Genomic DNA, 196,513 nt, shown 5'->3' with positions numbered 1-196,513 from the left:
CCCGGTACCGGCGCTCGAACTCCTCGTTCCCCGGGAATTCCGCTTCCTGGTCCACCGGGATCGTGTTCACATAATCCGTGGTGGTCACCATCGGAACCCCGACGCTCTGCGCACCGGCACGCTGCAGGAGACTGCGCATGATGTATTGGGCACGCTCCGTGCCCTGTTCCCTGATCAGCCCGTCCAGGGACTCAACCCACTCGGCGGTCTCTTCCGGATCACGATCAGGCAGCTGGTTAGTCAACCCGCTGAGGATATGGGAGGTATCTTCTCCTGCAGCCACGGCAGCCTCGTTTCATCTTTGAATGTTGGGCTCATGTTTTCGTATTGTGAGAAAACATTCTTGCTATTCGAGATTATCCGCCAGGCTGGACCGCGGTCAAACGTGCAGCGGCCCCTGTGGCGCGACCTGGCCCGTCAATGCCTAGCCCACGGTTTGTGACCACAACCCCTCCATCGGGAGCCTTGACCGAAGGGTGATGCAGGTCATACCCTTATTTCACTATTCAACAAACTTATTTCGCGATGTGGAATAACAGCAGTGATCGTCCGGCCAAGGGTCATCCGATCGAGGGCTCACCACCGCGGAAATCCCAGAACTGGAGATCCAGATGCACACGACTCCACCAGTCGGCGTCGAACCGGCTCCCGTCCCGACAGCGTCGTCGGACCAGCCCGTTCACCAGACCACGGCCACCGATGCCCTGTGCGAAGCGGCCAGCGCCGCAGCCGCCCGCGACATCAGCCCCAGCCTCTACAACACTGACCTCGCACCCACCAAGCGGCAAGGGCGCCGCTGGACGGGGTACAGCATCTTCACCCTGTGGGCGAACGACGTGCACAGCCTCGGGAACTACGCGTTCGCCGTCGGACTCTTTTCCCTGGGCCTCGGGGGCTGGCAGATTCTCACCGCCCTGGCCATCGGGGCGGTTCTCCTCTTCGTCCTGCTCAGCTTCTCCGGTTTCATGGGGCAAAAAACGGGCGTTCCGTTTCCTGTCATGAGCCGCATCAGTTTCGGCATCCGCGGCGCACAGCTCGCCAGCCTTCTGCGTGGCGCGGTGGCGGTGGCGTGGTTCGGCATCCAGACGTTCCTTGCCTCGGTGGTGCTCCGCGTGATGCTGGTGGCCATGGTTCCGTCCCTCCATGACCTGGACACCAACTCCATCCTCGGCCTGAGCACGCTGGGCTGGATCTCCTTCGTGGGGCTGTGGATCGTGCAGCTTGTCATTGTCAGCTTTGGCATGGAGATGATCCGCAAGTACGAGGCCTTCGCCGGTCCGGTCATCCTGGTGACAATGGTCCTGCTGGCTGTCTGGGTCTTCATCGAGGCGCGCGGTTCCATCCAGTGGACGGGCATCCGGGGCCTCGAGGGCGGCGAAATGTGGCGGACCATTTTCGCCGGCGGCGCCCTCTGGGTCTCCATCTACGGAACATTCGTCCTGAACTTCTGCGACTTCACCCGCTCCGCCGTGTCCAAGAAGTCCATCGTGCGCGGCAACTTCTGGGGCATCCCGATCAACATGCTCCTGTTCGGCGCCATTGTGGTGGTCCTGGCCGGCGGACAGTACAAGATCAACGGCACCATCATCGAAACGCCGTCCGACATCGTCCAAAGCATTCCCAATACCCTGTTCCTGGTGCTGGCCTGCCTCGCGATCCTCATTCTGACCATCGCAGTCAACCTCATGGCCAACTTCGTCGCCCCCGTATATGCCCTCACCAACCTCTTCCCCAAGCGCCTCAACTTCCGCCGGGCGGCCTGGGTAAGCGGCACCATCGGCCTGGTCATCCTGCCGTGGAACCTCTACAACAACCCGCTTGTGATCGTCTACTTCCTGGGCGGGCTGGGTGCCCTGCTCGGGCCGCTGTTCGGCGTGGTCATGGCCGACTACTGGCTGCTCCGCCGCGGAAAGGTCAACGTCCCCGAGCTCTACAGCGAGGACCCGGCCGGGGCCTACTTCTATAAGCGGGGCGTCAATCCGCGGGCCATCATCGCGCTGGTGCCAGCGGCCGTCCTGGCCATCCTCGTCGCGTTCGTTCCGGCCTTTGAAGCGGCGGCGCCGTTCGCCTGGTTCTTCGGCGCCGGCGTTGGTGCACTGAGCTACTACGTGATCGCCGACCGCCGCCAGCACTTTGAGGACGTCGACGGCGAGGCGATCGCCGTCGCCAGCACCCACTAAGAACCACCAAGTCCCCGCTTCCATCCAGGAGGAACCATGCGCATACTCGTTGCGAACGTCAACACCACCCAGTCCATGACCGATTCCATCGCCGCCCAGGCACGCAGCATCGCGGCGGCGGGCACCGAGATTGTCGGGATCACGCCGCGTTTCGGGGCCGACTCCTGCGAAGGCAACTTTGAGAGCTACCTGGCCGCGATCGCCGTGATGGACGCCGTGGTGAATTATCCGGAACCGTTCGACGCTGTCATCCAGGCCGGCTACGGCGAGCACGGCCGGGAGGGGCTGCAGGAGCTGCTGGACGTTCCCGTCGTCGACATCACCGAGGCGGCGGCCAGCACGGCCATGTTCCTCGGCCACAAATACTCGGTTGTCACGACCCTGGACCGCGCGGTGCCGCTCATCGAGGACCGGCTCAAGCTGGCCGGCCTCGATGCGCGCTGTGCTTCGGTGCGGGCCAGCGGGATGGCCGTGCTGGAGCTGGAGGAGGAGCCGGAGCGGGCGGTCGAGGCCATCATCAGCCAGGCTCTGCTCGCCGTCCGGGAGGACAAGGCCGAGGTGATCGTGCTGGGCTGCGGCGGCATGGCGGGCCTGGACGAACAGATCCGGCAGCGGGCCGGAGTGCCCGTCGTCGACGGCGTTGCCTCCGCCGTGACCATCGCGGAGTCCCTGGTCCGGATGCAGCTCTCCACGTCCAAGGTGCGGACGTACGCCACGCCGCGGCCCAAGACCGTCATAGGCTGGCCGCTGGTGGCCAATGACGTTCCCGCCACCGCGTAAGGTTCCAACAGCCGCCCAGGTTCCAACAACTCCAGGAGAAGCAGCATGACCGTTCCACCCACAACGGGACGGGTCGCCGTCGTCACGGGTGCCGGTTCGGGCATCGGACGCGCGGTTGCCCGGCAAATGCTGGCGGACGGTTACCGGGTGGCCCTGGCGGGCCGCCGTGAGCAGCAACTCCTGGAAACAGCGGACGGGCACCCGGACGCGCTTGCGGTGCCGTGCGATGTCACCGTGCCCGACGACGTCGAACGCCTTTTCGCTTCAGTCCTCCGGCGCTGGGGCCGGGTGGACGTCCTGTTCAACAACGCCGGTATCTTCGGCCCGGCGGCATCGGTGGATGAGATCACCCTGGCGGACTGGGACGCCACTGTGGCCGTGAACCTGACCGGTTCGGTGCTGTGCGCCGGGGCGGCCGTCCGGGCGATGAAGGCGCAGTCGCCGCAGGGCGGGCGGATCATCAATAACGGTTCCATCTCGGCGCACTCACCCCGGCCGCGGACCGTGGCCTACGCCGTCACCAAGCACGCCATGACGGGCCTGACCAAGAGCATCGAGCTGGACGGCCGGGGGTTCGGGATCACCTGCGGGCAGATCGACATCGGCAACACGGCCACGGAAATCATGGACACCATCGGGGTTGGCTCGGGGGCGTTGCAGGCCGACGGAAGCCGCAGGGTGGAACCGATGTTCCCGGTGGAGGACGCGGCCCGTGCAGTGCTGATGATGGCCGGCATGCCGCCGTCGGCCAGCGTGGGCTCAGTGGTCATCACGGCCGCGGGAATGCCCTTCATAGGCCGAGGCTGACCTCTACCCTCCGCCCTTCCTCCTTGCCCGAGCAGAGGCGTCCGCGTGCCCAAATCGTGCGTGCCCGACCTTGCCGCACCCGTCCGTTCGCACGCCGCACTTGATCCGGACATCTTCGCCAGCCTGGTCACCGCTGCCGAAGTCCACGGCGTCCCGCTGCCGACGTGGGCGGAGTTCAGGCCCGGCTGCGCAAGCAGGGCTGGCCGCGGTAGGAGTTTTGGCACAGATACCGGCCGCTGGCCGGCCCTCAAAGTCCCGACAAGTGCACAAAAACCCATTTGTGACCGGCAATTAGTTCCGCATCGTGAAAACTGAATTTCCTCTTGCGGAATTGTGTGACCGGGGTTACGTTGGAAGCAGACCCCGATCCGGGGCAGTTCCCAATTGATAGGTACAGATCAATGAAGATCCCAGATTCCGCGGCGCTGAAGGCGAGTTCGGTGCCGTCGAAGAAGAAGCCCCTGTATAGGTCGCTCTTCTTCCAAATTCTGATCGCCGTCGTGGCAGGTGTTCTCATAGGGCATTTCTGGCCGGACCTTGGCTCCCAGCTGAGGCCGCTCGGTGACGGCTTCATCCAGCTCATCAAAATGATCATCGCGCCGCTGATCTTCCTCGTGATCGTCACGGGAATTTCGGCCGTCGGCGACGTCAAGGCGGTCGGAAGGGTAGGAGTCAAGGCTCTTCTCTACTTCACAGCGGCCACACTTTTCGCCCTGGTTTTCGGCCTGATTGTCGGCAACGTCGTCCAGCCCGGAGCGGGCCTGAATATCGATCCGAGCACTCTGTCCCAGGAGGCTCTCGACGCCAAGACCGGCCACGCCGTGCCGAAAGACGCGGCGGCCTTCATCCTGGACGTCATCCCCACCAGCGTGATCGGCGCCTTCGCCAGCAACAGCCTGCTGCAGGTCCTCTTCTTCTCCGTCTTCTTCGGCGCCGCAATTGTGGTCATCGGCCGGGAGCGCTGCATGCCGGTCATCAGCCTCATGGAGACGGTCCTCGAACTCATCTTCAAGATCATGTCCTGGATCATGAAGGTGGCCCCGATCGGTGCCTTCGGCGCGATGGCCTTCATCATCGGCCAGTACGGGCTGGACACCCTGGGCACCTACGCGATGCTGATTGCCGCCTGCTACGGCGCCGCGGTGGTGTTCATCGGGCTCCTGTTCGTTGTGGCCTGGAGCTTCGCCCGGGTTCCGCTGTGGCAGTTCCTCAAGTACACCCGCGAGGAATTCCTGCTGGCCCTGGGCACTGCGTCCACGGAAGCGGTGATGCCGCGCATCATGACCAAGCTGACGAATGCCGGATGCTCCCGGGCCACCACCGGCCTGGTGGTGCCCACGGGCTACTCGTTCAACCTGGACGGTGCGGCGATCTACCTGTCCATCTCCCTGCTGTTCCTCGCCCAGGCCTTCGGCCACCACCTGGACCTCGGCCAGCAGCTCGCGGCCCTCGGCGTCCTGCTGCTGACCTCAAAGGGCATGGCCGGCGTTCCCGGCTCGTCCTTCCTGGCACTGTCCGCCACGGCGGCGGCGCTCGGAATCTTTCCGGTGGCCGGCGTCGCGCTGCTCCTCGGGGCCGACCGGCTCATGGACTCCATGCGCGTGGTGGTCAACCTGCTGGGCAACTGCGTGGCGACCTTCGTGGTCTCGAAATGGGAGGGTCAGTTCGACCGCAGCGTCATGGTCCGGGCGTTCCGCGGCGAGATCACCAACCACGATTCGGCCGTGATGCTCGGTGTCGAGGAAGACTTCCAAGAGCAGGAACTGGAACGGATCAGCGGGGGCGGGCAGGCTTCGCCCAAGTTCCGCGGCGGCCCGAGCCCCGATGAGATGCCGGAGTTCCAGATGAGCAGGCCGTCGGCCGCCATCAACCACGAATAACGTACGGAGTTTCTGCACAGATATTGGCCGCTACGGACCCTTGAGGTCGCGGCATCTGTGCAAAATTCCAGAGGACAGAGGGCAGGATCCCGTCCGAGGCTGAGCAGTTCAGGCTTGGGCGGGGTCCTGCCTTTCCTGTGGGAACGGGAAGCGGAGCTCAGAGCGGGAGGAGGGCTGAGAGGTCGGCGCGCAGGCCCGAAGCCGCCACGCGTCCGGCGCTGACGGCGTCCGCCCAGCTCAGCCGGCCGGTCACCATCGCCAGCCAGGTGGCGGCGTCGCACTCAATGACGTTCGGGGGAGTGCCGCGGGTGTGCCGCGGGCCCTCCACGCACTGCGTGACGCCGAACGGCGGCACCCGCACCTCCACCGAATTCCCCGGCGCCCGGGCGGTGACCTCCTCCAGGGAGTACCGGACCGCCGTCGCGATCACAGAACGGGGAACCGCTGGTGCCGCGGGCGCGGCTGGAACAGCGTCCGACGGCGGGACGGCACCTGCCGCCCATTGGCTCAGTGCCGCTTGGCCGTCGGCCGGGTCGATTCTGCGGCGCGCAACTGCCACCGGTGCCTCCTTGGAAAGCTTAAAGTACGTTAGTCCAGCAGTGCCGAGACGGCATGGCCCAAGCGGATCTTGCCCACCGGGCGGCCGCCGCCGAGGACCGGTTCCACCACCTTCTCGAGCACGCTGGACACCCCCGGGATGTCGACGGCCCCGCAGGCTGCCAGCAGGGTCAGCCCGACCAGCGAGGTGGCCCGCAGGTTGCCGTCGAGCACCTTGAGCGCCACGGATACCCCCTGGGATGTGGCCATGACCAGGATGCCCTCAGCACCGATCTTGGCGATGACGTCCAACTCCTCCATGACGATCGTGTTGGCCTCGCCTCTGCCCTGGACCGCCCACGGGTAGTCCAGCATGGAGGTTGCGATCGTGGCGGCGCGGGCGTTGGAGGTCTTGTCGGAAGGGGCCTTGGCGAGCAGGGAGTAAGCGCGGGCCAACCCGGTCAGCGAGATGGCCGCAACCGGTGCGCCGCAGCCGTCGATGCCCAGGTGCGCGATCCGCTCGCCGGAGTACTCCTCGATCACGGTGCGGATGCGCTGCTGCAGCGGGTGGTTGGGTTCCAGGTAGCTGTGCGTGTCCCAGCCGTTCTCGGTGCAGGCCCACAGGAACGCCGCGTGCTTTCCCGAGCAGTTGAACGCCAGCCGGGACTTACCCCGCTCAGACCGGGTCAGCCAGGTCCGGGCTGTCTCGTCCTGCGGCCACGCGGCGGGGCACTGCAGCTGGTCCTCCTTGACGCCCGCGGCCTTGAGCATGCCCTCGACGACGTCCATGTGGTCGAGGGACCCGGTGTGGCTGGCGCAGGCGAGCGCCACCTGGGCGCCGCGCAGGGGAACGCCGGACTGCATCGCCGCCAGCGCCTGCAGGGGCTTGAGTGTGGAGCGCGCCAGGATGGGGGTGGAGATGTCGCCAAGCTGGGTGACCACGTGGCCGTCCGCGGCGAGCACCACGGCCGCCCCGATGTGGCGGGACTCCACGAATCCGCTTCGTTCAACCACGGCGAGTTCGACGGCGGAATCCACAGTGAACGTGGCGTGCGAATTTAGGGCCATGGCCCAAGTCTATGGTGCGGCAGGGGCATTCCCCGGGAGCCGTCCGGGGCGGCCGGCCGGATAAGACGCGCGGCGGTTGCGCCGCTGGACCGGCTACTCAACCGTGACCATGACCGACTGCCAGCCGGAAGCACCGTCAGGCACGGGGTCGGCGCGCTTTTCCGTCTGCACCTCGCCGGTCCCGTCCGTGGCGCGCACCTTGAGGTAGTGCGAGCCCGGCTTGGCGTCCCAGTCGAAGGACCATTGCCGCCACGTGTCCACGGACGCCTCGTCCGAGAGCGCGGCCTCGGCCCAGTCGCCGTCGTCGATCTGCACCTCGACCTTGGTGATGCCGCGGGTCTGCGCCCACGCCGTACCGCCGACGGCCACCCGCCCGGCAGGCACCACCGCGAAGGATTTGGGCACCTCCACCCGGGCCATCGTCTTGATGGGGCCGCGCTCCGACCAGCCGCGCTGGGTCCAGTAGGCCTTGCTGTCGGCGAAGCGGGTCACCTCCAGATCCACCACCCACTTCGTGGCGGACACGAAGCCGTACAGCCCAGGCACCACCATGCGCACGGGGTAGCCGTGTTCCAGCGGCAGCGGTTCGCCGTTCATGCCGATGGCGAGCATGGCGTCGCGGCCGTCCTGCAGGACCTCCAGCGGCGTGGAGGCGCTGAATCCGTCAATGGAGGTGGAGAGGACCATGTCCGCGCCCGCGGTGGGCCTGGCCCGCTTGAGCACCTCGCGGAGGGGGAGTCCCAGCCACCTGGCATTGCCGGCGAGGTTGCCGCCCACCGGATTGGAGACGCAGGTGAGGGTCACATGGGACTCGACCAGGTCGGCGTCGAGCAGATCCTGGAAGGTGAGCCGGACCTCTTCCTCCACGAGCCCGTGCACGCGCAGTTCCCACTCCTCCGCCTTGATCTCCGGAACGCTGAGCGCGGTGTCGATCCGGTAGAAGTCCCTGCCCGGCGTCAGCCACGGCGTCACGCCCGGGGTGGCCGACTGCACCCCGGCGGGCACGGCGGCTGCGGGCAGGACGGGCGCCGGCAGCCGGAGCGACTCCCGCGCCTGCGCCACATTGCTTCGCGCGGCGCTGAGCAGCCGGCCCCCGGTGGCGGCGATGCCCGCAGCGGCCGCCGTGATGCCTGTCGCCGCGACGAAGGCGCGCCGGGAGGCAGCCGGGCGCTCCGGCGCCTTGGCCGCCACATCAGCCGGTGAAGCGGGAAAGGCCCGGAGCCGCCACAGCCGCGAGACCAGCAGCCGCAGCACAACCAGCCCCGCCGCGGTTCCTACCAGCGAGGGCACAGCGTCCAGCGGTCTGACGCCCGCCCGGGTCACCACGCCGGCCACGATCAACGCGCCCATGAGCAGCACCCCGGCGGCGCCCAGCGCCCATCTCCGGTACGCCACCACGCCCAGCACGCACGCCAGCACGAAAATCGTCAGGCCCATCCCCGCGAAGAGCGCGGCCTTGTCATTGGTGCCGAACGTCGCAATCGCGAAGTCCTTCAGCCACGGCGGCGTGAAGTCGATGAACGTAGAACCGAGGGCAATCAGGGGAGTGGCGCGTGCCGTAAAGAACGCCCCCAACAGTTCCGCTACGGAAAGAACGACGGCGGCGGCGGCCACTCCGGCGAGGGCCGCCAGTGCGGCTGGTCCCCTGAACAACCTCATGAGCTTCTTCATGACCTTGGTTCGTAGCGGATGGCCGCCCGGATTGTCCGCCGCCGCAACTGCGGGCCAGGTACAACGGAGGGTCGGGTGCAACTGAGGCCGGGTGCAACTGAGGGCCGGGCCTCAGCTTAGGAGCCAGCACGGTGCACAAAGTACCCTTGGAGACTGTGAAGGTACTCGTCATTGGCCCCGGTGGCCGCGAACACGCCATTGTCCGCTCCCTCCTTGCCGACCCCAACGTGTCCGAAGTCCATGCGGCTCCGGGCAACGCCGGCATCAGCAAGCTCGTCCCCACGCACGCCATCAACGGGAACGATCCGGACGCAGTGGCGGCGCTCGCCACCCGGCTCGACGTCGACCTCGTGGTCGTTGGTCCCGAAGCCCCCCTTGCCGCCGGTGTTTCCGACGCCGTGCGCGACGCCGGCATCCCGGTCTTCGGCCCGAGCAAGGCGGCCGCCCAGCTGGAGGCCTCCAAGGCTTTCGCGAAGCAGGTCATGGCCGAGGCCGGCGTTCCCACCGCCATGGCGCTCGTCGCCGCCAACGCTGACGAGGCAGCCGCGGCGCTGGACACCTTCGGGGCCCCCTACGTCGTCAAGGATGACGGACTGGCCGCCGGCAAGGGCGTGGTGGTCACCAACGACCGGAACGATGCCCTGGCCCACGCCCAGAGCTGCTTCGACGCCGGCGGAACCGTCGTCATCGAGGAGTTCCTGGACGGCCCCGAGGTGTCCGTGTTCGTCCTGTGCGACGGCCGCAACACCGTGGCCCTGTCCCCGGCGCAGGACTTCAAGCGCATCTACGACAACGACGAAGGCCCCAACACCGGCGGCATGGGCGCGTACACCCCGCTCGACTGGGCCCCGGACGGCCTGGTCCAGGAGGTCATCGACCGCATCGCCCAGCCCACCGTGGACGAGATGGCCCGCCGCGGCACCCCGTTCGTCGGCGTGCTGTTCGTCGGCCTGGCGCTGACGAAGCGCGGCACGCGCGTCATCGAATTCAACGTCCGGTTCGGCGACCCCGAAACCCAGGCTGTGCTCGCACGGCTCAAGACGCCGCTCGGTTCCCTGCTCCTGTCTGCCGCCAAGGGCGAACTGGACCAGGCAGAAGAGCTGCGCTGGTCCAAGGACACGGCAGTCGCCGTCGTCGTCGCCTCTGAAAATTACCCGGACACCCCGCGGACGGGCGACCGCATCCGCGGGCTCAAGAAGGTGGACGAGCTGGACGGCGTCCACGTGATCCACGCCGGAACCAAGCTCGACGACGAGGGCAAGGTGGTCTCCGCCGGCGGCCGCGTGCTGGCCGTGGTGGCGCTGGGATCCGACCTCGTGGAGGCCAGGGAAAGGGCGTACGACGGCGTGGAGCTGGTTCAGCTGGAAGGCGCCCAGTTCCGCACGGACATCGCAGGCAAGGCAGCACGCGGTGAGATCAAGGTGTCGGCCGCCGTCGCTGCCCAGGCCGGCTCCGCATCGGAAGAGGAGGCGTGACAGTGGCTGAACAGGAAGGCCCCCGCGGCCTGGACACCCCGCACACCGAGCTGCCCGGCTGGAAGCACGTCTACTCGGGCAAGGTCCGCGACCTCTACGTCCCGGCCAGCGACGCCATCAATGACCAGTTCGGGCAGGAATGCGTGCTGGTGGTGGCGAGCGACCGCATCAGCGCCTACGACCACGTGCTCAGCAGCGAGATCCCGGACAAGGGACGGATCCTCACCCAGCTGAGCCTCTGGTGGTTCGACCAGCTGGACGTTGAGCACCACGTCCTGGCATCCACTGTGGAGGACGGCGTGCCGGCCGCGGTCGAGGGCCGCGCCATGATCTGCAAGAAGCTGGAAATGTTCCCGGTGGAGTGCATCGCCCGCGGCTACCTCACCGGCTCCGGCCTCGTGGAGTACCGGCAGTCCGGCACCGTCTGCGAGATCCCGCTGCCGGAAGGCCTGGTGGACGGCTCCCGCCTGGAGCAGGCCATCTTCACGCCGTCGGCCAAGGCCGAGGTGGGCGAGCACGACGAAAACATCACCTACGACGCGGTCGTGTCCATCGTGGGCGACGACATCGCCGCGCGCCTGAGCGAGCTGACCCTGAGCATCTACACCAAGGCCGAGGAGATCGCCCGTGAACGCGGCATCATCCTGGCGGACACCAAGGTGGAGTTCGGCTACGACGTCGTGAACGGTGCCATCACGCTGGGCGACGAGGTCCTCACCCCGGATTCGTCCCGGTTCTGGGATGCCGCCACCTACGAGCCGGGCAAGGCGCAGCCCTCCTACGACAAGCAGTTTGTCCGGGACTGGCTGACATCCGCCGAATCGGGCTGGGACAAGGCTTCGGACACGCCGCCGCCGGCCCTGCCCGCGGACATCGTGGAGCGCACCCGGGCCCGCTACGTTGAGGCCTACGAGAAGCTGACCGGCCGCACTTTCAGCTAGGTTTTCAACAGACGTCAGGCGCCCCCGGGAAGAGTCCCGGGGGCGCCTGACGTCTTAATCCGGCTTGATCCGGCAGTTGCTAGCTGGCCTCTGCGGCGGCGGCGCGGCGCTGGGCGAGCCGGATCTCCAGCACGGCGTCGAGGGCCTGCTGGACGCGGTCCTGGGCACCGGCGGCGCTGAACTCCTTCTGCGCCTCCTCCAGGTGCACCAGTGCCTCGTCAGCTTCGCCCGCGGCCTTCAGCGACTTGCCCAGCAGCAGCGAGACTTCGCCGGCGGTGTGCCGGGCCAGGTCGGCGCGTTCGGCGTGGATATCACGGAGCTTCTGCACTGCGGCCACGATGTCGCCGGTGAGATAGAGCCAGCGGGCGCGGATGAACGCCACCTCCAGCTGGTCCGTCTTGTTGCCGCCGACGATGGACAGCGCGAGCTCGGCGCGTTCAATGGCGGACAGGGTCTCCGGCTCCACGATTCCGGAGGACAGGCGGACGGCGGCCGACGCCTTGTTGAAGCGGGCCCACAGCTCGATGTCGTTGGCGGGGGAGAGCAGCTTGGCCGCCCGCTCGTGGTGCTTGATCCCTTCCGGGTAGTCGTGCCGCATGAAGGCGACGTTCCCGATCACCCAGGCCACCTCGCCGGCGAGCTGGGACATCGAATGCTCGTCCATCTGCTCATTCATGTCCTGGCAGTATTTCCAGGCCTCGTCCAGCCGGCCGCTCTCGGCCAGCGCACCGATGAGCGCACGGAGCGCGCCGATGATCAGCGTTGAGCCCTTGGGCAGCTGTGCGCACAGCTCCACCGCCTTCTCGGCGTGTTCAACGGCGGTGCTCAGCTGGCCCTGTCCGTGGCACAGGGCGGCGAGCATCTGGCGCGCCCGGACACCGAGGCCGGCCGATTCGGTGGCCATGGGGTGCTCGGACAGGTGCTCCATGATCTTCTGGCATTCCTTGAGCTGGCCCTGTTTCATGAGGCATTCGGCCTGCATGTAGGTCATGTTCCACCAGGCGCTGGTGTTCTTGCCGTCGAGGGCGATGCGGGCGGCGTTGGCGGCATGCTCGGCAGCGAGGGCGTAGTCGCGCAGGTCCCAGGCCTGCCGGGCGTAGAGTCCGGCCAGCACGTATTCGGCGTCGCTGACCGAGATGGGCTGGCTCCATGCTTCCAGGGCCTTGGGTGCGAGCTCGAGCCGGCGGGCGAGTTCTTCGATGACGTCGGCTGTGGGTTCCCGCCGGCCCGTCTCCAGCAAAGAAATGTAGCTGGGGGAGTACAGGTCTTTGCCCAGTTCGGCCTGAGTCAGTCCGCGCTCCAGCCGCTCAGCGCGGAGCTTCTCCCCGAATCCGTTACCCACTGGGGTTCCTCCTATTCCGGACAGCCTTTGTACAGAATGCTTGACACCCTCTGTGGAAAACATTTTACAATGTATGTCAACAAGGACTGTGCTGACTTGGTAACGAATCCGACTCGTATTGAGGAACTCTCACATGTTGAAGAAGATAGCAGCCGCCGCCGTTCTGGCGGGGGCCCTCGCATTTTCTGCTGCGGCTCCCGCCGTTCTGTCTGCAGGCTCGATTGCGGACAACGCGGGCACCTCGGTTGCCATTGGCAACTGGCCGGATCCGATGCGCGTCCAGGACGTGAACAAGACCACTATCGGCAATTGGCCCGACCCCATGGTGTCTGAAACCACCATTGGCAACTGGCCTGATCCCATGTAAACAGCTTCCATGAGGAAAACGGTCCCGGAACATGCGCACATCATGTTCCGGGGCCGTTTTTCTTTCCGCAAACAGCAGCCGTAACCAAGGAGTGGGGACCATGACACGGAGAGCGACCGACGGCCTGCAGCGGGCCTTTTTCCTCTGGACCATTGCCGGCACGTCTCTGATTGTGGCGGCCGCTGCCGGTGCCGCAATCGTTGAGGTGTTCAGGGGAACGGCCGACGCCGGGACTTTTGTCTGGGGGATGATCGGCATCGCGGCGCTGCTGGAGTCGGTGGTGCTTTTCGCCGTCGGCCTCCGTGTGCGCCACGGCTACCTGAACCAGGTCCAAAGCTACGACAGCCGGGGCGACTACCTGGCCGACGACGGATCCGGAAAGCCCAGGGTGCCCCTGTTCGGCGACGGGCAGGCGACGCAGAACATCCACAACCAGAGCCTCGGCGGTAACTGAGCCCGCACGGACCCAACTAGGTAGCACTTCTGGGGGTTCCCAGCGCTGAGAAGGCCCTGTGCTGCTACCTAGTTGGGCGGGCCCGGACATAATTGCAGAAACAGGAAGAGGGCCTCCCCATGGGGGAGACCCTCTTCCTTTTGGTCGGGATGACAGGATTTGAACCTGCGACCTCTTCGTCCCGAACGAAGCGCGCTACCAAGCTGCGCTACATCCCGATCCGTTGCTGCGAAAGCAACTAAACAAGGATATCCGATACCGGGGCTACATGCGAAATCGAGGTCGGGAAGGGCACCGGTTCAGACCAGCGAGTCCTTCCAGGCGGTGTGCAGCCGGGCGAAACGGCCGTTCCCGCCGATCAGCTCGTCCGGGGTTCCGTCCTCCACCACCCGGCCGTCGTGGACCACGAGCACTCTGTCCGCCGTCTCCACTGTAGACAGCCGGTGGGCGATGATCAGTGCCGTACGGGCGGTTCCCCCGGACGTCCCGTCGCCAGTAGGCCCGTCGCCGACTGGCCTGTCACCTGCCGGTCCGGTGCCGTCCATTCCGCGCAGCAGCCCGGCGAGGCCGCTCTGCACGAGCCGCTCGGAGGGGATGTCCAGCGAGGACGTGGCCTCGTCCAGGATCAGCACCGCCGGCCGGGCGAGGAAGGCACGCGCGAAGCTGATGAGCTGGCGCTGGCCGGCGGATACGCGGCCGCCCCGTTTGTTGACGTCGGTGTCGTATCCCTCAGGGAGTTCCATGATGAACTCGTGTGCGCCCACGGCCTTCGCCGCCGCCTCGATCTCCTCGCGCGGTGCCTCCGGCCTGCCCAGGGCGATGTTGTCCGCCACAGAGCCGCTGGAACAGGAAGGCCTCCTGGGTGACCATCACGATGTTCCGCCGCAGTTCCGCGGTGGCCAGCTGGCGGACGTCCACGCCGTCGAGCATCACCGAACCGGCGGACACGTCATAGAAACGCGCAATCAGCTTGGCCAGCGTGGACTTGCCTGCCCCGGTCTGGCCCACCAGCGCTACGGTCTGGCCGGCCGGAATGCTGACGTTCAGCTTGGGGATGATGAGCGGCCCGTTGCGGTAGCGGAACTCGACGTCCCGGAATTCGACGGCGCCCCGTGCGTTGCGGAGCTCCACCGCGTTCCGCGGCGGGCGCACCGTGGGCACCTCCTCAAGCAGCCCCGAGACCTTCTCCAGCGCGGCCTGCGCGCTTTGGAAGGAGTTGTAGAACATGGCCATCTGGTCCACGGGCTGGAAGAAACGCTTCGTGGAAAGCATGAGGGCCAGCAGCACGCCCACGGCGAGGTCGCCGGTCAGTACCCGGAAGCCGCCGAACAGCAGCACGGCAGCCACGCAGACGTTGCCGATCAGCACGAGGCCGGGCTGGAAGACGCCGTTCAGATTGATGGACCGGACGGTCGCCTGCCGGTAGTCCTCGGCGAGTTCGCCGTAGCGTGCGGCGTTTTCGCGCTCCTTACGGAAGGCCTTGACCGCGCGGATGCCGGTCATGGTCTCGATAAAGTGCACGATGAGCCGGGCCGAGACCACCCGGGACTGGCGGAACGCTATCTGCGAATGCTTCTGGTACCAGCGGGCCAGTAGGAACATTGGCACGGCCGCGGCCAGCACCACCAGTCCGCTGGGCCAGTCGAGGGCGAAGACGGTGACGGCGGTGAACACCATGAACAGCGCACCCGAGGCGAGCGAGCTGACTCCCGAGTCCAGCAGTTCGCGCAGCGACTCAAGGTCGGAGGTCTGCCGGGCGATGATCCGTCCCGAGGTGTACCTTTCGTGGAATTCAAGGCTGAGCCGCTGCGTGTGGCGGAATACCCACAGCCGCAGGTCCAGCAGCATGGCCTGGCTGAGTCTCGCCGTCGACGTCACATACAGGGCCGTGAGCCCGGCCGCCGCGAGTGCTGTAGCCAGGTAGGCGACGCCGGTCAGCACGAGCGGGATGTTGTTGCCGGCGCGGAGGGAAGGCAGCGCGTGGTCGATGCCGAAGGCGATAAGCGCCGGGCCGGCCGCCCGGGCTGCCTGGGACAGGACCACTGTGGCAATGGTGAGCCAGAACCTCAGCCGCACGGGACGGATCAGCGACCCCAGCAAGGCGAGCGACCGGCGTCGTACGGCTTTGCTGTCGCTCCTGCTCAGGTTGGCATTGTCCTCGTTGGCAGTTCCGAAGGCTGCGGCGCTCATTGGCTGACCTCCTCTGTGTCGTCGAGGGCCGACAGTTCGGAGTCCAGGTCGCGGGGCTCCGTCTCCAGGCTCGCGATGACGTACCGGTAATGGCTGTTCCCGGCCAGCAGTTCGGTATGGGTTCCGACGGCGGCGATGCGGCCGTCCTCCAGCAGCGCCACCCGGTCGGCCAGCGCCACGGTGGATGGGCGGTGGGCGACGATGAGCGTGGTGGTGCCGGCCAGCACCTCCCGCAGCCGGTTTTCCACGAGCTCCTCGGTGTTCACATCCAGTGCGGAGAGGGGATCGTCCAGGACCAGCACGGAGGGCCGTGCCGCAATGGCCCGCGCCAGGGCGAGGCGCTGGCGCTGGCCGCCGGACAGGCTGAGGCCCTCCTCGCCGATGAGGGTGTCCAGCCCCTCGGGCAGCGAATAGGCGAAGTGCGCCTGTGCGGTGTCCAGGGCCTCCGCGAGAATTTCCTCCCGGGTGTCGGCGTCCCCGGCCCTGACGCCGAGCAGCACATTGTCGCGCACCGAGCTGGAGAACAGGGTGGTGTCCTCGAAGGCGACGGCCACAAGGGCACGGAGCTCCTGAACGCTGAATTCCCGCAGGTCGACGCCGTCGAGCGTGATGGAACCCGCGGTGACATCGTAGAGCCGGGGTACGAGCTGCAGCAGGGCACTCTTGCCGCTGCCGGTGATGCCCACCAGGGCCATGGTCTCGCCCGGACAGATGTCCAGCCGGACGTCCTTCAGGACCGGTTTGTCCGGGGCGTCGTCGAACGCGAACGTCACGTTGTGGAAGCTCAGCGCGCCCTTGACGTCGGCCGGGCGGCGGGGTTCCGCCGGACTGGTGATGGTGTTTTGGGAATCCATAACCTCGAAGTGCCGGTCCAGCGCCGTTTTCGCCGTCAGCGCCATGGCCAGCAGCATGCCGGAGAACTCCACGGGCGCCGCGATAACGGCGGCGGTGGCGAAGAAGGCCACAAGGGAGCCGATGCTGAGATGGCCGCCGGCTGCGAGCAGTATGCCCGTGACCAGGCCTGTGCCCAGCGCCAGCTCGGGCAGAAGCGTCACCACCATGCTGAAGACGGCCTGGTGCCTGGCCTTGGCGATTTCCGTCTGGCGCAGTTCCTCGGCCTGGCCGTTGAATGTCTCCAATGCCTCGCGGCTGCGGCCGAAGGCCTTCAGCACGCGGATGCCGTGGACGGATTCCTCAACGGTGGTGGCGAGGTCGCCCGCCTGGTCCTGGCTGCGACGGGTGACCTTGCTGAAACGGGTGCGGAAACGGAAGCCATAGACCATCACCGGGCCCGCGGCGGCGAGGAAGATCAGGGCCAGCTGCCAGCTCATGGTGAACATGACGACGACGCCGATCACCACGGTCAGGGTGGTCACCACGAGCATGATGGCCCCGAACGCCATCCAGCGCCGGATGAAGTTGAGGTCGGTCATGGCGCGGGAGAGCAGCTGGCCGGAGCCCCAGCGGTCATGGAAGGCGACGGGGAGGTCCTGCAGGTGGCCGTAAAGCGAGACCCTCATCCGGGTCTCCACGGTGGTTGCCGGGTTGATCACGAAGGTGCGGCGCAGGGCAACCAGTACCGCTTCGGCGACGCCCAGCGCCAGGATGAGGCCGGCCGAGCCCCACACGGCCCCGGCGGTGGCCCCGGGCCGGAGGGAGTCGTTGATGAGCACCCGCAGTACCTGCGGGATGGTCAGGGCAACCACACTGGCCAGGAGTGCCGACAGCAGGCCCATGATCAGCCGCGGCAGGACCGGCTTAATATGCGGATAGAGACGGCTGACGGATCGAAAAAATGAACTCTGCTTGGCCATGCCCGCTTCTTGAACTCAGCTGTGTGAATCAACTGTGATGTAGTTTCCCGTAGCAACTACCCTATGCCATGGATGGCACGCTTCACAGGTGATCAGTCACCGGAGGACCAACAACTCGCCCGGCGGAAGACGGGGTGAGCGGTCAGGCGCGCGGGGTGAGGGTCAGCAGGACGGCCTCGGGCTTGCAGGCGATGCGGACCGGCGCAAAGCGCGAGGTGCCGATCCCGCCCGAGACGTTGACCGGCGTCGTACTTCCGTTGCTGGTCCAGTCGTTGAGGCCCTTGGCCCGCCAGGTGGGGATGTCGCAATTGGCGACGACTGCGCCGTACCCCGGGATGCACAGCTGGCCGCCGTGCGTGTGGCCAGCCAGGAGCAGGTCCGCGCCGTCCTCGGTGAAGTGGTCCAGGACCCGCTGGTACGGGGCGTGGATGACGGCGACCCGCAGGTGGTCCTTGGCGTTCTGGCCCCTGGTGCCGCGCGGCCAGCCGGCATACCGTTCGCGGTTGAGGTGCGGATCATCCACGCCTGAGAAATCGAACCGCATGCCGTTCAGGACGATGGACTGGTGCCGGTTGGTGAGGTCGATCCAGCCGCCCATGCCGAAGCCGGACCTGAGGCGCGGCCAGTCGAGTTCCTGCCGGTTTGGCGCGGCCTTCGAAGGGCCCATGAGGTAGGCGGCGGGGTTCTTCAGCTTGGGCGCGTAGTAGTCATTGGAACCCGGGACGAACACGCCCGGGAACTCCATGAGCGGTGCCAGCGCGTTGAGAAGGGGGTCTACGGCTTTGGGGTGGCTGAGGTTGTCGCCAGTGTTCACCACAAGGTCCGGCCTGAGCGCCGCCAGCGACCGCAGCCAGTCCGCCTTGGCCTTCTGGCCCGGAACGAAGTGGATGTCGCTCAGGTGCAGGATCCGGAACGGTGCCCGGCCCGCAGGAAGGACCGGGACGGTCTCCTCGCGGAGGACGAACTGGTTCTTTTCCCACAACCCGTAGGCTGTGGCGGCCAAGGCGGCCGCGGTTCCGGCGCCGGCGGTGACGGCAAAGCCGCGCCCGATGCTACGGACGCGGCTTGCCACGCGTGAAAGGTCAGCCACGGTCAGCCGTTCCCCTTGGTGCTGTTGCCGTTTCCATTGCTGCTGTTGTCCCCGTTGTCGCTGTTGCCCCCGGTGCCGCCGGTGTTGCCGCCCGTGTTCCCGCCGGTATTGCCGGTGTCATTGTTTCCACCGGTGGAGGGATTATTCGGAACCGTGGGCTCATACTGCGGCGTGCCGTAAAGCAGGTTCGACGGCGGTTCCGGGAAGGGGTCCGTGCCGTAGCCGGGCGCGATCTGGGACATGAAATTGGAGAACATCGGGCCGGCGATCATGTAGCCGTCGATGCCCGTGTAGAACTTGCCGTTGACCGTCACGTTCTGGCCGGCCCGGTCCTGGGCGCCGAGCGCGTCACCGAACCAGGCAGCCGTTGCCAGGCCCATGGTGTGTCCGACAACCCAGGTGGAGCCATTGTTGTTGGACGTACCGGTCTTGGCCGCGATCGGGAAGTTGGTCTCGGTGGAAATCCTGGGCTGGATGAGTGAACCGGATCCCTCGTTAAGCACCTTCTGAAGCGCATAGTTCACGCCGCGCGCCACCTCGGGCTTGAGGGCGTCCCGGCAGGCAGGGGACTGCGCCGGCAGCTGCGCGCCGGTCTGGTCGGTCACCGAGGTGATCGCGATCGGGGCACAGTACTTGCCGTCGTTCGCGAACGTGGCAAAGGCGCTGGCCATGGTCAGCGGCGCTGTCTGGGTGGAGCCCAGAAGGTTGCCCAGCGTGGTCATGGTGATGCTCGGATTCGCATCGACTATCGCGTTGGTGTCCTTGTCGCGGGTCGGCAGCCCGCCGTGCAGTCCGACGGCGTCCACCACCTTCTGGATGCCGCACAGGTCAACCTGTGACGCCGAGGCGAACGTTGCCGTGTTGATGGAGTTCTTCAGGCCGTCCAGCACGCTCATGGGCCGGTAGTAGCCCTCCTCCGCGTTCTGGAGGTCCGTGGTGCCGTTCGTGCTGTCATACCAGCCCACAGTCGGGGTGGGGCAGGTGTTCTGCCACGGGAAATTCTGCGGGTACCGTCGCTGGGCGGCATTGACGATGGTGTTCATCGACTTGCCCTCATTCAGCCACTCGGCAAACGTGAACGGCTTCATGGTGGAGCCGGGCTGCGCACCGCCGAGGCCGTTCAGGTCATTGCCCTGGTCGTCGTACTGGTCAACGCTGAAGTTGATCTGGGAGTCGAATTTGCCCTTGCCCGCAAACCATGAGGTGTTCTGGGCCATGTTGGTGATCTTGCCGGTGCCCGGTTCAACGGACACCAGGGCAGCGCCCCACTTGTCCGGATTTGCGCCCGCAGCGGCGTTCACCTGGTCCTGCGCGGTCTTCTGCGCCTTCGGGTCCAGGGTGGTCTTGATGGTCAGGCCGCCACGGAATACCTTCTTCTCGCGTTCGGTGGCGTCCGCTCCGTAGGCCGGGTTGTTCAGCAGGAGGTGCAGGACGTAGTCACAGAAGTACGGGGCGGTGGGCGAGTAGGCACAGCCCTGCCGTGCCGGCGTCACCTTCGGCGTCACAGGGGTTGCCACTGCGGCGGTGTACTGGGCCTTGGTGATCTTGCCGTGGGTGAGCATCGCACTCAAAACCAGGTCCCGGCGCTTCTTCGCGTTGTCCGGGTTGGTGATCGGGTCAAAGGCCGACGGGCTGTTCACGAGGCCGGCAAGCAGCGCAGCCTGGGGGAGTGTGAGGTTCTTCGCGGTGGTGCTGAAGAAGAACTTGGAGGCGGCCTCAATACCGTATGCATCACGGTTGAAGAAGACGATGTTCAGGTAGCCCTCAAGGATCTGCTCCTTGGTGAATTTTTTCTCCAGGGCGATCGCTAGCTTCATTTCGCGGAGCTTGTCGCCGACACCCTTGTTGACACCGTTGAGCTTGATCTCGTCGGAATTGCCTTCCGCTTCAAGGTTGGCGTTGAGGACGTTGTTGACGTACTGCTGCGTGATGGTGGAGGCGCCCTGCTTGTTGCCGCGCGCCGTGGCGACCAGGGCGCGGAGGATGCCGGTGGTGTCCACACCGCCGTGCTCGTAGAACCGGCTGTCTTCAATGGCGATCACCGCGTCCTTCATGAACGGGGAGATCTGGTCCAGCGGAACGCGGGTGCGGTTCTCCGCGTACAGGTTGGCGATCACGCTCCCGTCCGCGGCCAGGACCTTGGTGGACTGGCTGGGCGGGTCCACCTGGAGTTCAGCGGGCAGGGTGTCAAAGAATTCGATCGAGCCGCTGGCTGTGCTGCCCGAAACGGCGGCTGCAGGAACCAGCAGACCGGCCACGAGGACACCACAAATAGCGCTCACGCCAAGGAAGCCAAAAATTTTGCCGAGGGTGGTGGCCGTGTCGAATATGGGGTTCTTACGAGTCGCCATGTTCTCCAGTTTACCGGCAACGATTAGGCTTTATTTCATGACCAAATGGGAGTACGCCACGATTCCGCTCATCATCCACGCCACGAAGCAGATTCTGGACCAGTGGGGAGACGACGGCTGGGAGCTTGTCCAGGTAGTCCCCGGACCCGACGGCAACGGCCTTGTCGCCTACCTTAAGAGGGAGAAGCAGTAGCATGACCACCCCCCAGGAAACCGCATCCAGCGCTGATCTGACGCCATCGTCCGCCGTCGAGCAGCGTCTCGCCGAGCTGGGACTGACCCTCCCGGAAGTTGCCGCGCCTGTCGCCGCCTACGTGCCGGCCGTCGTCTCCGGCAACCACGTTTACACGTCCGGGCAGCTGCCGTTTATTAACGGCAAACTCGAAGCTACCGGCAAGGTGTCCGCCGGCACCGAGGGGACCTCGGACGAGCCGACTGTGTCGCCGGAAGACGCGAAGGCATACGCCGCCGTCTGTGCCGTGAACGCCTTGGCCGCCGTCAAGAGTGTCATCGGTGACCTCGACCGCATCACGCGCATTGTCAAGGTTGTGGGCTTCGTCTCCTCCGAGACTTCCTTCACCGGCCAGCCCGGCGTCATCAACGGCGCGTCCGAGCTCCTGGGCCGGGTCTTCGGTGACGCGGGCCAGCACGCCCGTTCCGCCGTCGGCGTTTCCGTCCTCCCGCTCGACTCTCCGGTGGAAGTCGAACTGATCGCCGAATTCAGCTAGGGAGCAGTAGGTTCCTTTGCCCCATCTAGCACGCCGGCTCTTCGTTCTTCCTCCCGATCTTGAAGGGGCGGCACGAAGCTGGCTCGAACACGGTGAGCGGACTCCCCGCAAACCCCGTTTCGCTTCCTCCGTGGTGCTGCTCCGGGATTCGCCCACCGGCCTGGAAACCTGGCTCGGCTACCGGCCGGGGGAATCCCCGCTGGGTGTCGTCGCGTTCCCGGGCGGTTCCCTGGATGCGTCCGACGACGACGCCGTCGGCTGGCTGGGGCCCTCGCCCCAGCACTGGGCCGAGCAGATGGGAACGGACGACGTCGGCCTGGCCCGCCGCCACGTGGTGGGTGCCGTCCGTGAACTGTTCGAGGAAACCGGCGTGCTGCTGGCCGGCCCGGACCTGTCCTCCACCGTGGAGGCGACGTCCACTGCCGAGTGGATGAAGGCCCGGGAAGCCGTGGCGTCGCAGGAAAAGTCGTTCACCGAGGAGCTGGCCAAGCGCGGCCTGTCCCTGCGCACGGACCTGCTCAAGCCGCTCGTGAACTGGCTCAGCCCGGACTTCGCGCACCGGCGCTTCAACACGCGGTACTTCGCCGCCACCGTCCCCATGAACCAGCAGCCCTCCATCCTGGAGAGCAAGGGCGTCTGGGGGCGGTGGGTGTGCGCCACCAAGGCGATCGCCGAACGCGACGCTACTGTCCTGGGCGACGAGGTGGGCCAGGAGAACACCGTTGGCCTCACGCTCGGGCAGCTCATGGTCCCCGGCACCGAGATCATGCTGGAGAAGATGGCGAAGGCCAACGGCTGCATCGCGTACCTCAGCTACAAGCGCACCCCCCACGTCTACCAGCCCAGGCTGGTCGACGAGAACGGGACGCTCATGCTCGAAGTCGAGGCGGCAAAAACTGTAGCCGGAGAGCCCCAGCGCGAACGCTAAGCCTCCGCTTCTGGCTCCGCCCGCGGATCGAGCTCACCTCCGCCGATCGAGCCTCAGGAACCAACGCGTCCTCAGGTTTCGTCGCCTTTTTCCTGACGCGTCCTCAGGTCCCGTCGCTTTAGGGTCCGAACACTTGGTTTCCACAGGCGCAACCAGAGGGGTTTCCCGTCCGCCCATGGTGAGTTAAACAGCAAAGGCCGCCCCGATCGGGGCGGCCTTTGCTCGTTTAGCTAGCGGGAGCGCTGGCGGAGGCGCTGCATGTCCAAAATCACGACGGCGCGTGCCTCGAGGCGCAGCCAGCCGCGCTGGACGAACTCGGCCAGCGCCTTGTTGACGGTTTCGCGGGAGGCGCCCACGAGCTGGGCCAGCTCTTCCTGGGTGAGCTCGTGTGCCACGAGAACGCCGTCGGTGGCCGGACGGCCGAAGCGGTCGGCGAGGTCCAGGAGGGCCTTGGCCACACGGCCGGGCACGTCGGAGAAGACCAGGTCCGAGAGGGAGTCATTGGTGCGGCGGAGGCGGCGGGCCAGTGCCTGCAGCAGCTGGGCCGAGACCTCCGGACGGGTCCGGAGCAGGGAGTTCAGGCTCTCGTTCTTGAGGCCGGCCAGGCGGGTCTCCGAGACGGCGGTGGCCGTGGCGGTGCGCGGGCTCGGGTCGAACAGGGCCATCTCGCCGAAGAGCTCACCCGGGCCGAGGATGGCCAGGAGGGATTCGCGGCCGTCGGGGGAGGTGCGGCCGAGCTTCACCTTGCCGGAGACAATGAAGTAGAGCTGGTCACCCTGGTCGCCCTCGCGGAAAACGGATGCACCGCGGGACAGATCGACCTCGGTCAGTTCGTCCGTCAGCAGGCGGAACGCGTCGTCGTCCAGCGTGGCGAAAAGGGGTGCGCGGCGCAATACCTCGATGTCCATAAATTCTCCTGAGTAAAAGTGTCGTCTGGGGCGCTTGTGCCATTGTTTCAGAATTTTCAACGTTCTGTGACGTACTTGGCAGCTGAAACGCCCTAAAAGACGCCGCGAGACCAGCGCGGGCTCCGCGCATCCACGGCAAATTGTCAGACTTCGCCAGTAGAATCGGGGCTTAGCTGCTTTGAGGAGACCTGGTGTTTGGCCTGACCGTTCTGGACCTTGCGTTGATTCTCACGCTTTTGTCCTATCTGATCTACGGCCTGCGCAACGGCTTCCTGGTGACCGTCGGCGGCCTTGCCGGCTTTGCGGCCGGCGCTGTGGCCGCTTTCCTCTCCGTTCCGCTGGTCAGCGACTTCGTGGAGGACAGCGGGTGGCGCCTGACCGCCATCATTGGAACTGCCGTCCTGCTGGTGGTCCTGGGCAATGCGCTCGGCACCATGATTGGGCGCAGCATCCGCAGCGCCGTCCGCATGCAGCCGCTCCGGGCTGTGGACAGAGTCGTCGGCGGGGCACTGAACCTGATCGTGTCCGCGCTGGTCATGTCCCTGCTGGCCTTCAGCATCAGCGCCCTTGGCGTTCCCTTCGTCTCGCAGCAGCTGGCCGAGTCAAAGGTGATCCGTTTCATAGACGGACTGACGCCCAACCCGGTCAAATCCGCCATGGCTCAGCTGCGCTCTGCGGTCATCGGCGACGGCATCCCCACGCTCATCGAGGGCATAGGCCAGGACCAGCAGGTCCCGGTTCCAAACGCCAGCACGGATACTCCGGCGCTGAACAGGGCAGCCGGTTCGGTGCTGAAGATCGCAGGGACCGCGTTCCAGTGCGGGCAGAACCAGACAGGCACAGGCTTTGCTGTATCGCCCGGACGCGTGGTGACCAACGCACACGTCGTGGCGGGTGTGTCGCAACCCGTGGTGGAAATCCCCGGCGGAGGAGCCATGCCCGGCAGGGTGGTGTATTTCGACAGCAAACGCGACCTCGCCGTCCTGGCCGTGGACGGCCTGCCCACCGCGGCACTGCCACTGAGCCCCGACCTGCCTGCGGGAACCGCTGCCGCCTTCGCCGGCTACCCGCACGGCGGCCCGTACACGTCCAAGCCGGCCACTGTGCAGGGCATTTCCACGGTGCTGGTGCCGGACATCTACGGAAACAACCCCGTTCCCGACGAGGTGTACAAGCTTGCCGGCGACGTCCAGCCCGGCAACTCCGGCGGCCCGTTGCTCACCACCAACGGGGCGGTGGCAGGCGTTATCTTCGCGAAGACAACCACCGACGCGGCCATGGGCTTCGCGATCCCGATGATCGACCTTCGGCCGGTGGCGGCAGAGGCGCCGAGCCTGTCCAGCCCCGTGTCGTCCGGACAGTGCATCCAGCAGTAGGGGCATCCAGCAGCAGTGCATCCAGCAGTAGGCACCCGCTATTGGCATCCCGGCAGCGGGTTCAGCGGGTTACAGCCAGTCCAGGCTCTGGCCGTGCGGGCCGGTGATGGCGACGGGCCGGCTGTTGTGCTGCAGCAGGAAGTTTCCCCCGATCCGGCTGGGCTCCATGTCCGGGAGAACCGCCGAGCCGTCCTCCTGGATGATCACTGTCTCGCCCTCGTTGGACAGCCAGTGGCAACCACGGTCATGTGCCAGGCCCTGCATGGTGGCCCGGAACCTGGCGCGCCCGTCAGCGCTGAGGTAACCCATGACGGCGCTGTGGAACACCACCAGTGCGGCATCGGCAGGCACTTGGCCGGCCAATGACAGCAGTTGCTCGTTCAGGTCGCCGGCCACGAGCAAGGGCGGTTGTTCGCGCGCAATGGCTATGGCCCGGCGCAGCCGCTCACGCCGGAATTCCTGCTCCGGCCAGATCAGCGCCTCAAGCCAGGCGACGTCGTCGGGATTCCGCACGTCCAGCGGGTTCAGGTCGATCCCGGCCCGCCACACCACCTCAGGCAAGGCGTCGGGCAGGGGAACCGGGCCCGCTGTCCGGCAGGGCAGGACCGGGGGCTCCGGCAGCCCGCCGGACCCGCCGGGACCCAGCCGCGTAACGGTCACGCCGTCGTCGAACTCGTAGCTGTAGCGGTCCGGAAACAGGGCGAGCCCAGCGGAGGCCCCCACCTCGATCAGGGCAAGGGGCCTGCCCTCGGCGGCGGCGATGGCCCGGAGCGAGGGCAGCAGGGTGGCGCAGCGGCCCACCTCGTTGGTCTGCGTGGCGCGGGACATGACGGTGCGCGAGACCTCGGCCCAGTGCTCGTCCAGGAATCTCCGGAACTCGGGGTACGGGGAGACATTGGCGCCGAGGAAGCGGGTGGCGGCGAGCATGAGCAGGGGCTGGCGCTTGTTGTACGGCCACTGGTCGATCCGGGCAATGAGCTCGGGATCGTCGGCGATGTGCAGCGACCAGTCGGCGTAGCAGGGTGAGGAACCGGGGGCATCAACCGTGCCGAAGTGCCGGTACCACTCTGCGGTGCCGAGGGCCGCCGCCGGCATGGTCAGGCCTTGCCGGCATTCAGGTCGGCGAGGTACTCCACGGCGAAGCGGTAGCCCAGAATCCCGGCACCGGCGATCACGGCCTTGCTGATGTCGGAGAGGTAGGAGTGGTGGCGGAATTCTTCGCGGGCGTGCACGTTGGTGATGTGGACTTCCACCGCGGGGACCTGAACCGCGGAGATGGCGTCGCGGATGGCCACCGAGGTGTGGGTGTACGCCCCGGCGTTCAGCACGATGCCGATGGCCTTGCCCCTGGCGGCGTGGATGGCGTCCACCAGGGCGCCCTCATGGTTCGACTGGAAGCACTCGACGTCGAGCCCGCGGGCGTCGGCGGCGTCCCTGGCGAGCTGCTCGACGTCGGCCAGTGTGGCAGTTCCGTACTTTTCCGGCTCGCGGGTGCCGAGGAGGTTCAGGTTGGGGCCGTTCAGGACAAGGATGGTGCCGCGGCCGGCTTCGGTGGCGGAGGGGGCTTCAGTCATGACTGCAAATCTATCGCGTCGGCTTGCCGGTCTTGCGCGGGCTGGGCTTTCGTTACGGAACGCCAGAGCGCTGACTCACTTGATGGAGCCGCGCATGACGCCAGAGATCACCCAGCGCTGCGCGAACAGGTAGACCAGCAGCAGGGGCGCCAGGGCCATCAGGTACGAGGCAAAAGCCACCGTGTAGTTGGTGTTGAACTGGCTCTGGAACACATACTGCGCAAGGGGCAGTGTGCGCGTCGCGGGGTCCGAAAGGATGACGAGAGGCAGCAGGAAGTCGTTCCAGGCCCAGAGGCACGTCAGGATGCCCACGGTTGCATTCATCGGAGTGAGCAACGGGAAGATGATGCGGCGGAATATGCCCCAGGTGGAGGCGCCATCCATGGTTGCCGCTTCCTCCAGTTCACGCGGGATGGAGCGGATGAAAGCGGTGTAGACGAAGACGTTGAAACTGAGCCCGTAGACCGTGTAGAGCAGGAACAGTCCCACCGGGTTGTCCAGCCCCAACAAAGCGGTCTCCTTGGTGGCCGGCAGCATGATGATCGGAAACGGCACGAAGAGCGCAGCGACGAAGAAATAGTAGAGGAATTTGAAGAAGCGCTTGTGCAGGTTCCGTGCGATGGCGTAGGCCACCAGGGAATTGGACAGGATGGTGAGAACCACCGCCCCCACCGTGACGATGGCGGAGTTCAGCAGGGCTCGGGGGAAGTTGGTCAGGTTCCAGGCGTCGGAAAAGTTTTCCAGCCGGACCCGGCTCGGCCATTCGAACCCGGAACCGCCAAGCTGGTCCGGTGTCTTGAGGGCGGTGATGACCGTGAGGTAAAGCGGGATGAGCACGGTCAGTGCCAGGACCGCCGCCAGGGCTGTGAGCGGCCAGTTCACGCGGTCGCTCAGCCGGCCGCGCCGCCGCAGGCCGCGGGCCGGCGTTACGCTCCGGGCTGATGACGCCGTCTCGGTTGTGGTGGTCACTAGAAGTCCGCCTCTTTGCGCTGGAGTGTCCGGAGCTGGATCACGGACACCGCCACGATCACCAGCAGATAAACAACGGAGTTGGCCATCTGGTAGCCGAATTCCCCGCCCTGGAAGCCGCCGCGGAAGATCACCATGGCGACGGACTCGGTGGAAGTGCCGGGACCGCCGTTGGTCAGGGCGACAATCTGGTCGAAGGCCTGCAGGAAGCCCTTAAGCGCCAGCACCATGTTGATGGTAAAGAACGCGCCGATCATCGGAAAGGTGATGGAACTGAACTGCCGCCAGTAGCTGGCCCCGTCCAGGCCAGCCGCCTCGTACAGCTCCGCGGGTATGGTCTGCAGCCCGGCGAGGTACAGGATGACGCTGAACGCGATGGACTGCCATGCCGATACGGCCACGATGCCGAGCCAGGCGAGGTCTTTGTTGGCCAGGATCGAGGTCGAGAGCCAGTCGAGCCCCAGCGATTGGCCCAGCAGCGGAAGCGAGTTGGAAAAGATGAAGTTGAAGACATAGCCGATGATGAGGACGGCCAGTACGTTCGGGATGAAGAAGATGCCGCGGAACGCGGTGCGGAATTTGATCCTCGCGTTGAGCAGCATGGCGATTCCGAGCGCCAACACGTTGACGATCACCGTCGCCGTGATGGCGAAAAGGAAAGTGAAACCGTAGGAGGCCAGAACCCGGTCGTCCTTGAAAAGGCTGACGTAGTTCTGAAGACCAACGAAGTTCCATTTTCCGTAGCCGGCGTAATCCGTGAGGCTGAAGAACATGCCCGTGACCACCGGAATGGTGTGCAGGACAACGAAGAGCAGCAGCGCGGGAACGGCCATCCAGTAGAAGGCTTTGGTGGAATGCGTCATTGCTGGTCACCTCGGTTGGGCATGCGGGCTGCGACCTTAAACCATTCGTTGTCCAGGGTGTTCAGGTAGCGGGACTTGTCGCCGTCCAGGACGAACTGCTGTGTGATGTTGACCAGCGGGATGCTGGGCGGCAGCCGGTGGTCCATGTAGCCATCGACCTTGCCGGAGGTGAAGTAGGAGGCCAGGCCCCGCAGGGCCGTGTCCTGTTGCGGTGCAGCTGACCTGATGGGGGCGAAGGCGCTCTGGTTTTTGGCGTACTTGTCGATCACGTCCTTGGACATGAGGAAGTTGATGAATTTTTGCGCTTCAGCCCGGTGGGGAGTGTCACGCCCCATAGCGAGTACCACGTCGACGCCGGACACCACCGTGACATTGCCGGGATTGTTCGTGACCGGGTAGGGAAATGAGGCGATTCTGGCGTCAGGGTTAGCGGCTCTGATGGCCGGTACCGCGAAGCTGCCATTGAGGTACATCGCGGACTTGCCGTCAGCAAAGGCCTTATTTCCGGTCGCGTAGTCGACGCCGGCAGCGCCCGGCTGGGCGTAGTGAAAGAGCTGGAGCAACTTGTCGGCTACTTCCTGGTAATTCTTGCTGAACGATACCGGGCTGTTGTTCCGGTCCGCACCGGCCGCGGTCAGCCGGTCAAAGAAGCCTTCCGGCTGCAGCTGTGCAGCGAGATTCACCAGGGCCGGGGACGTGGTCCACGCGTCCTTGAGGGTCATGTAAAACGGTGCAACCCCATTGGCCTTGAAGGTCTCGGCCGCCGCAATCAGCTCGTCCCAGGTTCGTGGAACGGAGACACCGTACTTTGCGAAGAGCTCCGGGTTGTACAGGACGCCGCTGGCATTGTTCGCCATGGGAAGCCCGTTGATCTCCGAGCCGCTGCACCGCCCGTTGGCGTTGAGGATGTCCTGCACAGCGGGAAGAACATCTCTTGCTGCGGGTTCCTGGCTCAGGTCGGCGAACACGCAGGCCCTCGCTAGGAGGCCGAAGCTGGCGTTTCCGTTCAGGGTCAGCACATCCGGTGTCTTGTTTTTGACAAGAAGTGTCCGGATGGCGGTGTCCGGGTCCGGAACGTTGTTCTGTAGCACCCTAATGCCGGGGTTCGCGGCTTCGAACTCGTCGATAAGACCGGCAAATTCCTTCACGGCCTCCGGCTTGAACTGGAAGAAGCTCAGCGTGACTTCATCCTCTGCCGGTGGGGCGGCACAGCTGGTCAGCAGCGCGGCGGCAAGTGCGGCGCTGAGGGCCTTTGCCCGAACCTGCTTGAGGTGGAACATGACTATTCCTTGAGGCTGACGGATGCTGGGGGGAGCGGCGCTGACGGACCGCCCATGGATTCGGCCATGATCACGATGGCCGTTTCCGGGAAGAGCACGGGTGCCTGCAGCCCAACGGTCTCGAGTATGCGGCCGCTGAGGAGCACCGGTTTCTGGGCCCATTCAAGGGCCGATTGCCCCGGGCTTGCCGCGTCGGTCAGCGGGGCGGCCAGGGCAACTGAGTAGACGCTGTCCGGATCGAGGCCCGGCAGCGTGAATGGGCCTGGCGGGTAGGTGGTGCTGGCAGTGCGTTGCGTGTAGATGAAGATGGCCCGCTGCCGGTCTTTGGCCACCACGCCGCGGACGTCCATGGAGGTGTCCGGATGGTCGGAATGCACGCTGCTGCCGGTGTGGAAGAGGGACCGGTTGGCCTTGTGGAAATCCACCCAGCCGCGCAGCGCCCCCAGTTCCGCCTGAGGGAGGTCTGAAATGTCCCATTCGATGCCGTAATGGCCGAAGAGGGCGGTCGCCGCGCGGAAGTCGAGACTGTGGCTGCGCCGGGTGGAATGGGAGCTAGGCCCGCCGACGTGGGCTCCCATCAGCTCGTAGGGGACCAGAAGTCCGGTATAGGCCTGGTTGTCCAGCCGTTCCAGCGGATCAATGCAGTCGCTCGTCCAGATCCTGTCGGTCCGGTCCAGCACAGCAAGGTCCACGCGTGCCCCGCCGGACGCGCAGGACTCGATTTCCAGGCCGGGATGGTGTTCCTTGAGGGCTTCCATGAGCCGGTAAACGGCTTTCGTGTTTGCGTGCACCGCGGCCTGGCCTGAGGCCGCGCTACCCGGGTCAAGCAGGTCGCGGTTGTGATCCCACTTGATGTAGCTGATCGGGTATTCATCCAGAATGCTGTGCACGGCATTGAAAATGTACTCCCAGGCGGCGGGAAGGGCCAGGTTAAGGACCTGCTGTTGGCGAGCCGGGACCGGCATCCGGCCATTCACCTGCAGCATCCATTCGGGGTGACTCCGGGCCAGTTCGCTGTCCGGATTGACCATTTCCGGCTCGAACCAGAGCCCGAACTCCATCCCGAGGCCTCGGACGTGGTCAATGATCGGGCCGAGGCCATCGGGCCAGACGGATTTGTCCACTATCCAGTCGCCAAGGCCGGCGGTGTCGTCGCGGCGCCCGAGGAACCAACCGTCGTCGAGGACGAAGCGTTCGACTCCCGCCGCAGCCGCGGCGCTGGCGATCGCTTTCAGCCGGGGAAGGTCGTGGTCGAAGTACACGGCTTCCCAGCTGTTCATGGTGACAGGACGCGGGGCCCGCGGGTGGTGGGGGCGTGCGCGAAGGTGCTCGTGGAAGCGCCCGGCCAGTTCATCCAGCCCGTTTCCCCAGGAGCCGATCGCCCAGGGGGTGCTGTAGCTGTCACCTGGCTGCAGGCGAACCTCACCCGGCAGCAGGAGTTCGGAAGCTGTGAGGAAGTTCTGTGCATTGATGCTTCGCTCGGCGCTGAGGCGGTGATTTCCGCTCCAGGCCAGGTGCACGGCGTGGACCCTGCCCGAGCGGAAGCCGAAGCCTCTGCGGCCAGCCGCCATGAGCAGGGATGCGTCGGCACCAGGGCGCCCGCGCCGGCTTTCCCGCACGTGCGTGCCGACCGTGAGATCGCGCCGTTGCGGCGAGCGTTCCTTAAGGTGCCGGCCTGTGGTGTCCAGCACTTCGGTAGCGTCGGCGGGCAGCGGGAAAAACAGTTGGAGGGAAGTGAGGTCGTAAGCGCTGTCTCCGGTGTTGGTCACCATGTGTTGCTGTTTGAAAAGTCCGGAGCCTGTCACTTCGAGGCGGCTGGTCAGGTGCAGAGAGGTATGGGGATCCTCAGCCGTAACGGTGAGGCTGGTGCCTGTGCCGGAGATGTCTGTCACCTGGAAGTCGGGCGAGAACGCTGTGCCGGAGCGGTGGCCGGAGATTCCGGGGGCCAGCTGCCAGCCCTGGGCTTCCTGCGGGAGAAGCGTGAGCCGGGCCGGGCGATCGATTCCGCCGGAGACCCGCTGTGGTTTAGCGGCAGTGCTTAGCGCGCCCAGTTCGTCCTGGCCGAGCAGGCCCAGTTCCGTGCCCCAGTGAAGGATGGCAGGCATTCCGGCAAGGGAAGCATCGACGACGACGGCGGTTCCGCCTGCTTGGAGCTGGAAAAGGTGGGGAGACATGTCTTATTTTACGGTCGGGCGTCCTTTTCGGCTTCTTGATATTCGGCAGGAACGGCTGCCGGCAGAGACTGGCCCGCACGCGGTTCCGAGGCCCCGCCGTGTGGCCGCCAGGGGCCATGAGGGTCTCTGTCCTATCCGGCATAGCCGTTCGGGTTATTCTTCTGCCAGCGCCAGTGGTCCTCGCACATCTGGTCCAAGGTCTTTGTGGTGGACCAGCTGAGGTCGGCGAGGGCGGCGGAAGCGTCAGCCCAGAAGGCGGGAAGGTCACCCGCGCGGCGCGCCGTGATTTCGTGGGGAATCGGCCGGCCGACGGCCGCCTCGAAGGACCGCAGAACCTCCAGCACCGAGGAGCCTTTGCCTGAGCCGAGGTTCCACCGGAACACCCCGGTGCGGCCGGCCACGTGATTTAGGGCTGCCGAATGGCCTTCGGCCAGGTCCACCACATGGATGTAATCGCGTAAACAGGTACCGTCCGGCGTGTTGTAGTCGCCGCCGAAAACCATCAGCTTGTCCCGGCGCCCCACGGCGACCTGGGCGATGAACGGCACCAGGTTGTTGGGAATGCCCAGGGGGTCCTCGCCGATCCGGCCGGACTGGTGGGCGCCCACAGGGTTGAAGTACCGCAGCAGCGCGATGTGCCAGCTGTGATCGGAGCCGCCGAGGTCCGTGAGGATGTCCTCAATCTGTTCCTTGGTCCTGCCGTACGGGTTGTTGGCGCCGATTTCCATTTTTTCGACATACGGGACGGGGCTGTGTTCCCCGTAAACGGTGGCCGACGAGCTGAAGACGAGCGAGCGGACGTCGTGGCGGTCCATCACCCGAAGGAGGATGAGGGTGCCCACGAGGTTGTTGTGGTAATACTTCAGCGGTTCCCGGACCGACTCACCCACAGCCTTCAGACCGGCGAAGTGGATGACGGCGTCGATTGCGTGACGGGCAAACACCGCGTCGACGGCGGCCTCGTCCAACAGGTCTACAGCGTGGAAGACGGCTTTCTGGCCTGTGAGTTCGGCAACGCGGCGCAGCGATTCCACACTGGAGTTCACCAGGCTGTCGATCACCACCACGTCATGGCCGGCTTCCTGCAGGGCTAGAACAGTGTGCGAGCCGATGTACCCGGTGCCGCCTGTGACCAGTATTCTCATGTGCTTTCCTCTGCCTGGGCGAAGACTGCCCCGACGTCCCGTTCACTCCTGAGAGCCGGGGAACGGCGGGGCAGTCTCGGATTTGTTTGTGTCGACTGCTAGAGGGCTGTGACCTTCAGCACCAGTGCGTGCTCCGGGTTGAGGCTGGGCATCGGGAGTCCCACCTCGGCCAGGAAGCGGCCGCTGGCCTCCGCCCCGGAAGCCAGCCACGCCGGCGGCCGGATCTGGGTGAAGGTGTGGCCATAGTCGGCGTCCACCGGGTCCGGGAAGATGGCCTCTACCCGGTAGCGGCGTGCCGCCTCGAGCCCGGGCAGGGCGACCCGTCCCAGCTGCTCGGCGAACGAGGTGCGCGTGCTCACCAGGGCGAACAGCGCAGCCGTCGAGCCGGGTTCCAAGGCAGCACCCGCAACGGAACCAGCAGTGCCCGCCACAACACCGTGCAGCATCAGCGAATCGTCGGGAACGTCGGCGCGGACCATCCGGCCGCTGTGGATCAGGCCGCGGTGCTCCTTGTAGAGCGCGATGAATCGCTTGAGTTCCTCGCGCTGCTCACCCTGGACCTCCCGCACATCCCACTCCATCCCGAAGTGGCCGAACAGCGCCGTGATGGCACGGAAGGACAGGTCGTGGGTGCGCGCGGTGGTGTGCGACGTGGTGGGGCCGATGTGCCCGCCCACCAGTTCGGGCGGAACCACGACGCCGGTCCACCGCTGGATGGTCTGCCGTTCCAGGGCATCATTGCAGTCCGAACCCCAGATACGGTCTGTGCGCTCCAGGATGCCCAAGTCCACGCGCGCCCCGCCGGAGGAGCAGCTCTCAATCTCGACGCCGGGATGGGCCTTGCGCAGTTCGTCGAACAGGCGATAGGCGGCCAGTGTCTGCTCGTGGACGGAGGCGCGTCCGGCGTGCCCGTGCTCGGTGAGGTCCCGGTTCTGGTCCCACTTCAGGTAGCTGATGTCGTTTTCGCGCAGGAGGGTGTCGATCCGGTCAAAGATGTACTGCCATGCCTCCGGGTTCACCAGGTCGATGATGTGCTGGTTCCGCCATGCGAGCGGCAGGCGGCCGCCATCCTTGTGGGAGGCGGCGGCCGGTCCCACGATCCAGTCGGGGTGCGCGCGTGCCGTGTCCGAGTTGAGGTTGATCATCTCGGGTTCCACCCACAGGCCGAACTCCATGCCCCGGGACGTGACGGCGTCGATGAGCGGTGTCAGTCCTTCCGGCCAGAGCGTCTCGTCCACGAACCAGTCGCCCAGGCCGGCGGTGTCGTCGCGGCGGCCGCGGAACCAGCCGTCGTCCAGGACGAAGCGCTCCACGCCGAGGTCGGCGGCCGAGTCCGCAAGCTCAATCAGGGTGTCCAGGTTGTGGTCGAAGTAGACGGCCTCCCAGGTGTTGAGCACCACGGGGCGGGCCTTTCCGCCGCCCGCTGCCGGAAGCACATGGTGCGGGCGGGAACGGAACCAGCTGTAGAACGCCTCGCTGATCCCGTCCAGGCCGCGGTCGGAGTAGGCAGCGAAGAGCGCCGGTGTGGTGTAGCTTCCATCCGGTTGGAGGATCACTTCGGCAGGTCCCAGCAGCTCCGTACCGCCGATCATGGTGCGGCCGTCGCCGATGGTGTCGGCGAACTGTTCATGGTTGCCGCTCCAGGCCAGGTGGGTGGCCCAGACCTTTCCGTGGCGGTTGCCGAAGCCGGCGGTGCCGGCGGCGAAGAGCAGCGAGGAATCGTGGCCGGTGCGGCCATGCCGCCCTGTGCGCACCCAGGTGCCCTGATGAATGGGCCGGCGCTGGGGGTGCCGTTCCCGGCACCAGCGCCCGGTCAGGTCCAGAAGTTCGACGGCGTCCGGGGCCACCGGGAGGACGGCGGCCAGTTCGTCGAGCTGGAAAGGCGTGGTTCCGGTGTTCGTGACGGTGTGGCGCAGTTCCAGCAGGCCGCCGTCGTGGAGGGCGAGCGTGGATTCCACGGTGATGCCGGCGTCGGTGTCCTGCTGGACGACGGCGGCGGAGTTGCCGTTGGTTGCGGCGTGCACGGCACGTAGGCGAACGGAGAAGTCCAGGCCGGAGACGCCGTCGGCAATCCGGTGGCCGCGGAGGGCCGGACGACCCCGCCAGCTGGAGGACGCCTGGGGAAGCAGTCCCGCCGGGACGGTGGCGTCGATGGCCGAGTTGGGAATGGCCTCGGTGAGGATGGACAGGTCAGGGAGGTCACTGCCAAGATCGGCACCCCAGTGGATGACCTCGGCCTCCCCGCTGTTGAAGCTGATCACCAGGCTGGTGCCGGCGGAACGGAGGTGCAGGGGATCCATAGGTAGTTCTCTTTCATAATGAGCAGACAGGTATAAGGGGTGTTGCGGGGCCGGGCGCGGTGTGCGCGGTTCCGGCCCCGCAGGCGTGGTGCTGTGTGGATGCCTGGACTTTGGTTTTCGCCCAGTTGACTTCCTACTTGAAGAGCGAGTTCACCTTCTCGTTGGCCTCGCCCAGGGTGCTGGCGTCCTTCTTGCCGGAGAGCACAGCGTCCATGGCTGGCGCCATGAGGCCGTCCACCTTCGCCGCGTTCTCGGTGATGGGGAAGAGGAAGGTGGTGCCGTCCTTGACGTGCGTGGTGAACGCGCTGACGTCGATGCCCTTGGCCTTGAAGGCCGCGGCTGCCTTCTCCGAGGAGCTCTTGATGGCAGGGAAGACAACGGCCTTGGAGGCCACGACGTCCTGGCAGTCACTGGAGGCCAGGTACTCGACCCACTTGGCGGCAGCCGCCGGGTTCTTCGTGCCGGCCCAGATGGAGTCCGCCAGACCGTTGAACATGCTGGCGCGCTTGCCGTCGGGTCCCTTGGGGGTGGGAGCGATATCGGTCTCGATGCCCTTGTAGCTGGTGTACTGGCCGATCATCCAGGAGCCGTTGGTGTTGATGGCGGCCTTCCCGGCGCCGAAGGCGTCCGACACGCTCGCGCCCACGGTGGTCTCAAGCTTGGGCATGTAACCCTTTTCTGCCAGGCCCGCCCACCACTTGATAGTTTCCTGGAACTTGGGATCGTCGTAGTTGAACTTGGTGCCCCACGGATTCTTGTCCGTGTGCGTCCAGCCGGTGGTCCCGGTAAGGAAGCTCCACTGGGTCTGCCCCTGGCCGTTGCCGGAATTTTCCAGGCCCAGTCCGTAGACGGCAACGTTGTTCTTGTCGAAGCCCGGCTCGTCGCCGCGCTTGCCGTTCTTGTCCACGGTGAGGTGCGCAATGGCCTTCTCGTAAGTACCGCCGTCCTGCGGGTTCCAGTCGAGATTCGTCAACTGTTCCTCGGTGTACCCGGCATCCTTGACGAGCTTCTTGTTGTAGAACATGGCGACGGTGTCCCAGTCCTTGGGCAGGCCGTAGCGCTTGCCGTCCTGGCCCACCCACAGGTCAGCGAGGCCCTCGTTGTAGACGTCCAGCTTGACCCCGTCCTTCTCAACCGCTTCATCCAAGCTGAGCAGCTGCTTCTTTGAGGCGTATTCGGGGTACTTGGAGAGGTGGTTGGTGAAGACGTCCGGCGCGTTACCGGCAACGAAGCCGTTGGTCAGGGTGGTCCAGTAGTCGCCCCAGCCGCGCTGGGTGATCTTGACCTTGATGTCAGGGTTGGCCTTGGTGAAGTCAGCAGCGCACTGCTTATAGGCCGGGAGCTGGTTGGCATCCCACAGCCAGTAGTTGATGTCGCCCTTCGCCTCGCCGGAGGTGGTGGAGGGGGACCCGCCGCCGCAGGCGGTGAGGGACATGGCGATAGCTGCGGCGGCAGCGACGGCGCCGAGGGTTTTCTTCATGATGAACCTTTCGAAGGGGGCATGGGGTAGCCCGGAGTGGAGTGGGTGTGATGAGGGTTAGCGGTTATTTGATGCCGGAGAAGCCGATGGAGTTGACCACCTTCTTGCCGAAGGCGATGAACAGGATGAGGACGGGCACAGCTGCGACGATGGTGGCGGCCATAAGTCCTGACCAGTCCGGGGCACCCTGCGGAGACTGGGACTTGAAGACGCTCAGGCCCACGGTGAGGACGCGGACGTTTTCTTCCTGGCCCACCAGCAGTGGCCAGAAGTATTCGTTCCACTGGCCGATGAACGTGAGCAGGGCCAGGGTGGCCATCGGTGCGGCGGCGTTCGGCAGCACGATCTGGAAGAAGATGCGCAGGTGCTTGGCACCGTCGAGCATGGCGGCCTCTTCGACTTCCCGGGACATGCTCATGAAGAACTGGCGGAGGAAGAAGATGCCGAACGCGGACATGAACACGAAGGGCAGCGTTAGTCCGGCGAAGGTGTTCAGCAGTCCCAGGTTCTTGATGAGCAGGAAGTTGGGCAGCGCGGTGAAGATCGGCGGAATCATCATGGTGGCCAGGAACAGGGCGAAGACCTTGTCCCGTCCGGGCCAGCGGAGCCGGGCGAAGGCGTAGGCGGCGAGTGCGCTGAAAAAGACCTGGCCTGCTGTTGTCACGGTGGAGAAGAGAATCGAGTTGCGCAGGTATAGCCAGAAGTCGATGTTGGCACCGGAGCCGCCCTCGGCGATGGCCTCTTCTGCAGACTGCATTCCGAAGACGCGCTTGAAAGCGCCCCAGGAGAAGTCAGCAGGGAGGAGGTTCGTGGAATTGGAGGCGAGCGAATGGTTGCTGGAGAGTGCCGTGCGGAGCATCCAGAGGAACGGGAGGATGGTGACGGCCAGCGCAACGGCGACGAGGGCCCAGGCGCCGATGAGTCGCCAGTTCATGGATTTGCGGACGCGGGTGATTGTCTGAGTGGTCATGGCGGGGTTTCCTTAGTCCAGATCCGATTCGTTGCCCTTGAGGAACTTCATCTGGATGAAGGCCACCAGGGCGAGGATCACGAAGAGGATGACGGACAGGGCTGAGGCGTACCCGAAGTCGGATTCGCCGAAGGCTTTTTGGTAGATGTACATCTGGATGACGCGTGAGGCATTGACGGGCCCACCGCCGGTGGTGACCGCTACCGTGTCGAAGACCTGAAAGGATCCGATGACGGTGACTACCAGGACCAGCGCCAGGACGGGGCGCAGCAGCGGCATGGTGATGGACCAGAACGTCCTGGCGGGCGAGGCGCCGTCCAGGGAAGCCACTTCATATACATGGTTGGGGATGGCCTGCAGCCCGGCGAAGATGAGCAGTGCTGTGTAGCCCATGTGGCGCCACACGTTGACGAAAGCAATCGTGGGGATGGCCCACTGCTCACTGCCGAAGAAGGCGATGCGGGGGAGCCCCAGCCAGCTGATGACTTCGTTGACGATGCCCAGTTGATAGTCGAGCATCCAGAACCAGAGCAGGGCGACGATCACGTTGGCCACCAGGAACGGGAGCAGCAGCGCGCCGCGGATGAGCGTGGACTTGGCCACCCGGTGCATTAACAGCGCCAGGCCGAGGGCGATGAGGGTCTGCAGGCCGATGTTGATGCCGACGTACTGCACGGTCACGGCCATCGCGTTCCAGAAGAGCTCGTCGGCAAAAATCGCGGTGTAGTTCTTGACGCCGATCCACTCCGGTTCGCCCAGCACGCTGTACTCGGTGAAGCTCAGGTAGACGCCACGGATGGTGGGGACCAGGCAAAACGCAATGAAGCCGATCAGCGCCGGGACGATGAACAGCAGCGCGATCCTGAGGTCGCCCAGGCGGGCGGCGCCGCGGCGGAGCCCGCCGGACCGTGCCGGCCGCCGTGGGTCACTCCTGGTTGGGGGGTTGTTGGTAAGGGTGGTCATCATCGACCCTTCCTGGGTGTGTGATGGAACTAACAATCGAGAACGAATCTACACGAGTAGATATTGGACCGCAAGGATTATTTCCGGACAAATCAGGCCCATAGCTTCTCCAACGTTGCAGGCGTTGACTCGAGTAGATTGGGCTGAAAGACTGTGGCTCAAACACGTATGCGGTCCGGATATCGGTGCCGCCTGGGCCTAGGAAGGCAGGAACAATGGCGTTTTCAATCGGAGTAGTCGGCTTGGGACAGTTTGGCGGCCAGTTCGCGTACCTCTTCAACCTCCACCCCGGAGTCAGCGAGGTCTTCGCCGTGGACGAGCTTGCGGACCGTGCGGCCGGGGCGGTCGCGCAATATGGCCTTGCTGGTTCCAGGGGCACCTTTGACGAGCTGCTGGCATCCGACGTCGATGCCGTCGCCATCTTCACGCAGCGGTGGACCCACGGACCGCTGGTGGAACGGGCGCTCCGGGCCGGAAAGCACGTCTACTCGGCGGTGCCCATGGCCGTCACCGAGGACGAGATCGCGAAGATCATCGACGCCGTCCGTGAAACCGGCAACGTCTACATGATGGGCGAAACCAGTTACTACAACCCGGCCACGGTCTATGCCCGCGAGCAGCACGCGGCCGGCCGGTTCGGCAGGGTGTTCTACGCGGAAGGCGATTACGTCCATGACATGGACCTGGGCTTTTACGACGCCTACCGGTACAGCGGCGGGGAGCACTGGAAGGAAACGGCCAGCTACCCGCCCATGCTGTACCCGACGCACGCGATTGGCGGCGTCCTCGGTGCCCTGCCGGCGCACGCCGTGAGCGTCAGCTGCGTCGGTGTGAAGGACAGCCGCGGGGACGGCGTGTTCGACAAGGACATCAGCATGTTCGGGAACGACTTCTCCAACGCCTCGGCCCTCTTCGAGCTGAACGACGGCGGTGCCATGCGGACCAACGAGATGCGCCGGGTGGGCTACCCCTCGCATATCCGTGAGTCCCGGTTCCGGTTCTTCGGCACCGAGGCCAGCTTTGAGCAGCTGGCCAAGGTCACGGTGTGGCAGGACAAGACCAACGTCCACGACATCTCCGAGCAGATGGAGTCACGGCCCAGTGTGCCGCTGGACGATCCGTCGCTCGCCAATGTGGCGCCGGAACTTCGGGACGCCTTCGTGTCCGGTCTGGCGCCGGTGCATGACAGCGGCAGGCTGCCCGAGGAGTTCCGCGGGGCGCCCAACGGCCACGAAGGCAGCCACCAGTTCCTCGTGGACGACTTTGTCACGGCCGTGAACACGGGGTCGCTGCCGCCGGTCAACGCATGGACGGCCGCGCGGTTCACCCTGCCCGGCATTGTGGCCCATGAATCCGCCCGGCGGAACGGCGAACGCCTCCCCATCCGCGACTTTGGCGATGCTCCGGCGAAGCTTAGGGACACGCTGTAGCTAGCATGGACACTATGACCATTCCGGCAGCGCCCGCCCCGCGGACCCAGGTGACCCGCAAGGATGTGGCCCGGTACGCCGGGGTGAGCACCGCCGTCGTCAGCTATGTGGTGAACGGCGGGCCGAAGAAGGTGGCGCCCGCCACCGAAGCGAAGGTCCAGGAAGCCATCCGGCAGCTGGGCTACCGCCCCAACGCGGCTGCGCGGGCCCTGAAGCTGGGGTCCAGCGAAACGATCGGTTTGGTCATTCCGGACAACAGCAACCCGTTCTTCTCAATGCTGGCCCATGCCGTGGAGGACGCGGCGGGCGCACTCGGGTACGCCCTGGTACTGACGAACTCGGACGGCAACCTGGCCAAGGAGCGCCGGAATATCCGGAACCTGGCCGCCCGGCAGGTGGACGGCGTGGTGCTGGCCAGCGTCCTGTTCGAACCGGAGCTGGATGACCTGGAGGCAGCGGAGATCCCGTCCGTGCTCCTGAGCCACAGCGGCAGCTCAGCCGGGGTCACCACGGTGGGTGTGGACCTGGCGAAAGGTGCGCGCACCGCCGTCGAGCATTTGATCGGTCATGGCCACACCAACATCGGCCTGGCCATGGGTACCACCACCGGCAACGAAGCGGACGCCCGCGAAGAGGGCTGGGTGCAGGCGCTCAGGGACGCCGGGTTGCCGGAAGGCCCTATTGCCCGCAGCGCCTTCACCCGGGTTGGCGGCTACGCCGCAGGGAAGCGGTTCCTGGCGTCCGGGCACCGGCCCACTGCCATCTTCGCCAGCTCCGACATGCAGGCCATCGGCATCCTCCGCGCGCTCCACGAGGCCGGCTTGTCCGTCCCGGAAGACATAGCGCTGGTCTCGTTCGACGGTTCGGAGGACGCGGAATACTCCTGGCCGACGCTGACCACCGTGGAGCAGCCCGTGCGGGACATGGCGGAAGCAGCCGTCCGGGCGCTCGTCGGGGCGGACCGCGGCGAGCCCGCTCAGCACCGCGTCTTCCCGACGAAACTCCTGGTCAGGCAGTCCTGCGGGTGCCCGTGATGCCGCGCCATGTAGTAAACCGTCCGGAGTTTTAGACGAGCCGCAGCCGGCCCACCCGGTCGCGGAGGATCCGCTGGGCGTCCGGGGACAGGCCGGAATCGCAGATCACTTCGTCGGCTTCTTCAAGTTTGGCGATGGTGCTGATTCCCTGGGTGCCCCACTTGGTATGGTCCGCCAGGACCACCACCTTGCGGGAGGCGGCGATGAACGCCCGGTTGGTTTCGGCCTCCAGGAGGTTGGGCGTGGTGTAGCCGGCGTCCGCATCCATGCCGTGCACGCCCAGGAACAGCAGGTCCAGGTGCAGTTGGCGGAGCGCCGCGGTCGCGATGGGGCCCACCAGGGCGTCCGACGGCGTGCGCTCCCCGCCGATGAGGATCACCGTTGAGGCGTGGCGCCCGGACCCCGATGCCGAGGCATGATGGAAGAGGTCGGCGATCTTCACTGAGTTGGTCACCGCGGTGATCCGGGGGCCGTTCGCGAGTTCCTTGGCCAGCGCCCAGGTGGTGGTGCCCGCGCTCAGGGCAACCGCCATGCCCTCGTGGACCAGAGTGGCGGCCTCCAATGCTATGGCGCGTTTCTGCGCGGTCAGCTGGGTGGACTTCTGTTCGAATCCGGGCTCGTGTGTGCTGGCGTCCCCGGGCAGTTTGGCGCCGCCGTGGATCCGCTCCACCTGGCCGCTTTCCTCCAGCATCTCGATGTCGCGGCGCACCGTCATCAGGGACACTCCCAGCTGCTGCGCGAGGTCCGACACGCGGACCACCCGTTCGCGCCGGACGGCGTCCACTATGGACTGGTGACGGGCCGCGGGAAGCATCGGGATCCTTTCAGTGGATGAAACCTCGTACTGCCCATCATTGCCTATTCCTCGCAAAAGAGAACATGAAGGATCGAAAAATAACATTTGCCGGCCGGAGGCGGGACTTCCAGGGCATAACGCAGGGCCCGCCCGGTGTCCCGGGCGGGCCCTGCCTTGGCGGTGTTGTGCCTACTTCTTCAGTGACGCGGCGATCTGCTGCATGACGGTGTTGTCGGCGAGGGTGGTGGCGTCGCCGACGTCGCGTCCTTCGGCGACGTCCTTGAGGAGGCGGCGCATGATCTTGCCGGACCGGGTCTTGGGCAGTTCGGGCACCACGAGGATGGTCTTGGGTTTGGCGATCGGGCCGATTTCCTTGCCGACGTGGTTGCGGAGGTCCTGGACGATCTCGTCGCCGGAGTCCACGGCGTCGCCGCGCAGGATCACGAACGCGACGACGGCCTGGCCGGTGGTTTCGTCGGTGGCGCCGACGACGGCGGCCTCGGCCACGGCGGGGTGGCTGACCAGGGCGGATTCGATTTCGGTGGTGGAGAGCCGGTGTCCGGAGACGTTCATGACGTCATCCACCCGCCCGAGGAGCCAGATGTCGCCGTCCTCGTCCTTCTTGGCGCCGTCGCCGGCGAAGTACATGGTTTCGAAGCGGGACCAGTAGGTGTCCTTGAACCGTTCCGGGTCGCCCCAGATCCCGCGGAGCATGGCCGGCCACGGTTCGCGGATCACCAGGAAGCCGCCGTGCCCGTCAGGGACCGAAGCGCCGTTCTCGTCCACGACGTCCACGGCGATCCCGGGCAGCGGCACCTGGGCGGAGCCGGGCTTGGTGGCGGTCACGCCGGGCAGCGGGGCGATCATCTGCGCACCGGTCTCGGTCTGCCACCAGGTGTCCACGATCGGGGCCTTGTTCCCGCCGATGACGTCGCGGTACCACATCCAGGCCTCGGGGTTGATTGGTTCGCCCACCGAGCCCAAGACCCGGATGGAGGAGAGGTCGTACTTGTCCGGGATGTCCCGGCCCCACTTCATGAACGTGCGGATCGCGGTGGGGGCGGTGTAGAGGATGGAAACCTTGTACTTTTCCACGATCTCCCACCAGCGGCCCTGGTGCGGGGAGTCCGGGGTGCCCTCGTACATGACCTGGGTGGCGCCGTTGATGAGCGGGGCGTAGGCGACGTATGAGTGCCCGGTGACCCATCCGACGTCGGCCGTGCACCAGTACACGTCCGTTTCCGGGTGCAGGTCGAAGACCGCCTTGTGGGTGTAGGCGGTCTGGGTGAGGTAGCCGCCGGTGGTGTGCAGGATGCCCTTGGGCTTTCCGGTGGTGCCGGAGGTGTAGAGGATGAACAGTGGGTGCTCGGAGTCATGCCCGACGGCGGTGTGCTCGGCTGACGCAGCCCCGACGGTGTCCTCCCACCAGTGGTCGCGGCCCTCGTGCCAGTCGATGTCCTGGCCGTTGCGCTTGACCACCACGACGTTCTGCACGGTGTGGCCGTCCTGTTCGAGGGCGGCATCCACGGCGGGTTTCAGGGCGCTGGGCTTGCCGCGCCGGTAGGTGCCGTCCGCGGTGACCACGAGCTTGGCTTCGGCGTCCTCGATCCGGGAACGCAGCGCGTCCGCTGAGAACCCGCCGAACACCACCGAATGCACGGCCCCGATCCGGGCGCAGGCCAGCAGCGTGATCACGGCCTCGGGGATCATCGGCAGGTACACGGCCACCCGGTCACCCTTGGCCACGCCGAGGGACTCGAACGCGTTCGCGGCCCTCTTCACCTCGTCGGTGAGCTCGGCGTAGGTATAGGAGCGGGAATCTCCCGGCTCACCCTCGAAGTAGATCGCCACCCGGTCGCCCAGGCCGTTCTCCACGTGCCGGTCCAGGGCGTTGTACGCGGCGTTGACCTCGCCGCCGACGAACCACTTGGCGAACGGCGGGTTGGACCAGTCCAGGGCCTCGGTGAAGTCCCTGTTCCAGGTCAGCAGTTCGCGGGCCTGCTTGGCCCAGAACGCCGGCCGGTCAGCTGCCGCCTCGGCATAGACCTCGGCGCCCACCACGGCGTTGGCGGCGAAGTCCTCGGAAGGGGCAAACTTGCGGTTCTCATGCAGCAGGTTTTCAAGAGCATCGCCCTGCTGGCTGGGGGTGGCAGCGGTGGCCGTCGAGCCGGGGGTGTCCTGGGACATGGTGAACCTCATCATTCATCGATCTTTGCTGCGCGGTGCGCCGGTCCCGGCCGTTGCCCGGCGCACGGCGTCGGGCAACGGCCCGTCGCGGACAAACCGCAAAGAGCTGTTCCGAAACCAGACTAGCGCCTCAGGCTTCGGCGCGTGGGCCGCGTCACACGACTGGCCGTGAGCGGTGCCCATTTAGCGGTGAACGGTTCTTTGGGAGAGCTGTGCGGCTTCTGTGAGCACCGCGCTCCGCGGCCAGTCAGCTAGTGAAGCACCCTGCACTTGGCTAGGCTGAGATGGACTCGTGACAGTGGCCGGAGGCAGCCAGACCGCTTATGGTCATGCTCCGGCCGTAGGGCGGAATCACGCAGCGGACGCCAGTCCGGGCGCCGCCACGCTAAGGAGAACAGAATGAATCAGCAAAGCCAGGGCCAGCCGGGCCAGCAGGGCACGGCCCAGCAGGGCGCCGGCCAGGCACCGCACGGCACAGGACCGTCAGGGCGGCCGGAAGCGCACAGTGCTGCGCCGACTTTCATGAAGCAGCAAGGCGTGCGGAATGAGGCCGTTGCCGGACCTTTCACCGTCCGTGACCTGACTGTTTTCGCAGCCACCCTGGTTCTCTTTGTCGCGTCCCTGATTCCAATGTTCGCTGTGCGCTACAACCTGTGGAACCTCGGAAGCCTCTTCTTTCTGGGGCTCGGTGTGGTGCTGCCGCTCATCGTTGCCGCACTGTTTGCCGCCCGCCGGCTCGCCCCTGACACGAAGGTTCGGATCGGATCCCTTTCCGTGGACCAGTTCGGTTCGGTGGTTGCCTCGTTTGCGGTCGGCTTCTTCTTCCTCTCTGTTGCCGGAGCGTACACGCCCAGCCTGCTCGTGGCGCTGATCGGCTCCCTTGTCCTGCTGGCGGCCACGGTGCTGGCCCGTTACATCCCGTTCTTCGCCGGGGACTTCCTGGACCGCGCCGAGGTGCCGGCCCACATCATGGCGCGCGACTCGGCAGTTCCCGTGCGCAAACCCAAGGCACCCAAGGAGCCGAAGCCTGCCGCCGCCGCGACGGGTGCTGCCGCCGTGCCGGGTGCTGCTTCGGCGGGTGTTTCCGCTTCCCATGGTGCCGCCTCCCACACTTCCCCTTCCCATGGTGCGACGGCGGTTGGCCAGCCGGGGCGCGGTGGAACCCCGACCGTAACCGCAGGTGCCGGTGGTGTTGCTGGCGCCGGTGCTGCAGGTGCCGCTGGCGCCGGTGCAGCGCCGGCGACCGGAGGATGGCCTGCCGCCAACGCGGCCAGCAGCGCCGCCGCCTCGCCGGAAATGGGACAGGCCGCCGTCGTGCCGTCCCCGCAGACCGGTGGTGCCGCTGCGCAGACGGGCGCGCGGCCGTCCGCCAAGGCCGCCGGCGCCGGCGCGCAGCCGGCCACCTCGGCGGCCAAGCAGACCCCGGTGGACGAAGCCACAGCCCCGGCGGCCGGCGCTGGAGCAGCCGGTGCAAAGGCTCCGGCAGCTGAAGCCCCCGCCGTAGGAGTTCCCGCAGCTGAAGCTCCCGCCGTCGGAGCGGCAGGGGAGGCGCCCGCTGCGGAAGCCCCCGTAGCCGAAGGCAAGTCCAACGCTGCTGCACGTCAAGCCGCGGAAGAGGCAGCCCGTGCGGCCTCGGCCACGCCTGCTACCGCGGTTCACCCGAGGGTGGACATGCCCGAGCAGACGAGGTCGCAGGAACCGATCGGTGCCACCGTTGACCCGGCGAGCCGGCCGGAGGAGTCGGAGCAGGAGCCGGTCCACGAGGCCTTCTGGTTTGCCGTGGCACAGCACCGCACTGCCGTTGACGAGCGCACGGGCGCGCCGCTGTTCGGGATCGAGCCCGGCGGCTGGGTCCTGGCGCTCGAGGACCGCGGCGATGAGTTCCTGGTCCAGCACACGGACGGCCGGGTGGGCGTCCTGCGCGACCTCAGCAACATCGAGCGCGGCTAGCCGGCCACCGTGGCCGATTCCGCTTCCCGCCGGCGCGGCACCCCGGTCGGCGCCCCTGTTGCCCCTGCCCCGGCAGAGGTATCCGCGGAGGTTCCCGCCGCTGCCGCCCCCGCCGAAACTGGGCCGGCGGCTAGCCCGCCGGCCCGCTCCGGCGAGTCAGCCCTGGCGCTGAAGCGCCGGGCGCGCAGGATCAACCGTGCCCTCGCCGAGCAGTACCCGTACGCCCACGCCGAGCTCGACTTCCGGAATCCCTTTGAGCTCCTCGTGGCCACGGTGCTCTCCGCGCAGACCACGGATGTGACAGTCAACCTGATCACTCCGCTCCTTTTCTCCCGCTACCCGGACGCCCGGGCCATGGCGGAAGCCGACACGGCGGAGCTTGAAGCCATCATCAAGCCGACGGGGTTTTTCCGCGCCAAGACGCGGAACCTCCTCGCGCTGGCGAACCGGGTGGTGGACGAGTTCGACGGCGTTGTGCCGGGCCGGCTGGAAGACCTGGTGACGCTTCCCGGCGTCGGGCGGAAAACCGCGAACGTGGTGCTGGGCAACGCGTTCGGCATCCCCGGCATTACGGTGGACACCCACTTCGGGCGGCTGGCGCGGCGGTTCGGCTGGACGGAGTCGGACGACCCCGTCCGGATCGAGTCCGACGTGGCGGAGCTGTTTGAGCCCAGGGACTGGACCATGCTGTCCCACCGGGTGGTCTTTCACGGCAGGCGGGTGTGCCATTCCCGCAAGCCGGCCTGCGGGGCCTGCGCCGTGGCCAACTGGTGCCCCAGCTTCGGCTCGGGCGAGACGAACCCCGCCAAGGCCGCGAAACTGCTGAAGTACGAGCTGGCGCCCGGAAACGAGGAGCTCCTGGCGAAGCTGCTGGCCGAGACGCACCGCGCCGCCGAGATCCGGATGGAATCGCAGCGGAGGACTCAATGACAGCGCGCCAGGACCTGGTGGACCTCGTCGATTCAATCAGGGCGGGAACCGGTCCTGCCCGGAATCCTTACTGGCGCAAGCTCACTGTTGACGAGTCCGTGGCCCGCAAAGCGGCCGTTCTGATCCTCTTCGGAGCCCTGGACGATGTGCCTGCAGCCTCCGGCAAACCGCTCGTTGCTGCCGACCTGGACGTCCTGCTCCTGGAACGGGCCCACACCCTCGATGACCATCCCGGCCAGGTGGCTTTTCCCGGCGGAGGTATCCACGCGGGTGAGACTCCGGTGGAGGCCGCGCTGCGGGAAGCCGAGGAGGAGACCGGCCTGGACCCTTCCGGCGTCGAAGTGCTGGGTGCACTGCCGGAACTGGCCCTTCCGCGCGGAAACTTCCTGGTGACCCCTGTCCTGGCCTGGTGGGCGTCGCCGTCGCCCGTCCGGGTGGTGGACTACGGCGAGTCCGCCCAGGTCTTCCGGGTCCCGGTCCGTGACCTGCTGGACCCCGAGAACCGCACCATGGCGGCCGTGACCCGCATGAACCAGACGTTCCAGAGCCCGGCGTTCACCGTGAACAGCCTGGTGGTCTGGGGCTTTACGGGAATGATCCTGAACGAACTGTTCGACCAGCTGGCCTGGGCCGTCCCTTGGGACAGGACCAGGCTTCACCCGCTGGACCTCTGACGAGGCGGAACTGCCGGCTGTCCCGCCAGTGTCAGTGCTGCGATTTCCGCAGATCCACCACCAGGCCGGTGGCGGCGTTTTCGCGCAGTGCGTTGATGCCCGCCACTACTCCCGAAACACTCTTGAATCGCGGCGACTCTGCCACGATGTTTCCGTCCCCATCCATGAGCCGGAACTTGTAGGACTGATCGCTGTCCTGGTGAACTTCAAACTTGCCCGCCATTGGCGTGGAAACCCCCTGCTGATGCTTCGTCGCACGTGCCGGGCCAACTTGTTGCCACTGCCCGGCCACCATCGAGCTTAGTGGCCCACGCCACATGATGCGAGCTACCCGCCGGTACATTACTCGGTACAACCGCTTATTCCGGAAGTGGCGAATGTGACTTTTATTTGCCGTGGACAGGGGCTATTGTCCGGCCCCCACGGGGCGGCAGGTGAGCCAGGAAGTGCCGTCGTGGGGCACTTTGGAGGTGCCGACGTCGTGAATTACGACGGCGGCCGGCGCGGCGCGCGTCAAAGTGCCCCGTTTCGGTTTGGCCGGCTCTGGAGGCCGGATTACTTTGCGTTGTCGTAGGAGTCGACGACGGCGACGCTCACCGGGAACTCGACCGGAATGGGGCCGAAGAGCAGCTCCTTGGCGGCGTTGGCCGCTTCCTCGATGGCGCGGACGCAGGCATCCACAGCGGCGTCCGGGGCGTGGACCATGACCTCGTCGTGCAGGAAAAACACGAGTTCCCCTGTTGCTGAACCGTCGGCACGCATGGTGCGCAGCCGCCGTCGTAGTTCCGCAAGCCAGCAGGCCGCCCAGTCCGCAGCCGAACCCTGGACCACGAAGTTCCGCGTGAAACGTCCGCGCGAACGCGCGATGGCGTCGGCGCGGCGCTGCTCCTCCGCCGAAGTGGACCGCTGGCTGAGGAACCACCGTTCCGACGGCGGCGGGCTGCTGCGTCCCAGGCGCGAGGTGACGGTCCGGCCCGCTTCGCCGTCGCGGGCGGCGCGTTCGACGAAGCCCACCGCACGCGGGTAGGTCTTGGCCAGCTGCGGCATCAGGCGGCCCGCTTCGCCGGAGGTGGCGCCGTACATGGCTCCCAGCAGCGCCATTTTTGCCTTGCTCCGATCACCGCCGAACCCCTTGGCCGCGATCCCCGCGTAGAGATCCTGGTCCCGGGCGGCCTCAGCCATGGTCGAGTCCTGCGCGAGGGCGGCGAGGACACGGGGTTCCAGCTGGGACGCGTCCGCCACGATGAGCTTGTGCCCCGGGTCTGCATGCACGGCGCCGCGGACCTGGCGGGGGATCTGCAGCGCCCCGCCGCCGCGTGACGCCCAGCGGCCCGACACCACTCCGCCTACTACATATTCAGGCCGGAACCTTCCGTTCCGCACCCAGGCGTCCAGCCACGCCCAACCGTTGGCGGTGTGGAGCCGCGACAGTTTCTTGTAGGCCAGCAGCGGCGCGATCGCCGGATGGCTGGACCCCTTCAGTTCCCATTGCCGCGTGGACTTCACCTCGATGCCGTTGCGGTGCAGGGCGCGCATCAGCTCCTGTGGCGAGTCCGGGTTCAGCGCCGGTGCGTTCAGCAGGCCCCGGAGTTCGGTGTTGAGGGCCTCGAGCTTGGCCGGGCGGTGCCCCACCGGAGGCCGCGGGCCCAGGTGCTCCGCCAGGATGTGCTCGTGCAGCTCCTCGCGCCACGGCACGCCGGCATGCTGCATCTCGGCAGCGACCAAGGCGCTGGCGGATTCGGCGGCGAGGAGGAGCTGAAGACGCTGCCGGCGGTTACCGTCCCCAGCGGTGGCTGCTCCCGCCGCTGCGAGGGCCTCCTGCTGGGCGGCGTATTCGGCACGCAACTCGGCCAAGGCCTGGCGCGGTTCGGTGGCCGCGCCCGGGTCATCGAAGAGCGCCCCCTGGTCCGCGGGAGGAGGAGGCGGCTGGAGCAGCCGAGGCGGCTGCAGGTCATCGTCCTGGGTAAGCTTCTCGGCGTTCCGGGAGTACAGGGTGTGGGCCGTGAACTCGGAATGGGCCAGGATGGCGCCGCACAAGGAGAGGTCGTAGCAACGCTCCACGTCGACGCCCGCCGCCAGCAGTGACGGGTACCAGTCCTGGGTGCGGTGCCAGATCCAGCGCGGGCGCCGCTTCTCGAGTTCACGGACGACGGCGGCGAGCCCGGTTCCGCCGCCGGGTGCGGTTTGGGGTGCGGCCTGGTGGGCTCCCACGTCCGCTCGCTGCGGGGCAACGCTGACAATCCGGGGTTCCGGGTTGTCAGGGTGGGGGAGGCCTGCCGCCGTGAGTTCCTGTACGGCTGCGCCGTCAGGGTGGGCGGCGAGCAACAGGTACATATGTCCAATTCTGCCCTGCCGCCGCGCTGTTCGGCGCCGCGTCTGGCGCCTTGGATGCCAGTGGCCGGCCTGTGCCCACCTGCGGGGCCTTGTCGCTCTTGTCCTCCACAGCCAGTCAGGCGTTCCTTTTCAGCAGCCGGCCGGCCGGTTTTCCACATACGGCCATCCGGCTCTGCCGGGCGGCTGTTCCGTTGGGCACAGTTGCTGCATGAGCAGGCACCACGCCCGGAACGGGCGACTCCCATCAGACCCAGACAGCGCACAGCCTGATGCTGCCGTGCCCAATGCTGCTGTGCCTGGTGCTGCTGTGCCGGATGCACGGCGCAGGCCGGCTCCGGTGGGGCTCTCGCCCGGTTCTGAAACCGGAACCTGGCTCCCCGGCGACGGCGGCGACGTCCTGCTCGTCACGGGCTTTGAATTCCTGCGGGGAGAAGTGGAACGGATTGTCGCTGCCGCGGGCGGACGGCTCCGGGTGGTGGACGATGTGGCGGAGGCTGCGCCATTCTGGGATTCCGCGGCCGACGTCCTGGTGGGCAGCGACGTCCGTGAACTGCCGCCCCGGCGCCGTGCCCCGGCCGTGCTCGTCGGTCTCAGCGGCGAAGGGGACACGCTCTGGCACCTGGGCGCTGCCCTGGGTGCACAACGCGTCGCCGTTCTTCCGGACGCCGCCGCCTGGTTGGCGGAGTATCTCAGCCGGTCCCGTTCACCCGAGGCCGGAGGCCTGGTGCTCGGTGTCACCGGCGGCTGCGGTGGGGCGGGTGCCACCACCGCGGCGGCGTGGCTCGCGCAGGCAGCAGCCGAACTCGGTGCGCGGGTCCTGCTCGTCGACGCCGATCCCTGGGGCGGTGGCCTCGAACTGGCCCTGGCCGCGGAGGAATCCCCGGGTCTCCGCTGGCCGGATCTGGCCGATGCCAGTGGCAGCATTGACCCCCAGCAGCTCTCGGACGCGTTGCCTGTCGCCGGCGGGTTCTCGTTTCTGTCGTGGCCCGGAAGCAGGGAACGGCCGCCCCTGGTGGACCCGGTCACCGTGGGAGGCGTCCTCGACGCCGCACGCAGGGGCTATGAAGTGGTGATTGTCGATATCGGCCGCAACGCCGAGCCGCTGCGCACGTTCGCATGGGATTGTGACCGCCTCCTGGTGGTCGTCCCCGCCCAGCTGAAGGCTGCAGTCGCCGCCGCGCGGCTGCTGCAGGAGCTTCCGCCTGTCGAATCCGCCCTGGTTATCAGGGGAAAGGCCGGGGTTGCGCTGGACGCCGCGCTGGTCGCCGAGTCCGTGGGGCTGCCCCTGCACGGCGTGATGCCCGAGGTGCGGGGCACAGCCTCGGCCACCGAGCTGGGCCGCCTGCTCGACCAAGGCAGGCGAAAGAGCGTGCGGCGCTTCGCCTCCTCAGTGCTTGGCCTCCTCGCCGGCGAGACCGGAGACCTCCGGTGAGTGCTCATCTGGGAGTGCCCGCGGCCGGTGCGGATGCTGGCCTCAGTGGCGGACCCGGGTTTCCCGGGGCACCTGCCTCCCGCGCCGCGCTCGCCGAGACTGCCGGGCGGCGGCGCGCGGCACGGGTCCTGGACGCGGGGCTTCTCGAGACCGTCCGCGAGTCGGTCATGGCCGACGCCGGGCCGGTTACCCCGTCCCGGGTGGCGGCTGCGGTGCAGGCTACCGGGAAGCTGCTGGGCACAGCAGGAACCCTCGCCGCCGCTGAGCGCATCAGCGCTGAGCTCAACGGCCTTGGGCCGCTGCAGCACCTGGTCCGGGACCCGCTGGTCACGGACATCTTCGTGAACGCCCCGGACTCCGTCTGGCTGGACAGGGGCCGCGGCATCGAACGGACATCGGTGACCTTCGCAGGGGAGGCGCAGCTCAGGGCCCTTGCCGCCAGGCTGGTGGCATCAGGCGGCAGGCGGCTGGATGACGGATCGCCGTGTGTGGATGTGCGGCTCGAGGGAGGGTACCGGGTCCATGCCGTTCTGCCGCCCATCTCGGCGGCCGGCACGCTGCTCAGTGTCAGGATCCGGCGGGAACAGGTTTTCACCCTGGACGAGCTCCGGGACGGGGGCATGTTTGGGCCACTTGTTCAATGCGTTCTGGAGCGCATGGTGGAGCAGAGGCTGAGTTTCCTGGTCAGCGGGGCCACCGGGTCCGGAAAGACCACCCTCTTGTCCACCCTGCTGGGGCTCTGCCACCCGGGAGAGAGGCTGGTCCTGATCGAGGACGCCTCCGAGCTGAATCCCGTGCACCCGCATGTGGTCTCGCTGGAATCACGACACGGGAATCTCGAAGGGGGCGGGGCAGTGGACCTCGGTGAACTCGTCCGCCAGGCCCTGAGGATGCGGCCGGACCGGCTGATTGTGGGGGAATGCCGGGGCACAGAGGTGCGCGAACTCCTGACGGCCATGAATACGGGCCACACTGGAGGCGGCGGGACCATCCACGCCAACGCCGCAGGCTCGGTTCCAGCCCGGCTTACCGCTCTGGGGGCCCTGGCCGGGCTTGGCCAGGATGCGGTCCGCCTGCAGGTTGCCAGCGCCCTTGACGTGGTGGTGCACGTGGCCCGGTCGAGGCACGGACGCTATGTCGCGTGCATCGGCATTCTTACCGAGCGGCACGGTGGCCTCGACGTCGTCGTGGCTCTTGACGTTTCAGCCGGCCGGCCGGTTCCCGGGCCGGCGTGGGAGATCCTTGCCCAGCGACTGGCCCTCGATCCGGGCCTGGCAACGGAGGCAGGCACTGTCCCCGGGGCCGGCGACGGACGCGGCTCCATCCCTGCCCGCGATTCCGGCCCCGGTCCGGGGAACCTGCGTGAAAAGCGCGGAGCCCGCAGGGCAGCAGCATGACCGCGGCCCTTGTTGGTGCACTGGCGCTCGCCGCGTGGCTGATCCTCAGCCCTGCGGGTGGGCCGGTTCGGCGCGCACGCGTCGCCTTCGGCCTCAGCGGTTTCGCCGGTGGACGTGTCCGCCGTAACGGACGGCGTGCCACGATGGACCGAGTCGAGTTTGGTCTCACCCGTGGCCGCCGCCGGGAGGCGTTCGTGTCCCTGACGGTGGTGGTTCAGCAATTGGCTGCCCTGTTGAAGGGTGGCCGGTCCCCTTCGCGGCTGTGGGAGGAACTGTGGCAGCTCTACGTGGAGCAGGGCTCTGCGGATGACAGCCCCTGCCGGCCACGGCTCAGCCCCGGATCGTCGGCTGTCTTGTCAGCCGCCCGGGGAGCGGCCCTGCGGGGAGCGCCGGTAGCCGAGGCAATACGGTCGGCCTGTTCACCCTCGCGTCCGGGAGCGGGCGGCCGTGAGCCGCGGATCTGGGCTGAGCTGGCAGCCTGCTTCGAGATAGCGGCCGCCAGCGGCTGTCCGCTGGCCGACGTCCTGACCCGCTTTGCCGCCCAGCTCGAGGTTGAAGACGACGCCGAAGCCGCCCGCCAGACGGCGCTCGCCGGACCGAAGGCAACGGTCGCGCTACTCACCTGGCTGCCCCTGCTGGGGCTGGGACTGGGTGTCTGCCTCGGCGTGGACCCGCTGGCCGTGCTGCTGGGCACGCCGTTCGGTGTGGCTGCGCTGGTCGCAGGCATCGGACTGACCGTTGCCGGCCGCATATGGTCCGCGAGGCTCGTGCGGGCAGCCGCCGGCGCGGCCGCGCCATGAACACGCGTCAGCCGGACTGCCTCGGTTTGAGCGGATCGGGCCGATGAACGGGTCAGTGCTGGCCGCTTCCCTCATCTTCCTGGCGCTCGCGGCCGCTGCAGGCCTCGCCTTTAGCGGATCCGCCCCTGCGAGATCCGGTCTCCTTCGCCGGAGCGGCCTGGCGGCGGGTAGCGGCAAGGCGGACAAGGACGAACACTCTCAGAGGCGCGCCGAGCAGTCACCGGGATTGCGCGATACCGCCATGATGCTTGAGCTGATTGCCGCCATGCTCCACGCGGGTGCCGGTATCGGACGAGCACTGGAACTGGTGGCCGCTGCGGCCTCACCCGAGTACCGCCGCGCCCTTCGGCCTGTCGTGGGAGCCATGGCCATTGGCGCCGACTGGGAGACGGCCTGGCGGAGTTCAGACCTGCCCTCGCCGGAGATACTCGCCCTCAGGGACGCCTTGGGCTTCGCCGCGCTGACCGGTGCACCGTCGTCATCCATCCTTTATGCCCAGGCCGCCAGAATGAGGCGGGAGCGTTTCCGTGCCGCGGAGAAGCGTGCGGCCTCCTTGGGAGTCAAGCTGGTGGTTCCGCTGGGGCTGTGTTCACTTCCGGCCTTCATCTGCCTGGGAGTCGTTCCTGTGCTGCTTGCCCTGGTTCCGTCGAGCAGCTGAGTTCCCTCCGGCGGATACCCGTCGGGCCGCCGAGTTCCGTCGAGCAGCTGAGTTCCCTCGGGGAGCCGGGGGCTGGTGTTTCGCGCCGCCCAAAACTGATCCCCGCCGCAGGGCTTTTCGTGCTGCCATGCAAGTGCCGATGTCGCTTCATTCACCCTGAGGTGCGGCGCATGCCCGCACGGGCGCCGCGGATGTTCCGGCACTTTCCCTCCACATGCGGCCGGTCCGGCTGCTTTTCCACTTAGGGAAGTTCAGGCCTTACCGGTCCGGGCGGCGGACGGGAGAGTCGAATGCACCGGCAACTCGCCGGAACTCCAGAAAGGAAAATTCATGTCCCTCAACCATCACACCCCGGGTGAAGCCGTCCAGCCCGTGCGCCAGGCATCCGAAGAAGCCGATGTGCTGGAGATCTACCCGGGCGCCAGCATGGCGCCACGGGTGAAGCCACGGCCACGCAGGCGGCTCACTGGCTCGGAAGCCGGCATGGCGACCGCCGAATATGCCATCGCCACGCTGGCCGCCGTGGGTTTCGCCGGGCTCCTGGTGTTCATCCTGCGAAGCGACGAAGTCCGTGGCTTCCTGCTCAACCTGATCCGTACGGCGCTGGCTCTGCCGTGAAACCCGCTCCGCGGACCCCTGCAGCGGCCGGACTTGAGTCCTGCCGGCAGCACAGGAACCCATCCGCAGATCAGGCCGGCAGCCGCGGGCAGGGGAAGGCCCGCGGTTCCGAGAACGGTCACGGGATCAGCCGCGGCGCGGTGACCGCGGAATTCGCGGTGGCCCTTCCGGCGGTCCTGCTGCTTCTGGCCATGCTGCTGGCGGGGTCTGCGGCGGGAATCACCCAACTGCGGTTGGAGGATGCTGCCCGGGCTGGCGCCAGGGCACTCGCGAGAGGTGAAGACCCCGCCGCCGTCAACGGCATCGTCCGGAAACTGGCAGGCCCTTCCGCCTCGTCGGCCGTTGTTCCCGGCGGCGAATGGATGAGCGTCACCGTGTCGGACAGGGCGTCGGGACCCCTGGGACGCATGGTGCCGTGGACGCTGACAGCCAGGGCAGAGGCACGCAGCGAAACGGCATCTTCGGCACCGCCACCGGGAAAGCTCCAGACGGCGCCGGCCGGGCAGCGGTACGGGATTCCTGCCGGGCGGCTCCTGTGAGCCTTCGGCGGAAACAGCCCCCCGGCCAGGGCAGAAATCCGGTCTCCGGAATCGAATCCGAACGCGGATCGGGCACTGTGCTGGCCGCGGGGCTCGGCATGGTGGTTGTCATGGTCATGTCCCTGCTCCTCCTGCTGGCGCAGGCATCGGCGGCGGCCTCCAAAGCCGCCGCCGCGGCGGACCTCGCGGCCTTGGCAGCGGCTGACGCGCTCCGTGGTGTTTCAGCGGGGGAGCCCTGCCTTGTGGCTGCCGCGGTGGCTGCCCGCCACAAAGCAACGCTTGTCAGCTGCACCGCCCGAGGTGACCAGTCCGTCGAGGTCAGTACCGAGCTGCCTGCCGGGCCACTCCTAGGCGTCGCCACCGGCCGGGCCAGGGCGGGACCGCCGCCCTGAACTTGGCAGCGCTCCTAAAGGCCCCTAGACCGCGTTCGGCGCCGGTACGCCCGCCTCGGAATCCTGTGCCGCCGCCGCGTCCCGCGCATCCTTCAGCAGGACATCGATCAGGATGACTGCCGCGTCCTTGTCCAACGGGTTGTTCTTGTTGCCGCATTTTGGCGACTGGACACAGGAGGGGCATCCGGATTCGCACTCGCAGGCCTCGATCGCGTCTCTCGTGGCCGAGAGCCACACCTTGGCCTTCTCGAAGCCCCGTTCGGCAAAACCGGCACCGCCGGGATGCCCGTCGTACACGAAAATCGTCGGCACACCGGTGTCGGCATGGATTGCGGTTGAAACCCCGCCGATGTCCCAGCGGTCGCTCGAGGCAACCAGCGGCAGCAGGCCGATGGCGGCGTGCTCGGCCGCGTGGAGGGCGCCGGGGAACTGGGCCTCGATGAGTCCGGCGCCTGTGAGTGAACGGTTCTCCATGACAAACCACACGGCCTTCGTAAACAGGTCCCGGGCTCCCAGATCGAGCGGCTCCTCGCCCAGGACTTCATTGGAAATTAGGGCCTTCCGCTGAAAGGAGACCACTTGAGTCGTGACCTTGACGTCGCCGAAGTGGACGGCAACATCGCCCCACTGCGCAGTCCGCTGCGTCTCGAGGACCTCGATCTGCGTGACGTCCCGGGCTGTCGTGTAATAGTCGGGGTTGGCGCGGCGTACCACCACGCAGTGATCGTCCTCGTTCAGGTCCTCCACCACGTAGCTGTCACCCTGATGGACGTAGACGGCTCCGGTATGGGCCTGGTAGTGCGTTTGCGGCGAATCCATGGTTCCCAGCAGCGAACCGGTGTCGGCATCGACAATGCTGACTGGCCCGCCGCCGTCAGCGCGCAGGTTTACCATGGCCGCCGCGCTCTGCGCGTGGGTCCAGAACCAGCCGGCCGGGCGCCGCCGCAGGTACCCCTGTGCCACCAGCTGCCCGAGGAGTTTCTCCGCTGTGGCTCCGAACAGCGGCAGCTCGGCCACGCCGAGCGGGAGCTCGGCGGCAGCGGCGCAGAGGTGCGGGCCCAGCACATAGGGGTTGGACGGATCAAAGACTGTGGCCTCGACGGACACGTCGAAGATGGCTTCCGGATGATTGACCAGGTACGTGTCCAGGGGATCATCGCTGGCCACGAAGGCAGCGATGGCGTCCTGTCCGGCGCGGCCGGCGCGGCCGATCTGCTGGAAGAGGGACGCCCGGGTGCCGGGCCAGCCAGCCACCAGCACGGCGTCCAGCCCGGAGATGTCGATCCCCAGTTCCAGGGCCGAGGTGCTGGAAATACCCAGCAGCTGGCCGGTCCGCAGGGCCCTTTCCAAGGCGCGGCGTTCCTCCGGGAGGTACCCGGAGCGGTAGGCGGCCACGCGTTGGGGCAGGCTGGGATCGACTTCGTCAAGGAGCCGTTTGGTGATGGAGGAGATGGTTTCGGCGCCACGTCTGGACTTGATGAACGCGATGGTCCGGACCCGTGACGAGACAAGGTTCGCGAGCAGGTCCGCGGTCTCGGCCACCGCCGTCCTGCGTTCCTTGGCGCCGTTCTCGCCGCGCACCTCGCTGAGCGCCGGTTCCCAGAATGCCACTGTCGTGGATCCGTGCGGCGAGGAGTCTTCCGAGACTCCCTGGACCGCGGCGCCTATGAGCCGGCCAAAGGACTTCTCCGGCTCGGAAGCGGTGGCGGACGCCGCGATGAAGACCGGTCCGGCAGCGTTTCCATCGGCCGCGTAGTAAGCGCAAATGCGCCGCAGCCGGCGCATCAGGTTGGCCACGTGGGAGCCGAAGACGCCGCGGTAGCTGTGCGCCTCGTCAACGATCACGTAGCGCAGGCGCCGGAAGAACCCGGCCCACCAGGCGTGGTTGGGCAGGATGCCGAAGTGCAGCATGTCTGGGTTGGCAAGAATGAAATTCGCGTGGTCGCGGATCCAGCGGCGGGAGGCCTGGTCGGTGTCGCCGTCGTAGGTTTCGGCCCGGACTGTCGGGAGGTTCAGGGACCTAATTGCCGCGAGCTGGTCTGCCGCCAGCGCCTTGGTGGGCGAGAGGTACAGCGTCACCGCGCCGTCGTCGTGGATTTTTCCGGGGTCCGACAGGACGCGGAGCTCGGACCGGTGAATCGCGTCGAGCGCCGGCAGCTGGTAGGCCAGGGATTTTCCGGACGCAGTGCCGGTGGCGATCACCACGTGCCCGCCGCCGTGGGCAATGTCTGCTGCCCGAATCTGATGCCGGTAGGGCTGGTGGATGCCGAGCTTGCCGTAGGCCGCGACCAGGTCCGGGTGGGCCCAGTCCGGCCATGGCTCGTGCACGGCGGCGCGCGCCGGAATGGTCCGCACATGCCGGAGCTGCTCCGGGTCCGGGCCACGGCCCAGCAACGGAATCAGCGAGTCATGGGGGTTCACCCCAACATTCTTTCATCCGGGCAAAAATCGCAGGCACAGAACAGCGAACAGGCACGGACCAGCGGACAGGCACAGAGCAAGAAGGGAAGGAAAAGCAACCCGGCACAGAACAGCCGACCCGCTACGGAAACCCGGAAGGACGGAACGGCCGGAAGGGTCAGACGACGGAGAGGTCGGACCCTTCATCGGAGGCGGAGAGCATCAGCACGTGGCATACCGAGGACCAGCCCAGATGCGAATACAGCTTCTGTCCGTCCAGGGACGCCAACAGGAGTCCGTCCTCCACATCGTGGGAGAACGCCTGCGCCGCCAGCGCCTTCATGATGAAGCTGCCCAGCCCCCGGCGCTGGAAGGAGGGTTCGGTGACGATCTTGTCGAACACCGCGGTGCCGTTGATGACCACCACGCGGCCGCTCACCGCCAGAGTGTCGCCCGAGCGGACTTCGGCGAAGTGGACACCGTTGGACTCCCACGTTTTCAGGGACAGTTCGTCGTCCGAGAGCCACGGGTCCTCGGAGTCCTGGGTTTCCATGTCGACGACCATCATGGTCTGGGACGCTGATGTGGCGTTGAGGTTGTGTTGCTCAGCCAAGAGCTTGTAGCGCCCCACATTATTGGTCAGGATGGTCAGGACCCGTTTGGGGGCCTCGGCAGTCTTGGCCGCCAGCTCTGCGAATTCCGCGTCCGTAGGATCGGAGGCGAAGTATTCCCAGTCCCCGGTCGTGTCCGCACGCAAGGCCGCGGGGAACCGTCCCTCGGTGCGCGTCTCATAGCCCCGGCAACCAGCCCAACCGGCTACCCAGACTTCCAGCAGATGAGTGATGTCTCCAACCATGGCTTCTGGCGTCATGTGATGAGAGTATTCCAGCGCTGTCATAAGCAACAGAGCTTCGGCGCTTGCTTATGCAATTGTGATAGGAGGCTCTTCCCCGGTCCGAATCCGTCCCCGGCGGCCACCCAGTACCCTTAAACACGTGGCTTTGAACCGAATCGTACTCTTTTACGGCTTTACTCCCATCGCAGATCCGGACGCTGTCCGGCTCTGGCAGCGTGCCCTGTGCGAAAAGCTCGGCCTGACCGGGCGAATCCTTATCTCCAAGGACGGCATCAACGCCACCGTTGGCGGAGAGATCGGGGCTGTAAAGCAGTACGTAAAAACCACCCGTGAATACAAGGGCTTCCGTGGCATCGACGTCAAATGGTCCGACGGCGGTGCGGAGGACTTCCCCCGCCTGAGCGTCAAGGTCCGCGACGAGATCGTTTCGTTCGGTGCGCCCGGCGAGCTGAAGGTGGACGAAAAAGGCGTCGTGGGAGGCGGGACCCACCTGAAGCCCGAGGAAGTCCACGAACTCGTCGACGCGAGGAAGGCCAGCGGCCAGGACGTGGTGTTCTTTGACGGCCGCAACGCGTTCGAGGCACAGATCGGCAAGTTCAAGGACGCCATTGTCCCTGACGTCGCCACCACCCACGACTTCATCACCGAGCTCGACTCCGGCAAGTACGACCACCTGAAGGACCAGCCGGTCGTCACCTACTGCACCGGAGGCATCCGCTGCGAGGTGCTGTCCAGCCTCATGGTTAACCGCGGCTTCAAAGAGGTGTACCAGCTGGACGGCGGCATCGTGCGCTACGGGGAGAAGTTCAAGGACCAGGGCCTTTGGGAAGGCTCCCTCTACGTCTTCGACAAGCGCATGCACCTCGAATTCAGCGAGGACGCCAAAACCATCGGCGAATGCGTCCGGTGCCAGGCGCCCACGAGCAAGTTCGAGAACTGTTCGAACCCCAGCTGCCGCACGCTGACGCTGTACTGCGCGGAGTGCGCCGCCAGCCCTGAAACCCTGCGCTGCCCGGACGGTTGCGCCGCGGCCTGAGCAGGGGGACGGCTGCGCCCGCCAGCCCCTGCCTGGCCGGGTCCTGGCTGCAGCGTCAGATCCGGCTGATCCGGTAGGCGAAATTGGCGGCCGACCGCGCCTCCACTGTCACCCGGAGCACGGAGTCCTCGGACACGTGCACCACATTGACGCGCGAGGTGCCGCACCGGAGGCTCAGGTCCACCAAGGCGGATTCTGCGTCGCGGACTGTGAATGAGACCCGCCGCTCGCTCCGGCACGCGAGGGTGAGGGAGTACGTGCCGCTCGGCAGCTGCTTGGTGGATTCTGTCTTGCTGCGGCCCCTGGACACGCTGCCGTAGCTTGTGTGGAAGACCTGTCCCTCGGCGTCGGGCAGGACGTCCTTCGCCCATTCGGTGAGCTCCTCACCCGACACCGGCACGTTTTCCAGCGGATCACGCGGCAACACGGGATCCGTTATCACGGGGGCGGCCGGAAGTTCGCCACGGCCGTCGTCGTAGCTGTATTCACAGCCGCCCAGGACGCCTGCCACCAGCACAAAGAAAAGCGCGACGACGGCTGCCGGCGCCCGCAGCCAGAGCCTGCGTTGCGCCCGCGCCGTGAAACGATGCGCGGAGGCCGTCCGCACCGTGGGCATATCCCGACTTTAAGCCTGCCGGGGACGCCGGTACAGATGGCAGTCCGCCGGAAGGAAAATTTCCCGGCGCCGCGGCCAAATGGCAGCGGAATAGGCCGCGGATCAGCGCCCTGGAACCAGCTGATAGGCGTACAGAAGGGGTGCATCCACGCTGGAGGCGCTGATTTCCATCCGCCCGGCCTTCGGTACGGTGATCGTCGCGGTTTCGCGGCTGCCGTTGCAGGCCGCTCCGGCTTCCGTCAGTTCCTTGCCGGCGAGCAGCACCGCGAAGAACGCCTTGCCGCCGCCGTCGCAGGTGATGGTCAGCGTGTAGTCACCCGCCGGGACGCTGGCTGCCGCCTGGATGATCCTGTCCCGGTTGAGGATCTTGCCGGAGTCCTCCAGCACCGCTCGGCTGTCGGAGGGCAGGGCGGTGGCCCGCCACTGCGGAACATCGGCATTTTCGATCGACACCACGGGGGAGCAGGCAGTCGCTGCCAGCAGGATGGCGGCGGACGCCGCCGCCCCGCCCAAGGCGCGGGAAATCAGAGGACAACGTTCAGGCATGCCTTCAAACTTACCCGTTTGAGGTGCCGCCGGATTCCGGCCGCCTCCCCCCGGTCCGCAGCGAGGCCACAAAGGAGACAAGTCTGTCTGCCTCGGTCAGCGCTTTGGCCATGCCTGCGGAGGTCGCCAGAACCTGCTCGCCCCGGGACTCCAATGCCACGGGAATGACGGTGGTCCGCGCCGCAGCGCCCGGCGGCGCCGCGGTTCCCTGCTCCCGGGCCCGCGCGGCCGTGGCTTCGTGATGTGCGGGCGGCGATTCCGTGGGCTGCGGTTTCGACGCCTCGCGCCTGGCGCTCTCCTCGGACAGGGTTAGGGCATCGATCTTGGCGCCTCCGATCTTGTCCAGCATTTCGTAGTCCTCGTCAGTGCACAGATCGCTGGCCGCAAGGTGCTTCAGCGCCACCAAGCCAACAATCGCCCTGCTGAAGTCGCGGTCCATGGCAAGGTCGATGGCCCACTGGGTGCGCTTCCACCACTGGTCCCGCCGGTCCGCCTGACGCCGTTGGGCGAGTGTGCGCCACGCGATCCAGGCAGCGATGACGGCGGCCAGCAGCGGTGCGAATGCCGTCGCGTACCGCAGCCAATCGGGATCGGCCGCCCCTGCCTGGGTTCCGAGCATGGCCCAACTGTAGCCTCAGGCGCGGACAATGATCAGGCCGACAATAATGTGGGCGGGAAATAGACTTGGCCGGTGACCGAACCAACGCACTTCACCGCCGGCAACACTCCCGACGCGCCCCGCAGCGACCTGCCCGACCTCCTGCAGGCCCTGGCCTCAGACCTCCGCGAGGTGGGCTACACCCTGGAGGGCGTCGCGGAACTGCTGGGGGAGTCCGCGTACGCGGCACTGAACCGGGACCAGCCCATCCCGGCGCTGATCGCGACTGAAGCAGCGGCCGCCGGCGAGCCGCGCACCGCAGCATTGGCCGCCGTCGTGCGTTTTTGGCTTTTGGCCGTTCCGCAGGAAGCGGAGGTGCTCGACGGCGCGCTGCCGCGGACCCGCGCCGAAGGCCTGGCGGCGCTGGGGCTGGCGAAAATCATGGGGACCGAGGTTGCCGCCGAGGCGGACCTGCGTCCCTACGGCTGGGACGCGGGCAGGGACGGCGGCGTCGAGATCTGGGTGGCCAGCGACCTCGCTGCGCACCAGCGGCCCGGCGTCCTCAGGCACGACCACGTCCTGGGCATCGGGCAGGCGTCCACCACCCTTGTCCAGACCACCATCCGCCGCCATGCCGAACGGGCCCTGGACCTGGGCACCGGCTGCGGCATTCAGACCTTCCACCTTCTCCAGCACAGCGGCCACGTCACCGCCACGGACATCTCGGAGCGCGCCCTCGCATTCACGCGCTTCAATCTCCTGCTCAATGCCGGGGCACTGAATATTGATCCGGCGCGGCCCGCCGATCGCGTGAGCCTCCGGCTCGGATCGCTCCTCGAGCCTGTTGCCGGCGAGACTTTTGACCTCGTCGTGTCCAATCCGCCGTTCGTCATCACGCCGCGCACTGCGGGGGAGGCCGCAGCCGACCAGTTCACGTACCGCGACGGCGGCCTGCCGGGCGACGATATCGTGGCGTCGCTCATCCGCTCCCTGCCTGATGTGCTCGCCCCCGGCGGAACTGCCCAGCTTCTGGGCAACTGGGAGATCCCGGAGGGTTCTGCGTGGGATGAGCGGCCGCAAAGCTGGGCCGGTCCGGACACGGACGCGTGGTTCATCCAGCGCGAGCAGGTGGGGCCGGAGCAGTACGCCGAGACCTGGCTGCAGGATGCGTCGGAAACCCGGGACCGCCGGCACTATCAGGAGGCTTATGCCGCGTACCTGACGGACTTCGCGTCGCGGAATGTCGGCGGGATCGGCTTCGGCATGGTCTTCCTGCGCCGGCTGGCAGGTGAGCGGCGGATCCGCCGGTTCGAGGAGATCACCTACCCCATCGAACAGCCGGTCGGGCCGCATCTGGGGGCGGCGGTGGAACGGACAGACTGGCTTGCGGCCCACGACGTGTCCGCGGCCCACCTTCTGGTGGCCGAGGACGTCACGGAGGAGCGCCACCAGCGCCCCGGCGCCGAACACCCCGGCGTCATCCTGCTGCGCCAGGGAACCGGCCTCCGCCGCACCAACCTGCTGAGCACCGAACTGGCGGGCTTTGTCTCCGCGTGCGATGGCGACCTGACCGCCGGACAGATTATCGGCGCCCTTGAGGCGCTGCTGGGCGGGACGGAGGGGTTCGACGGCGGTGCCTTCCGCAGCGGCCTGCTCACCGAAGTGGCCAATCTGGTCCGGGACGGATTCCTGCTGCCCGTGGTCCCGGACCTGGACTGATAACGGGTCGGGACTGACAGCGGGTCGGGACTGACAGCGGGTCCAACGCGCGAACGGACAGTTGTGGCCGCGAACGGCCCGGCGGATCCGGGCCGCAACTGTTTGTTCGCGCCGGGAACGCGAACGGACAGTCAGTTAATCGGGGCGCGGCCCATTCCGGGAGCGGGGACGTCGATGGTGAAGCCGCACATGCAGCGGTAGGTCACGGCGTCGGCTGCACCCACGGCCTTCACGGAGCGGATCAGGCGCGGGCCGTCCACCCTGATGGCCATTTCCAGGGGGAACTCCTGATCGAGACGCTTCATGGGCCGTCGGCAGTGCCGCGGGGTGCCCGTTGCCGCCAGGAGGGGGCCGTCGGTGGCTGTCCCGGCATCCAGGCTTGAGCCTGTGAGTTCTCCGGCGGGCTGGGCTGCCGGGATCAAAGCGTCTTCGTGCAGGGTAATCATGGTCATCCTTTGGGCTTCTCACGGGACCGCCAACGCTGGCGGCCCCGCCGCGAACTGCTTGCGGGAGGTCTGTTTACGGAAGTAAGCAAAGCATGCTTAGTAATTCCGGGGCAAGCTGGCTGGATTGAAACGGCGGATATCAAGCATTTCTTTCAGAGCTCCTTCGGCCTGCGTAGACTGATGAAGTGAGTACTGACATGCCGCCGTCGGAACCGGCGGGAACCACGCCGGACACAGCCGCCGCGGCTGCAACGGGGCCGACGCCGGCCGCAGCCGGAACCCGGCGCAGGAACCGGCCGGAAAAGAAGGTGGAAATCACCGACCCCAAGGCGATCCGCGCCCTGGCTCATGCTGCCCGCCTGGAGGTCATTTCCGAGCTGTACTCCACGCAGTCCAGCCGCACGGCCACGGAACTCGCCCAGCAGACAGGGCTGACCCCCAGTGCGATGAGCTACCACCTGCGGGCGCTACAGAAGTGGGGCATCGTGGTCCCGGCCGAGGCGTCGGCCGACGCCCGCGAACGCCGGTGGAAGGCGGCGGGCACCGACTTTGCCATCAATTCGGGCGGGGCAGTGGCCGGCCCGGACTTTGCGGTGATCGATCTGGAACTGGATGCGTTCCGCCGCCGCGCCAGGGCCTACGCCCGTGCCCGGGACGAACAGCGGCAGAGCGGTGAGCCCGGGGAGCCGGCGTCGGCAGTGCTGCTCGCAAGCAACCTTCTCTACCTCACGGCCGAGCAGCGCAGCGAACTGACCGAACGGGTGTTTGAGCTGCTCCGCGACTACGAGCTGGAGGATCCCAACCGTGTTCCGCCGGGTGCCGAACGGATCGCCACCATGTGGTCCATGATTCCGGACGACCGCACCCTGCCAGGGGCCTCAGGTGGCCACAACGGCACCTGACGGGCGTGGCGGACGGGTCTGTGCCGGCCCGCGGGGACCCGGCCGGGCGGCGGGCAGTCCCGGCCGTGATGGGGGCCACCGTTTTCCACATGACAGCGCAGAATTCTGCAAAATATGGTGAACTAGGCCAATATGGGCTGATCTGCCCGAGCAACCTTTTTCTGTAGGAGCACTGTGCCAAGCAAGGCCAAAACCGGCAAGAAACTCGTGATTGTGGAGTCTCCGGCCAAGAGCAAGACCATCGCCAAGTACCTGGGCGAGGGCTTCATTGTTGAGGCCTCCATCGGTCACATCCGCGACCTGCCGCAGCCGTCCGAGCTCCCCGCGGACCTGAAGAAGACCTCCCTGGGCAAGTTCGCCGTCGACGTCGAAAACGACTTCAAGCCCTACTACGTCGTCTCCCCGGACAAGAAGAAAAAGGTGGCCGAGCTCAAGGCCCAGCTCAAAGACGCTGACGCGCTCTATCTCGCAACTGATGGGGACCGCGAAGGCGAAGCCATCGCGTGGCACCTCCTGGAGGTCCTGAAGCCCAAGGTCCCCGTCTACCGGATGACCTTCGGCGAAATCACCAAGGAAGCCATCCACCGCGCCATGGATAACCTGCGCGACGTCGACGCCGCCCTCGTTGACGCGCAGGAAACCCGCCGCATCCTGGACCGCCTCTACGGCTACGAGATCTCCCCGGTACTGTGGCGCAAGGTGGCGCGCGGACTGTCGGCCGGCCGCGTGCAGTCCGTGGTCACGCGCATGGTGGTGGACCGCGAACGCGAGCGCATGGCGTTCAAGTCCGCGTCCTACTGGGACCTGACCGGGCAGTTCGGTGCCGATTCCGGCTCGTTCAAGGCCAAGCTTGCTGCCGTTGACGGCGCCAAGGTGGCCACCGGACGGGACTTTAACGACGACGGCGAACTCACCTCGCGCAACGTTGCGCACCTCAACGAGGAACTCGCCACCTCCCTGGCCGCCGCCCTGCAGGACGCCGATTTCCGCGTCCGCTCGGTGGACACCAAGCCGTACACGCGCCGCCCCGCCGCGCCCTTCACCACCTCCACGCTGCAGCAGGAGGCCGGCCGCAAGCTGCGGTTCTCGTCCAAGAGCACCATGCAGATCGCCCAGCGGCTGTACGAGAACGGCTACATCACCTATATGCGTACGGACTCCTCGGCGCTGAGCGACGAGGCCGTCACGGCCGCGCGCCGCCAGGCTGCCGAGCTGTACGGCCCCGAATACGTTCCGCAGTCGCCGCGCGTCTACACCAGCAAGGCTGCCAACGCGCAGGAGGCCCACGAGGCCATCCGCCCCGCCGGCGACTCTTTCCGCACCCCCGCCCAGGTTGCCAAGCAGCTCAGCGGCGACGAGTTCCGGCTCTATGAGCTGATCTGGAAGCGCACCGTCGCCTCCCAGATGGGCGATGCCAAGGGCTCCACGGCCACCATCCGCCTGGGTGCGGTGGCCACTGACGGCCGCGACGCCGAATTCTCCGCCTCCGGCACCGTCATCACGTTCCCCGGCTTCCTGGCCGCCTATGAAGAGGGCAAGGACGAAAGCCGCGGCGACGACGACTCCGACGAGGCCCGCCGTCTGCCGAACGTCGCGAAGGGTGACGGGCTGACCGCCTCGGAGATCATCGCCGTCGGCCACGAGACCTCGCCGCCGCCGCGCTACACGGAAGCCTCCCTGACCGCCGAGCTGGAAAAGAAGGGCATCGGACGCCCGTCCACGTACGCCTCCACGATCTCCACCATCCAGGACCGCGGCTACGTGCGGAAGCAGGGCTCAGCCCTGGTGCCGAGCTGGATTGCGTTCTCCGTGGTGCGCCTCCTCGAACAGCACTTCACGGACTATGTGGATTACGAGTTCACGGCCGACATGGAAGGCGACCTGGACAAGATCGCCAACGGCCAGGCCGTGGGCGCCGCCTGGCTCAAGCACTTCTACTACGGTGAAGATGCCGATCCCGGCCTGCTGAGCATCGTGAACAACCTGGGTGAGATCGACGCCCGCGAGATCAACTCCGTGCCCATCGCGGACGGCATCACGCTGCGCGTCGGCAAGTTCGGCCCCTACCTGGAGAGCTCGCTTCCCACGGTGGACCCCAAGACCGGCGAAGTAGTGGAGTCCGCCCGCGCCAACGTCCCGGAGGACCTTGCCCCGGACGAGCTCACCGCCGCCAAGGCAGTGGAGCTCATGGAAACCGCGGCCCCGGAGGAACGGGTCCTGGGTACCGATCCCCACACCGGCCACACGGTGGTTGCCAAGAACGGCCGGTACGGCGCCTACGTCACCGAGATCATCCCGGAGATGACCGAGGAGCAGCTGGCCAACCTGCCGGTCGAGTACTACAAGAACGGCAAGCCCAAGCCGCCGAAGAAGCCCGTCAAGGCCAAGCCGCGCACCGGTTCCTTGTTCAAGTCAATGACCGTGGAATCAGTCACGCTGGACGAGGCGCTGCAGCTCATGAGCCTTCCGCGGGTCCTCGGTGAGGACGCCGAGGGCAACCCGATCACGGTGCAGAACGGCCGCTTCGGTCCGTACCTGAAGAAGGGCACGGACTCGCGGTCCATCGGCTCGGAAGAGGAAATCTTCACCATCACGCTGGAGCAGGCGCTGGAAATCTACTCCCAGCCCAAGCAGCGCGGTGCCCGCGCGGCCGTGCCGCCGCTGGCCGAGTTCGGTCCGGACCCCGTGTCGGAGAAGAACATTGTGGTGAAGGAGGGCCGCTTCGGTCCGTACATCACCGACGGCATCACCAACATCACCGTCCCCCGCAGCACCTCGCTGGAGGAACTGACCCGGGAACGCGCCGTCGAACTTCTCGCCGAAAAGCGGGCCAAGGGCCCGGTTAAGCGCACCACCACGCGCAAGGCCCCGGCAAGGAAGGCCGCTGCGAAAAAGTAGATCCCGCTGGTCGAGCCCGCCGAAACCAAGGTCTCGGCGGGCTTTACTGGTGCTGCCGGAATTGCGCCGTGGACTGCAACGTGGTCGAGTAGATGCATGACTGAACAGCCGGAACCCGCAGACATCACGCCGCTGAACGACCTTGAAGAGAAGCTGGCCCGGGGCGGCCAGCCGGACGCAGACCCGGTGGACGTGATCCTCTCGTTCCTCAACAACGAGGTCTACATCATCAGTTCCGACGCGCTCGAGGGCGAGGACTCGCAGGTTGAGCCGCTGGTGCTGGGCAACGCGGACGGCCAGCCGGTTCTTGCCGTGTTCTCGCACCCCAGCCGGGTGGACACGCAGTACCTGGAGGCCGCGCCGAACGTGCTGGGCACCCAGGGCGCTGCGATCATCGCCAACATCGGCGATGAGCTGGGCATGGTCATCAACCCGGGCGCGGCCTACGGCTTTGAGATCAACCCCGAGGGCATCGCCAACATCAAGCGCGATTTCAAGCGCGCCGATGAAGTGGACCCCAACCCCGCCGGACTCGAGGGCGAGTAACCCCGCGGCCGTCCGCAAACTAATGCCCGCAATGTAAGCGACGGGTTGCGTCCGCTGCGCCGGCGGGGGGAATAATGGCAGGATGCGGCTTGGCGTCCTCGACATCGGTTCAAACACTGTCCACCTCCTGCTGGTGGATGCCCACCCCGGCGCACGGCCTGTGCCCTTCGCCTCCCACAAGCGCCCCCTCTCACTGGTGCAGTACCTGGACGAGGACGGCAACATCACCGACGCCGGCCAGCACGAGCTCACGGAATTCGTGCTTGAGGCCTGGGAGTTCGCGGCGCGGCACAAGGCCGACGACCTGCTGGCCTTCTGTACGTCAGCCATTCGCGAGGCCACCAACGGTCCCGCGGTGCTCGCCCGGGTAAAGCACGAAACCACCGTCACGCTGCAGGAGCTCACGGGCAGCGAGGAAGCGTCCATGACGTTCTTCGCCGTCCGCCGCTGGTACGGCTGGGGCGCCGGCACCATCCTGAACTTCGACATCGGCGGCGGGTCCTTCGAAATGGCGCTGGGGCAGGACGAACTGCCGGAGCTTGCCACTTCCGTGCCGCTGGGTGCGAGCCGGCTGACCCGCGACTGGCTGCACGAGGATCCGCCCTCCGCGAAGAGCGTCAAGGAACTGCGCCGCTACATTCGGACCACCCTCAAGCCGGTGGTCCGCAGCTTCAACGAGGTGGGCAGGGCGAACGTCCTGGCCGGCACCTCCAAGACCTTCCGCTCCCTGGCACGGATTGCCGGGGCAGCACCCAGCGCCGCGGGCCCGTACGTGAAGCGCGACCTGAACCGCGCCGATCTCGGCATCTGGGCACAGCGCATCTCTGCCATGAAGTCCGAGGACAGGCTGCACCTGCCGGGCGTCTCTGAGGCGCGTGCCAACCAGCTCCTCGCCGGTGCATTGGTGGCTGAAGCGGCACTGGAGCTCTTTGAGTACAAGAAAATCAAGATCTGCCCGTGGGCGCTGCGCGAGGGCCTCATCCTCCGGCGGCTCGACCAGCTGGTCTTCGACGGTCCGCTGGAGCCGGCGCCGCACGTGGGCGTCCCGCAGGTCTCGGCCCTGCCGGCGATCTAGGCCTAGTCCGCCGACCGGGGTGGCCTCTCGGGCCCGGGCCTTGAACGGGCAGGCGCCCGGCCGGTCTTCTAAACGGGTAAGCCCCGGCCGGTCTTTAAACGAGTAAGCGCCGGCCGGTTACGCAGAAGAAGCTGGGGGGAACACTCCTGCAACCGACCGGCGCCACGCCGGCCCCGAAGGACCGGCTCCATCACTCGCACCTGTGAGGCGTTTACGACTCTAGTGGGGAAGTATGGGTGTTCTGGGGGATTTACCTGAAAACCCGCTGGGAATCCGTCGGCAACCGTCCGGAAGCTTATAAGCAAAGACACCGACGGCCTGCTGCAGAAAAAATGGGCAAAACCACTGCAGACCGTCGGTGCCTGACAAGCATCCCCATGCTTGCTTCATCACTCGCACCCTCAATGAGGTAATACCTAAGTTAGGGGCCGAAGGTGTGTGGATGCTTCGAGCAACATGTGAGCTTCCTGTGAATGGCAACGATCTGCATCCGAAGCCATGAACTGCAATGATGGAGCAATGAGCAACCGAATCGCATTCCTTGGCTGTGGATCAATGAACGAGGCCATCCTGGGCGGCCTGCTGGAGGGCGGGACGAATCCCACGGAGGTGGTGGCCACCGTCCGCCGCGCGGAGCGGGCAGCGGAGCTGGCTGAACGGTACGCCGGCATCATGGCCATCGCCGGCAGCGAAGAACCCGACAACAACAAGCAGGCGGCGAAGGGCGCTGGGGTCGTGATTCTCGGCGTGAAGCCTGTGGGCATTGCCGAGTTGGCCCGGGAAATCAGTGGCTCCCTGTCTCCGGATGCGATCGTTATCAGCGTTGCAGCCGCCGTCTCCATCGCCCAGCTCGAAGCGGCACTGCCCCCGGGGCAGCCGGTGATCCGGACGATGCCCAACACCCCGGCGAAGCTGGGCCGCGGCGTGGTCTCGGTGTCTGCCGGCACCAACTGCTCGCCCGAGCAGCTCCAGCGGGCGAAAGACATCCTCGGCGCGGTGGGGACCGTCGTCGAAATTCCCGAGGAGCAGGTGGACGCCCTGGGCGCCATCAGCGGATCCGGTCCGGCCTACGCGTTCTACCTGGCCGAGGCGATGGCCGCGGCCGGCGTCGAACTCGGCCTGGACGAGGAGCTGGCGCTCCTGCTGGCACGCGAAACCGTCGCCGGGGCAGGTCTCATGCTTGCGGAACCGGGTGCGGAACCCTCCGCACTGCGCAAAGCCGTGACCAGTCCCAACGGCACCACCGAACGCGCCATCGCCACGTTCGATGACCGCGGCATGCCGGCCATCATCGCCGCGGGCGCCCGCGCCGCAGCCGACCGCGCCGCCGAGATCACCAAGCAGCTCGGCTAGGCACGCCCCTGCCTCCCCTCAGGGATTGGAGTTTTTGTACAGATACCGCGGGTGAAAGCCCCCCTTTTTGGGCACGGTATCTGTACAAAATCTCCCGTTACGGCCGGGCGGCGAACCGCTCCAGCAGGTCCACGTGCCCGGAGACGATGAGCATGTCGCGGGCGGACACCTTGGTTTCCGGCCGGGCGTAGGTGAAGTCCTCGCCCGGGGATTTCACGCCCACGATCGTCACGCCGTACTTGGACCGCACCTTGGACTCGTCCAGCGTGAAACCAACCGTTTCACGCGGCGGATACATCTTCACGATCGCGAAGTCGTCGTCGAACTCGATGAAGTCCAGCATGCGCCCGGAGACCAGGTGCGCGGCCCGGACGCCGGCGTCGGCCTCGGGGTAGATGACGTGGTTGGCGCCGATGCGCGTGAGGATCTTGCCGTGGGACGGCGTAATGGCCTTGACCCACAGGTGCTCGATGCCGAGGTCCACGAGATTCACGGTGATGAGCACCGAGGACTCAATGGACGTGCCCACCCCCACCACGGCCGAACTGAATTCCTGCGCGCCCAGCTGGCGCAGCGCGTCGATATTGGTGGCGTCGGCTTCCACCACGTGGGTCAGGACGGGTGACCACTTCTGGACCAGCGACCTGTCGCGCTCGATGGCCAGCACCTCGCGGCCCTGCTTCACCAGCTGCTCAGCGGTGGAGGAACCGAAGCGGCCCAGCCCGATCACCAGGACCGGCGCGTTGTGGGCGGGGCGGTTGGGGGCGCCTGACGAATTAGCCAATGATGGGCCTCTCTTCCGGGTAGTGGTACAGCTGGCTGCGCTGGCGCAGGGCCAGGGCAGCGGCAAGCGTGACGGTGCCGACGCGGCCGGCGAACATCAGGGCGGACAGCACATAGACGCCCTCCGGCGGCAGCTCGGCGCTGAGGTTTGTGCTCAGGCCGACGGTGGCGAAGGCTGAAATGGTCTCGAACAGCACCCGGTCCAGGGAGGCGCCGCTGATGTGCAGGAGCAGAAAGGCCGAGGCGGACACCAGCGTGGCGCCGGCGACGATCACCGAGATGGCCACGCGCATGGTGCCTTCCGGGATGGTGCGGCCGTAGACCTTGACGTCCGCGTCACCGCGGGCCTCGGCGATGATGGCCAGGAACATGACGGCGATCGTGGTGACCTTGATGCCGCCTGCCGTTGAGGCGGAGCCGCCGCCGGCGAACATCAGGGCGTCCGTGAGCAGCATGGTGGTGGATTCCATCTGGTTCTGGTCCACCAGGTTGAAGCCGCCGGAGCGGGTCATGACTGAGGCGAACAGCGAGTGCGTGATCTTGTCACCGAGGTTCATGCTGCCGATGGTCCGGGCGTTGTCCCACTCCATGAGCGCCCACAGCACCGTTCCGGCTGCGAGCAGGATGAACGAGACCTGGATGGTGAGCTTCGTGTGCAGGTTCCACTTTTTCCAGTTGAGCCCGTTTTGCTGCAGGACCATGACGACGGGGAAACCGAGGCTGCCAAGGAACACGCCGAGCATGAGCGGAATGAGGATCCACAGGTCTGTTTCGTAGGGGACAATGCCGTCCGAGTGCGGGGTGAAGCCGGCGTTGTTGAAGGACGAGATCGAGTAGAAGACGCCGTGCCAGACAGACTGCCAGAACGGCTCGCCGAGGACCATGAAGCGCGGGATCAGGGCGATTGCGAGGGCGGCCTCGATGACCACGGAGGTGGTGATGACGATCCGCAGCAGCGTACCCACTTCACCGAGCCGGCCCGCGTTGTTCATGGCTTCCTGGGCGATGAGCTTGCCCCTGACGCCCAGCTTCTTGCTCACCATGAGGGCCAGCAGGGAAGCCAGCGTCAGCGTGCCGAGGCCGCCGACGAAAATGCCGATCAGGATGATCAGCTGTCCGAAGAAGGACCAGTGCACGGCGGTGGACACCACGGTCAGGCCCGTCACGCAGACGGCCGAGACCGCGGTGAAGAGGGCCTGGTGGAGCGGTGTGAAGTCGCCGGTTGCCGAGGATGCCGGCAGCGACAGCAGGGTGGTGAAGAGGACGATGACCACCACGAAGGCGCTCAGGGCAAGGCGGGCCGGCGAGGTGTTGGCAATGTCGTCGATGAAGTCACGGATGCCCGTGAATATCCACAGGCCCTCACGCTCCGGCGTTGCGGGCTGCCAGCTGGCCGGGCTCTTGGACCTCGACTGGCTTTGGGTCATGTGCGGCTGTTCCTCGATTGACTCTGCTTCCTCCAGTAGTAAACCACTAAACCCCGCGCCGTGGCCGGGCCTGGGAGCGGACGGGGCTCCGGTAGCCTGTCAGTAATGACACTCCAGCCCGGACTCAGCCTCCCCGCACTGCCAACGACGGTGGTGTGGGACGCCGCCATGACGGCCTACAACTTCGGCCCGGGCCACCCCATGGCGCCCGAACGCCTGGAGCTGACCGCCCGGTTGGCCGCGAGCCTGGGCCTGCTGGACCTTGCCCACGTTACGCTGTCCGCCCCGGACGTGGCCGACGACGGTGAACTCACTACCGTGCACAGCCCCGACTTCGTGGCAGCGGTGCGCCGGGCCAGCGACAACCCCGCAGCCGCGGACCAGTCCTACGGGCTGGGTACCGAGGATGATCCCGCCTTTGCCGGGATGCATGAGGCCGCGGCGCGCTTGGCCGGCGGCTCCCTCCTTGCGGCCACCTCGATCCTGGACGGTTCGGCGGTCCGGGCCGTGAACTTCGGCGGCGGGCTGCACCACGCGTCCCGGAACCGCGCCAGCGGCTTTTGCGTCTACAACGATGCCGCCCTGGCGGTCCGGAAACTGCTCGACGGCGGCGTGCAGCGCGTGGCATATATCGACGTCGATGCCCACCACGGGGACGGGACGCAAAGCATCTTCTGGGACGACGCCCGCGTCCTCACCATTTCGCTGCACGAAACCGGCATGTCCCTGTTCCCCGGCACAGGTTTCGCCAATGAGATCGGCGGCCCCGAGGCCCGGGGCAGCGCCGTCAATGTGGCTCTGCCTGCGGGAACGGGAGACGCCGGCTGGCTGCGGGCCTTCCACGCCGTAGTCCCGCAGCTGGTGGGCGCCTTCGCGCCCGAGGTCATCGTCAGCCAGCACGGCTGCGACTCGCACCGGCTCGATCCCCTGACACATCTCAACGTCAGCGTGGACGGACAGCGAGAGGCCGCCACCGCCGTCGCAAGCCTCGCCGCCCGGTACTGCGGAAACCGCTGGATCGCCACGGGCGGCGGCGGGTACCACATCACGGGCGTCGTGCCGCGGACCTGGAGCCACCTGATCGGCATCGCAGCAAACCGCCCGGTGCCGCTGCGCACCCCCGTGCCGGAGGCGTGGCGGACGTACGTGCAGGAGCGCTACGGAGTGGACACGCCCGAGAGCATGGGCGACGACGCCGACGTCTGGTGGCGCTCCTGGGAGGTGGGTTTCGATCCCAACGACGACATCGACCGCACCGTGATGGCCACGCGCAAGGAAGTCTTCCCGCTGTACGGCCTGGACCCCTGGTTCGACTAGCCGCTGGTTCGACCAGCCCCGCTGGTTCGCCCAGTCCGGTCCCTTCATGGGGACAGCCACCGGCGAAATAGTAGATGCCATTCGGCGTATATGTCGCTAGGGTGGGTCACATGGTGACAGACGACGTATTTGCCGTCATTGCTGAGGCAACGCGGCGCGACATTCTCGTGTCCCTCCAGGCGGGGGACAAAGCGGTGGGGGAGCTGGTCGAGGAACTCGCCGCCAGCCAGCCCACCATCTCCAAGCACCTCAAAGTGCTGCGTGAAGCCGACCTGGTCAGCATGCGCGCGCAGGGCCAGAAGCGCTACTACGCGCTCAATCCCAAGCCGCTGGCCGGCGTCGCCAGCTGGCTGGAGACGTTCGATGTAGGACGCGCCGCCGCCGTCCCAGCGTCACCGGACGCCGCAACCCCGCAGGCCGAGGAAGCGCTGCCAGGTACAGACCGTGCCGCCGCCGCGGCAACCGCCGGAACGCCGGCCGGAAGTCCAGTGCCCGCTGGAACCGCGGCCGCAGCCGGCCAGGCCGCCGAGGTCCCGGACGCGTTCGCGGCAGTCGCTGCGGCACATGCCGGCAGCGCGGCGGACGACGCTACTCACGCTCCCGGGCGACCGGCCAGCGGCCAGCTGAGTCCCGCCGTCGTGGTTCCCGGCGGCCAGGTGCCCGGCAGCGCCGGCCAGGACGACACCGTCCCGCAGCAGATCGGCCGCACCGTTGGCCGTGCCGCGACGAAGGCTGCGGACCTGCTGGCGAACCTGCCCAAGTTCGGCCGCAAAAAGTAACCCAACTAGGTAGCAGTTGAGGGCGTTCTGAACGCTCAGAACGCCCTCAACTGCGACCCGGATGGGCGGGAGGCAGCTACTTGCCCAGCAGCCGCACGTGATCCGGGGTCAGCTCGGAGATCCTGCTGACGCCGAGGAGCGCCATGGTGCGGGCCATGTCCTTTTCGAGGATCTGCAGGACGCGGTCGACGCCCGCCCGGCCGCCGGCCATGAGCCCGTACAGGTAGGCGCGGCCGATGAGCGTGAAGTCGGCGCCGAGGGCGAGGGCGGCGACGATGTCCGCTCCGCTCATGATGCCCGTGTCCAGCATGATCGCGGCGTTGCTGTTGTCTGCCTTGAGCGCCTTGGAGACGTCCGGGAGCAGGTGGAAGGGGATGGGTGCGCGGTCCAGCTGGCGGCCGCCGTGGTTGGAGAGCACGATGCCGTCGGCGCCGTGGTCCACCACCTTGCGGGCGTCGTCCACGGTCTGGATGCCCTTGACCACGAGCTTGCCCTTCCAGGTTTCGCGCAGCCAGTCCAGGTCCTCGAAGGTGAGGGTCGGGTCGAACATCGAGTTGATGAGGTCAGCCACCGTGCCCGTGTACCGCGAGAGCGAGGCGAAGGTGAGCGGCTCGTGGGTGAGGAAGTTGAACCACCACGCCGGGCGGTAGGACGCGTCCAGGACGGTCTTCAGCGTCAGCGCCGGCGGGATGGTCATGCCGTTGCGGACATCGCGCAGCCGGGCCCCGGCGACGGCGGTGTCCACCGTGACCATGAGGGTGTCGTTCCCGGCCTTCGCTGCGCGCTCGATGAGTTCGAGGGAGCGGTCCCGGTCCGTCCAGAGGTACAGCTGGAACCAGTTCCGGCCGTTGGGTGCCGCCGCGGCCACGTCCTCGATCGAGGCGGTGCCCATGGTGGAGAGCGTGTACGGGATGCCGGCGGCTTCGGCCGCCTGCGAGCCGGCATATTCGCCTTCGGACTGCATCATCCGCGTGAATCCGGTGGGCGCGATGCCCACGGGAAGCCGGGAGGACTTGCCCAGAATATCGGTGCTCAAGTCGACGCTGGACACGTTCCGCAGGATGCCCGGTCGGAACTCGATGTCCAGGAACGCCTCGCGGGCGCGCCGCAGGGTGATTTCGGCCTCCGCCGCGCCGTCGGTGTAGTCAAACGGGGCCTGGGGGGTGCGGCGCTTGGCGATGTCGCGCAGTTCCCAGACGGTGCTGGCGCGCTTGAGCCGGGCCTCCTTGCTGAACTCGGGCTTCTTGAACTGCATGAGCGGGGCGAGGTCCGAGTACTTCGGGATGCGGCGCTTCAGGGCGGCCGGAACTGCTGCAGCCGCGGCGGCGACGCCGTTGGCGGGCCCCGTGGCCGGAAGTTCCGTCGCGTCCGGGGCCGGGGTGGTCTCGGGGTTGCTTGGCTGGATGGTGTGGGTCATGGCTTTCCTCCGTGGGCATGCCGGGGGATGCTGGTCAGAAGCCTCCCCGCTGTGGTCTAACCACACTCTAAGGCATGTGGTCCAACCACATCAAGTACCATGGGCTCATGCGTACGCACCAACTTGTCCTGAGGTGGATCGAGGACCAGCTCTCCGGCGGCCAGCTCGCCGTCGGCGGCCGCCTCCCGGCCGAGCGGACCCTGGCCGAGCAGCTCGGCGTCTCCCGCACCTCCGTCCGCGAGGCCATCCGGGTCCTCGAAGCCATGGGTGTGGTCCGGGCCGGCGTGGGGTCCGGCCCCGAGGCCGGGACAGTGGTGATTTCGGACCCGACGGCGGCGCTCGGCTCCGCGCTGCGGCTGCACGTGGCCACGCAGCACCTGCCGGTGGAGGACGTGGTGGAAACGCGCGTGCTGCTCGAGTCGTGGGCGGCGGCCCGGGCCAGGCCGGATGCCCCCGAACTCGACCTCGCCGGTGCCCTGCTCGACGACATGGACGGCGGCCACACCGTAGATGACTTCCTGGCCCTGGACGTCCGCTTCCACCTGGCCCTGGCGGACGCCGCCGGCAACGCCGTGGTCAGCGCCATGATGGGCTCCCTGCGGGAGGCCATCCAGGGCTACGCGGGGCAGCTGACCGCGAACCTGCCGGACTGGGACGCCACGGCGTCGCGGCTCCGGGCGGAGCACCGGGAGATTCTGGCGGCCATCCGGAAGGACGACGGCGGCCGGGCGGCTGAGCTCGTTGCCGCCCACATCAGGGGGTACTACAAAGAGGCCGGGCTGGGCCCGAAGGATTCGGACCCAGCCCGGACGTAGCTCAATTTCGGGGCGAGTGTTTGTACAGATAATGGCCCCAAACAGGGGGTTTAACCCGCGATACCTGTACACAAACTCCATGGGGGTTAGCGGACCTCGACCTCCAGCGCCTGGAAGTCGTCCGCCGCGTGCCGGCCCACCAGCAGGCGGAACGGGCCGCGCTCAACCTGCCAGCCGCCGTTGTAATGGCCAAACGCGCGGGCCGGGATCCTCACCTCAACCGTGCCCGTACCGCCCGCCGCAAGATGTGTCCCGGCGTATCCGGCCAGCCAGCGGACGGGCCGCTCCACCGCCGAATCCTCGCGGGACAGGTACACCTGGACCACTTCGCGGCCGGTGCGCTTGCCGGTGTTCCGGACGGGGACGTGCACCGTGATGTCCTGGCCTGCCGATACGGACTGCGGCGCGTGGGCGGTGCCGAGCTCGAACGTCGTGTAGCCAAGGCCGAAGCCAAACGGCAGCAGCGGAGCGGCGCCGCCCGCCGCCTGCTGCCTGAGCCAGGCGCGGTAGCCCACGTGGATGCCCTCGCTGTAGACCACCCTGCCGTCAACAGGCGTGGTGTTCAGCACCGGAACGTCCTCGAGCGCGGCCGGCCAGGTGGTGGGAAGCCGGCCGCCGGGCTCCTCCTTTCCGAACAGGATGTCCGCCACCGCGGTGCCGAACTCCTGCCCGCCGAACCAGCCCAGCAGGACCGCGCCGACCCTGTCCAGCCACGGCATCAGCACCGGTGACCCGGAGTTGACCACCACGACCGTGCGCGGATTGACGGCGGCCACAGCCTCCACAAGCTCGTTCTGGTGGCCGGGGAGGTCAAGGTTCTTGCGGTCGAAGCCCTCGGATTCGATGGCGGCGTTGGTGCCCACCACGACAACGGCGACGTCCGCCGTCCGCGCCGCGTCAACCGCGGCCCGGATCTCGGCTTGGGGATCGGCGACGGTGGCTTCCTCGCCAAGAAGGATGGCCGTCAGCGGAATCTCCTGCTGCTGCGGCAGCCGGTACAGGGCGTCGATGGCGAACCGCTGGCCGGCGGTGGCCTCGAAGGCGCGCGTGGTCTGGGGCGGATCGAACAATGCGGCGCCCAGGACATTGGTGTCGTCCTCCAGCTCGCCGTTGAAGACCTCGGTGCCGTCGATGGAGAGGGCGATGTGGCCCACCGTTCCCACGCCGAGGTGGCGGACGCCCGCGGTTTCCGCTGTCCACTCGGTCTGCATGCGGATGGCCGCCGTGCCCTCCGGAATGCCGACGCCGAACCAGATCAGGTGCGAGGCCAGCCGGTCCTCACCCGAGATCTCCGTTCCGTCGGCAGCCAGGAAGGTGACGCGCATGCCGGGCACGCCGCTGACCGGGTTGTGCAGGGCCCTGCGGGCGAACGGCTGCAGCCCCTCGGCCACCTTGGCGCCACGGGCGTAGGTGACGGTGACGTCGTCGGGCAGTGCCTTGCGCAGGCCCTCCAGCGGCGAGACGTTGTACTTGGGCATGACGGTGGCGCTGCCGCCGCCCTGCGTGCGTGCTTCCTCCGCGTTGTGGCCGATGACGGCAACGCTGCAGAGTGCCTTGGCGTCGAGCGGGAGCAGGCCACCCTCGTTGCGGACCAGCACGGCGCCGCGGACTGCCACCTCGCGGGCCACCTGCGCGCCGTCGAGGTCCGCGGGGAAGGCGGGGACCGCGGCCTCGAACCCCGCGAGTGAACCGACCCGGGCGGCGAGGCGCAGGATGCGGATGACCTTTTCCAAGATGGCGGACCGGCTGACGCGGCCGTCCTCGACGGCGGCGAGCAGCTTGGCGCCCCAGTGGCCCACCGGGCCGGGCATCTCCAGGTCCTGGTGGGCGTTGGCGGCATCCACGGAACGGACGCCGGTCCAGTCCGACACCACGACGCCGTCGAAGCCCCACTCGGTGGATAGCGGGGTTTCCAGGAGCTCGTTCTCGCTGGCGGTGGTGCCGTTGATGGAGTTGTAGGAGCTCATGACCAGCCAGGCGCGGGCCTCGGTGATGGCGTCCTCGAACGCGGCGAGGTAGAGCTCGCGCAGGGGCCGTTCGTCCACGACGGAATCGGAGATGAAGCGGTCGGTCTCCGCCTCGTTGGCGAGGTAGTGCTTCGGCGTGGCCCCCACGCCCATGGACTGCACGCCGGAGACGTAACCGGCGGCGATAGTGGCGGTGAGGCGCGGGTCCTCGCTCATGCATTCGAAGTGGCGGCCGCCCAGCGGTGAGCGGTGCAGGTTGATGGTGGGGCCGAGGACGGCGTGGACGCCCTTGCGGCGCGCCTCCTGGCCCAGAACCTGGCCGTAGCGGCGGGCGATGTCCACGCTCCAGGTGGCGGACAGGGCGGACGACGACGGCAGGGAGACTGAGTCGTGCCGCTCGTCGAAGTCTTCGCCGCGGACGCCGGCCGGGCCGTCGGACAGCACGATCCGGCTCAGTCCGATTTCCGGCAGGGCGTGGGTGGACCAGACATCAGCGCCGGTCAGCAGGGTGACCTGCTGTTCGAGGCTCAGGCTTGCGGCCAGTTCGCGCAGGCGGGCCTCAGCATCAGCCGGCAGCAGCCCGGTGTTACCCGCTTCCGCCGGGGCGGTCTTCTGTGCGGACAAGGTGGGGTTCATTTACTTGACTCCTTTGATGCGGGTGACGAGGACGGCGCCGATGATTCCGACAGCTGCCCCGCCGAGGAAGAGGGCCGGGTAGCCGCCGAGGGCGATGACGGGGAAAGCGACGGCGGGCACAAGGGACTGGGGGAGTGCCTGGGCGATGTTGAAGACGCCGAAGGTTTTGGCGTTCTCGGCCTGGCTGCTGGGCAGGAGGTCGGCGATGAGGGCGACGTCCACGGCGCTGAAGCAGCCGAGTCCCAGTCCCAGAATGGCCTGGCCCACGAGGACCTGTCCGGTGTTGGAGCTGGTTGCTATGACAATCAGGCCGCCCATCATGATCAGTGCGGAGACAATGACCATGCCCTTGCGCTTGCCGATCCGGTCGCTGATCCAGCCGCCCGCGATGCTGGTGACCACGGTTCCGGCGGAGCTGACCAGGGTGGCCTGGAAGACCAACGTGGTGACCTGGGTTTCCTCGACATGGAGGTGATCGGCGAAGAAGTACGGCAGGTAGAGCAGTCCGGCGCAGTAGCCGACGTACACCATGAATTTAGTCAGCCAGGCCCAGCCAAGTCCGGGGTAGAGGCGGGGGTCGAAGTAGAAGGAGCCAAGAATCTCTTTGAGGTTCAGTGGCGCTGGCTTCGCGGTCAGGACACGGTCCTTGAACGTGAAGGCGAAGGCGATCGCCACGAGTGTTCCCACGACGCCCGGGACAACTGCCATCTGCAGCGCATTGTCGAACATCTGGGCGAAGAAGGCGGCGGCGACGAGTCCGATGGGCAGTGTCATGCCGATCAGCCCGGACAGGCGGCCGCGTTCGGCCGGGGCGGCCTGGTCGGGGAGCGTCGCCACGAGGGCAGCCAGGGCGGCGTTGAAGCCGAGTTGGGCGACCACCCAGGCAACCAGCACGGTGCCGACGTTGGTCCCGGATCCCAGCAGGAAGAGCGATGCCAGTCCGACCAGGGAGCCGCCGACGATCCACGGCTTCCGCATGCCGAAGCGGGACGTGGTGCGGTCACTCAGGCGCCCGAAGAACGGGTTGGCTAGCAGTGCGATGACGGCCCCGACGCCGGCCACCAGGCTCAGCGCTCCGGCCCGGGTGTCCGGGGTGGTGATCTCCGAGACCTTGATGGCGAGGACGACGAGGGCCGGTGCCAGCACGGCCATCCACAGGCCGGCGCTGGCGATGGGCATGCCGATGACGTAGGCCCGCGGCGCCTTGACGGGCAGTCCTGCGGTTGTGGAAAGCGCGGACGGAGCCGCAGTCTCCTGGGATAGGGATTCGATGGCCACACTGCCTCCTGACGAAAAGTGACCCACCGTTGGGTCTCCGGAGAAAGCGTAGCGCTAAAAACCTAGTGTGACTAGGTTTTTAACTAAATTGACCTGCCTCCCAGTGGGCCGGGGCGGTGAAATAAACTGGCGAAATGTCTCCCTCCAAGCCCCGCGGGCAGTACGCGAAAGGCGCCGAACGCCGCGAGCAGATCATTCAGACCGCCACCGATGTCTTTGCCACCGAAGGGTTCGAGGGCACGGCCCTCAAGCGCGTGGCCGAGCTTGTGGGCGTCAAGGAGGCGACGCTCTTCCACTACTTCAGCGGCAAGCAGGAACTGCTGACGGCGGTGCTGGCCGAGCGCGACCGGCGCAGCCGGGACGTCGGCGGGCTGGCCGAGTTTGGGCTGCCCAACCTGGCGTCCGTGGCGGAGCGGAACGAGAAGGAGCCAGGCTTGACCACGCTCTACGCCGTCGCGTCGGCGACGGCCAATGATCCCGGGCACGCCTCCCACGGCTACTTCCAGGACAGGTACTCCCAACTGGTGGAGGAGCTGGCGCTCGATATCGGCCGGCGCCAGGACGCGGGGGAGGTCCGGTCCGACGTCGCTGCGGAGTCACTCGCCAGACTGGTCATTGCCGCGTTCGACGGCCTCCAGCTGCAGTGGCTGTACGACAAGAGGGTGGACATGGCCGCCGGGCTGACGGAGCTCGTCGACGTGCTCCTGGTTCCGGCGAAGTCCTAACCCCGGCGGCACCCCTGAGCTTGGCCGTCAAAGAGTGCCCGGGGTGGGGAATTTTGGTCCACTTGTCACGACTTTCGGGGGCGTTTGGCGGCCATGATCTGTACACCGGACCAATGGCCAAGGACCAAAGGCCAACGGCAGGGCTAGGTGCCGGCGGGGCCCGTGCTTCCCCGGATCTCCAGGCGCGGCTGGAAAGTGGTCTCCTCGTCGGGGGCCTCAGCGTTGCGGATCAGGGCCCGCAGGCTGTGCCAGGCGCGTTCGCCTAATTCCGTGATCGGGACCGCGGCGGTGGTGAGCGGCGGTGTGGTGTACCGGGCGAAGGGGATGTCGTCGAAGCCCGTGAGGGAAATGTCCTCGGGAACGCGGACGCCGCGTTCGTGCAGTCCGCTGAGCAGCCCCATGGCAACGAGGTCGTTGAACGCGAGGACGCCGGTGGCCCCGCTGGCCAGCACCTCGTCCACCGCTTCATGGCCGGTTTCGAAGCTGGAACCGCCCTCGAGCATCCGGAGTTCGACGCCGGGGTGTGCGGCCCGGAATTTGTCCAGCCCTGCCATGCGTGCCCGGTTGGAGGCGCTTCGGGCGGGGCCGGCCAGGAAGGCGATGCTGGTATGCCCCAGGCCCACCAGATGTTCCGCGAGCTCCTGCACGCCCTGGCTGTAGTCCACCTCTAGGCTTGGCACGCGGGTTTCCGTGGTGCTGCGGTTGATCAGGACCATGGGGTGCAGTGACGGCGCCAGTTCCTCGAGTTCGGCATCGCCCATGCGGGGGGCGCACAGCACCAGCCCGTCGCAGCGCCGACGGGCTTCCCCGGCCAGGATCGCCTCCTCGCTGGAGACTTCCGAAGAGTCGGCAATGAGCACCCGGTAGCCGTCCTGGGCTGCGGCCATGCTCAGCCCGCGCAGGATGGCCTGGAATGTGGGGTTGGCGAGGTCCGGCACTACGATGCCGATGGTGTCGGTCTTGCCCAGCGCCAGGCTGCGGCCCACGGGATTCGGCTGGTAGTTCAGTTCCGCCGCCGCATCGCGCACGCGCTGGGCAATGGCGGGATCCACGGTGAAGTTCCCGTTCATCACGCGGGAAACGGTGGCGTGCGAGACGCCGGCCTTGAGTGCGACGTCCGCGATGCCGACGCGCCGGGTGCCGGTTCTCCTGCCCATGTGCTTCCTTCCCTGTCCGCTGCCACGGAACGCTACCACTGTCCGCCGCCGCGGCTTGTCCGGCTTTTGCGAAAGATAGATGGTTGACGCGCTCGCCGGTGTCTTGATAGAAAGCTTATAACGTTTCGAGAAAACGCTTTCTCAGGATTCTTCCTTCATGTGGGCAGGGCGTCAAGCGGCCCGCCTACCGCCTTTGGAAAGGGGCCCACCCATGGTCAATGTCGACACCGCCCAGCACCCGCAACCCGATACTGCGGGACCAGCCGTACGGTCCCGCATCGCCCTGATCGGAACCGGCGGCCGCTCGGAAATGTACATCCGCGCCATCCTCGGCCAGCACGCGGATGTGGCCGAGCTGGTGGCGCTCTCGGACGCAAATCCCGGCCGCGTGGAGTACTACCAGCGGCTCATCCAGGAACTCGGCGCGGAACGCCCTGCCGACTCGTTCGAACCCGGCCAGCTGACCGAATACATCAGAGCCAACGCGATCGACCGCGTCATCGTCACCACCCCCGACTACACCCACGCCGACTACATCGTCGAGGCACTGGAGGCGGGGGCCGACGTCGTCGTCGAAAAGCCCCTGACCATCGACGCCGAGGGCTGCCGCCGCATCACTTCGGCCGTTGCGGCCACGGGCCGCAACGTGGTGGTCACGTTCAACTACCGCTACTCGCCGCGGAACAGCGCGCTGAAGCAGGTCATCCAGGACGGCGTGATCGGCAAGGTCACGTCCATCGACTTCAGCTGGGTCCTGGACACGGTCCACGGCGCCGATTACTTCCGCCGCTGGCACCGCGACAAGCAGAACTCCGGCGGCCTGCTCATCCACAAAGCCTCCCACCACTTCGACCTCGTGAACTGGTGGATCGACGATGTTCCCGAGCGGGTCTACGCCTCCGGCGGGCTGCGGTTCTACGGCGCCGAGAATGCCGCGGAGCGCGGCCTCGGGGCCAGGCCCGAGCGCGGAACCACAGGCACCACAAAGGGAACACGCGACCCCTTCGCCCTGGACCTCCGCGAGGACGAGCGGCTGCGCGAGCTGTACTACGACAACGAGAAGTTCGACGGCTACCGCCGGGACCAGGACGTCTTCACCGAGGGCATCACCATCGAGGACAACCTGGCGCTGACGGTGGACTACGACGGCGGGCCCACGCTCAGCTACTCCCTGAACGCCCACAGCCCGTGGGAAGGCTACCGGGTGGCCGTCAACGGCACCGAAGGCCGGGCCGAACTGGAGGTGGTGGAGCGGGCCGCCGTCGTCCACAGCACCGACAAGAAGACTGTGGTGGACCCGTCCGCCACGCCCGTGGAAGAGGACGACGCCGTCCGCCGCAACGGTGAACGACTCGTGGTCCAGCGCCACTGGGAGCCTGCCTACGAGGTGCCCATCGTCAACGGCGCGGGCGGTCACGGCGGCGGCGACAACCTCCTGCTGTCCGACCTCTTCAACGGCCCGGGCGAAGACCCCCTCGGCCGCCCCTCCGGCTACCTGGACGGGCTGCGCTCCGTGTCCGTGGGCATCGCAGGCAACGCATCGCTGGAAACCCAGCTCCCCGTCCGCATCAGCGAGCTCGGCCTGGGCGTGGAACTGCGCCGCGGCCGCGACTGAACGCAGCAGGAACAGGAAGAGAACACCATGAGCAGAATTCTTGTCACCGGCGGCGCCGGACGCCTGGGGCGCAGCGTGGTCGCCGGCCTCGCCGAGGCGGGCCACGAAGTGATCTCGGCGGACCGGGACGCCGTCCCGGACGGCACGTTCCCGGCCGGCGTCAAACAGGAAACGGCGGACCTGCTGGTCCCCGGCGAGGCGTTCCGCCTCCTGGAACGCACAGCGCCCGACGCCGTCATCCACCTCGCTGCTATTGCCGTGCCTTTCAGTGCACCCGAGGACGTCATCTTCAGCACCAACACCCGCCTCGCCTTCGCGGTGGTCAGCGCGGCCACCGAACTCGGGATCGGAAAGATCATCACGGCCAGCAGCCCCACCGTCCTGGGCTACGGCTCGCCGGCCGGCTGGCTGCCGGAGTCCTTCCCGGTGGACGAGGCCACCCCGCCCCGCCCCTGGAACGCCTATGCACTGTCCAAGCTGATTGCTGAACAGACGGTGCAGATGTTCGCCGCGGCCCAGGGGGACCGGATCCGCTACGCAGCGTTCCGGCCCTGCTACGTCATCTCGCCGGAGGAGTGGGCGGGCGCTCCCACCCAGCAGGGGCACACCGTCCGCGAGCGGCTCGCCGACCCGGCACTGTCCGCGCCGGCCCTCTTCAACTATGTGGATGCCCGGGACGTGGCGGACTTCCTCGACGTGCTGCTGCGGAACATGGACTCCATCCCCAACGGCGAGACGTTCTTCGTGGGTGCCGAGGATGCGCTGGCCACCGAACCGCTGGCCGCGCTAATGCCCCGGTTCGTGCCTGGCAGCGCAGGGCGGGCAGCCAGCCTCACCGGCACCAGCCCCGCCTTTTCCGTCGCCAAAGCCAAGCGGCTGCTCGGCTGGGAACCCCAACGCACCTGGCGAACAGAACTCGCCCACGCGGACCAGGCCCGGGCCGACGAAACACGCGCCGGGGAAACCCTGGTCGGCGCCGTTGCAGGACCAGCCACCGCAGGACCAGTTAGCACAGGATCAGCCACACCCGGATCACAGGAGACCAAATGAAACTCGACGGCGTGCTTTTCTTTCCCGTCACCCCCTTCGGCGCCGACGGCGCAGTGGACGTTGAGGTCCTGAAGGAACACATCGCCTCCCGCCTTCCCCACCGTCCCGGTGCCGTGTTCCCGGCGTGCGGCACCGGCGAATTCCATGCCCTGAGCATCGACGAGGTGCGCACCGTGGTGGCGGCCGCCGTCGAAACCGTCAACGGCCAGGTGCCCGTCATCGCCGGTGCGGGCGGACCCCTGGGCCACGCCCTCGCCGCGGCACGCGCCGCCGAAGAGGCGGGCGCCGACGCCCTGCTGGTCCTGCCGCCGTACCTGGTCTCCGGCCCAACCGACGGCGTGGTGGCCTACATCGAGGCGGTGGCCGGCGCTGGCAGCCTGCCGGTGATCGTGTACCACCGCGGCACGGCCAAGTTCACGGCCAAGGCCATCGCACAGCTGGCCGGCAACCCCAATGTGATCGGCTTCAAGGACGGCATCGGCGACGTCGGCCTGGCCCAGGAGATTGTCTCCGCTGTCAGGGCCAGCGGCCGGGAGGACTTTCTGCTCTTCAACGGCCTGCTGACCGCCGAACTGACGCAGGGCGCCTACCGGGGACTCGGCATCCCGCTGTACTCCTCGGCGGCCTTCGCCATGGCACCGGAAATCGCCACCGCCTACTACGACGCCTACGCCAGCGGCGATGAGGACCGCCGGCAGGCCCTGCTCGACGGCTTCTTCGCGCCCCTCGTCCGCCTGCGGGACCAGACACCGGGCTTCGGTGTCTCCCTGATCAAGGCCGGGCTGCGCCTCAACGGACTGGCCGTCGGTCCGGTCAGGCCCCCGCTGGTTGACCCCACCGAGGGCCAGCTTGTGGAGCTCAAGGCAATCCTGGCCAAGGGCCACGAGCTGGCCGGCCGCTGATGGCGGCCAAGATCACCGGGCTGCACACGCGCCTGATCACCGTGCCGCTGCGGCGCAGCTGGGGTGCTGATGCACCCGAGAACCACATCATCGCCACCAGCCTTTTTACGGACGACGGCGGTGCGGGGCACGGTTTCTCCTGGACGCCCACCATCGGGCCACAGGCGGTCAAGGCCCTCCTTGACCACGACATCGCGCCTTTTATCACCGGGCTGGACGTGAACCCGGAGGTGGTCTGGGACCAGCTCTGGAGACGGCTGCACGAGGCCGGCGGCGGGGGGCTCACCACCATCGCGATGGCCGGCGTCGACCTCGCCCTCTGGGACCTGGCGGCCCGTACCGCGGACGTGTCCGTGGCGGGGCTGCTGGGCCAGCGGCAGGAATCGGTGGAGGTCTACGGCTCGGGTGTGAACCTGCACTACTCCCTCGACGAACTCGTGGCGCAGACCGAACGGTGGGTCGCGGCGGGCCACCGGGCCGTGAAGATCAAGGTGGGCAAGCCGGACCTGGCCGAGGACGCCGAACGCGTGGCCGCGGTCCGCTCGGTGCTCGGCCCGGAGCGCAGGCTCATGATCGACGCAAACCAGCGCTGGGACCTGCCCGCTGCCCTCCGGGCACTGGACGTGCTGGGCCAGTTCGGCCTGGACTGGCTGGAGGAACCCCTGCGCGCCGACGACCTCTCGGCCTACCGCCGCCTGCGGAAACAGTCGCCGGTGCCTATCGCGCTGGGCGAAAACGTGCACACTATTTACCGCTTCCGGGACTTCATCGAGGCCGAGGCGGTGGACATCATCCAGCCCAACATCATCCGGGTGGGCGGCATCACGCCCTTCCGCCGCATCGTTGAGCTGGCCCGGGCCAACAGCGTCCGCGTGGCGCCGCACCTGCTGCCCGAGCTGTCCGGCCAGCTCGCCCTGACCCTCGCCGAGGCCGTCAGCGTGGAGGACGTGGAGGACGCCTCCTTCGAGCAGATGGGCATCCTGGCCGGCCAGTCGCCAGTCCGTATCCGCGACAGCCGCCTCTCCGGGACCGGCCTTCCCGGCCTGGGTTTCAGCTTCACCGCCGCGCTCCTGCCCGAGCCGCGGGACCGGAGCTTCGACCTGCCGGTGGACCCTGCGTTCCGGCTCTCGTAGGTCCCCGCCACCCAACTAGGTAGCAGAACAGGGCGTTCCCAGATCTGGGAACGCCCTGTTCTGCTACCTAGTTGGGTCAGGTGAGCGGTTGGGTCAGCTATGGCTACAGCTGCAGTGTCAGCGGGCGGGGGAGCCCGTTGATGTCCGACGCCGGCCACCTCGGGTCGAGCGTCAGGACGCCGGTCCCCGCCGCCGTCAGCTGCACCGTATCCTCGATTTTGACGCCCGGGCCGGAGGGGTTCCACGTGAAGGTCTGGTTGGGCACCACGACGTCGTCTGTGGCGGCGGTGGCGCGGGGATCGCGGCCCGCGTAGCCGGCCGGCCCGCCCTGGTGGTGCAGGGTCCACTGGTCGGCGCCGAAGCCGTGCCGGGCGTACGCTGCCTGGATCTCGGCGAAAATGCCGCCAAGCCTGGCCCCCGGAACCGTGGCCGCAAAGATGTCCGCTTCAACCGCCGCGATGCGCCCCTCGGCGTCCAGCTCCGCCGGGGTGCCGGCGTCGAACCGCACCCACCTGGTCAGGTTGGCCACCAGGCCGTGCCGCCGCGCGCAGACCACGGCCATGGCCCGCCGGCCCAAGGGTGCGTGGGTGGCCAGCGGGTGCCGGAACGCGCTGCGCAAGCCGCCGTTGCAAAGCAGGACCAGGGGTTCGGCGCCGGCCGCGACGATCCGTGCGGCCAGGGCGGACGCGACCTCGAACTCCGTGGTGTCCGGCGTCGTCCTGTAGAGCACGTCCGTCATGGCACGGGCAGCGTCGGCGCACAGCCGCGCGTAGCGGGCGCTTTCACCCGGCAGCATCGGCTGCCGCGCCGCCCGGAGTTCCGCGGCCACGGCCTTCTCCGCCAGCGGCTCGCCGGATCCGGCGAGTGCATCGACGGCGTCGGCGAGCTGTGCGTGCCAGGGGACGGTGTGAAGTTCGACGCCGGGTGGCAGCTCTTCGGCGGTGAGGCGTTCCGCCTCGTTATTAAACGTGACGAGGTGGTCGCCGACACGGTCCACGAGGAGCGCGGCAATCGGGTCGCCCGCCAGGCTGACGTGCATGCGGCTGCCGTCCAGGTACCAGGTCAGGGCGGTGTGGCTGGTCAGGAGCAGGGAGTCATGTCCCTTGGCGTCCAGTATGTCCAGGACCCGTTGCCGTTTGGCGGCCCTGTCGCTTCGGTTGCCGGGCGCAGCCGCTGGAGCCTGTGCAGCTTCAGCCAACGCGATTGCGGGTGCAGGAACGTTCATGTGGTTTCCCCCAAAGATTCGGTGAGTTGTGCAATGTCTGTGGTGCTCAGGATTCCGTCGGCGACCAGTACCGTGACGGTGCGCCGGACCGGGTTGTCCCGGGTTGCGAGGAGGGGCTCGTGCCAGGCGAGCGAGAGCCCGACCCCCGGGTAGCCGGACAGCCGGACGAACCACGGATCCGGTGCCTGCGGCGAAGCGAGGAACACCAGGGTGGCCTCCTTGCCGTGCCCGGGCCTTCCAACGGTTCCGAACACTCCGCTCCATGCCAGCCACGGGGCAACTGTGCCGTGCACGGCGTCCTCGCCTTCGGCGCTGGCCGTCCGGACCCGTGCGCCACTGGTGGGTGGCAGCCGCCAGAAGAAGCCGCCGTAGCCGCCGTTTTCCCGGCCGTTGGAGCCCGGGCTGCCGAGTGCGACGGGTTCCGGGCCCGCGGGTGACAGTTCAAAGTCCATGCTCAGCTTCCACACGGAGGGGCCGACGGCGTCATACCGCCAGTGCCGCCGTTCTGACAGGACCGCCGTGCCGTCGGGTCCGATCCAGCGCAGTGCCTGGTCCAGGGCTCCGGGGGACTCGGCCGTGTCCGTGATTTCGATGTGGCCATGGTCGTCCTGCCAGACGTAGCCACCGGCCCGGCGTGTATAGGTACGCCCGCCCCAGAAGTTAACGCCGGCAACGTCCTGGATGGCGACACCGGCCCCCAGATGCCAGACGTGGTCAGCGGGCAGGTGGTCAGTGACAACCGTGCCCGCGAGCGTCGTCACAGGGTGCAGGTAGGGCCGGGGCGAGGACGTCGGCGTGATGCGGCTTCCGTCCTGCAGCCAGGCAACAGGACGGCCGTCCACAGCAAGAACGGGGTTCGCCGGTTCCGGCCTGGCCCAGGGCAGCCCGAGCTCGGCGAACGTGGACTGCGAGAGAACTGCCCGCTGGAGGGCTGCCTCGATGCCGGCAACCACGGGGTGGGCGTCGTCGCCCTCGCCTTCCCAGACAATGTTGTCCGCCGGTATCTCCCGTGGCGGCTCAGCGGTGCGGACCGCCTCGAGGACGGTCATGTAGGCTCCGGCGGCGGAGAGCGGGCTGAGCAGCCGCGCCAAATTATTGTCCGCCCCGCCGTCGCCGGTTCCGTTTCCGGCAGCGCGGGCGGCCAGGAGGTTCTCCAGCAGGTCCGTCCGTCCGAACGTCCGCGTGCTGGTGCCCTGGGCGGTTTCCAGGACCAGCCTGTCCTCGGTGTAGAAGAACTCCGCCTTGCCGAGGGTGCCGAAGACTGTGACGGACGGCGGGGACTGTTCGGCCGCGCACAGCGTCAAGGCACACATGAGGACCCGTCCCGCCGATGTGCGGACCCGGATAACTGATGTGTCGTCGCTTTCCGTGTTGTGGGCCCGGTACAGGTCCGTTTCCACCGACCCGACGTCGTCCACTCCGGCCGCGCCGGCAATCCGCAGCCCGGTCGCAACCGCATGGGCCAGGGCGTTCGTGGCCACCCCGTCCACGACATCGGTGCCGTCCAGGCTCCGCCGGCCGGCCCAGCGTGAGCGCTTGAAGTAGGCGGCGCTCCGCAGCCATGCCCCGGTGGCACCGATTCCGCGGATGCGGCCGAGTGCCCCCGATTCCACCAGGTCAGCGATCTCCGGCAGCGCATCCGAGCCGAGGCTCTGGAAGCCGACCTGGACCAGCTTGCCCGTCTCTTGGGCCGCGGCCAGCACCTCCTCGAACTGGGCAAGGGAGGCCATGGGCGGCTTCTCCACGTAGACGTCGGCACCGGCGGCGATCGCGGCCAGGGCCAGCGGGGCGTGGGTCTGGATGGGCGTCGCGAGGATGACGACATCCGGTGCGGTGCCCGCGGCCAGCAGCTCATCCAGGGTGCCGAAGACCTGCACCGAGGAGTCCAGTGTCCCGTCAGCCGGGGGACGCGGATCGGCGACGGCAACAAGCCGGGCCAGTTGGCAGTCCTCCAGCCGGCGCAGATTGTCCAGGTGCCGGGCGCCGTAGCCGTGCACGCCCACCAGCGCGATGCGGGGGACGGCAGGCGGAACGGCCGGGGCAGCCGCGGCCTGAACACTAACCCGGGCCTGAAGGCCCGCCGCGGCCTGAACACCCGCTGCGTCCTGAACACCAGGCCGGCCCTGAAGACCTGCCGCGAGGAAGGCGGCCGCCTCCTCCTGCATGCCGCGGGTGAACGCATGGCCGCCCGGCCAAAAGCTCCCGGTGTACCGCCGGGCCGGATGGAGGGCACTCAGGCGGGCGTCGGCGTCGTGCATTCCCTGGTCCGGGAACAGCTCGTCGGCCGATGCGTACTGCACCAGCAGGCTGTCCGCCGATGAGCGCGCGCTGAGGTCGGGCCAGTCACCAAGGCGGGGAAGGCCGGGCGTCTGGAGCAGCCACGAATGTGCGTCCAAATACGCGGGAAACAGGGACCCGAAGGTGGTCATCATGCAGGTCACGACGTGGCTGCGGATCAGCGGGCTGAGCGCCGCGAGGATCAGGGACCTGCCGCCCCCGCCGGAGAAGCCGGCACAGCCGAGCCTTCCGTCGTCCACCCCCGGGAGCCCGGCGAGCACGTTCAGCGCCGCGAGGTCGTCGTGCGCCACCATGCCGGCGAAGCTGGTGCCGAGCAGGCCGGCGGCCTTGGCCACGGTGTCCTCGTGGGCGGCGGCCGCGGCGTCGTACAGTTCTGCCACGGACGGTTGGACGCCGGCCTCCCGCCACAGTGCCCTCCGTCCGTCGAGGGCGGCAGCCGTTCGACCGGGAGGCGTGCCGAGGTCGAAGCCCCGGCTGCCCCACGAGAACGTGTCATGGGCGAGCACGGCGAAACCCTGCGACGCCAGCCAGGTGGCGAAGGGGCGGCCCTCATACAGCCGGTTCCGGAGCGGGGCCGAACCGCTTCCCGCCGTCGGGCTGTCCACCAGCCGCGCGGCACCGGAGGACTTGATGCCGGCGTGGCAGTGCAGCGCCAGGACGCCCGGCAGGGGACCGGCGGCGTGCGCCGGGCGCATGAACCAGGCAGTGGTGCGCGGGCCAAAGCCCAGCTGCCAGCTCAAGCGGGAGGTGGTCACGCCGTCGTTTGTTTCCTCCCAGTCCACACGGACGGCGGGCCTGGCCGGGGCCTCCGGCACGCCCAGGGTGTCCGCCAGTTCCTGGCTCAGGGTGTCTGCCGCGCGGTAGCGCGGGGCGGCCGCCATGAAGCCGGGCCAGTCCTCGTAGCCGCCGATGGCGCTGGGCGGGACGGCGCTGGACCGGACATCGCCGGACCGGACGGCGCTGGACCGGACATCGCTGGCCCGGCCCGCGACGGGCGGGACGGGTACTGAAGAAGAGTCTTCGACGGTGGCGTTTCCGGGGGCGCCATCCCGGGCTGAAATCATGGCCGCGTTCTCCGGGGTGCAAACATCCTTGTCCTGCCTTTCGCAGTTCGAGCGCAGCGGCGCTCCCAGCGCCCCCTAGTCGGAAAACGCTTTCTCAAAAATTAGCAAAGGGGTGTACACCGGTCAAGAAACCGTTTACTTTGGTACGGAGCCGCCGTTGCCCGAGTCACTTTCGGGCCACATTGGGAGCGTGATTTGGCGGCACCAGCTGCCTGCATCAACGCTTAGGCAAGAAATAAACCGTGGCAGGCCACGATGACCAAAGGAGACCACATGGCCGTACAGCAGCACGCGGGGACGCCCGGCGCCCCCGGCGACGTCGGGAGGAGCCAGTGAGCGCCATCAGCGAACTGTCGTCGATGTCCCGCCGCAAGGGGCCGGTGACCGATGAGGAAAAGCGGGCCAACCGGCGCGACAACAAGGCGGCCTACATATTCCTCCTTCCGTGGCTCGTTGGTCTCGTGGTCATCACGGTCGGGCCCATGCTCATGTCGCTTTACCTGGCGTTCACGGACTACAACCTCCTGCAGCCGCCGGAATGGACGGGGCTGGACAACTTCACCCGGATGCTAGGAGACGCCCGGCTTCACAACTCGCTGCGGGTGACCTTCACTTATGTGCTTGTGGGCGTTCCCCTGCAGCTGGCCGTCGCACTGCTGATTGCGCTGGTGCTAGACAAGGGGCTCCGCGGACTGCCCTTCTACCGTTCGGTGTTCTACCTCCCCTCCCTCCTGGGCGGGTCGGTCGCCGTCGCCATCCTGTGGAAGCAGATCTTTGGCACCACCGGCCTGGTCAACCAGGTTCTGGCGATGTTCGGCATCGCCGGACCCGGCTGGATCTCGGATCCGAGCACATCGCTCGGCTCCATCATCCTGCTGCACGTCTGGACTTTCGGCAGCCCCATGATCATCTTCCTGGCCGGGCTGCGCCAGATTCCCAACATGTACTACGAGGCGGCGGAAGTGGACGGCGCGACCACCCTCCAGAAGTTCTGGCGGATCACGCTCCCCATGCTCAGCCCCATCATCTTCTTCAACCTGGTGCTGCAGATCATCGGCTCGTTCCAGTCCTTCACGCAGGCGTTCATCGTCTCGGGCGGCAACGGCGGGCCCTCGGATTCCACCATGTTCTTCACGCTGTACCTCTACCAAAAAGGCTTCGGCCAGTTCGACATGGGCTACGCCTCGGCCATGGCCTGGTTCCTCCTCGTGATCATCGGTGCCTTCACGGCCATCAACTTCATCGCTTCAAAGTATTGGGTGTTCTACGATGACTAAACTTCAGACACTGCCCGCCCCCGAGCACGAACAGGGCAAAGACGGAAAAACTCCCGGAAGCAGGACCAGGGGCTACGGGACCAGGGGCGGCGCCGGCCGGCCACGGGAATCGCGCGGCACCCTGGCCTTCAGCCGCAGCGCGCGCGTCAAAGCGCTGGCCAAGCATGCACTGCTGATCATCACCGGCGGGATCATGATCTACCCGCTGCTGTGGATGGTGGTGTCCTCACTGCGACCCAACGACCTCATCTTCCGCGAGCCCGGCCTGTGGCTGAACAGCCTGGAGATGGGCAACTACACGGACGGCTGGTCCGCGCTGAGCCATCCGTTCGGCCACTACATGCTCAACTCGGCCATCGTGGTCATCGGCTCCATCCTGGGCAATCTGATCTCGTGCTCCATGGCCGCCTATGCCTTCGCGCGGCTGCAGTTCAGCGGAAAGAAGCTGTTCTTCGGCATCATGCTCCTGACCATCATGCTGCCGTTTCACGTGGTGATCGTTCCGCAGTACATCCTGTTCTCCCAGATCGGCTGGGTTAACACGTTCTGGCCGCTCATTGTGCCCAAGCTGCTGGCTACGGACGCGTTCTTCGTGTTCCTCATGGTCCAGTTCATCCGCGGCATTCCCAAGGAACTTGACGAGGCGGCCAGGATCGACGGGGCCGGACACCCCCGCATCTTCCTGCGGGTCATCCTGCCCCTGATGGTGCCGGCGCTCGCCACCACCACGATTTTTACCTTCATCTGGACCTGGAACGATTTCTTCGGGGCCCTGATCTACCTGACCGACCCCGAAATGTTCACCGTTCCCGTCGCGCTGCGCGCCTTCGTCGACTCGCAGTCCGCCACCAGCTGGGGTTCGCTGTTCGCGATGTCCATCGTGTCCCTGCTGCCCGTGTTCCTGGTGTTCCTGTTCGGCCAGCGTTTCCTCATCAAGGGCATCGCCACCACCGGCATCAAATAGGCTGGCCGGCTGGCGCGGTCGCAGCAAATACCACTTGTAATACAAGCCACATACTTATAACCTAAGCATAACGAGAAAACGTTTTCCCAGCAGAAGTGCCATTCGCTTCCAAGATCAACGAAGATCGGAGTTTCCAATGCCATTCTTTCCCCGGCCCGCATCGGCATCCGCGCCCGGCGCCGCCCCCGCAAAACCAGGAAGGGCAAAACGCCGCCTCCGCGCCACCGGAGCAGTGGCTGCAGCAGCCGCCGCCGTCCTCGCCCTGAGCGCCTGCGGCGGACCCGCCCAGTCCAGTGCAGATGGCACGGTGGAACTGCGGTTCTCCTGGTGGGGCAGCGACAAGCGCGCCCAGGTCACCCAGGCCGCCATCGCAGCGTTTGAGGCGGAGAACCCCAACATCAAGATCAAGGCCGAATACGGCGACTGGAGCGGTTACTGGGACAAGCTCGCCACCCAGGTTGCCGCCAACGATGCCCCGGACATCATCCAGATGGACGAGAAATACATCACCGAATACTCCTCCCGCGGGGCGCTGCTGGACCTTTCCAAGTACGGCATCGACACCTCGAAGCTGGACGAAGCGGCCCTCAATGCCGGCAAGAACGAAGACGGCCTGACCGGGATCGCGGCCGGCATCAACGCGGCGACCATCCTGGCCAACCCGGCGGTGTTCAAGGCGGCAGGCGTGGCGCTCCCGGATGACAAGACCTGGACCTGGGAGGACTTCGAGCGCATTTCGGCCGAGGTGACCGCCAAGTCACCCAAGGGGACCTACGGCGCCGCCGCCTACGGCACCGACGAGGCCTCCCTCGGAGTCTGGTTGCGGCAGAATGGCAAGTCCCTCTACACCTCGGACGGCAAGCTCGGGTTCGAACCGTCGGACATCGCCGGCTGGTGGGACTTCCTCAAGCAGCTGAGCGAAAAGAAGGCTGTGCCCTCGGCATCAGAGGTGGTTGAGGCCGAGGCGGCCCCCCTGGACCAGAGCGGCCTGGCCACCGGCAAGAACGGGCTGGCCTTCTGGTGGTCCAACCAGCTGCCGGCGCTGGAGAAGGCGGCCGGCAGTGAGCTTAAGGTGCTCAGGTTCCCCTCCAAGACGGGCAAGGCGGCGGACACCCAGCTCTGGTACAAGGCCTCTCAGTTCTGGTCAGCATCGTCACGGACCAAGCACCCCGAAGAGGCGGCCAAGTTCATCAACTTCCTGGCCAACGACACCAAGGCCGGCGAGGCCCTGTTGGCAGACCGCGGCGTGTACCCCAACTCCGAGGTCCGTGCCGCCATCCAGTCCAAGCTGACTCCCGCCGATGTCAAGGTGGTCAAGTTCATTGACCAGATCAAGAGCGAACTCGGCGAGGCTCCGGCACCGCCGCCGAAGGGCGCGGGCGCCATCCAGGAGATCATCAAGCGGTACAGCTCCGAGGTGCTGTTCAACAGGCTCTCCACCCAGGACGCCGGCACGAAGGCCGTGGACGAGATGAAGTCCGCGATCAGCAGCTAGCGCCTCGCAGGGAACGAAGCAGGAAAACCCCGGGACCCTCCCAACGGAGAGTGCCCGGGGTTTTCCGCGTGTGGCGGGGAGTTGTTGTCCACGTATCGCGACTTAGGGGGTCTTTGGGGCCATTATCTGTACAACGACTCCACCGGACGGTCAGTCCTCGGCGATCACGGCCACCGCTCCGCCGGGAACGAGCCCGCTGAAACGTCCGCCGCCCAGCAGTTCCTCGCCGTCGGCCTTCACCACGGCGTCCTCCCGGCCGTGGTTGATCGCGAAGAGGAAGCGGCGCCCGTCGGGCGAGACTCGCCGGGTCAGTTCGACGCCGGCAGCGGCCTCCGCTGCGGCCGTCACTCCCGCTTCGGCCAGGAGCCGGTCCAGGAGGCGTTCGATGCCGTCGCGGTCGGGGAGCGTGGCCAGGTACCAGGCGGCGCCGCGGCCCGCGGTCCGCCGGGTCAGGGCAGGGATTCCATCGAGCGGGTAACCGGTGAAGGTGGCCAGGGTTTCCGCGCCTTCCGCGTGGACGTGCTCGCTCCAGATCCGGCCGATGGTGCCGTCGCTCAGAGTTGCCTGCCCGCCTTCCAGCAGGGGATGGAACTCCTCGGTCCTGATGCCCAGCAGTTCCCGGAAAGCGCCCGGGTAGCCGCCCAGCCTGATGTGGTCCCGTTCGTCGACAATGCCGCTGAAGTAGCTGACCAGCACGGTGGCGCCTGCCTCGGCGGCCCCGGCGATGTTGGCCGCGGCGTCATCGGTGACGCAGTAGAGCGTGCACACCAGGACCAGGTCATAGCCCGCCAGCTCTGCAGCCGGATGGACGAAGTCCACGCCCACGCCGCGCAGGAACAGCGAGCGGTGGAAGGCGCGGAGCAGGTCGAGGTACTTCACGTCCTCGCTCGGGTGGGAATCCAGTTCGCTGGCCCACCAGGCCTCGTAGTCGAACACGATGGCCACCCGGGATTCCACCCTGGACCCCTTGACCGCGCCAAGCCGCTTCAGGGCTTCGCCCAGGGCCACCACCTCGCGCCACACCCGGGTGTCGCGGCCGCCGTGGGGCACCATCGCCGAATGGAACTTCTCGGCCCCGGCAGCGCTCTGCCGCCACTGGAAGAACATGACGGCATCGGCGCCGCGGGCCACGTGCGCCAGGGAGTTCCGGAGCATTTCGCCGGGCATTTTCGGCTGGTTGCGCGGCTGCCAGTTCACGGCCGACGTCGAATGTTCCATCAGGATCCACGGCCTGTTGCCCGCGACGCCGCGCGTGAGGTCCGCGCTGAACGCCAGCTCGATCTCCCGCTCCGGGTCCGCGGCCACCAGGTAGTGGTCGTTGGCCACCACGTCCAGGTCCTTCGCCCAGTCGAAGTAGTCCAAGGACTTGGTGGCGCTGGAAACCATGAGGTTGGTGGTGGCCGGAACGTCGGGAGTCACCTCCCGGATCACCGCCAGCAGGCTCCGGTAGTAGTCCATCAGCGCCCAGGAGCTGAACCGCTGGAAGTCCAGCCGCTGCGTCGGGTTGAGGGTGGTGGGGGCAGCCCTGGGCGGAATGATCTCCTCGAACGAGGCATAGTGCTGCGACCAGAAGGCCGTTCCCCAGGCCCCGTTCAGCGCCTCGATGCTGCCGTAGCGCCGTTCCAGCCAGTGCCGGAACGCCGCCGCGTCCTCCTCGCCGTAAAACTCTGACACGTGGCAGCCCAGCTCATTGTCCACGTGCCATAGCGCCAGGGCCGGATGGTCTTTGTACCGTTCCGCCAGCTTCCGGGTGATGGTCGTGGCATGCCGGCGGTAAACAGCGGACGACGGCGAGTAGTGCCGCCGGGACCCGCGCTCCAGGACGGTTCCCTCCGCCGTCGCCGGCAGGACTTCCGGATGCTTCCGCACCAGCCAGGCCGGGGGAGCGGCCGTGGCCGTGGCGAGGGCAACCTTGATGCCTGCACCGGCCAGGTTGTCCAGCACCTCATCCAGCCAGCCAAAGTCGTACTCCCCTTCACGCGGCTCCAGGAGCGCCCAGGAAAAGATGGCCACGCTGAGGAGGGTTATCCCGGCTTCCTTCATGAGGCCGATGTCCTCCAGTCGGACGTCGGCAGGCCACTGTTCGGGGTTGTAGTCACCGCCGAATGCCAGGCCGGGGGCGCTGTTCCAGGCCGGGGCCTGGGGAGGGGACGGTGGGGTGGGCATGGGACTCCTTCATGGTTGCCGAATACGGGGGTGAAGCAGAAACGTCGAAGCAAGAATGGAGTGAAACGCGAACTTTGGAAAACGCTTGCCGAGGATGGCCGATGTGGCTATTGTATCGATTCAGAGATTGTGTAATCCAGATCACGACTCCGCATTGACGAAGTTTTCTGAAAAAAGTTTGTGCCCATTGAGCGGCAACAAGAGCAAGGAGGCTCCCATGATCAGCAGAAGGAATTTTCTTACCGCGGTGGCGGCAGGAACGGTATCCGCAGCTGCCCTGGCCGCATGCGGTGCGCCGGCAGGCCAGACAGGCTCGGCCGAGAACCCGGTAACCATCACCTACACGTGGTGGGGCAACGACGACCGGGCCGAACGCACCCGCAAGGCCATTGCCCTGTTCGAGAAGAAGAACCCGGACGTCAAGGTCAACGGCAACTTCACGGACTTCGCCGGCTACTGGCAGAAGCGCGCTACCGAGGCCGCCGGCGGCGGACTCCCGGACGTCATGCAATGGGATCTGTCCTACCTGCGCGACTATGCCCAGCGGAACCAGCTCCTGGACCTCGGCACCGTCAAGATCAACACCGACGCCTTCGACAAGACGCTGCTGCCGTCCGGCCAGATCCGCGGCAAGACCTACGGCATCCCCACGAGCACCAACGCCTTCGCCGTCTACTACGACCCCGCCAAACTGAAGGAAATCGGCGTGGCTGAGCCGGCCGGCACATGGACTTACGCAGAGTACAAGGACTGGCTCACCAAGATCGGGCAGGCCGGTGGCGGAAAGTATTTCGGCGCGTCCGATTTCACCGGCATCTGGTGGCAATTCAACATCTGGCTGCGGCAGAAGGGCATCGACGCCTTCACCGGTGACGGCAAACTCGGCTTCAGCAAGGACGACCTCCGCACCTGGCTGAACCTGAACTCAGACCTCCGCGGCACCAACGCCGTCGTCCCGGCGGACCGCAGTGCCCAGGTCAAGCCGAAGAGCCCGTTCGGCTCCAACCTCACCGTCTCGGAGAACACCTGGGACAACTTTATGGCCGGATACCTCAAGGACAGCGGCGCCAAGGAACTCAAGCTGGTGCCCGTCCCCTCCGACGATCCGGACAACCTCGGCCTGTTCCTCAAGCCCTCCATGCTCATGGTGGCCAGCGCCAAGACCAGGAACAAGGATGCGGCCGCCCGGTTCATCGACTTCATGGTCAACGACCCCGAGGTGGGCAACATCTTCAAGACCTCCCGCGGCGTTCCCGCTTCCAAGACGCAGCGGGACGGCACCACCTTCGAAGGCACCGACAAGGCCGTGGTCGACTACGAAACGTCCATCGGCAAGTACCTCAGGGACGCCCCCGAACCGCCAATCGTCGGCTTCGGCACGCTGGAAGCCGCGTTCCTTCGCTTCAATGAGGACCTGAACTACGGCAAGCTCACGGTGGATGGTGCCGTGGACCAGTGGTTCAAGGAAGCCGAAGACGTCATCAAGCAGAACGCGTAGCGGACTCGCTGCAGAACCTGACAAGGACTCTTTCGTGACTCAGACCCTGACCCGCCACCGCGGCACCGCCGCTGCCCCGCCGGCGCGTGCCCCGCGCCGGCGGGGTGCGGACACCCGCGCCGGCTATACCTTCCTGCTGCCCTGGCTGCTGGGCTTCATCCTCCTGACCGTGGGCCCGATGCTGTCCTCGCTCTACCTCTCCTTCACCAACTACAACCTTTTCGAAGCGCCCAAGTGGATCGGCCTCGACAACTACACCAGCCTGTTCCAGGACGAGCGCTTCCTGCAGTCGGTGGGCGTCACGCTGGGCTACGTCGTGTTCGGAACCCCGCTGAAGCTCGCCGCGGCGCTCGCGGTGGCCCTGCTGCTGAACAATGCCACCCGCGGCCAGGGCTTTTACCGCTCGGCCTTCTACGCCCCCTCGCTCATCGGGGCCAGCGTCTCGATCGCGATCGTGTGGAAGGCCATGTTCGGCGACCAGGGTCCCGTGGACCAGGGCCTGTCCTTCTTCGGCATCAACCTCGGCGGCTGGGTGGGCAACCCGTCCATGACCATGCCCATGATGATCCTGCTGACGGTCTGGCAATTCGGCGCCCCCATGGTGATCTTCCTGGCCGGTCTCAAACAAATCCCGCAGGAACTGTACGAGGCTGCCTCCGTGGACGGTGCCGGCCGCTTCCGGAAGTTCGTGAACATCACGTTCCCCATGCTCTCCCCGGTGGTCTTCTTCAACCTCCTCCTGGAAACCATCCACGCGTTCCAGATCTTCGCTTCGGCCTACATCATCTCCAACGGTGAAGGCGGCCCGGCCGGCTCCACCCTCTTCTACACCCTCTACCTCTACCTCCGGGGCTTCAGCGACTTCCGGATGGGCTACGCCTCGGCCATGGCCTGGCTGCTGGTGATCGTCGTCGGCGTCATCACGCTGATCTTCTTCCGAACGTCCAAGTCCTGGGTCCACTACAGCGGTGATTCAAAATGACAACACTCAGCCCACCCACCCAAGTCCGGCCCTCCGCCGCGACCGAGTACAACCCCAAGGCCGACTCCCGCGCGGCCAAACGCACCCGCAGCATCGTGTTCCATGCACTGTCGCTGGCCCTCATCGCCGTCGTGCTTTACCCGGCGCTGTGGATGGTCAGCTCGGCCTTCAAACCCAGCAGCGAGATCATCGGCAACTCATCGATCTGGAGCTCAAACTTCAGCCTCGACAACTTCGTGACCGCCATGGGCGGCATCGGCGGCGTCTCCACCGCCCAGTTCTTCGCGAACTCGGTGGTGCTGGCCCTCGGCTCGGTGATCGGCACGGTGCTCTCCGCGACCGTCTCCGCCTACGCCTTCGCCCGGATCAAGTTCCCAGGCCGCAGCATCTTCTTCGGCATGATGATCGCCACCCTGCTGCTGCCGTTCCACGTGGTGATCATCCCGCAGTACATCATCTTCCAGCAGCTGGGGCTCGTGGACACCTACATCCCGCTGCTGATCGGCAAGTTCCTGGCCGCGGATGCCTTCTTCGTTTTCCTCATGGTGCAGTTCATGCGCAACCTGCCCCGCGAACTGGATGAAGCCGCGATCATCGACGGCGCGGGCCACGCGCGGATCTTCTGCAGCATCATGCTGCCGCTGATGAAGCCGGCCCTCATCAGCTCGTCCATCTTCGCCTTCATCTGGAGCTGGAACGATTTCCTGGGCCCGCTGCTCTACCTGAACTCGCCGGAAAAGTACCCACTGCCCCTGGCCCTTCGCCTCTTTGTGGACCAGACCCAGAGCTCCGACTACGGGGCAATGATCGCCATGTCCGTCCTCGCGCTGCTGCCCGTGCTGGTGTTCTTCCTGATCTTCCAGCGCTACATCGTGGAGGGCGTCTCCACCCAGGGCCTGAAGGGCTGACACCATGACCGCCGAGACCGAAAGCGTGCCCGTCAACAGGTTCGCGCTCTTCTCCGAGGCCATGCTGGCCGGCGTCATCGTGCTGGTGCTCTCCGTTCCCCTGGTCACCGTGCCGGCCGCCTATGCGGCCGGCACCGCCCACCTGGGGCGGCACCTCGCCGGACGGGACGACTCCGTCCGGGGCCTCTGGGGCACGTTCCGGTCAGCCCTGCCCGGGAGCCTGAAACTTGGGATGACGACGGCGGCCGCTGCCGCCGTCGTCATCCTCAACCTGCTGCTCGCGGCAGCAGGGCAGCTGCCGGGAAGGGCCGTGGTCCTGCCGGCGACGCTGCTCGTGGCCGCTGCGGCCACCGTGCTGCTGCTGAGGACGGCGTCCCGGTGGCGGTCCGGTGCCTGGGCCGAAGCACTGGCCGCGGCGCGGACGGAGTCCCTGGCGGACTGGTCCGGTTCGCTGCTCCTGGCGGCGGCACTGTGCCTGACGGCCGTCTTCGTGTGGATGCTGCCGGCGCTGGTGATCGTGGTGCCGGGCTGCCTTGTGCTCGCCGCGGCGGCGGTCAGGCTGCGCGCAGAGGCCAGGTCAGCCGGCTGACGTGACATCCCCTATATCCGAAAGGACCTCCGGACAACCGAACCCGGACGGCAAGTGGTACCGGCCGCTCGCGCAGCGCAACTACCGCATCTTCGTGGGCATCCAGCTTGCGGGCGGCACCGGCGTCTGGATGCAGCGGCTTGCCCAGGACTGGCTGGTGCTGCAGCTGACCGGGAGCCCGGCCGCGGTGGGCACTGCCGTGGCACTTCAGTTCCTGCCCCTGCTGGTGGTGGGGCCGCTCGGTGGCGTAGTGGTGGATCTGTTTCCCAAGCGCCGCATCCTTCTTCTTTGCCAGTCCATCACCGCCGTGCTGGCCGGCGGCCTCGCCGTCTGGGACGCAGGCGGGAGCACCGCCGTCGAAATTGTCTACGCCAGCTGCCTCCTGCTGGGCATCACCAGTGCCTTTGACGGCCCTGCGCGCCAGGTGTTCGTGAACGAAGTGGTGGGCGACGCCGGCCTTCCGGCGGCAATCGGGCTCAACAACGCCATCGGGCAGCTTGGGGCCATGGCCGGGCCCGCGCTGGGCGGACTCGTGATCGCCAGGGCCGGATCCGCGGCCGCCTTCGCCGCCAACGCCGTGCTCTGCCTGGCGGTGCTGGCCATGGTCGCCGCCATCCGGCCGGGGGAACTCCATCGGGGCACGCCGGCGGTCCGCGGCCGTGGCCAGGTGCTGGCCGGCTTCCGCTATGTGCGCGACCGCCCGCGGCTGCTCCTGGTCATGCTGCTCGCCGGGCTCCTCGGGGCATTTGGAATGAACGGTCCGGTGGTGCTGGCGGCCTTTGCCAGCTCGGTCTGGCACAGCGGCGCGGCCGGGTTCGGCCTGTTCAACACCCTGTGCGCCGTGGGTGCCCTTGCCGGCGCCCTTCTGGCCTCCCGGCTGCAGCGGTCAGGCCGGAAGGGGATCGTGGCCAGCGCCGGGCTCTTTGGGCTCGCACAGCTCATCGCCGCCGTCATGCCCAGCCAGGAGCTGTTCATGGCGATGCTGGTGGTGGTCGGTTTCACAACCCTGCTGTTCCTCACCAGCGCCGCCACCGCCGTGCAGCTGGAGGCCGGGGCAGGGGTCCGGGGCCGGGTCATGGCCCTGTACCTGCCGCTCCTGCTGGGCGGCCACGCGCTCGGCGGGCTGTTGGCCGGCTGGCTGACGGAGTGGCTCGGCGTCCGGGCGGGGCTGGTGGTGACCGGCGGGCTGGGGATCGTTTCCGCCGTCGTCATCGCGGGCCTGCTGTGGCTCCACGGCCGCCGCGCGGCTGCTTAATCTAGCGCTGACTCACCAGGGACCCGACGGCGGCCGGCGACAGTTCGCCGTCGCACACCCACACGCTCAGGCTCCGCCGGAGCGATTCCCCGGCGGCCAGCGCCACCGGCCTGTCCCAGGCTAGGGCCGACCCGACGCCGGGGTAGCCTGAGCAGCGGACAAACCACGGATCGGCGGCCTCGGCTGGCGCTTTGAACACGAGCGTCGCGGGCTGCCCCAGCCGGATGCCGGGGACTTCGCCGAAGGAGGCGGTCCACGCCAGCCACGGCGCAACGGCACCGTGGACGGCCGGTTCCCCCTCGGCGTCGGACGTGAAGATACGGGCGCCGCCGCACGCCGGAAGGCGCCAGAAGAAGCCGCCGTAGCCGCTGCCCGCGGCGCCGTTCGAGCCCGGGCTCCCCAGCGAAACGTCGACGACGGCGGTCAGCTCGGTCTCCAGGTCCAGGCGCCACGCGCGCCCGTCCAGGATCTCGTGGCTGAGCGTCCGCTGTTCGGTCAGCAGGGGCTGTCCGTCTGTTCCGAGCCAACGGAGCTGCCGGGTGTCCGGTTCATCGGGGGTGGCGGGGAGCAGCTCGATCCGGCCGTGGTCCTGCCGCGACACGTACTCGCCCGCTTCCCGCGTGTACGTCTTGCCGCCCCAGAAGTTGGTGCCGCTGACGTCCTGGAGCGCGAAGCCGGCGCCCAGATGCCACGGGTGGTCGGCGGGCAGGTGATCCGTCACCACGGTTCCGCCGGGGGTGGTGACGGGGTGCAGGTAGGGGCGCGGTGACAACTCCACGTTGAGTGCGGCGCCCGTGCGCAGGACTGCCAGCGGCCTGCCGCCGGCAGTGAACAGGGTGCCGGCCTCGGCGGGATCCGCGGGGCGCGCCCAGGGCAGGGCCAGCTCCTTGAACGTGGCGTGCGCGCTGACGGCCCGCTCCAGGGCGTCCTCGATGCCGGGTATCACGGCATGGGCTGCGTCGCCGTCGCCCCTCCAGAACACGTGGGCGGGGCTGACCGGCGCCGGCGGTTCTGCCGTGCGGACTGCCTCGAGCACCAGCATGAACGCGCCGGAGTCGTTGAGGGCGCTGGTGAGTTCCCTGCCGGTGGCGAGGTGCTCCAGCAGGTTTTCCGTCAGGTCGTCGCGGCCGAACTCCTGCGAGTGCTCTCCGTCCGCGTTGCTGATGTGCAGCCGGTCCTCCGTGTAGTGGAAAACGGCCGTTCCCGCGGAGCCCTGCAGGGTGATGTAGGGCTCCACGGACTCCGAGGCGCAGAGCGTCAAGGCGCAGGTGATCGGCAGTCCGGCGGCGGTCCGGATCCTGATGACGGACGTGTCATCCGCCTCGATGTCGTTCGCGCGGTAAAGGTCAGTCTCCACGGAGGCTATGTCCTCCACGGTGCGGGCGCCGGCGATCCGCAGTGCTGTGGCGATGGCGTGCGCCAGGGGATTGGTGGCAACGCCGTCAACCACGTCCACACCATCCAGGCTCCGCTTGCCGGCCCACCGGGAGCGCTTGTAATAGGCCCGGTCCCGCACCCAGCGCCCGGTCGCGCCAATGCCCTGCAGGGTCCCGATGGTGCCGTCGCGGAGGAGCTTGTCAATGGCGGCGAGGGCCTGCGAGCCGAGGCTCTGGAACCCGATCTGCACGCTGCGGCCGGATGCCCCGGCAGCCTCCTGCAGCTGCCGGAAGTCAGCCAGCGACGCCACCGGCGGCTTCTCCAGGTAGAGGTCTGCGCCGGAAGCCAGGGTGGCCAGGGCAAGCGGCGCGTGGGTCTGGATGGGTGTGGCCACGATGACCACGTCGGGGCTGTGGTTGCCGGCCAGGAGGGACTGCAGATCGGGGTGGACCGCCGTCGAATCCGGTAGCGCGCCCGGGGACGGCGGGTTCGGGTCCGCCACGGCCACGAGTTCCACCGCGCCGGCCCGGGCCAGCCGGTCCAAGTTCTTCAGGTGGTGGGCGCCGAAGCCGTGGACGCCGATCAGGGCGATCCGTGCCGGGGTTTCGCGGCGGTGCGAGGCTGGCTGGTTGGGCTGCGTCAGCGGCTCCATGGTGCTCCTGTCCGGCGCTGCGGTGCTGCGCGACGCCATCGTCTACCGTTGCCGGGTAGCATATGCGTTTAGACAGCAAGCGCTTTCCCGTATGAGTCTGCTGCCCAGTGTACTCCCTCAACCCCTTTTATGTAACGTTTCAAAAAATGCTTGACGACCAGAGTGTCGGCGGCTGATCATCAACAGGAGCAGCTGCGGAAGGAAGATGATGAAGATTTTGCTGGCCGGAGATTCGACCGTGGCCAACTGTCCCACCTACGAGTACCCGATGAGCGGCTGGGGCGCCCACCTTGCGCCGGAAGTCTACTCGTGGGGTGCCGTCCACAACTTCGCCAAGGGCGGGGCAACCACCGAATCCTTCCGGGAGGAAGGGTTGTGGAAGGAGCTCGTCCACCAGGCGGCCAGCGGGGATGTGGTGCTCATTCAGTTCGGCCACAACGACCAGAAGCGCGCGCACCTGGCCGCCCGCGGCGGTTATGCGGACAACCTCCGCCGGATGGTGGCTGATGTCCGGGCGAAGGGTGCCGCGCCCGTCCTCTGCACCTCGGTGGAAAGGCGGCACTTCCGCAACGGCATCCTGGAGGAGACGCTCGGGGAGTATCCCGCGGTGGTCCGGGAACTGGGCGCCGAGCTCGGCCTCGACGTGGTAGACCTCAACTCCTGGACCCGGTCACTGTATGCGGAGCTTGGCGAGGAGGGGTCCAAGGACCTGTTCTTCCACTTCGGCCCCGGTGAGCACGCGCACTGGGCCGGCGGCCTGCTGGATGACACCCACTTCCACGAGCGCGGAGCCCGCCGGATCGCCGCGTTCGTGGCCGCCCGCCTCGAAGTGCTGGGCTTCAGGCCGGAGCCGGACCTGCTGGGGGTGCTCTGAAGGCGCGGCCCTTTCCGGGCGGGGCCGTCAGTGGGGGGCTGCAGCACCTGCGGTGCTTTGCCGGACCACCAGCTCGGGGGTGAAGACGACGGCGCGGTGCCGCGCGTGCTGCGCGTCCAGTTCCTCCGTCAGGAGTTCGATGGCGGTCCTGCCGATTGCGTCGGTGGGCTGGCGGATGGACGAGAGCGGCACGACGGCGGACACGGCAAAGTCGATGTCGTCGTAGCCAATCAGGGCCACGTCGTCAGGGATGCGCACGCCGTTCATCATCGTCAGCGACTGCATCACCCCGAGTGCCAGCAGGTCGTTGGCGCAGAAGATGCCGTCCGGCATGTTCCCGGCGCCCCGTTCCACGAGGCTGTTGCCCACGCCGCGTCCGGCGAGCACGGACTGGCCGTCGGAGTCGAGCACCTCCAGCGCTGCGCCGTCCACCTCGGCCACGGCGCGGCGGGCGCCGAGGAGGCGGTCGGAAACCTGGCGGATGGACAGCGGCCCGCCCACGAAGGCCAGCTTCCTGCGCCCCAGATCGAGGAGGTGCCGGGCGGCAAGGTAGCCGCCGGCGTCGTCATCCACAGACACCGAACTGAAGCGGTCCTCGTCAGCCAGCCGGTCCACCAGCACCGTGGGAACACCGCGCTGCCGCAGGGCTTCCAGCCTGTCGGCCACATCCCCCACCGGGGAGATCAGCAGGCCCTGGACGCGCTGCTCCTGGAAGAGGTCGATGTAGTGCGATTCCCGGTTTGCGTCGTGGCCGCTGTCGCCCAGCAGCACGGCGCTGCCGTTGACGGCCGCAGCGTCCTCGGCGGCCCGGACCAGCGAGGTGAAGAAGGGGTTGCCGACGTCCAGGACCACGACGCCGATGGTCCGGCTGTGCCCTGCGCGCAGCTGCCGGGCGGCATCGTTGCGGACGAAACCGAGCTCGTCGATGGCCTGCAGCACCCTGTCCTTGGTGCGCTTGGAGACGCGGTCGGGATTGTTAAGGACGTTGGAGACCGTTCCCACGGCAACCTGCGCGTGGTTGGCGACGTCCTTGATGCTGGCTGCCCGCGACATTCTGCTGATCCTCCGAAGATCGATTTGCCCGTCCGGGTGAAAACGCTTGACACCCTTCTTCAACCCAGAGTACTTTGAATCGTACCAATGAAACGATTCAAAGGCGGAGAATATTCAAAGCCGAGTGAATTGGTTTCCGCTTCTTCCGCTGCCACCGAAACGTCCACAGGAGTACAACATGAGGGTTTGCTTCCGATCCTCCGTCCAGCCGGAGCTGCTGGCGGAGTACCGCCGGCGCCACGCCGCCGTCTGGCCGGAAATGCTGGCCGCGCTCAAGGACGCGGGCTGGAACAACTACTCGCTGTTCCTGGACGACGACGGGCTGCTGATCGGGTACCTCGAATGCGACGACTTTGACGCCGTGCGGGCCCGGATGGCACTCACGGACGTTAACGCCCGCTGGCAGGCGGAAATGGCCACGCTCTTCCGGGACAGCGATGTTCCGCCCGACGAGGGCTTCTGGGTCCTCGACGAGGTGTTCAATCTCGACGGGCAGCTGGCCGCGGCCGCCGGCGGCACCGCTCACGCCGCGGCCAAACTCTAGATTTCCCACGTACTGACACTGCCAAACACTGACGAAAGAAAGATCATGAACAACACAGCATCGGCACTGGGCCGGCTTTCGGAGCTTGCGATTGAGGTTCCGTCATGGGCCTACGGCAACTCGGGCACCAGGTTCAAGGTGTTCGGCACCCCCGGTACCCCGCGCACCGTCCAGGAGAAACTGGCGGATGCCGCCAAGGTCCATGAACTCACCGGACTGGCGCCCACCGTGGCGCTGCACATCCCATGGGACAAGGTGGACGATTACGCGGCCCTGAAGGAGTACGCGGCCGGCCTCGGTGTGGGGCTGGGCACGATCAACTCGAACACCTTCCAGGATGACGAGTACAAGTTCGGCTCGCTGACGTCATCGGACGACGCCGTCCGGCGCCGCGCGATCGACCACCACTTCGAGTGCATCGACATCATGCACGCCACCGGGTCGAAGGACCTGAAGATCTGGCTCGCGGACGGCACGAACTACCCGGGCCAGGATGACATGCGCGGCCGCCAGGACCGGCTGGCCGAATCCCTGCAGGAGATCTACGCCCGCCTGGGCGAGGACCACCGCCTGGTGCTGGAGTACAAGTTCTTCGAGCCGGCTTTCTACCACACGGACGTTCCGGACTGGGGCACCTCGTACGCGCAGACCCTGGCGCTGGGCGAGAAGGCTTTTGTCTGCCTGGACACGGGCCACCACGCGCCCGGGACCAACATCGAGTTCATCGTGATGCAGCTGCTGCGCCTGGGCAAGCTGGGCTCGTTCGATTTCAACTCGCGTTTCTACGCCGACGACGACCTGATTGTGGGCGCGGCGGATCCGTTCCAGCTGTTCCGCATCATGTACGAGGTGATCCGCGGCGGCGGCTTCGGCAAGGATTCCGGCGTGGCGCTCATGCTGGACCAGTGCCACAACCTGGAGGAGAAGATCCCGGGCCAGATTCGTTCTGTGCTGAACGTGCAGGAAATGACCGCCCGCGCGCTGCTCATCGACACCTCCGCACTGGCCGAAGCCCAGCGCAGCGGGGATGTCCTGGCCGCGAATGCCGTGTTCAACGATGCCTTCTACACCGACGTCCGGCCGGTCCTGGCCGAGTGGCGTGAATCCCGCGGCCTGCCCGCGGACCCGCTGGCCGCCTTCAAGGCCAGCGGCTACCAGAAGAAGATCAACGAGGACCGCGTGGGCGGCCAGCAAGCCGGATGGGGCGCATAAGAGTTATGACGAACAAGACTGTTGAAGACCTGATTGCCCGTTCCAACCGCCTGGGCGCGGACAAGCGGAACACGAACTTTGCCGGCGGCAACACGTCCGCGAAGGGCTTTGAGAAGGACCCGGTCACCGGCGAGGACGTCCAGCTCCTCTGGGTGAAGGGCTCCGGCGGGGACCTTGGCACGCTGAAGGCGCAGAACCTGGCGGTCCTCCGCCTGGACCGGCTGCAGGCGCTGAAGAACGTCTACCCGGGCGTGGAGCGCGAGGACGAGATGGTCGCCGCGTTCGATTACTGCCTGCATGGCAAGGGCGGCGCGGCCCCCTCGATCGACACGGCCATGCACGGTCTCGTGGACGCGGCGCACGTGGACCACCTGCACCCCGATTCGGGCATCGCGGTCGCCACCGCTGCCGACGGGGAGGCGCTGACCGCCAAGATCTTCGGCGACAAGGTGGTCTGGGTGCCCTGGCGCCGCCCCGGTTTCCAGCTGGGCCTGGACATCGCCGCGATCAAGGACGCCAACCCGCAGGCCATCGGCACCATCCTGGGCGGGCACGGCATCACCGCCTGGGGCGCCACCAGCGAGGAAGCCGAAGCCAACTCGCTTTGGATCATCGAACAGGCCGAGCAGTACATCGCCGCCAACGGCAAGGCCGAACCCTTCGGCCCGGCCCTGCCCGGCTACGCCTCGCTCCCTGAGGCTGAACGCAAGGCGAAGGCCGCCGCGCTGGCACCGGTGATCCGCGGCCTGGCGTCGGCGGACAAGCCGCAGGTGGGCCACTTCAGCGACGACCCCGCCGTGCTGGAATTCCTCGAGGCCGCCGAACACCCCCGCCTGGGCGCGCTGGGCACCTCCTGCCCGGACCACTTCCTGCGCACCAAGGTCAAGCCGCTCATCCTGGACCTGCCCGCGGACGCCTCCATCGAGGACTCCGTGGCCCGGCTGAAGGAACTCCACGCCGACTACCGCAAGGACTACCAGGACTACTACGACCGCCACGCTGATGCGGACAGCCCGGCCCTGCGCGGTGCCGACCCGGCCATCGTCCTGGTTCCCGGCGTCGGCATGTTCTCCTACGGTGCCAACAAGCAGACTGCCCGCGTGGCCGGGGAGTTCTACCTGAACGCGATCAACGTGATGCGCGGCGCCGAGGCGATCTCCACGTACGCCCCGATCGATGAGGCCGAGAAGTTCCGGATCGAGTACTGGGCACTGGAGGAAGCCAAGCTGGCCCGGATGCCCAAGCCCAAGTCCCACGCCACCCGCATCGCGCTGGTGACCGGCGCGGCCTCCGGCATCGGCAAGGCCATCGCCACCCGCCTCGCCGCGGAGGGCGCCTGCGTGGTCATCGCGGACCTGAACCTGGAAAACGCCCAGGCCGTGGCGGCTGAACTCGGCGGCCCGGACGTCGCCGTCGGCGTCCAGGCGGACGTCACCAACGAGGCCCAGGTGGCCGCCGCCATCGACGAGGCCGTGCTGGCCTTCGGCGGCGTGGACCTGGTGGTCAACAACGCCGGCCTGTCCATCTCCAAGCCGCTGCTGGAAACCACCGAGAAGGACTGGGACCTGCAGCACAACGTCATGGCCAAGGGCTCCTTCCTGGTGGCCAAGGCCGCCGCGAAGGTCATGATTGAGCAGGGCCTGGGCGGGGACATCATCTACATCTCCTCCAAGAACTCCGTGTTCGCCGGCCCGAACAACATCGCCTACTCCGCCACCAAGGCCGACCAGGCCCACCAGGTCCGCCTGCTCGCCGCGGAACTGGGCGAGTACGGCATCCGCGTCAACGGCATCAACCCCGACGGCGTGGTCCGCGGCTCCGGGATCTTCGCCGGCGGCTGGGGCGCCAAGCGCGCCGCCGTCTACGGCGTGGACGAGGAGAAGCTGGGTGAGTACTACGCCCAGCGCACCCTGCTCAAGCGTGAGGTCCTGCCGGAGCACGTCGCCAACGCCGCGGCCGTGCTCACCAGCAACGAACTCTCGCACACCACCGGCCTGCACATCCCCGTGGACGCCGGCGTCGCGGCAGCGTTCCTCCGGTGAGTAAGGCGGCAGTTACCGGTGTCGACGGCGGCGTGTTCGCCGCCGTCGACATCGGCGCCTCCTCGGGGCGCGTCATTCTGGGACGGATCAGCACCGACGGCGGTCCCGCGCGGGCCACGCTCGACGTCGTGCACCGTTTCCCCAACGCCGTGGTGCAGTCCGACGGCGGCCTCCGCTGGGACTTCGACGCCCTCTTCGCCGAGGTGCTCACCGGCCTCGCCGCCGCCGGCAAAGCGGCAGCCGAGCGGGGGGACACGATCACCAGCATCGGCATTGACACCTGGGCGGTGGACTACGGCCTGGTCACCAAGGGCGGCGAGCTCACCGCGCAGCCGTACAGCTACCGGGACGAACGCAGCCGTGCCGCCGTCGCCGGGGTGCACGGGAAGCTGGATCCGGCACGGCTCTACGGCACCACGGGGCTGCAGTTCCTGCAGTTCAACACGCTCTACCAGCTCGCCACCGAACCGGATCTGGACGGGCTGCAGGCCCTGCTGATCCCGGACCTCATCGCGTTCATGCTCACCGGGCAGCGCCGCACCGAGGCCACCAACGCCTCCACGACCGGGCTCTTCGACGCCGTCGCGGGGGAGTGGGCCAGCGAGCTGTTCGGACCCCTGGGCCTGCCCAAGGACCTGTTCCCGCCGCTGATCCAGCCCGGCGAAACCCTGGGAACCCTGCTGCCCGGCATCGCCGAGCGGACCGGGCTGCCCCAGGACACCAAGGTGGTGGCCGTCGGCTCGCACGACACGGCGTCCGCCGTCGCCGCCGTTCCCGCGGAGCAGGAGAATTTCGCCTACATTTCCTCCGGGACCTGGTCCCTCGTGGGGCTGGAACTGCACCACCCCGTGCTCACCGAGGCCAGCCGCGCGGCGAACTTCACTAACGAGCGCGGAGTGGACGGCACCACCCGGTACCTGCGTAACGTCGGCGGCCTCTGGCTGCTCAGCGAATGCCAGCGCACCTGGGCTGACGAAGGCTACCGGCCCGCGATCGGCGAGCTCCTCGACGCGGCCGCGGCGCTCCCGCCCGGCGGGCCGAGGATCAACCCCGACGATCCTGCCTTCATCGCCCCGGACAATATGCCCGACCGGATCCGCGCAGCAGCCCGCAATACCGGCGCCGTCCTTCCGGCCGAGCCGGCAGCGGTCGTCCGCTGCATCCTGGACAGCCTCGCCGCCGGGTACGCGCGCACCATCGCTGACGCCGAACGCCTCGCCGGTGTTGCCGTGGGCGTGGTGCACATCGTCGGCGGCGGCTCGCAGAACGGGCTGCTCTGCCAGCTTACGGCAGAGGCCACCGGCAAACCCGTCATCGCAGGCCCGGTCGAGGCAACGGCCCTCGGCAACGTGCTGGTCCAGGCCCGAGCCGCAGGTGTGGCCACCGGCGGCCTGCCGGAACTTCGCAGGATCGTCGGTGCGGGAACGAGCCTGCGCCGGTACGAGCCCCTCGGCCTCATCTCCAACGCGGCCAGGAACTAAACACCCTGCGGAATTCTTGAAACGTATCAAAACTGGGCTTGCCTAATGCGGCTGCCCGGCGCCAACGGCGTCGCCAGAGAAAGATTCAGAATGACCAACACCCCACAGATCGGCGGCTGGAAAGCCACTGTCGCTGTGTCCATGTCCAACTACATCGAAGCCGGATCCATCATCGCCCTGGCGACGAGCCTGACGCTGTGGCAGGAGTATTTCGGCTTCAGCAACCTGGTCGTCGGGCTGGTCGCCGCCCTCAGCGCCAACGCCTTCGGTGCCGCCGTCGGCGCGATGATCGGCGGGCCACTGGGCGACCGCTACGGCCGCAAATTCATCTACACCTACGACCTCATCCTGTACATGATCGGCACAGCCCTGGTGATTTTTGCCGTGGCCCCCTGGATGCTCATAGTTGGCGTGATCCTCACCGGGATCGCAGTGGGAGCAGGCGTGCCGGTCGCGTGGACCTACATCGCGGAAGAGGCGCCCTCTGCACAGCGGGCGCGGCACGTGGGCACCGCCCAGTTTGCGTGGTCGCTCGCACCGGCACTGGTCTTCCTCCTGGCCACCGTCGTGGTTCCGCTGGGGCTGCTGGGCAGCCGTCTGGTCTTCGCCCACCTGTTCGTCATTGCCTTCATCACCTGGTGGATCCGCCGCCGGCTTTCCGAGTCCCACACCTGGAAGAAGTCGAACGAAGCGAGGCTGCTGGAGGAGGCGTCCGGCGTCAAGCGCCGCAACTACCGCGAGTTGCTGACCAACGCCACCAACCTGAAGGCCCTCCTTTTCCTCGTGGGCGTCTACGCCCTCTGGAACCTGGTTGCCGGGCAGATGGGCATCTTCATGCCGCGGGTCTACGAGTCGTCCGGGGTTGAATCGTCCGCTGAACAGAACCTGCTGCAGGTGCTGCTGTGGACGCTTACCGTCCTGGCGACCTACTTCGGCTTCATGAAGTACGGCGACCGCATTGACCGCCGCCTGCTGTACGGAATCGGCGCCGTGCTGGGCCTTGCCGCCTGGGTCCTGCTGGTCTTCGTCCACGTCACAATGCCGGTATTGATCCTCTTCGCGGCGCTCTGGGGCATTTCGGCCGGCATCGGTGCGCAGGCCTTTTACGCCCTGTGGGCAGCCGAGATGTTCGCGACCCGCTACAGGGCGAGTGCTCAGGGTGTGCTCTTTTTCGTTGCCCGCATCGTGGTCGGCCTGCTGAGCTACTGGTTCCCGACGCTGCTGGCCGAGCACGGGGTGCCCTTTGTTGGAGCCATCATGATTGGGGCTTTGGTGGCCGCCATGCTCATCGGGGTTATTTGGGCACCTGACACCCAGGGCAAGAGCCTGGAGCAGATCGAGCAGGAACGCTACGGCGAGCCTGCGAAGCAACCGGTGGAGCAAACCACGGCATAATTCGGCCCGGACCAGCGCGAACGTACACTTGAGGCCCTTGGGAAACGCTTCCTCGGGGCCACAAGTGTACGTTCGCGCTCCGGCCGATATGCGGAGCCGCGAAGTCCGAATGTGACGGGCGCCGATTTGGCGATCCATCAGCGCGGGCTTATGGTCATTTCCATGACTAACCGTTGGTATGCGTATTTTTCGTTGGCTCTGGAGGGGCCCGCGTCTAACTGACACGCATCCAACTTTCCTTCAGAGCCAACAGGGCAGAGATCATTCTCTGCCCTTCGCCATTTCTACGGCGGGTTCTGATCAGGGGCCCGCTCCCACCCGGAACAGGATCCCCGAAAATGAGCGCAACAGCCACCGAAACCCAGCAGCCGGCCTCGAAACGCCAGTCGACGTCGAACCTGAGGGTCAGCGAGATCACCGCCCTGCCCACGCCGCAGGAGATGATCGCGGAACTGCCGCTGGACGCGAAGGCGGCCGACGTCGTCGCACGCGGCCGCGACGAAGTCCGGGCCATCATGGACGGCGTGGACGACCGCCTGCTGGTGATCGTCGGTCCGTGCTCCATCCACGACCCCAAGGCCGGCCTGGAATACGCCCGCCGGCTGGTCAGCCAGGCCGAGAAGCACAAGGAAGACCTGCTGATCGTCATGCGGACCTACTTCGAGAAGCCGCGCACCACCGTGGGCTGGAAGGGCCTCATCAACGATCCGCACCTCGACGGCAGCCATGACATTGCGACGGGACTTCGGGCCGCCCGCCGGTTCCTGCAGCAGGTCACGTCCCTGGGCCTGCCCACGGCCACGGAGTTCCTTGAACCCATCAGCCCGCAGTACATGGCAGACCTCGTCTCCTGGGGAGCCATCGGCGCGCGGACCACGGAAAGCCAGATCCACCGCCAGCTCGCCTCCGGCCTCTCCATGCCCATCGGCTTCAAGAACGGAACCGACGGCGACCTCCAGGTGGCGGTCGATGCCTGCAGCGCCGCTGCCGCAGCCCAGGCCTTCCTCGGCATCGACGGCGACGGCCGCGCCGCGCTGGTGTCCACCGCGGGCAACCCCGACACCCACGTGATCCTCCGCGGCGGCCGGAAGGGCCCCAACTACTCCGCCGCCGACGTCGAGGCGGCCTCCGCCAAGCTCGCCGCCAAGAACCTCAACCCGCGTCTCATCGTGGACGCAAGCCACGCCAACAGCGGCAAGAGCCACCACCGCCAGGCTGAGGTGGCGCTCGAGATCGGTGCCCAGCTCGAGGACGCGGGAACGGCCGCAGGAGCGGTCGCCGGCGTCATGCTGGAGAGCTTCCTGGTGGGCGGCGCGCAGAACCTCGACGTGGCCGAACACGCCGCCGGACACTCGGATCTGGTCTACGGCCAAAGCGTGACAGATGCCTGCATGGAGTGGGATGTGACGGCGTCCGTCCTCGAACAGTTGGCGGCATCGTCGCGGAAACGGCGGGCTTTCACAATGGCCACGTGAGCATCTAGAGTAACTAGAACACGGTTGTTCGATGGCTCAGCATCGGCGCACACCGCAGAAAGACCGGCGTCGTTGCTGAGAGCAAAGGAATATGGGTAATGTCCGCAGAGTCGAACTTCTCGAACGCCAAGTTCTTGACCGTGGCCGAGGTGGCTGAGGTTATGCGTGTCTCCAAAATGACCGTGTACCGCCTTGTCCATTCGGGGGAGATGCCAGCCGTCAGGTTCGGCCGCTCCTACCGCGTCCCGGAGACCGCCGTCGAACAGTACCTCAAGGGTGCTGTCGTGGACGGTCACACGGGAACCGCGTAACGGAGCCCCGCTGACCGCACCAATCCCGTGGTTGCTGCAGCCGCCTTGGGGGCCGCTGCATGCCGCGGGGCGGTGCTGGTCAGGGGATGCTCCAGATAAGCGGTACCCTGTTAAAGAACGTGTTACGTCATTGTAAGAATCTGTCAGTTGTTCAGTCTGTTGCTCAGTCCACGGACCTTCTCCATCAGACAGGTACTGCATCTAGTTTGTAAGGAACTTTCGTGGGTTCAGTTATTAAGAAGCGTCGCAAGCGTATGGCCAAGAAGAAGCACCGCAAGTTGCTTCGTAAGACCCGCCACCAGCGCCGCAATAAGAAGTAGAGCTCGCTCTACGCGTCAATGCCCGTCCCCTTTCGAGGGTGCGGGCATTTTGCGTTCCTGCGACACGCACACCGCCCTGCGACGCGCAAATGGTGTGGGGACACGCGAATTCGGGTGTCCTGTGACGGGAAGCGTGTCCGGGGGTGGAAGCGTCAGGCGCGGGGGCCGCGGAAGCGCGTGTAGCCCCGCCAGAGGCCGTAGACCGCTCCTCCTGCTGTGGCTGCCTTGAGGCCCAGGGTGGCTGCCCGGCGGCCGGCCCGGAAGTCGTAGACCGGCCAGTTGCGTTCGCGGGCGTGCTTGCGCAGGCGGGCGTCCGGGTTGATCGCGACGGGGTGGCCCACCATCGTCAACAGCGGGATGTCGTTGTAGGAGTCGCTGTAGGCCCAGCAGCGCTTCAGGTCCAGTCCGTGGTTGTCCGCGATGCCCTGGACCGCCACAGCCTTGGCGGCGCCGTGCAGGATGTCCCCGACGAGCCTGCCCGTGTAGAAGCCGTCCTTGGTCTCGCCCACGGTTCCGAGGGCGCCGGTGAGGCCCAGACGCGTGGAAATCACCGTGGCCACCTCGATCGGCGTCGCTGTGACCAGCCACACCTTCCGGCCCACGCGCAGGTGCTGCTCGGCCAGGGCCTTCGCGCCGGGCCAGATCCGGGAGGCGATCATCTCGTCATAGACCTCTTCGCCCAGCGCCTTGATGTCCTCCTCTGTGATGCCGGCGGCGAGCCTTAGCGCGGAATCCCGGACAGCGTGGACGTCGTTGAGGTTCTCGCCCCGGAGCACGAACTTGAGCTGCTTCCATGCCATGCCCGCCGCCTGTGCAAGCGTGAAGGCGCCGCGCTGGTGCATTTTCCTGGCGACGTGGAACAGGCTGGCGCCGCGCATGAGGGTGTTGTCGACGTCGAAGAAGGCTGCCTCGCCGTGTTGCTGCTTCGCAACCGGACGGTGGGCCACAGCGACGTACTTCTCCTCGGGCATGCCACTGAGTCTAGTCAATGCAGTACCGCGCACCTGACGGCCGTCGCGTCGCTCCGCGACAGGAACGGGGATACGGTTGAAGCATGGCAAACCCCGACGTCGTTCTCCTCACCAAACCTGACTGCCACCTGTGCGCCGCGGCGCGCGACGCCGTCGGGCGGGTGACAGCCGGGCTGGGACTTTCGTGGTCGGAGCGGCAGCTGGACGCCGACGACGAGCTGCGCGACCGCTACGCCGAGGAGATCCCGGTGGTGCTGGTGGACGGCATCCAGCGCGACTTCTGGAAGATCGACGAGGCGCGCCTGGAACGCGTCCTGCGCCGAGCCATGGCGGGGGATTAGCCAATTTCGAACAATGGCATTGGCTTTGTTGACATATCTGATGGGGATTTAGAGTGGACTCACAACGCGACGCAACGGAGCAGACAGTGACTTCGCTCGATTCACCACCCCAGGCCCTGCCCGGGCCTACCGGGGCTGCCGGAAAGCAGATCCCGCCGGCGGCCGTGGCCCGGCTGACGATCTACCTGCGCGCCCTGAACTCCCTGCTGGCCGAAGGCACCGAGCGGGTCTCGTCCGAATCCCTGGCTGAGCTTTCCGGCGTCAGCTCCTCAACCCTCCGCAAGGACCTGTCCCATGTGGGCTCCTATGGCACCCGCGGCGTGGGCTATGAGGTGCAGTACCTGAGCCGCCACATCGCCGCCGCACTCGGCCTGACGCATGACTGGAAAGTCGCGATTGTCGGCGCCGGCAACCTGGGCAAGGCGCTGGCCCGCTACGGCGGTTTCGAATCCAGGGGCTTTGACGTGGTTGCCATCTTCGACGCCGACCAGATGGTGGTGGGCAACGAAGTGGGCTGGCTGAGGGTCAGCGACGTTGCGGACCTGGAGGCGGTCCTGGAACGGACCGGCACCAACATGGTGGTGCTGGCACTGCCGGCCGCCGTGGCCCAGAGCATCTGCGACCGGGTGGTGACGGCCGGTGTCCGGAGCATCCTCAGCTTTGCGCCGGTGATGCTCCAGGTGCCCGACGGCGTGACGCTGAGGAAGGTGGACATGGCCACCGAGCTGCAGATCCTGGCGTACCACGCGCAACGGGCGCAGACCCCCGGCCAGCCGGAGTAGCTCCGGCCTTTCAGGAATCCGCGCCCGTTGGGGATGGCGGCTTGTTGCTCGCGATGCCTGGCGGCTTGCAAGCCGCCGGCAGCGGTCGCCTAACTAACGGCCGTACGGGCCGCCCGGCTGCGAGTACGGGTTGGCGAACGGCTGCGGCTTCTGGAAGTACGGCGCCGCGCCGGGCAGGTAAAGCATGATAATCGCGGCGATGCCGAGGACGCCCACCAGGGTGTTCAGGCCCAGCGGGAAGAGGCTGAACACGGAAAGCGCTGCAAAGACGGTGCCCAGGATGCGGGCCCAGTTCTTGCCCTTTCGGACGTTGAAGGCCACCAGCGCGTAGAGGCCGGCGCCGATCAGGGCAAAGACCACCATGGTTCCAATGATGAAGCCCTTGATGTCCTCGAACGCGATGTCCTGGCCGCTGCCGCGCAGCTGCTCCTCGAACGTGCTCCGCATGGCCGGGTCGTCCAGGGTGGGGATCGTGACCAGGAGGTTCAGGAGCGACAGCACGCCCGCAGCGATGATCAGCCAGAAGGAATAGTTCACGAGCTGCGGAACCCCGGCGCCGGTTGCTGCCTGGGCCTGTTCCGACGGGTACTGCCCATAGGGGGACTGGCCATAAGGGCTCTGGCCGCCGTAAGGGGACTGCCCAAACTGAGACTGTCCGTACTGGGGCGGGTTCTGCCCGTACTGCGACTGCCCGTACTGCGGTGCGCCGCCCTGTCCGGTCTGCCCGTACTGGGGCGGGTTCTGGCCGTATTGCGGGGCGTTCTGCCCGCCCTGCCCGTACTGGGGTGCGTTCTGTCCGTACTGCGGGGCGTTCTGCCCGAACTGCGGCGCGTTCTCGCCGTACTGGGGTGCAGCGGGCGGTGTTCCCTGGCCGTACTGCGGGCTGTTCTGCCCGAACTGGGGCGTGCCCTGCTCGTGCTGGGGCGCGTCCTGACCGTAGCGGGGCTGCCCGTCGCCTGGCTGACGACCGTTTTCCGGCTCATTGGAGCCGGGGTCATTGGAGTGCGGGACTGGAGGATTGCTCATGAGCGGTCCTTTGCATAGTGACGTCTGAATCGGCTACCGGTTCAGACGCCTGCCCTCCCCAGCATGGTTCACTTCCCACCGTACCCCTCAGCGGGTATGCGGTGGATCATTCCAGAGAGGTATTCCAAAAGGCGCCCCAACCTGCGGAAACGCTGTGCTGCAGGGCATTGTCTGGCCAGGATCGGTGTCCCCCGCAGGGCGCCATTCAGAGGCGGCCCCGTGCCGCAACGAACCAGGCCTGTGAGCTGGGCACCCACATCAGCGCCGTGGCCACCAGGCTGACCACAAAGCCCAGCCAGTTCCCGTCCTGGCCCGCGGGGAAACTCGAGCTGATGATGGCCAGCAGCAGCGACACCCCGGCCACGATGGTCAGGGCCAGCCGCGCCCACTCCTTGGCTTCCTTCAGCTTCAGGGCCAGGACAATCTCCGCCGCCGCCACAGCCAAGGCCACGAGGACGAGCAGGAACACGAGGACAGCCACGCCGGGAACGATCGCGAAGAGCACCAGGACGCCAAAGAGGCCGATCACACCGCCCAGCAGCCCCAGCAGGCCGCCGATCACCCAGATCCAGTAGGACACCTTGAGCTCTGTGGGCAGCCCGGTCACGTCGAAGAGGCCGGAGAAGCCCCCGCGCGGCATGATCTCGCTAAAGTTCCGTGGCCGGTCCGCAGGCAGTTCGAAGGCGAACCGGCCGCCGGCAGGCGGCTGCTGGCCCGGGAACTGTTGGTCCGGCGTCGGCTGGCCCGGCTGGTCTGGCGTCGGCTGGCCCGCCTGGCCCGTCTGACCTGCCTGGCCCGGCGTTGGACGTCCCGGTTCCTGGCCGGGGAACTGCGGTTCCGGCGTCGGACCATCCCTGCCGGATGGCGGCACTGCCCCGGGATCACGGGGCTCCGGTTCATCGCTGGGGGTGCTCATGGCACTCACTTTAAACCCGGGATTCTGCCAATTCCAGAAGGCCTGAACGCCAAGCGCCCCGCCCGCGGAGAGTCCGCGGACGGGGCGTGGGGGTTCCAGCAATCGTGCCTGCCGGACCTGCCGGAAACCTAGGCTGCAGGTGCGATGAAGGCCAGTTCAAGGTTGATGGCAACCTTGTCGCTGACGAGGACGCCGCCGGCTTCCAACACGGCGTTCCAGGTCAGGCCGAAGTCCTTGCGGCTGATGGTGGTCTCGGCGGAAACGCCGGCGCGGGTGTTGCCGAAGGGGTCCACTGCAACGCCGTTGAATTCGGTCTCCAGGGAGACGGGGCGGGTGACACCCTTGATGGTCAGGTCGCCCTGGAGTTCGTAGCTGTCACCGTTGGCAACAAGGCCATTGGAGACGAAGGAGATCTCCGGGAACTTTTCGACGTCGAAGAAGTCTTCGCCGCGGACGTGGCCGTCGCGGTTGGCATCGCCGGAGTCGAAGCTGGCGGTCTGGATGGTGGCCTCGACCTTGGTGGCCGTGACGTCGTCGGCGAGGTTCAGGGTGGCGGCGGCGTCCTTGAACTGGCCGCGGACCTTGCTGATGCCGGCGTGGCGGACGGTGAAGGCGATCTCGCTGTGGGAGTTGTCGAGGGTCCAGGTGCCGCGGGTGAGCTCGGTGGAAAGTGCCATGGTGGTGCTCCTTGTATCGGTGGTCAGGCGGGTGATCGTTGAACCTTTTGTTGAAGTCTCAACTAACTGCTGCATCCAGTATAAACATGCATTTGCATCTTTTATTCCATCGGCCGGGAACTTTCTGAAAAAACTTTGAGTTCTACTTGTTGTAGAAGATTTCGTCATTGCCCCTGCCCTTTGAGAAACTGGTAGACATGCCCCAAGCCACTGTCCATTTGCTCCGCCACGGCGAGGTCCACAACCCCGAAGGTGTCCTGTACGGCAGGCTGCCTGAATTCCACCTCTCCGAACTTGGCCGGCAGATGGCGCAGACGCTCGCCGAGCACTTCCGCGAACGTGCCTCCCAGGGCGCCAACATCGTGTACCTGGTGGCGTCGCCGCTCACCCGTGCCCAGGAAACCGCGCAGCCCACCTCGGAAGCGCTTGGGCTGGACATCCACACCGACAGCCGCATCATCGAGGCGGAAAACTACTTCGAAGGGCTGAAGGTCACCAAGGCCGAGCTGCGCAAACCCAAGCACTGGCCGCATCTGATCAACCCCTTCCGGCCGTCCTGGGGAGAGCCCTATAAGCTGCAGGCGGCCCGCGTCACCGAGGCCGTCCGGGAAGCCCGCGCCAAGGCCATCGAGCTGGGCGGCGACGGTGCCGAGGCGATCCTGGTCTGCCACCAGCTTCCGATCTGGGCCACCCGGCTCAGCGCCGAGGGCAAACCGCTGTGGCACGATCCGCGCAAGCGCGAATGCACCCTGACCTCCCTCACTTCCCTGGTTTTCGGCGACGACGGTGCCCTGCTGCGCGTGGAGTACAGCGAACCCGCCGCCGCCCTACTTCCCGGTGCCTCGAGCACCCCCGGAGCCTAGCTATGACTGAAACACCCAAGAGCTCCCGCCGCAGCGTCCTCGCCGCCGGCGGCCTGGCCCTCACGGCGATCACGCTGGGCCTGTCCGCCTGTGCCCAGGAGGACGCCCTGGCCAAGCAGGCCAAGGCCGGGGACAACAAGAACTATGTGGCCGGCGACGGCTCGGTGACCGAGTTCGCCGCAGCGGAGCGCAAGTCCGGCATCCAGATCCAGGGCACCCTGTTTGACGGCACCGCCGTGACACCCAAGGACTTCCTGGGCAAGGTCACCGTGCTGAACTTCTGGTTCGCCGCCTGTGCGCCCTGCCGGGTGGAGGCGCCGTCCCTCGAAGCACTGCACCAGGAGTTCAAGAGCAAGGGCGTGCAGTTCTTCGGTGTGAACCTGCGCGACGAGAAAGCCACAGCTGACGCCTTCGACAAGACTTTCGGCCTTACCTACCCGAGCTTCGACGACAAGGACGGCAGCGTGCTGCTGGCTGTTTCCGGTCTTGTGCCCCCGGGCGCCGTCCCCACGACGCTCGTGGTGGACAAGCAGGGCCGGGTGGCGTCGCGGGTGCTGGGGGAGATCGAGAAGGGCACGCTCAAAGCTCTCATCCAGTCTGCCGTGGCAGAGTAACCTCCCGTGAACAGCCCCTTCGCCGAAGCCATCCTGAACGGTTCGCTCCTGCTCGCCATCCCCGTGGCGCTGCTGGCCGGACTCGTGTCCTTCCTTTCGCCGTGCGTGCTCCCGCTGGTGCCCGGATACCTGGGCTACGTCACGGGCCTCACGGGCGTTGACCTGCAGAAGCAGAAGCGCGGCCGCATGCTGGCGGGCATCGGCCTGTTCGTGCTGGGTTTCTCGGTGATCTTCGTGCTGCTCGGCGGCGCGTTCGGGCAGCTGGGTTCCCTGATCTCCGGCGGGCAGAACGCCTGGATCACGCAGGTCCTGGGTGTCCTGGTGATCCTGATGGGCGTGGTGTTCATGGGCGGCTTCTCCTGGTTCCAGAGGGACGCCAAGATCCACGCGAAACCGCCGGCAGGCCTCTGGGGCGCGCCGCTGCTGGGAATCACGTTCGGCCTCGGCTGGGCACCCTGCATCGGCCCCACCTACTCCGCCGTCCAGCTCCTGAGCCTCTCCGGTGGTTCGTCCGCCGCGAAGGGCGCCTTCCTGGCCTTCGTCTACAGCCTTGGGCTGGGCATCCCGTTCCTGCTGATCGCCCTGGCGGTCCGGCGCGGCGCGGGCGTGATGTCCTTCTTCCGCAAGCACCGGCTGGCCATCCAGCGCACCGGCGGCGGAGTCCTGATTGCCCTGGGCATCCTGATGGCCACGGGTCTGTGGGGCACCTGGGTCACCGAATTGCAGTACTGGTTCCAAACCGATGTGAAGTTGCCGATCTGATGAGCGAGCGTGTGAAGTCAACCGAGAAATCCCCGGCCGAGGACGTCCCGCAGCCCGGGCCTGCCAAAAAGGGCGCCGTGAAGGCTGCCAAGGCCGGGGCCGCCGTTCCGTCCCTCGGCGTCGTGGGCATGCTCCGCTGGGCCTGGACCCAGCTGACCAGCATGCGCACCGCGCTGTTCCTCCTGCTCCTGCTGGCCGTGGCAGCGGTGCCCGGATCCCTGTTCCCGCAGCGCCCCGCCAACCCGTCAGTGGTCACCCAATACATCAAGGACCACCCGGACTACGGCCAGCTGCTGGACTCGCTGCAGCTGTACGACGTCTACTCGTCGGCCTGGTTCTCGGCCATCTACATCCTGCTGTTCATCTCGCTGATCGGCTGCGTGGTGCCGCGCGCCATCGCCCACTACAAGGCCATGCGCTCGCAGCCGCCGCGCACCCCGAAGCGGCTGTCCCGCCTGCCCGAGTACGGCACCCTGGTGGTGCCCGCGGACGCCGGCATCCCGGCGTCGGACGCCATTGAAGACGCAGCGGCGCTGCTGAAGAAACGCGGGTACCGCGTTGAGGTAAGGCACGACGACGGCGCGCGGCCAACTTTGGGGGCCGAGCGCGGCTTCCTGAAGGAAGTGGGAAACCTCGTCTTCCACACCTCGCTGATTGGCGTGCTGGTGTCCGTGGCCGTCGGCGGGCTGTTCGGGTACAGTGGCCAGCGGATCCTGGTGGAGGGTGACACGTTCGTGAACACCCTGGTGGGCTACGACCAGTTCAACCCCGGCACCAACTTCCAGAGCAGCCAGCTCCAGCCTTACTCGATCCAGCTGGACAAGTTCCAAGCCACGTTCGACCGTGAATCCCAGGGCAAGTTCGGCCAGCCCATCGACTTCACGGCGGACGTCACCACCAAGGAAAACCCCGGGGCGCCGGCCAAGAAGGAAGTCCTTAAGGTCAACGACCCCGTCACGCTCGGCGGCACCAGCATCTACCTGACGGGCAACGGCTACGCCCCGGTGGTCACGGTCCGCGACGGCAACGGCAACGTGGCCATGCAGGGCCCCGTGGTGGCCAAGCTGCAGGGCGAAAACTACTACTCCTCCGTGGTGATCAAGGTCCCGGACGCCAAGCCCGACCAGCTGGGCTTCGCCGGATTCTTCCTCCCCACGGCCTTCGTGACCGAGCAGGGCATCTCCTTCAGCGGCGACCCGGACCTCATCAACCCGCAGCTGAGCCTGAACTCCTACTACGGCGACCTGGGCCTGGACAAGGGTTCTCCGCAGAACGTCTTTGAACTCGACGTCAAGAACCTCAAGGAACTCAACGCCCGGAGCCTCAAGGCGGGCGGCATCACCCTGGCTCCCGGCAACACGTACACGCTGCCCGAAGGCAAGGGTTCCATCACGTTCGAGGGCGTGAAGAAGTACGTGGGCGTGGACATCCACCACAATCCCGGGCAGCTGTCCGCCCTCATCTTCGCGCTGCTTGCCGTGGCCGGCCTCATCGTCTCCCTTTACGTGAACCGCCGCCGCGTCTGGGTCCGCACCGGCACCCACGAGGACGGCAGGACCATGGTGGAGTACGGTCTCCTGGCCCGTGGCGAGGATCACCGGCTGGCCGGTGAGGCCGCAACGCTGCGCGGCCTCCTGGCGCAAAAGTGGAACCTGGACGCCGACAACACGGACACTGCACCTTCCAACTCCTCACCAGCAGGCTCGCCTGAGCCGAAGAAGGACCAGTAATGTTTCCCATCAACGAGACCATGGGCCAGTACAGCGAGCTCTTCATGCTGCTTGCGGCCGGCACCTACACCGTCGCCTTCATCGCGTTCGCGTGGGACCTGGCCAGGAGCAGCAAGACCCTGAAGTCGGTTGACCTCAAGGCTGCTGCTGCCGGTACGACGGCGGCTGCGTCCGCCAAGGTGCCGGTGACGGCAGGCGCGTCCGCAGCGGCAGCCACGGCGCGGACCGCGGGCAGCGGTGAGGACCGCCTGTCCGGACCGGCAGACCGTGCCGAGCGGCCGTCGTCGTACGCCTCCGGCACCGCAAACGGCGGCGTCGGGCAGACCGCGGATGACAGCATGCGCTACGGCGAACGCCGCGCACCGGCGCGCGTGGCTGTGGCACTGACCGTCCTGGGTGCCGCGATCCACGCAGCCGCCGTGCTGACCCGCGCGGTGGGCGCCGGCCGTGTGCCGTGGGGCAACATGTACGAGTTCCTCACCACCGGCGCTTTCGTGGCCGTCGCCGTGTTCCTCGTGGTCCTGGTCCGCCGCGACCTGCGCTTCCTCGGCACCTTCGTGGTGGGCCTGGTCATCATCATGCTGGTGGCCGCGTCCGTGGCATTCTGGACGCCCGTCGGCCACCTGGTGCCCGCGCTGCAGAGCTACTGGCTGATCATCCACGTGTCCATCGCCGTGCTGTCCTCCGCCCTGTTCACCCTGACCTTCGCGATGTCCGCGCTGCAGCTGGTCCAGTCGCACCGGCAGAAGACCATCGCGGCCGGGGGCGCGGACAAGCTGGGCTTCATGCGCCTGGTGCCCTCCGCCCTGAGCCTCGAGAACCTGTCCTACCGCATCAACGCGATCGCCTTCATCGGCTGGACCTTCACCCTCATGTTTGGCGCGATTTGGGCGGAGAAGGCCTGGGGCCGGTTCTGGGGCTGGGACACCAAGGAAGTATGGACCTTCGTGATCTGGGTGGTCTATGCCGGCTACCTCCACGCCCGCGCTACCCGCGGCTGGACGGGGACCCGCGCCGCCTGGCTGTCGATCGTGGGCTACCTGTGCGTGGTCTTCAACTTCACCATCGTGAACCAGTTCTTCAACGGCCTGCACTCGTACTCGGGGCTGTAGGGGTTCCGGGGCTTCTGCTCGGCGGGCGCCTTACCTGCGGGGTGCCGTTGATTTACCCAAAAGGGCCGCTCAGGCTCGCCGATTTACCCAAAAAGGCCGCTCAGCTTGCTGCTGGGCGGCCTTTTTTGGCGAACGGCGGAGGGTCAGCGGGCACGTTTCCAGCCGCGGCTTGTCAGGGCCTTGCGCACCTTGGTGACGGCGCTCGGCTCAATGCCCCGGGCGACGGGATCCAGGTCCAACTGCGTCAGGACCACCACGAGCCAGCCGAGGTCGCGCGCATCTTCGTCGCGGAAGATGTCGCTTCTTCGTTGCGCCGGGGTGGCATGGTGGCCGCCGTCGTACTGGATGGCAATCTTGTACTCCTCGTAGGACATATCCGGATCCTGGACCCAGCCGCCGGTCTCATCGAACATGGGGACGTTGATGGCCGGCTCGGGCAGCCCCGCGCCGAGCAGCAGAAGCCGCAGTTCGGTCTCCTTCGGCGAATCGGTGTTTGCGCGCATGAGAGCCCTCGCCTTCATTGCCTGGCGGTAGCCTGGGCGTCCCTGCTTCTCGGCGAGGAAAGCGTCCAGTGCCTCCGGTGTGGAAAGCGGACCCTTGCGGCGAAGAAGGAAATCCCCGGCAATAACCAAGTCCTGCAGGGAGAGGATGCCGGCCAGATCGAACCACGTCCGAAGCGGTGACGTGCAGGCCACGAAACGGCCCTCGCAGATCTCGTCGTCCGGGAGCACAAGCCGGTGGCCGCAGACGTTCTTCCTTCGCACGGCCCGGGCGCCGTCCCGGCTGGTCAGATGGATCACGGCGTGGTCCTCGAAACGGAGGGGCAAAGGGAAGCCCCAGAGCACAGCGGCAGAAAGATGGCTGACGACGGCTCCGGTTGCGAGTGCAAGACCGCGTGCCCGGACCAGGAGGGTAATCTCCACGGCCGCAGGCGCGCGTACCCCGTGGCAGGGGCTCGCCAGGTCGAGGGCCCGCGCTCGTCTCCGGGTCAGGCCGGCCGCCGTGGCCTGGCGGATGGTGAACGGCTGTCCCTGCAGGGCGCGAGGAAGAGGGCGTGGACGCGGCATAGGAGCATTCTGCTGCCCGAATCGGGCCTGCATCCCGTTGTCCACAATTCAGGGCCGGTGTGGAGGAACAGTGGCCGGTGACTGCTCCACCGTGTAGGCATCGTGCTGCTGCGCCGTTTTGCCAAAAAGGGCCGCCCAGATTGCTGCTGGGCGGCCCTTTTTGGTAAATCGGCGCTTGATGTATCGGCGCTTGGTAAATCGGCGCTTGGTAAATCGGCTCTTGCTGGATCGGTGCGGGGTGGCTGCTACTTCGCCTCGGGGTTGCCCTCGGCGTTGGCCTCGCCCGCGGCGCCCGGCTTGTGCGGACCGGGCTCACCCGCAGCCGGTCCGCCGGCACCTGAACTGCCGCTGGCGGTGCCCGGAGCTGCGCCGCTGCTGCCCGTGCCAGTGGCGCCCGTGCCCGCGGCACCCGTCCGGTGCGGGCCGCCGTCGGCCTGGTTCTTCCTCGCAGCGTCATCCGTCAGTTTGCGGAGCCGTTCCGCCTCGGTCTTGCGGCGGCGCTGCTCGAGGTTCCGCAGGAAGTCGGGGTCGTCGTCCGGGGCGGTGGGGTGGCGCTGGTAGACGGGCTGGGCTACGGCCGATGCCCGGGGGCGGCCGATCAGGAACCACAGCGCGGCGCCAATGAGCGGCAGGAGGGCAACCATGATGATCCAGGTTGTTTTGGAAAAACCGCGGGTGAGATGCCTGTCGGTGCGGATGACGTCCACCAGCCCATAGACGTAGATGGCGAGAACGGCGACTGCGAGTGCAACACGAGGCATGCAATCAGTCTAGCCGCCGTGTGCCCCGGCGGAGATTACAGTATGCCCACAGTCATGCGCCAGCAAAACGCCGGACAGGAGCCGCAGATGACGCAGGATACGTTCAGGCAGGACGGCTAAACTTGGATAGTGGCTTTTCTGAAATACTCCCTGATCCGGTTCGCGATCTTCCTGCCCCTGTTTGTGCTGTTCGTCTTCCTGCAGCTGGGGTGGTTTCTGGCCGTGGTCTGCGCGGGGCTGATTTCCTTCGCCATCAGCTACCTCTTTTTCCAGAAGCAGCGCGATGCCGCGACGGCGTCACTGCATGCCCGCTTCTCCGGCCGCGCCAAGCCTATCCGCACCGCCGGGGAGGTCGATGATGCCCTGGCAGAGGACCACCTCGTGGACTCCCACCCGGACGTCACCATCCGCAACGACGCCAAGAAGCGCGAACCCCGCGGCGGGGAAGCCTAGGCCTACAGCCCGCTGCTGAGCACGAGCCCCAGCGAGAACAGCACGGCGTAGCCGAGGTTGATCAGGCCCGTCTGCTTCAGGACCGGGATGAGGCTCTTGCGCTTCCGTCCGTTGATCATGAGCCAGGCCGGCATCAGGCAGGCCGGGATCAGGAGCAGGACGATTAGCATCCACGGCCGCGTGGGAGCCAAGATCACCACCAGCAGGATGGCCACGGCCAGCATCAGCACGTAGCTTTCACGGGCGTGCTTGTCGCCCAGCCGCACCGCCAGTGTCTTCTTCCCCGCCTGGATGTCCGAGGGGATGTCCCTGACGTTGTTGGCCATGAGCAGGGCGCACGCGATGAGTCCCGTCCCGATGGCGCCAATCACGGCAGGCAGGCCGATCTGCCCGGCCTGCGTGTAGGTGGTGCCGAGCGTGGCCACCAGCCCGAAGAACACAAACACGAAGACGTCGCCCAGGCCCATGTAGCCGTACGGGTTCTTTCCCCCGGTGTAGCCCCAGGCGGCCATCACGCAGCCGACGCCCACCAGCAGCAGCCACCACGTCTGGGTGATGACGACCAGGACCAGCCCCACGAGCATCGCCAGGCCGAAGGCACCGAACGCGGCATACTTCACGTGTTCGGGACGGGCAGCACCGGAACCGACCAGCCGCAGGGGCCCGACACGGTTCTCGTCGGTCCCGCGGATCCCGTCCGAGTAGTCGTTGGCATAGTTGACGCCGACCTGCAGCAGGAGCGCCACGAGGGCCGCCAGGACTGCGTTGAGCGGGCGGAAGGAGGCCATCTCATAGGCGGCCGCCGAGCCGATCAGGACAGGGGCGATTGCGGCCGGCAGGGTGCGGAGCCGGGCGCCTTGGATCCATTGTGCGGCTGTTGCCACGGTAAGTACCTCGTGTTGGGTCGGTGATACGTTCAAAAGCGTGTGCGCTGGGCCCGCGGAAGGCGCAGCGGCGCGGCAGGATTACTCTATTTTCCCTGATGCAGCGCATTGAGGCGTTCAATCATGGCCAGCCGGTCCGGCTTGCCGTTGGGCAGCATGATCAGCTGGCCGGCAGGCAGGACTGTTTTGGGAGCCAGCAGCCCGAGCGTGCGGTGCCATTCCTCGGCCCACGCGGCGCCGTCGCGTGCAGCGCCGTCAGCCCCGGACGCGCTCCGGGCGACCGCCACGTAGGCGGCCACTGCCTGGCCCCACTTCGCGGACTCGACGCCGGCCACAAAAGCCGCCGTCACGCCGTCGGACTTTTCCAGCTCAGCCTGCACGTGCGCGGCGGAAACCTTGACGCCGCCGGTGATGATGACGTCGTCGGCGCGGCCCAGTACGGTGAGCCGGCCGTCGGCGTCCAGGGTGCCGAGGTCATTGGTCCGGTACCAGCGGCTGCCGTCCTCCTCGATGAAGGACTCGGCGGTCTGCCGCGGCGCGTCCAGATAGCCGGCCGCGAGCGTGGCCCCGCCCAGGTGGATCCTGCCGTCTTCGGAGAGCCGCACGGATACGCCCTCAAGCGGATAGCCGTCGTACACGCAGCCGCCGCAGGTTTCGGCCGCACCGTAGGTGGTGACCACCCGGAGGCCGGCGTCGCGCGCCGACGTGAGGAGCTCGGCAGAAGCCGGGGCGCCGCCGAGCAGGATGCCGTTGAAGCGGCGCAGCACGGCGAGCGTGTCCGCCGACGGGTCAGCCAGCAGGCGCTGCAGCTGCGTGGGCACCAGCGACGTGAAACGGATGTTGTCCGTCAATTCCAGCGCGGCCGCGGTGAAAGCTTCGGAGGTGAAACCCCCGGACAGGTCCATCGCCCAGGGCCGGGTGCCGGCGAACAGCGACCGGACCAGCACCTGCACGCCGGCGACGTACTGCAGCGGCAGGGCCAGGAGCCACTGCCCTTCGCCCTTGAGCGCGAAGGCGGTGGCCATCGACGACGCCGCCAGGGCGTCCACCGTCAGGACCGTCGCCTTGGGCGTGCCGGTGGACCCCGAGGTCCGGACCACCGCGACAGCGTCCTCGAACCCCAGGGTCCGGACCGGCGTCACCACCGGATCGCCGTCGGGGCCGGCGGAGAGTTCGACGGCGGGGCCCTCACCGTGGAGGGCGGCCGCCAGCGCCTTGAGGGCCGGCTCGATGTTCACTGCGTGCGCCTTGCGTGTGCGGACCTGGGGAGCATGGGATGCCTTCCGACGAGTGCGTGCTTAGAAGTAATACGGGAACCGGGACCAGTCGGGGTCGCGTTTTTGCAGGAAGGCATCCTTGCCCTCCACGGCCTCGTCCGTCATGTATGCCAGCCGGGTGGCTTCGCCGGCGAACACCTGCTGTCCGGCCAGGCCGTCGTCGGCGAGGTTGAAGGCGAACTTCAGCATCCGGATGGCCTGCGGGGACTGCCGGGCGATGTCCGCCGCGTACTCGAGCGCCACCTCCTCGAGGCGCTCGTGGTCAACGGCCTCGTTGACGGCCCCCATCCGAACCATGTCCTCGGCGGAATATTCGCGGGCGAGGAAGAAAATTTCCCGTGCTGACTTCTGGCCGATCTGCCGGGCCAGCAGCGCCGAGCCGTAGCCGGCGTCGAAACTGCCCACCGTGGCATCCGTCTGCTTGAACTTCCCGAACTGGCGCGAGGCGATGGTCAGGTCGGAGACCACGTGCAGGGAGTGCCCGCCGCCGGCCGCCCAGCCGTTGACGACGGCGATGACCACCTTGGGCATGGTCCGCATGAGCCGCTGGACCTCCAGAATGTGGAGCCGCCCCGCGCGGGCCGGGTCGATGGTTTCCTGCGTCTCGCCGTCCGCGTAACGGTAACCGTCGCGGCCGCGGATCCGCTGGTCCCCGCCGGAGCAGAACGAGTGGCCGCCGTCCTTGGGGGAGGGGCCGTTGCCGGTGAGCAGCACGGTGGCCACGTCCGGGGTCATCCGGGCGTGGTCCATGGCGCGGTACAGCTCGTCCACGGTCCCCGGGCGGAAGGCGTTGCGGACCTCCGGCCGGTTGAACGCGATGCGGACGGTGGGCAGATCCCGAACCACCGTGCCGTCGTCGGACCGCTCCACCTGCCGGTGGTAGGTCAGGTCCTGGAAGTCGTCGAAGCCGGACACGGTGCGCCAGCGGGACGGGTCAAAGACGTCCGATACCTTGGCGGGGAATTCGTTGCTCACCGTCCAAGTCTAGTAATCGGCTCAGCTGATGCAGAACTCGTTGCCCTCGGGGTCGGCCATGGTGTGCCATTCGTGGGGCCCCTGGCTGGCGGTCCAGAGAAACGTGGCGCCGCGGGCTTCGAGCTCGGCGCGGACCTCGTCCTTGTCCCGGCCGTCCAGACGCACGTCCCAGTGCACCCGGTTCTTGATGGTCTTCTGCTCCGGCACGGTCTGGAACAGCAGGCGCCGGGCGGGTGCCTTGGCGTCGATTTCCTCGGTGGGCCGGATCGCCGCGCCGTCCTTCCACACCAGCTTGCCGTTGTGCGTCATGGTCTGGTCTTCCGTGGCGAAGCCCTGGCTGATCATGGACCGGATGAAGCCTTCGTCCTGCGGTTCCACGGACCAGTCCAGGGTTTCGGCCCACCAGTCCGCGAGGTCGTGCGGGTGATGGCAGTCGATGGCGATCTGAATGTTGAGTCCCATGGCACCAAACTACGACGGCGGCGCCGCCTCCGGATAGGGGGGCTGGCCGGGTCGGCAGGGCCTGCGGCGACTCTAGCCCTGGGCCCGCTGCAGCTGATCCAGGAGTTCCGGCGGGATGGTGTACAGGAAAATCACGGCGAGCAGGTTCTTGGTGGCGTGGACGAAATAGGCGAACATCAGGTTCCGCCCTGTCCACATATAGACAAACACCAGGGTGCCGCCCATGGCCAGATACGGCATGAGCGCGGGGAGGGTGAGGGCTTCCTGCCCCACGATGTGCAGGGCGGCGAAGAGAAGCACAGAAAGCCCGCAGCAGATCCAGATGTTGACCCGCCTGCTCAGCTTCCCGATCAGCAGGTGCCGGAACACGTACTCTTCGACGAACGGTCCCACCACGACAATCAGCGGCACCATCAGCCAGGCCGGAACCTGCCGCATGAGCGCCTGCAGCCCGGCCTGGTTGGCGGACGTCTCGGTGGTCCCGCCCACCGCCACCAGGATGGCGGTGATAATCATCATGGCGACGACGGCGAGGGGCACCATCACGAGCGTGAACCATGGCCGCGTGGCAAGCACCCTGAGGTCCCGGGCCACCACCCCGCGGGCGGCAAACAGCGCCAGCGCGCCGACGCAGCCGTAGAACAGGAGGTTCACGCTGTAGGACGCGACGGCCGGGGTCGGGGCGAGCGCCCGGAGCAGCGGCAGGAGCAGTTCCCCGGCCAGCGCGAAGAAGGCGGCAACGGCAACATAAAGCCCCACGGCGGTGAGGTCCAGCGGCGAAAACCGGTAGAGATCCGGCCGCGGAGCAGGGAGCATGCGTCTGGTATTCACCATGCTTCCAGCGTAGTGCGCCAGGACCCGCGCGGACGGACGGTTCGGGCCCCGTGCAGTTCTGCCCGTTACTGCCGCCGCGTTGCAGGGACCGAATCGCCGCCGGTAGAATATTCGGTATGCCTAACTTTTGGTTTCGGTGCGCCAAAGAAGTCCGCCGAACTCTTGCCCTATGGAGTGCAGAGAAGCGCTCCGCTTCCATCCTGCCCAAAATCCGCAGCACCGGGTCATCCGGCCCAGCTGCAAGGAACCGCGGCAGGGGAGTGGCCGCCGTCGTTCTTCTTTGCCTGGCTTTGACCGCGTGCGGCGGGAACGCCAGCGGCAACGGCAGCGACGGCCGGCCTGTGGTGCTGACGACTTTCACCGTGCTGGCCGACGTGGCCAGGAACGTGGCAGGGGACAAACTCCAGGTGGAATCCATCACCAAGGCCGGCGCAGAGATCCACGGCTATGAACCCACTCCGGGCGACATCAGGAAGGCCGCGCAGGCTGACCTGATCCTGGACAACGGGCTCAACCTCGAAGCCTGGTTCGGGCAGTTCGTGGAGGGCCTGGACGTGCCGCACGCCGTGGTGAGTGAGGGCGTGGAGGTGATGTCCATCGCCGAGGACTCGTACCAGGGCAAGCCAAACCCGCACGCCTGGATGTCGCCGGTCAACGTGCAGATCTATGTGGACAACATGGTGAAGGCCTTCTCCGAACTGGACCCCCAGAATGCCGCGGCTTTCGAGGCCAACGGCAAGGCCTACAAAGCCAAGCTGCAGGCTGTGCAGGATCAGATGAAAGCCAAGCTCGCCGCCGTGCCCAAGAACCAGCGCGCGCTGGTGACCTGCGAAGGCGCCTTCTCCTATCTGACCCGCGACGCAGGCCTCGATGAGGTGTACATCTGGGCAGTCAACGCCGAGCAGCAGGCCACGCCCCAGCAGATCACCGAGGCGATCGGCTACGTCCGGGCCAACAAGGTGCCCGCCGTCTTCTGCGAGTCGACCGTCTCTGACGCCCCGATGCGGCAGGTTGTGGAGGCCACGGGCGCCAAGTTCGGCGGCGTACTGTACGTGGACTCCCTCTCCGAGACGGACGGGCCGGTGCCCACGTACCTGGACCTCATCCGGCACGACTCCCAGCTGATCACCGCAGCCCTGTCAGGTGCGGGATCATGAGCGCCTTCACAGCCCACCGCGACGCCGAAGCCGCACAGGCACGGCCGCACCCAGCCATCCAGGTAGAGAACGTCACGGTGCACTACGGTGAGGTCCTTGCCCTGGATGCCGCCTCACTGGTCCTGGAGCACTCTCGGATCTGCGGGCTGGTGGGCATGAACGGGTCCGGCAAGTCCACCCTCTTCAAGGCCATCATGGGCATGATCAGGCCAGACGCCGGCCGCGTACTGATCAACGGGGCGCCGCCCGCCAAGGCACGCAAGGAAGGCGGCATCGGCTACGTGCCGCAGAGCGAGGACGTGGACTGGCAGTTTCCGCTCTCCGTCCGCGACGTTGTGATGATGGGCCGCTACGGGCGCCAAGGATTCACGCGCCGCCCCTCGAAAGCGGACCGGGCCGCCGTCGACGACGCGCTCGAGCGGGTGGAACTTTCCGACTTCGCGGGCCGGCAGATCGGCCAGCTCTCCGGCGGCCAGAAAAAAACGCGCCTTCGTGGCACGGGGCATCGCGCAGGGAGCCACCATGATGCTCCTGGACGAGCCGTTTGCCGGCGTCGACAAGCGCTCGGAGGCCACCATCACGCGGCTGCTGCGTGAGCTCGCCACGGACGGCTGCACCATCCTCATCTCCACGCACGACCTCCATGCCCTGCCGCAGCTGTGCGACGAGGCAGTGCTGCTCATGCGCAAGGTGCTCATGCACGGGGCCCCGGAAGTGGTGCTGCAGCCGGAGAACCTGGCCATGGCGTTCGGGCTGGACGTCCTGAACCGGAACGGGGACCCCAACCACGGCCCCGGTGCCGGACAACGCAACGGACAGCGCAACGATGAGACGGGGAGCTAAGCCATGGATCCGGTCAGTCTCCTGCTCGAACCCCTCGGCTACGACTTCATGGTCCGCGCCATCCTCACGACGGCGCTCGCTGCCGTGGTCTGCGCCGTCCTGAGCTGCTGGCTGGTGCTCATCGGCTGGTCCCTGATGGGCGACGCCGTCTCGCACGCGGTGCTTCCCGGTGTTGTGCTGGCCTACATCGTGGGCGCGCCGTTCGCCCTGGGGGCCCTGGTGTTTGCACTGGTCGCCGTGACCCTCATCGGGGTGGTCCGGAACACGAGCCGCGTGAAGGAGGACGCCGCCATCGGCATTGTCTTCACGTCCCTCTTCGCCCTCGGCCTGGTGCTGATCTCGGTGACGCCCAGCCAGACCGACCTCAACCACATCATCTTCGGCAACCTGCTGGGTGTCAGTGTTCCGGACCTCATCCAGGTGCTCGTGCTGGGCGTGGTGGCGTTTGCCATCCTCATCCTGAAGCGCCGCGACCTCACGCTTTACGCCTTCGACCCCACCCATGCCCACGCGATCGGGCTTTCGCCGCGAAGGCTTGGAGCACTGCTGCTGGGGCTGCTGGCGCTGACCTCCGTGGTGGCGCTGCAGACGGTGGGCGTGGTGCTGGTGGTGGCCATGCTCATCATCCCGGGCTCCACCGCCTACCTGCTGACGGACCGGTTCTCCCGGATGCTGGTGATCGCTCCTGTAATCTCCGCAGCATGCTCGATCGCCGGCATCTACCTCAGCTACTACCTGGACACCGCGTCCGGCGCCATGGTGGTCCTCACCCAGGGGGCGGTGTTCGCCGTCGTCTATTTGATCAGCCCCCGGCAGGGGCTGATCGGCACCCGGCTGGCCAAGGCCCGCCGTCGGAAGGCTGCCGCCCTCGCCGCGTAGCGCCGGAGGGGAAGTCCGACGGCGGCGCGAACCTTGACGGGGCCGCCCGCCGCCGGGCAGGCTTGACCCATGAAGTCCTAAATCCCGGCGCCGGCATCGTCCGGCGTTGACATGGCCACAGACAAGGCCCCGTAGAGCGTTCACTGAGCTCCGGGGCCGCCCTTTGGATTGCGAGGACTTCCATGACTGAACCACACTTCCGCGCCGAGCAGCTGCACCTGTCCGGCGTCACCCACGGCTACGGGGACCGCGAACTCTTCACGGGCGTCGAACTGGTGATCGCCGCGGGGGAGCACGCCGCTGTGGTGGGTGAGAACGGCGCCGGCAAGTCCACCCTGCTGCGGATCCTGGCGGGTATCGAGGCGCCCGCGGAAGGCACGGCCCAGCGGCATGGCCGGGTGGGCTATCTGGCGCAGACATCCGGACTCTCCGCCAGGCTGACAGTGGCGGACGCCATTGACGAGGCGCTCCGCGCACTGCGCGAGATGGAAGCCGAGCTGGAACGGCTGGAGGACGGCCTGGCGGGGGCCGGGCCCGCCGAGCTCGAGGCTTACGGGAACCTGCAGACCCAGTACCAGCTGCGCGAGGGATACGCCGCGGAATCCCGTGTGGAGGCGGCGCTGGACAGGCTTGGCCTGGGCGGCGTGGACCGCGGCCGGACGCTGGGGTCGCTGTCCGGCGGGGAACAGGAGCGCGTGGCGCTGGCGTGCCTGCTGGCCGATCCCGCCGACATCCTGCTCCTGGACGAGCCCACGAACCACCTGGACGCCAGCGGAACAGCCTGGCTCGAGGGCCGTCTCGCAGCGCACCGGGGAGTTGTGGTGGTGGTTTCACACGACCGCGTGCTGCTGCGGAAGGTCGCCACCGCCGTCATCGAGGTCGACGCCGAGCGCCGCACGGTGAACCGCTACGGCAACGGCTACGACGGCTACCTGAAGGAGAAGCGGGCAGAACGCCAGCGCTGGGTGCAGCAGTACCACGGCTGGCTCGACGCCATGGATGCGGAACGGCGGCAGGCGGACACCGTGGCGGGGCGGATGGGCTACGCGCGCCGGCGGGACAACGACAAGGCGGCCTTCGACTACAAGACCGGAACCTGGGAGCGCGCCGCTGCCAGCAAAATCCGCAATGCACAGGAGAGGCTGCGCCGTCTGGAGGACAACCCCGTGGAGCGCCCGCCGGAACGCCTGAAGCTCGACGCCGGGTTGCACAGCGGGCTCGACGGCGGGAGTTCCGGGAGCGGACACCCTGAAGCCGCCGATGGGGTCCTGCATGCCCGCAACACACGGGTGCCTGGCCGGCTCGACGTGCCCGAGTTCCGTCTGGACCGCGGGCAGAAAATCCTCATCACCGGGCCCAACGGTGCCGGGAAGTCCACGCTGCTCTCCGTTTTGGCCGGCACCCTCGAACCGGCCTCGGGCCGGGTGGTGCGCCACGGCCGGATCGGCTATCTGCAGCAGGAGCTGGAGCTGCCCGAACATCCGGCCCTGCGGTTGCTGCCGGCCTTTGCCGCCGGACTCGGCGGGAACATCGACGACCACGCGGAAGCGCTCCTGCGGCTGGGCCTCTTCCGCACCAGCGAATTCCAGGTTCCGGTGGGCGCCCTCTCGGCAGGCCAGCAGCGCAGGCTGGCACTCGCCCGGCTGCTGCTGGGACACAAGGACGTCATGCTCCTGGACGAACCCAGCAATCATTTGGCACCCGCGCTCGTGGAGGAGCTGGAATCGGCGCTCGCGGACTTCGACGGAACTGTGGTGATGGTCAGCCATGACCGGGCCCTGGGCGGGTGGTTTGACGGCTGCGCGGACCGGTCCCGTGGCCGGGCGGGCGAGGGCGCTTCCGGGAGATGGCTCAGGTACACGATGGCGGACGGCATGCTGGAAAAGGTGGCGCTGCCCGCCTGAGCAACCAGAAAACCCAGGCCCGGCGGGTTGCCGGGCCTGGGTTTTCGCACCGCCTGCGTGCAGCGCCGCCGGGGTTTTCGGACCGCCTGGGTGCCGCGCCGCAAACGGCAGCGGGGGACCGGAAAGCTACCGGAACAGAGCGCTGTAGGTTCCCATGATGATCCGGTCGCCGGGCCTGGACTTCCTGATGTAATCCACCACGGCCCAGTCGTCCAGCGAGATGCAGCCCGCCGTCGGGACCTTGTTCATGTGCAGGAAGATGGCGAATCCGGCGTCCTGCACGATGGAGGGACGGTTGTAGTTGATCACCACGCCCTGGCGGTAGTCATGCGTGGCGCGCGTGGCGAAGTACCACATGTTCTCGTCCCAGCCCACCCACGATGAGGACTCGAAGTACTTGTTGTACGTCGCCGTCCACGGGTTGCCGCCCCAGCGGGAGCGGGGGTTCAGCGTGCGGTAGGGGAGCTTCGTTCCCGGGTTGCCCAGGCCGAAGGCCTCCGTCACCGAGTACGAGCCCGTGGGCGAGTACAGGTAGCGCGTGGGGCCCGAGGGGACACCCGGAGCCTTGAAGCCGGAGGCGCCAACATAGCCGTCGGTCCGCCAGTCCTGGACGTACGTTCCGGCCATCCGGACGCAGTAGACGTTGGTGGCATACGACCGGCCGTAGCCCTGCGTAAACGTCAGCAGCACCCGGTTGGCGCCGTAGGTTGAGTACCTGGACCGCCCGTTGTTCAGCTTCTGGCATTCGGTGATTCCGTAAGCTCGCGTGCCGGCAGCCTTCGCGTAGCCGATGAAGCCGCGCTGGAACGACTGGATGCACTGGTCGCCGGCGCACCGTTCGTTTGACGTCGGGTAGCCCAGCCAGCCATCCGCCCCGCCGTTGGTGGCATACCGCTGGGCGATGCCCGCCCGGACGATCCAGGCCGGGGTCAGCGGAGACCAGTAGATGGTGCCGCCCTGGAACCGCTGGATACACCCGCCGGCGGCCTGCCCGCAGGCCTCGTTGGCCACGGGATAGCCCAGGGAGCTGCGGTTGCCGCCGGTCAGGATGTACCGGGTGCCGATGCCGCCGCGCGTGATCCAGGCGCCTGTGGCGGGCGACCAGTAGATGCTGCCGCCCTGGAACCGTTGGAGGCAGCCGCCCGCCACCTGGCCGCAGGCTTCCGTGGTGGTGGGGTAGCCCAGGACGCCGTTCTGCGCGCCGGCGGCACGCCAGCGGGAGCCGATGCCGCCGCGGATCACCTGGCCTCCGGTCTGCGGCGACCAGTAGATGGTGCCGCGGTCGAAGACCTGCGAACAGCCCCCGTTTCTCAGCCCGCAGGTTTCTCCTGCGGACGGCAGGCCCAGCACGGTCTCCGCGCCGGAGGCTGCCCAACGGCTGCCGATGCCCGTCCCGGTGGAGAAGCTGAGGAACCGGGTGCCGGTCCAGATGATCACCTTGCCGGTGGAGAATTTCTGCAGGGACCGTGATCCGAGAACGATTTCGTCGCCGATGGGATAGCCGAAGGCTGCCAGGCCGCCGCCGGCCGTCCACTGCGGGCCGGTTCGCCCGGAGGCCAGCAGGACCGGATGCGCTCCCGACTTGGTTGTCCAGTAGATCGAACCGCCCGTGAAGGTCTGCACGCAGAGTCCCGCCGCGCATTGCTCGTTCGACGTCGGCTCGCCGAGCACGCCGCCGGCCCCGCCAAGGCTCCGCCACTTGGCCCCGATGCCGCCTGCGGTGACAAATTCCGGGTCCGGGTCGGGGTCTGGCGCCGGATCGGTATCGGCCGGATCAGCCACGGAGGGATCTGTTACGGAGGGATCGGTGACGGCGGGGTCCGTTACGAGCGGGTACGACGGCGGCTCCGGCGCCGCCGGCTCCGTCACCGGATCTGTGGCCGGGTCAGTCACTGCTTCCGTTGCCGGGTCGGTCGCTTGACCCGTGGCGGGGTCGGTCGCCGGTTCGGAAGCAGGAGTCGTGCCAGGGTCGGTCTCCGCGGCGGCCGTGGTTCCGGCTGCGGGAGTGGAAGAGCCGGTCGACTGGACGGACGGCGGAGTCTCGGAACCGACGGCGAGGGCAGGAGAGGACGCGAGTGGTCCGGCCGCCAGGCTCAGGAGCAGGGCAGCCGCAAGTATTGGTTTTTTCACGAAGCATCCTCCACCGACACAACCGGTTCGCACGTGCCGGTCTGGCCCGTGGTCTTGGCGAAGTTCTCTGCAGACACTTCAGCCGATTTCCCTGCCTGGACCGTTTCCGTGATCAGGGCGTGGCCCTGGACAGCGGCGCCGACGGTGACAGCAATTGCCACGGTGTACTTCTTGGCTTTGTCCGAGGAGTTGACCAGGGTTCCCTTGAACGTCCACTGGCCGTCCGGACTGGCCGCGCAGGTGTGCTCTTGCAGGGCGTCGATCGCGTTCAGTGATGTGGACACGTCGGTGGGGAGAGAAGGGGCCGTCGTAGGTGGTGAGGATTCCGACGGCGGCTGGGACACCGCCGTCGTACTGGTTGTTGATGGTGAAGCGCTGGGGCCGGATCCGGCAGGGTCTGAGCCCCCGCCGGAACACCCCGCAGCTGCCAGCAGCAAGGCCGCAGGCAGCAGCAGTGCTCTCTTTCTCATAGTCCCCCCTGAAAAATGGCGCGAGTGCCGGCGTCCGCATGAGACGGTGCGGACACCATGGCCGGGAACGAATCCCCGGCCATGGTGCTCAGAGTAGCCCCAATCCGGGCCTCAAAGGGAGCCTTTTGTCCATTCGCGTTACTGTTTCGCAACGCGGCGCGGGGACCCCCGCGGCGATCCCGTTAACCCGCGCAAAACCCGGGCCTGACCTGCGCAATGTTGCCCGCGTCACTGAGTGGACCGGAAATCTTGTACGATGGATGGGCCGTGCGAACCTTCGATGCTCCACGAGTTTTTGTACGCATACGGTCCCCAGGAGGGGCCTGAAGTCGAATTATCTGTACAAAAACTCCAGGTTCCGGAACCGGCAGTGCCCCATCCAAGGCAACCCCCGACCCTACAAGGAACAGTTGTGCCTCAAAGTACCCCCACAGAACTTATGAGCCCGACGGCTCCATCCGCCGCCGTCGACTCGACCCTCAGCGCCGAGGGCTACAAGAAGACCCTGAGCCGGCGCCACGTCACGATGATCGCGATGGGCGGCGCCATCGGCGTCGGCCTTTTCATGGGAGCCGGCGGCCGGCTGGCCTCCACCGGACCTGCGCTGATCTTCTCCTACGCCATCGCCGGCGTCATCGCCTACCTGCTGATGCGCGCCCTCGGTGAGCTCATCATGTACCGCCAGACCTCCGGTTCCTTCGTGAGCTACGCCGGCGAACTGTTCGGCAAGAAGGGCGCCTACCTGTCCGGCTGGATGTACTTCATCAACTGGGCCATGACCGGCATCGCCGAGCTGATCGCGATCGGCCTCTACTTCCAGTTCTTCTTCCCCAACGTCCCCGTGGAGCTCTCCGCCATCGCAGCACTGGTGCTGCTGGTGGCCGTGAACCTGCTCAGCGTCAAGGCATTCGGCGAATTCGAGTTCTGGGCGTCCTGCCTCAAGGTCGGTGCCATCGTGATCTTCCTGGCCGTGGGCACCTTCATGGTGGTCACCAACGCCAAGGTGGGCGCCGGGCACGCGTCGCCGGTCAACCTCTTCGCCGGCGACGGCGGCATGTTCCCCAAGGGCGCCCTCGTGATGATCCTGGTGCTCAACGCCGTCATCTTCGCCTACAACGCCATCGAACTCGTGGGCATCACCGCCGGTGAGATGGAAAACCCGGAACGCGAAGTGCCCAAGGCGATCCGCGCCGTCGTGCTCCGCATCGTGGTGTTCTACGTCGGCTCCGTGACCCTGCTGGCCATGCTGCTGCCCTCAGACCAGTACAAGGCCGGCACCTCGCCGTTCGTCACCGTCTTCGGACAGATGGGCCTGCCGTGGATGGGCGACGTCATGAACATGATCGTGATCACCGCCGCGCTGTCCTCCTGCAACTCCGGCCTGTACTCGATCGGCCGGATCTTCCGCACCATGGCCAACAACGGCCACGCCCCGCAGTGGCTGACCAAGATGTCCAGCCGCCACGTGCCCTACGCCGCCATCCTGGCCATCGCCACCGTATACCTCGTGGGCATCCTGCTCAACATCTGGCTGGGCGGCTCACATGCGTTCGACCTCGCCCTGAACACCGCGTCGATCGGCGTCATCTTCACCTGGGGCTCCATCTTTGCCAGCCAGATCGCGCTGCGCAAGAAGAAGGGCAACGTCTCCAGCCTGCCGATGCCCGGTTCGCCGTGGACCAGCTGGGCCGGACTCATTGCCCTGCTGGCCATCACCGCGCTCATCGGCTTCGACACCATGACTGACAAGGCCACCGGCGAGGTCTACCTGCTGGGCCTCTGGACGCTGGCCAGCATCCCGTTCTTCGCCGTGGTGCTGTGGCTGGGCTGGCAGAAGGTCAAGAACAACGAGCCGAAGAGTGAGCTCTTCAGTTAGCTTTCTGTTTGACCACGACTTTTGATCACGACGGCGGGCCCTCCTTTCCGGAGGCGCCCGCCGTCGTCGTTCCTGCATCGGTTGCTCTGTAAGTGCCCTTCTGAGTGTTCAAAAGGGCACTTACGGAGCAACCCGTGTCAGGTTTTCAGGTGTTTTGCGAAGTGGTCCTCGATCCGGCGCCACGCTTCGGGGGCGGCGGCCGGATCCGGACCGATTCCCATCACGCGCGTGAGCGGGCGCAGTGCCCGGGGGCCATCCTCCTGGTCGTTCAGGAAGGAGTGCCCCGCCGTCGGGAACTCCTTGACGTCGTGTTCGACGCCCACCGCATCCAGGGCGGATTCCAGCCTGGCCGCGGCGCCGCGCAGGGTCCGGTCCTTCGCACCGTAGTTCCCGACGAGCGGGCAGGCGCCCCGGAGTGCAGGCTCAAGATCGCGGGGGAGGCGGCCGTAGTTCACCGACGCGGCGTCGAAGCCGTCGTTGGCCGCAAGGAGAGCGAAGCCGCCGCCCATGCAGAACCCGATGACGCCTGTCCGGCCGGTGGAGAGCGTCGATGCCTGGAGCCAGGACCGGGCGGCGGCGATGTCGGCAAAGACCCTGCCTTCGCCGGTGATCATGGATTTCATGGTTCCCACCAGGCAGCGGCGCGGGCCGCCGTCGCTGAAGAGATCGACGGCGAGAGTGAGGTAACCGGCCGCCGCGAGCCGGTCCGCGTGCCGGCGGATCTGGTCATTGAGGCCGAACGCCTCGTGGATCATCACGACGGCGGGAAAGGGGCCTTCGCCGGCGGGTGTGGCGAGGTAGCCGCGAAGGGTCTTGGAACCGCCGGCGGCGGCTGGCCCGCCCAGATCTACGTGGGGCATGCGCCCAGTCTTGCACGTGCCGTCTGTGCGGGGCGTCGGACCTGGCCCTTGGGGCGACAGGGCCCTGGAAGGTCAAAAACGGCGACGCCGGGCTCCCCCCAAGGGAGTCCGGCGTCGCCGATTCGCTGGTGGCGTATCAATCCCGCTTGAATTCGTCCTTGACGTCCTCGCCGACCTTCTTGGCGTCGGCCACAACCTGGTCTTTTTGGCCCTCAGCCTTCAGGCGGTCATTGTCCGTCGCGTTGCCTGCCGCTTCCTTCGCCTTACCGCCGAAGTCCTCTGCAGCGTTCTGGATCTTGTCTCCGATACCCATGGTGGGCACCACCTTCCGTTGCCGGTTGATCTGACAAAGCCGTTTCAGCCTAACACAAAGCATGCTTACTATTTCAAGCCGTGCTGCGCATTTTCCTCGTGAGGCCGCGGGCTGCGGCGCGGGGAGCCGGGAGCCCGGGGCGCAAAAATGTCGGCCGCTGACGCTAGGCTCGAAGGCATGGATCACAGCATCAGCCTGAGTCAGCACGTGAACGCCAGCCCGGAGAAAGTCTGGCAGGTCATCTCGGATGTGCCGGGATCCGCCGCCACCCTCTCCGGCGTCGAATCCATCCAGATGGTCAGCGAGGGCCCCTATGGCGAAGGCACCCGCTGGAAGGAGACGCGGTCCATGATGGGCCGGCGCGAAACCGTGGAAATGTGGGTGTCCCAGGCGGATCCGCCGCGCAGCACAACGGTGAAGGCGCTGCAGGGCGGAGCGGACTACACTTCCCGGTTCACGCTGGAAGAGCGGGGCGGCGGGACCGACCTGACCATGACTTTCGGTGCGGAGGTCCTCAGGCCTACCGTGTTCAGCCGGCTGATGCTTGCCGTCTTCGGGAGGATGGGCCTGAACATGGCGCGCAAGGCCCTGGCGAAGGATCTCGCCGAAATTGCGGCGAAAGCGGAGCAGCTGTAGTGGCGGGAAGGGCTGCGGGCAAACCCCAGGGTTCAGCCTCGAAGGTCACGCCCCCGAGGCTGGCGCCGGTCCGGCTGGAAGACCTGCAGGATGACGATGCGCCGGACTTCAGCCGCGCCGCACGGTATGACGGCATGCAGTACAGCAGGGCGGCAGCCGACGGGCTGGAGCTGAGCGGCATCACCTTCGCCGAATGCGCATTCGCCGGGGTTTCCTTCAATGAAGCGCAGCTGCGGGGCGCCACGTTCCGGGACTGCGTCATCGAGGAGGCCTTCGCCCCGGTCCTGAACGCCGCCCGGTCCACGATGCACGATGTCGTCGTCAGTAATCCCAGGTGGGGGTCGGCCGAGCTCTATGAGGGCGGCTGGCAGTCGGTGCGGATCGACGGCGGCAAGATCGACTACCTGAACCTGCGCGGCTCGCGGCTGGCGGACGTGCTGATCAGCGACTGCATCATCAGCGAACTGGACCTGGGTTCCGCCACCGCGGCCCGGGTGGCGCTGAAGAACTGCACCATCGGCAGCCTGGACCTTGCCGGCGCCAGGCTGAAGGACTTCGACCTGCGCGGCACGGACTTCCGGAGCGTCAGCGGCCTGGGGAGCCTGGCCGGCGTCGTGATCGACGAGTACCAGCTGGGGCTCCTGGCCCCGCTCCTCGCGGCCCACCTCGGCGTCGTCGTCGCCTGACGCGCCTGCGCCCGTAGGCCCCACCGGGGCCTGAGGAGTTTTTGTCCGCTTGTCACGACTTCGAGGCACGTGAAGTCGCGACAATCCGCGCAAAAACTCCTGTCCCGTTGACCGGTTGCCCGCACCGTGTAATCTTTATAGAACGAACGGTCGGTAATTTATTCGCTTCCGGCCCAGCTTCTGCGAAAAGGATGTTCTCATGGTCGAGGCTTTTCTGGTCGGCGGTGCCCGTACCCCGGTAGGACGATACGGCGGAGCGCTCTCGGCGGTCCGGCCCGATGATCTGGCCGCCCTGGTGGTCCGCGAGGCCGTGGCCCGGGCGGGTGTGGATCCGGACGCCATCGATGAGGTCATCCTCGGCAACGCCAACGGTGCCGGCGAGGAGAACCGCAACGTGGCCCGCATGGCCACCATCCTCGCCGGCCTCCCGCTGCACATCCCGGGCATCACCGTAAACCGGCTCTGCTCCTCGGGCCTGAGCGCCATCATCCTGGCCAGCCAGATGATCAAGTCCGGTGCCGCGGACATCGTGGTGGCCGGCGGCGTGGAATCCATGAGCCGCGCGCCCTGGGTCCAGGAGAAGCCGCAGACGGCCTTCGCGAAGCCCGGGGACATCTTCGATACCTCCATCGGCTGGCGGTTCGTGAACCCGCTGTTCACGAAGGGCGAGCTGTCGCGCGGCGGCAAGATGACCTTCTCCATGCCGGAAACCGCCGAGGAAGTGGGCCGCGTGGACAACATCTCCCGCGAGGACGCCGACGCCTTCGCCGTCCGCTCCCACGAAAAGGCACTGGCGGCGATCGAGGCGGGCAGGTTCAAGGACGAGATCGTCCCCGTGACGGTCAAGAGCCGCAAGGCCGAGACAGTGGTGGACACCGACGAAGGCCCCCGTGCCGGAACCACCATGGACGTTCTGTCCGGCCTCCGCCCCGTGGTTCCCGGCGGCTCGGTGGTCACGGCCGGGAATTCGTCCTCCCTCAACGACGGCGCGTCGGCCATCATCGTGGCCTCCGAAGCCGCAGTCCATCGGCTCGGCCTCACTCCCCGTGCCCGGATCATCGACGGCGCCTCCGCGGGCTGTGAGCCGGAAATCATGGGCATCGGCCCGGTTCCGGCAACCCAGAAAGTCCTCAAACGGAGCGGGCTCAGCGTCGGTGACCTGGGCGCCGTCGAACTTAATGAAGCGTTTGCCACCCAGTCCCTTGCGAGCGTGCGGCGCCTTGGGCTGGACCCGGACATTGTGAACAACGACGGCGGTGCCATCGCTTTGGGGCATCCGCTCGGTTCCAGCGGCTCCCGGATCGCCATCACCCTGCTGGGCCGGATGGAGCGCGAAGACGCGCGGATCGGCCTGGCCACTATGTGCATCGGGGTGGGCCAGGGCACGGCTATGCTGCTGGAGCGCGTCTAGTGCCGGGCCAGGAGAACGCGAACCAGGACGGCGCGAACCAAGACAGCACGAACCAGGACAGCGCGAACGGACACTTAAGCACCCAGGAGTTCAGCACCCTCCTGGTCGAAGAGCGCGGCGACCGGGTGGTGGTGCTCCTCAACCGCCCCGACGTCCGCAACGCGATCGACCAGCAGATGGTGGACGAGCTCCATGCCGTGTGCGCCGAGCTGGAAAAGGACCCCAAGGTCCTCATCATCGCCGGCACCGAGGGCGTTTTTGCCTCGGGTGCCGACATCGCGCAGCTGCGGGAGCGGCGCCGCGACGACGCGCTGCAGGGCATCAATTCCACGATCTTTGTGCGGATCGCCAAACTTCCCATGCCGGTGATCGCGGCGCTGGATGGCTACTGCCTGGGCGGCGGGGCGGAGCTGGCCTATGCCGCCGACTTCCGGATCGGCACCCCGGCCGTTCGGATCGGCAACCCGGAAACCGGATTGGGAATTCTGGCCGCTGCCGGTGCCAGCTGGCGCCTGAGGGAACTCGTGGGGGAGCCCGTGGCCAAGGAAATCCTGCTGGCCGGGAGGGTGCTGAAAGCCGAGGAGGCGCTCGCCGTCAACCTGGTCACCGAACTCCACGAGGCCGCCGAGCTCATGGGCGCAGCGCACCGGCTAGCCGACCGCATCGCCCGGCAGGACCCGCTGGCCGTCAGGATCACCAAATCGGTGTTCCACGCGCCGGCCGAGGCGCACCCGCTGATCGACCAGCTGGCGCAGGGAATCCTGTTCGAGTCGCAGGCCAAGTTCGACCGGATGCAGGCCTTCCTCGACAAGAAAAGCGACAAGAAGAAAAACACGGACAGCACCACAGACAGGACCACATCATGACCGCCATTCCCCAGAACGTCGGAGTCCTCGGCGGCGGCCGGATGGGCGCAGGAATCGCCCACGCCTTCCTCATCAACGGCGCCACTGTCGTTGTGGTGGAGCGCGACGACGACGCTGCCGCCGGCGCACGCGCCCGGGTCGCCGATGCCGTGGCCAAGTCCGCTTCCCGCGGACTTCTCGACGGATCCCCGGAGGACGTCCTGGCCCGGTTCAGCACGTCCACCGATTACTCGGCCTTCGCCGGCTGCGGCCTCGTGGTCGAGGCGGTACCGGAGGACTTCGAGCTGAAGGTCAGCGCCCTGAAGGCCGTGGAGGAGCAGCTGGCGCCCGGGGCGTTCCTCGCCTCCAACACGTCCTCGCTCTCGGTCACCGATCTCGCCGCCCAGCTGCAGCGGCCGGCAGACTTCGTGGGGCTGCACTTCTTCAATCCCGTGCCCGCCTCCACGCTGATCGAGGTGGTGGTGGCCAAGGAGACCGCACCCGAGCTGGCGGCCGCAGCGAAAGGCTGGACGGAAGCGCTGGGTAAGACCGCCGTCGTCGTCAAGGATGCCCCGGGGTTCGCGTCCTCGCGGCTGGGGGTGGCAATTGCGCTGGAGGCGATGCGCATGGTGGAGGAGGGCGTGGCTTCCGCGGAGGACATCGACGCCGCCATGGTGCTGGGCTACAAGCATCCCACCGGCCCGCTGAAGACCACCGATATTGTGGGTCTGGACGTCCGCCTGGGCATCGCCGAATACCTGCACTCGACGCTGGGGGAGCGCTTCGCGCCGCCGCAGATCCTCAGGGACAAGGTGGCCCGCGGCGAACTGGGCCGCAAGACCGGCAAGGGCTTCTTCGACTGGACCGACTGACCCGCCGACGCCCGGGCGCGCCTACAGCAGGCCGACGATGTAGCCGACGAAGAACAGCAGGCACAGCAGCACCACAATGCCGATAGCCACCAGCACGGCCACCTGGGTCCCCCGTGGCGGCCCTCCCTCGCCGTGCCCCTGTGGTCCGCCGGTAGAGCTTTCAGCGGGCGGTGTTTCCCCCGGCGGGACCCCGCCACCGGGTTCCAGCCCGGTGAGGTGGTCTTCAAGTGGGTCTGGGTTCTGGCCGCTCATGGAGTCCTCCTGTACTGGATTGCAGACGGTTACAGGGATTCGAGTTTCTGCCGGAGCCCGTTCAGGGCCGGATCACGAAGCTTCATGAACTGCGGCTTGAGGAACGGCTGCAGCAGCTTGTAGGGCCAGTTGATGCTGAACTGGGCGGTGTACAGGACTTCGGAGCCGGAGCTGAGCGACCGCACGTCGATCGAGTCAAAGGCCACGAGGTTCCGGTGTTCGCCACGGAGCTTGATGTGGTTGTCGAACAGTTCGATGACTTCGTACTCGATGGGCTGGCGCTTGTCCCGGAACAGCGCTTCGGCATGGTAGCGGTGGCCGACGGCGACAGGACCCTCGGTCAGCTTGTCCATTACCGCAGTGCCCGGGTCCCACTCGCTGGTGTGTTCGAACGCGGACAGGTAAGCGAACGCAGTCCGCGCCGGCAGGGACGAAGCAACAGTGCCTGCGACTGTGATCATGACACCAGCCTAGCCACGCGGGTCGCGGGGCACACCGTGCTGAGGAGGCCAGCCCGGCGGACAGTCCCGCGTGGAGCCCGGTGGCTAGTCAAGGGCCGCCCTGATGGAGGCGGCGTAGCCCTGGGCGTAGCCGTCAGCCGTAGGGTGGAAGACGTCCGCGGACGAGGCTCCGCAGGTGGCGGAGGCCGTGCAGAGCGGCGGCAGGCCCACGATCCACGGCTGTGCGGAGCCTATTCCGTGGCCGGCGAACGCGCGGGACACATCCACGTAAGTAACCTTTGAGCGTCCTCCATCCGCTGCCCGTGCTGCCTTGGCAATGACGGCGTTCAACTGCTGCGTCAGCCCGTTGATTGGATCAGCTGCCGGGCCGGCGCCGGGCTCGAACAGCAGCGGGTACCCGGTTACGTAGACGTCTGCACGCGGTGCCTTCGCCGTGACCTCCTTCAGCATTGCCAGAAGATCCTGGAAGAACGGGCTGGCCGCCGGGGTGTTGAGGGCGGTCTGCAGGACGGCGGCGCGTTGCGCCAGGGCAGACGTGCACGCCGGACCGGGATCCTGCGAACAGACCACCAGTGCGCCGACGGAGTCCAGGTCATTGCCACCGGCGGTGACGGTCACCAGGTCCACCTTCTTGCCCAGCGACGGGATCTGGTCTGCCCGCACGGTGCGTGTAGTGGCGCCGCTGCAGGCCTCATTCCCGGTCAGGCTGACCTTGCGCGCCGCGTCCAGCAACGCCGGATAGCCTTGGCCGCTCCTGAAACAGGTGTCCGCATATTGGCCTGTGCCTTGGCCCGCGGCATAGGAATCTCCCAATGCGACGTAGGAATCGAACCGGTCCGCGGACGCCGGGGCTGCAGTCAGGCCGGCGAGGGCCAGCGCCGCGAGGACACCGGCAAGGCGGACGGTTCGCCGTCGCAAAGGCTGTGTGGCTGTCATGACAAACCCCCATATGTTCGCTGAGGCCGGGCAATGGCGCTCATCGCCCTAGAGTACTCCCGCCGAAGGGCCCGGATGGCGGCACTCTGTACTCGTTTTTCTGCCGGGTGGTCTGGCACTACCTGCCGTGTACCCCGTGCGTCCGCCGGGGCAGGTGTGGTTAGCTGGCTCCGTGAATGCGAGGGGACAAATCGGCTGGGACGGGGCGGTGAACGCCTGGCTTGTGGCCGGCTCTGTCTACCGGATGGGGCGGCGGGAATGGCTCACGGAGGCAGGCTGGAAGGAAGCGTACAGCGACGGCATCCGCACGATCATTGACCTCCGGAATCCCGGCGAACGGCAGCGCCGGCCCACCGATCCGGACGTGGGCGAAGCACTCGCCGCGTTCGACGTCGTCCTGGCACCCACCGAAGATCCGGAAAACCCTGAGTTCAAAGCCCTGTGCGACCCCTACCTGAACGATCCCGCACACTATCCCGCCAACGCCCGCCTCTTTCCGGACAGGCTGGCCGCCGTGTTCAAGGCCGTGGCTGCCGCACCAGGGGGCGTCGTGATCCATTGCTCCGCCGGCAGGGACCGCAGCGGCATGATCGCGGCCATGCTCCAGGACCTTGCCGGCGCGAGTGATTCCGAGATCGTGGCCAGCTATCAGGCTGCCATGCGCAGCATCAACGAACGCCACCGGACCATGTGGCCGCCGCATCCGCATGAACGCTACCTCGACGAGGAAACCCTGTCCCCCCTCCTGGAGACGCGCGGGGCGCGGGTTCTGGACTTCGTGCGGCAGCTCAGGACGCGGGAATTCCTGCTGCGGAACGGGGTTACGGAGCCGGAGCTGGAAGCAGTCCTGGCCGCCCTCGACGCCAGGGTTGCCCTGTGATCTCTCCCGCTTCCGGCCGGGCGCTCCGGCGCGCGCTCGCCCTGGCAGCGGCGGTAGCGCTGGGCGCCCCGCTCGCTCCAGCACCCGCTTACGCTGCCTTGGAAACGACGACGACGGCGGAGGCCGACGGTGCGGTCGCCCCGCCGGCGGTGCCGTCCCCGGCTCCGGACCCGGCGGCCGGCGCCTCGGAGGCGGGCCTTGCCGAAGCCGTTGCACGCGACCTGGGCATGACACTGGAGGAATTCAACGCCGCAGGAGAGCAAGGAAAACGGGCGGCCGCGGAAAGTGCCGTTCCGGAAACGCCCGCTGCCCCTGCGCCAGCCGCCCCGGAACAAGGCGCCGGGGACGCCGCGGCGGGGCGATCCGGGAATGACCTTCGTGCCGCGAGCGTCGAGCAGCTTTACCGGGCGTACCTGCGTGAGGTGGGACCCGCGGGGCTGCAGGCCGTGGCCGAGGCGGACGGCAGGTTCATCATCCGCACGGGCGGGGTGAACGAGCCACAAGCGGAGCCGCAGCCCGCAACAGCAGCGGACGGCACCCAAGAAAACGGCGCCGGTCCCACGCCCAACCCAACCCCGGCTCCGGCGTCGGCGGACGCGGGGAGCGGCGGGCGTCTGTCGCCGTCGGAATTCGTGGAGCAGTATGCCAACGTGGTCCTCGAGACCGGCGAACCTCTGGCCCCGGAGGAGGACTTCTTCGGCGGACAGGGGTACCGGATCGACGGCGGGGTGGTCTGTTCCGCCGGCTTCAGCGCGTTCAGCGCCGACGGCAAGCCTGTGGTCCTCACTGCCGGTCACTGTGCCGACGACGGAGCCGCGCGGCTCGCCGAGGTGACCCTGCCGGCCGGGGATCCGGCCGGAGGATTCGCGGCCGAAAACGCGGTCACCGGGGAACTCGGGACCTTCGGCGTCAGCCAGTTTGGCGGCCCCGGGAACTCGAGGGTCGCGGACCCGGAGAATCCCGGCACCCCGGGGAACGACATCGCCGTCATCGACTCCATCCGCGCGGACCTCGACCCGCTCCCGGCCACCACCACATGGGAGGACGCCACCAGCCTCGGGACCGGCTCCGTGAAGATCGTGGGGATGACGTCGCCGTTTGTGGGCCAGGCCGTTTGCCGTTCCGGGCGGACCGCCGGATGGTCATGCGGCACCGTGGACGAGGTGGGGATCTACATCGTGGGCGGAGGCTCGGGGGACCCTGCCGACCTGCGCTCCTTCAGCGGATTCCTCTCCACGTCCGTGCAATCCAGCGGCGGTGATTCCGGCGGGCCATGGATCAGCGGGAACTACGCCGTGGGCACGCACTCCGCGGGAAACTCCAGCGACTCCACAGAGAACTTCGCGGTTGCCGCGACGCTGGAGGATTCGATGTCAGTCCTGCAGGGCGTGCAGCTGCGGCTGTTCCTGAACAGGCCCGTCCTGGCCGGGTCCCTTCCGGCAGGGCCGATAGCTCCGGGGCAGCGGATCACAGGGCGGCTGGCCACGGACCCGGCCACCGACGTTCCGGCGGGAACCCAGGTCCGGGTGACGTTCCCGGGCAGCGAACCGTTCGGCGTGGACGTGGACGCCACGGGCAACTGGACCTTCAGCGCGCCCGGCTCCGGCACGGGGTTCACGGCCCAGACGATGAACGGCTTCAGCCGCTCCGAGCCGAGCACCTTCAGCACCGTGCCGAAGCCCACCGTGCCGAAGCCCGCGGTGCCTGCGCCGGGCGGTTCCGGCACCGGTACGCCAGGCGCCGGCGGGTCCCCGGCCGCGTCCCCGCCGGCCTCGGCGCAGGGCGCCGGGCCTGTGGTGCTGACGCCCGCGCCGGAGCCGTCGATGGTGGCGGCGCTTCCTGCCGCCGGCCCCTCCGCGGCTGCAGGACCGGATGGCGCGGCATTTCCGGACCAGGATGCGGCGCCGCTGCGGCTCGCCGACACGGGGGTTTCGGGCCTGGCCACCGCTGTTGCCGGGGCGGGAGTTGCTCTGCTGCTCGGCGTCTTGTTGCTCCTAGTCGTCCGGCGCGGCGGCAGGCGCTAGCCGATGGTGGCGGCTTCGTCCAGGGTGTGCGGCTCGAAGTGCTCGATGATGTCGCGGACAGACGCGAGGCCCTCGGTGAACGCCGCCGAGGCGCGCCACTGTTCAACCTGCTCGAGAGACGCCCAGGGCCCCGTACTGATGAAGCGGTTAGGCACGTCGCGGTCACGCATCAGCAGGCCTCGCCCGCCCGGATAATCCTTGTGGGTTCGGTCGGCCATGTCCTTCCAGGCCTTCACGAAGTCGTCCTCGTGGCCGGGCTTCACGAGCCAGATGCCCAACGTGTACACAGACACATCCACCACCTCCATTGGTGTGCAGAGCGGATACCTGATTATCTTCCCGTGCCGCGGCGGGCGGAAGATGCTAACAGTTGGCCGGCTTATATTCGTAAGCGCCGGCGTCGGCCTGTCCGGATCCTGAGCATTGACCGTTCTGCGGCACAGACGCCTGGTCAAGGTCCACTTCGGACGGGCTGCTGCCGGCGCGGTCTATGGCCGGGCTGCCGCCGGCGAGGTGGAGGTCTTCCGGGGGATTGACGAACTCTGCGGGGGCCGTCGTCGAACTGTCGTCCAGAGGGACGTTGCTGGGACCGTTGACGACGTTGGACTGCTCCGTCCAGCCGGATCCGTCCATCCACAGGGCGTCGCGCACGGCCACGAGGATGTTGGCGCGGATGACGGTCGATGAGGGGCAGGATGCGTGGCAAACGACGCCGCGTGAATGGCTGCCGTTGAGCCATACCGTGTTGAATTCGAAGGTGGTGCTGTTTGTGGGGCCGAACCGTGTGCCCGGGCCGCGGAGGATCAGGCCGGCGGCCTCGGCGCATTCTGCGCCGCATGAGGACCGGATCAGGTTGTAGCGGAAAACGTTGCCGTCGGCTGCTCCGTCGGAGCGCCCGATCTCGGAAAACACGTTGTTGTCGATGGCCTTGTTGTGGTGGATGTTGTTGCGGCTGCCGTTGTACACCTCGAAAGCGCTTCCGTCCCGGCTGAAGTCGTAGGAGGAAGCGGTGGAACCGGTGACGGTGTTGCCGGAGAACTCGTTGTCGTTGCCGTTGATCAGCACGCCGAACGCGCCCGAATCGTCGGTGCAGTTGGCCGCGTCCGGAGTACCGCACTGGTCTCCGGGCGTGTTGACGTTCATGACGTTGTTGTCCGTCAGGACATTGTTGAAGTATTTGCCGAAGTCGGAGCCCGTGCCCACTTTGATTCCGGCGGTGTTGTCCGAGGCCTCGGAATTCTTCACCACCACGTGGTCGCCGTACACGTTGAAGCCCGCGTACCCGCAGTTCAGGGCCCGCAGTCCGTCCACCTCGATGTAGCTGCCGATCAACCGGAGGCAGTTTCCGCCCTCTCCGCTGGTTATGGTCGGCAGTGCCCCGTTTCCGTAGCTGTTCAGCCTGATGGCCGACGACGGCGTTCCGCTTTCGTCCAAAACGACGTTGCCGATCCACTCGTCACCCCTGCGGAAACTGAGGGACTCACCGGGTTTGAAGGCCGTTTCGTTGACTTTCATCAGCGACTGCCAGGGCGAGTCGGGGGACGTCCCGGAGTTGGTGTCGCTGCCCTCAGCGCTCACGTAGTAGTGGGTGGACGGCGTCGAAGGGGCCGTCGTGGAGACACAGCCCACCAGCAGGACCGCCAAGAGGAAAGCCACCATCGCGGCGGCGGCCCTTGTGGTACGTGTGCTCATGATTGCACCTGCCGGAGGCGGACAATGAGGGCCCGGTCCAGCAGCGCCGCTGCCTCTGGTCCGGAGCGGCCAGAGTATAAAGCGCCCGGGGCAATGTCAACGGGACTGTGCGGCAACGGGACGGGGGCGAGCGGTGGCACCCGGGGAGGCCCGCCGTCGAACGCCGGACTGCAGCCTCCTAGGCGAGCGGTGCGGGCCGCACGCGGACCGGGGCCAGCAGGCCGATGAGCAGGATGGCGGTGACGGAGCCGGCGGCCATGATCGAGGCCAGCACCACGATCTGGAACCGGCCGGCTTCCAGCGGGGAAAGACCGCCGAAGATCGCGCCGACGAAGGCTCCCGGAAGCGTGACCAGGCCCGTCGTCTTGGTCTGGTCCACTGAGGGAATGAGCGCAGAGTACACGGCGCTGCGGGCCATCTCGCGGGTGGCCTGCCGGGGAGAGGCACCCAGGGCGAGCCAGCCCTCCACCTGGTCCCAGCGGTCGATCACGGCCTCGTTGAACCTGCGGCCCGCGAGCCCCGCAATCGCCATCGAATTGCCGACGACGATCCCGCCGATCGCCAGGGCGTAGCGGGAGGTGAACTCGATGGCGCCGGTGCCGAACACGATGACCAGCGAGGCGAGGATGCCGGCGGCCATCGAGCCGGCCACAACAGCGAGGTGGTGCCAGGACCAGGCGAGGCGGCGTGCGGCGGTAATGGCGGCGACGGTGAACATGACCCCCAGGGCCACGGCCACCCATTCGGCGCTGGCGATCACGGCGCCGAGGATCAGGCTGACGGCGGCGAGCTGCGCCGCGCCGCGGAGGATGGCAAGGGCCGGCGAGAAGGCGTGCGGGACCCGGAAACCGCTGAGGACGGCGGCTGTCAGCGCCATCAGGAGGCCCACCGCGATCAGGGTGGGGGCCAGGCTGCCAAGCTCGATCACTGGATCAGCCTAACCGGGGGCTGGCCCGCGGAAGGTCAAGGGACGGCTGCCGGCAGCGGCGTCAGTCAGTGCGGCCCGCGGCAGGCCCGCCTGAGGCCCGCATCAAGCCCGCGGGGCAAGCAGCAGGTTGGTGATCCGGAGAGTGCACAGCCGCTGCCCGGCGTCGTTGGTGATCAGCACTTCGTGCGTGGTCAGGGTGCTGCCGAGGTGAATGGGGGTGGCCGTGATGGTGATGAGGCCGCTTCTGGTGGACCGGTGGTGCGTGGCGGAGACGTCCACACCGACGGCGGTCTTGCCCAGTGTGCTGGCATGGATCACCGCCGCCCATGATCCCACGGCCTCGCCCACCGCCAGGGAGGCGCCGCCGTGCAGGAGGCCGAACGACTGGCGGTTCCCCTCCACCGGCATGGTCGCCACGACGCGCTCGACGGACTCCTCGACGATCTTCACGCCCATCTTCTCGTCGAGCTCGCCGAGGGTGATCTTCCACAGTTCCCCGGGCGTGTGGGTGGCCGTTAGTTCTGCGTCGCGGGCTTCGGGCGTCACGTGCTCTCCTCGGTTGGGGTTCATTCGCGTCGGTTCCCGCCGTGGCCGGCGGGAAATCACCACTAGTGTGCAGCGGGGCACATTCATGTACTGTAGACATATTACCGAACGGACGGTCAGTAATGTTCTGGCCGGATCAGATTTGTCCCCCGTTGGAAGGACCCGTCAACGATGACCACCACCGCCACTGCCCCCGAGGCCACCCTGGACACCGTGGAAACCGTCCCCAGTTTCGTGCAGGATTCCTGGTGGACTCCCGACGCCGGCTCGGCGGCTTCCGCCGTCGCTGTCCGGGACGCGAGCACGGGGGAGATCCTGGCGAAGGTTAGCACCGACGGCCTGGACCTGGCCGCCGTCGTGGACTACGGCCGCACCACAGGCCAAACGGAACTCGGCAAGCTGACCTTCCACCAGCGTGCCCTCAAGCTCAAGGAGCTGGCGCAGTACCTGAACGCGCGCCGCGAGCACTTCTATGCCTTCTCTGCGCAGACCGGCGCCACCAAGATCGACTCGATGATCGACATCGACGGCGGCATCGGCGTGCTGTTCACGTTCGGCTCCAAGGGCCGGCGCGAGCTGCCCAACGCCCAGGTGGTGGTGGACGGGCCCATGGAGGTGCTGTCCAAGGACGGTTCCTTTGCCGGCGAGCACATCTACACCCGCATCCCCGGCGTCGCCGTGCAGATCAACGCCTTCAACTTCCCGGTCTGGGGCATGCTGGAGAAGCTCGCTCCCGCCTTCATCGCCGGTGTTCCCACCATCGTCAAGCCGGCCACCCCCACGGGCTACGTTGCCGCGGCCGTGGTCAAGGCCATCATCGAATCCAACATCCTGCCCAAGGGCTCGCTGCAGCTGATTTCGGGCTCTGTCCGGGGGCTGCTGGACGTGCTGGACTACCGCGACCTTGTAGCCTTCACCGGTTCGGCATCCACCGCGCAGTCCCTGAAGTCGCACCCCAATGTGGTGCTGGGCGGCGTGCGGTTCACCTCCGAGACCGACTCATTGAACGCCGCCATCCTGGGCCCGGACGCCGTCGAGGGCACGCCGGAGTTCGACGCGTTCATCAAGTCCGTGGTCACCGAGATCACGGTCAAGGCCGGCCAGAAGTGCACCGCGGTCCGCCGCGCCATCGTTCCGCAGGACCTGGTGCCCGCCGTCGTTTCCGCCATCGGCGCCCGGGTGGAACAGCGCGTAGTGCTGGGCGATCCCCGGGCCGAGGGCGTCACCATGGGTGCGCTCGCCTCCCTTGAGCAGCTCGCCGATGTCCGGGCTGCCGTGCAGTCCATGCTCGACGCCGGCGGCGAGCTTGCGTACGGAACCCTTGATTCGCCGTCGGTCACCCGGGCGGACGGCGCCAAGGGCGTCGTCGAAGGCGGTGCCTTCATGTCCCCCGTGGTGCTCAGCTGGGCCGACGCCGAAGCCGAGCCGGTCCACTCGCTGGAGGCGTTCGGCCCGGTGTCGTCGGTGATCGGGTACAAGGACATTCCCGACGCCGTCCGGCTCGCCGCCCGCGGCGGCGGTTCGCTGGTGGCGTCGGTCTGCACGAACGACCCGTCCGTGGCGCGGGAACTGGTCACGGGGATCGCGGCCCACCACGGCCGCGTGCTCATGCTGAACCGTGAGGACGCGCGATCGTCCACCGGCCATGGTTCGCCCGTCCCGCACCTGGTCCACGGCGGGCCGGGACGTGCCGGCGGCGGCGAAGAACTTGGCGGCATCCGCTCGGTGATGCACCACATGCAGCGCACCGCCATCCAGGGCTCGCCCAACATGCTGACCGCCGTGACCGGGATCTGGCACACGGGTGCCGACCGCAACTTCACAGTGGAAACCGAGGGCACCCACCCGTTCCGTAAGTCGCTGGAATCCCTGCGGATCGGCGACGCCGTCCGCTCCGACCTGCGCCAAGTCACCCTCGAGGACATCACCGCCTTCGCCAACTCCACCGGCGACACGTTCTACGCCCACACCAACCAGGAAGCCGCGGAAGCCAACCCGTTCTTCCCGGGCATTGTGGCGCACGGCTACCTGCTGCTCGCGTGGGGCGCCGGGCTGTTCGTGGAGCCTGCCCCGGGGCCGGTCCTGGCCAACTACGGGCTGGAGAACCTGCGCTTCATCACCCCTGTGGCTGCGGGCGACTCCATCCGGGTGACGCTGACGGCCAAGAAGATTACCCCGCGCGAGACCGACGAGTACGGCGAGGTGGCCTGGGACGCCGTCCTGACCAACCAGAACGACGAAATCGTGGCCACCTACGACGTCCTCACTCTCGTGGAGAAGTAGCCCCGCCCCTGCCGGGTCTTTCCGGATGCGTCCTCAGGTCTTGCCGGGTTTTTCCCGACGCTTCCTCAGCACGGCCCGGCAGAGTGGAATTTCCCCTGATCTTTCGGGGTTGCCCGGGCGTAAAATGACCCCCGTAGGAGGTGGCGAAATGACCCTAGCACTTAGAACAGCCACAACCATCCTGCCTGTCGATGATCCGGACCGCGCCCGCGGATTTTACGCGGAAACGTTGGGCCTCCCACACCGCGGCAAGGCTGAAGATGGAAGCGATTTATTCGGCAACGCTGACGGCCCCATGCTGCAGCTGATGCCTGTCAAAGACGGAAAGCATTCCGAGCACACCACATTGAGTTTCGAGGTCACGGACATCGAACGGACCGTCCAGGACATGGAGTCCAGGGGCGTTCGGTTCCAGGACTATGACCTCCCTGATCTGAAGACCGATCACCACATCTGTTCAACCGAGGCCGAGAAATGCGCCTGGTTCATGGATACCGAAAACAACATCCTCTGCATTCACGAAAGGCTTGGAACGCAGGCTGAGTATCAGCTCTGATCCGTCCCACTCTGATCCGTCCCACGGCCGGATGTTCCCAAACCCTTCCTCACCTAGGTGAGGGAGGGTTTGGTTTTGGCCGGCGAGAGGTGAGGGAGCGTTAGGACCAGGGGGTTAACGGATGCTCCTGCTGCTCGCCGTCCACGAACACGTCGGCCCGCTCGTTGAAGAAACAGACCAGCCCGTGGATCTGCCGCGCGTCGATGAACCGCGAGTCGTAGGCCCAGGCGATGTTCTTGCCCTTGGCAGACTCCGGGTAGCTCCAGTACCTGGCCTCGCCCTTATAAGGGCAGACGGTCCTGCGCGGGCTGGTCTCGAGCAGGTCAAGCCGGACGTCCTCGGGCGGTATGTAGTACCGGACGGGGAGCAGTGTCTCGTACAGCAGGTGGGCTCCGACGGTATCGGCCAGCACCACGCCGTCGAGCTTCACTGCGATGTGCCGCAGCGTGGCGCGGATGTCCACGCGGTGGAACGGGTCCCGGGGGTGCCCGATGATCTCCTCGTGGTCCTCGAGCCAGTGGAACGCGCCGAAATCCAGCACGACGTAGCCCGCCAGATCCGGATCCGAGGGCCGGAACGCCGCCCGGGGCACGCTGAAGGCGGATGCCACGACGTCGAGCTCCTCGCCCGCCGCAGTGTGCCGCCGGAACCCGGTCCGCGGGTCCAGCGCCGGCGGGGCGTCGGCCATCAGCCGGACGGGATACTCGTCCGGACCGGCGTCCCCTTCTGCTGCGGGCGGCTCGAGCCGTGCCAGCAGATCCTTCTCGGGAACGGCGTACACGGGAGTGACGCGCTTCGGTTCCCAGACCAGGAGCGCTTCCTGGGTATCGACGACGGGACTCCCGTCGATTCCCGCCCTGATCCTCTTGGGTGTGGGCTGGTACCGGAGATCAGGAAAGGCGCCGAACAGAAGTTCCGACAGTTTCGTGGCCATGCATTCAGGGTGGGCATCAGTATGCCCGGGCGTCAACGCCTAATTTCCAGCCTGTCAGGGTTTCGCGTGCAGGCCGTCGAACGCCATGCTGATGACGTCGTCGGCCAGCTTTTCCGGCGAGAGGGAACCGCCCGGCTTGTACCACTCGACGATTGAGTTGATCGTCCCGAACAGGAGACGGGTGACGGTGCGGGGGTCGATGTCCTGGCGCAGCGATCCCTCGTCGCGGGCAGCCGAGATCAGTTCCGCCACCTTGTGGTCGAAGGCGCGGCGGCGTTCCATGGCGTTGCGTTCGATGTCCGTGTTGCCGCGCAGCCGCAGCAGCAGCGTGACGAAAGGCAGACGTTCCACCAGCACGGCGATGGTCTGGCGCAGCACGAACTCCAGCCGTGCGTCGGCCGCCCCCGAGGTGGCCCCCGGCTGGTCCAGAATGGCCTCCAGGCCGCCGAGCGCGTGGTCGAGGGCGAGCTTGAGCAGGTCGCCCTTGGACGGCACATGATGGTAGATCGCCGACTTGGAGATGCCGAGGTTCTCCGCCAAAATGCCCATGGATGTGGCATCGTAGCCGTGGCGGTTGAAGACGTCGACGGCGATCAGCAGCACGGACTGCTGGTCGTAGCCGGGACGGCCGCGCTTGGTGGGGGCTGCTGGGCTGGCTGCTGTACTGGGCATACGGGCTATTTTCTCATGAACGTTCGGTAATTACGGCACGCGCGAAAACACAAAGCACCATAGCCGGGCCTGCTCGGGCGGCCCGGCTGCTAACACCGTCGGCAGACCGCCCATTCGGAGGGTCTGCGCGGCCGGCCATCAGCCTTTCCCCAAGGTCCGACCCCCACAGTTTCGCCAGGGGAATCAGTGCGGCAAAGCTGACCATCGGGACAAGGAGGTCCCCGTGGTCAGTGTTCGGTCTCAGAACCACACATTGGGATGACGACCGGGGCAATGGAATTGGCATGTGCCCCATGCCAAGGAGGCACTGAGCATGTCTGAAGAATCTGCAAACACCAACGGGCTGAGGCGCCGCACGCTGTTTCGCCTGGGCGCGGCCGGGGGAGCGGGAGCGGCGCTCGCAGCCGCACACACCTGGGCCGGTCCGCTGCTCGCCCAAAGGGGGCTGCTTTCGCCCGACGGCGCCTTCGCCGCGACGTCAACGGCGCTTAGCGACACCGTGTTCTACATTGAAAAGTACCCCACAAGCCCGCTGATCCTGACGCCGTTCAGGGACCCGCTGCCGATCCCCAAGGCGCTGGCCCCGGTGCCGAAATCAGTGGTGGATACGTGGAGCAACCCGCCAGGACCCGGACCGGGCCAGCAGAACTCGCTGCGCAACGAACAGCACCAGCTCTGGCCCAGCCGGATCGGCTACCCGGACCCGATCGTCTACAAGATCAACGTGCTGGTCCGGGCCCACGCGTTCACAACGTCCCAGGTGCTGCCCATTGACGACGAGGGCGAACCCACGGAATCCTTCGACGCGAACCGCAGGAAGTATCCCGCAGGCACCAGACGCACGCTTCCGCTGAGCACCATCTATGCGTTCAATGGCACCTTCCCCGGGCCCATGATCAATGCCGAGTACGGCAGGCCCGTCCTGGTCCGGTTCGAGAACCATCTGGATGAGAATCCGCTGAACCTGGACCGCCAGGACTTCGGCTCGCCCGACTGGTCCTTCCTGACCCACCTGCACAACGGCCATACCGCGCCGGAAAGTGACGGAAACCCGCATTACTCAATGGTGGCCGGGCCAAAGCGCCCGGGCTTCCTGCCGAAGATGTTCGTCGACAACCTGTACCTGAACTGGCCTGCCGGCGGCGACGACCGGGAAAAGCAGAGCTTCTTCTGGTTCCACGATCACACGATGGACCACACCGGCTCGAACGTCTACAAGGGCCTGGTGGGCCTCTACCCCATCTACGATCCGAAGAACGGCATGGACATGGGCGACGAGCGGCAGGGGCTGCGGCTGCCCGGCGTCCGCACCAACAACCCCGATGGGTCTTTCGACGTCAAGTACGACATTCCGCTGGCCTTCTCCGACGTCCGCCTCGATGACGGGACCACCATCCACAAGGACATCCACGACGTGCAGGGCGAGTTCCCGGCCGCGAAGAACCCGGCCGAGCACCCGGAGTGGTGGGGCAAGACGTTCTACAAGCACTTCCCCAACCACGGCTTCGTCGGCGATATCTGCACGGTCAACGGCACGGCCTTCCCTGTGCTGGAGGTGAAGCGGCGCAAGTACCGATTCCGGTTCCTGGACGCCTCCGTCTCGCGGATCTACGAGTTCAGGCTGATGAGCTCGACGCTGGGCCCGAAGTCGTCGGCGTCGCTGGGCTACGTGGATGACGAGCTCCAGGGCCAGTACCGCGTCCCGGACGCCCAGCAGTGCATGCAGTTCACCCAGATCGCGTCCGACGGCGGGCTGCTGCCGTTCCCGATCAAGCGTGATTCCTTTGAACTGTGGCCCGCAAAGCGCCGCGAAGTCATCATCGATTTCACCCGGTACCAGGACGGCACGCCCACCACCAAGGGCGACGTCGTCTACCTGACCAACGTGATGAAGATGCCCAACGGCCGGATGTGGTCCAACTCGTCCCGCTTCTTCCCCGATCCCAAGTACAAGGTTCCGGTGCTCAAATTCGTGATCGGAGACAGCGCGCCGGACGACAGCCAGATCCCCACGGCACTCCGGCCGCTTCCGCCGCTGCCGGGCAACTGGCAGAGCATGATGGACAACCGGATGATCTTCGAAGTGAAGCGCGGCGCCCTGGGAGGGGAGACCGAGTGGCTCATCAACGGCAAGCCCTTCGACCCTGCGGCGGTGGCCGCTAGCCTGAGGAATCCCGCCGGACGCACACCCCTGGCCCAGCAGAGGAAGGGAAGCTTCAACCTGTGGGAGGTCCGCAACGGCGGCGGTGGCTGGGTGCATCCGTTCCACCTGCACATGGAGGAACACCGCACGGTCATGCGCAATGGCAAGGACGTGACCCGTGGAGGGGATCCGGGGCACCCCGACGACGTTTCGAAGGAAGACCTGGCCGCGCTTGATCCGGGCGAGTCGGTGATCCTCTACCGCGGGTTCCGGGACTTTGTGGGACCGTACGTGGCGCACTGCCATAACCTGGCCCACGAGGACCACGCCATGATGTTCGGCTGGTCGATCACGCCGTGACCTGCCGCTGAAGACGTGCGCCCGGAGGCTACCCCTTCGGGCGCATGTCGTAGATCCGGCGCAGCTTGCCGCTGGATCGCTCGAGCGAGCCGGGCTCCACCACGTCCACCGTGCATGAAGAACCCACGTGGATCTTGATCTGCTCCTGCAGGGTGCGGGCCGCCGTCGTGCTGTCCGCGGCGGTGACATTGTCACGGCGCTCGATCTTCACGGTCAGCTGGTCCATGCGCTGGCCCTCCGGCCGGGTGAGCACCAGCTGGAAGTGCGGGCTGAGCTCGGGGATACGCAGTGCGATTTCCTCGATCTGGGACGGGAAGAGGTTCACGCCGCGGAGGATGATCATGTCGTCGCTGCGGCCCGTGATGCGTCCCATCCGGCGGTGCGCCGGGCGGGCGGTGCCGGGGAGCAGCCGGGTGAGGTCCTTGGTGCGGTAGCGGATGATCGGCAGGGCTTCCTTGGTGAGCGAGGTGAACACCAGTTCGCCGTGCTCGCCGTCACCCAGTACGTTTTCCTTGCCCGGGTCGGGGTTAAAGGGGTCGATGATTTCCGGCCGGAAGTGGTCCTCCCAGATGTGGCTGCCGTCCTGGGTCTCCACGCATTCGCCGGCAACGCCCGGTCCCATGACTTCCGAGAGCCCGTAGATGTCGCAGGCCTTGATGTTCATGGTGACTTCAAGCTCGTGGCGCATCTCCTGCGTCCACGGTTCGGCGCCGAGCACTGCGTACTTCAGCGATGTGGAGGTGGGATCGATTCCCATGTGGGCCATGGCATCGGCGATGGTGAGCAGGTACGTGGGCGTGGCCAGGATGGCGTCCGGCTCGAAGTCCTGGATGAGCTGGATCTGGCGCTCGGTCTGCCCGCCGGACATCGGAATCACCGTGCAGCCCAGGGCTTCCGCGCCGGCATGGGCGCCCAGCCCGCCGGTGAAGAGGCCGTAGCCGTAGGCATTGTGGACCTTCATGCCAGGGCGGACACCGGAGGCACGGAGGCACCGGGCCACCAGTTTGGCCCAGTCGGCAAGGTCCTGCTTGGTGTAGCCGACGACGGTGGGCCGGCCCGTGGTGCCGGAGCTGGCGTGCACGCGGGCCACTTCGCTCTGCGGGACGGCGAACATGCCGAACGGGTACTCCTGGCGCAGGTCCTCCTTGGTGGTGAAGGGGAAGTTGCCAAGGTCGGCGAGTTCGCGCAGGTCCGAGGGGTGGATGCCGGCGTCGTCGAACTTGCGCTTGTAGAGCGGAACGCGGTCGTACGCGTACGTCACGGTGTGCTGGAGCCGGCTGAGCTGGAGCGCCTCGAGCTGGTCCCGGGACATGGTCTCCTCGGGGTCGAGGGCGGCGCCGGTGGGGTGCGCTCCGGTCTCGGTGGGCGCGGCGACAGCGGGTTCAGGGGCGTGGAGGGTCATGGTCTGCTTCCTACTTCTTGGAGATGGTACGGCTGCGTCCGCGGAACTCTGCAATGAGTTCCCCCGGCAGCTGGGCGCCGGGATCGGCAGCGAAGATCTGGATGTCGTAGAGGCCGCTGCGGCCCGCGCTGGAGCGGCGGTCGGCGACGGCGGTGATCACCTGGCCCTGGTAGGCCGGCTTGAGGAAGTTGATGTCGACGCCGGCAGCAACGGTGATGCTGTCGGGGTCGGCGGGCGACGCGGGGTTGCAGGCGAGGGCGAACGCGGAGTCTGCGAAGGCGAAGATCATTCCGCCGTGGGCCATGCCGAAGCCGTTGAGCATTTCCTGCCGGAGGGTCATCCGGATGGTTGCGTGGCCGTCGCTGAGGGTGAGGACTTCGATGCCCATCCATTCCGAGGCGTAGTCGTTCTCAAGGATGTGGTGGGCCACACCGGGGATTGCCGTTTCAGCCATGCGTCGTTGCCTCCAGCTTTATTTACCGAATGTTCATTAGGTAATCCCATGGGAGGGGTTCATGTCAAGGGTGCGGGCCAGCCGGAGGGGCCCGGCGACGGCGATGACCACCAGCGCGGCCAGGACATGCAGGAGCGCCACAGTCCACCAGAGCGTGAGGTAGTCAGGCCCCAGCAGGGCGGGAAAGACCAGGGCGCCGGAGGTGTTGAACGCGGCGTGGAAGACCATGCAGATGGGAACGCTGCCGCTGCTGTTGTAGAGCCAGCCCAGCAGCACGGACTGCGCCAGGACCATGAGCAGGAACGGAAGCGGCGGGCGCTGCCCGGTGGGATCGGACAGCAGCTCCGGCAGGTGCCACGCCGCCCACACCAGCCCAAGGAGCAGTGCTGCGGAAAGGGCCGGGCGGTCCCGCTGCAGGAGCGGAAGGGCGTAGCCGCGCCAGCCCAGTTCCTCGAAGAGGCCGACGGTCACCAGCGTGAACGCGAAGGTGCCCAGCAGCATGAACCAGCCCGGGTTGGGTCCGAGCTCCGGGGCGGGCGCACCGCCGGAGACCGTGAGTCCGGTCGACAGCGTCACCAGAAGGCAGGGCAATCCCGCGGCGGCCAAATACCAGCGGCCGGCCACGCGCCACCGGGCCAGTTGCCGGAGCAGCTGCAGCAGCTCGGCCTTGCCGCCTGCGAGAAAGGCGGTGATGGCCGCGGCCAGGGCAGGCCCGAACGGTATCAGCGGCGAGCTGTTCGGGTTGAGGAGGGTCAGCGGCCACACCAGCCAGGAAATGGCGAACGCCAGGGCGAAGAACACCGCGAGCCGATGGGCGGCGGGCCATGAAGCGCGGCCAGCGGGGTTCATCGGGACCACCATCGTTCAGGACGTTGCAGCACAGGCGGCCGCTGTCCGGTACGTTGCTGCGGATGGGGCGGTCCCGGGGCGCTGGCCCACTCCGGGTCCGGGACGGCGAATGTGCGCCGACGTGGCAATCAACACCATTGTCTGCTCCCGGAAGCGCGGCAACAAGTGAAAGTATGGGGGAGGGCGCGCTTTGGCGCGTCCCGTCAGTAATCCGGCACGTCCAATGCAGCACGTTCCACGCAGGAGCTTCCAACCAGAGGACAGATCATGGCCAAAGGGATATATGTCAGTGCGACCACCCCGGGATCGGGGAAGTCGCTCATAGCGCTGGGCCTGGCGGACACACTCCACCGGCACGCGGACCGGATCGGATTCTTCAAACCCGTGGTGCACGGCGACGACTCCGGCGCGGACCCGATGGTGGCGCTCATGAAGTCCCGCTTCGACCTGGACGACCAGCGCTGCCGCGGCGGGCTGACATTCACCGAGGTCCGCGGCCTGCTCGCGGAAGGCCGGCGCGAGGACATCGACTCCCGCTGCGTGGAGATCTTCGCCGAGATGGGCCGGCACTGCGACGTGATCATCGTGGAGGGGACGGACCTCACCGGCCACGACGCCGCCGTCGAATTCGACCTCAACGCCCGACTGGCCAACAACCTGGCCGCGCCCATCGTCGCTGTGGTGGGCGCCAAGGGGCGCAGCGTGGCGGAGGCCGCGGCCGCCGTCGACGTCGCCCGCAAGGAACTGGCCGCCGAGAAGTGCTCGCTCCTGGCCATGATGGTGAACCGGGCGGACCCGGAGGATGTGGACGCGATCATCGCCGCCGTGAAGCCGGGCGCGTCCGGCCGGCCGGTGTACGTTTTCCCGGAACTGGAAGACATCGCCCGGCCCACCACGGGCGAGGTGGGCACGGCGCTGGCGCTGCGGCAGATCGCCGGCCGCGCGGACATGGAGCGGGACGTCCGTGACGTCAAGGTCGCCGCCATGAATGTTGGCAACTTCCTGAACGTGCTCGACGACGGCGCGCTGGTGATCGTGCCCGGTGACCGGGCGGATGTGATGGTGGCGTGCCTGGCGTCGTCGTTCTCGCCCGAGTTCCCGGTCCCGTCCGGGCTGATCCTCACCGGTGGCCTGGCCCCGGACGCGAACATCTATCCGCTGCTGGCCTCCGCGCCGTTCCCGGTGTTCGCCACGGAAGATGACACTTACACCACGGCCCGGCGCGTGTCCGAGGTCCGCAGCGAAATCTGGAGCGGCCACCGGCGCAAGGTGGCCTCCGCGCTGGGACTGTGGTCCCGGCAGGTGGACGAGGCCGAGATGCTCGAGCGCCTGCACCTGCCCCGCGCCGAGCGGATGACGCCGCTGCGGTTCCTGCACGACCTCATCGAGCGGGCCCGCGCCCAGCGCCGCCACATCGTGCTGCCGGAGGGCAAGGACATACGGATCCTGAAGGCCGCCGAAATCCTGCACCGCCGGGACGTCTGCGACCTGACGCTGCTGGGCCGGGAAGCCGACGTCCGGGAGCTCGCCGCCAGCCGCGGCATCGACCTCGCCGGCATCAACATCGTGGACCCCGCCACCTCTGAGCTGCGCCAGGACTTCGCCGCCAGGTACGCCGAGCTCCGGGCGCACAAGGGCGTTGACCTGGCCCGGGCACTGGAGGTCATGCAGGACGAAAGCTACTTCGGCACCATGATGGTCCAGCTGGGCGTGGTGGACGGCATGGTCTCCGGCGCCGCGCACACCACCGCCCACACCATCCGCCCCGCCCTGGAGTTCGTGAAGACCCGGCAGGGCGTGAAGATCGTCTCCTCGGTGTTCCTGATGCTCATGCCGGACCGCGTGCTGGTCTACGGCGACTGCGCGGTAAACCCGGACCCCAACGTGGAGCAGCTCGCGGACATCGCCCTGGCCTCGGCCGAAACCGCTTCCCAGTTCGGGGTGGAGCCCCGGGTGGCCATGCTGTCTTACTCCACCGGCGGCTCCGGCTCGGGCGAGGCCGTGGAGGAAGTCCGGCAGGCCACTGACCTGGTCAGGGAACGCCGCCCTGATCTCGCCGTCGAGGGCCCCATCCAGTACGACGCCGCCGTGGACGCCTCCATCGCCGAGTCCAAGATGCCAGGCTCGTCCGTCGCCGGCCAGGCGACGGTGTTCATCTTCCCGGACCTGAACACCGGCAACAACACGTACAAGGCGGTGCAGCAGAGCTCCGGAGCGGTCGCCGTCGGGCCCGTCCTGCAGGGGCTGCGCAAACCCGTCAACGACCTCTCCCGCGGCTGCACCGTGGAAGACATCGTGAACACGGTGGCCATCACCGCGATCCAGGCACAGAGCCTGACCGTCCCTCCGGAAACCCCCAACGCCCCAGAACCGTCCGCCGTTTCAGCAGCCAAGGCTTAGGAGGCCCCATGCTCGTGCTCGTCATCAACTCCGGCTCGTCCTCGCTCAAGTACCAGGTGCGCGACATCGCCGAAGGCAGTGTCCTCACCGAAGGCCTGATCGAGCGGATCGGCGTGTCCAACGGGGGCCAGGGCGACGGCGAGGTGGTGGGCCCGGCGGACCACGCCGAAGCACTTGAACAGGTGGGCGCGGCCATCCATGAGGTGCTGGGGGACCGGCAGCTGGACGCGGTGGGGCACCGGGTGGTGCACGGTGGCGAGCGGTTCGGCGAGCCCGTGCTGATCGACAACGAGATCACCCGCGCCATCGAACGGCTCAACCCGCTGGCGCCGCTGCACAATCCCGCGAACGTGCTGGGCATCCGCGCCATCACGAAGAAGTGGCCGGACATGCCGCAGGTGGCGGTGTTCGATACCGCCTTCCACCGCAGCCTCCCCGAGCACGCCTGGCGCTACGCCGTTCCCGACGAGCTCTACACCAACCACGGGATCCGCCGGTACGGCTTCCACGGGACCTCGCACGAATACGTCACCAACCGTGCCGCCGCGCTGCTGGATATCCCGGTGGAGGAGTTCGACGGCGTGATCGCCCACCTCGGCAACGGCGCCTCCGTTACGGCGATCCGGGGCGGCAAGTCCGTGGACACGTCGATGGGCTTCACGCCGCTGGAGGGCCTGGTCATGGGCACACGCTCCGGTGACCTGGACCCGTCCATCCTGGTGTTCCTGGCCCGCACCGGCTGGAATGCCGAGGACCTCGATTCGATGCTCAACCGCGAGTCCGGGCTCAAGGGGCTCGCCGGCAACAACGACATGCGCTCTGTGGTGGAGGCGGCCGAGTCCGGTGACTCGCGCGCGGCCACCGCACTGGCGGTCACGTCCTACCGGCTGGCAAAGTACATCGGCGGCTACCACGTGGCGGTTGGCGGGGCGAAGGCGCTGGTCTTCACGGCCGGGATCGGCGAGAACTCGCACCAGTTCCGCGCTTTGGTGGGGGAGAAGCTGGGCGCGCTGGGCATAGAGCTCGACGCCGGGCTGAACAGTGAGCGGTCCAAGGAACCCCGCGTGATTTCCACCAACGCATCCGCCATCCCAGTGCTGGTGGTACCCACGGACGAGGAGCGCGCCATCGCCGAGGCAACAGCCGCCGCCGTCGCCGCTGGTTGAGCTAAGGGGCGGCTGGGGAGCGAAACCACGCCGTATTGCCAGATATGGCCGCCTGTCGACGGGTTCAGGCGGCCCTTTTTGGTACATCGTCGACGTGGAGCGTTCGCCGGAGCCCGTGCTCTCGGCAGGCTCGATTAGCGGGGGCAGGCTCGATCAGCGGGCCTGGCTCGATCAGCGGGCCTTAGCCGGGCCAGATGTCCTGCCAGGCGAGGCGTTCGGTAAACTCGGCTGCCGGGAGCGGGCGGCTGAAGTAGTAGCCCTGCCCGCTGATGCAGCCGGTGTTCCGCAGGTGCTCGGCCTGCTCCGCGTTTTCCACGCCCTCCCACACGGCCTCGAGCCCGCAAGCCCGGATGAGCTGCAGGATGGCCGCGATCAGTGCAGGCTGCGCGGGGTCGCTGCCGAGGGCCGTGAGCAACGTCCGGTCCACCTTGACGCGGTCCACGGGCAGGCGCCGCAGGTAGCTGATGGACGAGTACCCGGTGCCGAAGTCGTCGATCTCCAGGCCCACCCCGAGCTTCCGCAGGGAGGCGAGCGTGTACCGGTCGAGCTCGTTGCCCTTGATGATGTCGCTCTCCGTCAGCTCCAGCACCAGGAGGGCAGGCTCGAGATCCGCGGCGGTGAGCGCATCCCGGACGTCCTCGATGAACTGAAGCCGCTGCAGGTCCGCGGCCGAGACGTTGATGCGCATGTCAAAGTTGTGGCGGCCGGTCTCCGGGGAACTCCGCCAGCGCCGGAGCTGCTCCACGGAGTTCTTGAGCACCCAGTTGCCGAGCTCCGAGATAAGTCCCGTCTCCTCGGCGATGGGAATGAATTCGTCCGGCATGATCAGGCCGCGTTTGGGGTGGTTCCAGCGGACCAGGGCCTCCACGCCCTCGATTTTTCCTGAGGCAAGCTCGATGACCGGCTGGTAGTACAGCACCAGCTGGTCGGTGGCGATGGCCTCGCGCAGTTCCCCGACCAGCTGGTTGCGGAGCTGCCGGGCGTGAAGCATGGCCGGCTCGAACACCCGCAGCTTGTTGCGGGCGTCGGCCTTGGAGGCGTACATCGCGATGTCCGCCTCCATGAGCAGTTCCTCGGACGTCTCGCCGGGATCGGCAATCCTCAGGCCCAGGCTCGCACCGCAGCGGATGGTTTTGCCGTCCACTTCCAGTGTCCCGTTCAGGGAGTCCAGGATCCGGTTCCCGACGGCGGCAGCCTTGGCCGGCGTCGTGGCAGGCAGCAGGACGGCGAACTCGTCACCGCCCAGCCGGGCCACCATGTCGCCGTCGCGCACGCACGAACGGATCCGTGCCCCCACAGTGGCCAGCACCTTGTCACCCATGGAGTGGCCCAGGGAATCGTTGACGCTCTTAAAGGCATCGAGGTCCAGCAGCAGCAGGGCCGGCGGCAGCCCGCCGTCGGCCGCCTCCGCCTGGGCATCGTTGACGGCGCTGACCAGCGCCGACCGGTTGTAGAGGCCTGTCAGGGCGTCCATGAGCGCCATCTGCTGCAGCTCTTTGTGTGCCGCATTGAGCATCCGTGTGCGCGACTCCACGCGCTCCTCGAGCTCCTGGTAAATGATCTGCAGGTCCTCGGCGAGCAGGTTGGTGCCCATGATCACCGCATCCAGCTCGTCCCGGGCCTCGGATATCTCGATGCGCGAGTGGAGTTCCCCCGCCGCCAGCCGGACGATGCCGTCGAGCAGCTTCCCGAGCCGGGGATCGTCGTTAGAGAACGTCGTCAAGGCGGCTCAACCAGTCCAGGGCGTCGTTTTCGGCGGTGAAGTATTGGGCCGGCACGGAGTTGAATTCTCCGCCCAGCAGAAAGTGCCCCAGCAGCCTGTCCACGGGGGATTCACCCAGGATCGCCCAGGCGGACACCGAGGGGATCGCCGCGTAGGCTGCCCGCGCCGCGCGGTTTACGGACCTTACCCCGGTCAGTTCAAGCACGACGGCGACCCTCCGGTTCCCGGCCAGCTCACCAATGCGGCTGTACAGTTGGGCGGTTGCGGTCTCATTAAGATCGGCGCCGCGCGGCAGTACGGCTTTGACAGCGAGGTCGTGCAGCCTGGTGCAGGCAACGCCGGGCGCGGGCGCCGGGCGCGTCGGGACCTCCGGCTGCAGCGGTGCGGCACCGGGAAACACTGTCGCTTCTGGCATTACCCCCCCCTGGAGAAATTGCTGATGGCGCCGGTCCGAAGGCTCCGCTGAGGCGATGAAACCACGGACGGTGGCGCTACGCTCCGGTGCAGCAGCTGTATCGAACAGCGTAGCGGCCTCGTCAAGCATCTGCAGTGATTCCGCTTCGTGTCCCTGCGCCATCAGCGCCCTGCCCAGGATGAAGGTGGCCTCCGCCGCGGTCTGGGTGGCGAGGATGGGGAATTTGCTGCGCAGCGGAGTCAGGAGGCTGATCGCCGTCCCCATGTCCCCGGTGAGGTAGTACCAGTGGGCGCGGACCAGGGACATCTCCAGGATGTCCCGTTCGCTGCCGCCCACCACCTCGGTGGCGAGCTCGGCGCGCTCGATGCAGCGCAGCGTTGCGGCGTCACCCAGCTTGGCCTGCAGGCGCATTTCCGCGGAGGCACGGTTGAAGCGTGCCCACAGGTCGACGTCCTGCGAGGGGGAGAGCTTGCCGGCGGCGAGGTCGTGGTAGTGGCCGCCTTCATTGACCCGGTTGCTGAGGAATGCCACGTTGCCGATCACCCAGTAGGCCTTGCCTGCCGTGTCCTCGTCCACGTGGTCGGTGAGCAGCGACTCCAGGTCCAGGCACTCCTGCCAGGCGTCCTCGTGCCGGCCGCTTTCCGCGAGGGCGGCGATCAGGGCCTGCTGGGCCTGGATGTGCAGGTAGACGTTTTCGAAGTCGCCCGCCACCAGCCGGGCGGCGGTGGTAGCGGCATCCACCGCTTCGGGGAGCCGGCCAAGGCCCTGCAGTGAATGTGCCAGCAGAATTGCTGCCCGGGCGCCCAGATCGGGGGCAGAGTTGGCAACGGGATGGGCAGCCAGTTCGACGGCGAGTTGTTGGCACTCCTGGATGGATCCCTGGTCCCGCAGGCATTCGGCCTGCAGCAGGACCATCTTCCACCAGCGCAGCTCGTCCCCGGCCTCCTGGGCCAGCTCGGCGGCGTGCCCGGCCTCGGCATATCCAGCGGCGTAGTCCCGCCGTTTCCAGCTTTCGCGCGCAGCCAACTCCGCGATCACGAACGGTGACAAATCGCGCTGCATAGGCATGCTCCCAATTATCCATAATCCTGCGCACGGTCGGCCGCGGAGGAGGACTGAACTCCGCTTGTTACGGCAATTGCAAGTCGCCTGCGGAGAAACATGGCAAAACCTGCGGAATTGACAGGAAATGACTTGACCAAACCTTGATCCAGTGACCGTATACTGTCGCCCGTAATGTGTAATACGGTTCACAGCTACAAACGACGAAAGGGACAGCGGATGAAGAAACTTGCCGCAACACTTGTTATGACCGGCATCCTTGCAGTGGCAGGTTTCGCTGCTCCTGCAAACGCGGCCCCGAAGGACAAGGACACCACCACGTCCTCCACTTCCAAGAGCGAAGTCAATTACGCCACCATCGGTTGGTGGCCCAACTAAGGTTGGCAGCAGTCATTCAGAGTTACGAAAACCGTCCCGGACCTGCTGGTCCGGGACGGTTTTTGTTTTGGGGTTGAGATGGGCGACGCCGGTCAGTCGGTTTGGGGCGCGCCTGCCGCTTCGTCGCCGTCGGCCCCGTCGTCGTCCGTTTCATCGGCCTGGGGGCCGTCGACCGGGAGGTGCACCGAGACGGTGGTCCCCTCGCCCAGCACGGAGGACAGCTCCAGTGAACCGCCGTGGCGACGGACGATGTCGTGGGCAATGGCCAGGCCCAGTCCGCTGCCCGGGATGGCCGCAGAGGAGGCGTTGGACGCCCGGTAGAAGCGGGTGAACACCTGGGCGATTTCCTGCTCCGGAATTCCGACTCCGGTGTCCATGACGTCCACGACGGCGCAGGGGCCGCCGGCCTCGGAAGCGGCGGTCATGAAGCTGATGCTGATCCGGCCCCCCTTCGGGGTGAACTTGATGGCGTTGGCCACGATGTTGGTGAAAACCTGCTCCAGTTGGGCCTCGTCGGCCTGGACCTTCACGTCCTCATGCGAGTCGGCGCCCGTGATGGTGACGTTCCGCGAATCGGCGAGCGGGCGCAGTGCGGCCACCACGATCCGCAGGACCTGGCCAAGCTCCACCTGCTTGAGGTTCAGGTTGCCGGAGGCGTCCTGCTGGGAGACGGTGAGCATGTCCTCGATCAGCCTGCGGAGGCGGTCGGAGTTCCGCGAGATGACGTCCATCATGGACAGAATGCCCGGCGGAACGGGGCCGCCCGCCCCGTCGCGGATCATGTCGAGGTAGGCGGTAATGGAGGTGAGTGGCGTGCGGAGCTCGTGGTTGACGGTGGCGAGGAAGTCCGTTTTGGCCTTGTCCAGTTCCCGCAACTGCTGCAGCACCTGCAGCTGGGCGCTGATCAGGTGGCCCTGGATGAGGCTGTGCGCGAGGTTGCCGGCCACGTGCTGGATGAGGGCGATCTCGGCCCTGGACCAGTCGCGCGGCTTCTCCAGCTGCGCGATCCAGATGATCCCCAATGCCGATTCGCCTTCTCCCACCGGCAAGGCAACCGAGGCCCGGACGGAGCCCAGACCGGACCATTCCCGCAGGTCCTCGGCCAGCGCGGCGGACTGGTCCGTCTGGTGATCCGGAACCGCCAGCGCCTCGGCGGCGGACCACAGCGAGGTGGTTTGCTCCCTGGCCTCGTCCTCGAACGCACCAAGGGTGTCCGGCAGCTTGGCATGGCCGGGCAGGGACCACTGGGCACTGATCCGGGGCACCCGCGAATCCTGGAAGGTGGTGAACCAGACGTGGTCCACGCCCAGGGATTCACCGAAGCCGCGGACCAGGTGGCCGGCCATTTGCTGGGGGCTGTTGGTGCCGCGGATGGCGGCGGAGACGTTGCGTAGGCTTTCGCGCAGGAACTCGGCTTCGGCCCGGATGCGGCGGCGTTCCCTCGCCCGTCCTATCAGGGTCTCCACCCGGTGGGTCAGTTCCCGGGGAGCCGCATCGCGGGAGATGTAATCGGCGATGCCCCAGGGCTCAAGCCGGGCAAGGTCGAAGTCACCTGCGAGGTCAACCAGGAGCAGCACCGGCGTGCCCTCCCACCGGTAGCCGTCCGTCAGCTCTGCATCAAGAAGTACGACGGCGGCGCGGTTGCCCTCCAGCTCCTCGGCGAGGGATCCGGCGTCGGACGCCTTCCGGACGCTGAAACCCGCATCGTTGAGGACAGACGCTACGGCGTCCAGGCGGGCGTCATCGGTGAGCGCGACCACTGCCTCGTGACGTGCGGAGTGGAACTCCGCCGGTGCCTGGACCATGTGCCCCCTGTGTTGCGAGTGCCTTTTGAGGCTACCGTGAATTTGGACTCACATTATCAGTAGGCCGCCGGTTGGCGGCCTCCTGGAGGGATGTACCTTGATACTTGTCCACGTTAGGCACGCACCGCGGAGGTTTGATTTGAATTTCAACAGCACCGGACGGAACACGCTCTTCAACCTGGAATTGGATGCAGAAGGCCTGCTCCGGCTGACCTGGGCCAGGGACGCCAGCATCACTGAGGCGGACGCCGAGGCCGCCATGGCGCAGGTCAACGCGGTCTGCGGCGACAGCCGCCACCCCATGCTCGTGGACATGGCCACCACCGCCGATGTGAGCCGGGGAGCCCGTGCCGTGTTCGGCCGTCCCTGCCAGGCCTCACGGATTGCGCTGCTCGGTGTGTCGCCGGTGGACCGGGTGATTGCCAACTTCATCCTGGGCATCAACAAACTCCCGTGCCCCACCCGGTTCTTCACGAACAAGGCCGAGGCCGAGTCCTGGCTGAAGGTCCCGTAGCCTTCAGCGGCCTTTCCGGTTCAGGGAGCCTTCCTGTTCAGGCTTTACTGTTCAGCGGGCCTGGAGCACCGCGAAATAGCCCGGGATCTGTTCCGGCCGGTCTGGGGATTTAAGCGGGCGGGTTTCTAACGTGACCGGGCCGTCCTCCACCACATCCCAGCTCGCCTCGGGGAAAGCCCTCCTGCGCTGTGCGGTGCCGAAGCGGCCGGGCATGGGCAGTCCGCGGATGGCCTTCTCGAGTGGCCCGGGGATGGAGTGCAGGGTGGCTCCGAGATGGCTGACGTACTGGACCGGATTTCCGTGGAAGTCGGTCTCAGCGAGGAATACGCGGCCACGCTTGCCCACAAGCGGGTGCAGTTGCCCGGCCAGGGCCGCCTGGGCGGGTTTCTTCAGCACATGCAGGACGCCCCGGATGAAGATGTTGGCCTCACCGGTGAACCCGGCCGAGGCCAGGGCGGCCGTCACGGCACGGTTGCCCGCTGGTGCTGTCATGTCAACCGCGGCGTAGGAGACCCGCTCCAGCCCTTCGGATTCGGCGGCTGCCCGTGCGATGGCGTTGGCTGAGACATCCACCCCCAAAACATGCGGAAAGTAGGCGGCAAGTGCGCGGCTGAAGACGCCGTTGCCGCACCCGACATCGACGATGGGAAGGCTGGGGTCCAGCTGCCGCGTCAGATGCTCCAGATACGCCCGCAGCTCGTGGTCGCTGCCCGAATCCCACAGCACGTCGCCGCGGGCGCCGGTGGCCCCCACCCTGCCCCAGTACTGGTCCCAGGCGACGCCGGGGTCCTTGGGCGCGTTGGAGGCCAGCTTCACCAGTTTGGGGAGCAGCAGGTATTTCTTCAGCGCCGAGAGCATCCTTCAAATATATGTTGCCTGGGACACGTCGCCGTTCAGCCCGGTCCCCGCGTACCCATCGATTGCTCCGGAAGTGCCCTTCTGAGCCTTCAAAAGGGCACTTCCGGAGCAGCGGATGGCTAATTCACGGCTCCTGGGCCGGTGACGCAGCCGCTGCGGCACCGGGAGCCGTAGTTGCGGGGGCCGGTGCTGCGCCAGAGCTGGCCGGGGCGGGGACCGGCGTCGTTCCCGTTCCGGGCGTCGGGACCGCAGGCTCCGCCGTCGTTCCCGGCGACGGCACGCCCGGCGACTGGACGCCCGGCGACTGGACGCCCGGCGTCGGCTCACCCCGTACAGGCGCACCTGGCTCGGATCCCGAGCCCGGCCCAGCTCCGCCACTGGCCCCGGGCGATGGCGTGGAACCCGGTGACGGAGTGCTAGCGCCAGCCCGGGGCTTGGCGCTGGGATCGGTCCGAATGATTTCCGTGAGCTGATCCTTGTAGGCGCTCAACCGTCCCTGGATCTCGGACAGGGGGACGCCCTGCAACGTGCGTCCGAACTCGGCAATCTCCTGCCACAGCGCATTGAGCCGGGCTATGCCTTCGGCGCTGAGCGGCCCGTCAAGCGTGAGGACCAACTGGCTGGCCAGGGCGTACGTCAGGCACCGGACGCAGTTGTAGTTCGCGGCGGCGGAGAGGTTCTCGGGCACCACCACATCCGCCTGGCCCATGATGAGCACCACCTGGAACCCGACGGCCACCGCCGCGCAGTCCGCGCAGCTGGCGAAGGCGTAGGCCTCGTTGCGGGTGTCCACCGGTCCGTCCTCGGCCCACACCAGCGCGAACGCGACGTCGTAGGTGACGGAGCCATCCGTGGTGTTGACGGCAAGTGCCTGGTTGCCGTCCTCCTCAGGGGCCGGGGGCCTGTCGAAGGGGAAGACCCACGACGGCGGTACAGCCCCGCCGGGTGCCGTACCCGCGCCCTCGCCCGGTTGAGGCTTATCGGGCACCGACGCAGGTGCGGTGCCCTGGCTCGGCACGAGGACCATGCTGAGCTGCGGCTGCTCCCGGGTGGGCAGGGCAGTGCCGTCCGGCCACAGCGCCACCGTCTGCCCCGTCCGTCCTTCCTGCAGGGTTCCGTCCGGGGCAGCCAGGGCAGGATAGGCCGCGGCCGTGGCATCGAGGAGTGTCCCGCGTTCGTAGGGCTGCACCGGGCGGTAGTTGTCAGGCAGCGGCCACCAGGCCCAGGCCAGCCCGGCAACGGCGGCGCCAGCCGCTGCCATTGCGGTGGCGCGCTGCAGCGGCTTGCCCCGGGTCTTGGTCCAGAGCCCGGTGATGAGCTGCCGCGCCAGCCGGAGCAGCATGTACACCACGCCAACCACGGGAAGGGCGATGGCGGCAATCGCCAGGAGCCGCACGGCAGCGTCGGCAAAGTTCCCCTCCGCGAGGCTGCCGGACAGCAGGGTTTGCTGGTGCTGCAGGCTCGCCCACGCGGTGCCCAGGAGCCGTGGAAAGGAGACGACCATCAGCACCAGGCTGGCCAGCAGCAGGGGGACAGTGACCAGCACCCAGACCGTGATGACGGCGCGCGCCCACGGCTTGAGGGCCTGCGCCTCGGGTTCGGGTTTGCCCCACCGCCAGGGCAGGAGTCCGAGCAGAGTGGGACGGATCCGCTGGAACAGATCCGGCACGCCCGTGGCATCGGCAAGGATGTGGTAGCCGTCGAAGCGGACCAGGGGCAGCAACTGCCGCGCCATTTGCAGGATCTGCGTGAGCACCACCAGCAGCAGCGCATCGAAACCCGTGGCCAACCAGACGCCCATGGTGGCGACGGTAACCACGGCGTTGAAGTACAGCCCGCCGATATCCGTTCGAAGCCTGCCGCCGCGCCCCAGACGGTAGGAATCGGTGACGTCCGTATAGAAGGCGGGCCAGACGAGGTAGAGCCCGGCACCCATCGCGCCCGGAGTGGCGCCGCCGCGGCGTGCGGCCGCCGCGTGGCCGAATTCGTGGAAGCCGGCCGACAGCACCGTGACGGCGAAAATCAGCAGGAGCAGCCACGGATTCGCGAAGGCGTCGTGCGTGGCCGACGCCAGGCCCTTGACCATCAATACCCACCAGCACGAGACCAGGAATCCCGCGGCGACAACTGCCACGATCAGCGGATTGAACAGCACAGCGAACGGCGCCGTCAGCTTCCGGGTGCGCGCGGGGTCCGTGACGGTGTACCGGAACCGCATGCCGAGCAGCGGATCCGCCCTGCGGACCTCCGGCTGCGACCCGTCCGCCAGCCGCAGCAGGCCGAGCGGCAGCAGCTGGCCCTCGATCAGGGTCCTGACGTTGTCCGCAGTGATGAGCCGGCCGGACCGGGTGCTCGCCACCTCGGCGATCTCATCGACATCCCGCATACCGTCGATGGCCTCAAGGACCTGAAACAGCAGCTGTGTGAGCTGGAGGGTCTGGCCGTCGGCACGGCGGACCAGCGAGGGGGCCTCCCGGTAGCCGGATCCCTTGGCCCCGCCAATGAGCTGGACTCCCTCCGCCCGCACCGGCACCCCGACGCCGGGATTGGTGCCAGAACTCATCACGACGGCGGTCCGCCCGCCTTGGGCGGGGGACGCGCCCGCCGCCGTCGGGACTCCCGCCGGGGTTGCGAAAGACGCGCCCGGGCCGCCCGGGGCGGAAGCCGCCGTCGGGCCGGGCGATGGGATCATGCCTGTTGCGGGATGCGGATCGGGTGTTGACGAAGGGGAGACCGGCGGGCCGTCCATGCCGGACGGCCCGCTGTGTTTGGCGCTCATTCAGGAACTACTGCTGCAGATCGGACTGCTGATCTGCCGATGCGGTGGCCTCGCCGTCGATGTCTTGGGTGATGATGGCGTCCTGCTGGGCCACGGCGAAGGCGTCGCTGTCAATCGAGCCAATGTTGGCTGCAACTGCGGCGTCGATGGGCGCCGCAACGTTGGCGTTCGCAGCCACGGCGCCGTTGATCGGGGCGGCGATGTCGGCGTCGGCTGCGAGGTCCACATTGACGTTGAGGAGGTCACCGTCGAGGGCAGTGGACGGATCGACGGGGAGGGCGCCGACACCTGTCCCGTCCGGAATGGTCCCGTCGGGAAGCGTACCGTCGGGCGTCCCGCGATCAAGGACGCCGGGACCGGTGCTGGCCGGTGTGCCTCCGTCAATGACGTCGGTGCCGGTGCTGTCGGGGGCCCCGCCGTCAACAACGCCGGACCCCTGCGTAATGGTGCTGTCCTGTACGGAGTCTGCCGTAGCGTCGGCGGTGATTCCCTGGTCGATGATGACGCCCTGGTCAGCGAGGGCCTGCGACTCTGAACCGAAGGACAGGACGTTCGCCGAGGCCGCGGCGTCGATGGGGGCTGCGACGTTGGCGTTGGCCGCCACGGCGAGGTCGATCGGCGCAGCTGCGCTGATGCCCAGATCGAGATCGGCGTTGAGGTCGAGTACGGAAGCCACTTCCTTGTCCGGCAGTGCGATGCCCGCCTGCGCATTCAGTTCGTCGTCGGAAAGCGGGGTCAATCCTTGTTCATTGCTCACGCTATGCTCCAGTTCCGGCGTCGGATTCCCCACCCCCAGCGGACAGGTGCACCGAGCCCGTATGCCCGACAATAGTAAGCAGGATTACTATTTTTCGGAAATACCCGGCCCTGGATAGGCGGAATCCCTGCCGCCTTCCGCCGCGCAGGGAGTAGCCTCGGAGCGCCGTCGCCCCGCACCCGCAACGACTTGCCAAAAATGGCCGCCTGGCTAGGATTCGGGCGGCCATTCTTGGTAAAGCGGCGCCGCAGCGAGGGGCGCAGGCGGCCGTTTTTGGCTATACGGTGCACGTCGCAGGCGGGAGCACCAAAGAAACGGGTCGGAGGGCGTTACGTGCGCACGGAGCCTATTTGAGCCCGGCGCCTATTTGAGCCCGGCGCCGGGCAGCAGCTCCGTAGCCCCGAGCGAATCCGCGATGAAAGCGTAGTCCCAGGCCCGCTCGCGCCATTGCACATAGCGGCCGGAGGCACCGCCGTGGCCGCCATCCATCTCGATCTTCATGAGGATCGGCTCGCTGCCCGTGGTCTTGTTGCGGAGTTCCTGCACCCACTTGGCCGGCTCCACGTAGAGCACCCGGGTGTCGTTGAAGGACGTGACCGCGGCGATCTTGGGATAGGCCACCTCGCGGACGTTCTCGTACGGGGTATATGACTTCATGTACTCATACACCGCGGGATCAGTGATGGGGTTGCCCCATTCCTCCCACTCGAGAGCCGACAGCGGCAGTTCCGGGTCCAGGATGCTGGTGAGTGGATCCACGAACGGAACCTGCGCCACCACGGCTGCGTACTTCTCCGGGGCGAGGTTGGCCACCGCACCCATGAGCAGGCCGCCGGCCGACCCGCCCAGCGCGGCGATCCGGTCCGGCGCCACCCAGCCGGACTGCGCCAGCCAGTCTGTGGCCGCGATGAAGTCCGTGAAAGTGTTTTTCTTGCTGAGCTTCTTGCCGTCCTCATACCAGTGCCGGCCGAGTTCACCGCCGCCGCGGATGTGGGCAATGACGAACACAACCCCGCGGTCCAGCAGCGAGAGCCGGGCGATGCCGAAGCCCGGGTCCATGCTCAGCTCGTATGAACCGTAGCCATAAACCAGTCCGGCCGCCGTCGAGTCCTGCTTGACGGCCCTGTGCCGCAGCACCGAGAGGGGGACGCGGGTGCCGTCGGCAGCCTCGGCCCATTCGCGCGTGGCCACGTAATCCGAGCCATCGTAGCCGCCCAGCACAGGGCTTTCCTTGCGCAGCAGGAGTTCACCGGCCGGCTGCTCCGGGGTAGGCAGGACGAAGTCGTAAATGCGAGACGGCGTGAAGTAGGACGTGTAGCCCAGCCTGATCACGGGAGCCTCGTAGTCGGACCCGCCCACCCCCGCGGTATACAGTTCCTCGTCAAACGCGGGTTCCACCGGGGCCTGCTGGGCGGCAGTCCCCAGCCCGGCCAGCGACATCACCTGGACCCGCTCGATGGTGTCCTTCCGGATCGAGACCACGAGGTGGGTGGCGGTAACCCCCGCCCCGTTGACGCGGACGTCGTCGGAATGCTCGACGACGGTGGTCCAGGCCTGCTCGGCCAGCGGCTTGGAAAGCTCGGCAGGGTCCACCAGCGACACCATGGAGTTCACGGCGTTGCGGTTGTGGGTGATCAGGATGCGATCCGTTTCCTGCCCGTCCGGGCCCTCGAGCAGGAACGGCTCGGCTTCGTAAAGCACGCGTTCGTTGCGGGAAATGACGGTGGACAGGCCGGCGCCGGGGTCGTCAAAACGCAGCAGGCGCGTCTCGCTGTACTCGGAGCAGCCAATGCCGAGCACGAGGTGGCGCCGGTCTGAGGAGAGCTCAAAGCCCAGCCACATCGCGGCGTCGTCCTCCTGGTAAATCACCTCGTCGTCCGTGACGGGAGTGCCGAGGACGTGGGATTTGACCTGGTACGGCCGCCACGAGTCATCCACCACGGTGTAAAAGATGCGGGTGCCGTCCGGGGAGAAGGACACACCGTAGAAGACGTTCTCGATGACGTCCGGCAGCAGTTCCCCGGTCCGCAGGTCCTTGATCCGCAGGGTGAACCGCTCGTCGCCAGCGTTGTCCACGGCGTAGGCGTAAAGGTTTCCGTCGATGGTCACAGCCGTGCCGCCCACGGAGAAGAACGGCTTGCCTTCGGCTTCGACGTTGCCGTCCAGCAGGACTTCCTCGCCGGGGATTTCGACGCCGGCCTCCACCGCCGGGGGAGTCCAGTCCGCCACCGGGTTGCCCGTGTTCTGGGCGCGGACGCGGCACTGGATGCCGTACTCCTTGCCCTCGATGGACCGGCTGAAGTACCACCAGCCGTCCTTGCGGTTCGGAACGGACAGGTCTGTCTCCTTGGTGCGGCCCTTGATCTCCTGGAAGATGGCCTCGCGCAGCGGTTCCTGGTGCGCCGTGATGGCCTCCTGGTAGGCGTTCTCCGCCTTCAGGTGCGCCACGACCTCCTCGGACTCCTTGTCCCGCAGCCACTCGTAGTGGTCCACGAAAGTATCCCCGTGGTGCGTGCGCTCGGCGGGCACCCTCTTGGCGACGGGCGGCCGGGATGTGCCAACGTCGGAGGAGCTTGCGGGTTGCTGCAGCGGAGTGTGGGTCATTCCCTCAATATATAGAGCTGCCCTGACATTTGGGCGGCCGTTCGCTACCGGGGGAGAGGCTGGCTCATGGCACTTCCGCACGCCGGCCGGGGCCCTGTCCCCGCTCCGGCGCCGGGCGTATCCTGAACTCGCGTCAGCAATAAGGAACCCACACGAGCCTTCGAGGGGGAAAGCATGACCATCCCGCCAGTACACGAACCAGAGCCGTTCCCGCCGGAGCCAGGACCCGATCCGATGCGGCCGGACCCGTCCCGTCCCGCACCGCCCAACCCTATCCCTGCGCCCGAGCCGCCCGGCCCGCTTCCGGTGCCGGACCCCGGCCCTGCGCCGCTGCGTCCGGACCCGACCCGCAGCTGAGCGGCCCACGCGGGCGACCGCCGTCGTCGAACACTCAGGACACGCAACTGGTCCGGGGACGCTGGAATCCACGCGTCCCCGGACCATTTGCGTGTCCTGGGACCGTTGCCGTGTCCTCCACCAGCCCAACCAGCGCGGAAAGTCCCATTTCTGCAACATTTGGAATTTTCCTGTTACCTGAGTCACATGCAGGCTAGGGTTATATCCGGTCGCAGCGTCGCGGCCGCGCATGAGGGGAGAAGTTTTGAACCAGAAGCTCAAGGTACTGGTCCGCGTGGACCTCGACTGCGGTGAGGCCCAGGTCGCCGCCCAGGGACATGTAACCGCCCAAAGCATCCAAGCTCTTTACGTCGTTATGAAGCGCGCCAACCACCTCCGTGAGGGCTTGCGGCTCGTCGTTGATGTCAGCCACGCCCGTGTCGAACCCGTCGCGCTTGAACAGCTGCGGGAATGCTCCAAAACGCACCACCTGCCACGCTCCATCGATCCGCAGCAGTCCGAATGCGACGTCCGCGTCCTGGCCCCGGCCGACCGCGGAATGGGCGCCGGAGCCAGCCGCTACGCGGTCGCAGCGGCTGCATGAGTCGGCCGCTGGTTAGCAGTTAGAAACTGAAATACGCACTGAGGCCCCGGACGTCCAATGGAGTCCGGGGCCTCAGTGTGTTCCGGAGGGGCCTCCGGGTGACCGGGTGTCAGAAAAGCCCGTGCTAGCGGTCGGGGTGCGGATCCCGCACGTCGCGCTCGCCGATGTCCGCCGCGCCCAGAACGTCGGCGACCGGCGTGTGCACGGGGTCATGTTCGCGGACGCGCAACTCAGGATGGTGCAGGTCCAGGGCCGGCCGTTCGGAGCGGATGCGCGGCAGCGAGGTGAAGTTGTGCCGCGGCGGCGGGCAGGACGTGGCCCATTCCAACGAAGCGCCAAAGCCCCACGGATCGTCGACTTCCACCTTTTCCTTGCTGCGGGCTGTGATGAAGACGTTCCAGAAGAACGGAATCAGTGAGGCGCCCAGCAGGAAGGAGCCAAAAGTGGAGAACTGGTTCATGGCCGCGAAGTTGTCCTGCGGCATGTAGTCAGCGTACCGGCGGGGCATGCCTTCAACGCCGAGCCAGTGCTGGATCAGGAAGGTGGCATGGAAGCCCACGAGCAGCATCCAGAAGTGGATCTTGCCGAGGCGCTCGTTGAGCATCTTTCCCGTCCACTTCGGCCACCAGAAGTAGAAGCCGGCGAACATCGCGAACACCACGGTGCCGAACACCACGTAGTGGAAGTGGGCCACCACGAAGTAGGAGTCGGAGACGTGGAAGTCCAGCGGCGGGGAGGCCAGGATGATGCCGGTCAGGCCGCCGAAGAGGAACGTGATGAGGAAGCCGATGCTCCACAGCATGGGGGTTTCGAATGTCAGCGAGCCGCCCCACATGGTGCCGATCCAGTTGAAGAACTTCACACCGGTGGGGACCGCGATGAACATGGTCATGAGCGCAAAGAACGGCAGCAGTACGGAACCGGTGACGTACATGTGGTGCGCCCAGACCGTGGCTGAAAGGGCGGCGATGGCGATGGTCGCGTAGACCAGGCCCTTGTAGCCGAAGATCGGCTTGCGGCTGAAGACCGGGAAGATCTCGGAGACGATGCCGAAGAACGGCAGCGCGATGATGTACACCTCGGGGTGGCCGAAGAACCAGAACAGGTGCTGGAACAGGAGGGCTCCGCCGTTTTCGGGGTCATAAATGTGGGCGCCGAAGCGGCGGTCCGCGCCGACGGCGAACAGGGCTGCGGCCAGCGGTGGGAAGGCCATCAGCACCAGGACCGAGGTGATGAGGGTGTTCCAGGTGAAGATCGGCATGCGCCACATGGTCATGCCGGGGGCGCGCATGCAGATGATCGTGGTGATGAAGTTGACCGCGCCCAGGATGGTGCCGAAGCCGGATAATGCCAGGCCGAAGACCCACAGGTCACCGCCGATGCCTGGTGTAAATGTGGTGTTGTTGAGGGGCGCGTATACCGTCCATCCGAAGGAAGCGGATCCCTGCGGGGTAATGAAGCCGGAAACGGCGATGGTGGAGCCGAACAGGAAGAACCAGTAGGCCAGCGCGTTCAGTCGGGGGAACGCAACGTCCGGTGCACCGATCTGCAGGGGCATGATCACGTTGGTGAACCCGGCGAACAAGGGGGTTGCGAACATCAGCAGCATCACCGTGCCGTGCATGGTGAACATTTGGTTGTATTGCTCTTTTGTCACCAGGACCTGCATGCCCGGTTCGAAGAGCTCGGCGCGGATGAGCAGGGCCATTACGCCGCCCAGGCAGAAGAACACGAAGGAGGTAATCAGGTACAGATACCCGATGGTCTTGTGGTCGGTTGTGGTGATCCACCGGACCACCATGTTGCCCTTACGGCGGGGCACCACCGTCGGAATCTCGGTGGCGGTGGTGCTTGTAGGTTGCTGATATGCGGTCATCGTCTGCCACTCCCCGGCATCGCGCTTCGACGCCCCGTTTGGGGCGAGGGTGCCGGCCGGACCGTGAGCGGTTCACAGAACCGACGGCATCAGGATAGCGCCTGCAGCACCCCCGCAAAAGGTTTAGTGGTTAGTAGCCCGTGGCGGGTCCGTGCACCCTCCTGGTGTCGCGGGACAGCAGCAGGGCCAGCCCGATCATGCCAACACCCAGCAGGAAGTGCAGCCAGTTGTCAGCCGTGTTGATGGGTACGAAGTTCGCCGCGGTCTCGTGGGGAATCAAAAGGCCATACAGCCAGAGCACCAGGTAGATGACGCCGCCATACAGCAGATAGCTCCTTGCCTGTCCCGGCGTCCGTCCCATGAGCAGGCCGGCCACACCGAAGAGGAGATGGACGATGTTGTGCAGGATCGATACCTGGAAGACGCCCAGAAGCAGGGCGTCGGAGGCGGGACCGGCCATTCCCAGTGCCGCGTAGTTCGTGGTGATACCGGGGATGAACCCTAGGATGCCGACGAGCACGAATACTGCTCCGACAACCTGTGCCGCCCGTTGCAGCCGGGACCTTGCACCGGCCGCGCTGTCCATGGTGGTCATGGCGACTACTCCTTCAAATGGAATTGGGTGAAACGTGAATTGACTGCTTTATGTGGCGAAGCCCGTTTCTGACGGCGCTTAAACCACGGTTTTGTTTCCGCGGCGGCGTCGCCAGATAAAAACGACGAGGAGGGTGATGATCAATACCGCCGCGATAACATACGGGGCGTATTCGAGGCGGTTGGTTTCCGACTCTTCCGGTTCTCCGGTGCCTGGGTTGGCTGGAGGCTCGGACGGGGTTGCAGACGGGGAAGACGTTCCGGTCGGCGCCGGTGTTCCGGCCGCATCGGACGTACCCGCCTGAACCTGCACAGATCTGCCCGCCGGGGCGGCGGACAGTGCCGCGGAACCCGGGGCGGAGGTTGCATAAGACGGCGCGGCGAGAGACAGCCCGGCACTGGCAAGGGCAAGGATGGCGGTGATAGTAGCGAGCAGTCTGCGCATAAGCTCTCCTGCGGTTGTCCGATGCTGGCATAAATATAGTAAGCATGATTAGTATCTCAAGATAAGAACCATTTGTAACCAGTGCTGCCGCTAATAACTTGCCCGCCGGGTTAGAACCGGCGGAAGGTTATCTGTACAAAACTCCGGGGCCTCGTTCAGGTCCACAGTCCTCGTTCAGTCCGGCACTGGTTTAGTCCGGCACTTCCATTTGGAACCCGCAGGCGCACCGCAGCAGCCGGGTGGGCAGGTGCACGTCATGGATGGTGCGGCGACGGCCGAGCTCGGTGCCGTAGATGCTGCTGGTTCCCGAGCTGACCGAGGCCATCGGCGTTCCGCAGTGGAAGTATTCGCCGCCGAACTGCAGCACACCCATCACCTGGCCATGCCGGTTCAGTACGCCTGCCACGTCGTGGACTCCGGCCGGGTGGGCGTAGAACTGGTCGCATTCAACGCAGGTGTACGAGACGTCCACCATGCCGTCCCGAGGGGGATGCAGGGCCTCGATCGATTCGACGATCAGGTGTTCATCCGTCTGGCACTGGGAACACCACAAGGGGTCGCCGGAGGGGCGCTGCGCTTCGCCGGGAAGATGGGCGTTGGAGATGGTCGTCATTGACGTGCTCCTGGATAGGGGGCATCGGCGCCCTGCTGCTTGAGCTCAGTCCCACGCTTAAAATACTCCCGGGCCGCCGCGCCGGGCAATAGTACCCCGAGCTGGCCGGGACGCCGCCGGAACAGCCGGCCGCCCGCCGTCGTAAACGCTGGATTCCCTGCCCTGGCGGCCCGAAAAGCGGGAGGAAAAAACGGTGCCGGAGCCCTTGTGGCCGGCCCGGGCCGGTGCTATAAAACATCTACAGCCAGCCGACGTGGCTGGCGGTGAACGGGAGGACCTGGGGCAATTTGGCTGCCAGAGGGGCGGTTAGCCCGGGAGCACGCCACCGCGCTAAATAGCGCACGGCAGCAGCATCCGGATCCTCTCGCGGACGGTCTCCGGCTCAACGAGCGGAGGCCGTCCCTTCGTATGCGCCCATTTGTCCGGGGCGGTAGCCGGGTCCACATATGGACCGGCCCTGCAGTCAATGCGGACTGCTGACAGCCGGGCACCAATTAGTTACGCTTGTCACACAGGTCTCCTTGTTGTACGCGGGGTTTAACGCCCCGCGTGCGTCCGTATTGCGGACACCGTGTGGCAGGAGCGCCAGGTGAATAGGAGCAGAGGCCAAGTCAGGGCGGGCGTTCTGGCGGCGGTGTTCTTGGCAGCGGCCTTTATGGTGTCCTGCACGCCGGGCAATGGTCAGCCACCCACGCCCGCCCCGGACGTCGACCACCACAACATCACCGTCTGGACTACCGAGACGCTTCCGGACCGCATTGCCAAGCTGCACGTCGTCATCGGGGATTTCACCGCTGCCACCGGAGTGAAGGCTGACCTCGTGACCGTTCCTTCGCACCGCTTCAACCAGGTCCTGACGTCGTCCGCCGCCTCCGGTGACCTTCCGGACGTGATGGCTTCGCTGTCGCTGGGGCAGGTCCGGACCATGGCAGCCGCCGGCCACGTCGACTTCAAGACCAACGAAGCCATTGTGCAAAGCCTCGGGGAGCAAACGTGGGCCGCCCGGGCGCTGGAACTGACGCGCGACAATGGCCAGCAGCTGGCCGTTCCGGGCGCCGCCTGGCATCAGCTGATCTACTACCGCAAGGACCTCTTCGCCCAGGCCGGGTTGAGGGCACCCCGGACGTACGCGGACATTGTTGCCGCGGCCAGGAAGCTGGATTCCCCGGAGCTGGCCGGCATTGTCGCGGCCAACAAGACTGGCCAGGCCTTCACGCAGCAGTCGTTTGAACACGTTGCGGTGGGCAATGGCTGCGAGATGGTGGATGCCAAGGCAGGCATTACGTTCGACAGTCCACAGTGCGTGGCGGCGCTCGGATTCTACGGCGACCTGCTCAAGAACTATTCCGTGCCCGGCATACAAGACATTGATACAGTGCGGTCCGCCTACTTCGCCGGCAAGGCCGCCATGGCCATCTGGCCGACGAACATGCTGGACGAGCTGGCCGGCACGAGGACTGATGCGCGGCCCAGCTGCCCCGAATGCGCCAAGGACCCGCTCTTCCTGGCGCGGAACACCGGAGTGGTCGCCAGCCTCCAAGGGCCGGACGGGCAACAGCCGGCGCACTTCGGCGAAGTGATCTCCTGGACCGTGACGGCTGATTCCGACGCCGAACCCGCCCGCCGCTTCGTGGAGTACTTCCTGACCGACGGCTACGCCGACTGGCTCGCGATTGCCCCGGAGGAACGTGTTCCTGTGCGTTCGGGCAGCACCGCGAACCCGTCCGAGTATGCAGATGCCTGGATGTCCACCCCCGTGGCAGCGGGCAGGACGGAGCGGTTCGGCAGCGTTTATGCCAAGGACGTTCTCTCCACCCTGCTGCAGGGGTCCAACGACCTGAAACACTGGGGCATTGTCCAGGGCCACGGCGATCTGGCCAGCGCTGCGATGGCCGAATTGCCCATCGCCAAGGCCGTCAGCGACGTTGCAGCGGGCCGGGCCCAGCCGCAGGCCGCAGCCACTAAGGCTGCCGCTTCGCTCCGGTCCATCCTGAAGTCGCTGAAGTGAGCCGCTGGCTAGCGAAAACCGGGACCGCCTCCAGCCAGCTCGCCTACGTGGCCAGTTCCATCATGAGGGGCGGCAGTTCGTCGGCCAGTTCCCGCGCCAGGTAGCCGAGGCTGCCCACCCGGCTGGCGAGCCTGTCGCCGGCTGCGGCGTGCAGGTGAGTGCCCCAGCAGGCGGCCTGGGCGTCGCTGGTGCCTCGGGCCCGAAGCCCTGCGATGGCGCCGGCAAGAATGTCGCCGCTGCCGGAAGTTCCCAGCCCGCCGTAGCCGGTGGTGACTTCCCAGTGGTCTCCGGTCGCCGGGAAATCAGCGGCGGACGAGCCGCCGGCGGACGAGCCGCCGTCGGGGTTGCCGCCGTCGGGGTTGCCGACGGCGGGTGGCCCGTCGGGGTTGCCGACGGCGGGTGGCCCGGCAATCATGCCCTGGCAGCTCACCACCGCGCGGTACTTCCCGGCGAGTTCGACGACGTCGGCCGCCAGGTCGCGCGTGTCCCGGCCCAGCAGGATCGCGGCCTCGGTGGGGTTTGGCGTGAGAATCAGCCGGCCCGCCCACGGGTCCAGCTCATCGGCCAGCCGGGGGAGGGCGCCCAGGGCGTAGGCATCGAGCACCACCGTCGGGCCGGCATTCTGTCCCGGGCCCTTGGCGGAGTCATGCCGCAGCAGCCCGCGGAGCAGGGCCTCGGTCTGCCCGATGTCGTCCAGCCCGGGGCCGATCAGCACGGCGTCTGCGGCATCGAAGTCCCCGAGCAGGTTTTCGAGCCCGGTATCGCCGACGGAACCGCCTGCGGATTGAGGCAGGCCGATCACTCCCGCCTCCGGCAGCGTCACGGCCAGCTGGACGGCCACCGACTCCGCCACAGCCAGGGTTACCCGGCCAGCTCCGGCACGAAGTGCTGCCGTACCGGCGAGCAACGCGGCTCCCGGAGTGCGCCGGCCGCCGCCGACGACCAGCACCGCGCCGCGGGAGTACTTGTCGGACCCCGCGGAGGGCAGCGGCCAGCTGCGCAGGAGCGTTGGCGTGATCAGGGACGCGGCAGTGTTAGCGGGCTCAGCGCGGGTGGACATCGGCGTCCCCGGCGTGTTCGGTCACTTCGACGCCCTGCTCCATAAGGTGGTCTGCCACGTTGAAGCTCTCCAGCGTCCACGGGCCAACACCCTCCGGCCGCACGTAGCGGGTCATTGAGGCGTTCAGGACCGGAGTGCTGGCTGCCACGTCCAGGAGCTCCCGTTCGGACATACCCTCAAGGATGTAACGGAACAGCATGACGACGGCGTCGTGGCACACCAGCATCACGCGGTGGCCGCTGCCCAGCGCGTTCAGTTCCCCGATCACGGAACGGAGCCGCAGCGCCACGTCCGCCCACGATTCCCCGCCCGGCGGACGGTAATAGAACTTGCCCAGCCACCGCCGTCGTTCTGCCTCCTGGGGAAGCCGGGTTTCCACCCCAAAAGCGGTCAGCATGTCCAGGATGCCCAGCTCCCGGTCGCGGAGACGCTCGTCCGAGCGGACGGGGACGGGCCAGCCGGCCGTTTCCACGGCGATCTCTGCCGTCTGGTAGGCGCGCATGTATGGGGAGGAGATGACGACGTCGGGCTGCCGGCTCTCGGGAACAGCCGCCAGCGCGCGGCCCAGTGCCGTCACCTGCTCCCGCCCGGTGGAGGAAAGCTCGACGTCGGCATCACGGGCTGGGACCGCGATCACCTCGGCACCGGAAACCGTGGCATCGGTGGCCGCCACGTTGCCCTGGCTCTCGCCGTGCCGGATCAGGATGAGTTCCACGGCGCCGGCTGTCCATGCAGCGGGCACCGGGGCATCCTTGTGCGTTCCCTCAGCGGAGGTTCCGTTTTGTCCCACGATTGCACTCCCGTTCAGCCTAGGCCTGCGAATTTTCCACGTTACTAGTGCCGTACCCGCAATGTCAGCAGAGTAATCACCCGCGGCCCCACCACACGCTCTCTCACCTTTCGTCGCCTTTTTGGGGACGCTCCCTCACGTTTCGTCGCCTTTTTGGGGACGCTCCCTCACGTTTGGTCGCCTTTTTGGGGACGCTCCCTCACGTTTGGTCGCCTTTTTTGGGACGCTCCCGCAATTCCCGCAGGAGGAGGTGCGGAAGCGTTGGCCCCGAACCGACAGGAGGTGCGGAAGCGTTGGCCCCGAACCGACAGGAGGTGAGGGAGCGTCCGGTTGTAAGCCGACAGGAGGTGCGAGAGCGTCAGGGGATTCGTTTGCCGCCCGAGCGTTTGAGGAAGAATGCCAGCAGGGCCGCCAGCAGGAGGACGGGCGCCACCCACAGCAGGAAGGCTACCGCCCTGATGGTTGCGCCCGCGATGACAAACAGCACTGCAACAACTGCGATGATCCAGATCAGCTGTTTCACTGGGTACCCCTCACGCATTCACTCATCACGCTGGTTACTAAAAGATAAGGGTCACTTCCCCAGCGTCGCGGCGTACTGCCCCAGCCGGTCCTTCCCCAGGGCCGCGCCCACAGCGGCGGTGGCGCCGTAGTCCGGCAGGATGATCGACTGTCCGTCGGTACTGGTCCCAAATCCCGCCGTCGGAAGTGTGAAGAACACCGCGTCCTGCATCCGGACATTCCGCAGGCTGTACACCAGGCTGGCCAGCGCGGTCGCGTTCAGTCCCTTGTCCACGGTGATGTACTTCGCCGCCGTGTTGACCAGCTTGTACAGCGTCACCGGGTTGGTCAGGGTGCGAGCGGATAGCAGCTTGGCCAGGGTGGAGCGCAGGAACAGCTGCTGGTTCGCGACCCGGCGGTAGTCGCCGTCAACAAACGCGTAGCGCTCGCGGACGAACTCGAGGGCGCGCTGGCCCTTAAGCCGGTTCACACCTGCCGGAAAATGCTGCCGGGTGTCGTGGGTGGACGTGAAGGCCTCCGGATTGTTGACGTCCACGCCGCCGAGCGCCTCGGTGATGCCCCTGAAACCTTCGAAGTCGATCATGACGGCGTGCTGGATCTTCTGCCCGAACAGGGACTCCACGGTCTTCACGGCAAGCGGCATACCGCCCTGCTCAAGCGAGGCGTTGATCTTGGCTTCGCCGTACCCGGGGATCGGAACCCAGAGGTCGCGCATGAGCGAGATGCCGTAGGCGTGCTTCCCGTCGGCCGCAAGATGCACCAGCATGAGGACGTCCGCGCGCTGGTTCGGCAGGCCGTTCGGCGCCGGCGCGTCGCCCTTGCGGTGGTCGCTGCCGATCAGCAGGATGTTCATGGGCAGCGGAGGCGGCGGGGGCGGCTTCACCGGTTTGGGGGCCGGCTTCTTGGTGGGCGAGGGCTTGGTGGTTGCGGTCTGTGTGGGGCTCTCTGGGGCCGCGCTGATCTCCGTCTTGGCGGTCTGGGTATTCCAGATCTGCGCCAGGTTGAATAGGAAGCCGCCGGCCACCAGGGCAATCCCGAGCAGCCCTACCAGGACTGCGTTGCGTATGGTCCGCTTGGGTTTGGCGCCGCCATTGGCGCCTGGAGCGGGGTCGCCGTTGCCCCCGGCTCCCGGACTGTTCCGGGATTTCATGATCGGACGGTACCACCAAAAGCCGCCCGAGAGAACGACGGCGGCCCGCCGGTTTAAGAGGGGGCGTTCAGCCGGGCGAAACGAAGGACCGAGATGATCGCCGGGGCCAGTTCGTCTTCCATTTGCCGGTAGTAATCGGCGCTGCGGCGGTAGGGGTCAACGACGTCGTTGTCCGCCGCATCGGGGGCCAGCGCGAGGTGCCGGACGGATGCGGCCCGGGCGGGAAGCTTGCGCCAGAGCTTGGTGTTGGCCGCGAGCCGTTCACCGTTGAGGCCCGCGCCCTGAGGGGCCTGCCCTTCACGCTCCTCCAGAACATCGAGCATCCTGGCGAACTCGCGGATGGTGAAGGTGCGCTTCAGCAGGGAGGCATCCAGCTGTAGCACCTCGCCTCGGTGCCCGGACGTCATGGTGAGGACCAGGTCCACGTTCCGCAAGATCTTGGCCGACAGCTGGCGCGCCGCGAAGCCCTCCGCGGTGCCGCCGAAGGTGCGGATGATGTCCGCGGAGAGCGGCTGTACGGGATCGCCCACCAGGGCACGGGTTCCGGCGCTGCGCACCTCGAAGCCACCGGGAAGCACCTGGTCAAGGCCCGCCTGGAGCAGTCGTTCCGCCACCGGGGAACGGCAGATGTTGCCCGTGCAGACGGTCAGGATTCGGACTGGTGCAGGCGATTCCACGTATTGGCTCTCTCAGGCTGGTGTGCAGGACAGGTCTGTCCCACCGATTCAACTTAACATGTGAGCCGCCCTGCTTTCCGGATGAGCGTGGTGCGCCCTCCCAAACAACTCCCAGCTTTTCTTCATGCTGCTGCCGGGCCGTTGGTGCCAGCATGGAGCGGGGACCGCGAAACGGCGTTGCGCCAGAAGGCAGGATCCAATGAGAGCTGATCCGATGCACAGGTGGGACCGGCCGGCCGGCCGGAAGCTGCTCCCGGCCGCGCTGGCGGTGGCCCTTACGGGGCTTGCTGCGTGCGGAACCGGACCGCCGCCGTCGCCCTCGCCCTTGCCCACAGGGGCGACAAAGCCGGGGCATGTGTTCGTGATCAACCTGGAAAACAAGTCCTTCCGGGACGTCTGGAACGACCAGTCGGACGCAGGGTACCTGTCCCGGACCCTGCGTCCCCAGGGCGTGCTGCTGAGCCGGTACTACGCGATCGGGCATGCTTCCCTTCCCAACTACATCGCCCAGATCTCGGGGCAGGGGCCAAACCCCGCCACCGAAGGCGACTGCCCGGTCTACGAGGCGTTCAACGAAAGCGGCACAACGCCGCCGGGCCAGGCGCAGGGCAGCGGCTGCGTGTACCCGGCGTCTGTACCGACGGTTGCCGGCCAGCTGAGCGCGGCCGGGAAAACCTGGAAGGGGTACATGGAGGACATGGGCGCCCCGTGCCTCCATCCGGAGCCAGGCGCCCGGGATTCGAACCATGCAGCGCAGGAAGGCGAGCAGTACGCCACCCGGCACAACCCGTTCGTGTACTTCGCCGGGATCACGTCGTCGCCCGAGTGCCAGGCCAACGACGTCGACTTCTCCCACCTCGACGCCGATCTCAAGACCGTGGCAACCACACCGAACCTGTCCTACATCAGCCCGAACCTGTGCAACGACGGGCACGACAGCCCGTGCGTCGACGGGCGGGAAGGTGGTCTGGTCTCGGCCGATGTATGGCTCCGCAAGCATGTTCCGGAGATTCTGGCATCCCCGGCGTACATGCAGGACGGGATGCTGGTCATCACCTTCGACGAGGCGGAGGGAAAGGAAAGCGCGGACGCCGTACTGCCCGGGGGAGCGGCGGGCGGTCTGATCGGGACGCTGGTGCTGTCACCGCTGGCCAGGGCAGGCACCACCTCGGACCGTTCATACAACCACTACAGCCTGCTGGCCAGCATCGAGGACGCGTTCGGCCTGCCCTACCTCGGGTACGCCGCCGCCCCCGGATTGAACCGCTTCGGGTCGGATGTTTTCAGCCGCTGAACCAGCAGGGATGTCAGCAGCGCCGCGGCAACGTGCGCGTACAGCAGCACGTGCAGCGGCTGGGTTGGCACACCGGCCAGCAGCAGACCGGGGCCGGCGAACTGAACGGCGGCCGCATGTCCGTGACCGTCGAGGGTGGTGGACAGCGGACTGGAGAAGAGCGCGAAAGCCCAGTGAATGGTTTGTTGTCCCGCCCCAGCCAGCACAAGCAACGCCCAGTTTGGAACACCAATCCGGGTGACCGCCGCACCGGCCAGGCTCAGCAGCGCGGCGGCGGCGACGACGATCGGCACCGCAGGCACGGGATGCCCGGACACGGCGTGGATGACCAGGCCCAGGGCAACACTGACGGACCCGAAGAGCCAGCCGGCAACCGCGAACTGCGAGCGACCTCCACGTTGCGCCATGCGCCCATCCTCCATCAGGTTGCCCGCCGGTGCCAGTGCGTCCTAGTAGGCTGGAAATGAGAGTCACCCCGATCTGCCGTAAGGACAGCGTGGAATGGCAGCACTCATGAATGAGCCAGCGAAGAAGGCCGGGCTCCCGAACCGGGAGGACGAATTCGTTCCGCAACGGATTGCCGGCCCGGTGGTGGCCGGCGTCGTGCCCGGGCAACCGCCCGCCGTCGTGCACAGCGCCGCCCGACTGGCCTACTCCCTGAACGTCAAGCTCATCTGCGCCTATGTGGACATCACCTCGTACCTCAGCAACGAGCGGGACGACCAGGACCTGCTCCAGTCGACGGGGGAGGACGGAACCGTTGACGACGTCGAGCAGACCAGTGCCCATCTCAGGGAGCATTTGCAGGCTGTCCTCGGCAAAGCCGGGATCCGGTGGTCGCTTCTGACCCTCGTCGGGGAGCCCGCGCGGGCCCTGGCCCGGCTGGCCGATTCGGCAGATGCCTCGGTCATTGTGGTGGGCACGCGTGAAGGCAGGGTGGGCGCCCGGCTGGAGCAGTTGCTGCTTGGCTCGGTGGCCGTCCATCTCACGCACCGGCAGGCCCGGCCGGTGGTTGTTGTTCCGCTCGCCCCGCAGAGACGGCACCGCCCAAAGGAAGACGGCTGACACTATTCCGACGCGACTGACGGTCCAAACCACGGACACCATCCACCCACACAAGATGAATGCGAGGGACTTCATATGGCCGACCTGATCGATTTTTTGGAAGCGCGGATCGCCGAGGACGAGGCGGATGCCCGGAAGGGCCTGGAATTGGAAGGATCGGCGGGACCCGTCGTCGGCTGGTTCAATCCCGGACGAGTGCTTTCAGAATGTGCAGCCAAACGGAAGATCCTGGGCAATGTCCCTTTGGTCACCGATGTTCCCACCGCTATCGGCTCGACGAGCGAGTACGTCCTGATGTCCCTCGCCGCCGTCTACAAGGACCATCCGGATTACGAGGAAGGCTGGGCTGTCGACGGGCTGTGATGCTCGACGGCGGATCCCGGTACCTGTGGGCCGGCGGCTCCGCCGCCCGGCGCTAGCCCGTGGTGCCCGTGTCGTCGTGCGCCGAGCCCACGGGCTTGGACTCCGGTGAGCCGCGCTGGCGCAGGTAGATCGACAGGACAACCATGGAACCGACGGCAAGGAATTCGGACTGCCAGTTCTGCAGGGTGCGGTTCCAGAACTCCGGCGAGACGATGTACTCCGCCCAGCTGACGGGCTGCTGGAAGTTCTGGATCTGCTCCTGGTTGTAGTTGCTGTTCCCGGCGATTGACTGCACCAGCCACGACAGAAGAAATATCAGCCCCATCGTCAGTCCCAGCGAGTTCGAGAACAGGGTGCGCCGCCAGCCGGAGACACGGGCCCACTTCGGGGACCTGGCATTGCTGTACTCGCCCACCAGCTGGTCCTTGTCCGACTCCGGTCCGGTCTCGTTGAACTGCTTGGACTCGGGGGACCCCTTCTGGACCAGCCAGATTGTGGCGAAAATGTACAGCAGGAACTGCAGGTACTCGGACTGCCAGTTTTCGGAGACGTCGACTGCGAAGTTCGACGACGTCAGGTACTGTCCGAGGCTGATTTCCTCCAGTCCGGAGGCCACCTGCTCCTCATTGAAGAGGGCATGGCCTGTCAGCGCCTGGCCAAGGAGTGCCAGCAGGAATATGGTGCCGAAGAAGAGGCTGAGGCCGTTGTTTCTGAGTGCTTTTTTCACGGTCCGCCTATCCCCGGACAAGCCCGACGACGGCCATGTAGGCCAGTCCGCCGAAGATCAGGATGAGGTACAGGGCAAAGCTCCAGCGCATGCTATTTGCCTCCTACTTCGCACGTGTACGGCGCTTCTTCGCCGTTGGGGGTGCAGCCTGCGCCTGTAATTCTCCAGCCGGCATTGGAGGCGGCCAGGAAGACAGTGTCGTGCTCGAATTCGACGAAGGCGTCACGGCCGAACTGCTCGGTGCTCAGCAGCCTCCCTGCGTCCGGCATTTTCGCCTTCTCCAGCTGGCTCTCGCAGGTGCCGGCATCACTGGTACGCGCCGTCTCCTCCCGCGTTTTGGACTGGAGCAGCGAGCACGCCGCCGTCATGTCGGAGCCGGCCACGTCCCGTTGGAACGCTTCGGCTGCTTCTGCGGCCCCCGTCCCGTCAGCGGCGCACCCCGACAGTACGCTTCCCGAGAGCGCCAGCAGGGAGAGGAGGCCAAGCCGCAGACTCCCGACGCCCCTAGGCGTCTTCACGTTCCGGGTTTTCTGGCCGAATGAAGATGTTGCTCGCTGCAATTCCTCCTCCTCGTGCAGGGACGGCACCAATTACTAAGGTTGCTTATTGTGTAGCCTGTGCCCGCGGCGCCGTCAAGGTGGCACGCCTGCAGGGCGCTCGCCCAGGGCCGCACACTGTGCAGGACCTGACACTGTGCAGGATCAGTCCGTGCCGGAATTGCCCAGTTCGTAGATTGCATGGTCAAGCAGGTCCCGCTGGATGGGGCGGAGCATGTATGAGCCGTGGAGGTAGGCGTCAATTTCCATTGCCCCGGCCTGCATGGCTTCCCTTCGTTCAGTTGGAACCGTTCCAGGAGGGCCCCTTACACGCCGGACCGCTACATCCGTATCTCACGGGTGTAGCGGTCCGGTGATGTCGCAGGGCCAGGCTCAGGCCCGGTCA

173 protein-coding genes, 1 tRNA gene and 2 pseudogenes are annotated in these 196,513 nt (G+C 67.0%); 88 read left to right on the top strand and 88 right to left on the bottom strand.

Annotation, left to right across the window (positions count from 1 at the left end; genetic code table 11):
- Window positions 1–283, bottom strand: a 283-nt coding sequence (locus ARGLB_RS01155) for a pyruvate dehydrogenase E1 component-related protein (protein ID WP_003797914.1), incomplete at its 3' end; no start/stop codon positions are given.
- A 328-nt stretch (window positions 284–611) separates the two neighbouring features.
- On the opposite strand from ARGLB_RS01155, the gene ARGLB_RS01150 reads away from it, so the two are divergent.
- The 4 genes from ARGLB_RS01150 to ARGLB_RS01135 all read left to right on the top strand — a co-directional run bounded on the left by ARGLB_RS01150 (window position 612) and on the right by ARGLB_RS01135 (window position 5,647).
- Window positions 612–2,180 (top strand): NCS1 family nucleobase:cation symporter-1, encoded by a 1,569-nt coding sequence (locus ARGLB_RS01150; RefSeq protein ID WP_003797911.1) that lies wholly within the window; start codon window positions 612–614, stop codon window positions 2,178–2,180.
- 36 nt (window positions 2,181–2,216) lie between these two features.
- Window positions 2,217–2,960, top strand: a complete 744-nt coding sequence (locus tag ARGLB_RS01145; RefSeq protein WP_003797909.1) for an aspartate/glutamate racemase family protein — start codon at window positions 2,217–2,219, stop codon at window positions 2,958–2,960.
- A 45-nt stretch (window positions 2,961–3,005) separates the two neighbouring features.
- Window positions 3,006–3,767: an SDR family oxidoreductase gene (locus ARGLB_RS01140; RefSeq protein WP_003797908.1), complete on the top strand. Its 762-nt coding sequence runs from the start codon at window positions 3,006–3,008 to the stop codon at window positions 3,765–3,767.
- Window positions 3,768–4,168: 401 nt separating this feature from the next.
- Window positions 4,169–5,647, top strand: a complete 1,479-nt coding sequence (locus ARGLB_RS01135; protein WP_003797906.1) for a C4-dicarboxylate transporter DctA — start codon at window positions 4,169–4,171, stop codon at window positions 5,645–5,647.
- 157 nt (window positions 5,648–5,804) lie between these two features.
- On the opposite strand, the gene ARGLB_RS01130 is transcribed toward ARGLB_RS01135, so the two are convergent.
- From ARGLB_RS01130 to ARGLB_RS01120, 3 genes are all read right to left on the bottom strand, one after another.
- Window positions 5,805–6,206, bottom strand: a complete 402-nt coding sequence (locus ARGLB_RS01130; protein WP_003797904.1) for a sterol carrier family protein — start codon at window positions 6,204–6,206, stop codon at window positions 5,805–5,807.
- Between the two features lie 29 nt (window positions 6,207–6,235).
- Window positions 6,236–7,252, bottom strand: coding sequence for an asparaginase (locus ARGLB_RS01125; RefSeq protein WP_003797902.1), 1,017 nt, complete (start codon window positions 7,250–7,252; stop codon window positions 6,236–6,238).
- Between the two features lie 93 nt (window positions 7,253–7,345).
- On the bottom strand, window positions 7,346–8,911 hold the full coding sequence (locus ARGLB_RS01120; RefSeq protein WP_373279079.1) for a molybdopterin-dependent oxidoreductase: 1,566 nt from the start codon (window positions 8,909–8,911) through the stop codon (window positions 7,346–7,348).
- Window positions 8,912–9,078: 167 nt separating this feature from the next.
- Between ARGLB_RS01120 and purD the strand changes: the two genes are divergently transcribed.
- Together purD and ARGLB_RS01110 are read left to right on the top strand one after the other, a co-directional pair.
- Window positions 9,079–10,398, top strand: a complete 1,320-nt coding sequence (purD, locus tag ARGLB_RS01115) for a phosphoribosylamine--glycine ligase (RefSeq protein ID WP_043417575.1) — start codon at window positions 9,079–9,081, stop codon at window positions 10,396–10,398.
- Window positions 10,399–10,400: 2 nt separating this feature from the next.
- Entirely contained in the window at window positions 10,401–11,339 is a 939-nt protein-coding gene (locus ARGLB_RS01110) for a phosphoribosylaminoimidazolesuccinocarboxamide synthase (RefSeq protein WP_003797895.1), read from the top strand.
- Between the two features lie 79 nt (window positions 11,340–11,418).
- Here the strand turns inward: ARGLB_RS01110 and ARGLB_RS01105 are convergent, their stop codons facing one another.
- Window positions 11,419–12,681, bottom strand: coding sequence for a helix-turn-helix domain-containing protein (locus tag ARGLB_RS01105; protein WP_003797893.1), 1,263 nt, complete (start codon window positions 12,679–12,681; stop codon window positions 11,419–11,421).
- 133 nt (window positions 12,682–12,814) lie between these two features.
- Here ARGLB_RS01105 and ARGLB_RS01100 point away from each other — a divergent pair, with 133 nt between their 5' ends.
- The gene (locus ARGLB_RS01100) at window positions 12,815–13,048 is read left to right on the top strand and encodes a hypothetical protein (RefSeq protein ID WP_003797891.1); all 234 of its coding nucleotides are present in this window, start codon (window positions 12,815–12,817) and stop codon (window positions 13,046–13,048) included.
- A gap of 100 nt (window positions 13,049–13,148) precedes the next feature.
- Window positions 13,149–13,502: a hypothetical protein gene (locus ARGLB_RS01095; protein WP_003797889.1), complete on the top strand. Its 354-nt coding sequence runs from the start codon at window positions 13,149–13,151 to the stop codon at window positions 13,500–13,502.
- A 141-nt stretch (window positions 13,503–13,643) separates the two neighbouring features.
- Here ARGLB_RS01095 and ARGLB_RS01090 read toward each other — a convergent pair.
- From ARGLB_RS01090 to ARGLB_RS01070, 5 genes and pseudogenes are all read right to left on the bottom strand, one after another.
- Window positions 13,644–13,720: transfer RNA gene (locus tag ARGLB_RS01090), tRNA-Pro, on the bottom strand.
- Between the two features lie 81 nt (window positions 13,721–13,801).
- A pseudogene (locus tag ARGLB_RS01085) lies at window positions 13,802–15,692 on the bottom strand (ABC transporter ATP-binding protein).
- Window positions 15,689–17,506, bottom strand: a complete 1,818-nt coding sequence (locus ARGLB_RS01080) for an ABC transporter ATP-binding protein (protein WP_003797884.1) — start codon at window positions 17,504–17,506, stop codon at window positions 15,689–15,691. Before ARGLB_RS01080 ends, ARGLB_RS01085 begins: the two are co-directional and overlap by 4 nt.
- Window positions 17,507–17,648: 142 nt before the next feature.
- Window positions 17,649–18,596 (bottom strand): metallophosphoesterase, encoded by a 948-nt coding sequence (locus ARGLB_RS01075; protein ID WP_003797883.1) that lies wholly within the window; start codon window positions 18,594–18,596, stop codon window positions 17,649–17,651.
- Window positions 18,597–18,598: 2 nt separating this feature from the next.
- On the bottom strand, window positions 18,599–20,947 hold the full coding sequence (locus ARGLB_RS01070; protein ID WP_003797881.1) for a transglycosylase domain-containing protein: 2,349 nt from the start codon (window positions 20,945–20,947) through the stop codon (window positions 18,599–18,601).
- Between the two features lie 37 nt (window positions 20,948–20,984).
- Here ARGLB_RS01070 and sp36 point away from each other — a divergent pair, with 37 nt between their 5' ends.
- The 3 genes from sp36 to ARGLB_RS01060 are packed head-to-tail and all read left to right on the top strand — an operon-like array spanning window position 20,985 to window position 22,603.
- The gene (sp36, locus tag ARGLB_RS22980) at window positions 20,985–21,140 is read left to right on the top strand and encodes a Sp36 family protein (RefSeq protein WP_003797879.1); all 156 of its coding nucleotides are present in this window, start codon (window positions 20,985–20,987) and stop codon (window positions 21,138–21,140) included.
- A gap of 1 nt (window position 21,141) precedes the next feature.
- Entirely contained in the window at window positions 21,142–21,675 is a 534-nt protein-coding gene (locus tag ARGLB_RS01065) for a RidA family protein (protein WP_003797875.1), read from the top strand.
- A 16-nt stretch (window positions 21,676–21,691) separates the two neighbouring features.
- Window positions 21,692–22,603: an NUDIX hydrolase gene (locus ARGLB_RS01060; RefSeq protein WP_003797874.1), complete on the top strand. Its 912-nt coding sequence runs from the start codon at window positions 21,692–21,694 to the stop codon at window positions 22,601–22,603.
- Between the two features lie 230 nt (window positions 22,604–22,833).
- On the opposite strand, the gene ARGLB_RS01055 is transcribed toward ARGLB_RS01060, so the two are convergent.
- Complete coding sequence (locus tag ARGLB_RS01055) at window positions 22,834–23,511, bottom strand: Crp/Fnr family transcriptional regulator (protein ID WP_003797871.1); 678 nt, start codon at window positions 23,509–23,511, stop codon at window positions 22,834–22,836.
- A 191-nt stretch (window positions 23,512–23,702) separates the two neighbouring features.
- Between ARGLB_RS01055 and ARGLB_RS01050 the strand changes: the two genes are divergently transcribed.
- Window positions 23,703–24,887 carry a MarP family serine protease gene (locus tag ARGLB_RS01050; protein WP_003797869.1) on the top strand — a complete coding sequence of 395 codons (1,185 nt, stop codon included), beginning with the start codon at window positions 23,703–23,705 and terminating at the stop codon, window positions 24,885–24,887.
- A 69-nt stretch (window positions 24,888–24,956) separates the two neighbouring features.
- Here ARGLB_RS01050 and ARGLB_RS01045 read toward each other — a convergent pair whose 3' ends face one another.
- The 11 genes from ARGLB_RS01045 to ARGLB_RS00995 form a co-directional block, all read right to left on the bottom strand.
- Window positions 24,957–25,982, bottom strand: coding sequence for a DUF2332 domain-containing protein (locus tag ARGLB_RS01045; protein ID WP_003797867.1), 1,026 nt, complete (start codon window positions 25,980–25,982; stop codon window positions 24,957–24,959).
- A gap of 2 nt (window positions 25,983–25,984) precedes the next feature.
- Entirely contained in the window at window positions 25,985–26,461 is a 477-nt protein-coding gene (gene aroQ / locus ARGLB_RS01040; RefSeq protein WP_003797865.1) for a type II 3-dehydroquinate dehydratase, read from the bottom strand.
- A 75-nt stretch (window positions 26,462–26,536) separates the two neighbouring features.
- Window positions 26,537–27,430: a carbohydrate ABC transporter permease gene (locus tag ARGLB_RS01035; protein WP_003797863.1), complete on the bottom strand. Its 894-nt coding sequence runs from the start codon at window positions 27,428–27,430 to the stop codon at window positions 26,537–26,539.
- On the bottom strand, window positions 27,430–28,293 hold the full coding sequence (locus tag ARGLB_RS01030) for a carbohydrate ABC transporter permease (RefSeq protein ID WP_003797862.1): 864 nt from the start codon (window positions 28,291–28,293) through the stop codon (window positions 27,430–27,432). The genes ARGLB_RS01035 and ARGLB_RS01030 overlap by 1 nt, the downstream gene beginning before the upstream one ends.
- Entirely contained in the window at window positions 28,290–29,573 is a 1,284-nt protein-coding gene (locus tag ARGLB_RS01025; RefSeq protein WP_003797861.1) for an ABC transporter substrate-binding protein, read from the bottom strand. Before ARGLB_RS01025 ends, ARGLB_RS01030 begins: the two co-directional genes overlap by 4 nt.
- 2 nt (window positions 29,574–29,575) lie before the next feature.
- Complete coding sequence (locus ARGLB_RS01020; RefSeq protein WP_003797859.1) at window positions 29,576–31,747, bottom strand: alpha-galactosidase; 2,172 nt, start codon at window positions 31,745–31,747, stop codon at window positions 29,576–29,578.
- Between the two features lie 131 nt (window positions 31,748–31,878).
- A complete protein-coding gene (galE, locus tag ARGLB_RS01015; protein WP_003797858.1) occupies window positions 31,879–32,892 on the bottom strand; it encodes a UDP-glucose 4-epimerase GalE in 1,014 nt (337 codons plus the stop codon).
- Window positions 32,893–32,990: 98 nt separating this feature from the next.
- Entirely contained in the window at window positions 32,991–35,192 is a 2,202-nt protein-coding gene (locus ARGLB_RS01010; protein WP_003797856.1) for an alpha-galactosidase, read from the bottom strand.
- A gap of 133 nt (window positions 35,193–35,325) precedes the next feature.
- Window positions 35,326–36,672 carry an ABC transporter substrate-binding protein gene (locus ARGLB_RS01005; RefSeq protein ID WP_003797854.1) on the bottom strand — a complete coding sequence of 449 codons (1,347 nt, stop codon included), beginning with the start codon at window positions 36,670–36,672 and terminating at the stop codon, window positions 35,326–35,328.
- A 64-nt stretch (window positions 36,673–36,736) separates the two neighbouring features.
- On the bottom strand, window positions 36,737–37,642 hold the full coding sequence (locus ARGLB_RS01000; protein ID WP_003797853.1) for a carbohydrate ABC transporter permease: 906 nt from the start codon (window positions 37,640–37,642) through the stop codon (window positions 36,737–36,739).
- 12 nt (window positions 37,643–37,654) lie between these two features.
- Window positions 37,655–38,605, bottom strand: coding sequence for a carbohydrate ABC transporter permease (locus ARGLB_RS00995; protein ID WP_043417618.1), 951 nt, complete (start codon window positions 38,603–38,605; stop codon window positions 37,655–37,657).
- Between the two features lie 215 nt (window positions 38,606–38,820).
- Between ARGLB_RS00995 and ARGLB_RS00990 the strand changes: the two genes are divergently transcribed.
- Together ARGLB_RS00990 and ARGLB_RS00985 are read left to right on the top strand one after the other, a co-directional pair.
- Window positions 38,821–40,035, top strand: coding sequence for a Gfo/Idh/MocA family protein (locus ARGLB_RS00990; protein ID WP_003797849.1), 1,215 nt, complete (start codon window positions 38,821–38,823; stop codon window positions 40,033–40,035).
- A gap of 14 nt (window positions 40,036–40,049) precedes the next feature.
- On the top strand, window positions 40,050–41,069 hold the full coding sequence (locus ARGLB_RS00985) for a LacI family DNA-binding transcriptional regulator (protein WP_043417574.1): 1,020 nt from the start codon (window positions 40,050–40,052) through the stop codon (window positions 41,067–41,069).
- A gap of 31 nt (window positions 41,070–41,100) precedes the next feature.
- On the opposite strand, the gene ARGLB_RS00980 is transcribed toward ARGLB_RS00985, so the two are convergent.
- The gene (locus ARGLB_RS00980; RefSeq protein WP_003797844.1) at window positions 41,101–41,883 is read right to left on the bottom strand and encodes a DeoR/GlpR family DNA-binding transcription regulator; all 783 of its coding nucleotides are present in this window, start codon (window positions 41,881–41,883) and stop codon (window positions 41,101–41,103) included.
- A 171-nt stretch (window positions 41,884–42,054) separates the two neighbouring features.
- Window positions 42,055–44,052, bottom strand: coding sequence for an acetate--CoA ligase (acs, locus tag ARGLB_RS00975; RefSeq protein WP_003797842.1), 1,998 nt, complete (start codon window positions 44,050–44,052; stop codon window positions 42,055–42,057).
- Between the two features lie 399 nt (window positions 44,053–44,451).
- Between acs and ARGLB_RS00970 the strand changes: the two genes are divergently transcribed.
- From ARGLB_RS00970 to ARGLB_RS00960, 3 genes are all read left to right on the top strand, one after another.
- Complete coding sequence (locus ARGLB_RS00970) at window positions 44,452–46,002, top strand: hypothetical protein (RefSeq protein WP_003797838.1); 1,551 nt, start codon at window positions 44,452–44,454, stop codon at window positions 46,000–46,002.
- Window positions 46,003–46,164: 162 nt separating this feature from the next.
- The gene (gene nth / locus ARGLB_RS00965; protein ID WP_043417617.1) at window positions 46,165–46,932 is read left to right on the top strand and encodes an endonuclease III; all 768 of its coding nucleotides are present in this window, start codon (window positions 46,165–46,167) and stop codon (window positions 46,930–46,932) included.
- Window positions 46,929–47,606, top strand: coding sequence for an NUDIX hydrolase (locus ARGLB_RS00960; protein WP_003797835.1), 678 nt, complete (start codon window positions 46,929–46,931; stop codon window positions 47,604–47,606). The genes nth and ARGLB_RS00960 overlap by 4 nt, the downstream gene beginning before the upstream one ends.
- 31 nt (window positions 47,607–47,637) lie before the next feature.
- Here the strand turns inward: ARGLB_RS00960 and ARGLB_RS00955 are convergent, their stop codons facing one another.
- Together ARGLB_RS00955 and ARGLB_RS00950 are read right to left on the bottom strand one after the other, a co-directional pair.
- Complete coding sequence (locus tag ARGLB_RS00955; protein ID WP_043417572.1) at window positions 47,638–47,829, bottom strand: YegP family protein; 192 nt, start codon at window positions 47,827–47,829, stop codon at window positions 47,638–47,640.
- Window positions 47,830–48,161: 332 nt separating this feature from the next.
- Window positions 48,162–49,940: a bifunctional 3'-5' exonuclease/DNA polymerase gene (locus tag ARGLB_RS00950; RefSeq protein ID WP_003797831.1), complete on the bottom strand. Its 1,779-nt coding sequence runs from the start codon at window positions 49,938–49,940 to the stop codon at window positions 48,162–48,164.
- A gap of 337 nt (window positions 49,941–50,277) precedes the next feature.
- Here ARGLB_RS00950 and ssd point away from each other — a divergent pair, with 337 nt between their 5' ends.
- From ssd to ARGLB_RS00915, 7 genes are all read left to right on the top strand, one after another.
- Window positions 50,278–51,372: a septum site-determining protein Ssd gene (gene ssd / locus ARGLB_RS00945; RefSeq protein ID WP_003797829.1), complete on the top strand. Its 1,095-nt coding sequence runs from the start codon at window positions 50,278–50,280 to the stop codon at window positions 51,370–51,372.
- Window positions 51,369–52,769 carry a TadA family conjugal transfer-associated ATPase gene (locus ARGLB_RS00940; RefSeq protein ID WP_003797826.1) on the top strand — a complete coding sequence of 467 codons (1,401 nt, stop codon included), beginning with the start codon at window positions 51,369–51,371 and terminating at the stop codon, window positions 52,767–52,769. Before ssd ends, ARGLB_RS00940 begins: the two co-directional genes overlap by 4 nt.
- Entirely contained in the window at window positions 52,766–53,569 is an 804-nt protein-coding gene (locus ARGLB_RS00935) for a hypothetical protein (RefSeq protein ID WP_003797824.1), read from the top strand. Before ARGLB_RS00940 ends, ARGLB_RS00935 begins: the two co-directional genes overlap by 4 nt.
- Window positions 53,570–53,612: 43 nt before the next feature.
- Window positions 53,613–54,227, top strand: a complete 615-nt coding sequence (locus ARGLB_RS00930; protein WP_003797822.1) for a type II secretion system F family protein — start codon at window positions 53,613–53,615, stop codon at window positions 54,225–54,227.
- 330 nt (window positions 54,228–54,557) lie between these two features.
- Window positions 54,558–54,845 (top strand): DUF4244 domain-containing protein, encoded by a 288-nt coding sequence (locus ARGLB_RS00925; protein ID WP_003797821.1) that lies wholly within the window; start codon window positions 54,558–54,560, stop codon window positions 54,843–54,845.
- 140 nt (window positions 54,846–54,985) lie between these two features.
- The gene (locus ARGLB_RS00920; RefSeq protein WP_306302309.1) at window positions 54,986–55,384 is read left to right on the top strand and encodes a TadE family type IV pilus minor pilin; all 399 of its coding nucleotides are present in this window, start codon (window positions 54,986–54,988) and stop codon (window positions 55,382–55,384) included.
- Entirely contained in the window at window positions 55,381–55,776 is a 396-nt protein-coding gene (locus ARGLB_RS00915) for an Rv3654c family TadE-like protein (protein WP_003797819.1), read from the top strand. The genes ARGLB_RS00920 and ARGLB_RS00915 overlap by 4 nt, the downstream gene beginning before the upstream one ends.
- A gap of 24 nt (window positions 55,777–55,800) precedes the next feature.
- Here the strand turns inward: ARGLB_RS00915 and sftH are convergent, their stop codons facing one another.
- Window positions 55,801–58,197, bottom strand: a complete 2,397-nt coding sequence (gene sftH / locus ARGLB_RS00910; RefSeq protein ID WP_003797818.1) for a DNA 3'-5' helicase SftH — start codon at window positions 58,195–58,197, stop codon at window positions 55,801–55,803.
- 157 nt (window positions 58,198–58,354) lie between these two features.
- On the bottom strand, window positions 58,355–59,047 hold the full coding sequence (locus tag ARGLB_RS00905) for a GNAT family N-acetyltransferase (protein WP_043417569.1): 693 nt from the start codon (window positions 59,045–59,047) through the stop codon (window positions 58,355–58,357).
- 124 nt (window positions 59,048–59,171) lie between these two features.
- Here ARGLB_RS00905 and trhO point away from each other — a divergent pair, with 124 nt between their 5' ends.
- Window positions 59,172–60,068, top strand: a complete 897-nt coding sequence (trhO, locus tag ARGLB_RS00900; protein ID WP_043417567.1) for an oxygen-dependent tRNA uridine(34) hydroxylase TrhO — start codon at window positions 59,172–59,174, stop codon at window positions 60,066–60,068.
- Between the two features lie 55 nt (window positions 60,069–60,123).
- Here the strand turns inward: trhO and ARGLB_RS00895 are convergent, their stop codons facing one another.
- The 3 genes from ARGLB_RS00895 to ARGLB_RS00885 form a co-directional block, all read right to left on the bottom strand.
- The gene (locus tag ARGLB_RS00895) at window positions 60,124–60,684 is read right to left on the bottom strand and encodes a DUF6023 family protein (protein ID WP_003797815.1); all 561 of its coding nucleotides are present in this window, start codon (window positions 60,682–60,684) and stop codon (window positions 60,124–60,126) included.
- Window positions 60,685–60,786: 102 nt separating this feature from the next.
- Entirely contained in the window at window positions 60,787–61,230 is a 444-nt protein-coding gene (locus tag ARGLB_RS00890; protein WP_003797814.1) for a DUF6023 family protein, read from the bottom strand.
- Between the two features lie 10 nt (window positions 61,231–61,240).
- On the bottom strand, window positions 61,241–61,849 hold the full coding sequence (locus tag ARGLB_RS00885; RefSeq protein WP_003797813.1) for a hypothetical protein: 609 nt from the start codon (window positions 61,847–61,849) through the stop codon (window positions 61,241–61,243).
- A 72-nt stretch (window positions 61,850–61,921) separates the two neighbouring features.
- Here ARGLB_RS00885 and ARGLB_RS00880 point away from each other — a divergent pair, with 72 nt between their 5' ends.
- Window positions 61,922–63,547, top strand: a complete 1,626-nt coding sequence (locus ARGLB_RS00880) for a DUF7059 domain-containing protein (protein ID WP_003797812.1) — start codon at window positions 61,922–61,924, stop codon at window positions 63,545–63,547.
- Between the two features lie 131 nt (window positions 63,548–63,678).
- Here ARGLB_RS00880 and ARGLB_RS22330 read toward each other — a convergent pair whose 3' ends face one another.
- Complete coding sequence (locus ARGLB_RS22330) at window positions 63,679–63,993, bottom strand: hypothetical protein (protein WP_050934204.1); 315 nt, start codon at window positions 63,991–63,993, stop codon at window positions 63,679–63,681.
- A gap of 185 nt (window positions 63,994–64,178) precedes the next feature.
- Between ARGLB_RS22330 and ARGLB_RS00870 the strand changes: the two genes are divergently transcribed.
- The 5 genes from ARGLB_RS00870 (at window position 64,179) to proC (ending at window position 70,767) form a co-directional block, all read left to right on the top strand.
- Window positions 64,179–64,895 carry an ArsR/SmtB family transcription factor gene (locus tag ARGLB_RS00870; protein WP_245531444.1) on the top strand — a complete coding sequence of 239 codons (717 nt, stop codon included), beginning with the start codon at window positions 64,179–64,181 and terminating at the stop codon, window positions 64,893–64,895.
- 174 nt (window positions 64,896–65,069) lie between these two features.
- Window positions 65,070–67,793: a type I DNA topoisomerase gene (topA, locus tag ARGLB_RS00865; protein WP_003797809.1), complete on the top strand. Its 2,724-nt coding sequence runs from the start codon at window positions 65,070–65,072 to the stop codon at window positions 67,791–67,793.
- 96 nt (window positions 67,794–67,889) lie between these two features.
- Window positions 67,890–68,339 carry an SseB family protein gene (locus tag ARGLB_RS00860; protein ID WP_003797808.1) on the top strand — a complete coding sequence of 150 codons (450 nt, stop codon included), beginning with the start codon at window positions 67,890–67,892 and terminating at the stop codon, window positions 68,337–68,339.
- 82 nt (window positions 68,340–68,421) lie between these two features.
- Complete coding sequence (locus ARGLB_RS00855) at window positions 68,422–69,414, top strand: Ppx/GppA phosphatase family protein (protein WP_003797807.1); 993 nt, start codon at window positions 68,422–68,424, stop codon at window positions 69,412–69,414.
- 519 nt (window positions 69,415–69,933) lie between these two features.
- Window positions 69,934–70,767, top strand: coding sequence for a pyrroline-5-carboxylate reductase (proC, locus tag ARGLB_RS00850; protein WP_003797806.1), 834 nt, complete (start codon window positions 69,934–69,936; stop codon window positions 70,765–70,767).
- 97 nt (window positions 70,768–70,864) lie between these two features.
- On the opposite strand, the gene ARGLB_RS00845 is transcribed toward proC, so the two are convergent.
- The gene (locus tag ARGLB_RS00845) at window positions 70,865–71,551 is read right to left on the bottom strand and encodes a potassium channel family protein (protein ID WP_003797805.1); all 687 of its coding nucleotides are present in this window, start codon (window positions 71,549–71,551) and stop codon (window positions 70,865–70,867) included.
- On the bottom strand, window positions 71,544–72,977 hold the full coding sequence (locus ARGLB_RS00840; protein WP_003797804.1) for a TrkH family potassium uptake protein: 1,434 nt from the start codon (window positions 72,975–72,977) through the stop codon (window positions 71,544–71,546). Before ARGLB_RS00840 ends, ARGLB_RS00845 begins: the two co-directional genes overlap by 8 nt.
- A 105-nt stretch (window positions 72,978–73,082) precedes the next feature.
- Here ARGLB_RS00840 and ARGLB_RS00835 point away from each other — a divergent pair, with 105 nt between their 5' ends.
- The gene (locus ARGLB_RS00835) at window positions 73,083–74,294 is read left to right on the top strand and encodes an acetoin utilization protein AcuC (RefSeq protein WP_003797803.1); all 1,212 of its coding nucleotides are present in this window, start codon (window positions 73,083–73,085) and stop codon (window positions 74,292–74,294) included.
- Between the two features lie 110 nt (window positions 74,295–74,404).
- Window positions 74,405–75,073 carry an ArsR/SmtB family transcription factor gene (locus ARGLB_RS00830; RefSeq protein WP_003797802.1) on the top strand — a complete coding sequence of 223 codons (669 nt, stop codon included), beginning with the start codon at window positions 74,405–74,407 and terminating at the stop codon, window positions 75,071–75,073.
- Window positions 75,074–75,149: 76 nt separating this feature from the next.
- Here ARGLB_RS00830 and ARGLB_RS00825 read toward each other — a convergent pair whose 3' ends face one another.
- On the bottom strand, window positions 75,150–76,490 hold the full coding sequence (locus ARGLB_RS00825) for an alpha-hydroxy acid oxidase (protein ID WP_003797801.1): 1,341 nt from the start codon (window positions 76,488–76,490) through the stop codon (window positions 75,150–75,152).
- Between the two features lie 107 nt (window positions 76,491–76,597).
- Between ARGLB_RS00825 and ARGLB_RS00820 the strand changes: the two genes are divergently transcribed.
- Entirely contained in the window at window positions 76,598–77,305 is a 708-nt protein-coding gene (locus ARGLB_RS00820) for a FadR/GntR family transcriptional regulator (RefSeq protein ID WP_043417611.1), read from the top strand.
- Between the two features lie 86 nt (window positions 77,306–77,391).
- Here ARGLB_RS00820 and ARGLB_RS00815 read toward each other — a convergent pair whose 3' ends face one another.
- Both ARGLB_RS00815 and ARGLB_RS00810 read right to left on the bottom strand, forming a co-directional pair.
- Entirely contained in the window at window positions 77,392–79,908 is a 2,517-nt protein-coding gene (locus ARGLB_RS00815) for a beta-glucosidase family protein (protein ID WP_003797799.1), read from the bottom strand.
- On the bottom strand, window positions 79,909–81,186 hold the full coding sequence (locus ARGLB_RS00810; RefSeq protein WP_003797798.1) for an MFS transporter: 1,278 nt from the start codon (window positions 81,184–81,186) through the stop codon (window positions 79,909–79,911). It abuts the gene before it with no gap.
- A 134-nt stretch (window positions 81,187–81,320) separates the two neighbouring features.
- Between ARGLB_RS00810 and ARGLB_RS00805 the strand changes: the two genes are divergently transcribed.
- Entirely contained in the window at window positions 81,321–81,911 is a 591-nt protein-coding gene (locus tag ARGLB_RS00805; protein WP_003797797.1) for a TetR/AcrR family transcriptional regulator, read from the top strand.
- Between the two features lie 143 nt (window positions 81,912–82,054).
- Here the strand turns inward: ARGLB_RS00805 and ARGLB_RS00800 are convergent, their stop codons facing one another.
- Window positions 82,055–83,068, bottom strand: a complete 1,014-nt coding sequence (locus ARGLB_RS00800) for a LacI family DNA-binding transcriptional regulator (protein WP_003797796.1) — start codon at window positions 83,066–83,068, stop codon at window positions 82,055–82,057.
- A gap of 211 nt (window positions 83,069–83,279) precedes the next feature.
- Between ARGLB_RS00800 and ARGLB_RS00795 the strand changes: the two genes are divergently transcribed.
- Genes ARGLB_RS00795 through ARGLB_RS00780 form a run of 4 tightly spaced genes read left to right on the top strand, consistent with a single transcriptional unit; the run spans window position 83,280 to window position 87,768 of the window.
- Complete coding sequence (locus tag ARGLB_RS00795; RefSeq protein WP_003797795.1) at window positions 83,280–84,683, top strand: Gfo/Idh/MocA family protein; 1,404 nt, start codon at window positions 83,280–83,282, stop codon at window positions 84,681–84,683.
- 27 nt (window positions 84,684–84,710) lie between these two features.
- The gene (locus ARGLB_RS00790) at window positions 84,711–85,733 is read left to right on the top strand and encodes an NAD-dependent epimerase/dehydratase family protein (RefSeq protein ID WP_003797794.1); all 1,023 of its coding nucleotides are present in this window, start codon (window positions 84,711–84,713) and stop codon (window positions 85,731–85,733) included.
- A complete protein-coding gene (locus ARGLB_RS00785) occupies window positions 85,730–86,635 on the top strand; it encodes a 5-dehydro-4-deoxyglucarate dehydratase (RefSeq protein WP_003797793.1) in 906 nt (301 codons plus the stop codon). The genes ARGLB_RS00790 and ARGLB_RS00785 overlap by 4 nt, the downstream gene beginning before the upstream one ends.
- The gene (locus ARGLB_RS00780; protein ID WP_003797792.1) at window positions 86,635–87,768 is read left to right on the top strand and encodes a mandelate racemase/muconate lactonizing enzyme family protein; all 1,134 of its coding nucleotides are present in this window, start codon (window positions 86,635–86,637) and stop codon (window positions 87,766–87,768) included. Before ARGLB_RS00785 ends, ARGLB_RS00780 begins: the two co-directional genes overlap by 1 nt.
- Before the next feature lie 103 nt (window positions 87,769–87,871).
- Here the strand turns inward: ARGLB_RS00780 and ARGLB_RS00775 are convergent, their stop codons facing one another.
- Both ARGLB_RS00775 and ARGLB_RS23800 read right to left on the bottom strand, forming a co-directional pair.
- Window positions 87,872–88,993, bottom strand: coding sequence for a M24 family metallopeptidase (locus ARGLB_RS00775; protein ID WP_003797791.1), 1,122 nt, complete (start codon window positions 88,991–88,993; stop codon window positions 87,872–87,874).
- Window positions 88,990–91,005, bottom strand: coding sequence for a DUF6807 family protein (locus ARGLB_RS23800; RefSeq protein WP_050934210.1), 2,016 nt, complete (start codon window positions 91,003–91,005; stop codon window positions 88,990–88,992). Before ARGLB_RS23800 ends, ARGLB_RS00775 begins: the two co-directional genes overlap by 4 nt.
- Before the next feature lie 1,682 nt (window positions 91,006–92,687).
- Between ARGLB_RS23800 and ARGLB_RS00765 the strand changes: the two genes are divergently transcribed.
- The 3 genes from ARGLB_RS00765 (at window position 92,688) to ARGLB_RS00755 (ending at window position 96,091) form a co-directional block, all read left to right on the top strand.
- Complete coding sequence (locus ARGLB_RS00765; protein ID WP_003797789.1) at window positions 92,688–93,632, top strand: carbohydrate ABC transporter permease; 945 nt, start codon at window positions 92,688–92,690, stop codon at window positions 93,630–93,632.
- Window positions 93,625–94,596, top strand: coding sequence for a carbohydrate ABC transporter permease (locus ARGLB_RS00760; RefSeq protein ID WP_003797788.1), 972 nt, complete (start codon window positions 93,625–93,627; stop codon window positions 94,594–94,596). The genes ARGLB_RS00765 and ARGLB_RS00760 overlap by 8 nt, the downstream gene beginning before the upstream one ends.
- Window positions 94,597–94,732: 136 nt before the next feature.
- A complete protein-coding gene (locus tag ARGLB_RS00755) occupies window positions 94,733–96,091 on the top strand; it encodes an ABC transporter substrate-binding protein (protein WP_003797787.1) in 1,359 nt (452 codons plus the stop codon).
- A gap of 150 nt (window positions 96,092–96,241) precedes the next feature.
- On the opposite strand, the gene ARGLB_RS00750 is transcribed toward ARGLB_RS00755, so the two are convergent.
- The gene (locus ARGLB_RS00750) at window positions 96,242–98,257 is read right to left on the bottom strand and encodes a beta-galactosidase (RefSeq protein WP_003797786.1); all 2,016 of its coding nucleotides are present in this window, start codon (window positions 98,255–98,257) and stop codon (window positions 96,242–96,244) included.
- A gap of 217 nt (window positions 98,258–98,474) precedes the next feature.
- Between ARGLB_RS00750 and ARGLB_RS00745 the strand changes: the two genes are divergently transcribed.
- Genes ARGLB_RS00745 through ARGLB_RS00725 form a run of 5 tightly spaced genes read left to right on the top strand, consistent with a single transcriptional unit; the run spans window position 98,475 to window position 103,489 of the window.
- Window positions 98,475–99,755 (top strand): ABC transporter substrate-binding protein, encoded by a 1,281-nt coding sequence (locus ARGLB_RS00745; protein WP_003797785.1) that lies wholly within the window; start codon window positions 98,475–98,477, stop codon window positions 99,753–99,755.
- A gap of 34 nt (window positions 99,756–99,789) precedes the next feature.
- Entirely contained in the window at window positions 99,790–100,737 is a 948-nt protein-coding gene (locus tag ARGLB_RS00740) for a carbohydrate ABC transporter permease (RefSeq protein WP_003797784.1), read from the top strand.
- A complete protein-coding gene (locus tag ARGLB_RS00735) occupies window positions 100,734–101,645 on the top strand; it encodes a carbohydrate ABC transporter permease (RefSeq protein ID WP_003797783.1) in 912 nt (303 codons plus the stop codon). The genes ARGLB_RS00740 and ARGLB_RS00735 overlap by 4 nt, the downstream gene beginning before the upstream one ends.
- A 4-nt stretch (window positions 101,646–101,649) precedes the next feature.
- Window positions 101,650–102,234 (top strand): hypothetical protein, encoded by a 585-nt coding sequence (locus ARGLB_RS00730; RefSeq protein WP_003797782.1) that lies wholly within the window; start codon window positions 101,650–101,652, stop codon window positions 102,232–102,234.
- 1 nt (window position 102,235) lies between these two features.
- Window positions 102,236–103,489, top strand: a complete 1,254-nt coding sequence (locus ARGLB_RS00725) for an MFS transporter (protein ID WP_003797779.1) — start codon at window positions 102,236–102,238, stop codon at window positions 103,487–103,489.
- 1 nt (window position 103,490) lies between these two features.
- On the opposite strand, the gene ARGLB_RS00720 is transcribed toward ARGLB_RS00725, so the two are convergent.
- On the bottom strand, window positions 103,491–105,518 hold the full coding sequence (locus ARGLB_RS00720) for a DUF6807 family protein (protein ID WP_003797778.1): 2,028 nt from the start codon (window positions 105,516–105,518) through the stop codon (window positions 103,491–103,493).
- Between the two features lie 208 nt (window positions 105,519–105,726).
- Between ARGLB_RS00720 and ARGLB_RS00715 the strand changes: the two genes are divergently transcribed.
- Entirely contained in the window at window positions 105,727–106,392 is a 666-nt protein-coding gene (locus ARGLB_RS00715; RefSeq protein ID WP_003797776.1) for a rhamnogalacturonan acetylesterase, read from the top strand.
- A 27-nt stretch (window positions 106,393–106,419) separates the two neighbouring features.
- Here the strand turns inward: ARGLB_RS00715 and ARGLB_RS00710 are convergent, their stop codons facing one another.
- On the bottom strand, window positions 106,420–107,445 hold the full coding sequence (locus tag ARGLB_RS00710; protein WP_003797773.1) for a LacI family DNA-binding transcriptional regulator: 1,026 nt from the start codon (window positions 107,443–107,445) through the stop codon (window positions 106,420–106,422).
- Window positions 107,446–107,623: 178 nt separating this feature from the next.
- Between ARGLB_RS00710 and ARGLB_RS00705 the strand changes: the two genes are divergently transcribed.
- The 8 genes from ARGLB_RS00705 (at window position 107,624) to ARGLB_RS22575 (ending at window position 116,225) form a co-directional block, all read left to right on the top strand.
- A complete protein-coding gene (locus ARGLB_RS00705) occupies window positions 107,624–107,989 on the top strand; it encodes an L-rhamnose mutarotase (RefSeq protein ID WP_003797770.1) in 366 nt (121 codons plus the stop codon).
- A gap of 45 nt (window positions 107,990–108,034) precedes the next feature.
- Complete coding sequence (rhaI, locus tag ARGLB_RS00700; protein WP_003797768.1) at window positions 108,035–109,201, top strand: L-rhamnose isomerase; 1,167 nt, start codon at window positions 108,035–108,037, stop codon at window positions 109,199–109,201.
- Between the two features lie 5 nt (window positions 109,202–109,206).
- Window positions 109,207–111,243, top strand: coding sequence for a bifunctional rhamnulose-1-phosphate aldolase/short-chain dehydrogenase (locus ARGLB_RS00695; RefSeq protein WP_003797767.1), 2,037 nt, complete (start codon window positions 109,207–109,209; stop codon window positions 111,241–111,243).
- Entirely contained in the window at window positions 111,240–112,724 is a 1,485-nt protein-coding gene (locus ARGLB_RS00690) for a rhamnulokinase (protein ID WP_003797765.1), read from the top strand. Before ARGLB_RS00695 ends, ARGLB_RS00690 begins: the two co-directional genes overlap by 4 nt.
- 90 nt (window positions 112,725–112,814) lie before the next feature.
- Window positions 112,815–114,119, top strand: a complete 1,305-nt coding sequence (locus tag ARGLB_RS00685; protein ID WP_003797763.1) for an MFS transporter — start codon at window positions 112,815–112,817, stop codon at window positions 114,117–114,119.
- A 338-nt stretch (window positions 114,120–114,457) separates the two neighbouring features.
- Window positions 114,458–115,594, top strand: coding sequence for a 3-deoxy-7-phosphoheptulonate synthase (locus ARGLB_RS00680; protein ID WP_003797760.1), 1,137 nt, complete (start codon window positions 114,458–114,460; stop codon window positions 115,592–115,594).
- 98 nt (window positions 115,595–115,692) lie between these two features.
- The gene (locus ARGLB_RS00675; RefSeq protein ID WP_003797758.1) at window positions 115,693–115,905 is read left to right on the top strand and encodes a helix-turn-helix domain-containing protein; all 213 of its coding nucleotides are present in this window, start codon (window positions 115,693–115,695) and stop codon (window positions 115,903–115,905) included.
- A gap of 221 nt (window positions 115,906–116,126) precedes the next feature.
- Window positions 116,127–116,225, top strand: a complete 99-nt coding sequence (locus ARGLB_RS22575) for a 30S ribosomal protein bS22 (protein WP_003792170.1) — start codon at window positions 116,127–116,129, stop codon at window positions 116,223–116,225.
- Between the two features lie 152 nt (window positions 116,226–116,377).
- Here the strand turns inward: ARGLB_RS22575 and ARGLB_RS00670 are convergent, their stop codons facing one another.
- A complete protein-coding gene (locus ARGLB_RS00670; RefSeq protein ID WP_043417565.1) occupies window positions 116,378–117,196 on the bottom strand; it encodes an HAD family hydrolase in 819 nt (272 codons plus the stop codon).
- A gap of 83 nt (window positions 117,197–117,279) precedes the next feature.
- Between ARGLB_RS00670 and ARGLB_RS00665 the strand changes: the two genes are divergently transcribed.
- Window positions 117,280–117,537, top strand: coding sequence for a glutaredoxin family protein (locus tag ARGLB_RS00665; protein ID WP_003797753.1), 258 nt, complete (start codon window positions 117,280–117,282; stop codon window positions 117,535–117,537).
- 86 nt (window positions 117,538–117,623) lie between these two features.
- Window positions 117,624–118,319, top strand: coding sequence for a redox-sensing transcriptional repressor Rex (locus ARGLB_RS00660; protein WP_043417564.1), 696 nt, complete (start codon window positions 117,624–117,626; stop codon window positions 118,317–118,319).
- Between the two features lie 93 nt (window positions 118,320–118,412).
- Here ARGLB_RS00660 and ARGLB_RS00655 read toward each other — a convergent pair whose 3' ends face one another.
- From ARGLB_RS00655 to ARGLB_RS00645, 3 genes are all read right to left on the bottom strand, one after another.
- Window positions 118,413–119,345 (bottom strand): hypothetical protein, encoded by a 933-nt coding sequence (locus ARGLB_RS00655; protein ID WP_003797750.1) that lies wholly within the window; start codon window positions 119,343–119,345, stop codon window positions 118,413–118,415.
- Window positions 119,346–119,550: 205 nt separating this feature from the next.
- Window positions 119,551–120,261: a hypothetical protein gene (locus ARGLB_RS23905; RefSeq protein ID WP_245531442.1), complete on the bottom strand. Its 711-nt coding sequence runs from the start codon at window positions 120,259–120,261 to the stop codon at window positions 119,551–119,553.
- 128 nt (window positions 120,262–120,389) lie between these two features.
- Window positions 120,390–120,938 (bottom strand): YceI family protein, encoded by a 549-nt coding sequence (locus ARGLB_RS00645; RefSeq protein WP_003797743.1) that lies wholly within the window; start codon window positions 120,936–120,938, stop codon window positions 120,390–120,392.
- Between the two features lie 197 nt (window positions 120,939–121,135).
- Here ARGLB_RS00645 and ARGLB_RS00640 point away from each other — a divergent pair, with 197 nt between their 5' ends.
- The 5 genes from ARGLB_RS00640 to ccsB are packed head-to-tail and all read left to right on the top strand — an operon-like array spanning window position 121,136 to window position 126,019.
- Window positions 121,136–121,801 carry a histidine phosphatase family protein gene (locus tag ARGLB_RS00640; RefSeq protein WP_043417561.1) on the top strand — a complete coding sequence of 222 codons (666 nt, stop codon included), beginning with the start codon at window positions 121,136–121,138 and terminating at the stop codon, window positions 121,799–121,801.
- 2 nt (window positions 121,802–121,803) lie between these two features.
- Window positions 121,804–122,415, top strand: a complete 612-nt coding sequence (locus ARGLB_RS00635) for a TlpA family protein disulfide reductase (RefSeq protein ID WP_003797739.1) — start codon at window positions 121,804–121,806, stop codon at window positions 122,413–122,415.
- A 6-nt stretch (window positions 122,416–122,421) separates the two neighbouring features.
- Window positions 122,422–123,177 (top strand): cytochrome c biogenesis CcdA family protein, encoded by a 756-nt coding sequence (locus tag ARGLB_RS00630; protein ID WP_003797737.1) that lies wholly within the window; start codon window positions 122,422–122,424, stop codon window positions 123,175–123,177.
- Entirely contained in the window at window positions 123,177–124,907 is a 1,731-nt protein-coding gene (resB, locus tag ARGLB_RS00625; RefSeq protein ID WP_003797734.1) for a cytochrome c biogenesis protein ResB, read from the top strand. Before ARGLB_RS00630 ends, resB begins: the two co-directional genes overlap by 1 nt.
- Entirely contained in the window at window positions 124,907–126,019 is a 1,113-nt protein-coding gene (gene ccsB / locus ARGLB_RS00620) for a c-type cytochrome biogenesis protein CcsB (protein ID WP_003797732.1), read from the top strand. The genes resB and ccsB overlap by 1 nt, the downstream gene beginning before the upstream one ends.
- A 143-nt stretch (window positions 126,020–126,162) precedes the next feature.
- Here ccsB and ARGLB_RS00615 read toward each other — a convergent pair whose 3' ends face one another.
- Entirely contained in the window at window positions 126,163–127,086 is a 924-nt protein-coding gene (locus tag ARGLB_RS00615) for a PDDEXK family nuclease (RefSeq protein ID WP_003797730.1), read from the bottom strand.
- A 245-nt stretch (window positions 127,087–127,331) separates the two neighbouring features.
- Window positions 127,332–127,847, bottom strand: coding sequence for a PLD nuclease N-terminal domain-containing protein (locus tag ARGLB_RS00610; protein WP_003797729.1), 516 nt, complete (start codon window positions 127,845–127,847; stop codon window positions 127,332–127,334).
- Between the two features lie 129 nt (window positions 127,848–127,976).
- Here ARGLB_RS00610 and ARGLB_RS00605 point away from each other — a divergent pair, with 129 nt between their 5' ends.
- Window positions 127,977–128,300, top strand: coding sequence for a DUF4229 domain-containing protein (locus tag ARGLB_RS00605; protein WP_003797726.1), 324 nt, complete (start codon window positions 127,977–127,979; stop codon window positions 128,298–128,300).
- 2 nt (window positions 128,301–128,302) lie between these two features.
- Here ARGLB_RS00605 and ARGLB_RS00600 read toward each other — a convergent pair whose 3' ends face one another.
- The 5 genes from ARGLB_RS00600 to ARGLB_RS00580 form a co-directional block, all read right to left on the bottom strand.
- A complete protein-coding gene (locus ARGLB_RS00600; protein ID WP_003797723.1) occupies window positions 128,303–129,184 on the bottom strand; it encodes a 1,4-dihydroxy-2-naphthoate polyprenyltransferase in 882 nt (293 codons plus the stop codon).
- Window positions 129,185–129,270: 86 nt separating this feature from the next.
- The gene (locus tag ARGLB_RS00595; RefSeq protein ID WP_003797720.1) at window positions 129,271–130,422 is read right to left on the bottom strand and encodes an AMP-binding protein; all 1,152 of its coding nucleotides are present in this window, start codon (window positions 130,420–130,422) and stop codon (window positions 129,271–129,273) included.
- 60 nt (window positions 130,423–130,482) lie between these two features.
- Window positions 130,483–131,436: a 1,4-dihydroxy-2-naphthoyl-CoA synthase gene (locus ARGLB_RS00590; protein ID WP_003797717.1), complete on the bottom strand. Its 954-nt coding sequence runs from the start codon at window positions 131,434–131,436 to the stop codon at window positions 130,483–130,485.
- Window positions 131,437–131,457: 21 nt separating this feature from the next.
- Window positions 131,458–131,898, bottom strand: coding sequence for a VOC family protein (locus ARGLB_RS00585; protein WP_003797715.1), 441 nt, complete (start codon window positions 131,896–131,898; stop codon window positions 131,458–131,460).
- A 72-nt stretch (window positions 131,899–131,970) separates the two neighbouring features.
- Window positions 131,971–132,732 (bottom strand): CPBP family intramembrane glutamic endopeptidase, encoded by a 762-nt coding sequence (locus ARGLB_RS00580; protein WP_043417559.1) that lies wholly within the window; start codon window positions 132,730–132,732, stop codon window positions 131,971–131,973.
- A 116-nt stretch (window positions 132,733–132,848) separates the two neighbouring features.
- On the opposite strand from ARGLB_RS00580, the gene ARGLB_RS00575 reads away from it, so the two are divergent.
- From ARGLB_RS00575 to ARGLB_RS00560, 4 genes and pseudogenes are all read left to right on the top strand, one after another.
- Entirely contained in the window at window positions 132,849–133,889 is a 1,041-nt protein-coding gene (locus tag ARGLB_RS00575; RefSeq protein WP_083839570.1) for a metal ABC transporter substrate-binding protein, read from the top strand.
- Window positions 133,886–134,732 (top strand): annotated as a pseudogene (locus ARGLB_RS00570) (metal ABC transporter ATP-binding protein). The gene ARGLB_RS00575 and the pseudogene ARGLB_RS00570 overlap by 4 nt, the downstream one beginning before the upstream one ends.
- 3 nt (window positions 134,733–134,735) lie before the next feature.
- Window positions 134,736–135,611: a metal ABC transporter permease gene (locus ARGLB_RS00565; protein ID WP_003797704.1), complete on the top strand. Its 876-nt coding sequence runs from the start codon at window positions 134,736–134,738 to the stop codon at window positions 135,609–135,611.
- 182 nt (window positions 135,612–135,793) lie between these two features.
- Complete coding sequence (locus tag ARGLB_RS00560; RefSeq protein WP_003797701.1) at window positions 135,794–137,515, top strand: ABC-F family ATP-binding cassette domain-containing protein; 1,722 nt, start codon at window positions 135,794–135,796, stop codon at window positions 137,513–137,515.
- Between the two features lie 126 nt (window positions 137,516–137,641).
- On the opposite strand, the gene ARGLB_RS22325 is transcribed toward ARGLB_RS00560, so the two are convergent.
- On the bottom strand, window positions 137,642–139,645 hold the full coding sequence (locus ARGLB_RS22325) for a hypothetical protein (protein ID WP_003797700.1): 2,004 nt from the start codon (window positions 139,643–139,645) through the stop codon (window positions 137,642–137,644).
- Entirely contained in the window at window positions 139,642–139,929 is a 288-nt protein-coding gene (locus ARGLB_RS00550; protein ID WP_043417558.1) for a hypothetical protein, read from the bottom strand. Before ARGLB_RS00550 ends, ARGLB_RS22325 begins: the two co-directional genes overlap by 4 nt.
- 598 nt (window positions 139,930–140,527) lie before the next feature.
- Between ARGLB_RS00550 and ARGLB_RS00545 the strand changes: the two genes are divergently transcribed.
- The gene (locus ARGLB_RS00545) at window positions 140,528–141,991 is read left to right on the top strand and encodes an amino acid permease (RefSeq protein WP_003797696.1); all 1,464 of its coding nucleotides are present in this window, start codon (window positions 140,528–140,530) and stop codon (window positions 141,989–141,991) included.
- Between the two features lie 137 nt (window positions 141,992–142,128).
- Here ARGLB_RS00545 and ARGLB_RS00540 read toward each other — a convergent pair whose 3' ends face one another.
- Together ARGLB_RS00540 and ARGLB_RS00535 are read right to left on the bottom strand one after the other, a co-directional pair.
- Entirely contained in the window at window positions 142,129–142,851 is a 723-nt protein-coding gene (locus ARGLB_RS00540) for a dienelactone hydrolase family protein (RefSeq protein WP_003797694.1), read from the bottom strand.
- A gap of 136 nt (window positions 142,852–142,987) precedes the next feature.
- A complete protein-coding gene (locus ARGLB_RS00535) occupies window positions 142,988–143,164 on the bottom strand; it encodes a CsbD family protein (protein WP_003797692.1) in 177 nt (58 codons plus the stop codon).
- Between the two features lie 177 nt (window positions 143,165–143,341).
- Between ARGLB_RS00535 and ARGLB_RS00530 the strand changes: the two genes are divergently transcribed.
- The 5 genes from ARGLB_RS00530 (at window position 143,342) to ARGLB_RS00510 (ending at window position 147,614) form a co-directional block, all read left to right on the top strand.
- Entirely contained in the window at window positions 143,342–143,800 is a 459-nt protein-coding gene (locus tag ARGLB_RS00530; protein WP_043417598.1) for an SRPBCC family protein, read from the top strand.
- The gene (locus ARGLB_RS00525) at window positions 143,800–144,486 is read left to right on the top strand and encodes a pentapeptide repeat-containing protein (protein ID WP_003797689.1); all 687 of its coding nucleotides are present in this window, start codon (window positions 143,800–143,802) and stop codon (window positions 144,484–144,486) included. The genes ARGLB_RS00530 and ARGLB_RS00525 overlap by 1 nt, the downstream gene beginning before the upstream one ends.
- A gap of 199 nt (window positions 144,487–144,685) precedes the next feature.
- The gene (locus ARGLB_RS00520) at window positions 144,686–145,897 is read left to right on the top strand and encodes a thiolase family protein (protein ID WP_003797688.1); all 1,212 of its coding nucleotides are present in this window, start codon (window positions 144,686–144,688) and stop codon (window positions 145,895–145,897) included.
- A 101-nt stretch (window positions 145,898–145,998) separates the two neighbouring features.
- Entirely contained in the window at window positions 145,999–146,763 is a 765-nt protein-coding gene (locus ARGLB_RS00515) for an enoyl-CoA hydratase/isomerase family protein (protein ID WP_043417596.1), read from the top strand.
- On the top strand, window positions 146,760–147,614 hold the full coding sequence (locus tag ARGLB_RS00510; RefSeq protein ID WP_003797685.1) for a 3-hydroxyacyl-CoA dehydrogenase family protein: 855 nt from the start codon (window positions 146,760–146,762) through the stop codon (window positions 147,612–147,614). Before ARGLB_RS00515 ends, ARGLB_RS00510 begins: the two co-directional genes overlap by 4 nt.
- Window positions 147,615–147,635: 21 nt before the next feature.
- On the opposite strand, the gene ARGLB_RS00505 is transcribed toward ARGLB_RS00510, so the two are convergent.
- The 3 genes from ARGLB_RS00505 to ARGLB_RS00495 form a co-directional block, all read right to left on the bottom strand.
- Entirely contained in the window at window positions 147,636–147,866 is a 231-nt protein-coding gene (locus tag ARGLB_RS00505; protein ID WP_003797683.1) for a DUF6480 family protein, read from the bottom strand.
- Window positions 147,867–147,895: 29 nt separating this feature from the next.
- Window positions 147,896–148,327 carry an SRPBCC family protein gene (locus ARGLB_RS00500; protein ID WP_003797681.1) on the bottom strand — a complete coding sequence of 144 codons (432 nt, stop codon included), beginning with the start codon at window positions 148,325–148,327 and terminating at the stop codon, window positions 147,896–147,898.
- 84 nt (window positions 148,328–148,411) lie between these two features.
- Window positions 148,412–149,263 carry an SGNH/GDSL hydrolase family protein gene (locus ARGLB_RS00495; RefSeq protein WP_003797679.1) on the bottom strand — a complete coding sequence of 284 codons (852 nt, stop codon included), beginning with the start codon at window positions 149,261–149,263 and terminating at the stop codon, window positions 148,412–148,414.
- Window positions 149,264–149,435: 172 nt separating this feature from the next.
- Between ARGLB_RS00495 and ARGLB_RS00490 the strand changes: the two genes are divergently transcribed.
- On the top strand, window positions 149,436–150,143 hold the full coding sequence (locus ARGLB_RS00490; RefSeq protein ID WP_003797678.1) for a tyrosine-protein phosphatase: 708 nt from the start codon (window positions 149,436–149,438) through the stop codon (window positions 150,141–150,143).
- On the top strand, window positions 150,140–152,167 hold the full coding sequence (locus ARGLB_RS00485) for a S1 family peptidase (RefSeq protein WP_003797676.1): 2,028 nt from the start codon (window positions 150,140–150,142) through the stop codon (window positions 152,165–152,167). Before ARGLB_RS00490 ends, ARGLB_RS00485 begins: the two co-directional genes overlap by 4 nt.
- On the opposite strand, the gene ARGLB_RS00480 is transcribed toward ARGLB_RS00485, so the two are convergent.
- From ARGLB_RS00480 to ARGLB_RS00465, 4 genes are all read right to left on the bottom strand, one after another.
- Complete coding sequence (locus ARGLB_RS00480) at window positions 152,164–152,460, bottom strand: antibiotic biosynthesis monooxygenase family protein (protein ID WP_139023207.1); 297 nt, start codon at window positions 152,458–152,460, stop codon at window positions 152,164–152,166. The two genes, ARGLB_RS00485 and ARGLB_RS00480, sit on opposite strands and share 4 nt — an antisense overlap.
- 70 nt (window positions 152,461–152,530) lie before the next feature.
- Entirely contained in the window at window positions 152,531–153,859 is a 1,329-nt protein-coding gene (locus tag ARGLB_RS00475; protein WP_003797672.1) for a hypothetical protein, read from the bottom strand.
- A gap of 178 nt (window positions 153,860–154,037) precedes the next feature.
- Window positions 154,038–154,787, bottom strand: coding sequence for an ABC transporter permease (locus tag ARGLB_RS00470; protein ID WP_003797670.1), 750 nt, complete (start codon window positions 154,785–154,787; stop codon window positions 154,038–154,040).
- Between the two features lie 102 nt (window positions 154,788–154,889).
- On the bottom strand, window positions 154,890–155,243 hold the full coding sequence (locus ARGLB_RS00465) for a PaaI family thioesterase (RefSeq protein WP_245531445.1): 354 nt from the start codon (window positions 155,241–155,243) through the stop codon (window positions 154,890–154,892).
- A gap of 261 nt (window positions 155,244–155,504) precedes the next feature.
- On the opposite strand from ARGLB_RS00465, the gene paaZ reads away from it, so the two are divergent.
- Both paaZ and ARGLB_RS00455 read left to right on the top strand, forming a co-directional pair.
- Window positions 155,505–157,616, top strand: a complete 2,112-nt coding sequence (gene paaZ / locus ARGLB_RS00460; RefSeq protein ID WP_003797666.1) for a phenylacetic acid degradation bifunctional protein PaaZ — start codon at window positions 155,505–155,507, stop codon at window positions 157,614–157,616.
- A gap of 148 nt (window positions 157,617–157,764) precedes the next feature.
- Entirely contained in the window at window positions 157,765–158,172 is a 408-nt protein-coding gene (locus ARGLB_RS00455) for a VOC family protein (RefSeq protein WP_003797663.1), read from the top strand.
- 100 nt (window positions 158,173–158,272) lie between these two features.
- Here the strand turns inward: ARGLB_RS00455 and ARGLB_RS00450 are convergent, their stop codons facing one another.
- Both ARGLB_RS00450 and ARGLB_RS00445 read right to left on the bottom strand, forming a co-directional pair.
- On the bottom strand, window positions 158,273–159,106 hold the full coding sequence (locus ARGLB_RS00450; RefSeq protein ID WP_003797661.1) for a DUF427 domain-containing protein: 834 nt from the start codon (window positions 159,104–159,106) through the stop codon (window positions 158,273–158,275).
- Window positions 159,107–159,160: 54 nt separating this feature from the next.
- Window positions 159,161–159,778 (bottom strand): TetR/AcrR family transcriptional regulator, encoded by a 618-nt coding sequence (locus tag ARGLB_RS00445; protein WP_003797660.1) that lies wholly within the window; start codon window positions 159,776–159,778, stop codon window positions 159,161–159,163.
- Between the two features lie 313 nt (window positions 159,779–160,091).
- Between ARGLB_RS00445 and ARGLB_RS00440 the strand changes: the two genes are divergently transcribed.
- On the top strand, window positions 160,092–162,281 hold the full coding sequence (locus tag ARGLB_RS00440) for a multicopper oxidase family protein (RefSeq protein WP_043417592.1): 2,190 nt from the start codon (window positions 160,092–160,094) through the stop codon (window positions 162,279–162,281).
- A 28-nt stretch (window positions 162,282–162,309) separates the two neighbouring features.
- On the opposite strand, the gene paaK is transcribed toward ARGLB_RS00440, so the two are convergent.
- The 3 genes from paaK to ARGLB_RS22320 are packed head-to-tail and all read right to left on the bottom strand — an operon-like array spanning window position 162,310 to window position 164,986.
- A complete protein-coding gene (paaK, locus tag ARGLB_RS00435) occupies window positions 162,310–163,683 on the bottom strand; it encodes a phenylacetate--CoA ligase PaaK (protein ID WP_003797656.1) in 1,374 nt (457 codons plus the stop codon).
- A gap of 10 nt (window positions 163,684–163,693) precedes the next feature.
- Window positions 163,694–164,137: a hydroxyphenylacetyl-CoA thioesterase PaaI gene (paaI, locus tag ARGLB_RS00430; RefSeq protein WP_003797654.1), complete on the bottom strand. Its 444-nt coding sequence runs from the start codon at window positions 164,135–164,137 to the stop codon at window positions 163,694–163,696.
- A gap of 36 nt (window positions 164,138–164,173) precedes the next feature.
- The gene (locus ARGLB_RS22320) at window positions 164,174–164,986 is read right to left on the bottom strand and encodes a CPBP family intramembrane glutamic endopeptidase (RefSeq protein ID WP_175304928.1); all 813 of its coding nucleotides are present in this window, start codon (window positions 164,984–164,986) and stop codon (window positions 164,174–164,176) included.
- Between the two features lie 267 nt (window positions 164,987–165,253).
- Between ARGLB_RS22320 and pta the strand changes: the two genes are divergently transcribed.
- Both pta and ARGLB_RS00415 read left to right on the top strand, forming a co-directional pair.
- Window positions 165,254–167,386: a phosphate acetyltransferase gene (gene pta, locus ARGLB_RS00420; RefSeq protein ID WP_003797650.1), complete on the top strand. Its 2,133-nt coding sequence runs from the start codon at window positions 165,254–165,256 to the stop codon at window positions 167,384–167,386.
- 8 nt (window positions 167,387–167,394) lie between these two features.
- Complete coding sequence (locus ARGLB_RS00415) at window positions 167,395–168,552, top strand: acetate kinase (RefSeq protein ID WP_003797647.1); 1,158 nt, start codon at window positions 167,395–167,397, stop codon at window positions 168,550–168,552.
- Between the two features lie 181 nt (window positions 168,553–168,733).
- Here the strand turns inward: ARGLB_RS00415 and ARGLB_RS00410 are convergent, their stop codons facing one another.
- Window positions 168,734–170,275 carry a putative bifunctional diguanylate cyclase/phosphodiesterase gene (locus tag ARGLB_RS00410; RefSeq protein WP_003797646.1) on the bottom strand — a complete coding sequence of 514 codons (1,542 nt, stop codon included), beginning with the start codon at window positions 170,273–170,275 and terminating at the stop codon, window positions 168,734–168,736.
- Window positions 170,259–171,758 (bottom strand): DUF7793 family protein, encoded by a 1,500-nt coding sequence (locus tag ARGLB_RS00405; protein WP_245531440.1) that lies wholly within the window; start codon window positions 171,756–171,758, stop codon window positions 170,259–170,261. Before ARGLB_RS00405 ends, ARGLB_RS00410 begins: the two co-directional genes overlap by 17 nt.
- A gap of 213 nt (window positions 171,759–171,971) precedes the next feature.
- On the opposite strand from ARGLB_RS00405, the gene ARGLB_RS23455 reads away from it, so the two are divergent.
- On the top strand, window positions 171,972–172,130 hold the full coding sequence (locus ARGLB_RS23455) for a hypothetical protein (protein ID WP_003797641.1): 159 nt from the start codon (window positions 171,972–171,974) through the stop codon (window positions 172,128–172,130).
- A gap of 92 nt (window positions 172,131–172,222) precedes the next feature.
- Here ARGLB_RS23455 and ARGLB_RS00400 read toward each other — a convergent pair whose 3' ends face one another.
- The gene (locus ARGLB_RS00400) at window positions 172,223–173,935 is read right to left on the bottom strand and encodes an ATP-binding response regulator (protein ID WP_003797639.1); all 1,713 of its coding nucleotides are present in this window, start codon (window positions 173,933–173,935) and stop codon (window positions 172,223–172,225) included.
- Between the two features lie 139 nt (window positions 173,936–174,074).
- Here ARGLB_RS00400 and ARGLB_RS00395 point away from each other — a divergent pair, with 139 nt between their 5' ends.
- A complete protein-coding gene (locus ARGLB_RS00395; RefSeq protein WP_003797636.1) occupies window positions 174,075–174,449 on the top strand; it encodes a DUF7793 family protein in 375 nt (124 codons plus the stop codon).
- 51 nt (window positions 174,450–174,500) lie between these two features.
- Here the strand turns inward: ARGLB_RS00395 and ARGLB_RS00390 are convergent, their stop codons facing one another.
- From ARGLB_RS00390 to ARGLB_RS00375, 4 genes are all read right to left on the bottom strand, one after another.
- A complete protein-coding gene (locus ARGLB_RS00390) occupies window positions 174,501–175,307 on the bottom strand; it encodes a methyltransferase domain-containing protein (RefSeq protein WP_003797634.1) in 807 nt (268 codons plus the stop codon).
- 124 nt (window positions 175,308–175,431) lie between these two features.
- Window positions 175,432–178,086 (bottom strand): hypothetical protein, encoded by a 2,655-nt coding sequence (locus ARGLB_RS00385; RefSeq protein ID WP_003797632.1) that lies wholly within the window; start codon window positions 178,084–178,086, stop codon window positions 175,432–175,434.
- 7 nt (window positions 178,087–178,093) lie between these two features.
- Window positions 178,094–178,843 carry a peptidoglycan-binding protein gene (locus ARGLB_RS00380; RefSeq protein ID WP_139023206.1) on the bottom strand — a complete coding sequence of 250 codons (750 nt, stop codon included), beginning with the start codon at window positions 178,841–178,843 and terminating at the stop codon, window positions 178,094–178,096.
- Between the two features lie 363 nt (window positions 178,844–179,206).
- Entirely contained in the window at window positions 179,207–181,447 is a 2,241-nt protein-coding gene (locus ARGLB_RS00375; RefSeq protein WP_003797628.1) for a S9 family peptidase, read from the bottom strand.
- Window positions 181,448–182,048: 601 nt separating this feature from the next.
- Between ARGLB_RS00375 and ARGLB_RS00370 the strand changes: the two genes are divergently transcribed.
- Entirely contained in the window at window positions 182,049–182,387 is a 339-nt protein-coding gene (locus tag ARGLB_RS00370; RefSeq protein ID WP_043417552.1) for a hypothetical protein, read from the top strand.
- 124 nt (window positions 182,388–182,511) lie between these two features.
- Here ARGLB_RS00370 and ctaD read toward each other — a convergent pair whose 3' ends face one another.
- The 3 genes from ctaD to ARGLB_RS00350 form a co-directional block, all read right to left on the bottom strand.
- Window positions 182,512–184,263 carry an aa3-type cytochrome oxidase subunit I gene (ctaD, locus tag ARGLB_RS00365; RefSeq protein WP_003797624.1) on the bottom strand — a complete coding sequence of 584 codons (1,752 nt, stop codon included), beginning with the start codon at window positions 184,261–184,263 and terminating at the stop codon, window positions 182,512–182,514.
- 130 nt (window positions 184,264–184,393) lie between these two features.
- On the bottom strand, window positions 184,394–184,858 hold the full coding sequence (locus ARGLB_RS00360; RefSeq protein WP_003797621.1) for a DUF4383 domain-containing protein: 465 nt from the start codon (window positions 184,856–184,858) through the stop codon (window positions 184,394–184,396).
- Between the two features lie 634 nt (window positions 184,859–185,492).
- On the bottom strand, window positions 185,493–185,915 hold the full coding sequence (locus ARGLB_RS00350) for a hypothetical protein (protein ID WP_003797617.1): 423 nt from the start codon (window positions 185,913–185,915) through the stop codon (window positions 185,493–185,495).
- Window positions 185,916–186,504: 589 nt separating this feature from the next.
- On the opposite strand from ARGLB_RS00350, the gene ARGLB_RS00345 reads away from it, so the two are divergent.
- A complete protein-coding gene (locus tag ARGLB_RS00345) occupies window positions 186,505–187,923 on the top strand; it encodes an ABC transporter substrate-binding protein (RefSeq protein WP_139023205.1) in 1,419 nt (472 codons plus the stop codon).
- Between the two features lie 43 nt (window positions 187,924–187,966).
- Here the strand turns inward: ARGLB_RS00345 and ARGLB_RS00340 are convergent, their stop codons facing one another.
- The 5 genes from ARGLB_RS00340 to ARGLB_RS00325 form a co-directional block, all read right to left on the bottom strand.
- On the bottom strand, window positions 187,967–188,983 hold the full coding sequence (locus ARGLB_RS00340) for an ADP-dependent NAD(P)H-hydrate dehydratase (protein ID WP_003797613.1): 1,017 nt from the start codon (window positions 188,981–188,983) through the stop codon (window positions 187,967–187,969).
- The gene (locus tag ARGLB_RS00335; RefSeq protein ID WP_003797610.1) at window positions 188,967–189,725 is read right to left on the bottom strand and encodes a histidine phosphatase family protein; all 759 of its coding nucleotides are present in this window, start codon (window positions 189,723–189,725) and stop codon (window positions 188,967–188,969) included. The genes ARGLB_RS00340 and ARGLB_RS00335 overlap by 17 nt, the downstream gene beginning before the upstream one ends.
- A gap of 406 nt (window positions 189,726–190,131) precedes the next feature.
- Entirely contained in the window at window positions 190,132–190,296 is a 165-nt protein-coding gene (locus ARGLB_RS23450; RefSeq protein WP_175304927.1) for a hypothetical protein, read from the bottom strand.
- Window positions 190,297–190,347: 51 nt separating this feature from the next.
- Entirely contained in the window at window positions 190,348–191,445 is a 1,098-nt protein-coding gene (locus ARGLB_RS00330; protein WP_003797606.1) for an LCP family protein, read from the bottom strand.
- Window positions 191,446–191,498: 53 nt separating this feature from the next.
- Window positions 191,499–192,122, bottom strand: a complete 624-nt coding sequence (locus ARGLB_RS00325) for an arsenate reductase/protein-tyrosine-phosphatase family protein (protein ID WP_003797604.1) — start codon at window positions 192,120–192,122, stop codon at window positions 191,499–191,501.
- Window positions 192,123–192,321: 199 nt separating this feature from the next.
- On the opposite strand from ARGLB_RS00325, the gene ARGLB_RS00320 reads away from it, so the two are divergent.
- Window positions 192,322–193,416 (top strand): alkaline phosphatase family protein, encoded by a 1,095-nt coding sequence (locus ARGLB_RS00320; protein WP_245531439.1) that lies wholly within the window; start codon window positions 192,322–192,324, stop codon window positions 193,414–193,416.
- Here the strand turns inward: ARGLB_RS00320 and ARGLB_RS22315 are convergent.
- Window positions 193,353–193,823: a hypothetical protein gene (locus ARGLB_RS22315; RefSeq protein WP_003797600.1), complete on the bottom strand. Its 471-nt coding sequence runs from the start codon at window positions 193,821–193,823 to the stop codon at window positions 193,353–193,355. The genes ARGLB_RS00320 and ARGLB_RS22315 overlap by 64 nt on opposite strands.
- A gap of 94 nt (window positions 193,824–193,917) precedes the next feature.
- Here ARGLB_RS22315 and ARGLB_RS00310 point away from each other — a divergent pair, with 94 nt between their 5' ends.
- A complete protein-coding gene (locus tag ARGLB_RS00310; RefSeq protein ID WP_003797598.1) occupies window positions 193,918–194,481 on the top strand; it encodes a universal stress protein in 564 nt (187 codons plus the stop codon).
- Between the two features lie 75 nt (window positions 194,482–194,556).
- Entirely contained in the window at window positions 194,557–194,844 is a 288-nt protein-coding gene (locus ARGLB_RS00305; RefSeq protein ID WP_003797596.1) for a DUF6221 family protein, read from the top strand.
- Window positions 194,845–194,896: 52 nt separating this feature from the next.
- Here ARGLB_RS00305 and ARGLB_RS00300 read toward each other — a convergent pair whose 3' ends face one another.
- Both ARGLB_RS00300 and ARGLB_RS00295 read right to left on the bottom strand, forming a co-directional pair.
- Window positions 194,897–195,571 (bottom strand): DUF6766 family protein, encoded by a 675-nt coding sequence (locus ARGLB_RS00300; protein WP_003797594.1) that lies wholly within the window; start codon window positions 195,569–195,571, stop codon window positions 194,897–194,899.
- Between the two features lie 92 nt (window positions 195,572–195,663).
- A complete protein-coding gene (locus tag ARGLB_RS00295) occupies window positions 195,664–196,089 on the bottom strand; it encodes a hypothetical protein (protein WP_050934202.1) in 426 nt (141 codons plus the stop codon).
- Window positions 196,090–196,513 lie beyond the last annotated feature (424 nt).

The sequence above is a fragment of the Arthrobacter globiformis NBRC 12137 genome (assembly GCF_000238915.1).
GTDB classification, from domain to species: Bacteria; Actinomycetota; Actinomycetes; order Actinomycetales; family Micrococcaceae; genus Arthrobacter; species Arthrobacter globiformis.
The sequence above is the reverse complement of the archived record's forward strand: the minus strand, read 5'-3'. Positions and strand labels throughout refer to the sequence as shown.

Bases quoted from the DNA above. Each gene is read 5' to 3' on its own strand.
- ARGLB_RS00575 (WP_083839570.1), top strand. From the start codon at position 132,849: ATGCCTAACTTTTGGTTTCGGTGCGCCAAAGAAGTCCGCCGAACTCTT.
- ARGLB_RS00320 (WP_245531439.1), top strand. From the start codon at position 192,322: ATGAGAGCTGATCCGATGCACAGGTGGGACCGGCCGGCCGGCCGGAAG.
- ARGLB_RS00925 (WP_003797821.1), top strand. From the start codon at position 54,558: ATGTCCCTCAACCATCACACCCCGGGTGAAGCCGTCCAGCCCGTGCGC.
- ARGLB_RS00735 (WP_003797783.1), top strand. From the start codon at position 100,734: ATGACAACACTCAGCCCACCCACCCAAGTCCGGCCCTCCGCCGCGACC.
- ARGLB_RS00440 (WP_043417592.1), top strand. From the start codon at position 160,092: ATGTCTGAAGAATCTGCAAACACCAACGGGCTGAGGCGCCGCACGCTG.
- ARGLB_RS00990 (WP_003797849.1), top strand. From the start codon at position 38,821: ATGGCGTTTTCAATCGGAGTAGTCGGCTTGGGACAGTTTGGCGGCCAG.
- ARGLB_RS01000 (WP_003797853.1), bottom strand. From the start codon at position 37,642: ATGACCACTCAGACAATCACCCGCGTCCGCAAATCCATGAACTGGCGA.
- ARGLB_RS00755 (WP_003797787.1), top strand. From the start codon at position 94,733: ATGCCATTCTTTCCCCGGCCCGCATCGGCATCCGCGCCCGGCGCCGCC.
- ARGLB_RS22330 (WP_050934204.1), bottom strand. From the start codon at position 63,993: ATGATTACCCTGCACGAAGACGCTTTGATCCCGGCAGCCCAGCCCGCC.
- ARGLB_RS00500 (WP_003797681.1), bottom strand. From the start codon at position 148,327: ATGATCACAGTCGCAGGCACTGTTGCTTCGTCCCTGCCGGCGCGGACT.
- ARGLB_RS01120 (WP_373279079.1), bottom strand. From the start codon at position 8,911: ATGAGGTTGTTCAGGGGACCAGCCGCACTGGCGGCCCTCGCCGGAGTG.
- pta (WP_003797650.1), top strand. From the start codon at position 165,254: ATGGCCAAAGGGATATATGTCAGTGCGACCACCCCGGGATCGGGGAAG.
- ARGLB_RS00790 (WP_003797794.1), top strand. From the start codon at position 84,711: ATGAGCAGAATTCTTGTCACCGGCGGCGCCGGACGCCTGGGGCGCAGC.
- ARGLB_RS01125 (WP_003797902.1), bottom strand. From the start codon at position 7,252: ATGGCCCTAAATTCGCACGCCACGTTCACTGTGGATTCCGCCGTCGAA.
- ARGLB_RS00800 (WP_003797796.1), bottom strand. From the start codon at position 83,068: ATGGGCAGGAGAACCGGCACCCGGCGCGTCGGCATCGCGGACGTCGCA.
- ARGLB_RS00520 (WP_003797688.1), top strand. From the start codon at position 144,686: ATGGTCGAGGCTTTTCTGGTCGGCGGTGCCCGTACCCCGGTAGGACGA.
- sp36 (WP_003797879.1), top strand. From the start codon at position 20,985: ATGACCAAATGGGAGTACGCCACGATTCCGCTCATCATCCACGCCACG.
- galE (WP_003797858.1), bottom strand. From the start codon at position 32,892: ATGAGAATACTGGTCACAGGCGGCACCGGGTACATCGGCTCGCACACT.
- ARGLB_RS00640 (WP_043417561.1), top strand. From the start codon at position 121,136: ATGCCCCAAGCCACTGTCCATTTGCTCCGCCACGGCGAGGTCCACAAC.
- ARGLB_RS00885 (WP_003797813.1), bottom strand. From the start codon at position 61,849: ATGCTCGGAACCCAGGCAGGGGCGGCCGATCCCGATTGGCTGCGGTAC.
- ARGLB_RS00695 (WP_003797767.1), top strand. From the start codon at position 109,207: ATGACGAACAAGACTGTTGAAGACCTGATTGCCCGTTCCAACCGCCTG.
- ARGLB_RS00685 (WP_003797763.1), top strand. From the start codon at position 112,815: ATGACCAACACCCCACAGATCGGCGGCTGGAAAGCCACTGTCGCTGTG.
- paaZ (WP_003797666.1), top strand. From the start codon at position 155,505: ATGACCACCACCGCCACTGCCCCCGAGGCCACCCTGGACACCGTGGAA.
- ARGLB_RS00895 (WP_003797815.1), bottom strand. From the start codon at position 60,684: ATGCCCACGGTGCGGACGGCCTCCGCGCATCGTTTCACGGCGCGGGCG.
- ARGLB_RS00510 (WP_003797685.1), top strand. From the start codon at position 146,760: ATGACCGCCATTCCCCAGAACGTCGGAGTCCTCGGCGGCGGCCGGATG.
- ARGLB_RS23905 (WP_245531442.1), bottom strand. From the start codon at position 120,261: ATGAGCACCCCCAGCGATGAACCGGAGCCCCGTGATCCCGGGGCAGTG.
- ARGLB_RS01010 (WP_003797856.1), bottom strand. From the start codon at position 35,192: ATGGATCCCCTGCACCTCCGTTCCGCCGGCACCAGCCTGGTGATCAGC.
- ccsB (WP_003797732.1), top strand. From the start codon at position 124,907: ATGTTTCCCATCAACGAGACCATGGGCCAGTACAGCGAGCTCTTCATG.
- ARGLB_RS00540 (WP_003797694.1), bottom strand. From the start codon at position 142,851: ATGCCCCACGTAGATCTGGGCGGGCCAGCCGCCGCCGGCGGTTCCAAG.
- ARGLB_RS00655 (WP_003797750.1), bottom strand. From the start codon at position 119,345: ATGAGCAATCCTCCAGTCCCGCACTCCAATGACCCCGGCTCCAATGAG.
- ARGLB_RS00745 (WP_003797785.1), top strand. From the start codon at position 98,475: ATGATCAGCAGAAGGAATTTTCTTACCGCGGTGGCGGCAGGAACGGTA.
- ARGLB_RS00820 (WP_043417611.1), top strand. From the start codon at position 76,598: ATGCGTACGCACCAACTTGTCCTGAGGTGGATCGAGGACCAGCTCTCC.
- ARGLB_RS00795 (WP_003797795.1), top strand. From the start codon at position 83,280: ATGGTCAATGTCGACACCGCCCAGCACCCGCAACCCGATACTGCGGGA.
- ARGLB_RS00610 (WP_003797729.1), bottom strand. From the start codon at position 127,847: ATGCCTCGTGTTGCACTCGCAGTCGCCGTTCTCGCCATCTACGTCTAT.
- ARGLB_RS00995 (WP_043417618.1), bottom strand. From the start codon at position 38,605: ATGACCACCCTTACCAACAACCCCCCAACCAGGAGTGACCCACGGCGG.
- ARGLB_RS01080 (WP_003797884.1), bottom strand. From the start codon at position 17,506: ATGGCCAAGCAGAGTTCATTTTTTCGATCCGTCAGCCGTCTCTATCCG.
- ARGLB_RS00805 (WP_003797797.1), top strand. From the start codon at position 81,321: ATGTCTCCCTCCAAGCCCCGCGGGCAGTACGCGAAAGGCGCCGAACGC.
- ARGLB_RS00350 (WP_003797617.1), bottom strand. From the start codon at position 185,915: ATGACGACCATCTCCAACGCCCATCTTCCCGGCGAAGCGCAGCGCCCC.
- ARGLB_RS01145 (WP_003797909.1), top strand. From the start codon at position 2,217: ATGCGCATACTCGTTGCGAACGTCAACACCACCCAGTCCATGACCGAT.
- ARGLB_RS00890 (WP_003797814.1), bottom strand. From the start codon at position 61,230: ATGCCTGAACGTTGTCCTCTGATTTCCCGCGCCTTGGGCGGGGCGGCG.
- ARGLB_RS00970 (WP_003797838.1), top strand. From the start codon at position 44,452: ATGAATCAGCAAAGCCAGGGCCAGCCGGGCCAGCAGGGCACGGCCCAG.
- ARGLB_RS00375 (WP_003797628.1), bottom strand. From the start codon at position 181,447: ATGACCCACACTCCGCTGCAGCAACCCGCAAGCTCCTCCGACGTTGGC.
- ARGLB_RS00455 (WP_003797663.1), top strand. From the start codon at position 157,765: ATGACCCTAGCACTTAGAACAGCCACAACCATCCTGCCTGTCGATGAT.
- ARGLB_RS01065 (WP_003797875.1), top strand. From the start codon at position 21,142: ATGACCACCCCCCAGGAAACCGCATCCAGCGCTGATCTGACGCCATCG.
- ARGLB_RS00835 (WP_003797803.1), top strand. From the start codon at position 73,083: ATGACACTCCAGCCCGGACTCAGCCTCCCCGCACTGCCAACGACGGTG.
- proC (WP_003797806.1), top strand. From the start codon at position 69,934: ATGAGCAACCGAATCGCATTCCTTGGCTGTGGATCAATGAACGAGGCC.
- ARGLB_RS00705 (WP_003797770.1), top strand. From the start codon at position 107,624: ATGAGGGTTTGCTTCCGATCCTCCGTCCAGCCGGAGCTGCTGGCGGAG.
- ARGLB_RS00330 (WP_003797606.1), bottom strand. From the start codon at position 191,445: ATGAAATCCCGGAACAGTCCGGGAGCCGGGGGCAACGGCGACCCCGCT.
- ARGLB_RS01005 (WP_003797854.1), bottom strand. From the start codon at position 36,672: ATGAAGAAAACCCTCGGCGCCGTCGCTGCCGCCGCAGCTATCGCCATG.
- ARGLB_RS00840 (WP_003797804.1), bottom strand. From the start codon at position 72,977: ATGACCCAAAGCCAGTCGAGGTCCAAGAGCCCGGCCAGCTGGCAGCCC.
- ARGLB_RS00860 (WP_003797808.1), top strand. From the start codon at position 67,890: ATGACTGAACAGCCGGAACCCGCAGACATCACGCCGCTGAACGACCTT.
- ARGLB_RS23455 (WP_003797641.1), top strand. From the start codon at position 171,972: ATGAAGAAACTTGCCGCAACACTTGTTATGACCGGCATCCTTGCAGTG.
- ARGLB_RS00905 (WP_043417569.1), bottom strand. From the start codon at position 59,047: ATGACGCCAGAAGCCATGGTTGGAGACATCACTCATCTGCTGGAAGTC.
- ARGLB_RS00665 (WP_003797753.1), top strand. From the start codon at position 117,280: ATGGCAAACCCCGACGTCGTTCTCCTCACCAAACCTGACTGCCACCTG.
- ARGLB_RS00720 (WP_003797778.1), bottom strand. From the start codon at position 105,518: ATGGAGCCGCTGACGCAGCCCAACCAGCCAGCCTCGCACCGCCGCGAA.
- ARGLB_RS00585 (WP_003797715.1), bottom strand. From the start codon at position 131,898: ATGGGACTCAACATTCAGATCGCCATCGACTGCCATCACCCGCACGAC.
- ARGLB_RS01055 (WP_003797871.1), bottom strand. From the start codon at position 23,511: ATGGACATCGAGGTATTGCGCCGCGCACCCCTTTTCGCCACGCTGGAC.
- ARGLB_RS00830 (WP_003797802.1), top strand. From the start codon at position 74,405: ATGGTGACAGACGACGTATTTGCCGTCATTGCTGAGGCAACGCGGCGC.
- ctaD (WP_003797624.1), bottom strand. From the start codon at position 184,263: ATGACCGCATATCAGCAACCTACAAGCACCACCGCCACCGAGATTCCG.
- ARGLB_RS01095 (WP_003797889.1), top strand. From the start codon at position 13,149: ATGACACGGAGAGCGACCGACGGCCTGCAGCGGGCCTTTTTCCTCTGG.
- ARGLB_RS01025 (WP_003797861.1), bottom strand. From the start codon at position 29,573: ATGTTCCACCTCAAGCAGGTTCGGGCAAAGGCCCTCAGCGCCGCACTT.
- ARGLB_RS00635 (WP_003797739.1), top strand. From the start codon at position 121,804: ATGACTGAAACACCCAAGAGCTCCCGCCGCAGCGTCCTCGCCGCCGGC.
- ARGLB_RS22320 (WP_175304928.1), bottom strand. From the start codon at position 164,986: ATGAACCCCGCTGGCCGCGCTTCATGGCCCGCCGCCCATCGGCTCGCG.
- paaK (WP_003797656.1), bottom strand. From the start codon at position 163,683: ATGACCCTCCACGCCCCTGAACCCGCTGTCGCCGCGCCCACCGAGACC.
- ARGLB_RS00710 (WP_003797773.1), bottom strand. From the start codon at position 107,445: ATGTCGCGGGCAGCCAGCATCAAGGACGTCGCCAACCACGCGCAGGTT.
- ARGLB_RS00680 (WP_003797760.1), top strand. From the start codon at position 114,458: ATGAGCGCAACAGCCACCGAAACCCAGCAGCCGGCCTCGAAACGCCAG.
- ARGLB_RS00385 (WP_003797632.1), bottom strand. From the start codon at position 178,086: ATGAGCGCCAAACACAGCGGGCCGTCCGGCATGGACGGCCCGCCGGTC.
- ARGLB_RS22315 (WP_003797600.1), bottom strand. From the start codon at position 193,823: ATGGCGCAACGTGGAGGTCGCTCGCAGTTCGCGGTTGCCGGCTGGCTC.
- aroQ (WP_003797865.1), bottom strand. From the start codon at position 26,461: ATGACTGAAGCCCCCTCCGCCACCGAAGCCGGCCGCGGCACCATCCTT.
- ARGLB_RS01030 (WP_003797862.1), bottom strand. From the start codon at position 28,293: ATGACGCATTCCACCAAAGCCTTCTACTGGATGGCCGTTCCCGCGCTG.
- ARGLB_RS00785 (WP_003797793.1), top strand. From the start codon at position 85,730: ATGAAACTCGACGGCGTGCTTTTCTTTCCCGTCACCCCCTTCGGCGCC.
- acs (WP_003797842.1), bottom strand. From the start codon at position 44,052: ATGTCCCAGGACACCCCCGGCTCGACGGCCACCGCTGCCACCCCCAGC.
- ARGLB_RS01045 (WP_003797867.1), bottom strand. From the start codon at position 25,982: ATGCCGGCGGCGGCCCTCGGCACCGCAGAGTGGTACCGGCACTTCGGC.
- ARGLB_RS00950 (WP_003797831.1), bottom strand. From the start codon at position 49,940: ATGTACCTGTTGCTCGCCGCCCACCCTGACGGCGCAGCCGTACAGGAA.
- ARGLB_RS01100 (WP_003797891.1), top strand. From the start codon at position 12,815: ATGTTGAAGAAGATAGCAGCCGCCGCCGTTCTGGCGGGGGCCCTCGCA.
- ARGLB_RS01135 (WP_003797906.1), top strand. From the start codon at position 4,169: ATGAAGATCCCAGATTCCGCGGCGCTGAAGGCGAGTTCGGTGCCGTCG.
- rhaI (WP_003797768.1), top strand. From the start codon at position 108,035: ATGAACAACACAGCATCGGCACTGGGCCGGCTTTCGGAGCTTGCGATT.
- ARGLB_RS00715 (WP_003797776.1), top strand. From the start codon at position 105,727: ATGAAGATTTTGCTGGCCGGAGATTCGACCGTGGCCAACTGTCCCACC.
- ARGLB_RS01070 (WP_003797881.1), bottom strand. From the start codon at position 20,947: ATGGCGACTCGTAAGAACCCCATATTCGACACGGCCACCACCCTCGGC.
- ARGLB_RS00360 (WP_003797621.1), bottom strand. From the start codon at position 184,858: ATGACCACCATGGACAGCGCGGCCGGTGCAAGGTCCCGGCTGCAACGG.
- ARGLB_RS00730 (WP_003797782.1), top strand. From the start codon at position 101,650: ATGACCGCCGAGACCGAAAGCGTGCCCGTCAACAGGTTCGCGCTCTTC.
- ARGLB_RS00855 (WP_003797807.1), top strand. From the start codon at position 68,422: ATGCGGCTTGGCGTCCTCGACATCGGTTCAAACACTGTCCACCTCCTG.
- ARGLB_RS00670 (WP_043417565.1), bottom strand. From the start codon at position 117,196: ATGCCCGAGGAGAAGTACGTCGCTGTGGCCCACCGTCCGGTTGCGAAG.
- ARGLB_RS00565 (WP_003797704.1), top strand. From the start codon at position 134,736: ATGGATCCGGTCAGTCTCCTGCTCGAACCCCTCGGCTACGACTTCATG.
- ARGLB_RS00530 (WP_043417598.1), top strand. From the start codon at position 143,342: ATGGATCACAGCATCAGCCTGAGTCAGCACGTGAACGCCAGCCCGGAG.
- ARGLB_RS00505 (WP_003797683.1), bottom strand. From the start codon at position 147,866: ATGAGCGGCCAGAACCCAGACCCACTTGAAGACCACCTCACCGGGCTG.
- ARGLB_RS00930 (WP_003797822.1), top strand. From the start codon at position 53,613: ATGAACGGGTCAGTGCTGGCCGCTTCCCTCATCTTCCTGGCGCTCGCG.
- ARGLB_RS00445 (WP_003797660.1), bottom strand. From the start codon at position 159,778: ATGCCCAGTACAGCAGCCAGCCCAGCAGCCCCCACCAAGCGCGGCCGT.
- ARGLB_RS00340 (WP_003797613.1), bottom strand. From the start codon at position 188,983: ATGTCCACCCGCGCTGAGCCCGCTAACACTGCCGCGTCCCTGATCACG.
- ARGLB_RS00760 (WP_003797788.1), top strand. From the start codon at position 93,625: ATGACTAAACTTCAGACACTGCCCGCCCCCGAGCACGAACAGGGCAAA.
- ARGLB_RS00780 (WP_003797792.1), top strand. From the start codon at position 86,635: ATGGCGGCCAAGATCACCGGGCTGCACACGCGCCTGATCACCGTGCCG.
- ARGLB_RS00415 (WP_003797647.1), top strand. From the start codon at position 167,395: ATGCTCGTGCTCGTCATCAACTCCGGCTCGTCCTCGCTCAAGTACCAG.
- ARGLB_RS00535 (WP_003797692.1), bottom strand. From the start codon at position 143,164: ATGGGTATCGGAGACAAGATCCAGAACGCTGCAGAGGACTTCGGCGGT.
- ARGLB_RS00985 (WP_043417574.1), top strand. From the start codon at position 40,050: ATGACCATTCCGGCAGCGCCCGCCCCGCGGACCCAGGTGACCCGCAAG.
- ARGLB_RS00960 (WP_003797835.1), top strand. From the start codon at position 46,929: ATGACAGCGCGCCAGGACCTGGTGGACCTCGTCGATTCAATCAGGGCG.
- ARGLB_RS00775 (WP_003797791.1), bottom strand. From the start codon at position 88,993: ATGAACGTTCCTGCACCCGCAATCGCGTTGGCTGAAGCTGCACAGGCT.
- ARGLB_RS00495 (WP_003797679.1), bottom strand. From the start codon at position 149,263: ATGACAGCCACACAGCCTTTGCGACGGCGAACCGTCCGCCTTGCCGGT.
- ARGLB_RS00475 (WP_003797672.1), bottom strand. From the start codon at position 153,859: ATGAGCACACGTACCACAAGGGCCGCCGCCGCGATGGTGGCTTTCCTC.
- ARGLB_RS00825 (WP_003797801.1), bottom strand. From the start codon at position 76,490: ATGACCCACACCATCCAGCCAAGCAACCCCGAGACCACCCCGGCCCCG.
- ARGLB_RS01140 (WP_003797908.1), top strand. From the start codon at position 3,006: ATGACCGTTCCACCCACAACGGGACGGGTCGCCGTCGTCACGGGTGCC.
- ARGLB_RS00450 (WP_003797661.1), bottom strand. From the start codon at position 159,106: ATGGCCACGAAACTGTCGGAACTTCTGTTCGGCGCCTTTCCTGATCTC.
- ARGLB_RS00980 (WP_003797844.1), bottom strand. From the start codon at position 41,883: ATGCTTCCCGCGGCCCGTCACCAGTCCATAGTGGACGCCGTCCGGCGC.
- ARGLB_RS00750 (WP_003797786.1), bottom strand. From the start codon at position 98,257: ATGCCCACCCCACCGTCCCCTCCCCAGGCCCCGGCCTGGAACAGCGCC.
- ARGLB_RS00675 (WP_003797758.1), top strand. From the start codon at position 115,693: ATGTCCGCAGAGTCGAACTTCTCGAACGCCAAGTTCTTGACCGTGGCC.
- ARGLB_RS00405 (WP_245531440.1), bottom strand. From the start codon at position 171,758: ATGCCTATGCAGCGCGATTTGTCACCGTTCGTGATCGCGGAGTTGGCT.
- ARGLB_RS01150 (WP_003797911.1), top strand. From the start codon at position 612: ATGCACACGACTCCACCAGTCGGCGTCGAACCGGCTCCCGTCCCGACA.
- ARGLB_RS00465 (WP_245531445.1), bottom strand. From the start codon at position 155,243: ATGGGCGTGAAGATCGTCGAGGAGTCCGTCGAGCGCGTCGTGGCGACC.
- ARGLB_RS01020 (WP_003797859.1), bottom strand. From the start codon at position 31,747: ATGTCTCCCCACCTTTTCCAGCTCCAAGCAGGCGGAACCGCCGTCGTC.
- ARGLB_RS00305 (WP_003797596.1), top strand. From the start codon at position 194,557: ATGGCCGACCTGATCGATTTTTTGGAAGCGCGGATCGCCGAGGACGAG.
- ARGLB_RS00935 (WP_003797824.1), top strand. From the start codon at position 52,766: ATGACCGCGGCCCTTGTTGGTGCACTGGCGCTCGCCGCGTGGCTGATC.
- ARGLB_RS00560 (WP_003797701.1), top strand. From the start codon at position 135,794: ATGACTGAACCACACTTCCGCGCCGAGCAGCTGCACCTGTCCGGCGTC.
- resB (WP_003797734.1), top strand. From the start codon at position 123,177: ATGAGCGAGCGTGTGAAGTCAACCGAGAAATCCCCGGCCGAGGACGTC.
- ARGLB_RS00615 (WP_003797730.1), bottom strand. From the start codon at position 127,086: ATGCCGCGTCCACGCCCTCTTCCTCGCGCCCTGCAGGGACAGCCGTTC.
- ARGLB_RS00400 (WP_003797639.1), bottom strand. From the start codon at position 173,935: ATGGTCCAGGCACCGGCGGAGTTCCACTCCGCACGTCACGAGGCAGTG.
- ARGLB_RS00955 (WP_043417572.1), bottom strand. From the start codon at position 47,829: ATGGCGGGCAAGTTTGAAGTTCACCAGGACAGCGATCAGTCCTACAAG.
- ARGLB_RS00390 (WP_003797634.1), bottom strand. From the start codon at position 175,307: ATGCTCTCGGCGCTGAAGAAATACCTGCTGCTCCCCAAACTGGTGAAG.
- ARGLB_RS00645 (WP_003797743.1), bottom strand. From the start codon at position 120,938: ATGGCACTTTCCACCGAGCTCACCCGCGGCACCTGGACCCTCGACAAC.
- ARGLB_RS00580 (WP_043417559.1), bottom strand. From the start codon at position 132,732: ATGGTGAATACCAGACGCATGCTCCCTGCTCCGCGGCCGGATCTCTAC.
- paaI (WP_003797654.1), bottom strand. From the start codon at position 164,137: ATGGCTGAAACGGCAATCCCCGGTGTGGCCCACCACATCCTTGAGAAC.
- ARGLB_RS00310 (WP_003797598.1), top strand. From the start codon at position 193,918: ATGGCAGCACTCATGAATGAGCCAGCGAAGAAGGCCGGGCTCCCGAAC.
- ARGLB_RS00815 (WP_003797799.1), bottom strand. From the start codon at position 79,908: ATGAACCCCACCTTGTCCGCACAGAAGACCGCCCCGGCGGAAGCGGGT.